General features: G+C 72.2%; 193 protein-coding genes and 3 pseudogenes (1 of these 196 running past the window's edge). 90 read left to right on the top strand and 106 right to left on the bottom strand.

Annotation, left to right across the window (positions count from 1 at the left end; all coding sequences use genetic code 11):
• Positions 1–130: 130 nt before the first annotated feature.
• The 4 genes from ACERZO_RS12990 (at position 131) to ACERZO_RS12975 (ending at position 5,570) form a co-directional block, all read left to right on the top strand.
• A complete protein-coding gene (locus tag ACERZO_RS12990) occupies positions 131–1,141 on the top strand; it encodes a LacI family DNA-binding transcriptional regulator (protein WP_372664858.1) in 1,011 nt (336 codons plus the stop codon).
• 30 nt (positions 1,142–1,171) lie between these two features.
• On the top strand, positions 1,172–3,469 hold the full coding sequence (locus ACERZO_RS12985; protein ID WP_372664857.1) for a beta-xylosidase/alpha-l-arabinosidase: 2,298 nt from the start codon (positions 1,172–1,174) through the stop codon (positions 3,467–3,469).
• Positions 3,466–4,686: an SGNH/GDSL hydrolase family protein gene (locus ACERZO_RS12980; RefSeq protein ID WP_372664856.1), complete on the top strand. Its 1,221-nt coding sequence runs from the start codon at positions 3,466–3,468 to the stop codon at positions 4,684–4,686. Before ACERZO_RS12985 ends, ACERZO_RS12980 begins: the two co-directional genes overlap by 4 nt.
• Before the next feature lie 239 nt (positions 4,687–4,925).
• A complete protein-coding gene (locus ACERZO_RS12975) occupies positions 4,926–5,570 on the top strand; it encodes an Asp23/Gls24 family envelope stress response protein (protein ID WP_372664855.1) in 645 nt (214 codons plus the stop codon).
• A gap of 46 nt (positions 5,571–5,616) precedes the next feature.
• Here ACERZO_RS12975 and ACERZO_RS12970 read toward each other — a convergent pair whose 3' ends face one another.
• The 5 genes from ACERZO_RS12970 to ACERZO_RS12950 all read right to left on the bottom strand — a co-directional run bounded on the left by ACERZO_RS12970 (position 5,617) and on the right by ACERZO_RS12950 (position 12,187).
• A complete protein-coding gene (locus ACERZO_RS12970; RefSeq protein ID WP_372664854.1) occupies positions 5,617–6,180 on the bottom strand; it encodes a dihydrofolate reductase family protein in 564 nt (187 codons plus the stop codon).
• Between the two features lie 72 nt (positions 6,181–6,252).
• Positions 6,253–9,345 (bottom strand): helicase HerA domain-containing protein, encoded by a 3,093-nt coding sequence (locus ACERZO_RS12965; RefSeq protein ID WP_372664853.1) that lies wholly within the window; start codon positions 9,343–9,345, stop codon positions 6,253–6,255.
• Positions 9,342–9,971: a hypothetical protein gene (locus ACERZO_RS12960; protein ID WP_372664852.1), complete on the bottom strand. Its 630-nt coding sequence runs from the start codon at positions 9,969–9,971 to the stop codon at positions 9,342–9,344. Before ACERZO_RS12960 ends, ACERZO_RS12965 begins: the two co-directional genes overlap by 4 nt.
• Positions 9,968–11,599 carry a CATRA system-associated protein gene (locus ACERZO_RS12955; RefSeq protein WP_372664851.1) on the bottom strand — a complete coding sequence of 544 codons (1,632 nt, stop codon included), beginning with the start codon at positions 11,597–11,599 and terminating at the stop codon, positions 9,968–9,970. Before ACERZO_RS12955 ends, ACERZO_RS12960 begins: the two co-directional genes overlap by 4 nt.
• A gap of 3 nt (positions 11,600–11,602) precedes the next feature.
• Complete coding sequence (locus ACERZO_RS12950) at positions 11,603–12,187, bottom strand: TIR domain-containing protein (RefSeq protein WP_372664850.1); 585 nt, start codon at positions 12,185–12,187, stop codon at positions 11,603–11,605.
• 260 nt (positions 12,188–12,447) lie between these two features.
• On the opposite strand from ACERZO_RS12950, the gene ACERZO_RS12945 reads away from it, so the two are divergent.
• Positions 12,448–13,422: an SEFIR domain-containing protein gene (locus ACERZO_RS12945; RefSeq protein WP_372664849.1), complete on the top strand. Its 975-nt coding sequence runs from the start codon at positions 12,448–12,450 to the stop codon at positions 13,420–13,422.
• Here ACERZO_RS12945 and ACERZO_RS12940 read toward each other — a convergent pair.
• Entirely contained in the window at positions 13,419–14,462 is a 1,044-nt protein-coding gene (locus tag ACERZO_RS12940) for an alcohol dehydrogenase catalytic domain-containing protein (RefSeq protein WP_372664848.1), read from the bottom strand. The two genes, ACERZO_RS12945 and ACERZO_RS12940, sit on opposite strands and share 4 nt — an antisense overlap.
• 54 nt (positions 14,463–14,516) lie before the next feature.
• Complete coding sequence (locus ACERZO_RS12935; RefSeq protein ID WP_372664847.1) at positions 14,517–16,106, bottom strand: phosphoenolpyruvate--protein phosphotransferase; 1,590 nt, start codon at positions 16,104–16,106, stop codon at positions 14,517–14,519.
• A gap of 103 nt (positions 16,107–16,209) precedes the next feature.
• Here ACERZO_RS12935 and ACERZO_RS12930 point away from each other — a divergent pair, with 103 nt between their 5' ends.
• From ACERZO_RS12930 to ACERZO_RS12900, 7 genes are all read left to right on the top strand, one after another.
• Positions 16,210–16,971 carry a DeoR/GlpR family DNA-binding transcription regulator gene (locus ACERZO_RS12930; RefSeq protein WP_364249288.1) on the top strand — a complete coding sequence of 254 codons (762 nt, stop codon included), beginning with the start codon at positions 16,210–16,212 and terminating at the stop codon, positions 16,969–16,971.
• Positions 16,968–17,912 carry a 1-phosphofructokinase gene (gene pfkB, locus ACERZO_RS12925; RefSeq protein WP_372664846.1) on the top strand — a complete coding sequence of 315 codons (945 nt, stop codon included), beginning with the start codon at positions 16,968–16,970 and terminating at the stop codon, positions 17,910–17,912. Before ACERZO_RS12930 ends, pfkB begins: the two co-directional genes overlap by 4 nt.
• Positions 17,909–18,361 (top strand): PTS sugar transporter subunit IIA, encoded by a 453-nt coding sequence (locus tag ACERZO_RS12920; RefSeq protein WP_372664845.1) that lies wholly within the window; start codon positions 17,909–17,911, stop codon positions 18,359–18,361. The genes pfkB and ACERZO_RS12920 overlap by 4 nt, the downstream gene beginning before the upstream one ends.
• Before the next feature lie 2 nt (positions 18,362–18,363).
• Positions 18,364–19,815: a PTS fructose transporter subunit IIC gene (locus ACERZO_RS12915; RefSeq protein ID WP_372664844.1), complete on the top strand. Its 1,452-nt coding sequence runs from the start codon at positions 18,364–18,366 to the stop codon at positions 19,813–19,815.
• An 11-nt stretch (positions 19,816–19,826) separates the two neighbouring features.
• Positions 19,827–20,105, top strand: a complete 279-nt coding sequence (locus ACERZO_RS12910; protein ID WP_372665566.1) for an HPr family phosphocarrier protein — start codon at positions 19,827–19,829, stop codon at positions 20,103–20,105.
• A 104-nt stretch (positions 20,106–20,209) separates the two neighbouring features.
• Positions 20,210–20,578 (top strand): hypothetical protein, encoded by a 369-nt coding sequence (locus ACERZO_RS12905; RefSeq protein ID WP_372664843.1) that lies wholly within the window; start codon positions 20,210–20,212, stop codon positions 20,576–20,578.
• 370 nt (positions 20,579–20,948) lie between these two features.
• Positions 20,949–21,437, top strand: coding sequence for a hypothetical protein (locus ACERZO_RS12900; RefSeq protein WP_372664842.1), 489 nt, complete (start codon positions 20,949–20,951; stop codon positions 21,435–21,437).
• Here the strand turns inward: ACERZO_RS12900 and ACERZO_RS12895 are convergent, their stop codons facing one another.
• Positions 21,438–22,025: a TetR/AcrR family transcriptional regulator gene (locus ACERZO_RS12895; protein WP_372664841.1), complete on the bottom strand. Its 588-nt coding sequence runs from the start codon at positions 22,023–22,025 to the stop codon at positions 21,438–21,440.
• An 87-nt stretch (positions 22,026–22,112) separates the two neighbouring features.
• Between ACERZO_RS12895 and ACERZO_RS12890 the strand changes: the two genes are divergently transcribed.
• The 6 genes from ACERZO_RS12890 to ACERZO_RS12865 all read left to right on the top strand — a co-directional run bounded on the left by ACERZO_RS12890 (position 22,113) and on the right by ACERZO_RS12865 (position 28,283).
• Positions 22,113–23,408: a cytochrome P450 gene (locus tag ACERZO_RS12890; RefSeq protein ID WP_372664840.1), complete on the top strand. Its 1,296-nt coding sequence runs from the start codon at positions 22,113–22,115 to the stop codon at positions 23,406–23,408.
• Positions 23,405–24,295, top strand: a complete 891-nt coding sequence (locus tag ACERZO_RS12885; protein ID WP_372664839.1) for an alpha/beta fold hydrolase — start codon at positions 23,405–23,407, stop codon at positions 24,293–24,295. The genes ACERZO_RS12890 and ACERZO_RS12885 overlap by 4 nt, the downstream gene beginning before the upstream one ends.
• The gene (locus ACERZO_RS12880; protein ID WP_372664838.1) at positions 24,279–25,124 is read left to right on the top strand and encodes an SDR family NAD(P)-dependent oxidoreductase; all 846 of its coding nucleotides are present in this window, start codon (positions 24,279–24,281) and stop codon (positions 25,122–25,124) included. Before ACERZO_RS12885 ends, ACERZO_RS12880 begins: the two co-directional genes overlap by 17 nt.
• A complete protein-coding gene (locus ACERZO_RS12875; RefSeq protein WP_372664837.1) occupies positions 25,121–26,596 on the top strand; it encodes a flavin-containing monooxygenase in 1,476 nt (491 codons plus the stop codon). The genes ACERZO_RS12880 and ACERZO_RS12875 overlap by 4 nt, the downstream gene beginning before the upstream one ends.
• Before the next feature lie 30 nt (positions 26,597–26,626).
• A complete protein-coding gene (locus ACERZO_RS12870) occupies positions 26,627–27,493 on the top strand; it encodes an NAD(+)/NADH kinase (protein ID WP_372664836.1) in 867 nt (288 codons plus the stop codon).
• Between the two features lie 97 nt (positions 27,494–27,590).
• Entirely contained in the window at positions 27,591–28,283 is a 693-nt protein-coding gene (locus ACERZO_RS12865) for a DUF998 domain-containing protein (RefSeq protein WP_372664835.1), read from the top strand.
• Here the strand turns inward: ACERZO_RS12865 and ACERZO_RS12860 are convergent.
• Together ACERZO_RS12860 and ACERZO_RS12855 are read right to left on the bottom strand one after the other, a co-directional pair.
• The gene (locus ACERZO_RS12860; protein ID WP_372664834.1) at positions 28,268–29,098 is read right to left on the bottom strand and encodes a dihydrodipicolinate synthase family protein; all 831 of its coding nucleotides are present in this window, start codon (positions 29,096–29,098) and stop codon (positions 28,268–28,270) included. The two genes, ACERZO_RS12865 and ACERZO_RS12860, sit on opposite strands and share 16 nt — an antisense overlap.
• On the bottom strand, positions 29,088–29,453 hold the full coding sequence (locus ACERZO_RS12855; protein ID WP_372664833.1) for a DNA polymerase ligase N-terminal domain-containing protein: 366 nt from the start codon (positions 29,451–29,453) through the stop codon (positions 29,088–29,090). Before ACERZO_RS12855 ends, ACERZO_RS12860 begins: the two co-directional genes overlap by 11 nt.
• A gap of 106 nt (positions 29,454–29,559) precedes the next feature.
• On the opposite strand from ACERZO_RS12855, the gene ACERZO_RS12850 reads away from it, so the two are divergent.
• Both ACERZO_RS12850 and ACERZO_RS12845 read left to right on the top strand, forming a co-directional pair.
• On the top strand, positions 29,560–31,071 hold the full coding sequence (locus tag ACERZO_RS12850) for a catalase (RefSeq protein ID WP_372664832.1): 1,512 nt from the start codon (positions 29,560–29,562) through the stop codon (positions 31,069–31,071).
• 77 nt (positions 31,072–31,148) lie between these two features.
• Positions 31,149–32,144, top strand: a complete 996-nt coding sequence (locus tag ACERZO_RS12845; protein ID WP_372664831.1) for a YdcF family protein — start codon at positions 31,149–31,151, stop codon at positions 32,142–32,144.
• Here the strand turns inward: ACERZO_RS12845 and ACERZO_RS12840 are convergent.
• Genes ACERZO_RS12840 through ACERZO_RS12825 form a run of 4 tightly spaced genes read right to left on the bottom strand, consistent with a single transcriptional unit; the run spans position 32,141 to position 35,659 of the window.
• Positions 32,141–32,545, bottom strand: a complete 405-nt coding sequence (locus ACERZO_RS12840) for a RidA family protein (RefSeq protein ID WP_372664830.1) — start codon at positions 32,543–32,545, stop codon at positions 32,141–32,143. The genes ACERZO_RS12845 and ACERZO_RS12840 overlap by 4 nt on opposite strands.
• Positions 32,546–32,578: 33 nt before the next feature.
• Complete coding sequence (locus ACERZO_RS12835; RefSeq protein WP_372664829.1) at positions 32,579–33,769, bottom strand: glycosyltransferase; 1,191 nt, start codon at positions 33,767–33,769, stop codon at positions 32,579–32,581.
• A 49-nt stretch (positions 33,770–33,818) separates the two neighbouring features.
• Positions 33,819–34,649 carry an SDR family NAD(P)-dependent oxidoreductase gene (locus tag ACERZO_RS12830; RefSeq protein WP_372664828.1) on the bottom strand — a complete coding sequence of 277 codons (831 nt, stop codon included), beginning with the start codon at positions 34,647–34,649 and terminating at the stop codon, positions 33,819–33,821.
• Positions 34,646–35,659 carry an alpha/beta hydrolase gene (locus ACERZO_RS12825; RefSeq protein ID WP_372664827.1) on the bottom strand — a complete coding sequence of 338 codons (1,014 nt, stop codon included), beginning with the start codon at positions 35,657–35,659 and terminating at the stop codon, positions 34,646–34,648. The genes ACERZO_RS12830 and ACERZO_RS12825 overlap by 4 nt, the downstream gene beginning before the upstream one ends.
• Before the next feature lie 417 nt (positions 35,660–36,076).
• Here ACERZO_RS12825 and ACERZO_RS12820 point away from each other — a divergent pair, with 417 nt between their 5' ends.
• From ACERZO_RS12820 to ACERZO_RS12805, 4 genes are read left to right on the top strand one after another with little or no spacing between them, the layout of a single operon-like run.
• Positions 36,077–36,679, top strand: coding sequence for a hypothetical protein (locus tag ACERZO_RS12820; protein WP_372664826.1), 603 nt, complete (start codon positions 36,077–36,079; stop codon positions 36,677–36,679).
• 18 nt (positions 36,680–36,697) lie between these two features.
• Positions 36,698–38,401, top strand: a complete 1,704-nt coding sequence (locus tag ACERZO_RS12815; protein ID WP_372664825.1) for a fatty acyl-AMP ligase — start codon at positions 36,698–36,700, stop codon at positions 38,399–38,401.
• Entirely contained in the window at positions 38,398–42,549 is a 4,152-nt protein-coding gene (locus ACERZO_RS12810) for a type I polyketide synthase (RefSeq protein WP_372664824.1), read from the top strand. Before ACERZO_RS12815 ends, ACERZO_RS12810 begins: the two co-directional genes overlap by 4 nt.
• Positions 42,546–43,994, top strand: a complete 1,449-nt coding sequence (locus ACERZO_RS12805; RefSeq protein WP_372664823.1) for an MFS transporter — start codon at positions 42,546–42,548, stop codon at positions 43,992–43,994. The genes ACERZO_RS12810 and ACERZO_RS12805 overlap by 4 nt, the downstream gene beginning before the upstream one ends.
• Before the next feature lie 258 nt (positions 43,995–44,252).
• On the opposite strand, the gene ACERZO_RS12800 is transcribed toward ACERZO_RS12805, so the two are convergent.
• From ACERZO_RS12800 to ACERZO_RS12790, 3 genes are all read right to left on the bottom strand, one after another.
• Positions 44,253–45,392 carry a DICT sensory domain-containing protein gene (locus tag ACERZO_RS12800; RefSeq protein WP_372664822.1) on the bottom strand — a complete coding sequence of 380 codons (1,140 nt, stop codon included), beginning with the start codon at positions 45,390–45,392 and terminating at the stop codon, positions 44,253–44,255.
• Positions 45,393–45,476: 84 nt separating this feature from the next.
• Positions 45,477–46,973, bottom strand: a complete 1,497-nt coding sequence (locus ACERZO_RS12795) for a cryptochrome/photolyase family protein (protein WP_372664821.1) — start codon at positions 46,971–46,973, stop codon at positions 45,477–45,479.
• Positions 46,974–47,033: 60 nt separating this feature from the next.
• Positions 47,034–47,495 (bottom strand): SRPBCC family protein, encoded by a 462-nt coding sequence (locus tag ACERZO_RS12790; RefSeq protein ID WP_372664820.1) that lies wholly within the window; start codon positions 47,493–47,495, stop codon positions 47,034–47,036.
• Positions 47,496–47,572: 77 nt separating this feature from the next.
• Between ACERZO_RS12790 and ACERZO_RS12785 the strand changes: the two genes are divergently transcribed.
• Entirely contained in the window at positions 47,573–47,992 is a 420-nt protein-coding gene (locus ACERZO_RS12785; RefSeq protein WP_372664819.1) for a DUF4383 domain-containing protein, read from the top strand.
• Here the strand turns inward: ACERZO_RS12785 and ACERZO_RS12780 are convergent.
• Positions 47,943–49,172: a glycosyltransferase 87 family protein gene (locus tag ACERZO_RS12780; protein WP_372664818.1), complete on the bottom strand. Its 1,230-nt coding sequence runs from the start codon at positions 49,170–49,172 to the stop codon at positions 47,943–47,945. The two genes, ACERZO_RS12785 and ACERZO_RS12780, sit on opposite strands and share 50 nt — an antisense overlap.
• Before the next feature lie 119 nt (positions 49,173–49,291).
• Here ACERZO_RS12780 and ACERZO_RS12775 point away from each other — a divergent pair, with 119 nt between their 5' ends.
• Both ACERZO_RS12775 and ACERZO_RS12770 read left to right on the top strand, forming a co-directional pair.
• Positions 49,292–49,513 carry a hypothetical protein gene (locus ACERZO_RS12775; RefSeq protein ID WP_372664817.1) on the top strand — a complete coding sequence of 74 codons (222 nt, stop codon included), beginning with the start codon at positions 49,292–49,294 and terminating at the stop codon, positions 49,511–49,513.
• Positions 49,514–49,533: 20 nt separating this feature from the next.
• A complete protein-coding gene (locus tag ACERZO_RS12770) occupies positions 49,534–50,733 on the top strand; it encodes a cysteine desulfurase-like protein (RefSeq protein WP_372664816.1) in 1,200 nt (399 codons plus the stop codon).
• A gap of 169 nt (positions 50,734–50,902) precedes the next feature.
• On the opposite strand, the gene fusA is transcribed toward ACERZO_RS12770, so the two are convergent.
• From fusA to ACERZO_RS12750, 4 genes are all read right to left on the bottom strand, one after another.
• On the bottom strand, positions 50,903–52,843 hold the full coding sequence (gene fusA / locus ACERZO_RS12765; RefSeq protein WP_372664815.1) for an elongation factor G: 1,941 nt from the start codon (positions 52,841–52,843) through the stop codon (positions 50,903–50,905).
• 285 nt (positions 52,844–53,128) lie between these two features.
• Complete coding sequence (locus tag ACERZO_RS12760) at positions 53,129–54,568, bottom strand: M4 family metallopeptidase (protein ID WP_372664814.1); 1,440 nt, start codon at positions 54,566–54,568, stop codon at positions 53,129–53,131.
• A 356-nt stretch (positions 54,569–54,924) separates the two neighbouring features.
• Complete coding sequence (locus tag ACERZO_RS12755) at positions 54,925–56,565, bottom strand: PucR family transcriptional regulator (RefSeq protein WP_372664813.1); 1,641 nt, start codon at positions 56,563–56,565, stop codon at positions 54,925–54,927.
• Between the two features lie 87 nt (positions 56,566–56,652).
• Positions 56,653–60,258 carry a discoidin domain-containing protein gene (locus ACERZO_RS12750; protein WP_372664812.1) on the bottom strand — a complete coding sequence of 1,202 codons (3,606 nt, stop codon included), beginning with the start codon at positions 60,256–60,258 and terminating at the stop codon, positions 56,653–56,655.
• A gap of 190 nt (positions 60,259–60,448) precedes the next feature.
• Here ACERZO_RS12750 and ACERZO_RS12745 point away from each other — a divergent pair, with 190 nt between their 5' ends.
• Positions 60,449–60,883 carry an SRPBCC family protein gene (locus tag ACERZO_RS12745; protein WP_372664811.1) on the top strand — a complete coding sequence of 145 codons (435 nt, stop codon included), beginning with the start codon at positions 60,449–60,451 and terminating at the stop codon, positions 60,881–60,883.
• On the opposite strand, the gene ACERZO_RS12740 is transcribed toward ACERZO_RS12745, so the two are convergent.
• Positions 60,880–61,764, bottom strand: coding sequence for a MerR family transcriptional regulator (locus ACERZO_RS12740; RefSeq protein ID WP_372664810.1), 885 nt, complete (start codon positions 61,762–61,764; stop codon positions 60,880–60,882). The two genes, ACERZO_RS12745 and ACERZO_RS12740, sit on opposite strands and share 4 nt — an antisense overlap.
• A gap of 384 nt (positions 61,765–62,148) precedes the next feature.
• On the opposite strand from ACERZO_RS12740, the gene ACERZO_RS12735 reads away from it, so the two are divergent.
• A complete protein-coding gene (locus ACERZO_RS12735; protein ID WP_372664809.1) occupies positions 62,149–62,529 on the top strand; it encodes an STAS domain-containing protein in 381 nt (126 codons plus the stop codon).
• A 4-nt stretch (positions 62,530–62,533) separates the two neighbouring features.
• Here ACERZO_RS12735 and ACERZO_RS12730 read toward each other — a convergent pair.
• From ACERZO_RS12730 to ACERZO_RS12720, 3 genes and pseudogenes are all read right to left on the bottom strand, one after another.
• A pseudogene (locus ACERZO_RS12730) lies at positions 62,534–63,172 on the bottom strand (AfsR/SARP family transcriptional regulator); the annotation flags it as partial.
• A gap of 195 nt (positions 63,173–63,367) precedes the next feature.
• Positions 63,368–64,015: pseudogene (locus ACERZO_RS12725) on the bottom strand (response regulator transcription factor); the annotation flags it as partial.
• A complete protein-coding gene (locus ACERZO_RS12720) occupies positions 64,012–65,178 on the bottom strand; it encodes a sensor histidine kinase (protein WP_372664808.1) in 1,167 nt (388 codons plus the stop codon). The pseudogene ACERZO_RS12725 and the gene ACERZO_RS12720, both read right to left, overlap by 4 nt.
• Positions 65,179–65,408: 230 nt before the next feature.
• Here ACERZO_RS12720 and ACERZO_RS12715 point away from each other — a divergent pair, with 230 nt between their 5' ends.
• The 6 genes from ACERZO_RS12715 to glgC all read left to right on the top strand — a co-directional run bounded on the left by ACERZO_RS12715 (position 65,409) and on the right by glgC (position 74,257).
• Complete coding sequence (locus tag ACERZO_RS12715; RefSeq protein WP_372664807.1) at positions 65,409–66,740, top strand: choice-of-anchor A family protein; 1,332 nt, start codon at positions 65,409–65,411, stop codon at positions 66,738–66,740.
• A 193-nt stretch (positions 66,741–66,933) separates the two neighbouring features.
• Positions 66,934–68,454 carry a hypothetical protein gene (locus tag ACERZO_RS12710; RefSeq protein WP_372664806.1) on the top strand — a complete coding sequence of 507 codons (1,521 nt, stop codon included), beginning with the start codon at positions 66,934–66,936 and terminating at the stop codon, positions 68,452–68,454.
• Entirely contained in the window at positions 68,451–69,953 is a 1,503-nt protein-coding gene (locus tag ACERZO_RS12705) for a hypothetical protein (RefSeq protein ID WP_372664805.1), read from the top strand. Before ACERZO_RS12710 ends, ACERZO_RS12705 begins: the two co-directional genes overlap by 4 nt.
• A gap of 2 nt (positions 69,954–69,955) precedes the next feature.
• The gene (locus ACERZO_RS12700; protein ID WP_444843221.1) at positions 69,956–71,794 is read left to right on the top strand and encodes a glycosyltransferase; all 1,839 of its coding nucleotides are present in this window, start codon (positions 69,956–69,958) and stop codon (positions 71,792–71,794) included.
• 94 nt (positions 71,795–71,888) lie between these two features.
• Positions 71,889–73,043 (top strand): glycogen synthase, encoded by a 1,155-nt coding sequence (gene glgA / locus ACERZO_RS12695; protein WP_372664803.1) that lies wholly within the window; start codon positions 71,889–71,891, stop codon positions 73,041–73,043.
• Positions 73,040–74,257, top strand: a complete 1,218-nt coding sequence (gene glgC, locus ACERZO_RS12690; protein ID WP_372664802.1) for a glucose-1-phosphate adenylyltransferase — start codon at positions 73,040–73,042, stop codon at positions 74,255–74,257. Before glgA ends, glgC begins: the two co-directional genes overlap by 4 nt.
• Before the next feature lie 15 nt (positions 74,258–74,272).
• On the opposite strand, the gene ACERZO_RS12685 is transcribed toward glgC, so the two are convergent.
• Entirely contained in the window at positions 74,273–74,404 is a 132-nt protein-coding gene (locus ACERZO_RS12685) for a hypothetical protein (RefSeq protein WP_372664801.1), read from the bottom strand.
• Between the two features lie 453 nt (positions 74,405–74,857).
• On the opposite strand from ACERZO_RS12685, the gene ACERZO_RS12680 reads away from it, so the two are divergent.
• Complete coding sequence (locus tag ACERZO_RS12680; RefSeq protein WP_372664800.1) at positions 74,858–75,895, top strand: NADPH:quinone reductase; 1,038 nt, start codon at positions 74,858–74,860, stop codon at positions 75,893–75,895.
• On the opposite strand, the gene ACERZO_RS12675 is transcribed toward ACERZO_RS12680, so the two are convergent.
• Together ACERZO_RS12675 and ACERZO_RS12670 are read right to left on the bottom strand one after the other, a co-directional pair.
• Positions 75,879–76,718: an NAD(P)-dependent oxidoreductase gene (locus tag ACERZO_RS12675; RefSeq protein WP_372664799.1), complete on the bottom strand. Its 840-nt coding sequence runs from the start codon at positions 76,716–76,718 to the stop codon at positions 75,879–75,881. The two genes, ACERZO_RS12680 and ACERZO_RS12675, sit on opposite strands and share 17 nt — an antisense overlap.
• A gap of 38 nt (positions 76,719–76,756) precedes the next feature.
• The gene (locus tag ACERZO_RS12670) at positions 76,757–77,713 is read right to left on the bottom strand and encodes an alpha/beta hydrolase (RefSeq protein WP_372664798.1); all 957 of its coding nucleotides are present in this window, start codon (positions 77,711–77,713) and stop codon (positions 76,757–76,759) included.
• Positions 77,714–77,817: 104 nt separating this feature from the next.
• Here ACERZO_RS12670 and ACERZO_RS12665 point away from each other — a divergent pair, with 104 nt between their 5' ends.
• On the top strand, positions 77,818–78,840 hold the full coding sequence (locus ACERZO_RS12665) for a helix-turn-helix domain-containing protein (protein ID WP_372664797.1): 1,023 nt from the start codon (positions 77,818–77,820) through the stop codon (positions 78,838–78,840).
• Here the strand turns inward: ACERZO_RS12665 and ACERZO_RS12660 are convergent.
• Positions 78,833–79,792, bottom strand: a complete 960-nt coding sequence (locus ACERZO_RS12660; protein ID WP_372664796.1) for a TIGR01777 family oxidoreductase — start codon at positions 79,790–79,792, stop codon at positions 78,833–78,835. The two genes, ACERZO_RS12665 and ACERZO_RS12660, sit on opposite strands and share 8 nt — an antisense overlap.
• Positions 79,793–79,824: 32 nt before the next feature.
• Entirely contained in the window at positions 79,825–80,706 is an 882-nt protein-coding gene (locus tag ACERZO_RS12655; protein ID WP_372664795.1) for a LysR family transcriptional regulator, read from the bottom strand.
• A gap of 106 nt (positions 80,707–80,812) precedes the next feature.
• Between ACERZO_RS12655 and ACERZO_RS12650 the strand changes: the two genes are divergently transcribed.
• The 3 genes from ACERZO_RS12650 to ACERZO_RS12640 are packed head-to-tail and all read left to right on the top strand — an operon-like array spanning position 80,813 to position 83,353.
• Positions 80,813–81,997: an MFS transporter gene (locus ACERZO_RS12650; protein WP_372664794.1), complete on the top strand. Its 1,185-nt coding sequence runs from the start codon at positions 80,813–80,815 to the stop codon at positions 81,995–81,997.
• A 40-nt stretch (positions 81,998–82,037) separates the two neighbouring features.
• On the top strand, positions 82,038–82,892 hold the full coding sequence (locus ACERZO_RS12645; RefSeq protein WP_372664793.1) for a universal stress protein: 855 nt from the start codon (positions 82,038–82,040) through the stop codon (positions 82,890–82,892).
• A gap of 59 nt (positions 82,893–82,951) precedes the next feature.
• Complete coding sequence (locus tag ACERZO_RS12640) at positions 82,952–83,353, top strand: hypothetical protein (protein WP_372664792.1); 402 nt, start codon at positions 82,952–82,954, stop codon at positions 83,351–83,353.
• A gap of 4 nt (positions 83,354–83,357) precedes the next feature.
• On the opposite strand, the gene ACERZO_RS12635 is transcribed toward ACERZO_RS12640, so the two are convergent.
• Entirely contained in the window at positions 83,358–83,504 is a 147-nt protein-coding gene (locus ACERZO_RS12635; protein ID WP_372664791.1) for a hypothetical protein, read from the bottom strand.
• 175 nt (positions 83,505–83,679) lie between these two features.
• Complete coding sequence (locus ACERZO_RS12630; protein ID WP_372664790.1) at positions 83,680–84,276, bottom strand: TetR/AcrR family transcriptional regulator; 597 nt, start codon at positions 84,274–84,276, stop codon at positions 83,680–83,682.
• A 37-nt stretch (positions 84,277–84,313) separates the two neighbouring features.
• On the opposite strand from ACERZO_RS12630, the gene ACERZO_RS12625 reads away from it, so the two are divergent.
• The 4 genes from ACERZO_RS12625 (at position 84,314) to ACERZO_RS12610 (ending at position 89,433) form a co-directional block, all read left to right on the top strand.
• Positions 84,314–84,658 (top strand): cupin domain-containing protein, encoded by a 345-nt coding sequence (locus ACERZO_RS12625; protein ID WP_372664789.1) that lies wholly within the window; start codon positions 84,314–84,316, stop codon positions 84,656–84,658.
• Positions 84,659–84,719: 61 nt separating this feature from the next.
• Positions 84,720–86,834 carry an AfsR/SARP family transcriptional regulator gene (locus tag ACERZO_RS12620; protein ID WP_372664788.1) on the top strand — a complete coding sequence of 705 codons (2,115 nt, stop codon included), beginning with the start codon at positions 84,720–84,722 and terminating at the stop codon, positions 86,832–86,834.
• A gap of 463 nt (positions 86,835–87,297) precedes the next feature.
• Positions 87,298–88,164: a manganese catalase family protein gene (locus ACERZO_RS12615; RefSeq protein ID WP_372664787.1), complete on the top strand. Its 867-nt coding sequence runs from the start codon at positions 87,298–87,300 to the stop codon at positions 88,162–88,164.
• Between the two features lie 93 nt (positions 88,165–88,257).
• Positions 88,258–89,433, top strand: a complete 1,176-nt coding sequence (locus tag ACERZO_RS12610) for an amidohydrolase (protein WP_372664786.1) — start codon at positions 88,258–88,260, stop codon at positions 89,431–89,433.
• 50 nt (positions 89,434–89,483) lie between these two features.
• Here the strand turns inward: ACERZO_RS12610 and ACERZO_RS12605 are convergent, their stop codons facing one another.
• From ACERZO_RS12605 to ACERZO_RS12565, 9 genes are all read right to left on the bottom strand, one after another.
• Positions 89,484–89,795, bottom strand: a complete 312-nt coding sequence (locus ACERZO_RS12605) for a beta galactosidase jelly roll domain-containing protein (protein WP_372664785.1) — start codon at positions 89,793–89,795, stop codon at positions 89,484–89,486.
• Between the two features lie 70 nt (positions 89,796–89,865).
• Positions 89,866–90,873 (bottom strand): pectinesterase family protein, encoded by a 1,008-nt coding sequence (locus ACERZO_RS12600; RefSeq protein ID WP_372664784.1) that lies wholly within the window; start codon positions 90,871–90,873, stop codon positions 89,866–89,868.
• Positions 90,874–90,931: 58 nt separating this feature from the next.
• On the bottom strand, positions 90,932–91,702 hold the full coding sequence (locus ACERZO_RS12595) for a pectate lyase (protein WP_372665565.1): 771 nt from the start codon (positions 91,700–91,702) through the stop codon (positions 90,932–90,934).
• A 255-nt stretch (positions 91,703–91,957) separates the two neighbouring features.
• Entirely contained in the window at positions 91,958–93,235 is a 1,278-nt protein-coding gene (locus tag ACERZO_RS12590; RefSeq protein ID WP_372664783.1) for a pectate lyase family protein, read from the bottom strand.
• Between the two features lie 11 nt (positions 93,236–93,246).
• Entirely contained in the window at positions 93,247–94,167 is a 921-nt protein-coding gene (locus ACERZO_RS12585) for a PmoA family protein (RefSeq protein WP_372664782.1), read from the bottom strand.
• Positions 94,164–95,375 (bottom strand): Gfo/Idh/MocA family protein, encoded by a 1,212-nt coding sequence (locus tag ACERZO_RS12580; protein WP_372664781.1) that lies wholly within the window; start codon positions 95,373–95,375, stop codon positions 94,164–94,166. The genes ACERZO_RS12585 and ACERZO_RS12580 overlap by 4 nt, the downstream gene beginning before the upstream one ends.
• Complete coding sequence (locus tag ACERZO_RS12575; protein WP_372664780.1) at positions 95,375–96,484, bottom strand: Gfo/Idh/MocA family protein; 1,110 nt, start codon at positions 96,482–96,484, stop codon at positions 95,375–95,377. The genes ACERZO_RS12580 and ACERZO_RS12575 overlap by 1 nt, the downstream gene beginning before the upstream one ends.
• A complete protein-coding gene (locus ACERZO_RS12570; RefSeq protein WP_372664779.1) occupies positions 96,481–97,038 on the bottom strand; it encodes a hypothetical protein in 558 nt (185 codons plus the stop codon). The genes ACERZO_RS12575 and ACERZO_RS12570 overlap by 4 nt, the downstream gene beginning before the upstream one ends.
• Positions 97,039–97,043: 5 nt before the next feature.
• Positions 97,044–97,889 carry a carbohydrate ABC transporter permease gene (locus tag ACERZO_RS12565; RefSeq protein WP_372664778.1) on the bottom strand — a complete coding sequence of 282 codons (846 nt, stop codon included), beginning with the start codon at positions 97,887–97,889 and terminating at the stop codon, positions 97,044–97,046.
• A 248-nt stretch (positions 97,890–98,137) separates the two neighbouring features.
• Here ACERZO_RS12565 and ACERZO_RS12560 point away from each other — a divergent pair, with 248 nt between their 5' ends.
• Positions 98,138–99,376: an IS110 family transposase gene (locus ACERZO_RS12560; protein ID WP_372664777.1), complete on the top strand. Its 1,239-nt coding sequence runs from the start codon at positions 98,138–98,140 to the stop codon at positions 99,374–99,376.
• A gap of 29 nt (positions 99,377–99,405) precedes the next feature.
• On the opposite strand, the gene ACERZO_RS12555 is transcribed toward ACERZO_RS12560, so the two are convergent.
• The 4 genes from ACERZO_RS12555 to ACERZO_RS12540 form a co-directional block, all read right to left on the bottom strand.
• Positions 99,406–100,365: a carbohydrate ABC transporter permease gene (locus ACERZO_RS12555; RefSeq protein WP_372664776.1), complete on the bottom strand. Its 960-nt coding sequence runs from the start codon at positions 100,363–100,365 to the stop codon at positions 99,406–99,408.
• A 3-nt stretch (positions 100,366–100,368) separates the two neighbouring features.
• Positions 100,369–101,649, bottom strand: coding sequence for an ABC transporter substrate-binding protein (locus tag ACERZO_RS12550; RefSeq protein ID WP_372664775.1), 1,281 nt, complete (start codon positions 101,647–101,649; stop codon positions 100,369–100,371).
• 208 nt (positions 101,650–101,857) lie between these two features.
• Entirely contained in the window at positions 101,858–103,039 is a 1,182-nt protein-coding gene (locus ACERZO_RS12545) for a Gfo/Idh/MocA family protein (RefSeq protein WP_372664774.1), read from the bottom strand.
• Between the two features lie 202 nt (positions 103,040–103,241).
• Positions 103,242–104,207 (bottom strand): pectate lyase family protein, encoded by a 966-nt coding sequence (locus ACERZO_RS12540; protein ID WP_372664773.1) that lies wholly within the window; start codon positions 104,205–104,207, stop codon positions 103,242–103,244.
• A 228-nt stretch (positions 104,208–104,435) separates the two neighbouring features.
• Here ACERZO_RS12540 and ACERZO_RS12535 point away from each other — a divergent pair, with 228 nt between their 5' ends.
• On the top strand, positions 104,436–105,413 hold the full coding sequence (locus tag ACERZO_RS12535) for a LacI family DNA-binding transcriptional regulator (RefSeq protein WP_372664772.1): 978 nt from the start codon (positions 104,436–104,438) through the stop codon (positions 105,411–105,413).
• Here ACERZO_RS12535 and ACERZO_RS12530 read toward each other — a convergent pair.
• The 6 genes from ACERZO_RS12530 to ACERZO_RS12505 all read right to left on the bottom strand — a co-directional run bounded on the left by ACERZO_RS12530 (position 105,410) and on the right by ACERZO_RS12505 (position 111,106).
• Entirely contained in the window at positions 105,410–106,648 is a 1,239-nt protein-coding gene (locus ACERZO_RS12530; RefSeq protein WP_372664771.1) for an FAD-binding protein, read from the bottom strand. The two genes, ACERZO_RS12535 and ACERZO_RS12530, sit on opposite strands and share 4 nt — an antisense overlap.
• Positions 106,649–106,686: 38 nt before the next feature.
• A complete protein-coding gene (locus tag ACERZO_RS12525; RefSeq protein ID WP_372664770.1) occupies positions 106,687–107,826 on the bottom strand; it encodes a serine hydrolase domain-containing protein in 1,140 nt (379 codons plus the stop codon).
• A 34-nt stretch (positions 107,827–107,860) separates the two neighbouring features.
• On the bottom strand, positions 107,861–108,892 hold the full coding sequence (locus tag ACERZO_RS12520; protein ID WP_372664769.1) for an Lrp/AsnC family transcriptional regulator: 1,032 nt from the start codon (positions 108,890–108,892) through the stop codon (positions 107,861–107,863).
• 69 nt (positions 108,893–108,961) lie between these two features.
• Positions 108,962–109,729: a hypothetical protein gene (locus tag ACERZO_RS12515; RefSeq protein ID WP_372664768.1), complete on the bottom strand. Its 768-nt coding sequence runs from the start codon at positions 109,727–109,729 to the stop codon at positions 108,962–108,964.
• Complete coding sequence (locus tag ACERZO_RS12510; protein WP_372664767.1) at positions 109,726–110,310, bottom strand: papain-like cysteine protease family protein; 585 nt, start codon at positions 110,308–110,310, stop codon at positions 109,726–109,728. Before ACERZO_RS12510 ends, ACERZO_RS12515 begins: the two co-directional genes overlap by 4 nt.
• Before the next feature lie 205 nt (positions 110,311–110,515).
• Entirely contained in the window at positions 110,516–111,106 is a 591-nt protein-coding gene (locus ACERZO_RS12505; RefSeq protein WP_372664766.1) for a DUF6801 domain-containing protein, read from the bottom strand.
• Positions 111,107–111,372: 266 nt separating this feature from the next.
• On the opposite strand from ACERZO_RS12505, the gene ACERZO_RS12500 reads away from it, so the two are divergent.
• Positions 111,373–111,873, top strand: a complete 501-nt coding sequence (locus ACERZO_RS12500) for a hypothetical protein (protein ID WP_372664765.1) — start codon at positions 111,373–111,375, stop codon at positions 111,871–111,873.
• Positions 111,874–111,929: 56 nt separating this feature from the next.
• Here the strand turns inward: ACERZO_RS12500 and ACERZO_RS12495 are convergent, their stop codons facing one another.
• Positions 111,930–114,668, bottom strand: coding sequence for an AfsR/SARP family transcriptional regulator (locus tag ACERZO_RS12495; RefSeq protein WP_372664764.1), 2,739 nt, complete (start codon positions 114,666–114,668; stop codon positions 111,930–111,932).
• A gap of 273 nt (positions 114,669–114,941) precedes the next feature.
• On the opposite strand from ACERZO_RS12495, the gene ACERZO_RS12490 reads away from it, so the two are divergent.
• The 4 genes from ACERZO_RS12490 (at position 114,942) to ACERZO_RS12475 (ending at position 118,572) form a co-directional block, all read left to right on the top strand.
• Positions 114,942–115,643 (top strand): S1 family peptidase, encoded by a 702-nt coding sequence (locus ACERZO_RS12490; RefSeq protein ID WP_372664763.1) that lies wholly within the window; start codon positions 114,942–114,944, stop codon positions 115,641–115,643.
• 93 nt (positions 115,644–115,736) lie between these two features.
• Positions 115,737–116,876: a permease gene (locus ACERZO_RS12485; RefSeq protein ID WP_372664762.1), complete on the top strand. Its 1,140-nt coding sequence runs from the start codon at positions 115,737–115,739 to the stop codon at positions 116,874–116,876.
• A gap of 46 nt (positions 116,877–116,922) precedes the next feature.
• Positions 116,923–117,492, top strand: coding sequence for a TetR/AcrR family transcriptional regulator (locus tag ACERZO_RS12480; protein ID WP_372664761.1), 570 nt, complete (start codon positions 116,923–116,925; stop codon positions 117,490–117,492).
• A 72-nt stretch (positions 117,493–117,564) separates the two neighbouring features.
• Positions 117,565–118,572, top strand: a complete 1,008-nt coding sequence (locus ACERZO_RS12475) for a medium chain dehydrogenase/reductase family protein (RefSeq protein WP_372664760.1) — start codon at positions 117,565–117,567, stop codon at positions 118,570–118,572.
• A 53-nt stretch (positions 118,573–118,625) separates the two neighbouring features.
• Here ACERZO_RS12475 and argG read toward each other — a convergent pair whose 3' ends face one another.
• Positions 118,626–120,071, bottom strand: a complete 1,446-nt coding sequence (gene argG / locus ACERZO_RS12470) for an argininosuccinate synthase (protein ID WP_372664759.1) — start codon at positions 120,069–120,071, stop codon at positions 118,626–118,628.
• 92 nt (positions 120,072–120,163) lie between these two features.
• Between argG and ACERZO_RS12465 the strand changes: the two genes are divergently transcribed.
• Positions 120,164–121,060 carry an aminoglycoside phosphotransferase family protein gene (locus ACERZO_RS12465; RefSeq protein ID WP_372664758.1) on the top strand — a complete coding sequence of 299 codons (897 nt, stop codon included), beginning with the start codon at positions 120,164–120,166 and terminating at the stop codon, positions 121,058–121,060.
• Here the strand turns inward: ACERZO_RS12465 and ACERZO_RS12460 are convergent.
• The 4 genes from ACERZO_RS12460 to ACERZO_RS12445 all read right to left on the bottom strand — a co-directional run bounded on the left by ACERZO_RS12460 (position 120,975) and on the right by ACERZO_RS12445 (position 126,195).
• Complete coding sequence (locus ACERZO_RS12460; protein WP_372664757.1) at positions 120,975–122,054, bottom strand: hypothetical protein; 1,080 nt, start codon at positions 122,052–122,054, stop codon at positions 120,975–120,977. The genes ACERZO_RS12465 and ACERZO_RS12460 overlap by 86 nt on opposite strands.
• A 65-nt stretch (positions 122,055–122,119) precedes the next feature.
• On the bottom strand, positions 122,120–123,823 hold the full coding sequence (gene glpD, locus ACERZO_RS12455) for a glycerol-3-phosphate dehydrogenase (RefSeq protein WP_372664756.1): 1,704 nt from the start codon (positions 123,821–123,823) through the stop codon (positions 122,120–122,122).
• Positions 123,824–123,825: 2 nt separating this feature from the next.
• A complete protein-coding gene (glpK, locus tag ACERZO_RS12450) occupies positions 123,826–125,343 on the bottom strand; it encodes a glycerol kinase GlpK (RefSeq protein WP_372664755.1) in 1,518 nt (505 codons plus the stop codon).
• Between the two features lie 30 nt (positions 125,344–125,373).
• On the bottom strand, positions 125,374–126,195 hold the full coding sequence (locus ACERZO_RS12445) for an MIP/aquaporin family protein (protein ID WP_372664754.1): 822 nt from the start codon (positions 126,193–126,195) through the stop codon (positions 125,374–125,376).
• A gap of 153 nt (positions 126,196–126,348) precedes the next feature.
• On the opposite strand from ACERZO_RS12445, the gene ACERZO_RS12440 reads away from it, so the two are divergent.
• The 3 genes from ACERZO_RS12440 to ACERZO_RS12430 all read left to right on the top strand — a co-directional run bounded on the left by ACERZO_RS12440 (position 126,349) and on the right by ACERZO_RS12430 (position 130,409).
• Complete coding sequence (locus tag ACERZO_RS12440; protein WP_372664753.1) at positions 126,349–127,116, top strand: IclR family transcriptional regulator; 768 nt, start codon at positions 126,349–126,351, stop codon at positions 127,114–127,116.
• A gap of 10 nt (positions 127,117–127,126) precedes the next feature.
• Positions 127,127–129,076 carry a glycerol kinase GlpK gene (gene glpK, locus ACERZO_RS12435; RefSeq protein ID WP_372664752.1) on the top strand — a complete coding sequence of 650 codons (1,950 nt, stop codon included), beginning with the start codon at positions 127,127–127,129 and terminating at the stop codon, positions 129,074–129,076.
• A 109-nt stretch (positions 129,077–129,185) separates the two neighbouring features.
• Positions 129,186–130,409 carry a cytochrome P450 gene (locus ACERZO_RS12430; RefSeq protein ID WP_372664751.1) on the top strand — a complete coding sequence of 408 codons (1,224 nt, stop codon included), beginning with the start codon at positions 129,186–129,188 and terminating at the stop codon, positions 130,407–130,409.
• Positions 130,410–130,445: 36 nt separating this feature from the next.
• On the opposite strand, the gene ACERZO_RS12425 is transcribed toward ACERZO_RS12430, so the two are convergent.
• Positions 130,446–131,267, bottom strand: coding sequence for a substrate-binding domain-containing protein (locus ACERZO_RS12425; protein WP_372664750.1), 822 nt, complete (start codon positions 131,265–131,267; stop codon positions 130,446–130,448).
• Between the two features lie 239 nt (positions 131,268–131,506).
• On the opposite strand from ACERZO_RS12425, the gene ACERZO_RS12420 reads away from it, so the two are divergent.
• Complete coding sequence (locus ACERZO_RS12420) at positions 131,507–132,946, top strand: DUF1996 domain-containing protein (protein ID WP_372664749.1); 1,440 nt, start codon at positions 131,507–131,509, stop codon at positions 132,944–132,946.
• A gap of 62 nt (positions 132,947–133,008) precedes the next feature.
• On the opposite strand, the gene mmsB is transcribed toward ACERZO_RS12420, so the two are convergent.
• The 16 genes and pseudogenes from mmsB to ACERZO_RS12340 all read right to left on the bottom strand — a co-directional run bounded on the left by mmsB (position 133,009) and on the right by ACERZO_RS12340 (position 154,062).
• The gene (gene mmsB, locus ACERZO_RS12415; RefSeq protein ID WP_372664748.1) at positions 133,009–134,229 is read right to left on the bottom strand and encodes a multiple monosaccharide ABC transporter permease; all 1,221 of its coding nucleotides are present in this window, start codon (positions 134,227–134,229) and stop codon (positions 133,009–133,011) included.
• Positions 134,226–135,746, bottom strand: a complete 1,521-nt coding sequence (gene mmsA / locus ACERZO_RS12410) for a multiple monosaccharide ABC transporter ATP-binding protein (protein WP_372664747.1) — start codon at positions 135,744–135,746, stop codon at positions 134,226–134,228. Before mmsA ends, mmsB begins: the two co-directional genes overlap by 4 nt.
• The gene (chvE, locus tag ACERZO_RS12405) at positions 135,743–136,846 is read right to left on the bottom strand and encodes a multiple monosaccharide ABC transporter substrate-binding protein (protein ID WP_372664746.1); all 1,104 of its coding nucleotides are present in this window, start codon (positions 136,844–136,846) and stop codon (positions 135,743–135,745) included. The genes mmsA and chvE overlap by 4 nt, the downstream gene beginning before the upstream one ends.
• Positions 136,847–136,863: 17 nt before the next feature.
• Positions 136,864–138,363, bottom strand: coding sequence for an L-arabinose isomerase (araA, locus tag ACERZO_RS12400; RefSeq protein ID WP_372664745.1), 1,500 nt, complete (start codon positions 138,361–138,363; stop codon positions 136,864–136,866).
• A gap of 14 nt (positions 138,364–138,377) precedes the next feature.
• Positions 138,378–139,055, bottom strand: a complete 678-nt coding sequence (locus ACERZO_RS12395) for an L-ribulose-5-phosphate 4-epimerase (RefSeq protein WP_372664744.1) — start codon at positions 139,053–139,055, stop codon at positions 138,378–138,380.
• Positions 139,055–140,683, bottom strand: coding sequence for a ribulokinase (gene araB, locus ACERZO_RS12390; protein ID WP_372664743.1), 1,629 nt, complete (start codon positions 140,681–140,683; stop codon positions 139,055–139,057). The genes ACERZO_RS12395 and araB overlap by 1 nt, the downstream gene beginning before the upstream one ends.
• 23 nt (positions 140,684–140,706) lie before the next feature.
• The gene (locus tag ACERZO_RS12385) at positions 140,707–144,507 is read right to left on the bottom strand and encodes a LamG-like jellyroll fold domain-containing protein (RefSeq protein WP_372664742.1); all 3,801 of its coding nucleotides are present in this window, start codon (positions 144,505–144,507) and stop codon (positions 140,707–140,709) included.
• Positions 144,504–145,490: a galactofuranose ABC transporter, permease protein YjfF gene (gene yjfF / locus ACERZO_RS12380; protein WP_372664741.1), complete on the bottom strand. Its 987-nt coding sequence runs from the start codon at positions 145,488–145,490 to the stop codon at positions 144,504–144,506. Before yjfF ends, ACERZO_RS12385 begins: the two co-directional genes overlap by 4 nt.
• Positions 145,487–146,521, bottom strand: a complete 1,035-nt coding sequence (locus tag ACERZO_RS12375; RefSeq protein ID WP_372664740.1) for an ABC transporter permease — start codon at positions 146,519–146,521, stop codon at positions 145,487–145,489. The genes yjfF and ACERZO_RS12375 overlap by 4 nt, the downstream gene beginning before the upstream one ends.
• The gene (locus tag ACERZO_RS12370) at positions 146,518–148,011 is read right to left on the bottom strand and encodes a sugar ABC transporter ATP-binding protein (RefSeq protein WP_372665564.1); all 1,494 of its coding nucleotides are present in this window, start codon (positions 148,009–148,011) and stop codon (positions 146,518–146,520) included. The genes ACERZO_RS12375 and ACERZO_RS12370 overlap by 4 nt, the downstream gene beginning before the upstream one ends.
• Before the next feature lie 30 nt (positions 148,012–148,041).
• A complete protein-coding gene (locus ACERZO_RS12365) occupies positions 148,042–149,043 on the bottom strand; it encodes an ABC transporter substrate-binding protein (protein WP_372664739.1) in 1,002 nt (333 codons plus the stop codon).
• A gap of 56 nt (positions 149,044–149,099) precedes the next feature.
• A complete protein-coding gene (locus ACERZO_RS12360) occupies positions 149,100–150,149 on the bottom strand; it encodes a LacI family DNA-binding transcriptional regulator (protein WP_372664738.1) in 1,050 nt (349 codons plus the stop codon).
• A gap of 586 nt (positions 150,150–150,735) precedes the next feature.
• Positions 150,736–151,686: an endonuclease/exonuclease/phosphatase family protein gene (locus tag ACERZO_RS12355; RefSeq protein ID WP_372664737.1), complete on the bottom strand. Its 951-nt coding sequence runs from the start codon at positions 151,684–151,686 to the stop codon at positions 150,736–150,738.
• Positions 151,683–152,603: a D-alanyl-D-alanine carboxypeptidase family protein gene (locus ACERZO_RS12350; RefSeq protein WP_372664736.1), complete on the bottom strand. Its 921-nt coding sequence runs from the start codon at positions 152,601–152,603 to the stop codon at positions 151,683–151,685. Before ACERZO_RS12350 ends, ACERZO_RS12355 begins: the two co-directional genes overlap by 4 nt.
• 194 nt (positions 152,604–152,797) lie before the next feature.
• Positions 152,798–153,637 (bottom strand): annotated as a pseudogene (locus tag ACERZO_RS12345) (glycoside hydrolase family 16 protein); the annotation flags it as partial.
• Positions 153,638–153,807: 170 nt separating this feature from the next.
• On the bottom strand, positions 153,808–154,062 hold the full coding sequence (locus tag ACERZO_RS12340; RefSeq protein WP_372664735.1) for a hypothetical protein: 255 nt from the start codon (positions 154,060–154,062) through the stop codon (positions 153,808–153,810).
• Positions 154,063–154,294: 232 nt separating this feature from the next.
• Here ACERZO_RS12340 and ACERZO_RS12335 point away from each other — a divergent pair, with 232 nt between their 5' ends.
• Both ACERZO_RS12335 and ACERZO_RS12330 read left to right on the top strand, forming a co-directional pair.
• Positions 154,295–156,334: a phosphocholine-specific phospholipase C gene (locus tag ACERZO_RS12335; protein ID WP_372664734.1), complete on the top strand. Its 2,040-nt coding sequence runs from the start codon at positions 154,295–154,297 to the stop codon at positions 156,332–156,334.
• A 119-nt stretch (positions 156,335–156,453) separates the two neighbouring features.
• Positions 156,454–157,905, top strand: coding sequence for a cellulose binding domain-containing protein (locus tag ACERZO_RS12330; protein WP_372664733.1), 1,452 nt, complete (start codon positions 156,454–156,456; stop codon positions 157,903–157,905).
• A gap of 1 nt (position 157,906) precedes the next feature.
• On the opposite strand, the gene ACERZO_RS12325 is transcribed toward ACERZO_RS12330, so the two are convergent.
• On the bottom strand, positions 157,907–158,032 hold the full coding sequence (locus ACERZO_RS12325) for a hypothetical protein (protein ID WP_372664732.1): 126 nt from the start codon (positions 158,030–158,032) through the stop codon (positions 157,907–157,909).
• Positions 158,033–158,334: 302 nt separating this feature from the next.
• Complete coding sequence (locus ACERZO_RS12320) at positions 158,335–159,129, bottom strand: SDR family NAD(P)-dependent oxidoreductase (RefSeq protein WP_372664731.1); 795 nt, start codon at positions 159,127–159,129, stop codon at positions 158,335–158,337.
• A gap of 217 nt (positions 159,130–159,346) precedes the next feature.
• Here ACERZO_RS12320 and ACERZO_RS12315 point away from each other — a divergent pair, with 217 nt between their 5' ends.
• Both ACERZO_RS12315 and ACERZO_RS12310 read left to right on the top strand, forming a co-directional pair.
• Complete coding sequence (locus ACERZO_RS12315) at positions 159,347–159,964, top strand: LysE family transporter (RefSeq protein ID WP_372664730.1); 618 nt, start codon at positions 159,347–159,349, stop codon at positions 159,962–159,964.
• Between the two features lie 111 nt (positions 159,965–160,075).
• Positions 160,076–160,783, top strand: coding sequence for a DUF6008 family protein (locus tag ACERZO_RS12310; RefSeq protein WP_372664729.1), 708 nt, complete (start codon positions 160,076–160,078; stop codon positions 160,781–160,783).
• Here the strand turns inward: ACERZO_RS12310 and ACERZO_RS12305 are convergent.
• The 3 genes from ACERZO_RS12305 to ACERZO_RS12295 form a co-directional block, all read right to left on the bottom strand.
• Positions 160,764–164,846 (bottom strand): beta-galactosidase, encoded by a 4,083-nt coding sequence (locus tag ACERZO_RS12305; RefSeq protein ID WP_372664728.1) that lies wholly within the window; start codon positions 164,844–164,846, stop codon positions 160,764–160,766. The genes ACERZO_RS12310 and ACERZO_RS12305 overlap by 20 nt on opposite strands.
• A 183-nt stretch (positions 164,847–165,029) precedes the next feature.
• On the bottom strand, positions 165,030–166,073 hold the full coding sequence (locus ACERZO_RS12300; RefSeq protein WP_372665563.1) for a LacI family DNA-binding transcriptional regulator: 1,044 nt from the start codon (positions 166,071–166,073) through the stop codon (positions 165,030–165,032).
• Between the two features lie 204 nt (positions 166,074–166,277).
• Positions 166,278–166,493 carry a hypothetical protein gene (locus ACERZO_RS12295; RefSeq protein ID WP_372664727.1) on the bottom strand — a complete coding sequence of 72 codons (216 nt, stop codon included), beginning with the start codon at positions 166,491–166,493 and terminating at the stop codon, positions 166,278–166,280.
• 104 nt (positions 166,494–166,597) lie between these two features.
• Here ACERZO_RS12295 and ACERZO_RS12290 point away from each other — a divergent pair, with 104 nt between their 5' ends.
• Genes ACERZO_RS12290 through ACERZO_RS12280 form a run of 3 tightly spaced genes read left to right on the top strand, consistent with a single transcriptional unit; the run spans position 166,598 to position 169,005 of the window.
• The gene (locus tag ACERZO_RS12290) at positions 166,598–167,170 is read left to right on the top strand and encodes an RNA polymerase sigma factor (protein WP_372664726.1); all 573 of its coding nucleotides are present in this window, start codon (positions 166,598–166,600) and stop codon (positions 167,168–167,170) included.
• On the top strand, positions 167,163–168,266 hold the full coding sequence (locus ACERZO_RS12285; protein WP_372664725.1) for a CU044_5270 family protein: 1,104 nt from the start codon (positions 167,163–167,165) through the stop codon (positions 168,264–168,266). Before ACERZO_RS12290 ends, ACERZO_RS12285 begins: the two co-directional genes overlap by 8 nt.
• 10 nt (positions 168,267–168,276) lie before the next feature.
• Entirely contained in the window at positions 168,277–169,005 is a 729-nt protein-coding gene (locus ACERZO_RS12280) for a TSUP family transporter (RefSeq protein WP_372664724.1), read from the top strand.
• Here the strand turns inward: ACERZO_RS12280 and ACERZO_RS12275 are convergent.
• Positions 169,002–169,658 (bottom strand): helix-turn-helix transcriptional regulator, encoded by a 657-nt coding sequence (locus tag ACERZO_RS12275; RefSeq protein ID WP_372664723.1) that lies wholly within the window; start codon positions 169,656–169,658, stop codon positions 169,002–169,004. The two genes, ACERZO_RS12280 and ACERZO_RS12275, sit on opposite strands and share 4 nt — an antisense overlap.
• 87 nt (positions 169,659–169,745) lie before the next feature.
• Between ACERZO_RS12275 and folE the strand changes: the two genes are divergently transcribed.
• Positions 169,746–170,366: a GTP cyclohydrolase I FolE gene (folE, locus tag ACERZO_RS12270; RefSeq protein WP_372664722.1), complete on the top strand. Its 621-nt coding sequence runs from the start codon at positions 169,746–169,748 to the stop codon at positions 170,364–170,366.
• Positions 170,366–171,571 carry an NAD(P)/FAD-dependent oxidoreductase gene (locus ACERZO_RS12265; protein WP_372664721.1) on the top strand — a complete coding sequence of 402 codons (1,206 nt, stop codon included), beginning with the start codon at positions 170,366–170,368 and terminating at the stop codon, positions 171,569–171,571. Before folE ends, ACERZO_RS12265 begins: the two co-directional genes overlap by 1 nt.
• A gap of 71 nt (positions 171,572–171,642) precedes the next feature.
• Here ACERZO_RS12265 and ACERZO_RS12260 read toward each other — a convergent pair whose 3' ends face one another.
• The 4 genes from ACERZO_RS12260 to ACERZO_RS12245 all read right to left on the bottom strand — a co-directional run bounded on the left by ACERZO_RS12260 (position 171,643) and on the right by ACERZO_RS12245 (position 174,898).
• Positions 171,643–172,077, bottom strand: a complete 435-nt coding sequence (locus ACERZO_RS12260; RefSeq protein ID WP_372664720.1) for a hypothetical protein — start codon at positions 172,075–172,077, stop codon at positions 171,643–171,645.
• 108 nt (positions 172,078–172,185) lie between these two features.
• Entirely contained in the window at positions 172,186–172,845 is a 660-nt protein-coding gene (locus ACERZO_RS12255; RefSeq protein ID WP_372664719.1) for a response regulator, read from the bottom strand.
• Positions 172,842–174,347: a GAF domain-containing sensor histidine kinase gene (locus ACERZO_RS12250; protein ID WP_372665562.1), complete on the bottom strand. Its 1,506-nt coding sequence runs from the start codon at positions 174,345–174,347 to the stop codon at positions 172,842–172,844. Before ACERZO_RS12250 ends, ACERZO_RS12255 begins: the two co-directional genes overlap by 4 nt.
• A 146-nt stretch (positions 174,348–174,493) precedes the next feature.
• On the bottom strand, positions 174,494–174,898 hold the full coding sequence (locus tag ACERZO_RS12245; RefSeq protein ID WP_372664718.1) for a pyridoxamine 5'-phosphate oxidase family protein: 405 nt from the start codon (positions 174,896–174,898) through the stop codon (positions 174,494–174,496).
• A 235-nt stretch (positions 174,899–175,133) separates the two neighbouring features.
• On the opposite strand from ACERZO_RS12245, the gene ACERZO_RS12240 reads away from it, so the two are divergent.
• Both ACERZO_RS12240 and ACERZO_RS12235 read left to right on the top strand, forming a co-directional pair.
• Positions 175,134–175,742 carry a sigma-70 family RNA polymerase sigma factor gene (locus ACERZO_RS12240; protein ID WP_372664717.1) on the top strand — a complete coding sequence of 203 codons (609 nt, stop codon included), beginning with the start codon at positions 175,134–175,136 and terminating at the stop codon, positions 175,740–175,742.
• Between the two features lie 71 nt (positions 175,743–175,813).
• On the top strand, positions 175,814–176,329 hold the full coding sequence (locus ACERZO_RS12235) for an AAA family ATPase (protein ID WP_372664716.1): 516 nt from the start codon (positions 175,814–175,816) through the stop codon (positions 176,327–176,329).
• Here the strand turns inward: ACERZO_RS12235 and ACERZO_RS12230 are convergent.
• Positions 176,298–177,692, bottom strand: coding sequence for an MFS transporter (locus ACERZO_RS12230; RefSeq protein ID WP_372664715.1), 1,395 nt, complete (start codon positions 177,690–177,692; stop codon positions 176,298–176,300). The two genes, ACERZO_RS12235 and ACERZO_RS12230, sit on opposite strands and share 32 nt — an antisense overlap.
• A gap of 112 nt (positions 177,693–177,804) precedes the next feature.
• The gene (locus ACERZO_RS12225) at positions 177,805–178,599 is read right to left on the bottom strand and encodes an IclR family transcriptional regulator (protein ID WP_364458238.1); all 795 of its coding nucleotides are present in this window, start codon (positions 178,597–178,599) and stop codon (positions 177,805–177,807) included.
• Between the two features lie 115 nt (positions 178,600–178,714).
• Between ACERZO_RS12225 and ACERZO_RS12220 the strand changes: the two genes are divergently transcribed.
• From ACERZO_RS12220 to ACERZO_RS12205, 4 genes are all read left to right on the top strand, one after another.
• Positions 178,715–179,923 carry a CaiB/BaiF CoA transferase family protein gene (locus tag ACERZO_RS12220; protein ID WP_372664714.1) on the top strand — a complete coding sequence of 403 codons (1,209 nt, stop codon included), beginning with the start codon at positions 178,715–178,717 and terminating at the stop codon, positions 179,921–179,923.
• Positions 179,923–180,822: a hydroxymethylglutaryl-CoA lyase gene (locus ACERZO_RS12215; protein ID WP_372664713.1), complete on the top strand. Its 900-nt coding sequence runs from the start codon at positions 179,923–179,925 to the stop codon at positions 180,820–180,822. Before ACERZO_RS12220 ends, ACERZO_RS12215 begins: the two co-directional genes overlap by 1 nt.
• 642 nt (positions 180,823–181,464) lie before the next feature.
• Positions 181,465–182,895, top strand: a complete 1,431-nt coding sequence (locus ACERZO_RS12210) for a DUF1996 domain-containing protein (RefSeq protein ID WP_372664712.1) — start codon at positions 181,465–181,467, stop codon at positions 182,893–182,895.
• Positions 182,896–182,960: 65 nt separating this feature from the next.
• Positions 182,961–183,311, top strand: a complete 351-nt coding sequence (locus tag ACERZO_RS12205; RefSeq protein ID WP_372664711.1) for an MmcQ/YjbR family DNA-binding protein — start codon at positions 182,961–182,963, stop codon at positions 183,309–183,311.
• Here ACERZO_RS12205 and ACERZO_RS12200 read toward each other — a convergent pair.
• Complete coding sequence (locus ACERZO_RS12200; protein ID WP_372664710.1) at positions 183,287–184,495, bottom strand: MFS transporter; 1,209 nt, start codon at positions 184,493–184,495, stop codon at positions 183,287–183,289. The genes ACERZO_RS12205 and ACERZO_RS12200 overlap by 25 nt on opposite strands.
• Positions 184,496–184,570: 75 nt before the next feature.
• Here ACERZO_RS12200 and ACERZO_RS12195 point away from each other — a divergent pair, with 75 nt between their 5' ends.
• Complete coding sequence (locus ACERZO_RS12195; protein ID WP_372664709.1) at positions 184,571–185,101, top strand: ArsR/SmtB family transcription factor; 531 nt, start codon at positions 184,571–184,573, stop codon at positions 185,099–185,101.
• 180 nt (positions 185,102–185,281) lie between these two features.
• Here ACERZO_RS12195 and ACERZO_RS12190 read toward each other — a convergent pair whose 3' ends face one another.
• From ACERZO_RS12190 to ACERZO_RS12160, 7 genes are all read right to left on the bottom strand, one after another.
• Positions 185,282–186,052 carry a hypothetical protein gene (locus ACERZO_RS12190; protein WP_372664708.1) on the bottom strand — a complete coding sequence of 257 codons (771 nt, stop codon included), beginning with the start codon at positions 186,050–186,052 and terminating at the stop codon, positions 185,282–185,284.
• Positions 186,053–186,190: 138 nt separating this feature from the next.
• Positions 186,191–187,630, bottom strand: coding sequence for a glycoside hydrolase family 3 protein (locus ACERZO_RS12185; protein WP_372664707.1), 1,440 nt, complete (start codon positions 187,628–187,630; stop codon positions 186,191–186,193).
• Between the two features lie 3 nt (positions 187,631–187,633).
• Positions 187,634–188,464 carry a carbohydrate ABC transporter permease gene (locus ACERZO_RS12180; protein ID WP_372664706.1) on the bottom strand — a complete coding sequence of 277 codons (831 nt, stop codon included), beginning with the start codon at positions 188,462–188,464 and terminating at the stop codon, positions 187,634–187,636.
• A complete protein-coding gene (locus ACERZO_RS12175; RefSeq protein WP_372664705.1) occupies positions 188,461–189,447 on the bottom strand; it encodes a carbohydrate ABC transporter permease in 987 nt (328 codons plus the stop codon). Before ACERZO_RS12175 ends, ACERZO_RS12180 begins: the two co-directional genes overlap by 4 nt.
• Complete coding sequence (locus tag ACERZO_RS12170; protein ID WP_372664704.1) at positions 189,444–190,748, bottom strand: sugar ABC transporter substrate-binding protein; 1,305 nt, start codon at positions 190,746–190,748, stop codon at positions 189,444–189,446. The genes ACERZO_RS12175 and ACERZO_RS12170 overlap by 4 nt, the downstream gene beginning before the upstream one ends.
• Positions 190,749–191,081: 333 nt before the next feature.
• Positions 191,082–192,881 carry a sugar phosphate isomerase/epimerase and 4-hydroxyphenylpyruvate domain-containing protein gene (locus ACERZO_RS12165; protein ID WP_372664703.1) on the bottom strand — a complete coding sequence of 600 codons (1,800 nt, stop codon included), beginning with the start codon at positions 192,879–192,881 and terminating at the stop codon, positions 191,082–191,084.
• Complete coding sequence (locus tag ACERZO_RS12160; protein ID WP_372664702.1) at positions 192,871–193,719, bottom strand: shikimate dehydrogenase; 849 nt, start codon at positions 193,717–193,719, stop codon at positions 192,871–192,873. Before ACERZO_RS12160 ends, ACERZO_RS12165 begins: the two co-directional genes overlap by 11 nt.
• 114 nt (positions 193,720–193,833) lie before the next feature.
• Here ACERZO_RS12160 and ACERZO_RS12155 point away from each other — a divergent pair, with 114 nt between their 5' ends.
• From ACERZO_RS12155 to ACERZO_RS12145, 3 genes are all read left to right on the top strand, one after another.
• Positions 193,834–194,475, top strand: a complete 642-nt coding sequence (locus ACERZO_RS12155) for a TetR/AcrR family transcriptional regulator (RefSeq protein WP_372664701.1) — start codon at positions 193,834–193,836, stop codon at positions 194,473–194,475.
• 193 nt (positions 194,476–194,668) lie between these two features.
• Positions 194,669–195,988, top strand: a complete 1,320-nt coding sequence (locus ACERZO_RS12150) for an MFS transporter (protein ID WP_372664700.1) — start codon at positions 194,669–194,671, stop codon at positions 195,986–195,988.
• 127 nt (positions 195,989–196,115) lie between these two features.
• Positions 196,116–197,612, top strand: coding sequence for a CBS domain-containing protein (locus ACERZO_RS12145; RefSeq protein ID WP_372664699.1), 1,497 nt, complete (start codon positions 196,116–196,118; stop codon positions 197,610–197,612).
• Positions 197,613–197,618: 6 nt separating this feature from the next.
• Here the strand turns inward: ACERZO_RS12145 and ACERZO_RS12140 are convergent, their stop codons facing one another.
• Complete coding sequence (locus ACERZO_RS12140) at positions 197,619–199,718, bottom strand: (Fe-S)-binding protein (protein WP_372664698.1); 2,100 nt, start codon at positions 199,716–199,718, stop codon at positions 197,619–197,621.
• Positions 199,719–199,749: 31 nt separating this feature from the next.
• On the bottom strand, positions 199,750–200,169 hold the full coding sequence (locus ACERZO_RS12135; RefSeq protein WP_372664697.1) for a hypothetical protein: 420 nt from the start codon (positions 200,167–200,169) through the stop codon (positions 199,750–199,752).
• Positions 200,170–200,390: 221 nt separating this feature from the next.
• Between ACERZO_RS12135 and ACERZO_RS12130 the strand changes: the two genes are divergently transcribed.
• Complete coding sequence (locus tag ACERZO_RS12130; protein WP_372664696.1) at positions 200,391–201,053, top strand: nitroreductase family protein; 663 nt, start codon at positions 200,391–200,393, stop codon at positions 201,051–201,053.
• A gap of 4 nt (positions 201,054–201,057) precedes the next feature.
• Here the strand turns inward: ACERZO_RS12130 and ACERZO_RS12125 are convergent, their stop codons facing one another.
• From ACERZO_RS12125 to ACERZO_RS12115, 3 genes are all read right to left on the bottom strand, one after another.
• Positions 201,058–203,157, bottom strand: coding sequence for a putative bifunctional diguanylate cyclase/phosphodiesterase (locus ACERZO_RS12125; protein ID WP_372664695.1), 2,100 nt, complete (start codon positions 203,155–203,157; stop codon positions 201,058–201,060).
• Between the two features lie 88 nt (positions 203,158–203,245).
• Positions 203,246–204,337: an alpha/beta hydrolase gene (locus ACERZO_RS12120; protein WP_372664694.1), complete on the bottom strand. Its 1,092-nt coding sequence runs from the start codon at positions 204,335–204,337 to the stop codon at positions 203,246–203,248.
• Between the two features lie 72 nt (positions 204,338–204,409).
• Complete coding sequence (locus ACERZO_RS12115; protein WP_372664693.1) at positions 204,410–205,732, bottom strand: cytochrome P450; 1,323 nt, start codon at positions 205,730–205,732, stop codon at positions 204,410–204,412.
• Positions 205,733–205,852: 120 nt separating this feature from the next.
• Here ACERZO_RS12115 and ACERZO_RS12110 point away from each other — a divergent pair, with 120 nt between their 5' ends.
• Complete coding sequence (locus ACERZO_RS12110) at positions 205,853–206,668, top strand: SAM-dependent methyltransferase (RefSeq protein ID WP_372664692.1); 816 nt, start codon at positions 205,853–205,855, stop codon at positions 206,666–206,668.
• Here the strand turns inward: ACERZO_RS12110 and ACERZO_RS12105 are convergent, their stop codons facing one another.
• Positions 206,669–209,587, bottom strand: a complete 2,919-nt coding sequence (locus ACERZO_RS12105; protein WP_372664691.1) for a glycoside hydrolase family 3 C-terminal domain-containing protein — start codon at positions 209,585–209,587, stop codon at positions 206,669–206,671.
• 348 nt (positions 209,588–209,935) lie between these two features.
• On the opposite strand from ACERZO_RS12105, the gene ACERZO_RS12100 reads away from it, so the two are divergent.
• From ACERZO_RS12100 to ACERZO_RS12080, 5 genes are read left to right on the top strand one after another with little or no spacing between them, the layout of a single operon-like run.
• On the top strand, positions 209,936–210,943 hold the full coding sequence (locus ACERZO_RS12100) for a LacI family DNA-binding transcriptional regulator (RefSeq protein WP_372664690.1): 1,008 nt from the start codon (positions 209,936–209,938) through the stop codon (positions 210,941–210,943).
• Positions 210,944–210,977: 34 nt separating this feature from the next.
• On the top strand, positions 210,978–212,207 hold the full coding sequence (locus ACERZO_RS12095; RefSeq protein ID WP_372664689.1) for an ABC transporter substrate-binding protein: 1,230 nt from the start codon (positions 210,978–210,980) through the stop codon (positions 212,205–212,207).
• 2 nt (positions 212,208–212,209) lie between these two features.
• Positions 212,210–213,145, top strand: a complete 936-nt coding sequence (locus tag ACERZO_RS12090; protein WP_372665561.1) for a carbohydrate ABC transporter permease — start codon at positions 212,210–212,212, stop codon at positions 213,143–213,145.
• Positions 213,142–213,957: a carbohydrate ABC transporter permease gene (locus ACERZO_RS12085; RefSeq protein ID WP_372664688.1), complete on the top strand. Its 816-nt coding sequence runs from the start codon at positions 213,142–213,144 to the stop codon at positions 213,955–213,957. Before ACERZO_RS12090 ends, ACERZO_RS12085 begins: the two co-directional genes overlap by 4 nt.
• Positions 213,958–213,966: 9 nt before the next feature.
• A complete protein-coding gene (locus ACERZO_RS12080; protein ID WP_372664687.1) occupies positions 213,967–215,970 on the top strand; it encodes a TIM-barrel domain-containing protein in 2,004 nt (667 codons plus the stop codon).
• A 44-nt stretch (positions 215,971–216,014) separates the two neighbouring features.
• On the opposite strand, the gene ACERZO_RS12075 is transcribed toward ACERZO_RS12080, so the two are convergent.
• Positions 216,015–216,971: a pentapeptide repeat-containing protein gene (locus ACERZO_RS12075; protein WP_372664686.1), complete on the bottom strand. Its 957-nt coding sequence runs from the start codon at positions 216,969–216,971 to the stop codon at positions 216,015–216,017.
• Positions 216,972–217,025: 54 nt separating this feature from the next.
• Here ACERZO_RS12075 and ACERZO_RS12070 point away from each other — a divergent pair, with 54 nt between their 5' ends.
• Complete coding sequence (locus ACERZO_RS12070) at positions 217,026–217,631, top strand: TetR/AcrR family transcriptional regulator (RefSeq protein WP_372664685.1); 606 nt, start codon at positions 217,026–217,028, stop codon at positions 217,629–217,631.
• 21 nt (positions 217,632–217,652) lie between these two features.
• Here the strand turns inward: ACERZO_RS12070 and ACERZO_RS12065 are convergent, their stop codons facing one another.
• Positions 217,653–218,210: a YceI family protein gene (locus ACERZO_RS12065; RefSeq protein WP_155543674.1), complete on the bottom strand. Its 558-nt coding sequence runs from the start codon at positions 218,208–218,210 to the stop codon at positions 217,653–217,655.
• A gap of 108 nt (positions 218,211–218,318) precedes the next feature.
• On the opposite strand from ACERZO_RS12065, the gene ACERZO_RS12060 reads away from it, so the two are divergent.
• The 4 genes from ACERZO_RS12060 to ACERZO_RS12045 all read left to right on the top strand — a co-directional run bounded on the left by ACERZO_RS12060 (position 218,319) and on the right by ACERZO_RS12045 (position 222,511).
• Positions 218,319–218,795, top strand: coding sequence for a MarR family winged helix-turn-helix transcriptional regulator (locus ACERZO_RS12060; RefSeq protein ID WP_372664684.1), 477 nt, complete (start codon positions 218,319–218,321; stop codon positions 218,793–218,795).
• An 8-nt stretch (positions 218,796–218,803) separates the two neighbouring features.
• Complete coding sequence (locus tag ACERZO_RS12055) at positions 218,804–219,787, top strand: glutathione S-transferase family protein (RefSeq protein WP_372664683.1); 984 nt, start codon at positions 218,804–218,806, stop codon at positions 219,785–219,787.
• A 22-nt stretch (positions 219,788–219,809) separates the two neighbouring features.
• Positions 219,810–220,592: an SDR family NAD(P)-dependent oxidoreductase gene (locus tag ACERZO_RS12050; RefSeq protein WP_372664682.1), complete on the top strand. Its 783-nt coding sequence runs from the start codon at positions 219,810–219,812 to the stop codon at positions 220,590–220,592.
• Positions 220,593–220,687: 95 nt separating this feature from the next.
• A complete protein-coding gene (locus ACERZO_RS12045) occupies positions 220,688–222,511 on the top strand; it encodes a GmrSD restriction endonuclease domain-containing protein (RefSeq protein ID WP_372664681.1) in 1,824 nt (607 codons plus the stop codon).
• Here the strand turns inward: ACERZO_RS12045 and ACERZO_RS12040 are convergent.
• Positions 222,495–223,427: a helix-turn-helix transcriptional regulator gene (locus ACERZO_RS12040; protein ID WP_372664680.1), complete on the bottom strand. Its 933-nt coding sequence runs from the start codon at positions 223,425–223,427 to the stop codon at positions 222,495–222,497. The genes ACERZO_RS12045 and ACERZO_RS12040 overlap by 17 nt on opposite strands.
• Before the next feature lie 61 nt (positions 223,428–223,488).
• Here ACERZO_RS12040 and ACERZO_RS12035 point away from each other — a divergent pair, with 61 nt between their 5' ends.
• Positions 223,489–224,619, top strand: a complete 1,131-nt coding sequence (locus ACERZO_RS12035) for an epoxide hydrolase family protein (protein ID WP_372664679.1) — start codon at positions 223,489–223,491, stop codon at positions 224,617–224,619.
• On the opposite strand, the gene ACERZO_RS12030 is transcribed toward ACERZO_RS12035, so the two are convergent.
• Both ACERZO_RS12030 and ACERZO_RS12025 read right to left on the bottom strand, forming a co-directional pair.
• Positions 224,616–225,116: an LmrA/YxaF family transcription factor gene (locus tag ACERZO_RS12030; RefSeq protein WP_444843220.1), complete on the bottom strand. Its 501-nt coding sequence runs from the start codon at positions 225,114–225,116 to the stop codon at positions 224,616–224,618. The genes ACERZO_RS12035 and ACERZO_RS12030 overlap by 4 nt on opposite strands.
• Complete coding sequence (locus tag ACERZO_RS12025; protein WP_372664678.1) at positions 225,049–225,702, bottom strand: GNAT family N-acetyltransferase; 654 nt, start codon at positions 225,700–225,702, stop codon at positions 225,049–225,051. Before ACERZO_RS12025 ends, ACERZO_RS12030 begins: the two co-directional genes overlap by 68 nt.
• Before the next feature lie 255 nt (positions 225,703–225,957).
• On the opposite strand from ACERZO_RS12025, the gene rox reads away from it, so the two are divergent.
• Both rox and helR read left to right on the top strand, forming a co-directional pair.
• Positions 225,958–227,385: a rifampin monooxygenase gene (gene rox / locus ACERZO_RS12020; protein WP_372664677.1), complete on the top strand. Its 1,428-nt coding sequence runs from the start codon at positions 225,958–225,960 to the stop codon at positions 227,383–227,385.
• Positions 227,386–227,414: 29 nt separating this feature from the next.
• Positions 227,415–229,214: the 5' portion of an RNA polymerase recycling motor ATPase HelR gene (gene helR / locus ACERZO_RS12015; protein ID WP_372664676.1), read on the top strand. 357 nt of this gene lie beyond the right edge of the window; only the first 1,800 of its 2,157 coding nucleotides appear in the window; the start codon lies at positions 227,415–227,417; its stop codon lies off the right edge, out of view.

The raw sequence follows: 229,214 nt of genomic DNA, 5'->3' as shown, positions 1-229,214 counted from the left end.
GGGTCCACTCCTGACGACTTCGGCCGAGTTGGACGGGGCGCGACTGCGCCCGGGTTGGCGAAGAGTCTGCTCCCGGGCAAATCGGATGTCAATCGTTGTCGATAACGTTTTCCATGGTTAGTCTGAGCCGATGCAGCCCAGTTCCAGGGTGACCATCCGTGACGTCGCGGCCCGGGCCGGCGTCTCGGTGGCCACGGTGTCCAAAGTGATCAACGAGCGCTACGGCGTCTCCGCCGCGACGCTCGCGAAGGTCCGCGCGGTGATCGAAGAACTCGGCTACGAGGCGAGCCTCGTGGCGCAGAGCCTGAGAAACCACCGGACCAACGTGATCGGGATCCTGGTCGCCGACCTCGAACCGTTCTCCACCGAGCTGCTCAAGGGGGCCGCGGACGCCATCCGCGGCAGCGGGTTCGAGCTCGTCGTCTACTCCGCGGGCGGGCGCACCGGCGACCCGTCGGGCTGGGAAAAGCGTTACCTGTCCCGGCTTTCCGGCACGCTCGTCGACGGCGCCGTACTGGTCACGCCGGCCGTCTCGCTGGAGGCCGTCCCCGGCACGCCGGTCGTCGCGGTCGACCCGCACACCGGGCCGTCGCACCTGCCCACCATCGACTCCGACAACCTGCGCGGGGCGCAGCTGGCCACCGAGCACCTCCTCGAGCTGGGGCACCGCCGGATCGCGTTCCTCTCCGGCCGTCCCGACCTCGAATCGGCGACCCTGCGCAAGGCGGGTTACCTGCGCGCGCTCGAAGCCGCGGGAGTGCCGGCCGACGAAAGCCTGATCCGGATCGGCGCGTACGACCCGGAGGTCTCCGCCGCCTCGGCCCACGACCTGCTGACCGGCCCGGACCGGCCGACCGCCGTGTTCGCCGCGAACGACATCTCGGCCATCGCGACCGTCGGGGCGGCCCGCGAGCTGGGTCTTTCGGTGCCCGACGACCTTTCCGTGGTCGGCTTCGACAACGTTCCCGAGTCCGCGCTCTGCAGCCCGCCACTGACCACAGTGGACCAGCCGATCCGCGAAATGGGCCACCGGGCGATCAGCATGCTCATCGCGCTGATCAACGGCGACGACGTCGGGCGCACGCACGTCACCCTCGACACCGGCCTCGTGGTGCGGCACTCCACCCGGGCCCTCTCTTAATCTCCCCACCCGACGAAGGGCGGAAAAGCCTTGACCACGCAGCCCACCACGGCACACGAGCCGTGGCGCGACCCCGCGGCCGACCCCGGCGAACGCGTCCGTGCGCTGATGGCGCGCATGACCCTGCGCGAAAAGCTCGGCCAGCTCTACGGCATCTGGGTCGGCATCGACTCCGGCGGCGAGGTCGCGCCGCACCAGCACGACTTCGACGACCCCGCGGTCGACTTCGACGACCTGGTCCGCCACGGCATCGGCCAGCTGACCCGCGTCTTCGGCACCCGGCCGGTCGACCCGCTGGTCGGCGCGCACAGCCTCGCCCGCACGCAGCGCCAGATCGTCTCCAGCAACCGGTTCGGCATCCCCGCCGTCGTGCACGAGGAATGCCTGACCGGGTTGGCCGCGTGGCAGGCGACGATCTACCCGGCGCCGCTGTCCTGGGGCGCGACGTTCGACCCGGACCTGGTGCGGCGGATGGCCGAGCGGATCGGGCGGACCATGCGCGGGCTGGGCGTGCACCAGGGCCTCGCGCCGGTCCTCGACGTCGCCCGCGACCTGCGCTGGGGCCGCGTCGAAGAGACCATCGGCGAAGACCCCTACCTGGTCGGGACGATCGGCAGCGCGTACGTCGCCGGGCTCGAGTCCGCGGGCGTGATCGCCACCTTGAAGCACTTCGTCGGCTACTCCGCTTCCCGCGCCGGGCGCAACCTGGCCCCGGTTTCGGCCGGACCGCGTGAGATCGCGGACGTCCTGCTCCCGCCGTTCGAGCTGGCGCTGCGCGCGGGCGCGCGGTCGGTGATGAACACCTACACCGACGTCGACGGCGTCCCTGGCGCCGCCGACCCCTCCCTGCTGACCGACCTGCTGCGGGACACCTACGGGTTCAGCGGCACCGTCGTCTCCGACTACTTCTCCGTGGCGTTCCTGCACCGCCTGCACGGCGTCGCGGCCGACCGCGGCGACGCGGCCGGGCAGGCGCTGACCGCGGGCATCGACGTGGAACTGCCCACCATGGACTGCTACGGCGAGCCGCTGCTCGCCGCGGTGGAAGGGGGTGCGGTCGACGCCGCCGCCGTCGACCGCGCCCTCGAGCGGGTGCTGCGGCAGAAGTGCGAGCTGGGCCTGCTCGACGCGGATTGGGCGCCGGAGGTGCCCGAAGAGGTCGACCTCGACGACCCGTCGTCGCGAGCGCTGGCCCGCGAAGTGGCCGAGAAGTCCATTGTCCTGCTGCAGAACGACGGGACGCTGCCGTTGGCGGCGGACGCCCGGATCGCCGTCGTGGGGCCGCGCGCGGACGCGCCCGGCGCGATGCTCGGCTGCTACTCCTTCCCGCTGCACGTCGGCGTCCACCACCCGGACGTCCCGTTCGGCGTCTCGGTGCCGACGGTGGTCGAGGCGCTGCGCGAGTCCTTCGAAGTCACCTACGCGCTCGGCTGCCCGGTCACCGGGGGCGACGACGACGGGATCGCCGAGGCCGTCGCCGCGTGCGATTCGGCGTCGGTGTGCGTGGCGGTGCTGGGCGACCTGGCCGGGTTGTTCGGCGGCGGGACGTCCGGCGAAGGCTGCGACGCGGCCGACCTGCGGCTGCCGGGCCGGCAGGAGGAGCTCCTGGAAGCCCTGCTCGCCACCGGGAAGCCGGTCATCGTCGTCCTGCTGTCGGGGCGGCCGTACGAGCTTTCACGGCAGGTCGACCGCCTCGCGGCGGTGGTCTGCGGGTTCTACCCCGGCGAGGAGGGCGGTCCGGCGCTGGCGGGTGTCCTCAGTGGACGGATCGACCCGAGCGGCCGGCTGCCGGTGAGCTTCCCGGCGGCCGGCGCGAGCCAGCCGTCGACGTACCTCGCCGCGCCGCTCGGCCGCCGCAGCGAGGTGAGCACGGTCGACCCCTCGGCGTTGTTCCCGTTCGGGCACGGGCTTTCCTACACACCGGTGACCTGGGCCGACGTCAGCGCGACGGGATCGCTGTGGCCGACCGACGGCGTCTGCCGGGTCCGGGTGACCCTGCGCAACGAGCACGCGCGGACGGCGTCCGAAGTGGTCCAGGTGTACCTGCACGACCCGGTCGCGGAGGTCGCGCGGCCGGAGCGCCAGCTGATCGCGGCCCGCCGGGTCGCGGTGGAACCGGGGGCGACGGTGGTCGTGGACATCGGGCTGCACGCGGACCTGACGTCGTACACGGGCCGGGCGGGCCGCCGCCTGGTCGAGCCGGGCGACGTCGAGCTGCGGGTGGGGACGTCGAGCGAGCAGATCGTCGCGACCCTGCACTGCACGCTGACCGGCGCCCGGCGTTACGTCGGCGTCGATCGGGTGATGACGCCGGAGTTCGGGGCGTGAAGCGCACCCTGGCGGTCTTCTGCCTCGCGGTCCTGACCGCACTGTTCGTCGGTGCCTCGGGGCGGCCGCCCGCGTCGCACTGGGTGGCGACCTGGACGTCGATGCCGCAGCTGACGGAACCGTCCAACCTGCCGCCGGCGCCGTTCACGGGTGCCGACCGGGTGCTGGACAACGCATCCGTGCGCCAGACCGCGCACGTTTCCGCCGGCGGACCGCGGATCCGGCTGCGGTTTTCGAACGCCTTCGGCGGTTCCGCCCTGCCGATCACCGCGGTTTCGGTGGCCCGGCCGGTTTCCGGCGCCGCCGGGGTTTCCGCGGTGGTGCCGGGCAGCGTCGTCCCGGTGACGTTCCACGGCAAGCCGTCGACGACGGTGCCGATGGGCGCGCAGGTCGTGTCCGACCCGCTGCCGTTCCCGGTGCGCGCGTTCGAGAACATCACGGTGACGACGTACCTGGCACACGGCCAGGCGTCGCTGTCGATCACATCGCACCCGGGCTCGCGGACGACGTCCTACCTGCTGGCGGGTGATCAGGTCGCCGCGCTCGATCTGCCCGGTGCGACGCCGGTCGACCACTGGTACTTCCTGAGCGGCGTCGAGGTGCTGTCGCCGGCGTCGGCGGTGGCGGTGATCGGCGACTCGCTGTCAGACGGCCGCGGGTCGACGACGAACGGCAACGACCGCTGGCCGGACGTGCTGGCTTCGCGGGTCTCGGCCGCCGTCGTGAACCAGGCCGCGGGCGGCAACCGCGTACTGCAGGACGGCCTGGGCCCGAACGTCCTGGCCCGGCTGGACCGCGACCTGCTGGCGACGAGCGGCGTGTCGTGGGCGATCGTCTTCGAGGGCGTCAACGACATCGGCACGGCGGCCCCTCCCGCCGCTGCCTCCACGGCCGCGGACCTGATCGACGCGTACGACCAGATCCTGACGCGCGCCCACGCGGCGGGGATCCGGGTGTACGGAGCAACGTTGACACCGTTCGGCGGCAACACCGGCTACGACTCGCCGGAGCGGGAAGCGGCGCGAAGCACGGTGAACGCGTGGATCCGCGGCGGCCATTTCGACGCGGTCCTCGACTTCGACCGGGTGGCCCAAGACCCGGCGGCCCCGACCCGGCTGCTGCCCGCCTACGACGTCGGTGACCACCTGCACCTCAACCCCGCCGGGTACCGGGCATTGGGTTCCAGCATTCCGGCCGGCCTATTCCGGGAGGGGTGAAGGAATTGTCCAGCGGTCCGGAAGTGGACAATTCCTGGACGCCATTTCCGACCCGCGATCACGGACCGGCGACCCCGGCCTGACGCTCGGTGATCAGTGGTCCAGTCAACGGGTATCCGTTGGGACACAAGCGAGTCTCGAACTCCCGGGTCCGGTGACGTGGGTCACCGGCCTGCCCCTATCATGTCGCCGTCTGCTCGTCCCCCATCCGCAGTCGACGATCCCGAAAAGGGGAAATCATGTCCGACGTCATCAACAGCATCTTCGGTCGCGCCCAGAACGAAACGCCCAGTTCAGAGAGCTACGAGTACGGCACCACGGCCACCGACACGGTGGACGCGGGCACGACGGAGACCGTCGAGCCGGCCGAGGACACCGCCGAGGTCGAGACCGAAGAGGACACCACCGACGCCGTCTCCGAAGAGGACACCGCCGACGAGACCGACGAAGCCGCGGAGTCGTCGGAGTCCGCCGAGGACACCGAGGAAGCGGTTTCGGAGGAAGCCGAAGCGCCGGCCGAAGAAGAGGCCGAGACGCCGGAGCCGGTCGTCGTCGCGGACGAGACCGAAGAAGCCGCGCGGCCCGCCGCCGGTGCCCGCGGCAGCACGACGGTGGCCGACGGCGTCGTCAGCAAGATCGTGATCCGGGTCGCCCGCGGGGCCGAGGGCGTGCACGAACTCGACGAGGCGGGCACGTCGGTCGAGGTGGACGGCGAGGTCGCGACGATCGCCGTGACGCTGGTGGTCGAGTTCGGCCGCGCGGTCAAGACGCTCGCCGAGCAGATCCGCGTCCAGGTGATCGAGGCGGTCGAGGAGTACCTCGGCCTCGAGGTGGCCACGGTGGACGTCCACGTCGCCGACATCCACTTCCCGGACGCCGACTGACGACCGGCTCGGTCCCGGGTACCGCGCACCCGGGACCGGGCGCCCCTCAGCGGCGAACGGTGTAGCGCAGGTGAAGGACGTCGCGGTCGGTCAGCTGCCGGACGAGTTCCAGCTCGATTCGTTCCCCATCGCCGAACAACCGCCGCCCGCCGCCGAGCAGCACGGGCACGACGTGCAGCTCCAGCTCGTCCAGCAGGCCGGCTTCGAGCAACGCATGCGCGGCACCCGCACCGTGCACCATGACCGCGCGGCCACCCGCCGCCGAGCGCGCTTCTTCCGCGCACGCAACGACATCCGTGAAGAACCGCGCGCTCCCCGGCGGCGTGTCGGACGGGTCGACGTGGTGGGTCAGAACGTGGATCGGCACGCCGTCGTGGTGATCGCCGTTCCAGCGCCCGGCCAGCTCGAAGGTCCGCCGCCCGGAGATGATCGCCCCGGTCGCCATGGCCTCGGCGTAGACCTGCGCACTCGGCCCGTCGCCGTGCCGGTCGTCGAGCCAGTCGAACAGCCGGAAACCGCCCCGGCCCAGCTCCTGACCGGGCCGGTCATCGGGTCCGGCCACAAAGCCGTCGAGCGACGTGGTCATGTACAGCCTGATCGGTCCGGTCATCGCGGACTCCCTCCCGGAGTGGGCTACACCGGTGCGTCGAACGAGCAGCCCCCGGATCGACAGCCCGGGCCGCTACTCCCGCTCGTCGCGCGCCCGGGCGATCACCTCCTCCAGGCGCAGGGGGCTGGCCGGGTGGTGGGACAGGCACAGCGGCGTCGCCACCTGGCGGAACCCGAACGCCTCCCCCGCCACGTAGAACTGCGCGCGCTCCAGGCGGGAGATGTCCGCGACCGGGCTTCCCTTGGCCCGCGCCAGTTCGTTCGCCGCCGCGATCTGCGCCGGGCTGTTCAGCCGGCCGAAGAACTGCGTCATCGCGTTGCCGACCACCTGGTTGTGCAGCCCCTTCGGCGCCTGGGTGGCGAACAGCAGCCCCAGCCCGTACTTGCGCGCCTGCGACGCGAGGACGATCGTGCTGCGCGTACTCGCCGTCAGCGTCCCGGACGCGGCCATCGTCTGGGCTTCGTCCATCACGAACAGCGCACCCAGCGGCCGCTCGCCCGCCGGGTTGCGCTTGATCCAGGCGAACAGCTCCATCTGCAGCTGGTTGACGAAGTTCTGCCGCTGCTCCTCCGCCTGCAGCCCGACGAAGCTGATCACCGACACCCGCGCCCGCTTGCCCTCCGCCGGGGTGAGCAGCGCCCCGGGATCGACGGGCTCGCCACCGCCGGCGAAGAGGGGGTCGTTGACCATCGCGGCCTTGAGCACCTCGGCGAGCCCGGCCGCGATGCGCGGGGCGTCGTTGAGGTTGCTGACGTCCTCGGGCAGGTCGCTCAGCAGCTCGATGAGTTCGGGCAGGCTGCGCGACCCGGTCCGCGCGTGCCGCACGACGGCCTGCCGCAGCACGGCGAGCCCGATGTTCGTCTTGGCGGTGCTCCCGGTCAGCCGCGCTTGCGGCGCGAGCGTCGCAACGGCCACCTCGACGGCGGCGGCGAACTCGTCGGAGTCGTCGAGGACCCCGGCGAAGTCCGGCAGCGGCTGGAAGGCGAGCGGCCGCCCGGTGGCTCGCCCGGGCGTCCAGACGACGACGTCGGTCTCGGCGAGGTACCGCTTCGCCAGCTGAGCGTCGTCGGGGCCCCAGCCGTCGGGCGGAGTGGGCCAGGGATCGCCGAGCCGGGCGAGGTCGTTGTTCGGATCGAGGACGATCGCGGAGACCCCGAGCAGGGCGCACTCCTCGATGATCCGCCGCAGCAGCACGGTTTTCCCGGAACCGGACCCGGCGAAGACGGCGGCGTGCTTGCGGAGAGCGGAGAGTTCGACCCGGACGGGTTCACCCGAGCCGACGACGGTCCCGAGGGTGATCTCCCCTTCGGCGGCCGGCACTTCCGACGGCGGCGGGTGCGTCCCCTCGGAGGGCTGCCCCGACGGCTTCTCCGGAAGGACGGCGGAGAGCAGCTCGGACCTGCTGGCGGGGCGGCGGTCGATCAGCCACTCGTGGAGTTCGCGGCCACCGTTGCCGAGCATCTTCTGCAACGCCCAGAAGGTCTTCACGTCGGCCGGGCTCGGCGGGATCGTCTTGCCCCCGGCGGTCGTGAACTTTTCGACTTCTTCCCGCGTCTTGGCCCCGCGCCCCCAGGCGTCCCGGAGAATGACGAGGTGCCGGTTATCGGCACCCTGCAACTGGCCCGCCGCGGACCGGGCCTTCCGGAACCGGCTCAGCGCGGCCCGCGGATCCCGGGCGGCGATCACCCGGAACGCCCAGTGCTCCTGCAGGTCCGCGGTCTCGTCGAGGGTACGGGTGAGCCAGGCGTGAACCTCGCTCCGCCCGTTCTGGCGCTCGCACGACCACTCCATGTCGTCGTCGCCGACCTCGGTGACCCAGCACCGCAGGGCCGCGGAAAGCAGCTCCGGCATGGTCTTGTCCACGGTCTTTTCGGCGAGCAGCTTCTCGGGTTCCGCCTCTGCCTGCAGCTTCTCGAACTCGGCGTCGAGGTCGGCGAACCGGTCGCTCTCCACTGCCGTGCGGACGGGCGCGACCGGAACCACAGCCTTCTCGTCGAAAGAGAAAAGCTCTTGGACTTGCCCGGTGCGCAGGCAGAGCTCGATGTGTGCGCCGATGCGCTTCAGCAACTGCCGCGGGGTCCACTGTTCCCAAGGTTCCGCGAACGCCACCGGTGCGACAGGCCAAGTCGGGTGCGGTGGGGTGAACTCCATCGCCTGGTACGCCACGCCAAGCCGCTTCGCCACCAACGCCCGGCCGACCTCGGCGTCGATGATCCGGCCGAGCGTGACCGACTCGCGGAAACGGTCGGGCACGGTCCCCGCCGCTTTCGCCTTGATCTGCTCCCACGTGGACGGCAGACAGGCCAGCACGGTCAGGGTCTTGTGAGTGACCTCCCGCAAGCCCATGAGCCCATCTGCGATCTGCGCGACGAGCAGGTCGTCTTCGACACTCTCACCGATCTCCTGGGTGCGCTGCGTCGACCGGGCGATGAGGGTGTCGAGCTGGTCGACGGCGATCACGACCGGACCGGTCAGGGCGAGCAAGCTGGTGATTTCCTCCACCAGAACGCGTGAGGGTTTCGGTCGTGAATAGATGTTCCACTTCCGGGCCTCGGGAGAAATCGCGTCGTCCCCGTCCAGGTAGTCCTCGCCGATGTACTTCACCCCACGATCCCGGCTCCCGATCAGCACGAGAGCGCGCGCGGCGTCCTCGCATTGGTCGGCGACCACCTCGTCCAGACGACGCACACCTTCGACGAAAGCTTCGACATCGTCCACGGTCAACCCGCGACCGCGCCGGATCGTCGCCGTGACCTCGGCGCTGACCTGCGATCGCAGGCACACGCGCAGGAGGAAGCTCTTCAGCTGCGACTCCCCCGATTCGTCCTGGCGGGACAAGCCGCGACGCAACGCCTCGGCCGTGTTGTCCCAAAACGCATCCGCAGCTGTCACGTCGTCGAGGAAGAAATAGCCCCGTGCGCGGTGCACGTGCCTGCGGACGAGACCCAGGAGGTGAGTCTTGCCGACGCCCTTCGTTCCGCGCAGGACGAGCCCGATCGGGCTGGGCCCGTCGCTGGCCACGGCGTCACGGATGCCGGTGTCGAGTGCGGCGAGCGCATCGGCGTGCAGCCCGTCGACGTGGTAGGGCGAGTCCCGCCAGACGTGGTCGGGCGTGTCCGCCCAGTCGAACCTCAGTGTCGCCAGTGCCGTCAGCTCGTCCATCATGACGCCTCGATCGAGATGAGGTGGTTGTCCTCACCGCCGATGCGGATCGCCGCTTCGCGATCTGCCTCGGTGAGCGCCTTGCGGTTGTCTTCGGGGACGAGGTGCACCTCGCCGGCGCCACTCAGTTTCTTGAGCAGGGCGTCGACATCCGAGGAGGACGCACCGCCTAGCTTCGGCCGCAGTTCCTTCAACCCGACCCAGCCGCGAGGCTCCTTCGCCAGCTCGCGGTAGGCCGACCGGATGCGGCTCTCGAGTGATTTGCCCGGTCCCGGGAGGATGTCGGCCAATCGCAGGTTCCGGCGACCCAGGTGCTCGTCAAGCCGGCTGGCGAACACGTAGAGCGCGGAGCAAAGGTGGCTCTGGGCGCGTGTTTCCGGCGGGCTGCCGGCCGCGAGCTCCTTCAGGCACCAGGCCCATCCGTTTTCGGTGAGCTCGTGGGCGTAGGGGCGGCCAGGCGCCTTGACCTGCACACTCGTGATGTACCCGCTGTCCTCGAGCTGCGTGCGGTCCTTCCCGGTGAGGGTGAAGCCCGCCAGCTCCTTCAGCTCCGGATTGGGTACCTGCCGGCCCAATGCCATCAACGTCAACATCGCCGCGGTCTGGTGGTGTCCCAAGCGGTCGGTCATCCGAGATCCCTCCGGTGGTTCGGTTTCGTCGTGGTCTGGGCGCGGGCGTCGAGAGTCCGCAGGAGCCAGTCGATCGATTGGCGCACCTTCGGCGGTGCCGCCTGGTGCTCGGCGTCGTTCGGGGAGCGGGGTCGCACCGCCACCTCGAGGTCCGCCGCCAGGTCGTGGATCCGGCCGCTGTCGCCCGCGCCGACCGCTGTCTGCAGGGCTGTCACCAGCTCGTCCACCAGGTCCCAGCGGGACGCGCGCAGGCGGGATCCGCGGGTCTGGCCGAGCAGTGCCGCGAGGTCGAGGTCGTCCGTTTCGGCGAGCGGGACAACGCCCTTCAGCTGACCGGCCAGCTCGCGCGCGATCCCGTCCACGCCGCGCGAACCGCCGAGCCGCAGGTAGCGGAGGTTGCCGACGTAGCCGGGCAGCCCGGCCGCGTCGGTGCCCGCGGTGAGGACCGGGATCACGCGGCGGTCCTGACCGAGCGTGCGGTGGAGGAACAGCTCGACCTCCGCGGACTGCCAACGGCTCACCTTGCCGTCGACGAGCAGGCACAGGTGCCGCGCGTCGTCCTCGGTGCGCGCGAGCAGGGACCGGTCCCCGGACAGGGATTTCACCACCCGGACGCCCTGGTTCTTCAGGGCGATGACCAGGTCGTCGGCCGTACCGACCAACGGGCGCGGGATGCTGACGCGCAGTTCGTGCCGGAACTCCCGCCGGCTCGTGCGCACGGCGGCCACGTAGGCGTCCCGGTTTTCCGCCAGCAGATCCGTGCGGTCGAGCCGGCAGGCGATCACCGCCGCGACGGTCTCGAGCGCGAAGCCGATCTGGTCGGCACTCGGCGACTGTTCCGACAGCACCGGCAGCTGCTCGCCGAAACTCCAGTAGGACACGTACGGCAGGGTGAGGTGGCGGGCCATCGTCGCGGGCTCCACCGTCTGGTCGAGCCACGTCCGGTACAGCTCGGCCGTCTCGTCGACGACGATGCGGCGCCAGGCTTCCGACCGGTCGTACTCCTCCCGGTTGTCGAACCGCGACAGCACCGGGAGGACGGTCAGCCGCGCGCGGTCGAACGGCAGCAGGTTGCGCGCCGCGTCGGCACGCCGCGCCGCGTCCATCGCGCCGGTGATGCTCTGGCGGTTCGCGGTGAACAGCAGGACGAGGTGGTCCGGCAGGTGCGCCGTGCAGATCCCGCCGATGTCGGAGATCCCGGTGCGGCTGTCGATGAGAACGTAGTCGTAGCGCGTGACCCACTGGTCGCGGCACTTCTCGAGGTACTCGCCGAACCCCTCGTCGTACAGATCGTCCCAGTCGATCGCCTGGACCTGCCCGACGTAGCCGGGCTCCTCCGTCCCGGCGGCGAGGAAGTCGAGCACCCCGACGCCCTCCAACCGCTGGACGTGCGCTTCCGGCTCGAACCGGCCGCGCCGGAAGTCGTCGATGAGGTCGACCACTCCGCCGCGCGGCCGAGCGGGCAGCCGCGGCCGGAAGTAGTCGCCGAGGCCGGGGGCTTCGAGGTCCCAGTCCAGGCAGAGCACCCGGTGGCCCCACCGGGCGAGCAGCACGGCGATGTTGGCCAGCGTGAAGCTCCGGCCGACGCCGCCCTTGTAGGAGTAGAAGGTGAAGATCGTTCCCGGCATCCGTCAGAACCTCGGCATCCGTGCCCGCTTCGGGGGTTCCGGGGCCGGGGTGCGCACCGGCCAGTCGTCCCGCCACTCCGGCGCTCGTTCGATGAGGTCCTCCAGCTCCGTGGCGACTTGCTTGATCTGCTGGTTGAACTCGAGGTAGGCCGGGGCGGCCTGGAAGTGTTCGAACGGGTGGTTCCACTGCTGCAGGTCACGGGGACGCCGGGCGTGGGCCCAGTCGGGGAAGTTCCGGGAGTCGCAGAAGATCACCGGGTAGATCAGGGGGCTCCCGTGGTCCCGCCGCGGACCGGCGGTCAGCGCCTCCCGCTCCTCCATCGTGGCCCACTCGGCCAGGCACCACTCGTCCCGGAAGTACTTCGGTGAGCAGACCGGAACCAGCACGCGGGAACGCTGCAGCGCCGAACTCAGTTCCGCCGGCCACTGGGCTCCGACGCGCACCTGGTCGTCGAAGAATATCCGGACGTCTTCGTACCGGTTGTTGTCGAGCACTTCCAGCAGCCGTGGGTGAAAATGGTTGCGAATCCACGCTGATATGTCGGTCGCGGCACGTTGGTAGCTGATGAAGACGTCGTACTCGTACACGCGTGCTGACGCTCCTTCACCGCTCCCCACCAGGCGGATGTCATCCTAGATCCGCTGCGCGCCGACGAAGAAGGCGGGAAACCTGACAGATCCAGGACAATAACTGGCCAGCCCTCAAGTGCCGCCGGAAAATGCATCTTGACAAATCTTACCGGCACAGATAGATGACAGACGGAAGCCGCGCGCGCCAGGCGCGAAGCGTTTCCGGAAAACCGATCTCCCGGATCGGTGAATCACCGACCGATCCCGAGGGGAACCCGATGTCCGAGCCCGAGCCGCCCAGGGTGTTCTTCAGCTACTCGCACGACACCCAGGACCACAAGGACCAGGTCCGGCGGTTCGCGACCTTGCTGCGCAGCCGGATCGGCCTCGAGGTGGTGCTCGACCAGTGGGACGACCACCGCCGCATCGACTGGTCGCTGTGGGCCACCCGGAACATCAAGGCGGCGGACTTCGTCGTCGCCGTGGCCTCTCCCCTCTACCGGGCGCGCGCCGACGGTGACGCGCCGCCGGACGAAGGACGCGGCGCCCAGTTCGAATCCGCCCTGCTCCGCAACAAGGTGACCCAGGACATCGAGGACGGCACCCGGCGGATCCTCCCGGTCGTGCTGCCCGGCGGGTCGATCGACGACATCCCGGCGTTCCTCCACCCATACTCGGTGACGCGGTACGAGATCGGGGAGATCAGCGACGAAGGCGTCGCCGACCTGCTCGCCGCGATCACCGGCCGGGGAAAGCACCCGAAACCCCCGCGCGGCCGGTGGCTCGGCGGAGCGTCGGAGGCGCCGCCGATCCTCGCGAGCGACCTCCCCTGGACCTGCGCCAGCCAAGGGGTCCGCCGTGGCGCGGCGTCGATCGGCGACGTGCGGTACGAGCACAGCATCGTCCTGCGGCCGGCCGCGACCGCGACTTCCGGGACCGGGTTCGTCGAACTCGACCTCGGGGGCCATTACCGGCGGTTTTCGACCATCGCCGGGGTGCTCGACGAAGCGGCCGACCGGTTCCAGGTCGGCCGCGTCCGCGTGCTCCTCGACGGCAGGCCGCGATCCGAGCACGACGTGGCCGTCGGGAAGCCGGCCGCGATCGACCTCGATGTCACCGGTGCCCTGAAGCTCCGGCTCGAGATGTCGCGGCCGGGCGTCGCGGCGTCCCCGTTCGGGTCCGCGGCCGTCGTCGTCACCCGCCGGCGCGGACGGCTGCCCGAGCTCGCCTTCGGGGACCCGACTGTCACCTAAGGCGTGATGACCACCTTCAGCGCCGAGTTGGCGGCCGCGTTGCCGAACACCTCGTACGCCTCCTCCAGCTGCGCGAACGTGAACCGGTGCGTGCCCATCCGCTCGGCCGGGATGCGGCCGGACGCCACCATCTTCAGGAGCGTCGGGATCGACACCGTGTCGACCAGGCCCATCGTCAGCGTGAGGTTCTGGATCCACATCTCCTGCATCGGCAGCTCGACCGGCACCCCGTGGACGCCGATGTTCGCGATGCGGCCGCCCGGGCGGACCAGGGACGCCGCCGTGCGGAGCGTCTCCGGGTAGCCGACCGCTTCGATCGCCACGTCCACGCCGAGGCCGTCGGTCAGGGACCGGACGTCTTCGAGGACGCCGGGACCCGCTTCGAACGCGTCCGTCGCGCCGAACTCCAGGGCCTTCTCCAGGCGGAACTTGTTGGAGTCCACCGCGATCACCTTCGCCGCGCCCCACAGCCCCGTGGTCAGGATGGCCGCCAGGCCGACCGCGCCGGCGCCGACCACCGCCACCGCGTCGCCCGGGCGGACGCGGCCGGCCAGGACGCCGACCTCGTAGCCCGTCGGCAGCGAGTCGGCCAGGAAGATCGCCTGCTCGTCGGTGACTTCCGGCGGCACCGCGTACAGCGACGTGTCCGCGTACGGAACCCGGACGAGTTCGGCCTGCGTGCCGTCGATGAGGTGGCCGAAGATCCAGCCGATCCCACCGACCGTCTGGCAGTGCGAAGGCATCCCGCGCCCGCAGTATTCGCAGCGCCCGCACTGGGTGATCGCCGGCACCAGCACCCGGTCCCCCACCGCGAACGCGCGGACGGCGTCCCCGACGGCGGTCACCGTGCCGACGGCCTCGTGCCCGAGGATCCGGCCGTCGGTGACCGCGGCGACGTCGCCCTGCAGGATGTGCAGGTCGGTGCCGCAGATGGTGGTGGTGTCGACGCGCACGACCACGTCGGTCGGCTCTTCGACGACGGCGTCCGGGACGTCTTCCCAAGCCTTCGCACCAGGACCGTGGTAGACCAGCGCCTTCATCGTCGCCTCCGTCGGCCGCCCGGCTCGCGTGGCCGGGCTCGGCCGCTTCCGACGCTAGGACCGCGGAAGCCGCCCGGCTGTCGCAATTTGAGACCGGCACCCGGCGAGATCCACCTCGCGCAGCGCCGCCCCGACGCCGGCCAACGCCACCGCGTTCATCGACAACGACGTCACGCCCAGGCCGACCAGCGCGCCTGCCAACGAGGGATCCGCCGCCGCCTCGCCACAGACGCCCACCGGCTTTCCGGCCGCCGCTCCCGCCGAAGCCACCATCTCCACCAACCGCAGCAACGCCGGCTGGTGCGGGTCGTTCAATGCGGCCACCGCACCGAGCTGGCGGTCCGCCGCGAAGACGTACTGCGCCAGGTCGTTCGTGCCCAGCGAAACGAAATCGACCTCCGCGAGGATCTCCGTGGCGCACAGCGCCGCCGCCGGGATCTCGATCATCACGCCCACCCGGGGAACCCCGGCCGCCCGGGCACGCGAGGCGAACCACGCCGCCTCGGCAGCCGTCGCCACCATCGGGGCCATCACCGACAGCTCGACGCCGGCGTCGGAAGCCGCCGCCACGATCGCCGCCAGCTGGCGGTCGAGCAGCTCCGGCCGGTCGAACGCCACCCGCAGGCCCCGGACGCCCAGCGCCGGGTTCGGTTCCGCGCCCATCGGCAGGAACGCCAGCGGCTTGTCGGAGCCCGCGTCCAGGGTCCGGACCACCACCGGTTTCCCGGCGAACGGCGCCAGCACCTCGGCGTAGCCGGAACGCTGCTCGGCCTCACCCGGCTCGGCATGAGCCGACAGGTAGCAGAACTCCGTCCGGAACAAGCCGATCCCCTCGGCGCCGGCCGCGGAAGCCGCGCGGGCGTCGGCGGGTGACCCCACGTTCGCCAGCAGCTTGACGCGGTGGCCGTCGGCGAGCCGCCCGACGCCGTCCCACGACGCACGCGCGGTGCGAGCCGGTGCCGAAACCACGCCGTCGGACGGCGAGACCGTGCCCGCGGATCCGTCGACCACCAGCCCCGGCCCGGGCAGGTCGAGGACCCCGGCGCACGCGACCACGGCCGGGATGCCCAGTGCCCGCGCCAAGATCGCCGTGTGGCTCGTCGGGCCGCCCTCCTCGGTCACCAGCGCGAGCACGAGGTCCGGGTCGAGGCCCGCCGTGTCGGCCGGCGCGAGGTCGCGCGCCACCAGGACGCTCGGCGACGTCAGGTCCGGAACGCCCGGCGGAGCCAGCCCGAGCAGCGAAGCGACGATCCGGTCGCGGACGTCGGCGACGTCCGCGGCGCGTTCGGCCAGGTAGCCACCGGCCCCGCGCAACGCCGTGATGAAGTCTCCCGCCGCTTCCCACACCGCGCGCGGCGCCGGCAACGACCGGGTGCGGACGAGGTCCGAAGCGGACGCGACCAACGCCGGGTCCGACGCCATCGCCGCGGTCGTCTCCAGGACCGACCGGGCATCTCCGGACACGGAACGGGCACGATCGGACAGCGAAGCCGCGACCGCTCCCGCCGCCGGCCCGATCTTGCCCGCTTCCGCCGAAAGATCGTCCGGAACCGGAAAGGAAGCGGGTTCCTGCAGGTCAGCGACCACGACCACGCGTGGACCGGCCACCCGGCCGGGACTGACTCCGACTCCGGACAACTGCATGGCGGGACCTCCGGGAGCAAAGGATCTCGTAACTGGGGATTGACAGTACGGTAACAACGGGCACAATCAAACTGCAACGGGCAAACATCGGAGAGGAACGGGCATGTACGCCGCCGAACGGCATCAGCTCCTGGCGCAACGCGCACGTCGCGACGGCCGGGTCGACGTCAACGACGTCGCCACCGAACTCGGTGTCGCCCCCGAGACCATCCGCCGCGACCTCGGCGTCCTCGAACGCCAGGGCGTCGTCCGCCGCGTCTACGGCGGCGCGGTCGCCGTCGAGCGGCTCGACTTCGAACCCGAAGTGGCGCAACGGGACCAGACCAACGCCGCCGAGAAGGACGCGATCGCCCGGGCCGCGCTCGACCTGGTGCCCGACCGCGGCTCGATCCTGCTCGACGCGGGCACGACCACCAGCCGGCTCGCCACGCTCCTGCCTGCCGACCGCGAGCTGACCGTGATCACCAACTCGATCCCGGTCGCCTCGATCCTGGCCACCCGGCCGGGAATCACGTTGCACATCCTCGGCGGCCGCGTGCGCGGGACGACGCTCGCCGCCGTCGAAGCGTGGACGCTGCACGCGCTCGACGGACTGCTCGTCGACGTCGCTTTCCTCGGCGCAAACGGCTTTTCCGCCGAGCACGGCTGCACGACACCCGACATGGCCGAGTCCGCGGTGAAGGCCGCGGTGGTCGCCGCCGCGCGCAAGCGGGTGCTGCTGGCCGACCACAGCAAGTACGGCACCGACCAGCTCAGCCGGTTCGCGCGGCTGGCCGAGATCGACGTCCTGGTCACCGACAGCGGCCTCGACGCCGGCGCGGTGGCCGAGCTCGAAGAGGCGGGCCCGGAGGTGGTGCTGGCGTGATCGTCACCGTGACCCCGAACCCGAGCCTCGACCGGACCGCGCGGCTGGCCGGCCTGCGCCGCGGCGAGGTCAACCGGGCCGAAGCCGTGCGGCTCGACCCCGGCGGCAAGGGCGTCAACGTCGCCCGCGCGCTGGCCGCCGCCGGCACCCCGACCGTCGCGCTCCTGCCCGCGGGCGGCCTGGTCGGCGACCGCCTGGCCGACCTGCTCGCCCCCGAAGGCGTCCCGGTCGTCGCCGTGCCGATCGCCGGGACGACCCGCAGCAACATCACGCTCGTCGAAGCCGACGGGACCACGACGAAGATCAACGAGCCCGGCCCGGAGATCTCCCCCGCCGAGCTGGCCACACTCGAACGCCGGGCCGTCGAGCTGGCCGCGCGCGGGGAATGGCTGGTGTGCTGCGGAAGCCTCCCCGCCGGGGTGCCCGACGACTTCTACGCGCGGCTCACGAAACTCGCGCACGACGCCGGGGCGAAGGTCGCCGTCGACTCCTCCGGCGCGCCGCTCGCCGCCGCCTGCGAAGGCGGGCCGGACCTGCTCAAGCCCAACCTCGACGAGCTGGTCGAGCTCGCCGGCCGCCCGCTACCGCTGCTCGGCGACGTCGTCGCCTTCTGCCGCGAACTGATCTCCGGCGGCGTCGGCACCGTACTCGTCAGCCTGGGCGCACGCGGCGCGGTCCTCGTCGGGGAGACCGAAACCTGCCACGCGCTCGGCCCGCTGGTCGCCGTGCGCAGCACCGTCGGCGCCGGAGACGCCGCACTCGCCGGGTTCCTCCACGCGGGAGGGACCGGCCCCCGAGCCCTGCGGACCGCGGTCGCCTACGGCACCGCCGCGGTCACGCAGGAGGGCAGCCGCATGCCCACCCCCCACGACGTGCACCCGGACCAGGTGCGCGTGCTCGACGCCGACCCCACCCTCACCCTCAGCGGAGCCGCCGCATGACCACCCCGGACCTGATCACCGCCGACCTGGTCGACCTCGGCCTCGACGCCGCCGACTCCCGTAGCGCCACCCGCGCGCTCGCGCAGCGGCTCGTCGACGCCGGGCGGGTGACCGACCTCGACCTCTTCCTCAAGGACGTCGCCGCCCGGGAGGAGCAGATGGCCACCGGGCTCGAAGGCGGCATCGGCATCCCGCACTGCCGCTCCGCCGCGGTGACCGCGCCGACGCTGGCGTTCGGCCGCAGCGCCGCCGGCGTCGACTTCGGCGCCCCGGACGGCCCGGCGACGCTGATCTTCCTCATCGCCGCACCCGAAGGCGGCGGCAGCGACCACCTCAAGGTCCTGGCCGCCCTCGCCCGCCGCCTCGTCCGGGCGGAGTTCAAGCAGCACCTCCTGGACGCCACCGACGCCGTCGCCGTCGCTTCGTACATCCGCCAGGAGGTGTCCTGACCATGAAGTTCGTCGCCATCACCGCGTGCCCCACCGGCATCGCGCACACGTACATGGCCGCCGAGTCGCTGGAGCAGACCGCGAAGGCCAACGGCGACACGATCGTCGTCGAGACGCAGGGTTCGGCGGGGTCCGAACCGCTGTCCGCCGAGGACATCGCGACCGCGGACGCCGTCATCTTCGCCGCCGACCTCGCCGTGCAGGGCCGGGACCGGTTCGCGGGCAAGCCGATCGTCGAGGCGCCGGTCAAGGCCGCGATCAACGACGCGGCCGGGCTGTTCGAACGGGCGAAGGCCGCGGCTCGCGAGCCCGTCGCACCCGCGGCCGCCGGCCCGGAGCTGACCTCGAAGGTCGGCGCGAACGACAAGGCCGGGACCAAGATCCGCCAGTGGCTGATGACCGGCGTCAGCTACCTGATCCCGTTCGTCGCCGCGGGCGGGTTGCTGATCGCGCTGAGTTTCGCCCTGGGTGGCTACCGGATCGTCGACGCCCCGAAGGTCACCGAGCACTTCGACGCGGGTTCGGTCGCCGGCTGGGCCGCGCTGATGTTCCAGATCGGCAGCGCCGCGTTCGACTTCCTGGTGCCGGTGCTGGCCGGGTTCATCGCCTTCGCGATGGCCGACCGCCCGGCCATCGCCCCCGGTTTCGTGGGCGGCGCGATCGCCGTCACCGTCGGCGCCGGGTTCCTCGGCGGGCTCGTCGCGGGTCTGCTGGCCGGTGGTGTCGTGCTGGCGTTGAAGAAGATCCAGGTGCCGAAGGCGATGCGCGGGATCATGCCGGTGGTCGTCTACCCGCTGCTCGGGTCCATTGTGGTCGGTGTGCTGATGTACGTCGTGGTCGGCAAGCCGATGGCGGCCGCGACGACCGGGCTGACGAACTGGCTCAACAGCCTCAGCGGCGCGAGCGCGTTGCTGCTGGGCGCGCTGCTCGGCCTGATGATGGCGTTCGACATGGGCGGTCCGGTCAACAAGGCGGCGTACACCTTCGCCGTCGGCGGCCTGACCACCGGCGCCACCGGCTCGCTGCAGATCATGGCCGCGGTGATGGCGGCCGGGATGGTGCCGCCGCTGGCCCTGGCGCTCGCGTCGACCGTCCGGAAGAAGCTGTTCACCGAGGCCGAGCGCGAAAACGGCCGCGCGGCCTGGCTGCTCGGCGCGTCGTTCATCACCGAGGGGGCGATCCCGTTCGCGGCGGCCGACCCGTTCCGGGTGATCCCGTCGATCATGCTCGGCTCGGCGGTCACGGGTTCGCTGTCGATGGCGTTCGGCGCGACGCTGCGCGCCCCGCACGGCGGGATCTTCGTGCTCCCGCTGATCGGCAGCCCGCTGCTGTTCCTGGTGGCACTGGTGGCCGGGACCTTGGTGGCCGCCGGGTCCGTGATCGCGCTGAAGCAGGTCCGGTTCCGCGCAGCCGAACGTTCCACCGCCGTGTCCGGCCAGACCGTCAACGCGTGAAGGAGTCCACTGTGTACCAACGCCGCACGCTCGTCGCCAGCAGTGTCGGGCTGCACGCCCGGCCCGCGGGCCTGGTCGCCCGCACCGCGGCCGGGCAGCCCGCGAAGGTTCGGATCGCGAAGATCACCGGCGGGGTGGCCGGCGATCCGGTCGACGCCGCGAGTGTCCTGGGTTTGATGACCTTGGGCGCGGGTTTCGGCGACGAGGTCGAGCTGACCGCCGACGGGGACGCCGCCCAGGCGTCGGTCGACGCGCTGGCCGAACTGATCGCGCGGGACCTGGACGCGTGAGTTTCTCCTGAAGTCCCCTCCGGACGCGTTCGGCAGGCGTAGCATCCAGACCGATTTGCCGGATTGCGTCCGGGCGACGACCCATGGTCGTGAAGGGGGAAAAAGTGCAAGGATTCGAGGTCGATCCGAAACTGGTCCAGCACGCCGCCGAGCGCGCGACCGAGGCGGTGACGCATTTCGAAGCGCACGGTTCGGCCGTCAAGAAAGCGCAGGCCACGATCGAGGGGAAGACCGCCCTGCTGGGCGACTACGGCGACGCCGGGGTGTTCTTCCACGCCTGCGAGAGGTTCGACCACAAGTTCAAGGAAATCTTCGACACGCTCATTTCGCACAACGACAACTTCGTCGACACGGCCCGGCGGCTGCAAGGCGGCCTGCAGGGCGCGTCCAAGCTCTACGCCGAGTCCGACGCGGCCGCGAGCGAGCACCTGCGGCGCATCGGCGAATCCTGGGCGGACGGGGGAAGCCGGTGAACCAGCCGCCGTACTTCCCCGACCGCCCGCCGGGCCACTACCCGCAGTTCGACCGGTACGAGGACCAGTGCGGCGAAGTCGCGCTCTGGGCTCGTTGGGTGGCCGGGTGGGTGGACTGGCTGTTGCACGAATACGGTCCCACCGGTCCGCACCCGGACCGGTGGGCCGACTACCCGTTCGAGCGGTTCTTCTACCCGTCCGACGTCATCGCGCAGCAGCGGATCCAGGTCATGCACCAGGCGTGGCAGGCCATCGACGGGCTGCGCTACAAGTCGGCCGGCGAAGAGCACCCGAGCATCGACGTCCTCAACAGCCTCGACAGCGCGCTCGGCGCCGCCCTCGGGAAGTGGGAGGGCGATGTCGCGGTGGGGTGCAGACCTACCGCGAAGAACTCGAAAACTACAGCGAGCCCTACATCCTCGCGGTCGGCAAGCTCGGCCAGTGCCTCATCGCGTACTCGCAGATCTTCGAGCAGGCGCGGGCCGACATGGTCAAGGTCATGAAGCAGTTCGTCGGGGCGCTGCAGGCCGCGACGTTCACCGACCCCGGGTTCGAACGGGTCGGCCTGACCGTCTTCAAGGCCATCGGCGACTGGGTGCTGGGCAAGTTCCCGTTCGAGCTCGACAAGGTCCTCGAGCTGGACACGGTGCTGGCCGAGGCGGTCGACGGCGCGCAGCGGCGCAAGCCCGCCGCGGCGATCGGGGGCTCGAACTACTGGGAGATCTGCGATTCGTACCTGGTGGCCGCCAACCGGATCTGCGACGACGCCCGCGCGGCGATCGAAGAGCTGACCACGCGCTTGGACAAGGTCGACAGCGAACTGCGCGACCCGCCGAAGCTGACCGTCAACGTGGGTTAGTCAGGCTGGGCCGAGCAACGCGATCGAGGCTCGCACCGCGACCTCGGTGACGTCGCCGGCCCGGCCGCCGTCCTCCACGGTCGTCGCGATCAGCTCGCGCAACCCGCCCAGCAGGATGATCGCCGTCTGGCGGGACGGGGGGCTGATTCCCGCCGCCCGCAACGCGGCCGTGTCCGTCAGCCGCTGCGTCATCGCGATGAACCCCTCCATCGCGTCGCGCTGCAGATCCCGCGCCGCGGCGCCCAACGCCGGCACGTCGCGGATCCAGCTCAGCGTGATCGCCGGTTCGGACTCCGCGCACGCGATCCACGCCTCGATCGCCTGGCGCACCTGCAGCGCCCACGGCGCGTCCGGGTCGACGGCGTCGGAGATCTGCTGGATCATCGCGCGGTTCGCGTCCGCCAGCAGCGCGATCAGGCACTCCTCACGGCTGGAGAAGTGCTCGTAGAAGGTCCGGCGGGACGTGCGCGCGCGGCGGACGATGCCGGCGACCGTCGTGTCGCGGAAGCCGTCCTCGGTGATCGACGCGGCCAGCCCGTCCAGCAGCCGCTGCCGGTGCCGGCGGGTGTCGACGTCCACGGAAGTCACGGTATACCGCCTCCTTCTTGAAACGAGATGGTACACCGGCGTACCGTACCGACGGTACGCTCGCGTACCACCATTTCGGGAGGGTCGATGACGACCATGACCAGCGCGGTGACGCTGCCGCCGGGACCGACCGCGCCCCGCGCCGTCCAAGGCGCCTACGCGCTGACCCAGCCCCTGCGCGGCATGCGGCGGCTCAGAGCGCGTTACGGGGACGCCTTCACGGTCAACGTGCCGATCTTCGGCCGCGCCGTCGTGCTCAGCGACCCCGCCGAGATCAAGCAGCTCTTCACCTCCGGCCCCGACCTCGTCGACAACCTCGAAGTCAACCTCGGCCGCGTGCTCGGACCGCACTCGATGTTCGCGCTCTCCGGCGAGGAGCACAAAAGGCAGCGCAAGCTCCTGGTCCCGCCCTTCCACGGGAAGCGGCTCGCGGCGTACGAGCGGATCGTCGAAGAAGAGACCATCCGCGAACTCGCAACCTGGCCCGACGGGAAGGCGTTCGCCACCCTTCCGTCGATGATGCGGATCACGCTCAACGCCATCCTGCGCGCGGTGTTCGGCGCCGAAGGAGCCGAGTTCGCCGAGCTGCGCGCACTGCTGCCGCCGTTCGTCACGCTCGGTTCCCGGCTGGCCGTCGTGCCGATCTCCAAGAAGGGCCGCTTCAACCCCTGGCGCCGCTTCGAGCGCATGCGCTGCGAGTACGACGCCATCGTCGACCGGCTCATCGCCAAGGCCCGCGTCGAAGAAAAGGACGACGTCCTCTCGATGATGCTGCAGACCCGCTACGACGACGGGTCCGGGCTCACCCGCGACGAGATCTCCGACCAGCTTCTCACCCTGCTCACCGCCGGCCACGAGACCACGGCGACCACGCTGGCCTGGGCCGTCGAACGCCTGCGCCGGCACCCCGCGCTGCTCGACGAACTGCGGGAGGACGACGGCAAGCTCCTCGACGCCACCATCCTCGAGGTCCAGCGCACCCGCCCGGTCATCGACCTCACCGCCCGCCAGGTCAAGCAGGACGGCTTCCGGCTCGGCCGCTGGACCCTGCCGAAGGGGTACGCGGTGCTCGTCAGCATCGCGCTGATCCACGACGACGACGCGGTGTTCCCGCGCGCGAAAGAGTTCGACCCGCACCGCTTCGCCGGCGCGCGCCCGGACCTCTACCAGTGGATCCCGTTCGGCGGCGGCACCCGCCGCTGCCTCGGCGCCGCCTTCGCGACCATGGAGCTGACCGTCGTGCTGCGGACCCTGCTGCGGGACTTCACGCTGGTCCCGACGGCCGAACCCGACGAACGCTGGCATTCGCGGGGCGTGGCCTACGCCCCCGCCAAGGGCGGCCGCGCGGTCGTGCGCCGCCGAAGCACCGGAGGAGAGCAGTGACCGAACAGATCGCCGACGCCGGCCGGGGGATTTCCCTGGCGTACGAACGGATCGGGGACGCCGGCGCCGACCCGGTCGTCCTCGTCGCCGGGCTCGGCCAGCAGCTGCACAGCTGGCCGGACGCCTTCTGCGCGCAGCTCGCCGGCCGCGGCTTCGAAGTGATCCGGTTCGACAACCGCGACGCCGGGCGCTCGACCCACCCGCGCTTCCGGCCGCCGAGCCTGCTCGGCATGTTCGCGGGCCGGTTCCCCGCGCAGCAGTACGACCTGACGGACATGGCCGCCGACACGATCGGCCTGTTCGACGCCCTGGACCTCGAGACCGCGCACATCGCGGGCGTCTCGATGGGCGGCATGATCTCCCAGACCGTCGCGGCGCTGCACCCGGAGCGGATCCGCACCCTGACGTCGATCATGTCGACAACCGGGTCGCGCCTGCTCGGCCGGCCCGCGTTCTCGACGTTGCGGATGATGGGCGCCAAGCCGCCGAAGTCCCGGGAAGAGGCGGTCGAAAGCGCCGTCCGGATGTTCCGGCACATCGGCTCCCACGGCTTCCCGTTCGACGAGGCGTGGGTTCGCGAGCTGGCCGGGACGGGCTGGGACCGCGACCCGACGGCCGGCGGCGTGGGCCGCCAGCTCGCCGCGATCATGAAGTCCGGCAACCGGACCGCGCTGCTGCGGAAGATCACCGCGCCGACGCTGGTGATCCACGGCGACCGCGACCGGATGGTCCACCCCACCGGCGGCGCCGCCACCGCGCGCGCGATCCCGGGCGCCCGCCTCGAAACCGTGCCCGGCATGGGCCACGACCTGCCCGAAGGCGCGTGGCCGACGATCCTCGACCTCATCGACAAGCACGCGAGGAGCAGCGATGTCACGGCCCCGTAGTCTCACCGGCCGCCCGGTGGTGATCACCGGCGCCGCGTCCGGCATCGGCCGCGCGCTCGCCACCCGGCTGTCCCGCCTCGGCTCGCCGGTCGCCCTGGCCGACGTCGACGAAGACGGCCTGAAGGCCACCGCGGCCGCCCTGCACGGCCGCGTACTGACGCGCGTGCTCGACGTCCGCGACGCCGAAGACCAGCTGCGCTTCGCCGCCGAGGTCAAGGACTGGCTCCCCGCCCCGCTGGCCGCGGTGTTCAACAACGCCGGGGTCGCGGTCACCTCCACCGTCCTCGACGCGGTGATCGAGGACGACGACTGGCTGCACGACATCAACTTCCGCGGCGTCGTGCACGGCACGCGCGCGTTCCTGCCGATCCTCGTCGAGCAGGGCGAAGGCGCGATCGTCAACACCTCCAGCGTGTTCGGCCTGCTCGGGATGCCGAACCAGAGCGCCTACTGCGCCGCGAAGTTCGCCGTCCGCGGCTTCACCGAATCGCTGCGGCAAGAACTGCGCGGCTCCGCCGTCCGCGCGATCACCGTGCACCCGGGCGGCATCACGACGAACATCGCGCGCAACGCGCGGGTGCGGCGTGATCCCGAGGGCCTGGGCCGCACGAAGGAGCAGATGGCCGCGCAGTTCGAGGCCATGACCATGACGTCGCCGGACAAGGCCGCGGCGGTCATCCACGCCGGCGTCGACCGCGGCAAGGCCCGCATCCTGGTCGGCCCGGACGCCTACCTGTTCGACGCGCTCGCCCGCATCACCCCCACCCACTACAACGCCGTGCTCTCGCGCGTGATGAGGCGCCCGCGGCGGACGGAGGCCGTTCGATGACCGAGCACGTCGAAGTCCTGATCGTCGGCGCCGGCCTGTCCGGCGTCGGCGCCGCCCACCACCTGCGGACCGCGTTCCCGCGCAAGACGTACGCGATCCTGGAAGCCCGCGACGCCATCGGCGGCACGTGGGACCTCTTCCGCTACCCCGGCGTGCGGTCCGATTCGGACATGCAGACCCTCGGCTACCGGTTCCGGCCGTGGACCGACGCGAAGGCCATCGCCGACGGCCCGTCGATCCTCAAGTACGTCCGGGACACCGCGGCCGACGCCGGCATCGACCGGCACATCCGGTTCGGGCACAAGGTGGTCCGCGCCGCGTGGTCCACAGAGGACGCACGGTGGACGGTCGAGGCGACCCACGACGGGAAACCGGTCGAGTTCACCGCGAAGTTCCTCTACCTCTGCAGCGGTTATTACGACTACGCGGGCGGCCACACCCCGGAGTTCCCCGGCCTCGAGAACTTCGGCGGCACTGTCGTGCACCCGCAGCACTGGCCCGAGGACCTGGACTACACCGGCAAGAAGGTCGTCGTGATCGGCAGCGGTGCGACGGCCGTGACGCTGGTGCCGGCCATGACCGACCGCGCCGAGCACGTCACGATGCTGCAGCGCTCCCCCACCTACATCCTGTCCCTGCCGTCGGAGGACGCGCTGGCCAACCGGCTGCGCGGGCTGCTCGGCGCGAAGCTGGCGTACCCGATCGCGCGGTGGAAGAACGTCGCCGTGAGCACGCTGATCTACCAGCTCAGCCGGCGCCGCCCGGGGGTCGTCAAGGCGCTGATCCGCAAGGCCGCGATGAAGCAGCTGCCGCCCGGGTACGCCGTCGACACCCACTTCAAGCCGCGCTACCAGCCGTGGGACCAGCGGCTGTGCCTGGTGCCGGACGGTGACCTGTTCCGGTCCATCAAGCGTGGCGACGCCTCCGTCGTCACCGACCGGATCGCGACCTTCACCGAGACCGGCATCCGGCTCGAATCGGGCGACGAGCTCGACGCGGACGTCGTCGTCACCGCCACCGGGCTGCGGCTGCTGGCCTTCGGCGGCATCGACCTGGTCGTCGACGGCGACCCCGTCAAGCTGCCGGAAACCATGGCGTACAAGGGGATGATGCTCAGCGGCGTGCCGAACTTCGCGTTCACGATCGGGTACACGAACGCGTCGTGGACGCTCAAGGCGGACCTCGTCGGCGAGTACGTCGTCCGGCTGCTGCGCCACCTCGACCGGCACGGCTACGACCAGGCTGTCCCGGTCAACGACGACCCGGCGGTCACCGAGCGGCCGCTGCTCGACTTCGACGCCGGGTACGTGCTGCGGTCGATCGACGAGTTCCCGAAGGCCGGGTCGCGCGCGCCGTGGCAGCTCGGCATGAGCTACGCCCACGACGTCGTCAAGCTGCGGCACGGCCGGCTCGACGACGGCGCGCTGCGGTTCTCGCGGCGGAAGGCGGGAGCGGGCAGACTGACCGCATGACGCTCACCTCCCCCGCCCGGGGCCGCTGACATGCACTCCGCGGGACTCGTGCTGCACCCCCGCCGCGACTCCGCGGCCGCCGTCGAGGCCGTGCTCGGCTGGGCGGGCAACCGGAACATCGAGATCCTCGGCATCGCCGACGAGATCGTCCGCCTCAACTGCGCGGCGATCGGCGTGACGGCCGAGGAGCTCGGCCGCCGGTCCGACCTGGTCGTCAGCCTCGGCGGCGACGGCACCATGCTGCGGGCCATGCGGCTGGCCGACGGGCAGCGCGCACCGGTGCTCGGGGTGAACCTCGGCAAGCTGGGGTTCCTCGCCGAGGTCGACGTCCCGGACCTGCCCGGCGCGCTCTCGGCCATCGACGACCACCAGTTCACGGTGGAGCCGCGGCTGGCCGTGGACGCGGTGCTGGAGGGGCGGAAGATCACGGCGTTCAACGACATCGCCGTGGTCCGCGTGCCCGGCGACGGCAGCGCGGTGGTCGCGGTCCGCGTCGGCGGCCAGCCGTTCGTCAGCTACTCGGCGGACGCGGTCGTGGTCGCGACCCCGACCGGCTCGACGGCGTACAGCTTCTCGGCCGGCGGCCCGATCACCAGCCCGGCGGTGGAGGCGCTGCTGGTCACGCCCGCGGCGCCGCACTCGGCGTACAGCCGGGGCGTGGTGCTGTCGGTGCACGACGAGGTGACGCTGGAGCTGCTGTCGACCAGCGGCCGGCTGGCGGTGGAGGTCGACGGCCAGGTCGAGGGGTACGTCTCCCCCGGCGACCGCCTCGACCTGCGCGCCCGGCCCAGCGCCGCCCGGGTCGTCCGGCTCGGGATGACGACGTTCTACCAGCGGGCGCGGCGCAAGCTGCGGCTGACGGACTCGGCGGAGATCCCGCAGGACGGCGAGCACTGAGTGGCCCGGGTCACATCTCGGGCGTGTCCCGCGACGATCACGGAATGGTCACGGGTAGCGTCCGCGGCTCCGCTTGAACCAGCCGAGCCGCCCGGGAGTGTCCCTCTACATGCTGTGCCCCGCACCCGTCCGTCCCCGTCTCCGCGCCCGGCTGCTCGTGCCCGGCGCGCTGGCCGCCTTCGCCGGCGCCGTCGTCCTGCTCGCGGTGTTGCACCTCGACCGGCGGCTCGCCCCGCTGGACCCGGTGAGCACGATGCTCAGCGACTACGCGCTCAGCCCGGGCCGGTGGATGTGGGACGGCGCGTTGCTGCTCACCAGCACCGGCTCGGCATTGCTGCTGGTGGCGCTCTACCGGCGGGGTCTGCTGGCCAACCCGGCGCTGGTGGCGGCGAAGGCGCTGTGGTGCGTGAGCCTGCTCGCCGTCGCCGTCTTCGCGAAGGACCCGCAGGGTTGCGCCATCACCCCGACCGGCAAGATCCACCTCTACGCCTCGGCCGTGACCTGCTTGAGCCTGCCGATCGTCGGCTGGGCGCTGGGCCGGCGGCACCGTGACGACCCGCGTTGGCGGCGCTTCGCGACCTGGTCGCGGCGGCTGGCGCTGGCGGCGATCCCGTTCTACCTTCCGTTCATCGTGCCGTTCGCGGTCAACGTCGTGCTGGGCGGCCACCTCCCGACGGTGGCGACCGGCCTGGTCGAGCGCCTGATGATGGTGCTGGAGATCGCGTTGCTCGCGGTGCTGGGCCACTGGGCGCACCGGGCGATGCGCGCCGGGGTTCAGCTCCGGGCGTAGGCCGCGATCCGCTCGGCGGGCGGCGCGGGCGCCGGCATCCGCAGCAGGCCGTTCCCGAAGCCCCGCTGCCGGACCGCTTCCTTGATCCCCTCGACCGTGCCGCCCAGCGCGGCCCGGACGGCGTCGGCGCGGGCCTGGGCGGCGCGTTCGGCTTCGGTGTCGCCGGCTTCGACCGCCGCGGCCAGGTCCGTGAAGGGCTCCGGGAACGCCGACGACAAACCGGACACCACGCCCGCCCCGCCGGCCCGGGCCACCGCCGCGACGTCGGTGTCGGCGCCCGACCAGAACCGCGCGGCCGGCAGCGCCGCGCGGAAGTCGGCGAACCGGGCCGCCGCCGCGCCGGACAGCTTGCCGCCGCGCAGGCCCGTCGCGGCGAACTCCGCGGGCGAGAGCGTCACGCCGGTGCGGTCCGGGAAGAGGTAGCCGTAGACGTCGGCCTCCCCGGCGGCGTCGCGCACGGCCGCGAAGTGCCGGCCGACCGTGTCGGCGTCCGCGGGCAGGTAGTAGGGCGTGATGACGGCCAGCCGCGTGGCGCCCGCGGCGAGGGCGTCCCGGGTCAGCGAAACGGCTTCGCGCGTGCTCGCCGCGCCGACGTGCACGATTGTGTGCTCCGCGCCGAACACGTCCAGCGCGAGCCCGGCGAGTGTCCGGCGCTCGGCCCGGTCCAGGGCCGGGAACTCGCCCGCCGTCCCGGCGACGAAGACGCCGTCGACGCGGCCGTGCAGCCAGGTCAGCAACTCGGTGTTGGCGCCTTCGTCGAGCGCCAGGTCGTCGCGGAAGAGCGTGGGCGTGGCGGAGAGGACTTCAGCGCGCATCGGCGTCTCCCGGCTGGTCGCGGGTGCGGTGCAGGAGCCAGTCGCGGTCGGTGCGGATCAGCGCGTAGCGGACCGCGCCGGTCCGGCCGTGGAGGGTGAACACGATGCGCTTGTCCGTGCGGTCGTGCTCCTCCCACCAGCCCGTGTCGGCGACCTTCTTGGTGTCGTCCTCGTAGGCGAGGTGATCGAGCGCGTGGTCGGGCACGGCGACGGCGAGCCGGTTGCCTTTCGCGTCCGGCGGGAGGCCGCGCGGGACGGCCCACGAGCGCAGCACGCCGTCCTCCTCGAGCCGCAGGTCGAAGTGGTGCCGCGGACGCCAGTGCTCGTGCAGCACGAAAGCCGGTCGCTCACCCACGACCCCCACCATGCCAGAAACCCCGGCCGCTACCCGTTTTCCGGCGCGTCAAACACGCCATCCGAGGACTTGACCAGATCCAGAAAGGCGCGCACGGTGGGGTGTCATGACCGAACCGACCACGACGGACGCCGGCATCCCCGTCGAAAGCGACGAACACTCCCTCACCGTCGGTCCCGACGGCCCGATCCTGCTGCACGACAACTACCTCATCGAACAGATGGCGCAGTTCAACCGCGAACGCGTCCCCGAGCGGCAGCCGCACGCGAAGGGCAGCGGCGCGTTCGGGCGGTTCGAGGTGACCGGCGACGTCAGCGCGTACACGAAGGCGGCGGTGTTCCAGCCGGGCACGAAGACCGACCTGCTGATCCGGTTCTCCACCGTCGCCGGCGAGCGCGGCAGCCCCGACACCTGGCGCGACCCCCGCGGCTTCGCGGTGAAGTTCTACACCAGCGAAGGCAACTACGACATGGTCGGCAACAACACGCCGGTCTTCTTCATCCGGGATCCCTTGAAGTTCCAGCACTTCATCCGCTCGCAGAAGCGCCGGGCCGACAACAACCTGCGCGACCACGACATGCAGTGGGACTTCTGGACGCTGTCGCCGGAGTCCGCGCACCAGGTGACGTGGCTGATGGGCGACCGCGGCATCCCGCGCACGTGGCGCCACATGAACGGCTACAGCTCCCACACCTACATGTGGGTCAACGCCGCCGGGGAACGCTTCTGGGTGAAGTACCACTTCAAGACCGACCAGGGCGTCGAGTGCTTCACGCAGGACGAAGCCGACCAGATGGCCTCGGCCGACACCGACTACCACACGCGGGACCTCTATGAGGCGATCGAGCGCGGCGACCACCCCTCGTGGACGCTGAAGGTCCAGGTCATGCCGTTCGACGACGCCAAGACCTACCGCTTCAACCCCTTCGACCTGACGAAGGTGTGGCCGCACGGCGACTACCCGCTGATCGACGTCGGCCGGATGACCCTGGACCGGAACCCGACCGACCACCACACCGAAATCGAGCAGGCCGCGTTCGAGCCGAGCAACCTGGTGCCGGGGATCGGGGCGAGCCCGGACAAGATGCTGCTCGGCCGCCTGTTCTCCTACCCGGACGCCCACCGCTACCGGATCGGCGCGAACTACAAGCAGCTGCCCGTCAACGCGCCCGTCGCGCCCGTGCACAGCTACAGCAAGGACGGGGCAATGCGGTACACGAAGGTGTCCGACCCCGTGTACGCGCCGAACTCGAAGGGCGGCCCGCACGCCGACGTCGCGCGGTACGGGCAGCCGGCGGGCTGGCACACCGACGGCGACATGGTCCGGACGGCGTACACGCTGCGCGAGGACGACGACGACTGGGGCCAGGCCGCGACGATGGTCCGCGAGGTCCTGGACGACGCCGCGCGCGGCCGGCTGGTCGACAACATCGTCGGGCACCTGCTCAACGGCGTCTCCGAACCGGTGCTGGCACGCGCGTTCGACTACTGGCGCAACGTCGACAAGGACCTCGGCGACCGGATCGAGTCCGGCGTCCGGGCCAAGAGCGACGAGAAGGACCCGAAGGCCGCCGACCAGGGCAACCCGGCGCGGTCGAGCATGCAGCACAAGGCCTGACCGGACGCGGACCCGGTGGGCGGCCGCCGGGTCCGCGTCCCGTACGTTGGCCTCTTCGCGGGAGGTGGGGAGGCCGGGTGAGTGTCACCGATGCCGTGCTGCCCGGCTGCGCCGCCGTCGCGCTGCTGGTGTTCGCGGTCCGGCTGGCCCGGGAACCGCGGCGGCTCGGCAACGCCGTCTGGCTCGGCATCGCGCTCCTGCTCATCGGGTTGTGGCTGCTGCGCGCGGCTTGGCACCTGGAGTGGCTCACCCCGGTGCTGGGCGGGCTGCTGGCGGCGATCGCGGTGCTCGTCGCGGTGGTGCTGCCGGCGGCGCTGATCGCCAACGGCGTCCGGATGGTGCGGCGGGAGGGCCGGAGCCTCGGGAACCTGCTGTCGTTCGTGCTCGGGGTCGGCCTGCTGGTGCTCGAAGGGCTGTTCTTCGTGCCGCTCGGCCGGTGGGGTTCGGCGCTGGTCGCGACGGCGGCGGTGCTCGCGTGCTACTTCGGGTTCCTCTTCGCGTCCCTGCTCGGGTACTCGCTCCTGTACGGCCGGCTGCGGCGCCGTTCCGGTGTGGAAGCGATCATCGTCCTGGGCTGCGGCCTGGCGGGCGACCGCGTGACGCCGCTGCTGGCCGCCCGTCTCGACCGCGCGATCCGGCTCTCCGCGCGGGAAGCCGTGCCCCCGCTGCTGGTGGTGTCCGGCGGCCGGGGTGCGGGCGAGACGGTCACGGAGGCCGCCGCGATGCGGGAATACCTGCTTTCGCGCGGGATCCCGGCCGACCGGGTCAGTCTGGAGGACCGGGCGACGACCACCGAAGAGAACCTGCGGTTCTCGGCCGACCTGCTGCCCGAAGGCGTGCGGCCGCACCGGGTGCTGGCGGTGACGAGCAACTACCACGTCTTCCGCACGGCGGTGGAATGCCGCCGGCTGGGCCTGCCGTTCGACGCGACGGGCGCGCCGACGGCGAGGTACTTCCTGCCGAGCGCGCTCCTGCGCGAGTTCGCGGCGCTGATCCTGCACTACCGGCGCACGACGATCGCGGCGTGCACGCTGATCACCGGCACCGGCCTGGCGCTGGCGATCTTCGCCTAGACCGGCACGGCGGCGACCGCCTCGACCTCCACGACGTACTCCGGGCGCGCGAGCCCCGCGACGACCGCGAGGGTCTGCGCCGGGTAGTCGCCGTCCGGGAACCAGCCGGCGAAAGCTTCGGCCTGCGCGGCGCGGTAGCCGTCGAGGTGCTCGGTGCCCGCGACCAGCGTCAGCAGCTTGACGAGGTGTGAGGGTCCGGCGCCTTCGGCTGCGAGGAGGGCGTCGAGGTTGGCGAAGATCTGCTTGGCCTGCGCTTCGGCGCCGGTGAGGGTGCCGTCGGGTCCGACGCCGAGCTGGCCGGCGAGGAAGACCAGCCGGTGCCCGGCGGGGACTTCGGCCAGGTGGCTGTAGCGGCCCAGCGGCGGTGCGACGGTGTCGGGGTTCCAGCGGCGTGGCTTCACAGCTTCATGATCGCAGACCGGTCCGCCGGCTTTCTACAGTTCGTGCAGGACCGAGCAAGCGTGGGCCACGCCGTTTTCCTTGCGCAGCCGGGCGCCGGCGTACTGCGCGCCGCGCCGGAAGAGCGGGTTGGTCGTCAGCTCCTCGAGCCGCGCCGTCAGGGCCTCGACGGTCAGTTCCTTGTGCGGCAACGGACGTGGTCCGGCGCCGAGCCGGTACACGCGGCTGCCCCAGTACGGCTGGTCGGAGAAGACCGGGCAGACGAGCGCCGGGACGCCGGCGCGCAGCCCGGCCGCGGTGGTTCCCGCGCCGCCGTGGTGGACCACCGCCGCGGTGCGCGGGAACAGCCAGTCGTGCGGGACGTCGGCGACGGTCAGCAGGTCGTCGGTGTCCGGCCCGTCGCCGGCGACGAGCCCGCGCACCCCGGTGCGGCGCAGGGCGGTGCGGACGAGGCCGAAGGTCTCCTCGGTGGGCATGCTGCCGAAGCCGACGTACACCGGCGGCGGACCCGTTGCCAGGAAGTCGCGCAGCCGCGGGTCCGGGCGCCAACCGGGGTCGGTGTCGAGGAACCAGTAGCCGGTGACGTGGACCCGCGCGGGCCAGTCCGGCGGCCGTGGGACGACGGCGTCGGAGAAGCCGCACAGGACCGGCGAGTCGCGGCGCGGCCGTTTCCCGGAGAGTCCGAGGGTTTCCGCTCGCCAGCGGTCGATCTCGGGACGCAGGAGGTGCCCGGCCAGCGCGTCCACGGCGGTGAAGCTGAGGTGGCGGCCCCACGGGCCCAGTTTCGCGGCCCACGGGAGGAGGGGGTGCGGGAAGGCCCGCGTCGGGATGCTGGGCTGGTAGTGGAGTTCGACGTTCGGGACGGGGAGGTGGGTGCCGAGGAAGCCGAGGGTCGGCGCGAGGACGAGATCGGCGGTTTTCGTACCGGCGTGGACGTCGGCGAGCATGCGGTCGAGGACCGGGCGCAGGACTTCGCGGAGGCCGGTCAGGAAGGCGAGGCGACGTCCCGAAGTCCAGGCGCGGCCGGCTTCGGAGCCGAGCACCGCGCCGGGATCCGCGGACAGTGGGCCGAACTCGAGGCCGTGCGCGGTGACGAGGGGCTCGAAGGTGGGGGCAGCGAGGACCCGGACCCGGTCACCGTCGGCGGCGAGCCCCCGCCCGAGGGCGACGCAGGGCTGGACATCCCCGCGCGAACCGGGCGCGATGATGACGACCCGGCGGCTCATCGCGTCGCCGCCTCGCGGCGCAGCCGCCGGCCGAGCCTCGCGGTCGCCGTCATCGCTTCGCCGCCGTCAACCGGTACCGCAGCCGGTGCGGCAACCTCGCCAGCACGGCCGCCACCCGGGCATCCCGGCCGACCAGGTACCTCGGCGCCGGACGGCGGACCGTCAGCGCCCGCACCACCACCTCGGCGGCCCGCCGCGGCGGCACCCCCGTCCGGGCCGAGCGCAGCGCACTCCGTTCCGCCGCCGCCAACTGCTCGCCGTACCTCTCGAGCCCGGCCGCCGGCAGCGTCGCGCGCACCTCCTCCGCCGCCTCCCGGGCCCGGGTCCAGATCGCCGTCGCCACCGCGCCCGGCTCCACCAGGATCACCTCGATCCCCTCCGGGGCCAGCTCCGCCCGGAGGCTGTCCGTCAAGCCCACCAACGCGAACTTCGACGTGTGGTACGGCCCGACCATCGGCCCCACGATGCGGCCGCCGATCGAGCCGACCGTCACCACCCGCGCGACCGGGGCGATCCGCAGCGCCGGCAGCATCGCGCGGGTCACCGCGAGCTGGCCCGTCACGTTCACGTCCAGCTGCTCGCGGAACGCCGGGAGCGGCACGTACTCCAACGGCCCCGGCCGCGCGAGGCCGGCGTTGTTCACCAGCCCCCGCACCGGTCCCGCCGCCGCGACCCGCGCGCCGCACTCGGCGATCGAGTCCGCGTCCCGCAGGTCCATGCGCAACACGCTCACCGCACCACCGAAAACGCGGTCCAGCTCCTTCTCGTCCGCGTCGGTCCGGACGCTCGCCCACACGTGCGCACCGCGGCGGACCAGCTCCGCGACGCACGCGCGGCCGATCCCGCCTGACGCCCCCGTGACCACATAGGACGGTCTCACGACGCCACCACCGCCAGCATCCGCGGCCACGTCTTGTGCAGCTGCTCCTGCCAGTACGCCCACTGGTGCGTACCCGGCCCGTAGAGGTCCGCCGTCACCGGGACGCCGAGCGCGCGCAGCCGGCCGGCCATCGCCGTGGTCTGGCCGCCGCACAGGAACTCCAGCAGCATCGCCCCGGGCAGGACGTCGACCGGGAGCTTCGCGTCGAGCGGTCCCGGCAGGCCGTTGCCCGCCGACAGGTACAGCTCCGTGCCGCGCAACCGGTCCGCGTTCACCACCGGGTCGTGCGCCTCCCAGCGTGCCGCTTCGCGACGGCGGTCGCCCCACAACGCTTCCGGGTCGAGGTGGGCCGAGGCGACGATGGCGTCGGTCAGCAGTTCGCCCGTCGGACCGGCCGGGTTGAGGTTCCCGCTGTACGACGCGGCGTAGCGGAACACGCCCGGCCGCCGCGCCGCGAGCTCGATCGCGCCGTAGCCGCCCAGCGACAGCCCGGCCGCCGCGCGCCGGCCGTCGCCGCGGTAGCCGCGGTCGACCAGCTGCGGCAGCTCGACCGCGGTGAACGTCTCCCACTGGTTGAGCGCGAGGTCCTTGCCGTAGTTCCACCAGTCCGTGAAGAACCCCGCCGGGCCCGAGCCGGGCATGACGACGAGGACGTCCGCGTCGTCGGCGAGGCGCCGGACGTCGGTGTTCGCGCTCCAGCCGCGGTAGTCCTGCAGCCGCGTCTCCCCCGCGAGCAGGTAGACGGCGGGCCACTGCCGGTCCGGCTCGGCGGCCCAGTCCCGCGGCAGGATCAGCCGGACCATCGCGTAGGCACCGACGCCGGTCGAGCGCACGGTCAGGTCCAGCACCCGGGCATCACCGTCCACAGTGGTCTCCGCGACGACGTGCGACCCGTCGTCGGCGCGCGCGTCCGGCACGCTCGTCGCGGCCCGGGCGGGCGGGCCCGGCAGCGTGGCCACCACGGCGAGCAGCACCGCGGCGCACCGCGACCACCTCGCGGATATGCGCATCTGTTTTCCTTTCCCGGGAAAGTGACGGCGATCACCCGGAAAACACTTCGGGCGTGCCGCCAAGTTAGCGGAGGGAGAAACGAAAACGCAATTGTCCGATGCCGGACAATGTGAAGCGCAGGCAAACAAACTCCCCCACACGGGTGAGTCGACGACCACCCACGGTGACCGAAGTCGGACGCCCGTGCCACAACGCTGGGCCCGACTCGTGAGTAACCAGCCATTCCGCAGGTCACGCCGGGTACACGCGGCACGTTTACGCAATCTTGAGGCTCTTCCGGTAACCGATTACCTGCCGTAGGGTCTCCCGTGCCGCCGGGCTCGGCCGTCCGTGGACGCGTCGCCGGCGAAGGGTCCCAGTGCGGGGGCCGTGAAATCCCGGAAGGCTCCCCGAAAGGGATACCGATGGCTGCCCGAATGCGATTTTCCCCGATCCTCCTGGTCGCCGCGGCCGCGGCGACGACCATTTCCGGCTCCGCCGCGAAACCGCCGCCGGCGGTTCCACCGGCCGCGCTGCTGCCCGCCGAAGCGATCCCGGGCAACTCCGCCCGCGCCGAATTCGACGTACCCGAAGCACCATCCACAGTAGACAGAGATGACGGCTGCACCGCCGTCGTCCACGGCCGGTTGCTCCCCGGCGGCCCGGTGACCGCCCGCGGCTTCCAGACCGCGGTCCCCGGCGGCCAGGTTTCCGAACTCCTCGCCCGCACCCGCACCGACCTCACCGCCTGGACCGCGCAGGCACGCCGCTGCGCCCAGGTCACCGTCGACGACCAGGACCTCCCGACGGTCTCGACGCTCACCCTCGCCACCCCGCCCGCCGTTCCCGGCGCGGAAACCCTGTCTTACCAGCAAGTCCTGAGCCTGCCCGGGCAGACCACCGGGCCGATCCTGCGCACCGTCGCCATCGCCGCCGACGACGTGCTGCTCGTGCTCCGCGACGCCGGGACGACCGGCCTCGACCTCGACACCCTGGCCGTCGCCGCGTGGCAGCACGCGGGCCCGCGGCTGGGCCGCTGAACCGCAAGGAGAACCCCGATGTCCCTGCAGCACCTCGGCGGCGGCACCCTCACCGCCTGCCTGCGCCACTGGGCGGCGGCGACGCCCGACGAGCCCGCCGTGACCTTCCTCGACTTCGCCGCCGACCCGGCCGGACGGCGGCGCGGGCTGACCTGGCGGCGGCTCGCCGAGCGCGTCGACGCCGTCGCGGCCGCGCTCCCGGTCCGCCCCGGCGACCGCGTCGCCGTGCTCTGCCCGCAGGGAACCGACTACGTCGCCGGCTTCCTCGGCGCGATCGCCGCGGGCGCGATCGCCGTGCCGCTGTTCGACCCGGGCCTGCCCGGGCACGCGGGGCGCCTCGCCGCGGTGCTCGCCGACTGCGCACCCACGGCCGTCGTCACGACCACCGGCGCCCAGCTCGCGGTCGAGGACTTCCTCGACGGCCGTGTCCCGGTCGTCGCCGCCGACCGCCCGGGTCCCGCGCGCTCGTGGCCGGCTGCCGCGGCGTCGCCGGACGACGTCGCGTACCTGCAGTACACGTCCGGTTCGACGCGCAGCCCGGCCGGCGTGGTGCTCACGCACGCCGCCGTGCTCGCCAACGTCGCCCAGGTCGTGCGCGGCCTCGGCCTCGACCCGCGGACGGCCACCACGGTCTCCTGGCTCCCGCTGTTCCACGACATGGGGCTCGTCCTCGGCCTGATCACGCCCCTCGCGCTGGGCCTGCGGTCGGTGCTGATGGATCCCCTCGCCTTCGTCGAGCGCCCGGTCCGCTGGCTGGAACTGCTCGGCGACCACCCGGGCGCGTGGAGCGCCGCGCCGAACTTCGCCTTCCACTACTGCGCGACCCGCGTCCGCGAGCCGGAACGCCTGCGCCTGGGCGACGTCGCGGCCATCGTGAACGGCGCCGAGCCGATCAACCCCGACGTCCTCGACCGCTTCCACACCGCGTTCGCCGTCGCCGGTTACTCGCCCGAGAAGACGCGTCCCGCCTACGGCCTGGCCGAGGCGACCGTCTTCGTCACCACGGGCCCGGCCGCGGCTCCGCACGTCACGACGTTCGACCGGGACGCCCTCGCCACCGGGACCGCGCTGCCCGCGGGCACCGGCATCCGGCTCGTCGCGTGCGGCGTCCCGGCCGGCCAGCAGGTCGCCCTCGTCGATCCGCGGACCGCCGTGGCCCTCGCCGACGGAGAAGTCGGCGAGATCTGGGTCCACGGCCCCAACGTCGGCGCCGGTTACTGGGAGAAACCCCTGGAGAGCACCGAAACCTTCGGCGCCCGGCTGACCGGCGAGCACCCCGGGCTGCCCGACGGGCCGTGGCTGCGCACCGGCGACCTCGGCGTCCGCCACGATGGCGAGCTGTACATCGCGGGCCGGATCAAGGACCTCATCATCGTCGACGGCCGCAACCACTACCCCCAGGACGTCGAGACGACGGCCGCGTCGGCCGACCCCGCGATCCGCCCCGGCAGCGTCGCCGCGTTCGCCGTCCCCGGCGCCGACACCGAGTCCGTCGTCGTGGTCGCCGAGCACCGCGCCCACGAAGAGCTGACCGGAGAAGCCGAACGCGCCCTGGCTGTCGCGGTCCGCCGGCTGGTCTCGGACGCGCACGGGCTGTCCCTGCGGGACGTGCTGCTCGTCCCGCAGGGCCGGGTGCCACGCACCTCCAGCGGCAAGATCGCGCGCGCGGCCTGCCGCGACCGCTACCTCGCCGGCGACTACGGAAAGGCACTGGTGCGATGAGAAACCGCGACTTGCGCGACCGGCTTCTCGAGCTGCTCGCCGAGCACACCGGCACGACCGTCGAACCCGACCGCCCGCTTGCCGACTACGGCCTGTCCTCCCGCCAGGCCGTCGGCATCGCCGCGGACCTCGAAGACCTGGCCGGCACGCGGCTGCCCGCGACGCTGCTGTGGGAAAGCCCGACCGTCGACCACCTCGTCCGCAGCCTCACCGCGGGCGACGAGCCGGAGGCGCCGCCGGCCGACCGGCGGCGGACCGACCCGATCGCCGTCGTCGGGCTCGGCTGCCGCTGGCCCGGCGCCGACGGCGTCGACGAGTACTGGGACCTGCTGCGCGGCGGCCGGGACGCCGTCCGGACCGCGCCGCCGGGCCGCTGGGACGCCGGCGAAGCGCCGATCGTCGGCGGGTTCCTCGACGACGTCGCCGGGTTCGACGCCGAGCACTTCGGCATCACCCCGCGCGAGGCCGCGACGATGGATCCCCAGCAGCGGATGCTGCTGGAGGTGACCTGGGCGGCGCTCGAGCACGCCGACATCGCCCCCGCGTCGCTGCGCGGCAGCCGCACCGGCGTCTTCACCGGGATCGCCACCCACGACTACGGCCACCTGACCCTCTCCGGCGCCGCACCGGACCTGTGGACGGCGACCGGCGCGGCGGGCAGCATCGCCGCCAACCGGCTGTCCTACGTCTACGACCTGCGCGGACCGAGCATGGCGGTGGACACGGCCTGCTCGTCGTCGCTGGTCGCGGTGCACCACGCCATCCGTGCGCTGCGCGACGGCGAAGCCGACCTGGCGCTGGCCGCCGGGGTGAACCTCATGCTCGTGCCCGGGCCGACGGCCGCGTTCGCCGCGGCCGGGCTGCTCGCCGGTGACGGCCGGTGCAAGACCTTCTCGGCCGGCGCGGACGGCATCGCGCGGGCCGAGGGCTGCGGCGTCGTGGTGCTCAAGCGGCTGGCCGACGCCGAGGTCGACGGCGACCGCGTGCTCGCCGTCCTCCGCTCGTCGGCGGTCGGCTCCGACGGCCGGTCCAACGGCCTGGCCGCCCCGAATCCCGCGGCCCAGCAGGCGATGCTGCGCGACGCCTACCGCGGCGCCGGGCTCGATCCGTCCACTGTGGATTACGTGGAGGCGCACGGGACCGGCACGCTGCTCGGCGATCCGATCGAGGCCGGCGCGCTCGGCGCGGTCCTCGGCGCGGGCCGCTCCCCCGCCGCGCCGCTGCTGATCGGGTCGGTCAAGACGAACATCGCGCACGCGGAGGCGGCCGCCGGGATCGCCGGGCTGATCAAGGTCGTGCTCGCGCTGGTGCACGGCGAACTGCCGCCGCAGCTGCACTTCACCGCGCCGAACCCGCACATCCCGTTCGGCGACCTGCGGCTGAAGGTGGTCACCGAGCCGACGCCGTGGCCGTCGTACTCCGGGCGCGCCACGGCCGGGGTGTCGGCCTTCGGGTTCGGCGGGACCAACGCGCACGTCGTGCTCGAAGCGGCCGCGCCGGTCGGTGCTCCCGCGCCCGGTCCGGGGGTCCGGATCGGGCTGCTGTCCGCGCGGAGCCGTTCCCGGCTCGCCGAACGGGCGACGCAGCTGGCGGACTGGCTGGACTCGTCACCGGGCCAGTCCCTCGCCGACGTCACGCACACGTTGTTCCGGCGCGACAACGGCGACCGGCACCGGGCCGCGTTCGTCGCCGGGGACACCGCCGAGCTGGCCACCCTGCTGCGGGCGGTCGACGCCGATCCGCTGCCCGCGGGGGTGGCGACGGGGACCGCGGTGCCGGGCGAAGGGCCGGTGTTCGTGTTCTCCGGGCACGGTTCGCAGTGGACCGGGATGGGCCGCGGGCTGCTGGCCTCGTCGGCGGCGTTCGCGGCGCAGGTGGACAAGCTCGGCGACCCGTTCACCGAGCACAGTGGACGGTCGCTGCGGGCGTTGCTCGGCTCGGATCGCCGGTCGCTGCCCGAGACCCAGCTGGCGATCTTCGGGACGCAGGTGGCACTGGCCGCGCGGTGGGAGGCGCTCGGCGTCCGGCCCGCCGCCGTCATCGGGCACTCGCTGGGCTCCGCGGCCGCCGCCGTGGTGAGCGGTGTGCTGACCGCCGACGAGGCCGTCCACCTGGTCGCCACCCGGGCGCGGCTGCTGGGCACCATCGACGCGGGCGGCGCGATGGCCGCGGTTTCGCTGACGGCGGCGGACCTGCCGGCCGGGGTGGAGCTGGCGGTCGACTCCGCGCCGGGGCAGGTGACGGTGGCCGGCGACGCGTCCACTTTGGACTCACTGGTGGCGTCGCTGACGGCTTCGGGGCGGACCGCGCGCCGGCTGCCGGTGTCCGTCGCCGGGCATTCGGCTTCGGTGGACCCGATCCTGGGGCCGTTGCGCGACGCGCTGGCCGAGCTGGGCGGGCGGCGGCCGTTGGTGCCGTGGTACGACACGGTGCTGACGGACCCGCGCGCGCTGCCGGACTTCGACGCGGACTACTGGGCGGCGCACGTGCGGCGTCCGGTCCGGTTCCGCCAGGCGGTGACGGCGGCGGCCGCGGACGGGCACCGGGTGTTCGTCGAGGTCTCGCCGCACCCGATCCTGCGCGGTTCGTCGGCCCGGACACTGGAGGCGGCGGGGGTGCGGGACGCGGTCGTGGTGGGAACGTTGCGGCGCGGGCAGGACGAGGTCCGGGCGTTCGGCGCGGCCGCGGCGGAGCTGTACTGCGCGGGGACGCGGATCACGGTGAGCGCTCCGGACGACGGTGCGAGGTTGGCGGACGTGCCACCGATGCCGTGGCGGCACGTCCGGCATTGGTACACCGATGTCGCGGCGGCGGCCCGGGTGGCGGAACCGATCGCCACCACCGGTACCCGGGCCGGCGCGTCCGAGGCGCCGGCGTCGTCCGGCGACCGGCTCACCGAAATCGTCGCCGCGGTCATGGGTCTCTCGCCCGCCCACCTCGATGCCGACACCCCGCTCGTCGACCTCGGGCTCGACTCGCTCATGGCCAACCGGATCCGCGAAGCCGTCCGGCGGGAACTCGGCGCCGAACCCGATACCGCCGCCGTTCTGCGGGGTGCCACCCTCGCCGACCTCAACCGGGACCTCGCTCCCCGCGAAGGCGAACTCCCGCGTCCCGCCCGCGGCCGCGCCTGGGACGCCGCCGATCGCCTCGTCCTGCGGCTCTGGCGCAAGCACACCGGCGACGACCCGGGCCCGCACCCCGTCCTCGACGAGCACCTCGCCCGGCTCCTCGCCACCGACCTCTCCACCGAGCTCGACACCCCGATCGACGCCGCCGACCTGCTCCGGCACGACTCGCCCGCCGCCATCGCCGACGTCGCCCGCGCCGTCCTCGACACGCGCGAAAGCCGTGGCCCGGTGCACGTCCTCACCCCCGGCGACGCCGGCGCCGTGCCCCTGCTGCTGTTCCACCCCGGCGGCAGCACGTGCACCGTCTACCGCCCGCTGCTCGACCGGCTCCCCGCCGCCGTGCCGTGCCTCGGCTTCGAACGCGTGCCGGGCACGAGCATCGAGGATCGCGTCGACCGGCTGCTGCCGCTGGTCCGCGCGCGGCTGCCGCGCGGGCCCTACCGGCTCGCCGGGTGGTCGTTCGGCGGCGCGCTGGCCTACGGCGTCGCCGCCCGGCTCGCCGAGGAAGGCGAAGACGTCGAACTCGTCGCCCTCCTCGACACCATGCTGCCGCTGCCGGAACCGGACCTCGACCCGCGGGCGTCGTCGGCGCGGCGGTTCCTGCGGTTCACCGGGTACGTCGAAGGCACGTACGGCCGCCCGGTCCGGCTCGGGCACGACGAGCTCGCGCCGTTGCCCGAGGAGGAGCAGATCGAGCTGACCATGCGCCGCGTCGCCGAAGCCGGGCTGCTCAGCCCCGGCGTCCTGCGGCACCAGCGTCAGTCCTTTTTGGACACGCTCGCTGCCGAACGCGGGACTCCGCGCCCCTACGACGGCCGCGTCGTGCTCTACCGGGCGACCGAGCCGTACGCCGCCGGGCTGGCCATGGAACCGCGCTACTCCCGCTCCGACCTCGCCGCGGGCTGGGCGGACCTGTGCCCGCGGCTGGAGATCGTGCCGGTGCCCGCGCACCACCTGTCGGTGGTCGACCCGCCGCACGTCGACGTCGTCGCGCGGCATCTTGCGCGGTTGCTGTGAAGCTGCTGGCCGTGCTCGGCGCGGGGCTCTTCCTGGTGGCCGTGGACGCGACGGTGCTGCACGTCGCCTTGCCCGACCTCATTCGGGAGCTGCGCCCGGGCGCGGCGGCCCAGGTGTGGATCGTGGCGATCTACCCGCTCACGGCGGCGCCGCTGTTGCTGCCGTTCGGCACGCTCGGCGACCGCTTCGGACGTCGGCGCGTGCTGGTCACCGGCTACCTGGTGTTCGGCGTGGCGTCGCTCGGGTGCGCGTTCGCGCCGGACGTCACGGCGCTGCTCGTCGCCCGCGCGGCGCTCGGCTGCGGTGGCGCGATGATCATGCCGGTGACGATGTCGCTGCTGCGGGAGCTGTTCCCCGACCGGCGCCGCCGGCGCACGGCGATCGCGGTGTGCAGCGGCGTCGCCGGGACGGGCTCGGTGTTCGGGCCGGTGCTGGGCGGGGTGCTCGTCGAGGCGTGGGGCTGGCGGGCGACGTTCCTGGTGAACCCGCCGGTGATCCTCGCGGCGGTGGTCGCGGCGCTGCGGTGGCTGCCGCGGTCGCCGCCCGGGCGACGGCCGTGGGACGCGCTGAGCGCGGTCCTCGCGGCAGGTGGCGTGCTCGGGATCGCGTTCGCGGCCGGACCGTCGGGCGGTGGCCTGCTCGCCGGCGCGGCCGGGTGTGTCCTGCTGGGACTGTTCGTGCGGCGGCAACGGCGGTCGGCCGCGCCGTTGCTGGATCTGACGCTGTTCCGCCGCCCGGGCGTGCCGGGTGCGGTGGGCGGGGTGCTGCTGGTGATGAGCACGCTGGTGGGGCTCGGCGTGCTGCTGGCGCAGTACCTGCAGGTGGTGCTGGGCCTGTCGCCGACGGCCGCGGCGGCGCGGTTGCTGCTGGTCCTCGGGGCGTCGGCGGTGGGCAGCGTGACGGCGCCGGCGCTGCTCGGCCGGTTCGGCAACGCCCGGGTCCGGACGTGGGGATTCGCGGCGGCGGGGGTGTCGCTGACGGTGCCGGCGGCGGGCGGCTTGACGTCGTGGTGGCTGGCCGCGGCGCTGGTCGGCGCGGGGTTCGGGATGGCGCTGGCGCTGACGTCGAGCACGGACACGCTGTTGACGGCGGCCCCGCCCGGCCACGCGGGCGGCGCGGCGGCGGTCGAGAAGACGGGGTACGAGCTGGGGGCGGGCCTGGGCACGACGGCATTCGGTTCCCTGGCCGCGGCGGTGTACGCGGCGCGGCTGGTGGTGCCGCCCGGGGTGCCGGTTTCGGCGGCGCGGTTGGCGGAGGCGGGTCCGGCCCAGGCGGAGGCGGCGGCGCGGGGGTTCGCGGCGGAGGGGTTGCTGGCGGCCGCGCGGACGGCGTGCACCGCGGGGGTGCAGGTGGCGGCGGGGGTCGCTGGTGGACTCTTCGTGGTCGCTGCGGTGGTTTCGGTGTTCGGCCGGGTTAGGAGGGGTGTTCGGTCGGCGGCGGTATAGGGCGTTATACGGAAGTCTGGTGCCTTCGCGGAGTGCCGGGAGCGGAATCAGCGGCAGCGCAGGTTTTATCTCCCGGCCAAAGCGGCGAGCCGCTGCCTGCGGCAGCAGCCGCGGCTCGGCAGGCCCCCGGCGATCATCGGCAGACGCGGCCCGCAGGATCCGGCCATTCACCCCCGGCAGCCGCAACCTGGCACGACCCAGCCAGCCACCCCCGACAGCCGCCGTCGGAGCGGCGCGGCCCGACCTACCCGGCCGCCGTCAGCGGAACCAGGCGCCCGCCGCCGAGCGCATCGCCACTCCCTGCGGCTCCGGCGGGATCGGCAACGACCCCTGGCTCGGCGGCCACAACGTCACCGCCGGTACCTCACGCAACTGGGCTCGCAGCTTCTGCAGCGGCAACGGCCGCCGCCGGGTCAGCAACGTCGTCGTCCGCGGGTGCAGGTCCACGAACGGGTACGTCGCGTGCAGCGCCGCCAGTCGGGACTCCCAGTGGCGGCTGCGGGCCGCCAGCTCCGCCGCCGGGACCGCCGGCTGGACCACCAGGAACTCCCCCGGCCCGAGCCGGACCGCGCGGTCGAGCGGGCGCAGGCCGCGGCGCAGGAGGTCGGCGATGTTCTGCGCCGTGTGCATCCGGACGCGCGGGCCGTGGCGGCGCTCGACCGCCGCCAGGTCGTCGACCGCGACCAGGACCAGGCCCAGCGGCACTGTGTCCGTCGCGTCGCCGAGCCACGGCGTGATGCCCGCCAGGGTGTCCAGCCCCGTCTCCGGGTCGACCGCGGGCCCCGCCGGGACCGGGGCCGACGCGCGGGCCGCGTCCAGCCGGGACGCCACGTGCCGCAGCGCCGCCTCCGCGCGGCTCTCGATGTCGACCTCCGCCGGGGTCTCCACCGACGCCAGCACGTCGCCGACCGTGCGCCGGACCGCCGGGGGCAGCCGGTCGCCCATCGCGTCGCGCAGCCGGACCACTTCGGCGTACGCCTCGTCGCGGCGCAGTCCCCAGCGGCCGCGGAACAGCCGCGCGCGTTCGACCGACGTCGCCTGCGGGTCGATCTCGTCCAGGTCCTGCGCCACGACCGACGCCCCGAACGTCGGCGACAGCACGGCGACCGACCACTCGCGCGCCATCGGCTCGTCGGGGCGCAGCAGCACCGGCGTGACGCCGTGCGGGAGGTCGGGCCGGCCGGAGTCGACCATGCCGACCACCGTGACGGCGGCCTTCCGCGCGATCTTCGCGTACATCTCGCGCTCGCGTTCGAAGTACGGCAGCCGCTGGAACAGCGCGAACACGACGGTGTCGGCGCCGGCCCCCTCGGCGAGGGCCGCGCGCTCGACCGCGTGCGACGCGGTCACCAGAGCACGTTTGGACAGCAGGCCAGCGCGCGGGTCTGCGTCGGGCATGGAGGGGTCGCCTTCGCCGGGGGAAGAGAGGCAATCACCGTAAAAGAGCAGAACCTGCCCGGCTAGCCACACAATGAGGTGAAATCAGAAGTGGCGACGGTCAGCCTCCCGGGCGACGACCTCGTCACGGTCCGCCAGCCTTTCCAGGCCCCGCAACGGCTGCCGCATCCGGTGGTTGTCCCGCAGCCGCCCGGCGTTGCGGTCGAGGAACGCCCAGTACCCGGCCGTGAACGGACAGGCGTCCGGGCCGGTCCGCTTCTTCGGGTCGAACACACAACCGGGGCAATGGTCACTCATCCGGTTGATGTACGCGCCGCCGGCGGCGTACGGCTTCGTCGCGACGACCCCGCCGTCGGCGTACTGGCTCATGCCGATCACGTTCGCCGGCATCACCCATGGGAAGCCGTCGACGAAGGCGGTGGCGAACCAGCGGGTCAGCTCGGCCGGGTCGTACCCGCGCTGCAGCGCGTGGTTGCCGAGCACCATCAGGCGTTCGATGTGGTGGGCGTAGCCGCGGTCGCGCACCCCGGCCAGCGCGGTGCGCAGGCAAGCCGCTTCGACGGCGTCCGCGTCGAGCGAACGCCACCACTCCGGGAGCTTCCGGCGCGCCTGCAACGCGTTGCGCCGCAGGTACTCCGGCCCCTGGTACCAGTACAGGTGCCACACCCACTCGCGCCAGCCCAGCACCTGCCGGACGAACCCTTCGACGCTGCTCAGCGGCGCGTCACCGGCCCGGTAGCGCTCCTCGGCGCGCCGCACGACGTCGCGCGGGTCGAGCAAGCCGAGGTTGAGCGGCACCGAGAGCAGCGCGTGCGCCATCGCCCAGTCGTGGGTGAGCATCGCGTCCTGGTGCGGGCCGAAGACGGGCAGCCGGTGGTCGAGGAACCGCCGCAGCGCGCGGACGGCCTCGTCGTGCCCGACGGCGAACTGCCGCGGCCCGTCGACCCCGACCGGGTGAATCTTCCCCGCGCGGACGGCTTCGTCGAGTTCGGCGCGGACGCGGTCGTCGATCTCGTTTTCCCGCGGGCGCCAGGGCGCGGGAACGTCGAGCCGCGTCGTCTTCGGCGGCGGCTGCCGGTTGTCGTGGTCGTAGTTCCACTGCCCGCCTTCGGGTTCGCCGTCGGCTTCGAGCAGCACGCCGAACTTCCGGCGCTGGTCGCGGTAGAAGTCCTCCATGACGAACCGCTTCCGCCCGTCGGCCCAGGTCTTGAAGTCCTCTTTGGACAGTACAAAGCCGGGCGTGGGCCGGATGTCCGTGACGACGCCTTCGTCGCGCAGCCGCCGGACGAAGGCATCGGCGGCGTGCGACGTCGGCTCGTGCACGACGACCGGGCGCCCGAACCGCCGCAGGCCGGTCCGGTAGTCCGGCGCGTCGACGAGGGTGACCCGGTCGCCGAGATCGGCGGCCAGGCGGTGGAGCGCGGCCTGCACGAGGTGCAGTTTCTGCCGGTGGAACGGCTTGGCCCCGAAGGCGGCGGCCGACCGGATCACCAGCACGTCGCGGCCGCGGTGCTCGGGGGTGCTGTGGAAGTGCGGCCCGAGCTGGTCGGCGAACAGCCAGAGCGCGGGCTCGTTTCGCATGGGCGGAACGCTAGCCCGGTTCGCGCGGTTCCGCAGCGGACGCCACGGGCCGTTCCCGCCTCAGCTCGACGATTCCCTCTTGGTGTCGTAGGACGTCCAGCCGCCCTCGCCTTCGGCCGCTTCGACGTCGGCGTCGGCGCTCGCCGCGTGGGTCATCGCGGCCACCGTGCGCTCGAGCCCCTGCTGGACCTCTCCGCCGCCGGCCTCCCGGACGCTGTGCAGCGTCACGGTGATCTCCGACGACGCCGGGCCGTCCTCGGCGATCCGCAGCTCGCCGTGGTAGTCGTCGGGGCCTTCGGCGCCCCAGGACAGCGAACGGTTCGCCGCGTCGGTGTGCAGCCACGCCTCGCCGGCGACGCGCCGGCCGTGCACCTCCGCCTCGACGTGCACGCTGTCGCCCCCCTTCGGCTCGGCGACCTTCATCTCGGGGAAGTACCGCGGCAGGTTCTCCGGGTGGCTCAGGAACGCGAACAGCTCGTCCGCGGGGACGTCGGCCGTCGCGGTGTGGCGGTACTCGGTCATCGGCTCACCTTTCGTCGGCCCCTGGGTTACCCCTGAAGTCGTGCATTAAAAGGCGTTTTCCGGGGAACCTGGTGAGCATGACGGCCACCGAACCCGAGACCCGGCGCGGTCCCGCCCCCGTCCAGGGCATGGGCATGCTGATCGGCTTGCTGTTCCTCGTGCTCGCCGCGCTGGAGCTGATGTCGGGGGTCGCGGACGGCACCGGCCCGCACGAGCTGTTCGGGCTGTTCTCGGTGTCCGGGCTGTGGGCGCTGCTGCACCTGCTGACCGGCGCCGTCGCGGTGTTCTGCACCCGTTCTTCCCGCCTGGCCGCCCGGTTCCTGCTCGCCGCCGGCATCGGCTACTCCGTGGTCGGCCTGGCCGGGCTGCTCCCGCTGCCGCACGCGGTCACCGACGTGCTGCCGATGAACACCGCCGGGGTCTGCCTCGCCCTCGCCCTCGGCACGGTCATGCTCGTCCTGGGAGCCGGCTGGCGGCAACGGGGACGGCGCCGCTGAAGTCGTCCGCCGGCCGCGGGAAGCGCACCAGCGCCGCCGCGACGAGCACGGCGAACCCGAAGAGGACGTAGCCGTTGCCGGTCAGCTGCTGGAAGAACGTCCAGTCGCGCTCGACTTCCCCGCCGCGCGGCCACCACCACTGCGGCCCGGCGACGAAGAGCACCGCACCCGCCCCGGCCAGGACGGCCAAGCCGCGCCGCCGGGCGCGGCGCGCCAGCTCCGCCCAGCCGAGCAGCACGACCACGGCCCAGACCCAGTGGTGCGTCCACGAAATCGGCGAGACCAGCAGGCCGCCGACGGCGTTGACGCCGAGCGCGACCGTCCGCTCCCCCGCGTTCAGCGCGCGTCGCACGCCCAGCGCGGTCAGCACGAGGACTACCGCCACCAGCGGCAGCCACCACGCGGTCCGCGCGTCAGCGGGCACGCCGGCCCGGGCGAGCAGCCCCAGCAGCGACTGGTCGCCGGCGTAGGTCGGCTCGCCGACGCGACCGGTGTCCCACAGCGCGCCGGTCCAGTACCGCACCGAGTCGGCGCCGGCCAGCAGGAAACCCAGCGCCGTCGCGGCGAGGAACGTGACGACGCTCGTCACGGCCGCCCGGGTGTCCCGGCGGAGCAGGAAGTAGAGCAGGAACACCGCCGGGGTCAGCTTGATCGCGGCGGCGAGCCCGATCAGCAGGCCGCGCGGCCACCGCGGGGTGTCCACCAGGACGTCGAGCACGACGAGGGCGAGCAGCAGCAGGTCGATCTGTCCCGCGTAAACCGTGCGCAGCACCGGCTCGAGGACTTCGGCGGCCAGGAGGACCACCGCGACCCGCCGCCGGCCGGCTCGCGCCCCGAGCGCTCGCAGGACCGTGACCAGCACCAACGCGAGCAGAGCGAGGGTGCCGACGGTGACCACGACGCAGGCGGCCCAGTACGGCAGGACGGCCAGCGGCGCCAGCACGACCGCGGCGAACGGCGGGTAGGTGAACAGCAGCAGCTGACCGTCGCCGGTGGGCGGCAGGGTGCCGTACAGCGCGTCGCCGTGCAGCAGCGCCGCCGACCCGAGCCGGTAGACGTCCAGGTCGACGCGGTAGGCGGGGAACCGCACCCGGCCGTCGTTGAACGACACCAGCAGCACCGCCAGGACGAGCACCTGCGCGCCCAGCAGGACGTACGCGTTCCCCAGTTTGGCCCGCACCCCTCGTCCCCCTCCGATCACCTCTCGCATTCTGTCGGGTCCCCGCCCGGGCGCCATCCGGGAAACCCCCGGACCTCTGCTCCCGAAAAACGGGTTGCCCGCCGTGCCAGCCTGGGCGGATGGGGACACCGACCGGCTTCGCCTACCGCGTCGACGAACGCGGCACCGTCACGATCACCCACCACGGCCGCCCGGCCGGGACGCTGCGCGGGTCCGCCGCCGCGCGGTTCCTGGCCGCCGCCGACCGCGGTGACGACCGCCAGCTGCTGATGGCCCGCGCCACCGGCAACTACAAGCACGGCACCGAGCGGCGGGCCCGCGAGCACCCCCGGAACCGCTGACTTCCTGGCACGCTGGCGCCATGAGCTACGACGTGCAGACGATCCGCAAGCACTTCCCCGCCCTCTCCGCCGCGCACTTCGACGGCCCGGGCGGCTCGCAGGTTCCCGACGTCGTCGGCGAGGCCGTGGCCGGGACGCTGTGCGCGGCGATCGCCAACCGCGGCGTCGTCACGGCGGCCGAGCGCCGGGCGAGCGCGGTGGTCGCCGACGCGCGCCAGGCCGTCGCCGACCTGCTCGCCGCGGACCCGGCCGGGGTCGTTTTCGGCCGCAGCATGACGCAGCTGACCTACGACTTCTCCCGCACGCTGGCCAAGAACTGGGGGCCGGGCGACGAGGTCGTCGTCACCCGGCTCGACCACGACGCGAACATCCGGCCGTGGGTGCAGGCCGCGTCGGCAGCCGGCGCGACCGTGCGCTGGGCGGACTTCGACGCGGCGACCGGGGAGCTGGCCCCGGCCGCCGTCACCGGGCTGCTGTCGGAGCGGACGCGGCTGGTGGCGGTGACGGCGGCGTCGAACCTGCTCGGCACCCGGCCGGACATCCCGGCGATCGCGGCCGCGGTGCACGACGCCGGCGCGCTGCTGTACGTCGACGGCGTGCACCTCACGCCGCACGCCGCCGTCGACGTCACGGCGCTGGGGGCCGACTTCTACGCGTGCTCGCCGTACAAGTTCCTCGGCCCGCACCTGGGCCTGGTCGTCGCGGCGCCGTCGCTGCTGGAGACGCTGCACCCGGACAAGCTGCTGCCCTCGACCGACGCGGTGCCGGAGCGGTTCGAGCTGGGGACGCTGCCGTACGAGCTGCTGGCCGGCACGACCGCGGCGATCGACTTCCTGGCGGGGCTGGTGCCGGGATCGGGCTCGCGCCGGTCGCGGCTGTCGAGTTCCTTTGCGGCCGTGGAGGAGCACGAAAACGCGCTGCTCACCCGTCTCGACCAGGGCTTGGCCGAGCTCCCCGGCATCACCCGGTACGGCGCGCCGGAGCGGCACCGGACGCCGACGGTCCTGTTCTCCGTCGACGGCGTCGCGTCGCAGGCGGTGTACGAGCACCTCGGGGCTTCCGGGGTGAACGCGCCCGCGGGGAGCTTCTACGCGATCGAGTGCTCGCGGCACCTGGGGCTCGGCGACACGGGCGCGGTGCGGGCGGGGATCGCGCCGTACACCACGGAAGCCGATGTCGACGCCTTGCTGGCCGGAGTGGCCTCGCTGCCCCGCGCCTGAGTGGATCCGCCTGCCTGAAGCGCCCCAATGTGGCCTTCGGTGCGTGTGACGCACCGAAGGCCACCTTGGGTGCGTTGAATCAGCACCGCGGCGCGGAGCGCCTCCGTTGAGGGTGGTGGTGGGGGCGTGGGCGGAGCAACCAAGTCCACCTTGGGGCGCTTGGGCCGGGCTACGGCGCCGGGGCGTAGCCGGACGGCCGCGCGGTGAACGTGCCGCGGCCCTGCGTCCGGCTGCGGAGCCGGTTCGCGTAGCCGAACAGCTCGGCCACCGGGACCGTCGCCGTCACCACCGCCGTGCCCGCGCGGACCTGCGAGCCGGCCACCCGGCCGCGGCGGGCCGCGAGGTCGCCGAGCACGCCGCCGACCGCGTCGGCCGGCACCGTCACCGCCACCTCGGCGACCGGTTCCAGCAGCCGCAGTTGGCACGCGCGCAGGGCTTCCCGCAGGCCGAGCCGCCCCGCCGTCCGGAACGCCAGGTCCGACGAGTCCTTCGGGTGGGTCGTCCCGCCGGTCAGCACCACCCGCAGGCCCGTCACCGGGTGCCCGCCCAGCGGCCCCTCGGCCAGCGCGTCCCGGCACCCGGCCTCGACCGCGCGGACGTACTCGCGCGGCACCGCGCCGCCGACGACCGCCGAAGCGAACTCGAACCCCTCGGCGGCCGGCTCGACGTCGAGGACCACGTGGGCGAACTGGCCCGCCCCGCCGTCCTGCTTGACGTGCCGGTACAGCAGCCCGGACACCCCGCGGACCACGCTTTCCCGGTGCGCCACCGAAGGCCGGCCGACCGCGACTTCGAGCCCGCGATCGCGCCGCAGCTTCTCCACCGCCACCTCCAGGTGCAGCTCGCCCAGGCCGGACAGCAGCGTCTGCCCGGTCTCCGGGTCGGTCCGCACGACCAGCGACGGGTCCTCCTCCGCCAGCCGCGCCAGCGCCGACACCAGCCGGTCGCTCTCACCCGCCCGGCGGGCTTCGACGGCCACCGAAACCACCGGGTCCGCCGTCGGCGGCGGCTCCAGCAGCACCGGGGCGTCCGGCGCGCAGAGCGTGGCGCCGACGCGGGCCGCCTTCGGCCCGGCCACCGCCACGATGTCGCCGGCCACCGCGCTGTCCACCGGCGCGTGCCGGTCGGCCTGCACGCGCAGGACCCGCGCGACGCGGTCGACGCGATCGCCGTCGCGCACCTGGTCCCCCTTTCGCAGCGTTCCCGAGTACACCCGCACGTACGTCAGCCGCCCGGTGGCCGTCGCGGCCACCTTGAACACCAGCGCTGCCAGCGGCGCCGCCGGGTCGGCGGGCCGGTCGGCGCGCACCGGCGGGACGTCCGAGGGTGCCGGCAGGTAGGCCACGACGGCGTCGAGCAGCGGCTCGATCCCGCGGTCGCGGTAGGCCGCGCCGCACAGCACGACGAGCCCGTCGCCGCTGAGGGTCAGCTCCCGCAAGGCCTTCTCCAGCGTCTCCCCCGAGATCGTCCCGGTGGCGCAGAACTCGTCCAGCGCCACCGGGTGCAGCTCGGCGACGGCTTCCTCCAGCGCCCGGCGTCGTCGTCGCGCCTCCGCCGACGCGTCCGCCGGCGGACGCACCAGGTCGAGGACGCCGGTGAAGCCGCCCTCGCGCCCGATCGGCAGCTGCACGACCAGCGGCGCCGGGTGCAGCCGCTCCCGGATCGACGCGACGGCCGCGTCGAGGTCGGCGCCCGCGCGGTCCATCTTGTTGACGAACGCGATCCGCGGCACGCCGTGGCGATCCGCTTGGCGCCACACGGTTTCGCTCTGCGGCTCGACGCCCGCGACGGCGTCGAACACGGCGATCGCGCCGTCGAGGACGCGCAGCGACCGCTCGACCTCGGCGGTGAAGTCGACGTGGCCGGGCGTGTCGACGATGGTCAGCCGGTGCCCGCGCCACGCGCAGCCGACGGCCGCGGCGAAGATCGTGATGCCGCGGTCGCGTTCCTGCAGGTCGAAGTCGGTGACGGTGGTGCCGTCGTGGACCTCGCCCGTCCTGTGGGTGGCTCCGGCGAGGTGCAGGATCCGTTCGGTGACGGTGGTCTTGCCCGCGTCGACGTGGGCGAGGATGCCCAGGTTGCGGACGGTGGTCAGGTCGTGCGTGCGCATGGCGCGAGTCCTTTGTGGACGATCCGGTCGGGGCAGCGCGATTCGCCGCGACGGAAGGCGTCACGGAAGCGGTGTCAGCCGCGCGGCGGACACCGGAAGCGCGAAGACACGAGGATCACCTCGGACCGCGGACGGGAGACGACGGCGACCTGCACGGCCGGCTCCCTTCGTTCACGCGATCTCGGACTCGCGGGCAGCGTAACGGCGGCTTTCCGGGCCGCCAACCGGTTTTGCGCGGCGAAGGCCACCCCGGTTCCCCGGAGTGGCCTTCGCCGCGTGAGTGGACTAGCTGGGGTCCTGGTCCAGCTGGGTGGCCTTCACCGCGTTGCCGACCTGGGTGCAGTCGTCGGCGGTGATGCCCGCGGTGCCCGCCGTGGCGAGCGCCGCGCAGGAGGAGTTCAGCGCGTCGCCGACGTCCTTGAACGTCGCGCTCTGGGTCAGCGTGTTCTCGACGCCCCACCAGATCTGGACGGACTTGTCGAGGCCGAGGCCGCGCACGGTCTGCCCGTTGAAGGTGTCGCCGTCGGTGATGAGGTAGTCGGCCTTGTTGACGACACCGTCGTTGATGTGCTCGTCCGGGTTGTTCGTGTCCCAGCCGGGGCCGTTGACCATGTCCGGCTGCGGTTTGAGCGACGAGCGCGGGTCCTTCATGTTCCGGATCGCGCCCAGCGACGAGCCCGCGCCGAGCAGCCAGCGGTTGTCCCCGGTGTCGTTCGGGTCGTTCGAGGTGATGCCGATGAACTTGCCGAAGACGTCGGAGAGGCCTTCGTTGATCGAGTCGGCCTGGCCGCCGCTCAGGCCGGACGTGTGCTGCGTGACGCCGTGCGTCAGCTCGTGGCCGGTGATGTCGTCGGTGGTGACGCCCTCGCCGAAGGCCATCTGCTCGCCGTCCCAGAAGGCGTTCGCGAACGGGCACTCGCCGCTGACGCAGATCCGGACGGTGCCGCGCAGCGCCTTGCCGGTGCCGTCGGAGTAGTCGGCGCCGATCAGGCTCGTCAGGTCGACGTTGACGTACTTCCGGTAGAAGTCCGAGGCCTGGCCGAAGAACGTGTAGACGTTGTTGACGTCGGCGACGCCCGACTCGGCGCCGCCTTCTTTGCGCGCGACGGCGAAGGCGGTGCCGCAGCGGACCGACGCGGTGCTGCCGCTCACCACCTTCCGGTCGGCGTCGCAGACGTCCCGGTTGGCCTCGCGGACCTCCGACCACGACACCAGGACGTCCCGGGTGCCGGCCTCGACGACCTCGGTCCACTTGTCGTTCAGCTTCGCGCCGTGCACGGTGACCTGGTAGGTCGGCACGGCGACGCCGTCGCCCTTCGCGCCGCCGAGGGTGGCGTCGTACCAGTACGCGCGGGGCGCGTCGGCCTTGAGCGTGGTCACGGCGAGACCGGTGCGCTTGGCGACGTCCGCGATGGCGGCGTCCGCGGCACCGGCATCGCTCGCCGGGAAGGCGCCGGTGGTCTTCTTCGCGGTGCGGCCGTGGGTCGCGAGGACCGCGCCCGCCTTGTCGCGCAGCTGCACGAGCTGGCCGCCGAACACCGGCACGCCGCCGATCTCCTGCTGCGACCGCACGACGCTGCCGAACGGCATCGCGAGGGAGTTCAGCGCGTGCATCGACGGCTGCGCGATGGTCGCGTAGGCCGGCGAGCCGGTCGTGGCCAGCGACACCGCGACGACGGCGGCGCTTACTGCTGCCGTCCCTGCGACGACCCGTTTGCGTGACACCCGGTACACCTCCGTGGAAGCTTGATCACCTGTCGTGAAGTCCGAGCAGGGTCACATGCCCCGATGGGGTCGCACACCGGTCGAAAGTAGGTAAGTCACCACATGGGCGTCGTAAGTCGGTAGTTAATCACCGACATTTCGGGCAGGTCAGGATGCCGGCGGGGCCACGACGCGGAGCTGCAGCATCGCCGCGAACCGGGCCTCCGGATCGGTCATGTCGAAGCCACCGACCTCGGCCAACCGGCTTCGGGACGCCGGCGGGCCCACCACCCGAAGCTGAAGCCTGGTCGCGAAACGGTCTCCCGGATTGGGCCCCGTCCGCCCCGGCGACCTCGGCGAGGCCGCCGCGACCGACCTCAGGATGCCGGCGGGGCCACCACCCGCAACTGAAGCATCGCCGCGAACCGCGCCTCAGGATCGGTCATGTCGAAGCCACCGACCTCGGCCAGCCGACGCAGGCGGTACCGGAACGTGTTGGGATGAACGTGCACGGCAGCCGATGCCGCGATCACGTCGCCGAAAGCGTCGAGCCACGCCCGCAGCGTCTCGACCAGATGGGCGTGGTGCTGCTCGTCGTAGTCGAGCAAGCGCGCGACCGGGCCGGTCGGGCGGTCGCCGCGGGCCGCCACCAAATCCTGCAGCTCCAACAACAGCGCCTCGACGTGCACGTCGGCCAAAGCCGCCACCCGGCGGCCCGCCCCGCTGCCCGACCTCAGCACCCGCAACGCTCGGTCCGCGCTGTCGCGGGCTTCCGGCAGTTCCGCCGCGCTGCGGGCCACCGGCCCGATCCCGATGACCGCCCGGACGCGGTCGCCCACCCGGTCCAGGAAGTCCTTCGCGATCCGCAGCGCGCGGCGTTCGCCGTCGGCGTCGCGGGTCACCGGCACCAGCCCGTACGCGGTGTCGCCGACGAGGGCCGCCGCGCAGCGCGGGTGGACCGCGCTCAAGTGCATCGCCAGGCCGTCGGCCAGCCGCTGCCGCTCGGTCGCGACCTCCGCGTCCTCGGCGCCGTTCTCCAGCACCGCCAGCGCCAGCACGACCACCGGCTGGTCCGCCAAACCCAGGCGGCTCAACGCTTCCCGCGCGGCCGCCCCGCCCTCGAGCGCCGTGCTCAGCAAGTCCGCGCGCAGCCGGCGTTCGACGTCGGCACCCGCCCGGACGCGCAGCAGGTGCAGCGCCACCAGGCGGGCCGCGTCGCACAGGGCCTGGGTGCGGTCGGGAGTCAGCGGTTCGCGCACCGCGGCCCAGATCGAGCCGAGGATCTCGTCGCCCGCCCGGACCGCGACCGCGACGCGGGGGATCATGAACCCGTCGGGGCTCTCCGGCGGGCGGTCGACGTACACCGGCCGGTCGCTGCGGTAGAGCTCGCGGAAAACCCCGCGGTCGGCCAGCATCCGCGAGAAGCGCTCGGGCACCTGCCGGCCGAGGATGGTCTCGACGCGCGAGGGGTCGGCTTCGTCCTGGCGGCCGGAAAACGCGAGCACACGCGAACGGCGGTCCTCGATGGTGACCGGTGCGTCGATGAGCGCCCCGATCGCGTTGGCCACCGCGAAGAGGTCACCCGACGGCAGCCCGGCGAGGGTCTCGGGTTCGGCGTCGCCGACGTCGCCCTCGGCCAGCAGCGACCGCAGCATCGCCGCGAGCTGGGCCCACGACGCGCCGCGGGCCAGGCTCAGCAACGCGACGCCGGACTCCTCGACGGCGGCGGTGATCGCGGCCGTCACGGTGACCGGCGCGCGCAGCACGAGCCCGGCCGCGTCGTGGCGGGCCAGGACCCGCAGCTGGCGCACCACTTCGTCGGGCTCGGCGAGGCCGACGCCCAGCACCAGCGCGTGCTGCGGCAGCGCGGGTTCGTCGAGCGGGTCGTGGATGGCGACACCGCCGATGCCGCCAGGCCGGTCGGCGTCCCCGAGGACGAGGTCCAGGAGCGTGCCGCCCAGGTCGTCGAGGACGCGGCCGAGGCTGGCGTGCGGGCGCAGGTTCACCGAAACGAGCACCTCCCGAAGCTAGGCGGGACACCGCCAGCCTAGTTCGTCGGGAGGGACGAATTCACCTCGTCGATTCGTGCGCCCGCACCAACCGGGCTACGACGTCAGCTTCGCCGCCACGTTGTAGGCCTCCACCTGCAGCCGGGCCCCGGGCACGCGCCGCCGCGGCTCGACGCGGACCGTGCGGCTCTCCCCCGGCAGCAGCCAGAAGTAGTTGTCGCCGTAGCGGGTCGGCAGGACGCGGTCGGTGCCGTTGCGCTCCCGCAGCGACAGCCGGATCATCGCCGCGACCGTCTGGCCGTCGTTGCGGACCGTCGCGGTGAAGGCGTCGCCGTCGGCCTTCAACGACGACGTCAGCCGCGCGCCCGGGAGCTGGTTGAGCGCGCGCATGGCCGCGTCGCTGCGGTAGCGCCAGTACGTGTTCTCCGACAGCACCGCCCCGCCCGCGTCGGTCAGGGTCAGCCGGAGCAGGTGCAGGTCCGGGTGCCCGGCGTCGAACGGCACGGTGAACACGGGCGCGCCGACGTTCGCGGCGACGTCCAGCTTCTGCTGCACCGGGGCACCGAGCGAGGCGCCGTCCAAGGAGAACAGCCGCGCGGCGACCGTCACGCCGCTCAGCGCCGACGGCGTGTGGTTGACGACGCGGACCTGCCACGTCGTCAGGTCGGCCTGGACGTGCCGGGCCTCGCATCCCTTGCGTGCGCCGTAGTAGCTGCCGTTGACGTCGAGGTCGTAGTCGTAGGTCTGCCACACCGTGCTGTGCCACGCGGGGTGCGACATCCAGAGCAGCACGCCGGTCGCGTCGGCCCACAGCCTGGTGTTCCACGCCTCGAAGATCGCGCGCATGTTCTCGTAGTTGACGAACTGCGCCTTGCGGCAGAACTCGGCGAGGCTCGTCGACGGCGCGAGCCGCGCGTCGATCGCGGCGAGGTAGCTCTGCGGCGACTGGTTGCCGCCCGTGGACCAGTCGTGCAGGAACCACGGCGCACCGATCGGCCAGCCCGGGTCGTCCTCGCCGACGAGGTTGCGCATGCTCTCCACGACCGACACGGTCGGCAGCCCGATCTCGCTCCAGAACCCGTACTTGCCGCCCGTCGCCTCACCGGTGAAGTACCGCTTCGGGTCCTGCCAGAAGTACGGCCCGTCGCCGGTGATCACGCCACCCGCCGAGTTGCCCTGGTACAGCAGGTCGGTGTGGTCGTGCACGATGTCCCGCAGCGCGTTGTCGATCACCGGCGGCGGGGTGCCTTCGTTGCAGCCGAACCAGACCGTCGCGCACGCGTGGTGGCGGTAGCGCAGCACCGTGTCCTTCGCCTGCGCGAGGAAGATGTCGTGGTTGGCCGGGTCGGTCGACCAGCCGTCCCAGAACTCGTTCCACAGCAGGACGCCGTACTTGTCGCAGGCGTCGAACAGCTCCTGGCGGTAGGACGAGCCGACCCAGTTGCGGAGCAGCGTGAAGTTCATGTCGCGGTGCATGGCGACGACCGCGTCGGTGCGCTCGGCCGGCATCCGGCGCAGCAGCTCGTCCCAGCCCCAGCTGCCGCCGCGGGCGAACACCTTGACGCCGTTGACGAGGAACGTCAGCGGCTTCGGGCTGTTGTCCACCGAGGCGGCGTCGGTCCAGGTGCCGCCGTCGGCCGACACCTGGATCTTGAAGGTCGCGGCGTAGGCGGTCTCCCAGGTCAGCACGACCTTGTCGAACGCGGTCGCGGCGCCGAGGTCGACCTGCAGCCACTGGTTGTCCTCGTAGGCCGAGGTCCAGCGGGTGTTCGGGTCGCCGTCGAAGGCGCGCTCGGGCGGGTTGCCGTCGGCCACCGACAACGAGCTGGCCGCCTTGCCCTGCGCCACGTCGGTGCCCGAACCGTCCAGCACGGCCATCGTCCACAGCGAGAAACCCCAGCCCGTGGCGCGTCTCAGGCCCTGCATCCGGACGAACCGGGCGTTCTGCGGCGCGAGGTCGACGGTCTGGGTGGCGCGGCCGTCGGCGATGACGATCGGCAGGTCGTACTGGTAGCCGATCTCGCGCAAGCCGATCTTGACCGTCCGGCGGTCGCTGGTGCTCGCGCCGATCGCCGCGGTCAGCGTCAGGTCGTAGAGGTTCGGGTCGCCGTAGCCGTTGGGCCACCACAGCTTCGGGTTCTTCACCACCTGCTTCGGGAACGCGACGTCGGTGGTCTGCCCGGCCGGGACGGTGACCGTGGCCGAGACGCTGACCGGGCCGAAGGCGGCACTGACCTTGACGCGCTGGGCGGTCGCGGCGGCGTTGCGCACCGGCACGGTGAGCGTCACCTCGGCCGTGGCCGCGTCGGGCACCAACGTGTCGACACGGACGTCACCGAGGACCGCCGCGCCGGTGGAGCGCAGGCGGACGTGGTCCCAGATGCCCGACGCGCGGTCGCGGACCGCGGGCATCCAGTCCCAGCCGGACACCGCGAGGTAGGTCGGCGAGTTGTCGAACATGGTGCTGCCCGCGTCGCGCCACGAGCTGCCGTCGGCGCCCTTGTCCCCCGGGCTGCCCGGCCGCGGCATCGGCGAGATCTTCACCGCGAGGGCCTGGTCGCCGGTGCGGCGCAGCGCCGCCGTGACGTCGTACGCGCCGCGGCCGAACGGGTGGCTCTGGGTGCCGATTTCGGCGCCGTTGAGCCAGATCCGGGCTTCGTGGTTGACGCCGTCGAACTCGAGCCAGACGTGCCGGCCCGGCGAGGTGTCGAGGCCGCGCGGCAGGGCGAAGCGGCGGCGGTACCACCAGGCGTGGCGGGACAGCGCTTCCGGGACGTGGAGCTGGTTCATCCCGGAGACCGGGTCGGGCAGCTGGCCCTGCTCGACCAGCGATGCGAGGACCGTGCCGGGGACGGTCGCCGGGAGCCAGCCGCGGGTGTCGACGGTGTCGCCGGAGAGCGCCTTGCCGTCGCCGGTGGGCGCCCAGTCGTCCATGGTGAGGACCCAGCCGGACTCGAGCGGCACGGTTCCGTCGGCCGCGACGGCGAGCGCGGGCGGGTCGTCGTGCGGGCGGACCGGGAAGCTGGTCCAGCCGCGGACCGCCGGGCGGGTGTCCTTGCTGGTACCGAAGACCTGGAAACCGTTGAGGCCCAGCGGGTTGGTCGTCGAGCGGCTCGCGGCGCTGAAGCGGACCCAGCGCGCGGTGACGGCCGGCAGCGGGATCGTGACGACTCCGCCGGTGCCGGCGTCGGTGTGGTGGACAGTGCGCCAGGCCTTGCCGTCGCCGGAGACGTCGAGGTCGAAGGACACGGCGTAGCTGGACAGGATCTCGAAGCCGCTGGTGTGGCTGCGAGAGCCGGCGGCGTCGAAGGCGGGGTCGCCGGGCTGGGCTTCGAAGGTGAGGACGACCGAGTCGATCCGGCACTGGCCCTGCAGGTCGACGACGATCCACTGGCCGTCGCCGTCCGCGGCGCGCCAGCCGGAGCCCTTGACGCCGACCTGGGCGAGGCCGTCGACGGCGAAGCCGGCCGGGGTGGCGGCGTAGGCGGTCGAGGACACCTGCACCGGGCGGAACAGGGCGAGGTCGGTCTTCGCCGCCTGCGCGTCGGCGGCGGCGGGCGCGGCGGACGCGACCCCGGGCAGGACGGCCGCGAGGCCGAACCCGGCCAGCAGGCCGGTCCCGGCGGCCAGGACGTGCCGCCGCGAAACGGCGGTCACCTCCGCGGGCTCGACATCGGCGGTGATGCCGTACTCCTCCGCCATGGGAGAACTCCGTTCGGGCGTGGGTGACAACGTTGCCAGGAAGCTTCCGCCGCGCGCGTTGCGAGCGTCAAGAAGACAAGGAGGACAAGAATTAGGAAAAATGACATCGATGTCGGCGAATCGCTCGCCGTGCTCCGGTGAGCGGTGCCCGCTACGGTTGCGACGAATCCGCAACCCTCCGGGAGGTCCGATGGTCCAGGTCGAACGCACCCTCACCGTGCGCACGCCGGTCGAGCGCGTGGCAGCGTACCTCGCGGACTTCGCGCACACCGAAGAGTGGGACCCGGGCACGGTGAGCTGCACCCGCTCCGACGAGGGCCCGATCGTGGCCGGCGCGCGGTGGCACAACGTGTCGGAGTTCCGCGGCCGCCGGACGGAGCTGGACTACCGCCTGACCCGGCGCGACGCGGGCCGGGTGACGTTCGTCGGCAAGAACAGGACGGCGACGTCGACGGACGACTTCGGCCTGTCGGCGGGCCCGGACGGGACGACGGTCCGGTACCGCGCGACGATCGAGTTCCACGGCCTGGCGAAGCTGGCCGGGCCGTTCCTGAAGCGCGAGTTCGAGCGGCTCGGGGACGAAGTGGTGCCGAAGCTGACGAAGGTCCTCGAAGACCTGGGCTAGTCCCCCGCGGTGTCCACCGCCAGCTCCACCGCGGACGCCAGGTCGTTCACCCGCGCGAAGCCCCGATCACCGAGGTGCTCCCAGCCCGGCCCCGCCGTGCCCACCACCCGGCCCAGGTCCCGCACCCGGGCCGCCAGGAGGTCGTCGGCCGTCGGAGGCGCCAGCGACCACAGCAGCACCAGCACCGGGTCGAGGCGCGCGGCCAGGTCGGCGACGGTCTCCGCCGGGACCAGCTGGCCGAGGTAGGCCACCGGGATCCCCGCTTCCGCCAGCGTCGCGCGCAGGGCCTCCAGCGGCAGCGAGTGCCGCTCGGCCGGGCAGCAGGCCAGCAGCACCGGCCGCCCCGGGACCGCCGCCGGGAAGCGGCGGCTGAACCGCTCGAACGCCAGCGAGATCTCCGTCGTCAGCGCCCATTCCGACGCGAAGCAGACGTCGCCGCGCTGCCACCGGTCGCCCAGGCCGCGCAGGACCGGGGCCAGGACGTCGGTCCACGCCGCCGCCGGGCCGAGCGTGCCGAGCGTCTCGTCGAGCAGGCCCGCGACCGACGCCGAGCGCAGCTCCTCGGCCGCCTCCTCGAGCTCGCGCACCCGGCGGGCGGCCGGCACTTCGGGCGGGTCCGCCGCCGCGCCGCCGAACGCCGCCGCGGCCGCTTCCCGCACCGGCATCCCGCGCCCGACGAGCCGCTGCATGTGCTGCAGCCGGCGGACGTCGGCGTCGGAGTAGCGGCGGTGGCGGCCGGCGCCGCCCGCGGACGGGCCGATCCCGTACCGCGCACTCCAGCTGCGCAGGGTCACCGGCGAAACGCCGAGCAGCTCCGCGACCTTGCCCGGCGCCCAGGCACCCGCTCCGGACGGCTCGTCGACGCTCTTCGGTTCCACCATTCCCCTTCGCCTCGATCGCCGCAGCTTAGCGACGGCCGGAGCACCCGGCCGATGGCGACACGGCGGACAGACCGGAACGAGGAGCGAAGCGGACGTAACGGTCCGAAGCGTGCGCGGGGGACGCGGCGGCGGGGCGTCGACCTGCCGCGTCCCCTTCGGCGCCGCCCGGCGCCGGGACCCGGCCCGCGTCAGCCGGGTCCGCACGGCCGCGGGGGTGTGGCAACCCGGCACGGCCGGCACGTCCCGAAACGGTGCTGCCACCCCAAGCTACCGCCGCGCGCAACGCTCGTGCATCGTTATCCCTCGGATGCCGCAGCGATCCACCCCACGTGGACGAGTGATCCCGGGCTGCGCAGGGTACTTGGCACCGCAGGAGGGACTCCGATGACCGAGAACCGCACCTCGCCCCGCTTCGCGACGACCACCGACGCCGGTGTCGTGACCGTCCGCTGTGCCGGCGACCTCGACCTGGCCACGACGTCCCGGCTCCGGGAGGTCCTGCTGAGCCCGTTCGCCGACGGCACCCGGGGGGTCGTGGCCGACCTCACCGAGACGACGTACTGCGACTCGACGGTGTTCAGCGTCCTCGTCGAGGGCTACCGCGAAGCGCTGGCACGCAAGATCCCGTACGCCATCGCGGCGGCCCGGATCGCCGTCGCCCGGCCGCTGGCCATCCTCGGCCTCGACCGGGTGCTGCCGCTGCACCCCGGGGTCGCCGAGGCCCGCGCGGCAGTCGCCGGGACGCCGGCCGCCCGCGTCTCCTGACCCCTCACCCGGGGAAGTCCGGGTGGAGCACGTCGTCCAGCACCGCCCGGTGCGCGCGCCGCAGCTCCTCCCCCGGTTCGACGCCCAGGTCCGCGGCCAGCCGGTCGCGGATCCGGCCGTACACGGCGATCGCCTCGGCGCGCCGGCCGGTGGCCTGCAGCGCCCGCATCAGCAACGCCGCCACCGGCTCGCGCAGCGGTTCGGCGGCCAGCACGGCGGACAGCTCGTCGGCGGTTTCGGCGTACCGGCCCAGCCCCAGCTGCAGCCGCGCCTTGCGGGTCAGCATCGCGGCGCGCCGCTCGGTCAGCCGCAGCCGCTGCCCTTCGGCGAACGGCCCCGGCAGCCCGGACAGCGGCTCGCCGTGGAACAACCCGAGCGCGGCGGCCCAGGATTCGACCGCGGCGGCCGGCTCGTCCGCCTCTTCGGCGGCGGTGGCGTCCGCGGCCAGCTCGGCCAGCCGCGCGGTGTCGAGCCGGACGCCGTCGGCGGCGAACCGGTAGCCGCCGCGCGTGCGGCCGATCACCGAGTCCGGCGTGCGCTCGCCGGGCGCGCGCAGGCACTTGCGCAGCCGGTGCACGTAGACCGGCAGCACCCGGCCGCCGGTGCCGGGCGGCTCCAGCCCCCAGACGCCGTCGAGCAGCTCGGCCTGGCTGACCGTCACGCCGGGGCGCAGCACCAGCGCCGCCAGCAGGGCCTGCTGGCGCACCGGCCCGAGGTCGAGCGGGGTGCCGCCGCGCCAGGCGCGCAGCGGTCCCAGCACCGAGAACCGCAGCCCCGGCGACGGATCCGGCGCCGGCACGGCCGCCCGCACCGGCGCGTCGTCCACGACGGTCCCGCGCGGGCTGACGATGCCGTGGTCGAAGGCGTACACGACGGCCGCGGCGCGGTCGCGCAGGCCCAGCTTGGTGAAGATCCGGCCCAGGTGGCTCTTCACGGTCAGCTCGGAGACGACGAGCGCGGCGGCGATCTCGGCGTTGGACAGCCCGCGCCCGGCCGCCCGCAGGACGTCCAGTTCGCGGGGTGTCAGCAGTCCCGGCGGCGGCCCGGCGGGCTCGTCGGCGGGGGCGCGCCGGTAGGTCGTGAGGACGCGCGCGGTCACCGAGGCGTCGAGCCAGGCGTCGCCCGCGGCGACCGCGCGGACGGCGCGGATGAGGTCCTCGGCGGGCGAGTCCTTGAGGATGTAGCCGACCGCGCCCGCCCGCAGCGCGCCGGCGAGCAGCTCGTCGTCGTCGAAGGTGGTGAGGGCCAGCACCGGCGGGCGGCCGCCGATCCGCCGCGTCGCCTCGATCCCGTCGACCTGTTTCATCCGCAGGTCCATCACGACGACGTCGACAGCGTGGGCGGCCAGCGCGGCGGGGACTTCGGCGCCGTCGCCGCACTCGCCGGCGATGACGAACCCGTCGCGCTTGCGCAGGATCCGCCGCAGCCCGGACCGGACGAGGTCCTGGTCGTCGACGAGCAGGACGCGGACTTCGCCGGCCGTCACGGCGCGCCACCCGCAGGTATGCCGACCACGACCACCCAGTCCGCCCCCTCCGGCCCCGCCGTCAACTCGGCACCGAGCTGCCCGGCCCGCGCCGCCATGCCCTTGAGACCCGATCCGCCGGTGGCGCGCGGTCCCTCGGCCGGCAGCCGGTTGCGGACGACCAGCCGGGCCTCCGCCGGGCCGATGTCGAGGCGCATCCGGGCGGGTGCGCCGTCGCCGTGCTTGGCGATGTTGGCCAGGGACTCCTGCGCGATGCGGTACAGCCCGAGCCCGGCCAGGTCCGGCACCGCGGCCAGGTCGCCCTCCTGCTCGTAGTGGACCGGCAGCCCGGCCGCGCGGGTGCGCTCGACCAGCGCGGGGATGTCGCGGGCGCCGGGCAGCGGGCGGGTTCCGGCGGGCGCCTCGGCGAGCAGCCCGACCGTCCGGCGGATGTCGGCCATCGCCGTCCGCCCGACGCGCTCGGCCTCGGCGAGGCCTTCGAGGGCCTCCTCGACGTCGCGGTCCTGCTGCAGGGCGTGGCGGGTGCCGGTCAGGTGCAGCAGCGTGATGCTCAGCGAGTGGGCGACGACGTCGTGCACCTCGCGGGCGATCCGCTGCCGTTCGGCGAGGACGGCCTGGTCGCGGACGGCGTCCCGGGCGGCGCGCTCGGCGTCGAGTGCGCGGACGTACCAGCGCATCATGAACCCGCCCGCGGTGCCGAGCAGGACGGCGGCGACGTACACGGGGAACCCGACGAGTCCCACCCGTGCGGCGGCCACGCCCAGGGTGGCGACACTCGCGGCGGCGACGGCATACGCGATGCCGGGACGTGCGATGGCGGCGGTTTCGGCGGCCAGCACGACGAGCACGACCGGCGCGAAGTCCGGGACGGCGGGCCGCGCCAGCAGGATGGCGACGGCCGCCAGGACGGTGAGCGCCTTGAGCCACGGCGGGACGATGATGCCGGTGACGGCCCAGGCCAGCGCGGTCACGATGGCGAGCAGCCCGGCGAGGGCGATCGGTGCCGGCGGCACCAGCGCCCCTCGCTGCGCCACCGCCGCCACCGCCAGCACCACCCCGAAGGCGGTGACACCCACGGGGACCCACCACGGCAGCCCGATCCCGGCGCGGCCGAGGCTCGCCTCCAGGCGGGCCCGGATCCCGCTCACCACCCTCGCCCCCACGCCGGACAGCCTAGGAAGCACGCGGGGCGGGCGCATCCCGCCCCGGGAGGAGGTTGCGGTCATCCGGATTTCATCGGCGCAGGTCCGTCCACTGTGGCCACCTTGGCAACGGTCGGCTCGACCCGCTGCCCGGCCGACCACCCTCCCCGATCGAGTGGATCGCCGGGCGACCCCGCTGACCAGCCGCTATCGTCCGGCACGGAGAGTCCACAGTGGACAGGGGAGGTCCCGTGCGCGTGACCCATGCCGCCCTGGCGGCGCTGGTGGCCGGTGGGCTCGTGGCGCTGTCGGTGCCGCTCGGGCGGACCGCGCACGCCGACCCGCTGCCCGACGGCCTCGGCCCGTGCGTGCCCGGGACGTGCCCCGCCGTCCACCCGCCGGTCGGCAACGGTCCGTTCGCCGGCCGTGACAACGGTGTCAACCTGTTCGTCGGCGGCGACCTGCGCGTGACCGGCAGTGCGGCCGAAGCGGAGGGCCGCGTGGTCGTCGGCGGCGGCTTCACGCTGCGGAAGACGTCCGGTTCGTCGATCTACAACGTCGGCGTCGCCGGGGTCGGCTCCCGCGTTCCGCCGCCGGACGGGGCCGACTACCTGACCGTCGGCAAGGACCTCACCGTCGCCGAGGGGCAGCGGCTCGACGCCGTCGGCGACTCGGCGGGCGGCGTCGTCCGCCACGCCGGCTCGGTCACCGGCACCGTGATCGGCAAGCTCGTCCACGACCCCGCCGCGCTGGAGCCGTACGCCGGCCTGCGGGGACGGCTCAAGGCCGCGAGCGAGTGCTACGCGCGGGCCGAGACCACCGGGACCGCGAAGAACCAGGGGTACCAGACGCTCTTCACCGGCGACGGGAAGGCGAAGCTGCAGGTCTTCACGATCGACCAGGACATCGCCGGGCCGGGCGGCGCCGCGCAGGGCATCGCGTTCGCCGGCATCCCCGAGGGCGCGACGGTCCTGGTCAACCTCACCGGCCGCGTCCGGACGATCACCACCTACAGCGGCACCCTCGACGACCGCGACCCGCTCAACCGGCTGCGGCCCCGGCTGCTGTGGAACTTCCCGGACGCGAGCACGGCGGCCCTGACCGGCAGCGGCATGTTCCAGGGCAGCGTGCTCGTGGGCAACCCGGCCGGCACGACGACCGTGACGCTGCCGGGCACGAACGGCCGCTTCTTCACCGCGGGCGACCTCGTCCACGGCTCGGGCACCGGGCCGGGCAGCGGGCAGGAGTTCCACGCGTACCCGTTCGTCGGCGACCTGCCGTCGTGCCACGGCAAGCCGGAGCCGACCACGACCACCACCACGCCGACCACCACCACCCCGACCTCCACCACCCCCACGAGCACGACGAACGCGACCACGACGACCACCCCGGCGAGCCCGGCGACGACCGCGCCCGCCACGTCGCCGACCGCGGCGGCACCCGGCCCCGCGCCGACCGGCCCCGCGGGTCCCGGCGGCCTGCCGGCCACCGGCACCGACGCCGGCCCGGTGCTCGGCCTCGGTGTCCTCCTCCTCGCCGGCGGCACCGCACTGGTGCTGGTCACCCGCCGGCGCCGGGCCTGACCGCCCGGCAAGCCGTCCACAGTGGAGCCCGGCCACACTGCGGGCGCACGCCGGCCATGCCACGATCGGGTGATGTCGAACGCGCCGACGGACCTAACCGTCTCGTAGCACCGCGGTAATGAACTCTCACTACGGTCCCCGGGCTATGTCGATCGGGCAGGTGGCGGACGTGGCGCCACCACAAGGTGAACGAGTGCTTCCGGAAACAAGCGAAGGACGCGCGAGACCCGGCGGCCGGTGGCTGCCCGTCTTCGGGGCGCTGCTGGGCGCCGCGGTCTTCTTCGTGGTGCGCGGCAGCCTCACCGACGACGGCTACATCACCCTCGCCTACGCCAAGAACCTGGCCGTGCACGGCGAATGGGGCATCATCCCCGGCTCGCCCTCGAACTCCGCGACGTCACCGCTGAACGTTCTGCTCCTCGGCGCGCTGACCCTGGTGACGCGGATCGCGGGCGGCCCGCACCCGGTCGTCGCCCTGGGCGTGCTGACGGTCCTGTGCGGCGGCGGGCTCGGCTGGGCGTGGCAGCGCATCGGGCGCAAGCTCGCGCTCCCGCCCGTGGCCGGGGTGCTCGGCGTCGCGCTCGTGCTGCTCAACCCGTTCGTGCTGTCCGCGATCGGCCTCGAAGTCCTCCTCATCCCCACTGTCCTGCTCGTGCTCACGGTCTTCGCCCTCGAAGGACGGCCGGTCCTGTTCGGGGTCACCGCCGGGCTCACCGTGCTCACCCGGCTCGACCTCGTCGTGTTCGTGGTGGTGATCGCGCTCAGCGCACCCGCGATCCGGCGCCGGCTGCTGCCCGCCGCCGGGACCGCCGTGCTGACGGCCGCGCCGTGGTTCGTCGTGAGCTGGCTCTTCTTCGGCTCGTTCGTGCCCGACACGCTGGCGATCAAGCAGACCCAGGTGGGGCTGTTCGCGCCGTGGACCTACAGCACCGGGCCGGTCATGTACTACCTCGGCTACCCGGTCACCGTGCTGGTGACGTTCGTCCCCGCCCTGCTCGGCGTGGTCGCGCTGGCCGTGTGGGCCACGGCTCGGTTCGCCGTGCGCTGGCCGGAGTTCCCGGCACTCGGCCCGGTCGCGGCGCTCGGCGCCGGCGGGGTCCTCTACTTCGTCGTGTACTCGTTCATCGGGGTCGGCCCGTTCCACTGGTACTACGTCGCGCCGACGACGACGGCGGGCTCGTTCGCCGTCGCGGCCTTCGGGGTCTGGCTCGGCCAAGCTCGCGAGCGGCCGGCGTTGCGCACCGGTCCCCCGCTGCTCGCCCTCGGGGTCGCCGGGGTGCTCGTGCTGAGCGCGGCGGCCGTCGACACCGCGCGGGGCCTGCCGTGGAAGTCGCCGGTCATCTTCGGGAACTGGGCCAGCGCGCAGGACTACGCGCGGGTCGGCAAGGCGCTCGGCGAACGGCTCGACGGCGCCAGCGTGGCCAGTCCCGGCGAGATCGGCACCCTCGCCTACTACTGCGAGTGCGCCATCATCGACGAGTTCTCCGACCGGGGGCACGCCAAGGAGCTGGTCGAGAAGCGGATCGCCACGGCGAACCCGCTGATGAGCCTGGCGCTGCGGGTGAACTACCACTGGCTGGACCGCTCGATCACCCCGCGCAAGCCGGACTACCGGCTGCTCTACGGCGCGGGTCCGGCGACCGGGCCGGACAGCTGGCAGGTGTACTCCGCGGCGAAGGGCGTCGGCCACTTCACCCTCACCCGCGAACCGTGACCGCGACGCTGCGGCGGGAGCCGGGCGTCGCGACGGCGGGCCCGCGCTCCCGTGGCCTGGTGCTGCCCGGCGTGGTGGCGCTGCTGTCCGCGGGCGTCTTCGCCCTCGTGCGCCCGCACCTGGTCGACGACACCTTCATCACGCTCGCCTACGCGCGCAACCTGGCCTTCCACGCGCACTGGGGACTGATCCCGGCGGAGACGTCGAACACCGCGACCTCGCCCCTGAACGTCCTGCTCCTGGCCGCCCTGACGGTCGTCCTGCGGAACGCGGTCCTGGCCGCCGGGGCGCTGTTCGTCCTCTGCCAGGTCGCCCTCGCGCTGGCACTGCGCCGAGCCGGTGACCGGGCCGGGCTGCCGGCGTGGTTCGCGCCGGGCGCCGTCGCCCTGCTGACGGTGAACCCGCTGCTGCTGTCGTCGATCGGGCTGGAGGTCGAGCTGGGCGCGGCCGGCGTCGCCTGGCTGCTGGTCTGCGCCGCGGAACGGCGGCCGGTCGCCTTCGGCGTGCTGACCGGGCTGCTCGCCCTCGTCCGGCCGGACCTGGTCGTGGTCGCGCTCGTGCTGTTCGCGTTGCGGGCCCGGTTCTGGGTGCAGGCCTGGCAGTCGGTGCTCGCCGCGGCGGCGGTCGCGCTCCCCTGGTTCGCGTTCAGCTGGGTGGTGCTCGGGTCGGCGGTGCCGGACACGGTGATCATCAAGACGCTGCAGAAGTCCTGGGGGAAGTGGGACTTCGGCAACGGGCCGGGGCTCTACGCCGAGGTCTTCCCGTGGGCGACGGCGGCGGCCTTCCTCCCGGCCGCGCTGGCCCTGCTCGCGTTCGCGGTCTGCCTGGTGGACGCGGCGCGGCGCGGTCCGCTGTGGACCCGGGTGCGGCCGTTCGTCCCGCTGGTGCCGGCCGGGATCGCGCACTACCTGGCCTACTCGCGGCTGCACGTGCCGCCGTACCACTGGTACTACGGGCCGAGCCTGGTCGCCGCGACGCTCTTCCTCGCGGCCGTCGCCGCGGCGACGGTCCGCGTGCCCGCCCGGGTGGCGGCCGCAGCCGCCGTCGTGGGGGTGCTCGTGGTCAGCGTGGGCGCGTACGCCGCGGGCGGGCTGCCTCGGCGGTTCGCGCCGCTGATGTCCAACCACGCCGCGACCGCGGACTACGAGCGGATCGGCCCGGAGCTGGGCCGGCTGGTCGGCGGCGGCACGGTCCGCAGCGGCGGCGAGATCGGCGTGCTGGCCTACAGCTGCGGCTGCGCGATCGTCGACCTGTTCGACGACCGCGGCGCGGTCGGGCCGGCCATCGCCGAGCGGAAGGCGCACCTGGGCGCCCTCGGCCGGGTGCTCGTCGACGCGAACTTCCGGTTCTTCGACTTCGGCGACCGGCCGATCGTCACCGACTTCGCCCTGGTCCGCGGCGACCCGCCGGCCGGCGCGCTCGCCCACTGGACCCTGACGTCGCCGTGGGCCGGCACCCAGCAGCTGTACCTCGTCCGGGGCAATGGAAGCGGAGCCTGACCATGACCGACCTCATCACCCAGCGCGGCCTGTACGCGGGCCCGGCGCCGATCGTCAGCAAGGACCTCTACGCCGAGGTCCACCGCGGCTCGGCGATCCGCGACCGGGACTCCGTCCGGCTCGGCCCCGGCACGCAGGTGTCGGGCAACACGTACTTCGGGCGGTTCCCGGCCAGCTACTGGCAGCGCTGGACCACGGTGACCGAGGTCTCGGTCGAGGCCGTCGTCACCGGCACCGGCCTGCTCTCGATGGGCGCCTCCGACGTCGAAGGCGAACCCCGCGTCGTGGCCGCCGAGCAGGTCGCCGACGCCAAGCAGACCAAGGTCACGCTCACCTCGAAGCTGGACAAGTTCTACGACGGCGGCGCGCTCTGGCTGGACCTGGAGACCGAAGGCGGCCAGAACCTGCGCGTCGAGCAGGTCCGCTGGACCGTCGAGGCGCCGGAGAAGATCCGCCCGACCGCGGTGACCATCTGCACGATGAACCGCGCCGACGACTGCCTCAAAAACCTCCAGGCCCTCGCCGCGGACGTGTCCTCGCTGGAGACCCTGGACGCGATCTACGTCGCCGACCAGGGCACCGACCTCGTCGAGTCCCGCGACGGGTTCGAGCAGGTCGCCAAGGACCTCGCCGACAAGCTGCACTACATCAAGCAACCCGACCTCGGCGGCGCCGGCGGCTTCACCCGCGGCCTCTACGAGGTCGCCGGGCACACCGCCACCGAACACGCCAACGTGCTGTTCATGGACGACGACGTGCTGCTCGAGCCGGACCTGGTGATCCGGATGACAGCGTTCTCCAACCGCGCCGCCAACCCGATCATCGTCGGCGGGCAGATGCTCAACCTGTTCCACCCCAACCAGCTGCACGTCGGCGCCGAATACGCCCGCCTCAACACCCTCGAACCCGGCCAGCCGGTCGAGCACTCCCTCTCCACCGCCGACCTGCTCGGCGTCGACGAGGAGACCCTCAAACCCAACCGCCAGGAACGCCGCCTCGACGCCGGCTACAACGGCTGGTGGTCGTGCCTGATCCCCTATGAGGTCGTGCAAGCCACGGGCTATCCGATGCCGTTCTTCTTCCAGTGGGACGACGCGGAGTACTCCTACCGCGCCCGCGCGCACGGCTTCCCGACCGTGACCCTGCCGGGGGCGGGGGTGTGGCACGCGGACTTCCACATGAAGGACTGGGACGAGTGGCACCGGTACTTCAACCTGCGCAACTCGATCATCACCGCGGCGTTGCACTCGCCGTTCAACCTCAACCTGCTCTCCCGGATCCTGCTCGCGCAGCTGGTGCGGTACCTGCTGGGCATGCAGTACGGGCTGTCGGCGACGCTGATCAAGGCCGTGGAGGACTTCCTGCAGGGGCCGGAGATCCTGCGTGACGGCGGGGTCGAGGCGATGCAGGAGATCCGCCGCATCCGCGACCAGTACCCGGAGACCAAGCGCCACAAGGCGACCGACGTCCCCGGGATCGCGTCCAACGACATCGGCATCATCAACAGCGCGCCGCCGCCGAGCCGGTCCCTCGTCGTCCTCCTCAAGCGGCTGCTGCACCAGACCACCGGCCGCCACCGGTTCGGTCTGGGCGCCGTGCCCGCCGACGAAGCCCACTGGTGGCACACGTCGCTGTTCGCCACCGTGCTCGTGACCGACGCCAACCAGGAAGGCGTCCGCGTCCGCTCCTACGACCGGGCGAAGGCCCTCGAGCTGGCCAAGTCCGGCATCCGGGTGATCCAGCGCCTGCGGCGGGACGGCGCGGCGGTGCAGGAGCGGTACCAGCAGGCCATGCCGGAGCTGACCTCGCGCGAGAACTGGACCCGCCTCTACGGGCTCTGATCTTCGCGCTCATCCGAGCAGTGACCGAAAACTCCGAAGATTCCCCTGGACGCCAGACTGCGCCACCGGCCGGGGCTGCCATAGGGTTTCGGTCATGAAGGTCGGCCTGCTCACCCGGGAATACCCGCCGGAGGTCTACGGCGGGGCCGGAGTTCACGTGGAGTTCCTCGCCCGGGAGTTGCGGCCGCTGGTCGACCTCGACGTGCACTGCTGGGGCGCGGACCGCCCCGACGCCACCGGGCACACGGACCCCCACGGGTACCGCCAGCCCGCGTTCACGACCATGGACATCGCCGTGTCCATGGCGAACGCCCTCGAAGGCCACGACCTCGCGCACAGCCACACCTGGTACGCGAACCTCGCCGGGCACCTGGCGAAGATGACGCACGGCATCCCGCACGTCGTCACCGCGCACTCGCTCGAGCCGCTGCGGCCGTGGAAGGCCGAGCAGCTCGGCGGCGGCTACCGCGTCTCGTCGTGGATCGAGCGCGAGGCCTACGAAGCCGCGGACGCGATCGTCGCGGTCAGCGGCGGCATGCGCCGCGACGTCCTCGCCGCGTACCCGGCGGTCCCGCCCGAGCGCGTGCACGTGATCCACAACGGCATCGACACCGGGCTGTACCGGCCCGACCCCGCCACCGACGCGCTCGAGAAGCACGGCATCGACCCCACGCGGCCGTACGTGCTGTTCGTCGGCCGGATCACCCGCCAGAAGGGCGTCCCGCACCTGGTGCGCGCGGGCGCGTCGCTCGACCCCGGCGTCCAGCTGGTGCTGTGCGCGGGCGGCGCGGACACCCCCGAGCTCGACGCCGAGTTCCGCGGGCTGGTCGCCGACCTGGAGAAGACGCGCACCGGCGTCCGGTGGATCCCGGAGATGCTGCCCCGGAACGAGGTCGTGCAGCTGCTGACCCACGCCGCGGTGTTCGCGTGCCCGTCGGTCTACGAGCCGCTCGGCATCGTGAACCTGGAGGCGATGGCCTGCGGCACGCCGGTGGTGGCCAGCGACGTCGGCGGCATCCCGGAGGTCGTCGACGACGGCCGCACCGGCCTGCTCGTGCACTACGACGAACAGGACCCGCACGGGTTCGAGGCGCGCCTGGCCGCCGCGCTGAACGAAGTGGTCGGCTCCCCGGACCGGGCCGCCGAGATGGGTAGCGCCGGCCGCGAGCGTGCGGTCGGCGAGTTCGGCTGGAAGGCGATCGCCGAGCGGACGGTCGCCCTCTACGAAGCGTGCGGGAGGTCGTCGTGAATCTTGGAGCCGACGTGCTGGGCATCGTGCTCGCGGGCGGCGAGGGCAAGCGGTTGATGCCGCTGACCGCCGACCGCGCGAAACCGGCCGTGCCCTTCGGGGGCGTGCACCGCCTGGTCGACTTCGTGCTGTCCAACATGGTGCACGGCGGGTTCCGGCGGCTGTGCGTGCTGACGCAGTACAAGTCGCACTCGCTGGACCGGCACATCTCGACGACGTGGCGGCTGTCGTCGCTGACCGGCGAGTACGTGACGCCGGTCCCGGCGCAGCAGCGGCTGGGCCCGCGCTGGTACCAGGGCAGCGCCGACGCCATCCACCAGAGCCTCAACCTGGTCTACGACGAGGACCCCGAGTACATCGCGGTGTTCGGCGCCGACAACATCTACCGGATGGACCCGCGGCAGATGCTGGAGTCCCACATCTCCTCGGGCGCCGGCGTCACCGTGGCCGGGATCCGGGTGCCGCGGGCGGAGGCGAGCTCGTTCGGCGTCATCCGGACCACCGACGGGCTGATGATCGACGCGTTCATGGAGAAGCCCGACGACCCGCCGGGCCTGCCGGACTCCCCCGAGGAGTCGTACGTGTCGATGGGCAACTACATCTTCACGACGAAGGTGATGCTCGAAGCACTGCACGCGGACGCCGAGAACGCCGCGTCGCACCACGACATGGGCCGCGACATCATCCCGGCGCTGGTGAAGTCCGGCGAAGCGGCGGTGTACGACTTCAACGGCAACGTGGTGCCCGGCGAAACCGAGCGCGACCACGGCTACTGGCGCGACGTCGGGACGATCGACAGCTACTACGACGCGCACACGGATCTGATTTCGACGCACCCGATCTTCAACCTGTACAACCGCAAGTGGCCGATCCTGGCGCACCCGGGCCAGCGCGCGGCGGCGAAGTTCGTCGAGGGCGGCTCGGCGAACCAGTCGATCGTCAGCAACGGCTGCATCATCTCGGGCGCGCAGGTGGTGGACTCGGTGCTGTCGCCGGACGTGCTGGTCGAGCAGGGCGCGGTGGTGCAGGGGTCCGTGCTGCTGGACGGCGCCCGGGTGGGCCGCGGCGCGGTGGTGCGGCGGGCGATCCTGGACAAGAACGTCGTGGTGCCGCCGGGAGCGCACATCGGCGTCGACCTGGCTCGCGACCGCGGGCACTACCACGTGAGCGAAGGCGGGATCGTGGTGCTGGGCAAGGGAGAACGCGCGATCTGACGAGCGCGGCGGCCGTCAGGACCCGGCGGTCGCCGCCAGCCGCTCGACCACCTGGCGCGGGTCGATGCCCCAGCGTTCGGCCAGCTCCGAGATCGTGGCGCCCGCCGCGTGCTCGGCGGCGATCATGCTGTTCACCACGCTTGCCACGTTCCGCTCCTCGGGCCGCCGATGCACGTGCAGGCGACATGCTACATGTTCACTGCGGACGTCGAACAAACTGCCTCAGATCAGCGCGCGGCCAGGCCGCACGCCGCCGCGACGCCCGGTTCCGCCGGACGCTTTTCACCGCCCCGTTTTGTCCGGCTCCCCCGGCGGATTGTTCGTATTGGACCGCGCGCGCGTGGCGCTGAACACGGCGTCGAAGATCGGTGTCGGTTCCCCGTCATCGCGCTTCGGCCGCTCGTCCCCCGGACTGCGCTTTTCCTCTCCCACGCGCCCAGTTTCTGCGACGACGGCCGATTCCGCGCGGGCAACACCGAAAATCGCCCGGCCGGGGGATCACCCGCGCGGCGCTTGTTTTTCGCGGATTTCGCCTTCGGCGCGGATTCGCATTTCCGGCGACCCGGGAATAACCCGGGGTACCCCGGGATTGCACCGGACATGAAAGCAGTCGTCTACCGCCGCCACGGCGGACCCGAGGTGCTGTCGCTGTCGGAGCGGGCTGTCGCGGACCCCGGGCCCGGTGAGGTCCGCGTCCGGATCGTCGTGTCCGCGGTCAACCCCACCGACTGGAAGGCCCGGGCCGGCCGCGGCGCCGCGGCCGGGACCGAAACGCCGGACACCGTGCCCAACCAGGACGGCGCGGGCGTCGTCGACGCGGTGGGCCCGGACGTCACCGGCCTGTCCCCCGGCGACCGCGTGTGGCTGATCCTCGCCGGCACCCACGGGCCCGCGGCCGGCACCGCGCAGGAGTACACCGTCCTCCCGGCCGCGCAGGTGGTTCCGCTGCCCGACACCGTCGGGTTCGACGAAGGCGCCGGGTTCGGCGTCCCCGGCCTGACCGCGCACCGGGCGCTGACGGTCGCCGAAGACGGGCCCACCCGGCTCGCGCCCGGCGCCCTCGACGGCCGGACCGTGCTGGTCAGCGGCGGCGCGGGCGCGGTCGGCAACGCCACCATCCAGCTCGGCCGCTGGGCCGGCGCCACGGTGATCGCCACGGTCAGCAGCGACGAGAAGGCCGCCCTCGCCCGCGCGGCCGGCGCCCAGCACGTGCTGCGCTACCCCGATCCCGAGCTGGCCGCGCGGATCCGCGAGGTCGCGCCGGAGGGCGTCGACCTGGTCGTCGAGGTCGCGGCCGGGGCCAACGCGCAGCTGCACACCGAGGTCCTGCGCCCGCGCGGCACGGTCGCGGTCTACGGCAACGACCGCGGCGGGGCGACCCTGAGCCTGGACTTCGGCGCGAACCTGTGGCTCAACACGCGCTACCAGTTCCTCGTGCTCTACACGGTCGGCGCGGACAAGCTCCGCGCCGGCGCGGAAGACGTCACGGCGGCCTTCGCCGCCGGCGCCCTGCGGCTCGGCGAGGACCGCGGCGTGCCGGTGCACCGCTTCCCGCTGGAAGAAACCGCGAAGGCGCACATCGCGTCCGAAGAAGGGGTGACCGGCAAGGTGCTGATCGACGTCACCCCGGCGGGGTGACCAGCGCCTGAAGCAGGTCCGGGAGCGTGACGCCGTCGTCGTCGCGGTGCTCGCGCCAGCGGCCGAACAGCTCGCGCACGGCGTCGGGCAACGCCGGTGACAACCCGGCGGCGGCGCAGGCTTGGGCGATCTCGGCCATTTCCCCCTCCCACCGCCACGCCCGCCGCCCGGCGGAGGCGATCCCGCCGGGCGCGCCCAGCGGGGTGGCCGGCAGCACGTCGGCGGCGAGCTCCCGCAGCTCGCCGCCGACGCCGTGGTGCTCGGCCAGCGCGTACGACTGGGCGGCCAGGGCGAAGGTGAGCTTGTTGTAGGCGGCGAAGGCGAGCTTGAGCGCCGACGCGCGCCCGACCGGACCCGCCAGCACGACGGGCCGCAGGTGCGTGTCCTCGAACAAGCTCGCCGGCAGCGTGACGGCGGCTTCGGGCCCCGACAAGTACAGCCGAGTGGTCCCGGGCGACCGCGGTGGCGGGCCGACGATGCCGCCGTCGGCGACGACCGCCGTCCCGCCGAAGAGCGCTTCGACCTCCTCGGCGTGCCGTGGGCTGATGGCGTTCGCGTCGAGGTAGACGCCGCCGAAGCCGGTGGCGGCCACCTCGCGGGCGACGTCGAGCGCGGCGGCCGGCGGGCAGACGCTGAGGACGACGTCGCACCCGGCCAGCGCGGCGACGTCGGGCACCTCGGTCAGCCCGGCCTCTTCGGCGCGGCGGCGCGTCGCGGGGCCGCGCCGAGCCGGGACCCAGGAAACCGGGGTCCCGGCGCGGGTGAGCACGGCCCCGACGGCGGCGCCCATCGCGCCGGGGTGCAGCAGTCCGACCGAGGGCACGGCGGCTCCTTTCGCGGGGAGCCCCCATGATCGCGCGGTCAGCCGGTCACGCGCAGGCCGCGGCGCAGCGCGTCGACCTCGTCGGCGAACATCCGGCGCGAGATCGCCGCCGTCTCCACCATGCCCGAGCCGTGGAACGTGCCCGGGTAGTGCCGCAGCTCGGTCGCCACGCCGGCGTGCGCGAGGCGTTGGGCGTACTCGATTCCCTCGTCCCGCAACGGGTCGAACTGGCACGTCGTGACGAACGCGGGAGGCAGGCCGGCCAGGTCCGCGGCGCGGGCCGGAGCCGCGTACGGCGAAACGTCTTCACCGCCCGGTTCGGCACCGAGGTAGCTGGTCCAGCTGTAGATCGCGTTCGGCCGGTTCCACAGCGGCGTGTCGGTGTAGGCCGTCATCGAGGGGGTGCCCAGGCGGTCGTCCAGCTCCGGGATGCCGAGGTACTGGAAGCACAGCGCCGGGCCGCCGCGGTCGCGCGCCAGCAGCGCCACCGCCGCCGACAGGCCGCCGCCCGCGCTCTCACCGCCCACCCCGAGCCGGGCCGGGTCGACGCCCAGCTCCGCCGCCTTGGCCTCGACCCACTGCAGGGCCGCGTAGCAGTCCTCGACCGGCGCCGGGAACGGGTGCTCCGGCGCCAGCCGGTAGTCGACCGACACGATCACGATGCCGAGCTCGTCGACCAGCCGCAGCAGCGACGCGTGGAACATGTCCAGGTCGCCGAGGACGAACCCGCCGCCGTGGATGTAGAGCAGGCCGGGCACCGCGCCGGCGCGGTTCGCCGGGGAGTAGACGCGCACCGGGACCTCCGGCGCGTCGGACGGCCCGGGCACGGTCGTGTCGCGGACGTCGACGGGGCTCGCCGGCTCGTAGGCCGGCAGGACGGTGCCCAGCTCGCTCATCGAGGAGCGCGCGGCGACCAGGGCGTCGTAGTCGGTCAGGGTCACGCCCGGCAGCATGTCCAGCCAGGGCAGCAGCTCGGGATCGATCGCGTAGGTCATGGGACGATCTTCGGCCGCCGGGCGCGGTCCCGGCCACCGCCACGCGGCGGGCGTTGCGGGCGCGGACCTCGCCATCCGGCGGCGGGCGCGCCTATCGTGACGGCATGAAGGGGCTGCTGCTGCGGCTGTCCGGGCTCGACGCCGACGCCGAGAACGCCGTGCGGGTGATCGGGTTCTTCGACCGCCTGATCACCGGCCGGGCCGGCCTGGACGCGCTCGTGCGCAGCACGGCCGAGCTCGCCGGCTGCCGGGTCGGCGTCCACGCGCCGGGTCAGGGGATGTCGCTGCGGGCGGACCCGGGCGGGGCCGTCACAACGCCCGGCACGGCACCGCCGGGAGCGGCGGTCCGCCGGCTCGAAGGCGGCGTCGAGGTGTGGGTGGCCCGCGACGGCGCGCCCCTCCCGCTCGACGACATGCTGCTCGAGCGGTTCGCGATCGCCACCGCGGTCCTCTTGGAACAGAACGGCGTGCCGCGGCCCGAACTCGGCGACCCGGCGCTCGTCGAGCTGGTGCTGTCCGGCGACGCGGGCACGGCCGAGCGGTCGCGCGCCCTGCACCTGCTCGGGATCGCGCCGTCGGCGCGGCTGCGCGTGCTGGCGGGCACCGGCGTCGAGGGGCTCGCGGGGCGGGCGGCCCAGCTGGGCGGCGTCCGCGCGATCCTGGCCGAGACGGTCCCGGCCGCGGTTCCGGACGGCGGCCGGGCGGGCATCGGCCCGGAGCTGCCCGCCCTCGACGCGGCCCGCTCCTGGGCGGCCGCCCGGACGGCGCTGCGGTTCACTTCGGACACCGAGCCGGTCGTCTGGTGGGAGCGGCTGGGCAGCCTCGGCGCGCTCGGTTCGCTGCTCGGCGACTCGGACCTCGCCGGACTGCCGGACGTCCGCGCCCTCGACCGGCTCGCGGCCGAACCCCACGGCGCGGACACCCTGACGGCACTCGACGCGCTGTGCGCGACCGGGTCGGCCCGCAAGGCGGCGGCGGTGCTGCACCGCCACCACAGCACGATGCCGGCCCGGCTGGCCCGCGCCGAAGCCGTCCTCGGGTTCGAGGTCGACTCCCCCGCCGGCCGGTTCCGGCTGCACCTCGCGCTGATGCTGCGGCGGCTGCGGGACAACGGCGACGTCAGCTGAACGTCCTCTGTGGACGGTGGACCAGATCTTCCGCCGCCGCCGGCCAGTCCGGGTGCTCGAAGGCGAATCCCGCGTCCAGCAAGCGGCCCGGCACCACGCGGCGGCTCTTGAGCAGCAGTTCCGTGTCGCTGCGCAGCGCGAACGCGCCGATCCTCGCCAGCCACTTCGTCGCCGGGAGCCCGAACGGGACCCCCGCCGCCGCGCGCAGGGCGCTCATGAAATCCCGGTACGGCAGGGGTTCCGGGGCCGCCAGGTTCACCGGCCCGCTCAGGTCGTCGCGCGCGACGAGGAAGTCGATCGCCCGGACGAGGTCGTCTTCGTGGATCCACGACAGGTACTGTGCGCCGCCCGCGACCGGGCCGCCGAGGCCGAGGCGGGTGAGCCGCAGCAGCATCGCGAACGCGCCGCCGGGCTCGGGGCTCATCACCATCGCCGTCCGCAGCGCGACCTTCCGCGTGCGCGGGGTGTCCGCCGCCTCCTGCTCGCGCTCCCACGCCCGCGCGAGGTCGACGCTGTAGGCCCAGTAGCCGGGCACGCCCGGCTCACCGCCGCCGAGGACGCCGGTGGTTTCGTCGTTCGGGGCGTCGAAGCGGTGGGCGTAGATCGTCGCCGTGCTCATCTGCAGCCAGACCCGCGGCGGCCGCGCGGCGCGCTCGATCGCACCGCCGACGACCCGCGCCGAGTCGATCCGCGAGGTCCACATCTCCCGCAGGTTCGCCTGGGTGTAGCGGCAGTTCACCGACCGGCCGGCCAGGTTGAGCACGACGTCGCTGCCGTCGAGCTCGGCGGTCCACGGCCCCGCGGCGCGCGCGTCCCAGCGGACGTGGCGCACCCCCGGCTCCGGGGCGGTGTCCCGCCGGGTGAGCACGACGACCTCGTCGCCGCGTGCGGTGAACGCGCGGCTCAGCACGCGCCCCAGGTGCCCGGTCCCGCCGGGGATCACGACCTTCACGGATCCCACCGTACCGAAACTTTTGAACGCGTTCAAATATCGGCGGCCAGCAGGTCCAGCAGGGTCCGCAGCGCGCGGCTCGGCGGCTTCGCGGCCGAGGTGACGACGTTGAGCGGCCAGTCCAGGCCCGCGCCGGACAGCGGTCGCACGATGACGGCCGGCTCGGCGGGCGCGGGCATGTCCGGGGCGACCGCCACGCCCAGCCCGGCCGCGACGTAACCGGGCACCGTGCGCAGGTCGGCGACCTCGACGGTGACCCGCCGCGGCGACCCGAGCGCGTCGAAGGCCCGGTCCAGGGCGACCCGGTTGCCGAAGCCGCGCGGGGTGTCGATGAAGGACTCGCCGGCGAGGTCCGCGAGCCGGACCGCACGGCGGCCGGCCAGCCGGTGGGTGTCCGGCAGCAGCACGACGAACGGCCGCGTGTCGACACCCACGACGTCCAGCCCGGCGAGGTCCGACTCCGGCAGGCCGACCACGGCGACGTCGAGCCGGCCTTGGCGGACCTCTTCGGCCAGCCCGGTCGAGCCGGTGAGCGACACCGTCACGTGGATGTCGACGCGGGGGTGCCGCCGGTGGAACGCCCCGAGCAGCCCGGGCAGGTCCACCCCGCCGATCGAGGTGAGCGTGCCGATCCGCAGGCTCCCGCGCAGGCCCTCCGACGCCTCCTGGACGGTCGCGCGGGCCCGTTCGAGCGCCTCGATCGCGCTCTTCGCCTCGGGCAGGAAGGCCGCACCCGCCGCCGACAGCGCGACGCGGCGGGTGGACCGGTCGAACAGCCTGGTGCCGAGTTCGGTCTCCAGGGCCCGGACGGCGGCGGACACGGTCGACTGGACCGCGAACATCCGCTGGGCGGCCCGGGTGAAGCTCAGTTCCTCGGCCACGGCGACGAAGTACTCGAGCTGACGCGTCTCCATTCATCGATCGTAGCGATAACTGCGGCCAGGACTTTTCGTTGGACTTGCTGAGTCGGCGGGGACATCGTGGAGATCGGAAGATCCCTTGGCGTCCCGGAAGGTCCCGATGTCCGTCACCCTCGCTCCCGCCCGGCTCCGGATGAGCCACGGCTGGGGCTTTCGCGTCGTCGCGGCCGCGTTCGCGACGGCGCTCGCGTTCTCCACGGTCCCGACCCCGCTGTACCCGCTTTACCAGCAGCGGGACGGGTTTCCGACGTTCCTCGTCACCGTCGTCTTCGCCGCGTACGCGGTCGGCGTGATGCTGAGCCTGTACCTGGCCGGGCACGTCAGCGACTGGCTCGGCCGCCGTCGCGTGCTCGTCGCGGGGCTGCTGGCCGAGGCACTCGCCGCCGCGCTGTTCCTGCTGTGGCCGGCCGTGCCCGGCCTGATCGTCGCGCGGCTGGTGAGCGGCGCCGGGATCGGGGTGATCACCGCGACCGCCACCGCGCACCTGTCCGAGCTGCGCACGCAGGCCCGGCCCGGCCTCGCCGCGACGGTGGTCAACGCCGGCGGCCTGGCGCTGGGGCCCCTGGCCGGCGGGCTGTTCGCACGGTTCGCGGACCAGCCGTTGCACACGCCGTTCGCGGTGTTCCTGGTGGTGCTGCTCGGGGAAGCGGTCGCGGTGAGTCTCGTGCCGGAGACCGTCGAAGGCCGGGAAGAGCGCCCGGCCTACCGGCCGGCTTTGGCCGGGCCGCTGCCGGCCGCGGCCCGGTCCGGGTTCGCCGGGGCGGCGATCGGCGCGTTCGCGGCGTTCGCGCTCAGCGGGCTGTTCATGGCGCTCGCCCCGACGTTGCTGGCGCACGAGCTGCACGAGCCGTCCCGCCTGCTCGCCGGCCTGGCGCCGTTCACGATGCTGGGCAGCGCGGCGCTCGCCCAGGTCGGGCTAGCGCGCCTGCGCACGCGGTCGCAGCTGCGGGCGGGGTACGCGCTGATGGGCGCCGGACTCGTGCTGCTGGCCTTCGCCGGGTCGTTGCCGCTGTTCTTCGTGGCGAGCGCGCTCGCCGGCGCGGGGTTCGGGCTGGGCCTCCGCGCGGCGGTCGGCACGGTCGCGGCGCTCGCCGACGACCTCACCCGCGGCGAGGTCCTGGCCGCGTTGTTCCTGGCCGCCTACGCGGGGCTGGTGCTGCCGGTGCTGCTGATCGGGCTCGCGATGCTGGTCGCGCCCGGGTCGGTGGTGCTGGCCGGGTTCGCGGTGCTGGAGCTGGGTTTGCTCGGCTGGTCGGCCCGCCGCACCCTCGGTTCCCGGGGCTGATCGGGCCCGGCCGCCCCCTCGTCGGGCATAGAGTCGGCGGATGACCGCTGCGCCGATCGTCACCGGGGTGGACGGGTCGGCCGAGTCCCTGGACGCCGTCCGGTGGGCCGCGCGGACCGCCTGCCTGCGGGACGCGCCCCTGGAGATCGTGCACGCTCTCGACGTTCCCGCGCTGCTCGCGGGCGGGGTCGTGCCGCCGCCCGACGAGATGATCGACGCGCTGCGCGCCCGGGGCCGGCGGGCGTTGCGGACCGCGCGGGAACTCGCTGCGGCGCAAGGGGTTCCGGACGCCGCCACCCGGCTCGACCCCGACCGCGCCGCCCAGACGCTGATCGAGGCGTCGCGCGCCGCGTCGCTGCTCGTCGTCGGCTCCGCCGGGCACGGCAGGCTCACCAGCCTGCTGGCGGGCTCGGTCGCCGCCGCGCTCGGGACGCACGCCCGCTGCGACACCGTCGTCGTCCGCGGGGACAGCTGGGACGAGCCCGGCGCGGGCGACCGACCCGTCGTCACCGGGATCGACGGCAGCGAAGCCGGCGCGCGAGTGCTCGCGGCGGCCGTCACCGAAGCCCGCGCCCGCCGCGCTCCCCTGGTCGTCCTGCACGCGTGGGCGGACACGCCGCCGCCGCGGCCGGACCCGCGGTGCGTCGACGACGCCGGGCGGCGGCTGCTCGGCGAGCGGCTCCACGACCACGACACCGGTGACGTTCCCGTCGAGCAGGTCGTCGTCCACGCCCACCCGCGGCGCGAGCTGATCGACCGCAGCGGCACCGCGCAGCTGGTCGTCGTCGGCGACCGCGGCCGCGGCGGCTTCCCCGGGCTGCTGCTCGGCTCGACCGGCCAGGCGCTGCTGCACCACGCGGCGTGCCCGGTCCTGCTCGTCCGCACCGCCCGTTGAGCGGAAGCGGGACGGAAGCGCGGCGCGGCAGGATGGCGCGGAACGAGAGGGAGAACCAGATGAAGACAGTGGTGCGAGCGGGACTCGTCGCGGTGCTGGCCACGGCGCTGGCGGCGCCGGTGCAGGCGGCGACCGTCAAGCAGGTCACGAGCACCTGCAACGCCGGCGGCTTCAGCGGGACGTTCACGCTGCGCTACGAGACGTCCGGCGGCTACCACCACCCGATCGGCTCCATCACGACGTCGGGGCCGTACATCGGGGACTCGGGCACTCAGACGCTGCGGATCTCCTACAGCGACGGGCTGGGCACGCACGCGGTCTACAGCTGGACCGGCCCGGCGACGAACGGCACCCAGTACTTCCCGACGGGGCTTTCGATCCCGGCCACCGCCCGGGGCACGGCGTCGACGAAGTTCGACAACGGCACGACGGCCTGCACGGCGACGGTGCCGATCACCTAGGCCGTCAGCGGCCGCGGCCGACGTGGCCGCCGAGGAAGCCGCCGGCGACGAGGATCGCGGCGCCGCACCGGCTCAACCGGATACCGGTGCGCTCGCGGCCCCGCGCGCGGGCGGCCCAGGAGCCGAAGAAGACGACGGTGGCGGCGCCCAACTGGCGATGCGAGCCGCCTTGGGCTGAGCCGCGGCCACCGCCCAACTGGTGATGCCAGCCGCCGCGGGTTGGCCGGGTGGCGGCCCCGCGGCCACCGCCCAAACCGGTGCGAGCCGCCGTGGGCTGAGCGGCGGACCGGGGGCATTCGCCGGGGATCGGCCCCTCGATCCCCGGCTCACCCCGCCGGTTCCACGGCAGCCCGGAAGATCGCCCGCGCCGAGGCCGCCAGCACCTCCGCCGCGCGCTCGCGATCCAGCCCGCCGATATCCGTCAACCACACCAGCGACTCGATCCCCGTCGCCGAACGAATCGCGACCGCGAGACCGTGCACGTCGACCTCCGGGTGCGTCTCCACCAGCGGGGCCAGCGCCTCCTCGATCCACCGGATCGCCCGGCCGCCGCGCAGGACCGGCTGCTCCGCCCCCGGCTCCAGCGACAGCCTCAGCTGGGCGCGCAGCTGGGGCTCCCAGCGGATCGTGAACGCGATGAACTCGCGCATGACCAGGTCCAACCGCGCGGCGGGGTCGGCGGGCGCGTCGGCCGGGAGCAGGCCCGCGTCGGCGTCGATCTGCGGGTACGCCGCCAGCAGCAGCGCGCGCTGGTTCGGGAAGTACCGGTACGCCGTCGTGCGCGAGATCCCGGCCGTCGCCGCGGCGTCCTCGACCGTCGGGGCTCCTCCACGCGCCAGCAGCTCGTGCGCGGCCTCGACCAGCGCCGCCCGGGTCCGGCCCTTCTGCCGCCGGCGACCCGTGGACTCATATGGCACTTCCATGCCATCATGGTACCCAAGTCCCATAAAGGAGGACGCCATGACCGCCGACCCGGCCGAAACGAACCCCGACCTCTACCGCGTGGTCCTCGAGAACGACCGGGTGCGGGTCCTCGAATACCGCGACCGGCCCGGCGACCGGACCGCGCCGCACCGGCACCCCGACACCGTGATGGTCACGCTCAGCTCCTTCAGCCGCCGCATCTCCGCGGGTGGGCGCGAGGTGCGCGTCGACCTGTCCGCCGGGGAAGCGCGCTGGGTGGCGGCGCAGGAACACGCCGGGGAAAACGTCGGCGACACGCCGACCCACGCCTTTTTCGTCGAACTCAAGGAACCCGGGCACACGAACGTTCCGGGTGCCGCGCTGGGCCCCGGCGAGCCCTGAGCCACGACGTATCTCGCGCGCCCCGCCAGGCTCCTGTAGACCTGAACGCGGAGGGGCGGGGATGGTCGGGAACACCACCGGCGGGGTGGACCTCGGAGTGCTGGGACCGTTCGAGGTCCGGATCGGCGGCGCACCACGGGACGTCGGCGGGCCGCGGCTGCGGGCCCTGCTGGCCGTGCTGACGGCGGAGGCGGGTCACGTAGTGAGCGTCCCCGCGCTCGGCCGCGCGCTGTGGGGCGAGCGGCCGCCCGCGCACGCGGACCGCACCGTCCGGACCTACCTCTCGCGGCTGCGCGGCTCCGTGGACCCGCGGCTGATCCAGACCCGCCCGCCCGGCTACGTGCTGCACGTCGAGCCGGAAGCGCTCGACGCGGCCCGGTTCGAGCACCTCGCCGCGGAGGGACGGCGCGCGCTCGCCGCCCGGGAGCCCGACGTCGCGCGCGAGCACCTGACCGCTGCTTTGGCGCTGTGGCGCGGAAACGCGTACGAGGAGTTCGACGACGTCGAAACCCTGAAGGCCGAAGGGATGCGGCTGGACCGGTTGCGCCACGACACCGTCCAGGACCGGATCGACGCCGACCTCGCCGCCGGCGAGGACACCGGGCTGATCGCCGAGCTGGAGGCGCTGACCGCCGCCTTCCCCGGCCACGAACGGCTGTGGGCGCAGCTGATGACGGCGCTCTACCGCGCCGGGCGCCAGGGTGACGCGCTGGCGGCGTTCCGCCGGGCCCGGCACGGGCTGATCACCGCGTCCGGGGTGGAGCCGTCGCCGGTGCTGGCGCAGGTGCACCGGCAGGTCCTCACCCACGACCCGGGGCTGCTCGCGGTCCGGGCCGGGACCGTGGCGACCGTCCCGGACGACGCGCTGGCCGCCGGGGAGCACGCGCTGCTGGAGGACGGCGACCTGCGCACCGGCCGGGAGCACTTCGAGACCGCCTACCGCCGCGCCGAGCAGGCCGGGGACGCCGACGGGCTCGCCCGCGCGGCCCTCGGCCTCGGCGGGGTGTGGGTGCACGAGCACCGGACGTCCGCCGCGTACGAGCTGCTGCTCACGCGGCTGCGGCACGCGCTGGCGCAGGTCGATCCGGCGTCGGTGCTCGCCCGCCGGCTGCGGACGCGGCTCGCCGGCGAAGAGGACTACCAGCACGTCACGCACGACCGGATCCTGGCCGCCGTCGAGGAGACGCGGCGGGCCGGTGACGCGGCCGCGCACGCCGAGGCGCTGAGCCTGGCCCACCACTGCCTGCTCGGCCCGGACCACCCGGCCCGGCGCCACGAGCTGGCCACCGAGCTGGTCGGGGTGAGCGGCCGGTCCGGGCGGCGCACCGACCTCGTGATGGGGGTGCTGTGGGACACCGTCGACCTCTTCCTGGCCGGCGACCCGCACGCGCAGCGCCGGCTCGGCGAACTCGACGCGCTCCTGGCGGCGCGCCGGCACCTCGCCGCGGGGTTCGTCGCGGACGCGCTGAAGGTCATGCTCGCCATCCGCGCCGGCCGCTTCCGCGAGGCCGAGCAGGGCGCGCAGGCGTGCGCGGAGGTGGGCCAGGCGGCGGGCGATCTGGACGCGCTCGGCTGGTACGGCGCGCAGCTGGTGGCGATCCGGTGGTTCCAGGGCCGGCTCGGCGAGCTGATGCCGGTGCTGGACGGGCTGATGCACTCCCCCACGCTCAGCCCGATCGACAACTCCTACTACGCGGCGCTGGCGGTGGCGGCGGCCTCGGCGGGCGACCGCCGGACGGCCGCGGGCGCGCTGGCCCGCCTGTGCGGCGGCGACCTGGGGGCGTTGCCGCGGTCGAGCACGTGGCTGATTTCCCTGTGCGGCGCGGCGGAAACCGCTTACCTGCTGGGCGACGTCGAAACGGCGAAGCGGGTGTCCGAGCTGTTGCGCCCGTTCGGCCACCTGCCGGCGATGGCGAGCCTGGCGATCGCGTGCTTCGGGTCGATCCACTACCCGCTGGGCACGGCGGCCCTGACGACGGACGACCCGGACCGCGCGGTGGCCCACCTGCGCGCGGCGGTCCACCACAACCTGGCGTTGGCCCACTGGCCGGCGGTGGTGTTCTCCCGGCGCCGCCACGCGGAAGCCCTGGTCCGGCGCGGCGACCCGGGCGATGTCGTGGCGGCGGAACAGGAACTGCGAGCAGCCGACGAGGAGGCACGCACCTTCGGCCGGTGAAAGGGCCTTCAGCGCGCCGCGAGCGTCGCCGTCTCGCGGCCCTCCAACCGGAACAACGGCCCGCCGCCACGAGGTCCAGCGCGCGCCTGACCACCGGGGACGGCTTCACCACCAGCTCGATGCCCACCTCCGCGCAGTAGTTGCGCAGCCGGCCCAGGGCCGCCACCCCCGTCACCCCGCGGAAGCCGGCGCCGAACAGGTCCAGCACCAGCCGTTCGGGGGCCGCGGACACCACCCGGTCCGCGGTCGTCACGGTCAGCAGCAGGTCGGACGGGTCGAGCATCCGGGCTTCTCCTTCCGGGGGACAGGAAACGATGATCGGCTCCCACCCGGTTCCCGATGGCGGCAGACCTCGCGGAAATCGCCGTTTCCGTGGTTATCGCCCGGGCGCCCGGGAATGCGGTGGCTTCCGGCCACCGGTTCCGCCCCGGGAACCACCGGCGCCGACGAAAGGCATCCGCGCGTGTTCCGACACACGAAGCTGCTCCAGTTCGAAGCCAAGCCCGAAAGGCCCGACGCCGTCTACGCCCACAAGCTGCAGGAACTCATCGGCGGCGCCTACGGCGAAATGACGGTCACGATGCAGTACCTGTTCCAGGGCTGGAACTGCCGCATCGAAGGCAAGTACAAGGACCTCATCATGGACACCGCGACCGAGGAGATCGGGCATGTGGAAATGCTCGCCACCATGGTCGCGCGCCTGCTGGAAGGCGCCCCCGCCACCGCCACGGCGGAAGCCGTGAAAGACCCGGTGATGGCCGCCGTCATCGGCGGGATGGACCCGCAGCAGGCCATCGTCGCCGGCGGCGGCGCGCTCCCCGCGGACAGCAACGGCTACCCGTGGAACGGCAAGTACATCGTCGCCTCCGGCAACCTGCTCGCCGACTTCCGCGCCAACGCCGCCGCCGAAGCCCAGGGCCGCCTGCAGACCGCCCGGCTGTACAACATGACCGACGACCCGGGCGTCAAGGCGATGTTGAAGTTCAACCTCGCCCGCGACACCGTGCACCAGAAGCAGTGGCTGGCCGCCATCGAAGAGCTGAAGGCCGACGGGCTCGAAGAGGACATCGCGCCGGGCGCCCTCCTCGACGAAGAGGACCAGACCCACAACCACACGATCTGGCACCTGTCCGACGGCCCGGACGGCGCCAAGGGCAGCAGCTGGACGACCGACGCGGGCATCGAGTACCTGATGGACCCCGAGCCCCTCGGCGGTCCCGGCACCGCGCCGAAGCCCGACCCGGCGCTCTACGGCACCTACGCGCCGCTGCAGGACGCCAAGGGCACCGCGAAGGGCAAGGCCAAGGCGGTCAAGAACAAGCTGACCTGACCGGGAGCCCGGCGCGTCCCCCGGGGCGCGCCGGGCCCTTCCCTTCTCCCGCCCCCGGCTGCCAGGCTCGGGCGGCGACGAGAAGGAGCGACGATGCCCGGACTTCTGCTGCGTGACGGCCGCCCGTGGAGAGCGGGCGGCCGGGCCGACCTCCTCGTCCGCGACGGCGTCGTCGCCAAGATCGGCCCCGGGCTGGATCCCGGCGACGCCGACGTCCTCGACCTCGGCGGCCGGCTGGTCCTGCCGGGCCTGGTCGAAGCCCACTGCCACCTCGACAAGACGCTCTTCGGCGGGCCGTGGCGGCCGCATTCGGCCGGGCCGGCGCTGGCCGACCGCATCGCCGACGAACGCGTCCGCCGCGCCGAGCTCGGCCTCCCCGACCCGGCTCACGTGACCGCGCTGCTCGAGGCGATGGTGGCCGCGGGCACGACGCACGTCCGCACCCACACCGACGTCTACGCCGGCACGGACCTGACCGGGGTGGAGGTCGTGCGCGACGTCGCCGCGCGGCTGGCCGGGCGGATCACCGTCGAGCAGGTCGCCTTCCCGCAGAGCGGCATCCTCACCAACCCCGGCACCGCCGAGCTGCTGGAGCGGGCGATCGGCCTCGGCGTGCGCGCGGTCGGCGGCATCGACCCGGCGGGGCTGGATCGCGACCCGGTCCGCCACCTCGACGTCGTGTTCGGCCTGGCCGAGCGCCACGGTGTGCGGGTCGACCTACACCTGCACGACCCGGGCTCGCTCGGCGTGTTCGAACTGGAGCTGATCATCGAGCGGACACGGGCGACCGGGCTGGCCGGGCGGGTGACGGTCAGCCACGCGTACGCGCTCGCCCAGGCGGACGCGGCGACGCAGGACCGGCTGGCGGCGGGCCTGGCCGAAGCGGGCATCACGATCACGACGGCGGCGATCTTCGACTTCCCGGTCCCGCCGCTGAAGCGCCTGCGCGCGGCGGGGGTGAACGTGGCGTGCGGCCACGACGACATCCGCGACCTGTGGAGCCCGTTCGGCAGCGGCGACCTCCTCGAGCGCGCGATGCACCTGGCCTACCGCAGCACGTTCCGCCGGGACGAGGACATCGAGCTGGCTCTCGAAGCGGTCACCTACGGCGGAGCCGGCGCCCTGGGTCTCGACGGCTACGGGCTCACCGAAGGCGCGCCCGCGGACCTCGTCGTGGTCGACGCCGAGGCCCCGGCCCACGCCGTCGTGACGCGGCCGCCGCGCGACCTGGTCCTCAAGGCCGGCCACGTCGTCGCCCGCCGGATGTAGTGAATGACTCATTCCTGTCGCCAGGCGCCATGAATGAGTCATTCACGTCGTCACCACGGTCGCCACCGCGGTGAGTACACGGGCCGGACCGGCACGCCGCCGCGCGCCGAGCCCAGGTCGGTCAGCGCCACGTGTTCCAGGCCGTTGCCCGCGCCGCCGTCACTCGTCACCGCCAACGCCAGGGTGTTGCGGCCGTGCGGGTCGAGAACCCCGGCCGGCAGCGCGAACGTGTGCTGCGGCCCCACGTCGGCGACGTACTGGCCGACGTTCCACCCGTTGAGGAAGAGCCGCGGCCTGGGCGGCGGGCACGCCCAGCAGGGCGGCCGCCACGGCGACGACGGCCGGGACGCGGCGAGTCTCATGGTGTCCTCGGTTCGACGCTGATCCAGGGATTGTTAACGCTGACAGGAACGGCCCGGTACTTTCGTCGGGTCAGTGGACGGGGTTCCACCCGTCGCTTCCGGCGAGGTAGCGCTGAGCGGTGAACGTCGCGGCCTGTGCGGCACTCAGCTGCGGGCGGTCGGTTCCGGTACCCGCGCCCGGCCCGGTGTTGCGGTACTCGAAGAACCGGGCGTCCCGCCACGAGAAGCCGGACATGTCCGTCCACGGCGTGGTCTTGATCGCCGCCGGCAGGGCGGTCTCGCGGACGACGACCTGGGCGATGGCGTCTACGTCCCCGCCGGGGTGCCACGGCCGCCCCAGGTAGAAGCTGCCGGTCGCCGCCGTGCTGAGCACCTTGCTGCCGACGATCAGGAAGCCGTACGGGTTGCCGCGGCGGGTGCTGGCCGCGGTCAGGTAGCCGTTCGGGTTCGAGCCGCGGTCGAGCGCGGTGATCGTCGCCCGGTCGAACACGGCGGTGGCGCGCCCGAACAGGAAGTCGACGTCGCCGCTGATCGCGCAGTCGCGGTAGTACTGGCGGCCGGCCGTGCCGGTCGCCGCAGTGTCGGCGTAGAGCGTGTCCTGGTGGCCGAGGAACGTGACGTTGTCGAAGACCATCCGGTCGCCGGTCGTCTTCACCGCGACCGCCTGGGTCGCGGTGATCTCCGGGTGGGCCAAGCGGTCGAAGGAGTTGCGGAACGTCAGCGCGGTCGCGGTGAAGCCGTTCGCGGCGATCGTCGCGGTCGCGCTGCCCGACGTGCCGTACGTCGAACCGTCGGGCTTCTTCGTGCCGCTGGCGTTGTCGTAGTCGACGACGACGTCGGCGGCCTTGCCGGTGGTGCCGCGCAGGGTGATCCCGGTCTTGGCCGCGGGAACGGTGATCACCTCGCGGTAGGTCCCGGGCTTGACCGAAACGGTGCCGCCGGCGGAGACGGCATCGATCCCGGCCTGGACGGTGGGGTAGTTCCCGGAGCCGTCCTTGGCCACGACGACGTTCGCCGCGGCGGGTGGGGCCAGTGTCGTCCCGGTGAGCACCGAGACGAGGAGCAGGGTCTTGAGCATGGCACCTCCACGAGGGGACGCCCGGGGGTGCCGGACGGCGACCGGCACCCCCGGTCGCTTACTGGTAGGTGATGTTCGCGGTGGTGTAGAGGCAGTTCGTCGAGTCCGGCCCGCTGCCGATCTTCGTCGGCTCGCCGCTGGTGACGCCCTTGTACTTCTCGCAGGGCACGATCTTGCGGCTCGAGTCCCCGACGATGGTGATCCGGGTCAGCTTCGCGGTGTCGCCGTAGTTGGTGTTGATGCCGACGAGCGTCTTGCCGGGCACGGTCGCGGTGACGTTGTCGACGACGACGTTGCGCTTGTACTGCGTCTTGCAGTTGCCGCAGGAGCGGTACAGCTTGCCGAAGTCGTCGACCTGGAAGTTCCGGATGTACATCGTGCCGGGACCGTTGTGCTGGAAGACCTTGTCCGACGCCTTGCGCGCGCCGCCGCCGTCGATCGTCATGGTCTGCGAGGCCGAGGTGCCCTTGAAGGTCGCGGCGTCCTCGCCGACGTCCTCCCACCAGACGTTGAGCAGCGTGCAGGTGCCGAGGCAGTGCACGCCGTCGGCGGCCGGGTTGCCGAGGACGACGTTCTTCAGCGTGGTGCCGTTCGCCAGCTCGAAGAGCGGGCCCTGGTCCTCGTCCTGGCCGCCGGTGCCGAGGTCACCGGTGCCGTAGAACCGCTTGAGGCCGCCGTCGTAGGTGCCGCTGGTGACCTTGATGGTCGCACCGACGGGCACGCTCGTGCTCGGGTTCGGCCAGGACGCGGCGGACGCGGTCGCGCCGGCACCGACCACCGCCGAAACCGCGAGGGCGGCGACGGCCGCGGCCCGGAGCACCCGGGATATCGGGGACATGCTCATCACTCCTTGGTTCTTCCCGTGCGGGAAATGGTCCTCCTGAGTGCTGAAAGCGCTTTCTCAGTCTCCGATCACCGGGATCGGCGTGTCAATGTCACCGGCCGCAGCGGCGGCCCTGTCGCCCGGATGGTCGCTCGGGCACCAGGTTTTCAGAAAACGGGACCGGTGCCGAAGGAGTCCGGTGTCTTGAATGAGTCATTCAGGTCCTGGGAGGTCCTGAATGACTCATTCAAGACCTCGGGGTCAGCGGCTCACGGGACCGGCGCCGGCCAGTACGCGCGCGGGCACGGCCCACGCCGGGTCCAGCCGCTCCACCAGCGTCGGCGTCCAGCCCACGTCCGGTCCCAGGTCGGGGTCGTTCGCCGCGTTGTACTCGGCGAGCAAGTCCACCGGACGCGGCAAGGAGGCGCCGGACGAAACCAGCGTCCCGGTCGCGTGGAACACCGTTCCCTTCCAATAGTGGACCAGCGCCCCCACCGGCACCGGCGCCGGGATCCGGAAGAAGTTGTTCTCCGCGTAGATCCGCGATTCGACCCCGACACCCAGTGAATACGTGTACGCCGCCGCATCCCGCACCACATACAGGTTGTCGTACACGTGCACCTGCCCGTACCGCACCCGCGGCGCGCGCTGCCCGATGTCGGCGAACAGGTTGTGGTGCACCGTGACGCGCAGCTTGCCGACGTCGTACGTCGGCTTGTCGGTGTTGCCGATCAGCATCGTCTTGTCGTGGTCGTGGAGGCGGTTGTCCGACACCGTCACCAGGTCCGAGCCGTTGACGATGTCCAGCAGTCCATCGTGGACTTCGTACTTGCGTCCGAAGTACGTCGGCTGCGAGGTGTTCCCGCCGTCGCTGAACTCGTTGTGGCTGACCCAGACGTGCGTCGCCCCGACGAGGTCGACGTTGTCGTACTCGGAGTTCCAGTTGCCGTCGGCGCCGTCGAGCGGGTCCCACTGGGGGAAGCAGTCGTGCGCGTCGGCGAACCGCAGGTTCCGCAGGATCACGTTGTCGCCGGTGACGCGCAGCGTCAGGCCGTGCAGGGTGGCGCCGCCGAGGCCGTAGACGGTCGTGTTCGGGCCGACGTCGACGACGACCTGCGCGGCCTGGTTGGCCTGCGACCGCGCCCGTGCCTCCTCCAGCGGCCCCGACGGCTCGGCCTTGCCCCAGGTCGCCGGGTCGTACGCCGCCAGGTACGCGGGCAGGTTGTAGCCCGGATCCGCGAAGTCGTCGCACGTCCGGGGCCGGTCGGCGGCGTCGACGTTGCCCTCGATCGTGCCGCGGACGTAGACGATCTTCGGCGCGCCCGGGTGCGCCGCCAGCGCGGCGACCAGCTCGGAGCGCTTGGTCACCGTGTGGACGTCGGCGGGGGCGGCCGCGGCTCCGCCGGTCGTCCCCGCGCCCCAGCCGTCGTGCGCGCCGAGCACGACGCGGCCCGGGTCGTGGCCGCGGGCGTCCGCCGTCCCGGCGGTGAGGGTGAGTCCGAGCAGGGCCAAGCACCCCGCGAAGGCCTTCCAGCGCATGTCGGCTCCTTCTACTCGGCCGCCCGGGCCGCGAGCTCGGCCAGCCGGGCGGGCTCCGGGTCGCCGTCCACGACGACGACGTGGTGGGTCAGCGTCAGCTCCCCGCCGGGTTCGAGCAGCCACGGCCGGTGGTAGGTCGCGGCGAAGCTGACCACCGGGAACGGCTCGGCGCGGACGTACCAGGCGGTCGGGAACCCGGGGTTCGCCGGGCTGTCGGCGAACAGCAGCGTCGAGGTCCGCAGGCTTTCGTCGTGGCGGCCGGTGAACGCGAGCCACGGCGCGCGGTGCCCCATCGCGTCGTCCGCCTCCCGGCCGTCGGACGTCCGGACCGTGCCGCCGACGAACGAGCGCGGGCCGCGCCAGAACAGCCCGCCGTACCCGGCGGTGTCGCGCCCTTCGGTGACCGGGCTCCCCCAGCGCAGTTCCTGGTTGCTCGTGTTGCGCAGCCGGCTCGACCACGTGAGGGTCCAGCTGTCCGGCGAGACGTCGCCGAAGCGCAGCGTGCGGTGCTCGGTCAGCCACTGCCGGCCCGACGCGGTGCGCCAGGCGAGCTCGTGCCGCAGTTCGCAGTGCGCGGGCGCGCTCGCGATGCTCTCCCAGCGGACGTGGCCGACGGTGCCGTTGTTGTCGAGCGGGGTGTAGCCGCGGCCGCGCACGTAAGTCCGGCCGCCCCAGAAGTTCTCGCCGGACAGGTGGGCCATCGTGAACTGCAGGCCGTTGTGCCAGGTGTGGTCGTGCGGCCGGACCGCGGTGACGGTCTCGCCCGCCGTGCTCCGCAGCGGGTGCAGGTACGGCTTCGGCGAGTCCCCGGCGGGCGTCGGCGGCGCCACGACGTACTCCGCCAGGACGAGGTCGCCGAGGCGGACGCGCACCGCGCCGTCGTCGTCTTCGGCCAGCTCCAGGGTCCCGTCCCCCACCGCCGCGCGGCTCACGCCGGTTCCCCGATTTCGTCCAGCAGCTCGTCGACCGCCACCGGCGCACCGGTGACGACGGAACGGTTGGCGGCCAAGCCGGTGAGCAGGGCCCGCAGGCCGGACTCGTGGTCGGCGGCGCACCCCAGCGGGTCCGGCTCGGCGTCGCCGAGCAGCTCGGCGAGCATCCGCTCGTCACCGCCGCCGTGCCCGTCGCCGAGGACCCCGTCGAACACGGCTTCCGCCGGCGCCCACTGCCGTTGCACGGTCAGCGTGGCGCGGGCGGGCCCGCCGGAATCGGTGGCGTATTCGTTTTCCCGGACGTCCAGTTCGAGCCGCCCCGAGCTGCCGGAGAACGCGACGCGGTAGCCCTCGCGCGGTGAGTAGGCGTGCAGGTGGTAGTTCAGCACCACACCACCGGGGAAGCGCACGAGCACGGACAAGTCGTCTTCGATCGTGACACCGGGCGCGAACACGTCCTGGTTCCGGACGTAGCCGTCCTCGTGCTCGGCGTCCCGGTAGAGCGCGCGCAGCCGGGGCGAGGCATCGAGGTCGAGGGCGAACCGGTCGTCCGCGTGCCCGTTTCCCTCGCCGTAGAAGAACAAGCGGCCGAACGCGAACACCGTCTCCGGGCCGCGGCCGAGCCACCAGTTGACGAGGTCGAAGTGGTGCCCGGACTTGTGCACGAGCAGGCCGCCGGAGTTCGCCTTGTCGCGGTGCCAGCGGCGGAAGTAGTCGGCGCCGTGCGCGGTGTCGAGCAGCCAGCTGAACTCGACCGAACCGACCTCCCCGATCGCGCCCGCCGCGAGCAGTTCCCGCACGCGCCGGTGCACCGGGTTGTAGCGGTAGTTGAACGCGACCCGCACCGAGCGTCCCGTCTCGCGGCGGGCCGCCAGGATCCGCCGAGCGCCGTCGACGTCGGTGGTCATCGGCTTTTCCGTGACGACGTCGCAGCCCGCGTGCAGCGCCGCGACGACGTAGTCGGCGTGCGTGTGGTCGGGTGTGCAGACCACGACGACGTCGATGCGTTCTTTCGCCAGCATGGCGGCGAAGCCGTCCGGCCGGTAGCCGGGCACCGCCGCGGCGAGCCAGCCGTTGTGGACGCGCATGCGGGTTTCGTTGGGGTCGCAGAAGGCCGCGAGCTCGGCCCGCGGCGAGCCCGCCAGGGCTTGGGCGAACAGCTGGGCGCGCGAACCCAGCCCGACGATCGCGTACCGGCGCGTCACCATCACGTCTCCTCTCGGGCGGGGGTCCAGGGCAGGGCGAGTTCGGAGAAGAGCGCAAGGCGTTCGGCCGCGGCGTCGACCGCCCGGTCGACGCCCGGCACGACGAACCGGCGCTCCGGCCCGGTACCGACCGTGCGGGCCTGGGGCAGCCGCCGCGGCTCGGGTGCATCGCGGACGGCCTCGACCAGGGCGGTGAACGCGCGGGTGGCGGCCAGCGGCGCGAGCAGCGGGACGCCGTCGCGGAGGTGGTGGACGAGGTTCGCCAGCAGGTCCTCCGGCGGGCCGACCGGCACCGGCTCGTCCCCGACGAGGACGACGTCGGTCTTGTAGGGCCACCGGATCCGGCCCTCGGTGCCGTGGATCAGCACATAAGGCTCGTGATCGGCTTCGGCGGCGAGCGTCGCAGCAGCGACGACGTCCGGGGCGCCGGCGAAGCACAGGCGGGCGCACGCCGTGTCGTCCGCTTCGATCTCGCGGGCGCGGTACAGCTCGACGGTGCTCCGCTCGGGCAGCGCCCCGGCCGTGCCGTTGAGCAGCAAAGCGGTCGCGACGGCGTGGGCGAACGGGTTCGTCAGGGCGCCGTCCACGACCGCTCGCCCGTCGAGCCGGCGCCGGCCCGCCCACGCGGTGCGCGCGAAGTAGCGGTCACGCCGGATCCACGCGCCCGCGGCGGCGATCCCGGTGACCGTCCCGATCGCCCCTCCTGCCAGCACGGCCCGGATCACCGCGACCGCGGGCGAGCCGAAGCTCTGGAACCCGACCTGGCAGGCCCGGCCGCGGGCCCGCTCGGTCAGCTCGTCGAACGCCGCCAGGTCGAGCACCGGCGGCTTCTCCACGAGCACGTGGCAGCCCGCGGCGAGCGCGAGCCGGGCCAGGGGCAGGTGCGTGTGCGGCGGGGTCGCGATCACGGCGATGTCCGCCGGCACGCGCGCCAGCAGCTCGGCCGGGTCGCGGGTGAACACCGGCACCAGCTCGGCGGCGCCGTCCGGCGGTTCGCGGACGTCGCACGCGCCGGCCAGGACGAGCTCGCCGCGGTCGTGCAGCGCCCGGGCCCGGCGCAGGTGCGTGCGCGCGTAGCCGGCCGTGCCGAAGACGACGACCCTGGGGGTCATCGGCGGCCGCCGGTCGCCACCGCGGCCAGGGCCAGCGGCCCGGCCACCACCAGTGCCAGGATCGGCAGCATCCACACGAGCACCACCGCGAGGCCGGCCGCCCCGGCCAGGAGCACGGCGTTCCCCGGTGCCGCCGCGGTCTCGCGAGCGGCCGCCACCACCGCGCGGCGCCAGGACGGCTCCCCGGCCGCCACGACTCCGCAGGTCCGCACCGCGACGACGACAGCCGCCGCGGCCAGCACCCACAACGCCGGTCCGAGCACCCCGGCACCCGGCATCGACCGCACGACTTCGAGGTCCACCGCGAACACCAGCACCACCAGCAGACCGAGCCCGCCGAAGGCGAGACCGCCCGGGGCGTGCCGCCGGAAGTCCGCCCAGAAGGTCGTCCACAGTGGACTTCCGATGTCGAGCCGTGTCCGGTCCAGGGCCCGGCAGCCCGCCGCGAACGCCGGCGGCGCGGTCACCAGCGGCACCGAGGCGAGAGCGACGAGCAGGCCGGTCAGCAGGCAGTCCGAAAAGTCGGCGAGCCCGGTGCGCCACGGGGTTCGCATCACCGTCACCCCTTCAGGCCGCTGGTGGTGACGCCTTCGACCAGCAGGCGCTGGAAGGCGAGGAAGAACAGGACGATCGGCACGAGCGCGAGCGCCGACATGGCGAACATCGCGCCGAAGTTCGACTCGCTGCTGGTGTCGACGAACAGCCGCAAGCCCAGCGGCACGGTGAACTTCTCCGTGTCGTTCAGGTACACCATCTGCGTGAAGAAGTCGTTCCACGTCCAGATGAACGTGAAGATCGACGTCGTCACCAGCGCCGGTTTCGACAGCGGCAGCACGACGTGCCAGAACGTCCGGTAGACCGAACAGCCGTCGATGGTCGCGGCTTCGTCGAGCTCACGCGGGATCCCGCGCATGAACTGCACGATGAGGAACACGAAGAACGCCTCGGTGGCCAGCAGCTTCGGCAGGATCAGCGGGACGAAGGTGTTGACCAGGCCGGCCTGCTGGAAGATCACGTACTGCGGGATGAGCGTCACGTGGTAGGGCAGCATCAGCGTCGTGATCATGAACGCGAACAGTGCGCCGCGGAACCGGAAGTCCAACCGGGCGAAGGCGTACGCGGCCAGCGAACAGGACAGCACGTTGGCCGCCACCGACAGGCCGGCGACGACGAACGAGTTGAGGAAGAAGCGGCCGAACCCGACGTCGGCCGCCCCTTCCCAGCCCTTCGTGTAGCCGTCGAAGACGAACCGCGTCGGCAGCAGGGAAAGCCGGGACAGGATCTCGTCCGGCGGCTTGACCGACGCGAACGCCAGCCACACCAGCGGGTAGAGCACCACGGCGACGATCACGAGGCACAGCACGTGCCGGCCCGCCGAACGCGCGGAACGCGGGAGCACGGTCACTAGTGCACCCTCTTTCCTGCGAGTCCTTGGATGGGGCTTGTGGTAGGAACTAGGCGGAAGCCGGGGTGACGGCCTAGCATGGTCGCCCTTCGTGGGCCTTCATGACACTGCCGCCCCCGGCTTCCCCGGAACCGCGAAGCGATGACAAAGGGACGCGCCTTCGAGCGCCGGTTAGTGACCACTCCGCCCTCGGTTCCCTCGCCTCCGCCTGGCTCCCGCTGACCACCGCGAGCAGGAAGACGACCACGTTGTCGCTGCAAGACCAGCCGTTGTTCTTCGTCGGGATCGACTGGGCCGCCGCCGAGCACGCTGTGTGCGTGCTCGGCCAGACCGGCCGAAGTGTCACCGCCTTCACCGTCGAGCACACCGCCGCCGGGTTCACCCGGCTGGCCACCCGACTCGGCAAGCTGGGTGACGCCGACCGCATTCCCGTGGCGATCGAGCGCCCCGACGGGCGGCTGGTCGACGCCCTGGCCGAGGCCGGACATCCCGTGCTGCCGGTCAAGCCCACCGCGATCAAGTCCTGGCGCGAGAACGAGGTGCCCTCCGGCGCGAAGTCCGACCCCGGCGATGCTTACGTGATCGCCGACTACCTGCGCGTCCGCTTCCACCGGCTGCGTCCGGCCGCGCCGTTGTCCGGCCACACCAAGGGCCTGCGCGCTGTGGTGCGCACCCGCGGCGACCTGGTCGAGACCCGTGTCGCGGTAACCAACCAGCTCGCCGCACTGCTGGATGCCCACTGGCCCGGCGCCAAGGCCATCTTCGCCAACATCGAGTCCGCGATCGCGCTGGCCTTCCTCACCCGATACCCGACCGCGGCCTCGGCTGCCCACCTGAGCGACAAGCAACTCGCCGCGTTCTGCTCCCAGCACGGCTACTCCGGCAAGAAACCCGCCGCCGTCCTGCTGGCCCGCCTGCGCTCGACTCCCGCCGGCACGCTCGATCCCGTGGTGTCCGAAGGGATCCGCGCCGCAGTACTGGCCCAGGTCGACGTGCTCACCGCCCTCAACGCCGCGATCAAAGACCTCGACCGCGCCACCGCCGAGCGGATGGAGGCCCACCCTGACGGCGCGGTGTTCCGTTCCTTCCCCCGCGCCGGCACGATCAACGCGGCCCAGATTCTGGCCGAGTGGGGCGACGCCCGCGAAGTGTTCGACCGTCCTGACGCGATCGCCGCGCTGTCCGGGATCACCCCGGTCACCAAGGCTTCCGGCAAACACCGCGGCGTGTCCTTCCGCTGGGCGTGCAACAAACGCCTGCGCGTGGCCATCACCACCTTCGCCGCGAATAGCCGGTTTTCCAGTCCCTGGGCAGCCGGGATCTACGACCGGGCGCGGGCCTCGGGCAAGGACCACCCGCACGCCACCCGCATCCTCGCCCGCGCCCGGGTGCGGGTCATGTGGCGCTGCTGGCAGAACCGAACGTCCTACGACCCGGCGCTGCACGGCGGTGCCCAACGGCAGCTCAATCAGCAGGTCGCAGCCTGATTCTGCGCCCGAGGTTGACACAAGGGGTGTCATGAGCGCTCCTCGGCGTCGTCGTAGAACACCCACAGCTTCGCGGTCTTGAAGACGATCGCCGTGACGATGGCGATCACTGCCAGCAGCACCCAGGCCATCGCGGACGCGTAACCCATGCGGAAGTCCTGGAAGCCGACCTCGTACAGGTAGAGCGTGTAGAACAGGTCCGCGTCGGCCGGTCCGCCGCGGCCGCCGCCGATCACGAAGGCCGGCGTGAACGCCTGGAACGCGTGGATGGCCTCCATCACCAGGTTGAAGAAGATCACCGGCGACAGCATCGGCAGCGTGATGTGCCGGAACCGGCGGAACGCGCCGGCGCCGTCGATCGCGGCCGCCTCGTGCAGCTCCGCCGGGATCTGCTTGAGCCCGGCCAGGAAGATCACCATCGGCGCGCCGAACTGCCAGACCCCGAGCAGCACGATCGAGGCGAGGCTGAACCGCGGGTCGTCCACCCAGCTCGGCGTGTGCCAGCCGAAGGAGGCCAGCACGTCGTTCACCGGGCCGCCGCCCATGAACAGCGCCCGCCACACCAGCGCCGCCGCAACGCTCGCGCCGAGCAGCGACGGCGCGTAGAACGCGGCCCGGTAGAAACCGCTCGCACCGCGGCGGGTGTTGAGCAGCATGGCCACCAGCAGCGACACGGTGAGCTTCAGCGGCACCGAGACCAGGACGTAGATCAGCGTCACCTTCACCGACTGCAGGTAGCGGTCGTCGTCGGTGAACATGTGCGCGAAGTTGCCGAGGCCGACCCACTTCGGCGAAGTGAACAGGTCGTAGTCGGTGAAGGACAGGTAGAGCGAGACGACCATCGGGCCGACGGTCAGCGCCACCGCGCCGAGCAGCCAGGGCGTCAGGAAGGCGAAGGCCTCCGGCTGGGTGCGGCGGCGCCCGGCCGGCCGGTCCCGCGCGGCCGCCTCCGTGGCGACCGGCGGGTCCGGCGTGCGCAGGGTCGTCATCGGCTAGCCCAGCGCCTTCTCGGCTTCGGACAGGAACCGGTTCACCGCGTCGTCGATCCCCATCCGGCCGAACGCGACCTCTTCGTAGGTGCGCTGCAGCAGCTTCTGGATCGAGCCGGCGCCCTTGGGCGGGACCGGCGGCGCGGCCCCGAGCTTCGGCTCGAGCGCGGCTTCGTAGTCGTAGAGCGTCTTGTCGGCGCCCTTCGCGGACGTCGCGAGCTGAGCGCGGACCTTGAGGTTCGGCGCGAGGCCGCGGTCGGTGCCGACGATCTTGCCCACTCCCGCGTCGTTGACCAGGAAGTCGACGAGCTTCGCGGCCGCCTCCTGCTGCTGGCTGCGCGCGGACACCGACAGGAACATCGACGGCCGCCGGTACTGCCCGAGCTCACCGCCCGCCGCCGTCGGGTACGGCGCCACGTTCAGCGGCTTGCCGTTGGCCTTCTGGTAGGCGGGCAGCAGGTTGTCGTAGGCGAATTCGGAGCTCGTCAGCTTCTTGCCGAGCGGGGACTGCTCGGGCGAGGTGTTGTAGGACGCGGTGACGTCGGCCGGGGACGCGCCCTTGCTGTCGCGGAACCTGCTCGCGAGCTGCCAGTACCGGCGCAGGTCGTCGGCGGCGAAGCCGAGCTTGCCCTCGGGGGTGTAGAACTGCTTGCCCTGCTGGCGCAGCCAGATCTCCAGGGTGGTGTCGAGGATGCCGAAGTCGGTCGTGCCGCGGGCGGCGCCGGCCGCGCTGACCTTCTGCGTCGCGTCGGCGTACTGGTCCCAGGTGAGGCCCTTCGCCGGGTCCGCGCCGGCCGCGGTGAACGCGGCGGGGTCGTAGAGCATCGCCGGGGTGTTCTGCGCCCACGGCACGGCGTACCGCTTGCCCTGGTACACGCCGGTGGCGGCGAGCTCGGGGTTGACGTCGGCGAGCGAAACCGACTTCCCGGCGCCCTGGTTCAGGTCGGCCAGGACACCCCGGCCGCCGTACTCGGCCAGGTAGCGCGTGTCGACGTTGAGGACGTCCGGCGGCTTCCCGCCCGCCGTCTGCGTCGCCAGCTTCTCCCAGTAGGCGGCGTACGCCGAGAACGACGTCTGCAACTTGATCTTCGGGTTCTTCTGCTGGAACAGCTCGACGGCCTTCTTGGTCAAGTTCGCCCGGCCGTCACTCCCCCACCAGACGAAGGTGATCGTCACGTCCCCGCCGTCGCCGGAGTCCGAGCCGCACGCGGCCACCCCGGTCAGCAGCAGCGGCACCACCGCGGCCAGCGCGACGAGGGTCCGCCGCTGTCTTGTCCGACGCATCGAGCTCTCCGTTCTCAGCCGGTCAGCACTTTTCTGAAAACGCTGTCAGCGCGCTCACGGTAGGCAGTGCGCGTGGCACGTGTCAACGGGCGAATCGGAGCAATAACCCTTGTGCAGCAACATCTTTGGCATCGCGTGGGCAGCCCGAGAAAGCGCTTACAGCAACCGGGTGGACGCGGGAGCTGCCAGCGCTGGGGCACCGGGGGTGCTACCCGGTGCGTTCCGCGCCCGGGCGGACGGCGCTCGCCCACGGGACGCCGATCTCGGAGAACAGCGCCAGCCGGTCCGCGGCGACGGCGACCTCCTCGCCGATCCCCCGGACCACCGGGTGCCGGCTCGCTCCTTCACCCGCCGTGCGGATCCAGCCCGCCGGGATCCGCGCCGGCGAGGGCGCGTCCCGCACCGCTTCGACCACCGACGCGAACGCGCGGGTGGCCGGCAGCGGGGCGAGCAGCGGCACCCCGGCCGGGTCGCGGTGGTGGGCGACCAGGTTGCGCAGCAGGTCCACCGGCTCGCCGAGGTGGACGCGCTCGTCGTCCAGCTCCAGCCGGTGGCTCTTGTACCAGAACTTCGCGCGGCCCTTCTTGCCGTGCACCACGACGTACGGCTCGTGGTCCTGCTCGGCGCACAGCGACGCGGCGACGACGATCTCGGGCCCGCGGTCGAAGCGGATGCGCAGGCACGCGGTGTCGTCGGCCTCGATGTCCCGCGTGCCGTACAGCTCCAGGGCGATCTCCGCCGGGTCGCGGCCACCGACCCCGCCGACGAGCAGCGCGGTGGCGACCGCGTGGGAGAACGGGTTGGTCAGGGCGCCGTCGACGACGGCTTCGCCGTCCAGCCACCGGCGGCCCGCCCAGGGGTTTCGGCGGTAGTAGGCGTCGGTGCGGATCCACGCCCCGGCCGCGCCGACGCCGGCGATCTCGCCGAGCCGGCCCGCCGCGATCGCCGCCCGCAGGACCGGCAGCGCCGGGGACCCGAAGCTCTGGAACCCGGTCTGGCACGCCGCCCCGTTCTCCGCGGCCAGCCGCGACAGCGTCCGGAACCCGGCGAGGTCGAGCACCGGCGGGGTTTCCAGCAGCAGGTCGCCGCCCGCCCGCAGCACCGCGCCGCCGACCCGGACGTGCGCGTGCGGCGGCGTCGCGACCACGGTGATGTCGGGACGGCAGCGGCGGAGCAGGTCGTCGACGCCGACGTGCGCGGTGCCGCCCTCGGGCAGCAGGGCGATCGCGGCGGCCGAGGGCACCCGGATGTCGGCCATGCCGGCGAACCGCACGAGGCCTTCGTCGTGCAGGATGCGCGCGCGGTGCAGGTAGCTGAACGCGTAGCCGGACGTGCCGACCACCGCCAGCTTCGGCGGGTCCGCGACGGTGCGGCGCCTGCTCCCCGACATGGGTCTCCGATCGGCGCGGCCGGTTCCGGCCGGGCGGGAACTGACGAATGGGCAGTTCGGGAGAAACTTCCGGTGGTCACGGTAGGGCGTTCGCGACAAGTGTGTCAATGTCCGCCGGCACTCTTCGAATTCGTCGAAAACCGGGTACTCCGAACGGCGGTGGCCGGTTCGAGTAAGCGCTTACTCGATCCGGCCGCGCCACTCAGATCCGGCCGGTTCCCGCGCCCGCGGTCACCGTCGCCTTGACCGTCGAAGTCGGCTCCAGCGTGAAGGAATACGGTGCCTGCGTCAGGCTTCCGGTGCGGGTGATCTTGTTCGTGCAGCCGCCGAAGGAGTTGCCCGACTCGTTCAGGTAGCCGTCGACGTCGCTGTCGCCGGTCGTTTCCAGGCACACCTTCGTCGATTCGAAGACGTTGTTCTGGGCGAGGAACTGCGCGTTCATCCGCGAATGCACGGCGGAACCGGTGACCGAGCGGAAATAGTTGTCGTAGGCGTGCCCGGTGCCGAACCGCAGGCTGGGCAGCCGCGAGTTGACGTTCTCGAACCAGTTGTGGCTGTAGGTCACGTGCAGCTTGCCGGTGTCCTCGGCCGCGTTGTTGTCGCTGTGCCCGACGAGCGAGACCTTGTAGTGGTCGTGGAACTTGTTCCAGGACACCGTGATCCCGTCGGCGGCGTGGCTGATGTCGAGCAGGCCGTCGTAGTAGTCCTTGCCGTGGTCGAGGTCCGACGACAGGTCGTTGTGGTCGATCCACACGCGGGTCGCGCCGCGCTGGATCTGGATCGCGTCGGTGCCGACGGCCTTCGCGATGGCCAGGTTGCGGATGATCACGTTCGACGACTTGTCCACGGCCAGCCCGCCGCCGGTGAAGCCCGACCCGGACCCGACGCCGAGGATCGTCTTGTTGGAGCCGATCTTCACCAGCGTCTTGTTCGCCAACGTGATCTTCCCGCTCACCCGCACCGTGCGGGCCGTGGCGTCGGCGACGGCGCTGGTGAACGCCGACGCCGTCGTGACCGTGACGGTTTCGCCGCCGGCGCCACCGGTCGTGCCGGCCGCGAAGCCGACCGGGGAGTTCTCGTAGGCGTGCGCGACCCCGGTGGGCACGGCGACGGCCATCGCAGTGGCGACGGCGGCGGATCCGAAAACGCGCAGGGACTTCCTGGTCATCAGGCACCTCGAAGGGGGTGGGGACCCGCGCCCCGGGAGCGGGGAACACGGCGGAGACTCCGTTCTACGATTTGCAGCAAAACCCGGTCAACGCTTTGCAGGATTTTCAGCGCAAGACCGGCCGAATGGCCCTGCGACGCCCGGATCCCCGCTGCCGCAAGGCGATCCGTTGTTGACAACGCTGCCGGGCGTTTCCATGATGTGGCGGAAGCCTGCCGAGGAGTAGCCGTGAGCGTGACCATTCACGACGTCGCCCGCCGGGCCAACGTGTCGATCTCGACCGTGTCGCGCGCGTTCACGTCCCCGGACCTGGTCCGCCACCAGACCCGCAGCCGGGTGCTGGCGGCCGCGAGCGAACTCGGGTACCACGCCGCCGGCGCGCCCCAGCCGGTCGCGCGCACCGGGCACCTCGGGATCGTGGTTTCGGACCTCGGCAACCCGTTCTTCACCGGCGTCCTCGACGGGGTCCAGGCCCGCGCGCGCCAGGACGACGTCGCCGTGCTGTTCGCCAGCAGCGACCAGGACCCGGCGACCGAGCAGAACCTGGTCCGCCGGATGGCCCGCCAGGTCGACGGCGTGGTGCTGGGCAGCCCGAGCATGACCGACGACCAGCTGCGCGCGCTGGCCGGCCAGACGACGCTGGTGCTGCTCAACCGCGAGGTGCCGGGGATCCCGTCGGTCGTGATGGACGCGGCGGACGGGATGCGCCAGGCGATCGAGCACCTGGCCGCGCTGGGTCACCGCCGGTGCGCCTACCTCGGCGGGCCCCGCGCGTCGTGGGCCGACCGCGCCCGCCGTCAGGGCCTTGCGGAAGCGGCCGAGCGGCACGGCACGGAGGTGGTCGAGTTCGGCCCGTTCCCCCCGGTGTTCGAGGGCGGCCTGCAGGGCGCGGACCTCGCCCTGGCCGCGGACGTGACGGCGATCGTCGCCTACAACGACCTGGTCGCCTTCGGGGCGCTCGCCAGGCTGAACGCCCGCGGTGTCCCGGTCCCGGACGAGATCAGCCTGGTCGGTTTCGACGACCTGGTGTTCGCGGCGATCTCGGCACCCCCGCTGACGACGATCGCGATGCCGACGGAGGCGGCGGGCCGCGCGGCGGTCACGATCCTGCTCGACCTGCTGGACGGCGACGCGGCCGAGCGCACCGACCAGGTGCTCGACACGTACCTGATCGTCCGCGCCACCACAGCCCCGCCGGCGGGCTAGCCCCCGAGGACGTGCCGGTCCAGGAACGGGTTGCGGAACTTGCCCGCCGGGTCGAGTTTCCCCGCCAGCGCCCGGAATTCGGCCAGCCGCGGGTACTCGCCGCCGACGGCGTGGAAGAGCTTTCCCCAGTGCGGCCGGGCCCCGAACGGCGCCAGGCGCTCCTCCAGCACCGGGAGCACCGCCTCGACGTCGGCCTGCCGCGGCTGCCACGTGAAGTGCAGCGCCACGCGGTCGCCACCGTGGCACGGGCTCAGCCACAGCTCGTCGCCCGCGATCGCGCGGATCTCCGACACCAGCAGCACCGGCGCCAGCAGCTCGCCGAGCTCGCGGACCGCGCGGATGGCGGCCACGGCGTCGGCGTAGGGCACGAAGTACTCCGACTGCAGCTCGTCCCCGACGCTCGGGGTGAACGCCAGCGCGAAGTGCGGCAGCCGCTCGTGCCACGGGCCCGGGATCCCGAGCTGCGGCGTGCAGTTGTCCGCCGGGATGCCGGCCGCGTGCGCCGGGTGGCGGGGACCGTCGGCCGGCACCGCGCCGAACAGCCCGGGCCGCGCGGTGAACGCGTCCACGCGGCTCTTGACCCACACCTGGTCGATCGTGTCGTTCGCCCAGTTCGTGAACAGGCTGACGCTGTAGCCGGCGTCCTCGATCTCGTCGAAGTGCCGGTACGCGGCGTCCCACGGCAGGGCGTCGAAGACGTCTTGGCGGACGTCGAACGCGGGCACGACGTCGAGCGTCAGCCGCGTGACGACGCCGAACGCGCCGAGGCCGACGACCACCCCGGCGAACTCCGGGTCGGCGCGGGTGACCGTCCGCAGCTCGCCGTCCGCGGTGACCAGTTCGACCGCCGAGACGGCCGCGGCGAGCCCGGGCTGGCGGCGGCCGGAGCCGTGGGTGCCGGTCGCGACGCTGCCGGCCACGGTGATGTGCGGCAGCGACGCGAGGTTCGGCAGGGCGAACCCGGCCGCGTGCAGCTGCCCGGCGAAGTCGCCGTAGCGCGCCGACCCGCCGACGGTCACGCTGTCGTCGTGGAGCTCCACCGGGACGTCGAGCGCGCGCAGGTCCAGCAGGACGCCGCCGGGCGAGTCCGCGATGTCGTTGAAGCAGTGCCGGCTGCCCAGCGCCTTGACGCGCGACGCGCCGGCGACGGCCGCCCGCACCTCGTCGACCGTGCGCGGGGCCACCACCGCGTCCGCGGTGTAGGCGTGGTTGCCCGCCCAGTTCGACTCGCCCAATGTCCCTCCACAGTGCCGGATAATCCCCGCCTTCGACCCTACGCGGCCGCCTCCCGCCAGAAGTCGCGCATCCACTCCGGGGGAACCGGGTTGTCCTCGCCGACCTGGGTCAGCAGCACCGCGGCCGTGCCGGTCGAGGGGACGACGTGGGCGGTCGTGCCGGTGCCGCCGACCCAGCCGTAGCGGCCGGGGACGGTCCACGGTCCGCCGGCGGCGACGTCCACCGCGCCGCCCATCCCCCAGCCCTGGCCTTCCAGGAACAGCGCGCCGATCTCGCGCTGGGCCGCGGTGGTGTGGTCGGTGGTCATCGCGCGGACCGACTCCGCGCTCAGCACGCGCCGGCCGTCCGGGGCGGCACCGGAAGCGAGGAGCATCCGGCCGAAGGCCACCCAGTCCCCCGCCGTTCCGGCCAAGCCGCCGCTGCCGAGCGGCAACGCCGGCATGGTGCTCCACTGGCCGTCCGGCGGATCGGCGAGGACGAGCCCGTCCGCGGTTCTCTTGTAGAAGGTGGTGAACCGGTCGCGCCGGTCCGGGCCGACGACGAACCCGGTGTCGGCCATGCCCAGCGGCGCGAAGATCCGTTCCTCGAGCAGGTCCGGCAGCGACCGGCCGGACGCGCGGGCGGCGAGCACGCGCTGGATCGTCGAACACGTGTCGTACAGCCACGCCTCGCCCGGCTGGAAGGCGAGCGGCACCTCGGCCAGCCGCGCCGGCCAGACGTCCGGCGACGGGAAGCTCTGCACTTCGCGGCCGTCGCCCTGCACGGGGAACAGCGCCTGCACCGCGGGGAGCGTGAAGTCCGACGCGAAGCCCCAGCCGGCCTGACCGGTGAGGACGTCGAACACGGTGATCGGCCGCTTCGCCGGGACGACGTCGTCGACCGGGCTCGACGGTGTCCGCACCACCTTCGGGTCCGCCAGCTCGGGCAGCCACCGGCCGATCGGGTCGTCGAAGGCCAGCGTGCCGTCGTCCACGAGCGTGAGGACCGCGGCGGCGGTGATCGGCTTGGTGATGGAGGCGATCCGGAACAGCGTGTCCTCGGCCATCGGCCGGCTGCCCTCGACATCGACCGCGCCGACGGCCACGACTTCGCGGACACCGGCCCGGTCCACGATCGCCACCGCGCCGGGCAGCGTGCCCGCGTCGACGTGGCGTTGCAGGGTTTCGCGCAGGCTCATGATCCTCCCCAGGGTCTCCTCGCCCGCACGATAGTCAGCGGGCGGGGATGATCGCCTGATGGGTGCCGCCGAGGCCGTGCGGGCTGAGCAGCCGGCCCATCCGCTTCGGCATCCGCAAGGTGATCGCGCGATCGAGGACGCGGGCGCCGGGTGCCGCGGTCGCCAGCCGCTGCTCGTAACCCGTGCAGCCGGCCGGTTCCCGCAGCCACGCCGAGACGACCAGGTTGCCCTCCCCCACCACCGCGGCCGAGAGCCGGGTCTCGGGCAGCTGCGCGATCGCCGTGCCGGCGCGGTCCAGGTCGCCGGCCGCGATGTCGAGGCGGTAGCCCGCGATCACCGGCCAGCCGGCCGGGACGTGCGCGAGGTCGCAGCGGAAGTCGAGCTCGTGGTTGCGCAGCATCCGCGCCAGCGTCCGGCGCACCGCCGACTCGCTCATCCGGCAGTCACGGGCCAGCTCGGCGTAGCTGCGCCTGCCGTCCGCGCCCAGGGATTCGACCAGCGCGCGCACGTCGCGGTCGTCCCACTGCTGCGGGACGACCAGCCGGGCCTGCACCGCCGTCTTGTCGAGCACGGCCCGCTGCTCCGGGGCCAGCGCGTTCACCAGCCAGCCGCTGCCTTCGCGGTAGACGCGCGTCGCGACGGCGAACCGGACCTCGCGCACCCCAAGCAGGGCACCGACGCGGCCGGTGACCAGGGCGTCCAGCGCGTCGAGGTCACGGGCGGCCAGCGAGAGGAACAGCGAGAACCGGCTGGTCGTGCGCTCGACGCTGAACACCGACGGCCAGGCGCACAGCTCGCGGGTCAGCTCGGTCAGCGCGTCCGGGCGGCAGGCCAGGTCGACGTAGCCGACCGTGGTCGTCGGGGCGGTGGCGTACGCGGTGAGCCAGGCCAGCCCGGCGGCCTGCAGCCGGTCCCAGCGGCGGGCGGCCGTCGTCGCGTCGGTGCCGACGGCGGCGGCGATCCGCGTCCACGGCGCCCGCGGGTCGCGCTGCAGCGCCTCGACCAGCGCGAGGTCCGACCCGGTCAGCCGCGCCGGTTCCGGCTGGGCGGCCGTGGGAACGGGCATGGCGCATTGTGCCCTGATCATGATCACCTGCCAAGGGGCCGCCGGGCGCGCCGGCGGCCCCGGCCGTCCTTACCGGCGCCGCAGCCGCGGCACCACGACCGCCCCGGCCACCAGGACCAGGACCCCGCCGAGCACGAACGGCAGCACCGGTACGGCACCCGGCTCCGCGGCCGGCACCGCGCGCTCGCGGCCGCCGTAGCCGCCGCCCGCGCCGTCGCGGTCGTAGGCCGAGCCCGGCAGCTTGTCGGCGTACCGCTGGTGCAGCTGAGCGCGGTAGTCGGCGAGTGCCAGCTTCGTCCCCGTGGCGAGGCCGGTGACCGAGCCGTCCAGCACCGTCACGGCGTCGCCGTGCACCGCGTACCAGGCGTTGACCTGCGGTTCGTGCAGGAGGTACCCGCCGGCCGCGGCCTCGGCGTACTTGCGCTCGTAGTCACCGGACGCGACGTTCACGACGGTCCAGGCCGCGCCCTGCCGCTCGGCCCAGACGGTCGCGGTCGTGCCGTCGCCGGTCCGCGCCGGCACCGCGACGTAGGCGAGCGCGGCCGGGACGTCCGAGGTCCCGGCGACGAACGCCGCCGTCGGTTCGTAGACCGCGACCTGGGTGCGCGCGTCCGCGTTCGCCTGCGAAGCCGCCGCGGCCGCGTGGGCACCGGGGAACTTCGTCTCCGCGAGCCGCTCGAGGGTCTGCTTGCCGCCGGTGACCTGCCCGATCGCGGCGGTGTCGGCCGCGGTCGGGGTGCCGGCGGGCCCGGTCGCCGCACCGGCGGCGCCGGCCGTGGCGAGCATCGCGGCGCCGGCCAGCACGGCCGCGCCCAGCGTTTTCTTCAGCACGCTCATCCCTCGATCCCGTACAGCGTGTGCGTCCACTGGAACTGGTTGTTCGAGCGGTAGGTGTCGTAGTTCATCGAGTTGTAGCGGCTGTTGTTCGGCCACGGGTCGCCGTATTCGACGCGGGTCGCGCCGCCGGAGTTGTCGTAGCCGTAGAGGACGTGCATGTGCCCGCCGCCGGAGCGCCAGCCGATGCGGGTGCCGATCGGCTGCCCCGCGTCGATCTGGTTCTTGATGGTGGTGAAGGAAAGGACCTGCCCGTTCGAGTTGTACGACCCGACGTTCGAAAAGCCGAGCCAGCGGAACACCCGCTGCTGGTCGGACAGGTAGCCCTGGTTGTTGGCGCAGTCGCTGCCCGACTCGTTGTGGGCGACCTGGCAGAACTTGGTCTGGGAAAGCGAATAGCCCCAGTAGTCGGCGATCGTGTTGCCGCTGGCGTCCCAGCACCACTGGTCCTTCTGCTGGGCCTGCATGCTGATGCCGAGATCGGTCCGCGCGGCGGCCGCGGTGGCGGGCGCCTGCAGCGCGACGACGGCCACCGCGGCCGAAATCGTCGCGAGTCCACGCAGGACTCCTGAAGTGGTTTTCACGAAGTGGTCCTCCAGCCGGTGAGGATTCGACCTGGTGGCGAGAAATACTCCGCGCACGCCCGGTGCCGGCGGTACCTACTAAGGGAGGATCACGTTGGGAGGGAACGGTTTCCGGCGGATCCCGGCATTTCCCGGGTGCCGGATTCCGGCATCGGCTCCGGCCCGCCGGACGGATTCCGGCGGGCCGGGCGGTGCCGGGCGGAGGTCAGCTCACCGTCGTCGTGCCGAGGGTGGCGTCCTGGTCCGGCGGGTCGAGCGTCAGGGCGACGTCGAACTCGCCGAGCCCGCTGTCGGTGACGACGTGGGTGGTCGCCGCGGCGTCGACGCTGCTGGTCGCCTCCCCGGCCGGGGTGCCGGCGGGAACGGTGAAGTCGACCTGGCCCTGGGCGGTGAACTTCAGGCTGCCTTCGGCCGGGACGGGCGTCTCCGGGATGGGCAGGTCGATCGGGATGGCGACCGACTGGCCGGCGATCGCGACGTTCACCTGCGACTTGATGGTGCCCGAGACCTTCGTCGCGCCGACGAGGCGCAGGCCGTCGCCGGCCGCCTGCCCGGCGTCGACGTCGAGGCTGAACGGCACCGAAACCGGCGTGCCCGCCGTGGCGGTCGCGGGGATGTCCGCCTTGACCACGACGGTGACCTGCTGGTCGCCGATCAGCGGGAAGCCACCTTTGTAGGTGAGCGTTTTCTCGGCCGCCGCGGCGGGTCCCGCGGAAACCACGGCCACCGCGCACGCGAGCAGCGCGGCGAGCCCGATTCCCCGGAACCGCTTTTTCCGCACGAGGGTTTCCGTCATGTCTGGTCCTTTCGTCGTTGAACGGCGTTTCGGATGCTAGGCGGAAACTTCCCAACCGGCCAATGCGCTTTCCGGTGGCCGCGTAATTTGTCACGTGCCGCGGTGCGAACGGCTTTGTTTTTTGTCACGTGCCTTTTCCGGGATGACAATTTTCCGAGGCCGCGCACTCACCCGCGTCAGCACCGCGAGAGCGCGGGTGTAGTGCCGGTGTAGGGGGCACGCGCAGGGTCTGCCGAGTCGGAACCCCGTTCCCCGAGGGAGAAGTGATGCGCACGATCTACCCGGCGGCCACGCTCGCGGCCGCCCTGCTCGTCGGCGGCGCGACCGTCGCTTCGGCCGCGCCGGCCGACGTCTACGCGGAGGTGACCGCCGCCGACATCGCCGACCCGGGTGCGGTGATCGCCGACTCGCCGGCCGCACTCGCCGCCGCCCGCACAGCCGCGCAGGCGATCGCGTGGTATTCGAGCCGCGCCGGCAGCACGGCGTACCAGGGCTACTGCGAAAAGGCCGCGCGCCTGGCGTGGAACCGCACGACGCACCACCCGAGCGCGATCGAGCACTGGCGCTCGTCCGACGGCGCCCGCCACACGACGGGCACCCCGCCGAGGGGCGCGTTCGTGTTCTGGAACATCTCGGCGTACGGCCACGTCGGCATCGCGGACGGCAGCGGCGGAGTCTGGGCGACGAGCGTCAACGGCGCGATCGGCCACGCCCGGCAGGGCTACTTCGCGAACTACCTGGGGTGGAAGCCGGGCAACAGCAACTGACCGAACCGACGTGAATGACTCATTCCTGTCGCCAGGCGACAGGAATGAGTCATTCACTACATCGCCGCCGGAGTCCTCGCCCGCCGGACCTGGTCCAGCAGCTCCAAACCCGTCGTCTCCCCTTGCCGGTTCCCGGTTTCCCGGAACACCCGCAACGCGCGATCGCACACCCCGCGCGCCTGGATCCGCTCCCCCGCCGCCAGCAACGTCTGCCCGATGCCCAGCAACGCGTACGCGCTGCACCGCTCGTCGTCGAGGTCTTCGAGGATGCCCAGCGCCGATCGCAGGCACGTCAACGACTCCGGCAGCCGGCCCCGTTCGCGGTGCAGCGTCCCCAGCTCGGTCAGCACTTTCGCCTCGCGATGGGGATCCTCGATCTCCCGTGCCAGATCACGGGCTTGCCGCAGCCAAGAATCGGCTTCCTCGAACGAACCCAGCAACGCGTACGTCGTCCCCAGCGAGTTCCGCAGCTGCGCGACGCCCCGGCGGTCGCCTGCCCGTTCCAGACCGGCGAGGGCCCGGCGGTAGCACTCCAGTGCCTCACCCGGCCGGTCGCCGATCCGCGCCACCGTGCCCAGGCCGGCCACCGCGAGGGCTTCCCCGCGCACGTCGCCCAGCGAGGCGAACAGCGACGCCGAGCGCTCCATGTCGCGGACGGCCTCCGGGTATTCGTCGTGGTACAGCCGAACCTGACCGAGTCCCCGGTGCAGGACCGCCGCGCCGAGGCGGTTGCCCGCCGCCTCGGCCGCCGCCAGCGCCGTCAGGTGGCTTCGCCGCCAGTCGTCGTACGCGCCGCGCAGGTCGTAGAACGGGACTGCCGTCGCCGTCAGCTGCCAGGCCAGCTCGTCGAGGCCGGCGTCCGCGGCCAGCTGGACCGCGGCCGCCAGCAGCTTGCGCTCCGCGGTGAACCAGCCGAGCGGGTCGGCCGGCCCGGCCATCGCCACGGGCGGGCCGACCGGCGGCCCGGTCATCGCGCCGAACGCCGGCGGCAGGCCCGCCGCCGCGGCCTTCGCCAGCGCCAGCAGCACCGTCAGCACCCGGGTGAGCGCGTCCCGCCGCACCGCGATCGGCTCCGCGGCCAGCAGTTCCGCCGCGTGGCAGCGCAGGAGGTCGTGCAGCCGGTACCGCGGCCGGCCCCGGGAATCCCGGCCCACCAACGCGACGAGGTTCGCGTCGACGAGCACGTCGAGGACCTCGTGGGCGTCCGCGCGATCGAGGAGCGCGTCGACCACCCAGCTCGGGAAGTCCTGGGCACCCAGCACGGCCGAGCGGCAGAACGCCGTCCGCGCGGCCGGCGGCAGCTGACGCAGGCTGAGCTCGAAGCTCGGCCGGACGCCGAGGTCGCCGACGCACAGCTCGTTCAGCCGGCTCGACTCGTCGGCCAGCCGCTCGTGCAGCGTCCGCAGGCTCCACGCCTGCCGCCCGGCCAGCCGCGCGCCCGCGACGCGGATCGCCAGCGGCAGGTAGCCGCAGCAGCGCACGATCGCCGCCGCCTCGGCCGGTTCGCCGACCACCCGGTCGCCGCCCGCCACCGCGGCCAGCAGGTCGAGAGCCTCCCGCTCGCCGAACACGGGCAGCTCGACGTGCTTCGCCCCGGCCAGTTCCGGCAGCCGCCCGCGGGTGGTCACCAGCACCGCGCACCCGGCGTCCCCGGGCAGCAGCGGGCGGACCTGCGCGGCCGTCGCGGCGTCGTCGAGCACCAGCAGCACGCGCCGCCCGGCCAGCCGCGAGCGGAACACCGCGGCCCGCTGGCCGGGCCCGGCCGGGACGGTGTTCCCGGTGACGCCCAGGGCGTGCAGGAAGTCGGCGAGCACCTCGGCCGGGTCGCGCGGCGCGCCGGTGCCCGCGAGGTCGACGTACAGCTGCCCGTCGGGGAACCGGCCGGCGAGGCGGTGGGCGACGTGCATGGCCAGCGCCGTCTTGCCGGTCCCCGGCGCCCCGGTCAGCACGACCGGCGCGGGGCCCAGCGCGGTTTCCAGCTCCCGCACGTACTCCGCGCGGCCGGTGAAGTCGGGCAGGTCGGCGGGCAGCTGACGCAACGGCGCCGGAACCGGCGGCGCCACCGGATCGTCGGCGAGGATCGCCGTCTGCACGGCCCGCAGCTCCGGCCCGGGTTCGACGCCGAGTTCGGTGACCAGCCGTTCGCGAGCCGTCGAGTACGCCCGGAGCGCTTCGGCCCGGCGGCCGGCGCCGGTCAGCGCGAGCAGGTACTGCCGCCAAAGCCGTTCCCGGTAAGGGTGTTCGGCGAGCAGGACGGTGAGCTCGGCGATCGCCGCGTCGGGCCGGCCCAGCCGCACCTGCAGCGCGAGCCGTTCCTCGACGGCGGCCAGCCGGTTCTCGACGAGCCGCCCGAGCTCGGCGTCCCACGCGGCTGCCGTCGGCAGGTCCTCGAGGGGATCGCCGCGCCACAACGACTCCGCCTCCGCGAGCAGCCGCAACGCCGTCTCGGGAGCGTCCGCGCGCGCGGCGTCGGCGACGAGCCGGGCGAACCGGTGCGCGTCGACGTCCCCCGGGTCGACGACCAGCGAGTAGCCCGGGCCCCGGGTGCGCAAGGCGTCCTCCGGCAGCAGCCGGCGCAGGCGCCACACGTAGGTCTGCAGGTTGGCGGTGGCCGACGTCGGCGGTTCGCCCGGCCAGATCGTGTCGACGAGCTGGCCCGGTGAGACTGTCCGGTTCGCGTTGAGCAGCAGGTGGGCCAGCAGCACCCGCTGCTTCGTCCCGCCGAGCGGCACCGGCCGGCCGTCGACCGTCACGGTCAGTGGTCCGAGCAGGTGAAACCGCACTTCAGGCCCCATCGCGCACCCCGTTCCCGCGGCCGCCCCCAGGCGGCGCCCAGTGGCCGGACTGTAACCGGGGGTGGCGGGGCCCGGGCGGGATTCACCCACTTTCGAGACAGCGAGCCAGAACATGTCACCCGCTGCGCCGGACAGCCCACGACGAAAGTCGCGTTTTGGATCAACCGACTATCGGCGGGTTCCGGAGATTCACCCACAGCGGTGACGGTAGGTGCGTCCTTCACCACATGTCACCGCGAGGCCTTCGGGTCCGCGACAGGAGGTTGATCCTAAGTGCGAATCGCGCGAACCGGCGTAGTCGTCTCCGGCGTTTTGTTCTCGGCCCTCGCGGCCGCGGCGCCGTCCCTGGCCGCCCAGCCGGCCATCATCGACGGCGGCAACGCCGGCTCGCTCCACTCCGCGGCCCGGATGTTCGCCGGCGGCCAGGAGATCTGCTCGGCGACGATCATCGCGCCGGACTGGATCCTCACCGCTCGCCACTGCACGCAGGGCGCCGGCGGCAAGCCGATCAGCTTCCACGTGGGCGACCTGGACCAGACGAAGGGCACCACGGTCAACGCCACCTCCGTGCACGAGGCGCCGGACTCGGACATCGCGCTGGTGCAGATCGACCAGCAGGTGCAGACCGAGTACGCGCCGCTGGGCAGCGAGGGCGACGTCAAGGTGGGCGACCAGGCCGAGGTCTACGGCTGGGGCGCGACGTGCACCGACAAGCCCGAGATCGAATGCCAGTCGCAGCTGCTGAAGGTCGCGAAGGTGAGCGTGACGTCGATCGACTGCCCGGACGGCGCGGCGGGCGTTTCGGTGTGCGCGAACCGCGGCGACGGCATCACGGCGGGCGGCGACTCGGGCGGCCCGATGTACGCGAACGGCAAGCAGGTCGGCGTCGCCTCGACGAGCGACCGGCAGTCCTATACCGCGTACATCAACATCACGAAGTACCGCGACTGGATCTCCTCGACCGCCGGCGTCTGAGCCGTCCCCGGCGCGCCCGCCCGAGTCCACAGTGGACCCGGCGGGCGCGTTCGCGTGGCCGGGCCGGCGGCGCGGGAGTAGCGTCCCCGTGCTGTGGGTGAAGTCCTCGAAGCGCTCGCGCTGGCCGGGTCGATGACCTGGGAGATCCTGTGGGCCCTGATCCTCGGGTTCCTGCTGAGCGCCGTCGTCCAGGCGGTCGTCCGGAAGTCGACGATCGTGCGGCTCATGGGCGACGACCGGCCGCGCACGCTCGCCGTGGCGTCCCTGCTGGGCGCGGCGTCGTCGTCCTGCTCCTACGCCGCGGTCGCGCTGGCGCGGTCGCTGTTCCGCCGGGGCGCGCACTTCACCGCCGCCATGGCCTTCGAGATCGGTTCGACGAACCTGGTCGTCGAGCTGGGGATCATCCTGGCCCTGCTGATGGGCTGGCAGTTCACCGCGGCCGAGTTCGTCGGCGGGCCGATCATGATCGTGCTGCTGGCGGTGCTGTTCCGCGTGTTCGTCCGCCGCCGGCTGCTGGAAGAGGCCCGCGAACAGGCGGAGAAGGGCGTCGCCGGGTCGATGGAGGGCCACGCGGCGATGGACATGTCCGTCCAGGGCCCGGGCACCTTCCGGCAACGGCTGTTCTCCGGCGTCGGCTTCACGGCGGTGGCGCACGTGTTCGTCATGGAGTGGGCGGCGATCCTGCGCGACCTGGTGATCGGTCTCCTGATCGCGGGCGCGGTCGGCGCGTGGGTCCCGGAATCCTGGTGGCGGACGCTGTTCTTCACCGACCACCCGGTCGCGTCGGCGGTCTGGGGGCCGATCATCGGCCCGGTCGTCGCGATCCTCGCGTTCGTCTGCTCGATCGGCAACGTGCCGCTGGCCGCGGTGCTGTGGAACGGCGGCATCAGCTTCGGCGGCGTGGTTTCCTTCATCTTCGCCGACTTGCTGATCCTGCCGATCCTGAACATCTACCGGAAGTACTACGGCGTACGGATGACACTGGTGCTGCTCGGCACGTTCTACGCGGCCATGGTCGGCGCCGGGTACGTGGTCGAGCTGCTGTTCGGCGTCACCGGGCTGATCCCGGCCGAGCGCTCGGCGACCGTGATGCGGGAAGGCGTGTCGTGGAACTACACGACCTGGCTGAACATCGCGTTCCTGGTCTTGGCCGGGGTCTTGGTGACGCGCTTCCTGCGCACCGGCGGCGCCGGGATGCTGCGGATGATGGGCGGCGCCCCCGACCACGGCTGACCAGCGGTGTTGCACCCCAGACGAGAGTGAGTGTACAGTCACTCACATGACGAAACGCGGTGCCACCCTCTCCACCTCCGACGCCCGGCGGGACGTCGTCGTCGACGCGGCCATCGCCGAGTTCGCGCGGGCCGGATACCACAGCACGCCGATCAGCGCGGTCGCCGCCAGGGCCGACATCTCCCCCGCGTACGTCTTCAAGTTGTTCCCCGGCAAGGTTTCCCTCTTCGTCGCCGCGCTCGACCGGTGCTACGAACTCGTCGCGCACGCGCTCTCGAACGGCGCCGCCCGCGCCGACGGCGGCGATCCCGAGAAGATCCTCTACGAGATGGGCGGTGCCTACGCCGAGCTCATCGCCGACCGGAACCTGCTCATGCTGCAGGTGCACGCCCAGTCCGCCGCCGACACCCCCGAGATCGCCGACGCCGTGCGCCGCGGGCTGGCGAAGGTGACCGAACTGGCCCGCCGGCGCTCCGGCGCCCCCGACGACCAGGTGCAGCGGTTCATCGCCTACGGCCAGCTCTGCCACCTCATCGCCACCCTCGACCTCGACGAACGCACCGGCGACTGGGCCGCGGTCCTCGCGGCCGGCATCCGTCACCCCGGCAAGAACTGATCCACGCCCGACCCGCCCTTTTTCCCGCCCATTGAGTGATTGACCAGTCACTCACACCCGGAAGGATCCACCATGACCGTCACCGAAATCGTCCTCCCCGGCCTCGTCGAGCCGGCCGGCCTGCGCGTCCAGCACCGCGAGATCCCCCGGCCCGGCGCCGGCGAGGCCCTCGTCCGCGTCGAGGCGAGCGGGGTCTCGTTCGCCGAGCAGCAGATGCGCCGCGGGAAGTACTACGACCAGCCGCCGTTCCCGTTCGTGCCCGGATACGACATCGTCGGCACGGTGCTCGAAGCCGGCGACCCCGCCCTCATCGGCCGCCGCGTGGCCGCCATGACCAAGATCGGCGGCTGGAGCAGCCACCTCGTCCTCGCGGAAGCCGACCTCGTTCCCGTGCCCGGAGAACTCGACGCGGCCGAGGCCGAAACCTTCGTGGTCAACGGCATCACGGCGTACCAGATGCTGCACCGGTGGGCGAAGGTGCCGGCCGGCGGCACGATCCTCGTCCACGGCGCGAGCGGCGGCGTCGGCACCACGCTCGTCCAGCTCGCCCGCGCCGCCGGGATCACGGTGATCGGGACCGCGTCGGCCCGCAACCTCGACGTCGTCACCGCACTCGGCGCGACCGCCCTCGACTACCGCGGCGACGTCCCGGCCCAGGTCCGCGCGCTGGCTCCCGGCGGGGTGGACGCCGTCTTCGACCACGTCGGCGGACCCGGCATCGTGGACTCGTTCCGGTTGCTCGCCCCCGGCGGCACCCTGGTCGCCTACGGCAGTGCGTCCACAAAGGACGACGCCGGCAACTCGCGGCTGCCGGTGCTCAGGCTCTTCGCGCGGCTGCTGTGGTGGAACGCCCTGCCGAACCGGCGGCACGCGCACTTCTACAACGTCTGGGGCGGCAAGCGGAACCTCACCCGGTTCCGCGCGCGGCTCGCCGACGACCTGACGGCCGTGTTCGCCCTGGCGGCGAAGGGAGACCTCAAGGCGCAGGTGGCCGCGCGGATCCCGCTCACGGACGCGGCGAAAGCCCTGACGCTGGCCGAATCCGGGACGGTGACCGGCAAGGTCGTGCTCGTCCCCTGAACGCACCGAAGGCCACCACGCGACCGTGCGTGGTGGCCTTCGGGCTTGGCGGATCAGTCCGTGCCGAACTCCATCGCGGCGTTGTCGAGCAGCTCGACGTCGTCGGTCTTGCCGCGCGAGGCGATCACCTCGGCGCCGCCCTCCGGCATCGCGCCGATCAGACCGGTCGACGCGGCCTGGGCGGCGCCGATCAGCTTCGGGTTCGAGCCGCCGACCATGCCGAGGCTCGCGTACTGCTCCAGCTTCGCGCGCGAGTCGGCGATGTCGAGGTTGCGCATGGTCAGCTGGCCGATCCGGTCGACCGGGCCGAACGCCGAGTCCTCGGTCCGCTCCATCGACAGCTTGTCCGGGTGGTAGCTGAACGCCGGGCCGGTCGTGTCGAGGATCGAGTAGTCCTCGCCGCGCCGCAGCCGCAGCGTCACCTCGCCGGTGATCGCGGTGCCGACCCAGCGCTGCAGCGACTCGCGCAGCATCATCGCCTGCGGGTCCAGCCAGCGGCCTTCGTACATCAGCCGGCCGAGGCGGCGGCCCTCGTTGTGGTAGCTGGCGAGGGTGTCCTCGTTGTGGATGGCGTTGACGAGCCGCTCGTAGGCGGCGTGCAGCAGCGCCATGCCGGGCGCCTCGTAGATGCCGCGGCTCTTGGCCTCGATGATCCGGTTCTCGATCTGGTCGGACATGCCGAGCCCGTGCCGGCCGCCGACGGCGTTGGCCTCCAGCACCAGGTCGACGGCGGTGGCGAACTCCTTGCCGTTGATCGTCACCGGCCGGCCCTGCTCGAAGCCGATCGTGACGTCCTCGGTGAGGATTTCGACCTCGGGGTCCCAGAACGCGACGCCCATGATCGGCTTGACGATCTCGATCCCGGTGTCGAGGTGCTCGAGCGACTTGGCCTCGTGCGTGGCGCCCCAGATGTTGGCGTCGGTCGAGTAGGCCTTCTCGGTGCTGTCCCGGTAGGGCAGCTCGTGCGCGAGCAGCCACTCGGACATCTCCTTGCGGCCGCCGAGCTCGGTGACGAAGTCCGCGTCGAGCCACGGCTTGTAGACGCGCAGGGAGGGGTTGGCCAGCAGGCCGTAGCGGTAGAACCGCTCGATGTCGTTGCCCTTGTAGGTGGAGCCGTCGCCCCAGATCTGGACGTCGTCCTCGAGCATGGCGCGCACCAGCAGCGTGCCGGTGACCGCGCGGCCGAGCGGGGTGGTGTTGAAGTAGCTGCGGCCGCCGGTGCGGATGTGGAACGCGCCGCACGTCAGGGCCGCGAGCCCCTCTTCGACGAGGGCTTCCTTGCAGTCGACGAGCCGCGCGATCTCGGCGCCGTACTGGCCGGCCCGCCCGGGCACCGACTCGATGTCGGGCTCGTCGTACTGGCCGATGTCGGCGGTGTAGGTGCAGGGGACCGCGCCTTTGTCGCGCATCCACGCGACCGCTACGGAAGTGTCGAGGCCACCGGAGAAGGCGATACCGACACGCTCGCCGACGGGCAGGGAAGTGAGCACCTTGGACATGCGAATGATTATGCACGCCCATGCATCGTCGTGCAATCCGGGGGGTGCGCGGCGTCACGAAACCCCGTTGACGTGCGTGGTTCGGTGATCCCATGGCCGTTATCGACACTGCGCTCGTCCGGCGCCTGCTGCGCGGCCAGTTCCCGGAGTGGGCGGACCGGCCGATCACTCCCCTGGCCTCCGGCGGCACGGTCAACGCCGTGTACCGCCTCGGGGACGACCTGACGGTCCGGCTGCCCCGCACCGCCGAGGACGTCGCAGGAGAGCGGCGGATCCTGAGCGTGCTCGGCGGATTGCCGGTCTCCGTTCCGGCCGTCGCCGCGCTCGGCGAACCCGCCGAAGGCTTTCCGCGGCCGTGGGCGGTGCACCGCTGGCTCGACGGCGAACCGGCGGTCGAAGGCGCTCCGGCCCGCGGACTCGCGGAGTTCGTCACAGCGCTGCGAGCCACCTGCGCGGACGGGCCCCCGGCCTACCGCGGCAAGCCACTGTCCTCGGTGGACACCGGGGTCCGCCGGGCGATCGACGAGCTGAGCCGCACCGGCGAGCCGTTCGACGCGGACGCGGCCCTCGCCGCTTGGACCGCGGCGCTCGAAGCTCCACAGTGGACCGGACCGCCGTGCTGGGTCCACTCCGACCTGATGCCGAGCAACCTGCTGCTCGACGACGGCCGGCTCACCGGGGTCCTCGACTGGGCGACGGCCGGCCTGGGCGACCCGGCCTGCGACCTGATCCCCGCGTGGAACCTGCTGACCGCCGCGGACCGCGAACCCTTCCGCGACGCCGTCGGCGCCGACGACGCGACCTGGGCCCGCGGCCGCGGCTGGGCGCTGGCGATGGCCGTGATCCAGCTGCCGTACTACCGGCACACCAACCCGGTCATCTCCGCCAACGCCCGGTACGTGCTCAGCGAGCTCGGTTGCCGACCGGCTCCCCGAAGCGCCACAGCACCGCGTGGGCGTTCTGACCGGGCACCGCACACGAGCCCGTGACCTCCCAGTCGTTCAGCCCCTTCGCGGAGCAGGTCCCGCCCTCGGGCACCGGCAGCCGCAGCACCCGGCCGGCCCGGTCCCAGACGAACGGGGTGTGCCCGCCGTCCTCCCCGAGCACGGCACCCGACCGGCTGACGGCCGTGACCCGGGACGGCCCGCCCGGGAGGACGGTGAGCGTGCCCGCCGGGTCCCAGCGCGCGATCCGCGTGGTGGAGTCCTTGTCGCGCACCTCGCCGACGATCGTCCCGTCAGCGGTGATGGCCAGCGCGTCGCTGGAATCCCAGGTGGTGTCGAGCACCGTGAGCCGGCCCGTCGAGTCCCACTTCGCCGCGTGGGCGCCGGTGCTGCCGACCACGGTGCCGGCGTTGTCGAGGTCGTGCAGTGAACCGCCGTCGGTCAGCGCGACGGCGTTGCCCGCCGGGTCCCAGTACGTGGACTCGCTGATCACCGCGCCCGCGTCGTTCATCGCCCGGACCCGGCCGAGGCCGAGCACGGTCGCCCGGCCCGAGGTGTCCCACCGCACCGCGGCGTCCGGGCCGGGCGCGCCGTACGCGGTGCCGGCGACCATGCCGCTTGCGTTGATCGCGACCGGCGTGGACCACGGGTAGCCCGGGAACCCGGTCGGCTGCTCCAGCTCCGCCGGCACGCCGGAAGCGTCCCAGCGGGTGGCACGCCCGGTGGTGACGTGGTTGGTCGAGTCCCCGATCGCCACCCCGGCCTCGTTCACCGCGGTCGCCTTCACCTCGGCGTAGCCGTCGAGCGGCCGCAGGTCGCTGATCCGGCCCGCCGCGTCCCAGCGGGCCCCGTGGACGGCGAACGCCTTGTCGTACGCCTCGCCGAACACGACCCCGTGGCCGGTCACCGCCAGCCCCGAGCTGGTCAGCCCGCCGGGCAGCGTGCCCAGGTCGATCGGGCCGGTCACCTCGTCCGCACTCGCCGGGACGGCGGTCAGCACCGTCAGCGCCGCCGCCGTCGCGAGAACACCTCTGAACATCCCCTGCTCCTCCCCTGTCAGGTGGGTTCCGGGGTGTCCACGCGCGGCGGCGGCGATCGGTTGAGTCAGCCCGGCAGCAACGCCGGGGCCGCGAGGCGGGTGGCGTTCGCCGCCGCGTCGTCCGGGGCCTCCTGGGCCGACCGCTCCGCCTCGACCCGCGCGAGGTAGTTGGCCACCTCGCGCTCGACGCGGTGGGCGTCCCAGCCCAGCTCCGGGGCGATCAGCCCGGCGACGACCGGGCCCGCCGCCACGCCGCGGTCGCGTTCCTCGATCGAGATCCGCGTCCGCCGGGTCAGCACGTCCTCCAGGTGCAGCGCGCCCTCGTGCGTGACCGCGTACACCGCTTCCACGCGGAGGTATTCCGACGTCTCCGTGATCGGTTCCCGCAGCGCCGGCTGGTCCTCCATCAGCGAGACGAGGTTCCAGATCCGCGTGCCGTACCGGCCCAGGAGGTGCTCGACCGTCGTCACCGGCAGGCCCGTCTTCGAGGCGACGGAGTACCGGTCCTCCCACAGCTCGTGGTAGCCCTCGGCACCGGCGATCGGCAGGCGGTCGGTCCAGGACGGCGGCGCCGGGCGGCCCAGCTCCTCGACCACGACGTCGACCGCGTCCGCGGCCATCACCCGGTACGTCGTGTACTTGCCGCCGGCCACGATCACCAGGCCCGGCACCGGGTGCGCCACCGCGTGCTCCCGCGACAGCTTCGTCGTCGCGGCCGCCTTCGCCGCCAGCAGCGGGCGAAGCCCGGCGTAGACGCCCTCGATGTCGTCGTGCGTCACCGGTGTCCGGAGCACCTTGTTGAGGTGCTCCAGCACGTAGTCGACGTCCGCGCGGCTCGCCGCCGGGTGCTCGCGGTCGAGGTCCCACTCGGTGTCGGTGGTGCCGACGATCCAGTGCCGGCCCCACGGGATCACGAACAGCACGCTCTTCTCGGTGCGCAGGATCAGCCCGGTGTCGAGGTCGATCTTCTCCCGCGGCACCACGAGGTGGATGCCCTTGGACGCGCGGACGGTGAACGGCGCGGGAATCCCGGCCGCCTCGGCCATGTCGTCGCTCCAGACGCCGGTCGCGGCGACGACCGTCTTGGCCCGCACCTCGATTTCGGCGCCGCTCTCGCGGTCGACGACCTTCGCCCCGACGACCCGGTCGCCGTCGCGCAGCAGCGACGTGACGCGAGCCCTCGTCAGCACCGAAGCGCCCTGCTCGGCGGCCGTCCGCGCGATCGTCATCGTGTGGCGGGCGTCGTCGACCTGGGCGTCGTAGTACTGGATCGCCCCGATCAGCGCGTCGTCCGCGAGCGCCGGGGCCGCCTTGAAGGCGCCCCGCTTGGACAGGTGCCGGTGCCTGGGCAGCGCCCGGGCGCCGCCGAGGGTGTCGTACAGCGTGACGCCGGCGCCGATGTACCCGCGCTCCCACACCCGGTGCTGCAGCGGGACCAGGAACTTCACCGGCCGCACCAGGTGCGGGGCGAGCTTCTGCAGCAGCAGCCCGCGTTCCTTGAGCGCCTCGCGCACCAGCTTGAAGTCCAGCTGCTCCAGGTAGCGCAGGCCGCCGTGGATCAGCTTGGACGACCGGCTGGACGTGCCGGCGGCGAAGTCGCGGGCCTCGACCAGCGCGGTCGAGAGCCCGCGCGACGCGGCGTCGAGCGCGACGCCCGCCCCGGTCACTCCCCCGCCGACGACCAGGACGTCGACCTCTTCGTTCGCCAGCTTCCGCAGAGCGTCGGCGCGGTACTGCGGGGAAAGTGCGGTCACGGTGTTCCTCCTCATGGTCACTGCACGTCGACCCAGTCGAGCGTGCGGCCGACGGCCTTCTGCCAGCCCGCGTAGCCCTCGGCGCGTTGTTCGCCGCTCCACGACGGCGCCCAGCGCTTGTCCTCGTTCCAGTTCTGCTCGAGCTCGTCGGTCGAGGACCAGAAGCCGACGGCCAGCCCGGCCGCGTAGGCGGCCCCGAGCGCGGTGGTCTCCGCGACGACCGGCTTCGACACCGGCACGCCGAGGATGTCCGCCTGCAGCTGCATGCACAGCTCGTTCGCGGTGACGCCGCCGTCCACGCGCAGCACGTCGAGGGTGACGCCGGAGTCGTTCTGCATCGCCTCCACGACGTCGCGGGTCTGGTAGCAGATCGCTTCCAGGGTGGCCCGGGCGAGATGAGCGTTGGTCGTGGCGCGGGTGAGCCCGACGATCGCGCCGCGGGCGTCCGAGCGCCAGTACGGCGCGAACAGGCCGGAGAACGCCGGCACGAAGTAGACGCCGCCGTTGTCCTCGACCTGGCGGGCCAGGCTCTCGCTCTGGGCCGCGCCGCTGATGATGCCGAGCTGGTCGCGCAGCCACTGCACGGCCGACCCGGTGACGGCGATCGAGCCTTCCAGGGCGTAGACCGGCTTGTCGTCGCCGAACTGGTAGCACAGCGTCGTGAGCAGGCCGTGCTTCGAGCGGACCAGCTCGTGACCGGTGTTGAGCAGCAGGAAGTTGCCGGTGCCGTAGGTGTTCTTGGCTTCGCCGGGCCGGAAGCAGACCTGCCCGACGGTGGCGGCCTGCTGGTCGCCGAGGACGCCGGTGAGCGCGACCTCGCCGCCGAGCGGGCCGTCGGCGCGGGTGGTGCCGAAGCGACCGGGGTGCGACGACGGCCGGATGGCCGGCAGCATCTGCTTCGGGACGTCGAAGAACGACAGCAGCTCGTCGTCCCAGTCGAGGGTTTCGAGGTCCATCAGCATGGTGCGGGAGGCGTTGGTCGGGTCGGTGACGTGCACACCGCCGTCCGGGCCGCCGGTGAGGTTCCAGATGAGCCACGAGTCCGTGGTGCCGAAGAGGGCGTCGCCCTTCTCGGCGTCCTCGCGCACGCCGTCCACGTTCTCGAGGATCCACTGCAGCTTGCCGCCGGAGAAGTACGTCGCGGGCGGGAGGCCGGCCTTGCGGCGGATGACGTCGCCCTTGCCCTCGCGCTCCAGCGCGGAGGCGATCCGGTCGGTGCGGGTGTCCTGCCAGACGATCGCGTTGTAGTACGGGCGGCCGGTGCGGCGGTTCCACACGACGGTGGTCTCGCGCTGGTTGGTGATGCCGAGCGCGGCGAGGTCGGCGTGCGTCAGGTTCGCCTTGTTGAGCGCGGTCGCGATGACCGAGCGGGTGCGTTCCCAGATCTCGGTGGCGTCGTGCTCGACCCAGCCCGGCTTGGGCAGGATCTGCTCGTGCTCGAGCTGGTGGCGGGCGATCTCGTTGCCGCCGTGGTCGAAGATCATGAAGCGGGTGCTCGTGGTGCCCTGGTCAACGGCGCCGACGTAGTCAGGCATGGGAGTGCTCCTCGGTTTCGGACGGCGGGGTCAGTTCGCGGGCTCGAAGTCCTTGGCGGGCATGGCGTCGAGGGGTTCCCCGGCGGGCAGGTACCGCTCGATGAAGAACTTGTAGATCGCGCCGCCGATCACCGCGCCGATGACCGGGGCCACGATCGGGATCCACCAGTAGGGGAAGCCGTACTGGTCGGACCACGCCGTGTCGTAGCCGGTGAGCCAGGACGCGAACCGGGGGCCGAAGTCGCGGGCGGGGTTGATCGCGTAGCCGGCGTCGGTGCCCCAGGCCATCCCGATGGCGACGACGAGGAAGCCGACGACGACCGGCGCCAGGTTCGCGCCCGGCGAGGTGTTGCGGAGGTCGGTGATGGCGAAGATCACCAGGACGAGGATCGCGGTGCCGATGATCTGGTCGCGGAAGGCGCCCCAGTCACCCACCGGGAGCGTGCCGTTACCCGGAAGGGTGGAGAAGACGCCCTGGGTCTTGATCGTCAGGCCGGGGTCCTTGGCGTTGAGCACCTCGGTGTAGTTCCAGCGCACGAGCAGCGCGGCGAGGAACGCGCCGGCCGTCTGGGCCAGGGCGTAGGGGGCGACCTTGCGCCATTCGAAGCCCTTGAAGACGGCGAGGGCGACGGTCACGGCCGGGTTCAGGTGCGCGCCACTGATCCGCGAAGCGACGTAAACACCGAGCGTGACACCGAGTCCCCAGGCCCAGGCGATGCTGTCGTGGTCCCCGATGCCCCCGGCGACGACCTGCGCCACCACGCCGCACCCGAAGAGGATGAGGATCATCGTCCCCACGAACTCGGCGGCCATCTCGCCGGCGAGCCCGTGGGCCTTGAGGTTTCGCACCATTGCTTCCTCCACAAAGGACCGTTCATTCCCCCTGGTGGATGAAAGTTAAGTTCGCGTTGCGGAGGGGTCAACGCACGCCGGTCGGCATTGTCGAACGGCCGATGTGGATGTTCGACATTGTCGAATCAGGGCCGGTCGGGTTAGGGTCGCGCCGTGCCCGGTCCGATCCAGTCCATCGAGCGCGCCGCCGCGATCCTGCGCTTGCTGGCGCGCGGCTCGGGCCGCTTGGGCGTCGGCGAGATCGCCGACGCCCTCGAACTGGCGAAGGGCACCGCGCACGGCATCCTCCGCACGCTGCAGGGCGTCGGGTTCGTCGAGCAGGACCGCGACACGGGCAAGTACCAGCTCGGCGCCGCGCTGCTGCACCTGGGCACGAGCTACCTGGACGTCAACGAGCTGCGGTCCCGGGCGATCAACTGGGCGGACGCGCTGGCCGCCCGCAGCGGCGAGGCCGTCCGGATCGGCGCGCCGCTCGAAGGCCGGGTGCTGGTGGTGCACCACGTGTTCCGGCCGGACGACAGCCTGCAGACCCTCGACGTCGGCACGCTGCTGCCGCTGCACGCGACCGCGCTCGGGAAAGTGCTGCTGGCCTACGACACGACTCTCGTGGCATCGTTGCGCACCGGCGAACCCGAGGCCTACACCCGCCGGACCCTGGTCACCCAGACCGCGATCAAGCGCGCCTGCGGCAAGGTGCGCGAGGCGGGCTGGGCGGCGGAGAACGGCGAGATGATCGCCGGCGAGGCGGGGATCGCGGCCCCGATCCGCGGCCACGGCGGCATCGTGGTCGGCGCGATCGGGGTGTCCGGCGCGGTGGAGCGGATCTGCGAGCCGGACGGCAGCCCGAGCCCGCGGCTGCTGGGCCACGTCCGCGACGCGGCGCGCGCGGTGTCACGCGACCTGGGTGCGTCCCGATGGTGAAGGGAGGACCATGGTCCAGCGGTACGTGATGTCCATCGACCAGGGCACCACCTCCACCCGGTGCATCCTGTTCGACGCGCGCGGCCGGCTCGTCTCGGTCGTCCAGCGCGAGCACCAGCAGCACTTCCCGCGGCCCGGGTGGGTCGAGCACGACGCCGTCGAGATCTGGCGGAACCTCTCCCGGATCGTGCCGCAGGCGCTGGCCGACGCCGGCGCGACCGCCGACCAGGTCGTCGGGCTCGGGATCGCCAACCAGCGCGAGACCACCGTCCTGTGGGACCGGCACACCGGCAACCCCGTCGGGCGGGCGATCGTCTGGCAGGACACCCGCACCGACGCCATGCTCGAACAGCTCGCCCGCGAACCGGGCGCCGACCGCGTCCGGCAGCTGTGCGGCCTGCCGCTGGCGACGTACTTCTCCGCGCCGCGGGTCCGCTGGCTGCTCGAACGCACGCCGGGCCTGCGCGAACGCGCCGAGCGGGGGGACGTCCTCTTCGGCACCATCGAGAGCTGGCTGATCTGGAACCTCACCGGCGGCGCCGAGGGCGGCGTGCACGTCACCGACGTCACCAACGCCTCGCGCACCATGCTGATGAACCTGCGGACGCTCAGCTGGGACGACGAGCTCCTGGAGTTCTTCGACGTCCCGCGCGCGATGCTGCCGGAGATCCGGTCGTCGACCGAGGTCTACGGGACGACGTCGCGCGTGGTGCCGGGGATCCGGATCGCGGCCGCGCTCGGCGACCAGCAGGCCGCGCTGTTCGGCCAGACGTGCTTCGCGCCCGGCGAGGCGAAGTGCACGTACGGCACCGGCAGCTTCCTGCTGCTCAACACCGGCCCGACGCCGGTGCTCTCCACCCACGGCATGCTCACCACGGTCGGGTTCAAGATCGGCGACGAGCCGGCCGTGTACGCCCTCGAAGGGTCGATCGCCGTCACGGGGTCGCTGGTGCAGTGGTTCCGCGACGGCCTGGAGCTGATCGGCAGCGCGCCCGAGATCGAAACCCTCGCGCGGACGGTCGACGACAACGGCGGCTGCTACATCGTGCCCGCGTTCTCCGGGCTGTTCGCGCCGCACTGGCACAGCGAGGCGCGCGGCGTGATCGCCGGGCTGACGTCGTACATCACGAAGGGCCACCTGGCGCGGGCGGTGCTGGAGGCGACCGGCTGGCAGACGCGCGAGGTGGTCGACGCGATGAACGCCGACTCGGGCCTGGCCCTCAAGACGTTGAAGGTCGACGGCGGCATGACCGCGGACAACCTGCTGATGCAGTTCATCGCCGACGTCCTCGACGTGCCGGTGGTCCGCCCGATGGTGGCGGAGACGGTGTCGCTCGGCGCGGCCTACGCGGCGGGGCTGTCCGTCGGGTACTGGCCGGACCTGGAGGGGTTGCGGCGCAACTGGCACCGGGCCGGGCAGTGGCTGCCGGCGATGGACCCGGCCCGCCGGGATTCCGAGTACGGGCACTGGCGCCAGGCGGTGGAGCTGACGTTCGGCTGGATGCGCCCGGGCCCGGCCGCCGCCGCGCCGGGGTCCGACCTGGTCGAGGTGCTGCTGGCCGACCACCGCCGGTTCGAGCAGCTTTTGCGCGACCTGCGCAACGCCGAGGCGGACCGCCCGGCGCTGGTGGCGGAGCTGGCGGCCCTGCTGGTCGCCCACGCGACGGCGACCGAACGGATCGTCCGCCCGGACGCGCCGGGTTCCCCTTTCGCCGACGAGCTCCTCGCCGTTCTCGAGACCGAAGATTTCGAGAAGGCGTTGCTGCGCTTGGAGAACGTGGTCGACGCGCACGTGCGGGGCGAGGAACGCGGGCTGCTGAACGACTTGCGCCGCACGATGTCCACTTCGGACCGCACCGGGCTGGGGCGGGCGTTCGTGGCGGAACGCCGCCGCCAGCTCGACCTCGGCTGCGGCAACGCCGGCCACATCCGCGACCTCGGCGACCGCCTCACGCTCTGACGCGGCCGGAGCTCGGCCTGCCATCCGGGTGAAGCGGGTCCGGACCCCTGCCCCGGCGCGGGAACCGGGAGAAGACTGCGGGAACCGGTTCGCCACTGGAGGGAGCGCCATGTCCGCAGCCGCCGACGAAGCCCTGCTGTCCCTGTCCACCCCGGCCGGGCTCGCCGATCCGTACCCGGTCTACGCGAAGCTCCGCGAGGAGGCGCCGATCTTCCGCAGCGAAGTCTTCGGCGGCTGGGTGCTCAGCCGGTTCGCCGACTGCCAGGCGGTACTCGCCGACGGCGAGACCTTCCGGGTGCTGGACGCGCCGTGGCGCGACCGGCACACGCCGGGCTGGCGCGACAACGCCGCGATGGCGTTGTTCGCCGATCTCCTGCCGTGGAAGAACCCGCCGGACCACACCCGTGAGCGCCGGTTGCTCGTGCGGGACTTCACCGTCCGGCGCGTGCAGGGGCTGGAGCCCGCGGTCCGCCGGGCCGTCGACCGGGTGCTGGACCGCTTCGCCGACGCCACGGCGGACGGGACCGCGGCGGAGTTCGTCGGCACGGTCCTCTACCCGCTCGGCATGGCCGTGATCGGCGACCTGGTCGGTGTGCCCGAAACCGACCACGACCGGCTTCGCCGCGTCACCGACCTGATCGGCAAACAGGTCGACCCCGCGATGTCGCCCGGCCTGCGCGCCGAGGTCGACGCGGCCGCCGTCGAATACCGGGCCTACTTCACGGAGCTGATCGCGCTGCGGCGCGCGGAACCCGGTGACGACCTGACCTCCGCGCTCCTGGCCCGGCCCGCCGCCGGCGCGGAGCTGATGTCCGAGGACGAGGTGCTCAACGCGCTGCTCGTGTTGTTCGGTGGTGGCTACGAGACGACCGCGGGCGCGCTGGGCAACGGTGTCCACGCGCTGCTGACCCACCCGGACCAGTTCGCCCTGCTCGCCGGCGATCCGGGGCTGGCGGCGGGGGCGGCCGAGGAGATCCTGCGGTGGGACGGGGCCGCCCAGATGAGCCAGCGTGCGGCCGCCCGGCCGGCGGTGCTCGACGGCCGGGAGATCCCGGCGGACGAGGTCGTGGTGATCCTCGCCGGTGCGGCGAACCGCGACCCCGCGCGCTTCGCGGACCCGGACCGCTTCGACATCACCCGCGACGCCGGCCGAGGGCTGTTCTTCGGGCACGGCCTGCACTTGTGCCTCGGCGCGGCCTTGGCGCGGCTCGAGATGACGGTGCTGCTCGAACAGCTGGGAAAGCGGTTCCCGGAGCTGCGGATCGGCGGCGAAGCGCAGCGCCGCCCCAACCCGGCACTGCGCGGAATGGCGGCGCTGCCGTTGACCCGGTGAGCCGCGAGCCGGCGCCAGGTGCCGCAGCGCTGCCGCTCAGCCGGCGCGCAGGCAGCGGCTGCTCTCCCGCACCACCAGTTCGACCTCCACCGGCCGTCGGGGCGCCGGCACGCCGTCGATCCGGGCCAGCAGGTCCGCGACCGTCTGCCGGCCCGCCGCCACGAAGTCCTGGCGGACCGTCGTCAACGGTGGTTCGAAGTAGGCCGCCTCCGGGACGTCGTCGAAGCCGACCACGTGGGCGTCGCGCGGGACTCGCATGCCCGCCTCCGTGAACGCCGACAGCAGGCCCAGCGCCATGTGGTCGTTGGCCGAAAACACCGCGCCCACCCCCGGCTCGACCGCCAGGGACTGGCCGGCGCGGTAGCCGGACCGGGCGGACCAGTCGCCGCGGACCACCGGGGGCACCTCCGCGCCGTGGTGCTCCAGGGTTTCGCGCCAGCCGCGCTCGCGGGCGCGGGCGATCGGGCCGTCTTCGGGGCCGCCGAGGTGCCAGACCGTCGGGTGGCCGAGGTCGAGGAGGTGCTCGGTGGCCCGGCGGGCGCCTTCGGACTGGTCGGCCGACGCGGCCGGGACCAGCGGGACGCCGTCGACCGGGGGCAGTTCGGCGGCCAGGTGGGTGTCGAGCACCACGATTCCCGACACCCCCTGCAGCAGCAGGCCCGCCACGGCGGCGGGCAGCGCGGCCCGGCCGCGGCCCGGCACGCCGAAGACGACGAGGACGTACCCGTGCTCGCGCGCGGCGGCGCGCAGACCGTTCAGGACCGGCCCGGACGCCGCGGTGCCGGTGGCGATCACGCCGAGCGTGCCCCGGCCGCGCGTGCCGAAGGGACCTCTGGGACCCGCGTCGTCCTCGGTCATGGCACCGATGTTAACGATCACAGCACTAGACGTGAACTTCCTTCACTTTCCATAAATAACGAAACGGTAACGCGCTGAACCGGGCCTCCGCCACGGCCGTTTCAGCCAGTGCCGGAACCAGTGACACCGGGCGCGGTTCCCCGATTCCCGCGCCCGCGGTGGCACTCCCCCGGGTTCCGCGCGTCTCCCCTCGGGCACGCAGCTTTCCCGTCGTGCCCGGAAAACCGAAGAAGGTGACCATGCCCCGGAAAACTTCCCCCGCCACGGGCAGACATCGCATCACCCGCCGCACCAAGATCGCGACCGGCGGTCTCGCCCTCGCGCTCGCGGTCGGCGGCATCGTCGTCGCGACCACGGCCGGGCGCACCGGCCAGGCCAGCGCCGATCCCGCCGACGCGTCGTTCTTCCTCGACATCGCGAAGGTGCCGTCCGGTGTTAACGTGAACAAAGCGTTGCAGCAGAAAGGTGCGCGCGGAACGTTCACAGTGGACTGCGGCCGCAACGAGAACCAGCACTTCAACCCCGACAACTTCATCGCCCAGCCGGGTGTCAAGAACGGCGCCCAGCACCTGCACGACTACGTCGGCAACCTCTCGACGAACGCCGACTCGAACAACAAGAGCCTGGCCAAGGCCGGCACCACGTGCAAGAACGGCGACAAGTCCGCCTACTTCTGGCCCGTCGTGCGCATCGACACCGGCGAAGAGGACGAGAACCCACCCGCCACGCAGCCCGACCGCGCCGGCAGCGCGGCCGACAAGGCGAGCAGCCAGGTCGACTGCCCCGACGTCGCGAGCAAGCTCCCCGACGTCCCGGACCAGGCCATGGACGAGGTGAACCGCAACCTCGACCTGCTCGACAAGCAGATCGACGAGGCGAACAAGCGGATCGCGAACGGCGACCTGAAGACGCCGCAGGACATCCAGAACGCCGTCGTCGGCCCGCTGAAGGACAAGCGGGCGGCCACGATCGACCGGATCGCCATCGCGATCGGCCGCCGGGCCGCGAAGCCGACGAACCTGGGCGGGCTCGCCGCCTGCGTGCTCAAGCAGAACGGCCAGGGCGGGCTCGACAACGGCGGCCAGAACAGCACCGGCCAGGCGGGCGAACTGCCGGGCGTCAACGACCAGAACGAAGTGGCCGGCAACGACGGCGAGATCCAGCGCGTCCGCTCGGCGACGATCACGTTCACCAGCGGCGGCGCGAACAAGGTCGTCGCGATGCCGCAGTTCCTCCGCATCCTCTACGGCGACGCCAAGCAGAGCACGAACGGCCCGGCCAACGCCCGGCCCAGCTGGACCTGCACCGGCTTCGAGGACCGGCTCACCGACCACTACCCGATCTGCCCGCAGAACAGCCGGGTCGAGCGGATCCACGCGTTCCCGAACTGCTGGGACGGCAAGAACATCGACAGCGCCAACCACCGCACGCACATCGTGTTCGCCGACCAGCAGGGCAAGTGCCCGCAGGGGTTCAAGAACGTGCCGCAGCTGGTGATCAAGCTGGTCTACGACATCCCGCACGACATCCAGGTCAAGGGCCAGTACAAAGTGGACGCTTTCCCGCAGGAGAGCCACAACCCGCGCTCGGACCACGACGACTTCGCCAACGTCATGGGCCAGCGGCTGATGAACCAGGTGGTCAACTGCATCAACACCGGACGGACCTGCCGGCAGTAAGAGGTCGTGAGTGAGAAACAGTGTTAGAACACTGTTTCTCACTCACGACCGGTGCGGGAGGGTCAGGAAGCCGCGCGGCGTTTCGTCCAGATGTCGTACGCCACGGCCGCCAGCAGCACGACGCCCTTCACCAGCATCACCCGCTCGCTCGGCGCGCCGATCAGGGACATCCCGTTGTTGATCACCGCCATGATCAGGCCGCCGGTGATCGCGCCGACCACCTTGCCGACGCCGCCCTGGACGGCCGCGCCGCCGATGAACGCCGCCGCGATGGCGTCGAGCTCGAAGTTGACGCCCGCCGTCGGGCCGGCCTGGTTGAGCCGGCCGGCGAAGATGATCCCGGCCAGCGCCGCCAGCACGCCCATGTTGACGAAGATCCAGAACGTCACCTGCTTGACCTTGACGCCCGAGAGCGTCGCGGCCTGCAGGTTGCCGCCCACGGCGTAGATGTGCCGCCCGAACACCGACTTCCCGGCCACCAGCGAGTAGCCGAGCACCAGCGCCGCCAGCAGGATCAGCACCCACGGCAGGTTCTTGAACCGGGCCAGCTGCACCACGAGCGCCAGCACCAGCACCGCGATGCCGACCAGCTTCAGCACGAAGACTCCGAACGGGTCGACGTCCTGGCCGTAGCCGAGCCGGCCCATGCGCTTGCGCCACTGGGTGAACGCGATCCCGGCCACCGCGGCGACGCCGGCGAGCAGCGACACCAGGTCGGCGCCGCCGAGCGGGCCGAGGCCGATGTTGCCGAGGTAGCCGTCGGTGAAGCCGTTGGACAGCGTGCGGATGGCGTCCGGGAACGGGCCGATGCCCTGGTTGCCCAGGACGGTCAGGGTCAGCGCGCGGAACGCCAGCATGCCGGCCAGCGTCACGATGAACGCCGGGATGCCGAAGTAGGCGACCCAATAGCCCTGCCAAGCGCCGATCGCCGCGCCGACGACGAGGGTGATCAGCACCGCCAGGAACCACGGCACGTGCGAGTTCACCATCAGCACCGCCGACACCGCGCCGGTCATCGCGACCACCGACCCGGCGGACAGGTCGATGTGCCCGGAGATGATCACCAGGATCATCCCGATCGCGAGGATCAGCACGTAGCTGTTCTGCACGATGATGTTGGAGATGTTCTGCGGTTCCAGCAGCGCGCCGCCGGTGAGCACCTCGAACAGCACCACGATCAGCGCGAACGCGACGTAGATGCCGCTCTGGCGCGGGTTGATCGAGATCCTCCGCTTGGAGCGCTCAACCGGGGGCACGGCGGGCCGCGCTTCGGTCGTGGTCATTCCCGTTCCTTCGTCATGTACTGCATCAGCAGTTCCTGAGTGGCTTCTTCGCGCGTGGCCTCGCCGGTGATCCGTCCCGCCGAGAGCGCGTAGATCCGGTCGCAGAGCCCGAGCAGCTCCGGCAGCTCGGAGGAGATGACCAGGACGGCCTTCCCCTGGGCGGCCAGGGAGTTGATGATCGTGTAGATCTCGAATTTCGCCCCGACGTCGATGCCGCGGGTCGGCTCGTCGAGGATCAGCACGTCCGGGTCGGTGAAGATCCACTTGGCCAGCACGACCTTCTGCTGGTTGCCGCCGGAGAGCTTCCCGGTCACGCTCTGCACGCTCGGTGCCTTGATCCGCAGGTCGCGGCGGTAGGAGTTCGCCGTGTCGTGCTCGGCGTGTTCGTTGACCCAGCCGCGCTTGGCCAGCTTGCCCAGCCCGGCCGCGGACACGTTGCGCTGGATGTCCTCGATCAGGTTGAGCCCGTAGCGTTTCCGGTCCTCGGTGGCGTAGGCGATGCCGTGGCGGACGGCGTCCTGCACCGACCTGACGTCGATCTCCTCGCCGTGCTTGAGGATCCGGCCGGAGATGTCCTTGCCCCACGACCGGCCGAACACGCTCATCGCGAGCTCGGTGCGGCCCGCGCCCATCAGCCCGGCCAGGCCGACGATCTCCCCGCGCCGCAGGGAGAGCGACGCGCGGTCGACGACGACCCGGCCGGCCTGGGTCGGGCTGTGCACCGTCCAGTCCTCGATCCGCAGGACCTCTTCGCCGATCTCCGGCTCCCGGGGCGGGAACCGGTGTTCGAGGTCGCGGCCGACCATGCCGGTGATGATGCGCTCTTCCGTCAGCCCCGCCGCGTCGAGCGTTTCGATCGTCCTGCCGTCACGCAGGATCGTGACGGTGTCGGCGATCGCCGTCACCTCGCCGAGCTTGTGCGAAATGATCACGCACGTGACGCCTTCGTCCCGCAGCCCGCGCAGCAGGTCGAGCAGGTGGGCGGAGTCGTCGTCGTTGAGCGCCGCGGTGGGCTCGTCGAGGATCAGCAGCTTGACCTCTTTGGACAGTGCCTTCGCGATCTCGACCAGCTGCTGCTTGCCGACCCCGAGTTCCTGCACCGCCCGGGTGGGGTTTTCGGCGAGGCCGACGCGCTTGAGCAGCGCGCCGGCCTCGTGGTTGGTGCGGTTCCAGTCGACCCAGCCCCGCTTCTGCTGTTCGTTGCCGAGGAAGATGTTCTCCGCGATCGACAACTGGCCGCACAGCGCGAGTTCCTGGTGGATGATCACGATCCCGCGCCGTTCGCTGTCGCGCACCGACCCGAACTCGCACCGCTGCCCGTCGAAGGTGATCTCGCCGTCGTACGTCCCGTGGGGGTAGACGCCCGAGAGCACCTTCATCAGGGTGGACTTCCCGGCGCCGTTCTCCCCGCAGATCGCGTGGATCTCCCCTTGGCGCACGGAAAGCGTGACGTCGGACAGCGCCTTGACCCCGGGGAAGGTCTTGGTGATCCCGCGCATGCCGAGTAGTTCGGTCATTTCAGCTGACCTGCCGTGTAGTAGCCCGAGTCGACGAGTTCCTTCTGGTAGTTGGCCTTGTCCACGGTCACCGGCTGCAGCAGGAAGGACGGGACGACCTTCTTGCCGTTGTCGTAGTCGGTGGTGTTGTTGACCTCGGGCTTCTGTCCCTTGAGGACGGAGTCGGCCATCTTGACGGTGGTGTCGGCGAGCTTGCGGGTGTCCTTGAAGATCGTCGAGTACTGCTCACCGGCGATGATCGACTTGACCGAGGCGACCTCGGCGTCCTGCCCGGTCACGATCGGGTACGGCTGGCCGGCGGTGCCGTAGCCGTTGCTCTTCAGCGCCGACAGGATGCCGATGGACAGGCCGTCGTACGGCGAGAGCACCCCCGCGACCTTCGCGCCGCCGGTGTAGGTCTTGGTGAGCAGGTCCTCCATGCGCCGCTGCGCGGTGGCCGGGTCCCAGCGGAGGATGGCCGCGCGGGCGAAGTCGGTCTGACCGCTCTTGACGACCAGCTTGCCGCTGTCCAGCAGGGGCTTGAGGACCGACATCGCGCCGTTGAAGAAGAAGGTGGCGTTGTTGTCGTCCGGGGAACCGGCGAACAGCTCGACGTTGAACGGCCCCGGCCCGTTGCCCAGGCCCTTGACCAGGGAGTTCGCCTGCTCGACGCCGACCTTGAAGTTGTCGAAGGTGGCGTAGTAGTCGACGTTCGGCGAGTTGCGGATCAGCCGGTCGTAGGCGATGACCGGGATCTTCTTGTCGGCGGCTTCCTGCAGCTGGGTGGTGATGGCGGTGCCGTCGATCGAGGCGATGACCAGGAGCTTGGCGCCCTTGGTGATCTGGTTCTCGATCTGGTTCACCTGGGTGGGGATGTCGTTCTCGGCGTACTGCAGGTCGACCTTGTAGCCGAGCTTCTCCAAGGCGGCCTTGATGTTGTCGCCGTCGTGGATCCAGCGTTCCGACGACTTCGTCGGCATCGTGACACCGACCAGGCTGCCCTCGGCGCTCGCGCCGGGCGCGGCCGTCTGGTCCGCGGTCTTCTGGCTCGAGCCGCACGCCGACAGCGTGAGCGCGAGCCCCGCGGCCGCGAGCGCCGCGATTCCTCTGGTGAACTTCATTGTTCTTTCTTCCTTTCTCAGAAGCCCTGTGCGAGCCGGTGGTACGCCTGGTTCCAGCGGATGCGGTCGGCGAAGTCGTGCGGGGTGGTGTCGGCGTCGATCACGAGCAGCTCGACGCCGAGCAGGTTCGCGAAGTCGCGGAGGGTTTCGGTGCCCACGGCCTGGGTCAGCACGGTGTGGTGCGGGCCGCCCGCGGTGATCCACGACTCGGCCGACGTCGACAGCGACGGCGCCGGCTCCCACACCGCGCGCGCCACCGGCAGGTTCGGCAGCGGCTCGTCCGGCTCGACGACCTCGATCTCGTTGGCCACCAGGCGGAAGCGGTCGCCGAGGTCGACCAGGCCGAGGGTGACGCCGGGGCCGGGGGCGGCGTCGAACACCAGCCGGACCGGGTCCTCGCGGCCGCCGATGCCCAGCGCGTGGATCTCGCAGGACGGCTTCGCGGCCGCGATGCTCGGGCAGACCTCGAGCATGTGCGCGCCGAGGATCTTCGGCGTGCCCGGCCCGAAGTGGTAGGTGTAGTCCTCCATGAACGACGTGCCCCGCTCGAGGCCGACGCCCATGGCCTTGACCGCGGCGAGCAGCGCCGAGGTCTTCCAGTCGCCTTCGCCGCCGAAGCCGTAGCCGTCGGCCATCAGCCGCTGCACGGCCAGGCCGGGCAGCTGGCGCAGGCCGCCGAGGTCCTCGAAGTTCGTGGTGAACGCGCCGAACCCGCCGTCGGTGAGGAACTTCCGCAGGCCGGCCTCGATCTTCGCCGCGTACCTCAGGGATTCGTGCCGCGCTCCCCCGGCGGCCAGGTCCGCGACAACGTTGTAATCCTCGGCGTACTGCGCCACCAACGAGTCCACATCGGAAACTTCGTCGACCAGTTCGACGAGGTCGTTCACGCCGTAGGTGTTGACCGAGACGCCGAACCGCAGCTCGGCCTCGACCTTGTCGCCTTCGGTGACGGCGACGTCGCGCATGTTGTCGCCGAACCGGGCGAGCCGGAGGTTCCGCAGGTGGTCGGCGCCGATCGCGGCCCGGGCCCACGCGTCGATCCGCGCGACGACGGCCGGGTCCGACACGTGCCCGGCGACGGTCTTGCGCGGCACGCCGAGGCGGGTCTGGATGAACCCGAACTCGCGGTCGCCGTGCGCGGCCTGGTTGAGGTTCATGAAGTCCATGTCGATGGTCGACCACGGCAGGGCTTCGTTGAGCTGGGTGTGCAGGTGCAGCAGCGGCTTGCGCAGCGCGTCCAGCCCGGTGATCCACATCTTCGCGGGCGAGAAGGTGTGCATCCACGCGATCACGCCGACGCACGCGGGATCGGCGTTGGCCTCCTGCAGGACGCGGCGGATCGACGCGGCCTCGGTCAGCACCGGCTTGCCGACGATCTCGGCCGGGAGCCCGCCGGAGGCGGCCAGGAGCTGCTGGATCCGCAGGGACTGGCCGGCGACCTGCTCGAGGGTCTCCTCGCCGTAGAGGGCCTGGCTCCCGGTGAGGAACCAGAGCTGGGGTTTCGACGCGCGGGTCATCGTTCTCCTTGGAATCAGTGCTGGCCGTAGACGTTCTGGTACCGGGCGTAGAGCCGGTCGACGTCCTCGGGCGGCAGCGGTTCGGGCGTACCGAGCTCGAAGGCCTTGTGCACGGTGCGGGCCACGTCCTCGACCATCACCGCGGCCTTGACGGCGTCGCGGGCGGTGCGGCCGACGGTGAACGGGCCGTGGTTGCGCATCAGCACGGCCGGCGACCGGCTCGAGCGCAGCGTTTCGACGATGCCCTTGCCGATCGAGTCGTCGCCGATCAGGGCGAACGGCCCGACCGGGATCTCCCCGCCGAACTCGTCGGCGATCATCGTGAGCACGCACGGGATCGGCTCGCCGCGCGCGGCCCACGCCGTGGCGTACGTCGAGTGCGTGTGGACGACGCCGCCGACCTCGGGCAGGTGCCGGTAGACGTAGGCGTGCGCGGCGGTGTCGGAAGACGGCGCCAGCTCGCCGTGCACGAGTTCGCCGTGCAGGTCGGTGACGACCATGGTGTCGGCGGACAGGTCGTCGTAGGAGACGCCCGAGGGCTTGATGACCATCAGCTCGCGGCCGGGCACCCGCGCCGAGACGTTGCCCGCGGTCCAGATGACCAGGGCGTTGCGGGTCAGCTCGCCGTGCAGGTTCGCCACGGTCTCGCGCAGTTCCGCGACGGTGTCGAGGACTTCGTCGGTCAGGGACATCAGGACCGTCCTTTCGCGACGGCGCGGCGGCGGGCGGCGAGGCGGTGCATGACATCGTTGCCGCCACGGCCGAAGTAGTCGTGCAGGGTGGTGTATTCGGCGTACAGCTCGTCGTAGGCCGCCACGTGCGCGGGCACCGGCCGGTGGACCGCGCGGTCGACCGAGCCCATGGCCGCGGCGGCCGCGCGGATGTCCGGGTAGGCGCCGGCGGCGACGGCCGCGTGGATGGCCGAGCCGAGCGCGGGTCCCTGTTCGGAGCCGATGACCGACAGCGGCAGATTGGTGACGTCGGCGTAGATCTGCATGAGCAGTGCGTTCTTCACCAGGCCGCCGGCGATGATCAGCTCGGTGACGGGGACTCCGGCCTCGTTGAAGGTCTCGATGATCTTGCGGGTGCCGAACGCCGTGGCTTCCAGCAGCGCGCGGTAGACGTCCTCGGCGCGGGTGGCCAGCGTCTGGCCGACGATGACGCCGGACAGCTCGTGGTCGACGAGCACCGACCGGTTGCCGCTGTGCCAGTCCAAAGCGACCAGGCCGTGTTCGCCGATCTCCTGCCGCGCGGCCAGCCGGGTGAGCTGCTCGTGCCCGCCGGGGGCGAAGTGCTCGGTGAACCAGCCGAAGATGTCGCCGACGCCGCTCTGGCCGGCCTCGTAGCCCCAGAGCCCGGCGACGATGCCGCCGTCGACGACCCCGCACATGCCGGGGACTTCCCGCAGCTCGGCGCCGTTCATCACGTGGCACGTCGAGGTGCCCATGATGGCGACCATCTGGCCGGGCTCGACGGCGTTCGCGGCGGGCGCGGTGACGTGGGCGTCAACGTTGCCAACGGCCACGGCGATGCCCTCGGGCAGTCCGGTCCACTCGGCCGCTTCGGCGCTCAGTGAGCCGGCGCGCGAACCCAATTGACCCAGGGGGTGTTCGAGCTTGTCGGCCACGAAGGTCTCGAAGCCGGGCGCCAGTTCGCGGAGGAAGTCGCGGCTCGGGTACTGGCCGTCCTGCAGGATGCCCTTGTACCCGGCGGTGCACGCGTTGCGGACGTACGTCCCGGTCAGCTGCCAGACGATCCAGTCGGCCGCCTCCACCCAGTGCCGCATCGCGGCGTAGACCTCGGGCGCCTCTTCGAACACCTGGAGTCCCTTGGCGAACTCCCACTCCGAGGAGATCAGCCCGCCGTAGCGCGGCAGCCACTTCTCGCCGCGGGTGCGGGCCAGCTCGTTGATCCGGTCCGCCTGCGGCTGGGCCGAGTGGTGCTTCCACAGCTTGACGTAGGCGTGCGGGTTGCCTTCGAACTCGGGCAGCTCGCACAGCGGCGTGCCGTCCGCGGCCGTCGGCACCATGGTGCACGCGGTGAAGTCGGTGGCGACGCCGATGACGTCGGCCGGGTCCGCCCCCGCCGCGGCGAGTGCGGCGGGAACGGCGTGGCGGAGCACCCCGACGTAGTCCGACGGCACCTGCAGCGCCCAGTCCGGCGGCAGCGCGCGGCCGGTGGCGGGCAGCGTCTCGTCGAGCACCCCGTGCGGGTATTCGAAGACCGCGCTGCCCAGCTCGGCGCCGTCGGCCACGCGCACGACCACGGCGCGGCCCGACAGCGTGCCGAAGTCGACGCCGACGGTTAGTGGTTGTCCCACGGTGTCCTCTCTCCTGGTGTTGTTCAGCGGCCGGTCAGCACGAGCGTGGTCACCGAGTTGGCGGGCAGCGTCAGCTTCGACGTCGCCGCCAGCCCGGTGATCTCCCTGGTCTGCGGCACGATGGCGGTCGGGGCGGCGAGGCTGTTGCGCCCCGCCGGGTCGCCGGTGAGCGTGGTGAGCGTCCCGGTGCCGTCGACCGCGGTGACGCCGGTGAGCGCCAGCCGCGCGGTCTGCACCTGGCCGGTCGGGTTGACGAGCTTGACCGTGAAGGTCTTCCTCCCGCTCTTGGTGGTCACGTTGACCACCTGCCGCAGGGGGCTGCCCTGGTTGAGGCGGCTGGTCACGATCTGCTTGCCGAGGGTGCTGGCGAACATCTGCTGCACCCAGTACGACGGCGAGGCGTAGCTCGTCCCGGCGTCGAAGCCGATCAGGTTGACCGGCCAGTTCGACTGGTTCTCCTGCACCAGCACCGGCGCGTACATCGAGCCGATGACGATGTCGCTGTTGCGTTCGAGCCCGGTGAGGAACGCGGCTTCGCCGATCGCGGCGGCCAGGGTGCCGGTGGGCCGGCCGTCCTGGGCGCCGTACTCGCCGACGAGGATCTCCGGGCCACTGCGGTCCGCGGTGTCGTAGCGGGTCGAGTTGTCGGTGAACCACTGCGGCGACTGGTAGTAGTGGTCGTCCGCGGCGTCCGGGCGCACCCCGGTCGGCGTGCTCGACGCGGCCCCGCCCTGCAGGCCGCCGGTCGTGGCGATGACCGTCAGCTGCGGGTACTTCGCCTTGATGGCGTCGGACATGTCGGTGAAGCGCCAGGCGTAGCTGCCCGAGCCGTCGAACCAGTCCTCGTTGCCGACTTCGACGTAGTGCAGGTCGAACGGGGCCGGGTGCCCGTCGGCGACCCGCTTCGCGCCCCACGTCGTGGAGGCGTCGCCGATGGCGTACTCGATCTCGTCGAGGGCTTCCTGGACGTACTGCGGGTAGTCGACCTGGTCGACGTGCTGGCCGTTGAGCGTGTAGCCGGCGAATAGGGCCAGAAGGGGCTGGGCGCCGATGTCCTCGGCCAGCTTGAGGTAGTCGAGGATGCCGAAACCGTCGGTGGACCAGTAGCCCCACGCGGTGTTCTGGTGGCCCGGCCGGTCTTCCTGCTTGCCGATGGTGTTCTTCCAGGCGAACCGCGTGTCGAGGGTGTTGCCCTCGAGGTAGTTACCGCCGGGGACGCGGAACAGGCCGAGTTTCATGGCCGCGAGCTTCTGCCCGAGGTCGAGGCGGACGCCGTGGTTCTTGAAGGTGGGCGGGAACAGCGACACCTGCTGGAACCAGGCGTCCCCGGCGAGGGCCTGCTTGCTCTTGTTCACCAGGGACACGACGATCCGGTTGTCGGTGGACGTCGTGATCGTCGACGGCGTGGTGAAGCTGAACGTCTGCTGCGCCCACTCCGTGCCGACGGGCTGGACGTCCTTGCTCGCCAGGACCGTGCCGTCCGGCTTCTCCAGGCTGACGCGGACCGCGCCGGTCCAGGTGCCCTTCGCGAAGAAGCTGCCGGTGTACTTGGTGGCCGGTTTCGCCGCGACGCCGTAGTAGCCGACGTTGGCCGCGGCCACGCGTCCGCCGGCCGGGACCGCGTCGGCGTGCAGCTTCAGCGACCGGTCGAGGGCCGTGTTCAGCGGGGTCGCGGTGTCGATCGCGTAGGTGCCGGTGGCGCCGGTCGAGGCGAGCAGCGACCAGTACGGGACCGGGGTGTCGCCCGCGCCGCTGCCGCCCTGGTAGGCCTCCTTGAAGGTGCGGTTGCGGACGAGTTCGGCGTAGAGGCCGCCTTCGACGGAGTGGCTGATGTCTTCGAGGATCGAGCCGTAGGTGGTCGGGCGGGTGTTGGCGCGGACGACGTTGGCGTCCACGGCCAGCTGGTTGGCCCCGGCGAGGGTGCCGATCTGGGCCGCGGTGAGCGGGAAGCGGCGCAGTTCCAGTTCGTCGATCGTGCCGGTGAACCCGGCGCCGACCGTCAGGGGTGCCGCGGCGGCGCCGGACGCTGGGCACGCCGAGACGTCCAGCGTCGTGCCGGTCGGTGTGCCGCAGGTGCTGGTGACCGTGGCCGCGTCGCCGTCGGCGTAGACGGTGAGCCGCTGGGAAGCGCGGTCGAGGACGACGGCGGCGTGGTGCCAGTTCCCGTCGGCCAGACCGCTACCGGTGGTGGTCACCTGGATCGTGCCGACGCGGGCGGTGAGCTTGCCTCCCGCCACGCCGAGGGCGTACCCGTCGCCGTGGTCCACGAGGGTGCCGTCCGCGGTGGTGCGGAACCACGCGGCCAACGACAGCGAGCCGGTGCCGGTATCGAACGCGGGCGAGGTGCCCAGGTCCACAGTGGACTTGCCGTCGAGCTGGACGGCCTTGCCCGCCGCGCCCGCGGTCCAGGTCGCGCCCTTCAAAATCCCATCGGCCGCGTTGGCGGAGGAGTCTCGGGCGACCGTGCCGGTGCCTTCGTCGAAGTGCCACGAGCCGCTCGCGGCCAGCGCGGCGACGGCGGACGCGGCCAGCGGCGTCGGGTACGCGCGGACGTCGTCGATGCCGCCGGCGAACCAGTCGGCCGGGTTGCCCGCCCACTTGCCGCGGCCGATCTCCAGGTGCCCGGCGGCGGTCCACGGCGTCGTGAACGGGACGCTCTGCTGCAGGGTCCCGTTCACGTACAGGGAAAGCGTGCCGGCACTACGACTGTAAACGCCCGCGACGTGCTGCCACTGGCCGGCCTGCGCGGGCAGCGTGGACACCGCCGCGGACGACGCCGTGTCGCCGTCGCCCGCGCGGCGGGTGAAGGCGAACCGGCCGTCGGCCGCGCGCTGGAGGTAGAAGCCGCTGATCGTCGAGCCGTCGACGCTCACGGCGGTGCGGAAGCCGGTGGCCGCGGTCGGCTTGAGCCACGCGGACACCGTGAAGCTCTGCCCGGTGTCGACGACCGGGGCCGGGGCGTCGATGGCGGCGTCGGTGCCGTTGAAGACGGCGCCGTGCGGGCCGACGACCCCGTCGCCCCAGGTGGTGCCGCCGGTGAGGGTGGCGGTGCGCGCGTCGAGTGAGTCGTCGGCCGCGGTGGTACCGGTGCCTTCGTCGAGGGTCCAGTACCCGGCGATGGAAAGGCGGGCGGCGTCGGCCGCGGTCAGGGCACCGCTGTAGGCGCGGACGTCGTCGATCGAGCCGTCGACGTAGTCCACCGGGTTGCCGCCGTACTTGCCGCGGCCGATCACCAGGTGGCCGGTGCCGGCCCAGCCGGCGGGCGCGGCGACGGTGGCCTGCCGGGTGCCGTCGACGTACAGCGACAGCGTTGACGCCGCCGCGTCGAACACGCCGGTGAGCTGGTACCACTGGCCGACGACCGGGTCGAAGTTCGCACCCGCGACGACGCCGTCGGCCGGGGCGTCCCCGGCGAGGCGGGTGAAGGCGAACCGGCGCGAGTCGTCGCGGAACTGCAGGAAGAAGTTGCTGACCTGGTTCCCGTCGACGCTCACGAACGTCTGGTAGCCGGACGTCCTGTCGAGCTTGACCCAGCTGCTCACGGAGAAGCTCTTGGTGGTGTCGAGCACGGGCGCGCCGGCGTCGGCGAAGCCGCCGGCACCGTCGGTGGTCAGGGCGCCGCCGCGGATGCCCGGGCCCCAGCCCGCGCCCGCGTTCAGCGTCGCGGGGTGGTCCCCCGCGCTGTCGGCGGCGGTGGTCCCGCTGCCCTCGTCGAACGTCCACTGCCCGGCGAGCGCCGAGGCGGGTTCCGCCGCGCCGGCCGTCGCGGGCAGGGCGGAGAACAAGGTCAGGGCCGCGAACCCGGCCAGGATGCGCCGGATCATCGACGGTTCCCTCGGGTGACGAGGCGCTGCAGGACGATGAAGACGAACAGGAGGGCCCCGGTGATGATCGAGGTCCACCAGGAGTTGAGGGTGCCGTCGAAGGTGATCAGCGTCTGGATGATGCCCAGCACCATGATCCCGAGCACGGTGCCCAGCACGTAACCGGAGCCGCCGGTGAGGATGGTGCCGCCGATGACGACCGCGGCGATCGCGGTCAGCTCCAGGCCGACGCCGTTGAGCGGGTCGCCGGAAGACTTGTACAGCACCAGGAGCAGCCCGCCCAGCGCCGAGCAGAAGCCGCTGATCGTGTACACCGCGATCTTCGTGCGGCCGGTCTTGAGGCCCATCAGCATCGCGGACTGCGCGTTGCCGCCGATCGAGTAGACCGTGCGCCCGAACCGCGTGAAGGCCAGGACGTACACCGCGACCGCGACGACGACCAGCGCGACGACCACGCTGATCGAGATGTGCAGCTCGCCGCCCAGCGGGATCTGCGTCTGGGCGAGCGTGGCGATCGTCGGGTTGTCGATCGAGTACGCCTCGGTGCTGATCGTGTAGCAGAGCCCGCGGGCGAAGAACATCCCGATCAGCGTCGCGATGAACGGCTGGATCTCGAAGAAGTGGATGAGCGCGCCCATCCCGGCGCCGAGCAGCGCCCCGACCACCAGCACCACCGCGATCGCCGCGTACGCCGGCCAGCCGTGCTTCTGCATCAGGTCGCCGGAGACCACAGTGGACAGTGCGACGACCGAGCCGACCGACAGGTCGATGCCGCCGGTGAGGATGACGAACGTCATCCCGATCGCGACCACGAGCAGGAAGGCGTTGTTGATGAACAGGTCGAGCACGACCTGCCCCGACCCGAAGGCCTCGTACTGGGCGGCGCCGAAGATGTACGCGGCGATGAGCAGCGCCATCGTCGCCAGGATCGGGACGTGCCGCTGCTGCGGCCGGTAGCCCTTGACGCGGGTCAGCGTGGTCATGCCGTGACCTCGACCTTCTCCGGAGCGGACGCGGGGGCCGGCGCGGCCGGGCGGGCCTTGCGGCGGCGGAGCTTGCGGCGGAAGGCGGGCGACTGCAGCAGGCAGACCGCGAGCACGACCAGGGCCTTGAACAGCATGATCGCCTCGGGCGGGATGCCGAGGGCGTAGACGGTGGTGGTCAGCGTCTGGATGAGCAGCGCGCCGATCACCGCGCCGCCGAGGGAGAACCGGCCGCCGGTCAGCTGGGTGCCGCCGACGACGACGGCGAGGATCGCGTCGAGCTCGATGAACAACCCGGCGTGGTTGGCGTCGGCGCTGTGCACGTTCGCGCTGATCATCAGCCCGGCGATGCCCGCGCACAGCGCGCAGAAGACGTAGACGAGCCAGGTCAGCCGGGCCGACCGGAGGCCCGCCAGCCGGCTGGCCTCCGGGTTGCCGCCGACGGCCTCGACGAGCATGCCGAGCGCGGAGCGGCGGACCAGCAGCGAGGCGAGCACGAAGACGAGCAGGGCGATGAGGATCGCGCTCGGCAGGGTCAGCACGAACCCGCTGCCGATCCATTCGTACGGACCGGAGTTGATCGTGATGATCTGCCCGCCGCTGATCAGCTGCGCGATCCCGCGGCCGGCGACCATGAGGATCAGCGTCGCGATGATCGGCTGGATGCCCAGTGCGGCGACGAGCCAGCCGTTCCAGACGCCGAGCACCAGGGACAAGCCCAGCGCCAGCCCGACGGCGACGAGCGTGGCGCCCACGCCGTCCGGGTGGTCGGCGATCCACAGGCACGCGAGCGACCCGCTGATCGCGACCACCGCGCCCACTGACAGGTCGATGCCGCGCGTGGCGATCACCAGCGTCATGCCGATCGCGATGAGGATCAGCGGGGCGCCGTTCTTGAGGATGTCGACGAGGTTCCCGTACAGGTGGCCGTCGCGCAGCTCGATCTTGAAGAACGCCGGGCTCGCGATCAGGTCGCCTGCCAGCAGCGCGAGCAGCGCCACCACGGGCCAGAACAACCGGTGCTTGGTCATGAGACGGCTCCCTCGGCCATCGTGGCCATGATCTCGTCCGCGGTGAGGCCCTGATTGTCGCGCTGCGCCACGACTTTCCGGTCGCGCAGCACGACGACGCGGTGGCTCAGCCGCAGCACCTCGTCGAGCTCGGCGGAGATGAACAGCACGGCCATCCCCTCGGCGGACAGCTGCGTGACGAGCCGCTGGATCTCCGTCTTGGCACCGATGTCGATGCCGCGGGTCGGCTCGTCGAGGATCAGCAGGCGGGGTTCGGTGATGAGCCAGCGGGCCAGCAGGACCTTCTGCTGGTTGCCGCCGGAGAGGTTGCCCACCTGGGCTTCCGGGTCGGCGGGGCGGATGTCGAGCGCCTTGATGTACTTCTCCGCGAGCTCGTCCTGGCGGCGGCGCGACAACGGCCGCGCCCAGCCGCGGGAAGCCTGCAGCGCCAGGACGATGTTCTCCCGGACGGTCAGTTCCTCCACCAGGCCCTCGGTCTTGCGGTTCTCCGAACAGAAGGCGATCCGGTGGTCGAGCCCGGCGCGCGGGGTCCGCAGGTTCGTGGTCTGGCCGTCGACCTGCACGGATCCGCTGTCGGCGTGGTCGGCACCGAAGAGCAGCCGGGCCAGTTCGGTGCGCCCGGAGCCGAGCAGGCCGGCGAGGCCGACGACCTCGCCGGCGTGGACGTCGAGGCTGAAGGGTTCGACACCGCCCTTGCGGCCGAGGTCTTCCGCGGACAGGAGCACCGGCGCGTCCGCGACCTCGGCCCGGGTCGGGCCGGAGTCCTCCAGATCCTCGAGGACCTGCAGCTCCTTGCCGATCATCTTGGTGACCAGCTCGACGGGGGTGATGTCCGCGGTGCGGTATTCGCCGATCAGCTTTCCGTTGCGCAGCACGGTCATCCGGTCGGCGACGGCGAAGACCTGGTCGATGAAGTGGGAGACGAACAGGATCGCCAGCCCCTGCTCGCGCAGCGACCGGACGACCTTCAGCAGCTGCTCGACCTCCCCGGTGTCCAAACTGGACGTCGGCTCGTCGAGGACGAGGACCCGCGCGTCGACGTCGAGCGCGCGGGCGATCGCGACCAGCTGCTGCACCGCGATGGAGCAGGTGCTCAGCTCGGCCGAGACGTCCACGTGGACGTCCAGCCGGGCGAGGAGCTCCTCGGCCCGCCGCCGCATCGGGCCCCACTGGATGCGGCCGAAGCGGCGGGGTTCCCGGCCGAGGCAGACGTTCTCCGCCACGGACAGGTTCGGGCAGAGGTTGACCTCCTGGTAGACCGTGCTGATGCCGGCCTGCTGGGCCTCGCCGGGGCCGCCGAAGGCGACGGCGGTCCCGGCGAGGGTGATCGTGCCCGCGTCCACGCCGTACACCCCGGTGAGCACCTTGATCAGGGTGGACTTGCCGGCGCCGTTCTCCCCCATCAGCGCGTGGACTTCGCCGGGGAACAGGCGGAAGTCGACGCCGTCGAGGGCGAGGACGCCGGGGAACTCCTTGCGGATCCCGGTCATGGTCAGGATTTCGGTGGACACGGGGACCTCTCAGTACTGCCGCTGCGGCAGGGCGGCCTTGGCGGACGCCTGGTCGAACTCGGTTTCCTGGGTCTCGATGCGGGCGGGCACCTGCTCGCCGGCGGCGACCTTCTTGACCAGGTCCATCAGCTGCGGGCCGAGCAGCGGGTTGCACTCGACGACGTGGTTGATCTTGCCGTCGGCCAGTGCCTGCAGCGCGTCCTTCACGCCGTCGACCGAGACGATCTTGATGTCCTTGCCCGGGACCTTGCCCGCGGCTTCGATCGCCTCGATGGCGCCGAGAGCCATGTCGTCGTTGTGGGCGTAGAGGACGTCGATCTTGGGCTGGGACTTCAGGAAGGCCTCCATGACCTCCTTGCCCTTGGCGCGGGTGAACTCACCGGTCTGCGACGCGACGATCTTGTACTTCGGGTCCGCCGCGATGACGTCCGCGAAGCCCTTCTTGCGGTCGTTGGCCGGGGCCGAACCCGTGGTGCCTTGCAGCTCGACGATGTTGACCTGGCCGGTGGCGCTGCCGAACTCCTTGGTCAGCCACTCCCCCGCCTTCTTGCCCTCGGCGATGAAGTCCGAGCCGAGGAAGGTCTTGTAGAGGGACTTGTCCGGCGAGTCGATCGCCCGGTCGGTGAGGATGACCGGGATGTTGGCCGTCTTGGCCTCCTTGAGGACGGTGTCCCAGCCGGACTCCACGACCGGCGAGAAGGCGATGACCTTCACCTTCTGCTGGATGTAGGAGCGGATCGCCGAGATCTGGTTCTCCTGCTTCTGCTGCGCGTCGGAGAACTTGAGCTCGATGCCGGCGGACTTGGCCGAGTCCTGGATCGACTTGGTGTTCGCCGTCCGCCACCCGCTCTCGGCGCCCACCTGGGCGAAGCCGAGCGTGATCGCCCCGCCGGAGCCACCGGAGGAGCCCCCACTCCCGCAGGCGGTGAGCAGCACGAGTCCGGCCGCCGCGGCCGCCGCGGCGGCCCATCGCTTCTTCAGCACGTTCACTCCTCGATCGACGGTGATCATTTCTGTTAGCGTTAACATTCGGAGCTGGTCTTCTTCGGTGGGGCGCGCGTACGAAGCTAACGCGGCCCGGTGCTTTCGCGGACGATCAACTCGGGCACGACCAGGGCGCGCGCGTGCCGGTCGCCCCCGTCCATCCGCTGGGTGAGCAGGCCGAACGTGCGCCGGCCGACCTCGATGAAGTCCTGGCGCACCGTGGTGAGCGGCGGCGTGAAGTACGCCGCCTCGGGCACGTCGTCGAAGCCCGCGACGCGCACGTCCCGCGGCACCGAGATGCCGGCTTCGGCGAAGGCGCGCAGCAGGCCGAGCGCCATCTGGTCGTTGCCGGCGAAGACGGCGTCCAGGTCGCGTTCCTTGGCGAGGGATCGCCCCGCCTCGTAGCCGGAGCGCGAGCTCCAGTCGCCCTGGATGACCTGCGGCACGTTCGCGCCGTGGCGTTCCAGGGTTTCCCGCCAGCCGGCCTCGCGGTCGCGGGCTTCCAGCCAGTCCTCGGGCCCGGCGACGTGCCAGACGGTCCGGTGCCCGAGGGCCAGCAGGTGTTCGGTGGCCCGGCGGGCGCCGTCGCGCTGGTCGACGGAGATGACCGGAACCGGTGCCGTCTCCCCGCCGCCGACCGCGACGACCGGGAAGTCCGCGGGCGCGGCTTCCAGTGCCCGGCCGGCGGTGACGTGCGGGGCGATGACGATGATGCCTTCGACGGCTTGGCGGCGGAGGTTCTCCACCGCGTCGGCGATCGACGACCGGCCCGGGCGGCTCACACTGGAGATCGTGATGGCGTACCCGGCTTCGCGGGCGGCGTTCTCGATGCCGTAGAGCGTGCTGGCCGGACCGTACAGATTGGACTCGAGCGCGACGACGCCGAGGGTCCCGGTGCGCCCGGTGACGAGCGCGCGGGCCGCGGAGTTCGGGCGGTAGCCCAGTTCCTCGATGGCGGCGAGCACCCGGGCGCGGGTCTCGGGCCGCACGGGACCGGTCCCGTTGATGACCCGGGAGACGGTCATGTGCGACACGCCGGCCACGCCGGCGACGTCGGTCAGGCTGGGCTGCCGCGTACCGGCCGCGGTCACCCGGACGGGGCCGCCGGAGCGGGGTCGTTCGGCCACCGGCATCCCCTTTCGCACACCTCGTCGTGGTCTCCGTCACCCGTTCGGGTGGCGGCGAGGAGTCAGTGTTAGCGATAACACCTGCGGGGTCAAGCCTGGGTCGCGTAACGGTCTAGTCACGTGCGTTCACCGGCCGGCAACGTCGCCGACCAGCGGAGGACGCCGTGGGGAATTCACCGGTTGGACGGCGCGGCGGTGTTCAGGGGGCATGTTCGGCCCGCACCCGGACGCCGTGAACGACTCTTCCACCGCGTCCGGCGAGATGAACGACTCGTTCATGCCAACCGCCACCTGAACGACTGCGCCAAAGGCGAGAGGCCCCCGAGAACAGACACCGACGAGAACCCAGACTCCCCCGCACCCCGATCCGAAGCCAAAACACGGCCGGCAGCACCGGGTCAAGGCATCTTTCCCGCCTTGACGCGGTGTTGCCGGCCGTAGTCACAATGACAGCTTCGGGGTGCCGGAAGGGCTTTGGCAGAACAGCTGTTCCAGCCCGACACCACCGCCCGCGGAACGCTGGACCGAAGAGGCGCTTCAGCAGAATGCCGAGCTTCGGTGGTCATGAACGAGTCGTTCATGACGTCTGCGGTCAGAAGGCGACCGAAGCCGCCACCGGAAGGTGGTCGCTGCCCGTCCCGGGCAACGTCCACGACGCCACCGGCCGCAGCCCCACCACGAAGACCTGGTCGATCCGCGCCAGCGGGAGCCCGGCCGGCCAGCTGAACCCGAAGCCGTCCCCCGCTTCCTCCTGCGCGGACGTCATCCGCGCCGTGATCGGGGCCAGGGCCCGGTCGTCGGCCGTGCCGTTGAAGTCGCCGACCAGTACCTTGCGCGCGGACGGCTCTCCCGCCAATGCGTCGGCGAGCAGGCCGATCGCTTCGTCGCGGCCGTTCGCCGTGAAGCCCGCCTCCAAGCGGACCCGCACCGAAGGCAGGTGTGCGACGAACACCGCCACCGGGCCCTTCGGAGTGTCCACTGTGGTCCGCAGCGCCCGCGTCCACGGCATGATCGCGACCGGTTGCGTGTCGCCCAGCGGGTAGGTGCTCCAGATCCCGACCGTGCCCTGCACCGAGTGGTGCGGGTAGCCCGCCGCGAGCGCGTCTTCGTACTTCGGGATCTCGGACTTCTTCAGCTCCTCCAACGCGATCACCTGCGCCCCGGAAGCGGCCAGCGCTCGCGCCGTGCCCGCCGGGTCCGGGTTCTCGTCGTTGACGTTGTGCGAAACGATCGTGAGGTCGCCGCCGGCCTCGGTCTTGTCGAACAGCCGGCCGCCGAAGAAGCCACCCCACACCAGCGCCGGCAGCAGCAGCGACACCAGCGCGAGCGCCGAACGCCGCAGCAGTGCCGCCACGAGCAGCGGGAGCACGAGCAGGCCGGTCCACGGCAGGAACGTCTCGAGCAGACTGCCCGCGTTGCCCACCCAGTTGGGCACCAGCGAATGCGCGAGCAGCAGCAGCGCCGCTAGTGCGGAAAACACCGCGATCACCCGGCCGCGGCGCCAGGTTCCGCGGTCCGGCGCCGTTTCGAGCACCGCCGTCATCGAGTGGCCGCCGGCAGTTCCCGCTGGATCGCCGCGATGAGCGTCCGGCTGTTCTCCAGCGCGGCCCGCAGCCCCTGCGCCGGGCTCCCGCCCGGGCTCTGGTGCAGCACGACGCCGAGGATGAGCGCGCCGCCGGGCCCCTTCGCCGCCCACATCAGCGCCCCGCCGGCCGCGGTCGACGAACCGGTCTTCAGCCCGATCACGCCGTCCCGGCCGAGGAGGGTGTTCGTGTTGACCACACCGGGCACGCCGTCGACGCGCAGGCTCGTCGTGGCGACGATCTCGCGGATCACCGCGTTGCGCATCACCTCGCGAGCCAGACGCAGCTGGTCGGTGGCGGTGCTCGTCGTCGAGTCTTCGACGCCGCTGGCGCCGGTGTAGGTCGTGTCGGTCATGCCGAGCGCGGCCGCCTCGCGGTTCATCTTCCCGACGAACTCCTCTTGCCCGCCCGCGTCCCAGCGCGCAAGCAACCGGGCGGCGTTGTTGCCGGACGGCACCAGCATCAGCGCCAGCAGGTCCCGCTCACTGACCTGCCGACCCGCCCGCAAGGACACGGTCGACTCCTCGCGGGACGTCGATTCGGCGTCGGCCTGCTCGTCGACGGTGATCATCGGGCCCGCCTCGCCCGGGGCGAGCGGGTGGTCCTTCAGCACCACGTACGCGGTCATCACCTTGGTGACGCTGGCGATCGGCACCGGCCGCTGCTCCCCGCGGCTGCCGAGCGAGCCGAGGCCCTGCACCTCGGCACTCGCCTGCCCGTCGGCCGGCCACGGCAGCGGCAGGTCGACGGCGGGCCGGGCGGCACTCGCGCGGCCGTCCACCGAGGGCGGGAACAGGACCCAGCAGGCCGCGGCGAGCGCCACCGCGACGGCGGCGGACAGCCCGCCGGCGACGGGCGGGATGCGGGTACGGGCCATGGTTCTCCTCCGGGTGCCGGGGCGCTTCGTGAGCGCGCACCGTCACTGTGTCCGGGGAAGATCGCCGGGCCGTCGGGGTTGTTCGACAGGTCTGAACCAGAAGTGTCCCGGTTCTGTACCAGAAGACGTGGCGCGGGACCGGCTCCCCTCCGCCGCGCACGGAGGAAAGCCGGTCCCGCTGTCCCGGCCGCTCAGCTCACGTGGACGTAGTCGACCACGAGCTGCTGCGGGAACTGGGTGCTGCCGTCGGGGTCGCCGGGCCAGTAGCCGCCGACCGCCAGGTTCAGGATCACGAAGAAGTCGTGGTTGAACACCCACTGGTTGCCGCCGACGTCGGCCGGCGTGCGGGTCTGGTAGGCGTTGCCGTCCACCGACCACACGATGCGGTCGGTGGACCAGTCGACCGCGTAGGTGTGGAAGTCGTCGGAGAAGTTCGGGCCGTTGTAGGCCGCGCCGATGCCGCCCGAGCCCGAGTAGCCCGGGCCGTGGATGGTGCCGTGCACGGTGTTCGGCTCGAACCCGACGTTCTCCATGACGTCGATCTCGCCGCACTGCGGCCAGCCGACGCTGCCGATGTCGGAGCCGAGCATCCAGAACGCGGGCCACATGCCCTGCCCGCGCGGCAGCTTCATCCGGGCTTCGACGTGCCCGGACGACGCGGTGAACTTGCCGGAGGTGTTGAGCCGCGCCGACGTGTACTCGCAGGCGCCGTACCAGCAGTTGTTCCCGCTGTTCTCCTTCTTCGCGGTGATCACGAGGTGGCCCTGGCCGTCGAGCGCCGCGTTGGCGGTGCCGTCGGTGTACCACTGGCGCTCGTGGTTGTTCACGTTGTCGCCGGTTTCGTGGACCCACTTCGAGCCGTCGACCCCGCTGCCCGCCGGGCCGTCGAAGTCGTCGCTGAAGCTCGCGAAGGTCCGGGCCGGCTCGGCCTGGCTCTGCGGTGCGGTCACCACGGCACCGGTCACGAGCAGGGCCGCGGGCACCGCCAGCAGGCGGGCGGTCCGCCGCCATCGGGCGGAGTTCCTGGTCGACATCGTCGTCGCCCCTTCCGTTCCGCGGGCGACGGCTGGCGGCTCACCGGCACCCTATTTGTTGTCGAACGCAACAAAGTATGAACGGGCCGGTGGCGAAGAACAAGGCTATCCGGTCGGACATTTTCCGACGAGTACCCGATGGTCCGGACCATCGGGTACTTTCGGGCACCTCACGCGGCGGGGCGCTGGATGCAGTCGAGGCCGAGCCCGACGCCGGTGAGGACGTACTGGCAGATGTGCGACGCGTGCGCCTCGTCGGACTGCGTGCAGGCGACCGGCACGCCGAGCAGGTCGACCGAGCAGTAGGCGTAGAACTGGGTCGAGCTGCCCGGGACCGGGTCGGCCGACGCCGGAGCCGCCGTGGCGGCCACCGCGGAAACCGTGAGCGCCGCGGCCGTCGCCCAGGAAGCGATTCGGGTCTTCATCGTGCTCTCCTTCCGCAATCTCCCCTGCGTGTCAGGGGTTTGTGCTGATCAAGATTCCCCGTCCGGACCGCGTTCAGCTCCGGGTCACCGGAAAGTGTCACGCCGGCGGTCCGCGAACCGAACAGCTCGTGAACTTCACGCTGGGTGATTACGTACCTTCGTCGGTGTCACCGCGCGGCTTCGGGTCCCTACGCTGGCGCTGCCCTGCCGAGGTCCCCTGGAGGCTCCCGTGATGGCCGACCCGCACGAGCTCACCCGACGCAGCTTCCTCGGCGGGGTCGCCGCCGCCGGCGCCCTCGGCGCCCTGCCGCCAGGTATGGCCGAAGCCCTCGCCGAACCGCGTGTCTCCGGCAGCCTGTCGGACGTCGAGCACGTCGTGGTCCTCATGCAGGAGAACCGATCCTTCGACCACTACTACGGCACGATGAAGGGCGTCCGCGGCTACGGCGACCGCTCGGCGATCGTCCAGCCGAACGGCCAGAACGTCTTCTACCAGCCCGATTCCGGGCGCAGCGACGGAAAGTACCTGCTGCCGTTCCGGGTGGACACGACCAAAGTGGACGGTCAGGACCTCGGCGACCTCGGCCACGGCTGGGCCGACCAGCACCAGGCGATCGCCGGCGGGGCGAACAACGCGTGGATCCCCGCCAAGGGGGAAATGACCATGGGCTACTTCGGCTCCGGTGACATCCCGTTCCACCGGGCGCTGGCGGACGCCTTCACGGTGTGCGACCACTACTTCTGCTCGGTCCAGGGCCCGACCACGCCCAACCGGCTCTACCTGTTCACCGGCACGATCGACGCCGACGGCAAAGCCGGTGGTCCGGCGAACTACAACCCCGCCGACTACCAGCCGGTCTTCAGCTGGACGACCTACCCCGAACGCCTGCAGCAGCACGGCGTTTCGTGGAAGGTGTACGCCAACAAGGAGGTCGGCGACGCGAGCGGCTCGTTCGTCGGCGACTACGGCGACAACCCGCTGTGGCTGTTCAAGGCCTACCACCAGGACTACAACTCGGAACTGTCCAAGCGGGCCAGCGTGTTCAAGACCTGGGGACCCGATTCGGGACAGGGCAGGGACGTCGACCACGTCCTGGCCGAGTTCAAGGCCGACTGCGCGAGCGGCGCACTCCCCCGCGTCTCGTGGGTCGTCGCGCCCTACGGTTACTGCGAGCACCCCGAAGCCCGCCCGGTCGACGGCGCCGCCTACACCCAGACCGTGCTGAACGCGTTGTGGGCCAACCCGAAGCTGTGGGAGTCCACGGTGGTCCTCATCAACTACGACGAGAACGACGGTTTCTTCGACCACGTCGCCCCGCCGATCGCGCCGGCCGGCACCGCGGGCGAATACGTCGGCGGCAAGCCGATCGGGCTCGGCGCGCGCGTGCCGATGACCGTGATCTCGCCGTGGAGCCGCGGCGGCTGGGTCAGCTCCGAGGTCACCGACCACACGTCGGTGCTCCGGTTCCTCGAGCGCTGGACCGGTGTCGCCGAGCCGAACATCAGCGCGTGGCGGCGGGCGCTCTGCGGCGACCTCATGACGTGCTTCGACTTCGGCGGCCCGAACGTGCAGATCCCGCTGCTGCCGGACACCGCAGCGCTGCGCAAGCAGGCCGACGACACCCAGAAGAAGCTGCCGAAGCCGGCGCCGCCCGCGACCGGGAAGCAGCAGGTCCCGGTGCAGGAAGCCGGCACCCGCCCGGCTCGCGCCCTGCCGTACCGGCCGCTGGTCACGACGTCCCTGAGCGCCGACCGCAAGATCCTCACCACGACCTTCGCCAACCAGGGCACCGCGGCCGTGCAGCTGATGGCCTACCGCAACGACGGCCAGACCGACGGCCCGTGGCCCTACGACCTGGCCCCGGGCGCGCAGGTGAGCGACACCTGGCGGATCCAGCTCTACGGCGGCGGCAAGTACGGCGTGGCGGTGCACGGGCCCAACCGGTTCCGCTGGGTCCTCGCCGGGGACGCGAACAGCGCGGGCGCGGCTGTCGACGTCCTGGGGAATTACACGACCGAGAACAAGCTGCGGCTGACCATGCGCAACAGCGGCACGACCGCCGTGCGCGTCACGATCACCGCGAACCACTACCGCACCGACGGCCCGTGGACGTACTCGCTGGCCGCGGGCCAGACCGTGACCGACGACTGGAACCCGGTCGCGTACGGGAACGGCTGGTACGACCTGTCCGCGACGCTCGACGCCGACCCGAAGTTCCTCCGCCGCTTCAGCGGGCACCTCGAGACGGGCGCGCCGAGCGTCACCGGCTAATGCGTTCACATCCATGACGGACGTTCAGCTCATTGACGCACGTCACATCCGTGACCTATAAAGGGAAAGTCCGGGTGTCCGCCGCACACCTCCGCTGTTCCCTTTTCCGGAGGCCATCGGTGTCCCCACGAACCCGTCATGCCGTTCTGCTCGGTACCGCCGTCGCCGCGGTCGCCGTCGCCCTGACCGGCGGCGTCACCGCGCAAGCCGCCGCGGCGAACCTCTCCGCCACCTTCGCGCGGACGTCGGTCTGGACCGGCGGCTACGGCGCCGGCTACACGATCGCCAACCGCGGCGACGCGCCCGCCACCGGCTGGACCGTCGAATTTGACCTGCCCACCGGCACGGCGGTGAGCAGCTCGTGGAGCTCGGTGCAGACCCGGACCGGGCAGCACTACAAGTTCACCAACGCCGGCTTCAACGGCACGGTCCAGCCCGGCGCCACCGCGAACTTCGGCTTCAACGTCGCCGGCTCCGGGCTGCCTACGGGCTGCACGGTCAACGGCCTCCCGTGCGCGGGCGGCCAGGTCACCACGACCCCGGCGACGACGACCACCACCCCGGTACCCACGACCACCACGACTCCCCCGCCCGCCGGCGACACCGTGAACGTCGCCACCGCCGCCCAGCTGCAGTCCGCACTGGCGAACGCGGCACCCGGCCAGGCGATCAAGCTCGCGGCCGGGACCTACCGCGGCTCGTTCGTCACGACGAAAGCCGGCACCGCGGCGAAGCCGATCACGCTGTCGGGTCCGGCGAACGCGGTCCTGATCAACGACGGCCCGAGCGGCGACGCGCCGGACTGCCCCACGCCGACCGCGGGCTGGGATTCCGGCTACGGCCTCTGGCTCTCCGGCGCGCCGTATTGGAACCTCGTCGGCTTCACCGTGCAGGAGTCGAAGAAGGGCATCGTCGCCGACGACTCGCCGCACACGACGATCGACGGCGTGACCGTCCACCACATCGACGAGGAGGCGATCCACTTCCGCCGCTCCTCGGCCGACAGCGTCCTCAAGAACTCGACGATCACCTACACCGGGCTCGTGCAGCCGGGCTACGGCGAAGGCGTCTACCTCGGTTCGGCCAACTCGAACTGGGCGTGCCACGGCAACTCCGGCGGCGTCGACCGCGGGGACCGGATCCAGGTGCTGGACAACCACATCGGCCCGTTCATCGCGGCGGAACCCATCGACGTCAAGGAAGGCACGTTCGACGGGGTGATCCGCGGCAACACCTTCGACGGCCGCGGCATCTCGGGCGAGAACTCGGCCGACTCCTGGATCGACGTCAAGGGCATCGGCTACACGATCGAGGACAACACCGGCACGTTCGCATCGCCGGGCACGTTCGCCAACGGGTACGAGAACCACAACACGAGCACGTCCCCGTCGTTCGACAACGGTTGCGGGAACGTGTGGCGGAACAACAAGTCCGACCTCGGCGGCGTCGGCGCCTACGCGATCAGGATCAGCTCGGTTTCGAAGTGCGCGGCGAACCCGAACGTGGTGTACGCGTCCAACACGGTGACGAACGCCAAGTCGGGCCTGACGAACATCCCGGTCACGCCGTAGCTCACAGGTGCACGGCGAGCCAGAGAGCCACCCAGGCCGCGGCGGCGAGCAGCGCGCCCGCCGCCGCGGCGAGCAGTACCCGGCGCAGGCCGCGGGCGGGTTTCGCGGGCGTCTCGAGGTGGTCCATGAAGTCGATCATGACCCACGCGCGCCGGGTGCGACAGCCGGCGCGCCCGTCCGGGCGACCCCTGCGCGGGGTACCCCGGACGGCGGCGACGCACGTCACTCCCGGCCGCGGAACACCACACCCGCCGAAGCGTTGTACAGGGTGTCGGTACGGCGGTGCCCCCGGGCCTCACCCCTTGCCTTCACGGAATACCGGTAACGCAGGAGCCGTGTCGTGCCTTCCGCCGCGAGGCGGCCCCCGTACCGGCCCCAAAACCCCCGTTCCCACCCGGGCCTCCCCCGTGCGCCCGGGCGGGAGCGGGCCTACGGCACGATCGAGTCGACGTACCCGCCGTCCACGCGCACGGCCGCGCCCGTGGTCGCCGAGGCGAACGGGGAACTCAAGTACACCACCAGGTTCGCGATCTCTTCGGGCTCGATCAGGCGCTGCAGCAGCGATTGCGGGCGGTGCTTCTTCATGAACTCGCGCTGGGCTTCCTCCCACGGCAGGTCCTTGTCGACCAGCTCGTAGACGAAGTCCTCGACACCGCCGGTGTGCGTCGGGCCCGCGATCACGGCGTTGACCGTGACGCCGGTGCCGGCCGCGTGCTTGGCGAACCCGCGCGAAACCCCGAGCAGCGCCGTCTTCGACACGCCGTAGTGGATCATCTCCGCCGGGATCACGACCGCGGAATCGCTGGCGATGTACTGGATCCGGCCCCAGCCGCGCTCGGTCATCCCGGGCAGGTAGGCGCGCGTGAGCCGCACCGCGGCCAGGACGTTGACCTCGAAGTAGCGCCGCCAGTCGGCGTCGGTGATGTCGAGCGGCTCCTGGGCGCCGAAGATGCCGAGGTTGTTGACCAGGATGTCGGCGTCCGGCACCTCTTCGACGACCTGGGCCGCGCCGGCTTCGTCCGAGACGTCGCCCGGCGCGGGGAGCAGGTCCGCGTCCGGCTGGTCCTCCTTCAGGCGTGCGATCGCCTTCGCGACCCCCGTCTCGCTGCGGCCGTTGATCGCGACCCGCGCGCCCGCGGCGGCGAGCCCCGCCGCGATCGCCGAGCCGATGCCCTGCGTGGACCCGGTGACCAGGGCCGTCTTCCCGCTGAGGTCGACCCGCATCGTGAAAACCCTTTCTCGCGTCGGCCGGTCCCCCGGCCGATTCAAGCACAGGCGCCCGGTGCGCACCGGCTGGAAATCCGGTTGCCCGGCTCGGCCCGCCGCTACACCATCTGCGCATGACCTCTTACCGCACGCCGCTCCTGCCGACCGTCGCCGCGACCACCGCGCCGGTCCAGCAGCAGCCGGGCCGGCCGCGGAGGTCGATCACCCCAGCGCCGTGACGGGCGCGCTGCTCGCCGGCCTGCTGGCCGGCTACGGCATCGCAATCCCGGTCGGCGCCGTCGCCACTTACCTCGTCGCCCTCACCGCCCGCACGTCGCTGCGGACCGGCTTGGCCGCGGCGCTCGGCGTCGCGACGGCCGACGGCGTGTACGCGCTGGTCGCGGTGCTCGGCGGGGCGGCGATCGCCGGGGTCGTCGCGCCGGTCGCCGGGCCGTTGCGGCTGGTCTCGGCCGGGGTCCTGGTCGTGCTGGCGGTCCGCGGCGCCGTGCTGGCGCTGCGCTCGCACCGCGGCACCACCGCCCGGCCCGTGACGCCGCTCGCGCCCGGCCGCGCCTACGTCAGCCTCCTCGGCATCACGCTGGTGAACCCCACGACGGTCGTCTACTTCACCGCCCTGGTCGTCGGAGACCGCGCCGGGGACGCCGTCTCGGTGCTCGACCAGGCCGTCTTCGTGCTCGCCGCGTTCGCCGCCTCGGCGAGCTGGCAAGCGCTGCTGGCCGGCGGCGGGGCGCTGCTCGGACGTCTCCTCACCGGACCGCGGGGCCGGCTGGTGACGGCGCTCGCCTCCAGCGCGGTGATCACGGCACTGGCCGTCCGGCTTGTCCTGTCTTGAGCGGAAAACCGTTGTGGTGTAACGGTTTGCCCGGTTCTCGGCCGCACGGACGAAGACGTTCGGCGGCCGGTTCCGCGGCTAGCCTGGGCGGGACGCGGACGGGAGGCGGCCATGACCATGCCGATGGGGACGGTGTCCGGCTGGGACGTCGCGGGCGCGACACTGCTCGTGCTCTGGGCGCTGGCCATGTGGGCCGCGGTCGGCGTGCTGGCGTACGCGAACCGCGGGCCGGTGCGGCCGTGGGTGTACCGCGGCTCGGTCGCGGTGATCGGCGTCGGCGTGCTCGGCCAGCTCGGGCACGTCCAGGAGCACGTCGCCCAGGTCGGCTACTGGCTCGGGCACCCGAACTCCCCGGCGTGGATGACGCCGTGGGGCACCGGGCTCGCGAACGGCCTGCAGCTGCTCCTGCCCGAACGGAAGACGTTCGGGATGGAACTGCTGCACCTGACGGGCAACTTCATCTTCCTGGCCGGTCTGACCGGGGTCATGGTGATCACGCGGCGAGCGATCGGGACCCGCGCCCGCCGCTGGGCGAAGATGGGTGTCTGGATGCAGGGCCTGCACGGGCTCGAGCACCTCGTCCTCACGCTGTCGATCGCCTTCGGCGCGCCCCGGGCGATCGGGCTGTCGACGTTCTTCGGTCTCGTCGACGCGGGCCCGGGGCTGACCACCTACCGCGTCTGGTGGCACTTCGCCGCGAACGTCGTGGGTTCGATCATCTTCGGGCTCGCGCTGTACCACCTGTGGCGCGAACGCCGCGAAGTCCGCGCCACCTTCTTCCTCCGGCCGGTTCCCGCGGTCACCGAGCGGGCGGCGTAGCGCAGGTCAACGTCGGCAGCGCCCAGTCGGCGTGGTCGTTGCCGTTGCCGTCCCCACCGTCGCCCACCAGCAGGTCCAGGACCTGGGCCCCGGTGACGTCGACGTCGATCGGGACGGCCGCCTGGCCACCGCGGACCACCGGCGTCGTCACCTTCGTCGCCCCGTCCGCCGAGACGCTGAAGCTGACGCTGCCGCCGGTGCCCGTCTCGCCGTCCACGCCGACGGCCGCTGTCAAGCGGGTGCAGGCGCCGGCCAGGTAGAGCTGGACGTCGCTCGCCGCGTGCGCGCCCAGGCCCTTCGCGTACGCCACTCCGCCGATGGTCATCGGCTTGCCGTCGCCCGCGTTCGCCTCGCCGTTGCTCGTGTCGCGCTCTACCGGGCCCCAGCCGTTGGTCGCCGTCAGGAAGGGCAGCGAGCTCACCGCCACCTGCCCCGCCGGGGGTGCGGGTGGCACCGCGCCGACGATCCGCTCGTCCGAAGCCGAGCCCGGCCGACCGGCCTGCCGGTACGCCACCGCCACCTCCAGCGCCGAGGTGTCCACTGTGGAGGGGGCCGTGACGGGCCAGGTGAAGGTCGCCGCCCTTCCGCCGTCGATCTTCACCACCGAAGGCGGGGACGCCGTTCCGACGCTCCACCCGGCCGGCGCGGTGAGCACCGGCTTGACGTCGAACGCCGGCGGCGCGCCCGCCGCCACCCGGACCGTCGCCGAAGCGGTGAACCGCTGCCCGCCGGACGCGGTGTCCGGCGCGGTCAGCGACACGGTGGTGGCCGACGCCGCCGGCATCGCGTACCGCGCGGGGTCGAAGCCCGGCGAGGCGTTCTGCCGCACGGTCAGCGGCGAGGAGTAGCTGCCGTAGTTCGTCCACGCGATCTTGCCGAGGCCGCCGGTGCTGCCGTCGAGGTTCCACACGGCGACGGCGATCGTGTTGTGCCCGTTGGGGTTCAGGATTCCGTTCGGGATCGGGAAGCTGTGCTGCGGCCCGAGGTAGTTGACGTACTGGCCGAGCTGCCAGCCGTTGACGAACAGCAGCGCCCGGTACTGCCGGGCCGGATCGTCGGTGATCGTCAGGCCGAGTGAGGTGTCCTGGCCGCGCGGGAGGTCGAGGTCCGCGGTGGTGCGGTACCAGGACACGCCCGGCGTGCTGTCCTTGGCGGGCAAGGACGCCGACGTCCAGCGGCCGTCGGGGAAGCCGGGCAGCGACCAGCCGGCGCGCTCGCCGTACAGGCCGCCGGTGTTGAGCGGCCCGCGGACCGGGTCGAGCCCGGTCTCGCCGCCCCGGACGCCCTGCAGCCGCCAGGTCACCGACGTCAGCGGCGCCCCGGTCAGCCGGGCCGAGGTGAGCCCGCGCGCGGCCTTGTTGCCGTTGCTGGCGCCGTAGTCCTCTTCGTGCCCCATGTTCACGGTCAGCACGGAGATCTCGTTCTCGCCCGGCTTCAGCGATCCGGCCGGGAAGGGAAACGTGTGCTGCGGATCCGTCGAGCTGCCGAGGAAGACCCCGTTGAGCCACGCGGAAAACGCGCCGGCCGGGCCGCCGCTCTGGCTCGACAGCGTGATGCCGGTCTGCTTCCCGTCGCCGGTGAACCGGCCGCGGTACCAGGTGTTGCCGGTGTGGAAGCCGTAGTCGTCGGCGAAGAGCACGGGTTTCGTGCCGAGCGTCGTCGAGCTGTTGGTGGTGTCCTTGTCGGCCACCGGCCACGCCGAGTCGTCGAAGCCGGGCTGGCTCTCCGGAGACTCCTGCTGGTGCTTCCAGCCGGTCAACGCGGGCAGCGTCACGGCCTTCGCCGTCGGCGCGGCGGCGGCCAGGCTGCCGCTCGAGGTCGGGGTCACGGCAACCCGGGATCCGTTCCACGACAACGACTTCTCGGCCGCGAAGACCTCGAACGCGCCGTCGGTGCCGGTGTCGCCGGTCAGGCTCAGCGTGCCGTGGTCGTCGGCCGCGGTGCGCACCAGGTGGGTGCCGCGGACCAGCACCGGGCCCGCCGCCGTGTCCTGCCGCCAGAAGGTCGCCGCCGTAGCCTTGTCCGCGAGCAGCAGGAGCAGCGGCCGCGCACCGGGCGCGGTGACGAGCACCCGCGTCAGGCCGTCGTGGGTGTAGTTCAGCCGCAGGTCGCCGCGGGTCGCGTCCCAGGTGGACGTCGCCGCGCCGCCGAGCACCTGCACGGACGGCTGCTGCGCGAACCGCAGGACGGTCTCGCCCGGCCCGCCCTTGTCTCCGTAGAGGACCGCCACATCGCGGCCGCCGATCGTCGCGTTCGTCATGATCTCCGACGTCGAGTACTGCAGCCGCGTCCGCCCGAGGTCGTAGCCGGCGACGACGATCTTCGACTGGCGGCCGTTCAGGGTGATCCCGGTGCCGGGCTGCTGCGGGACGACCGGGTAGTAGTCGCCATTGCCGGTCAGCAGGTCGACGGCGTCCACGACGACGAACGACCCGGTTGCGCTCGCGTTCTTCTGCCCGGTGACGACGATCTTCAGCGTGTGCGCGCCGGCAGGCAGGCCACGCACCTCGTAGCCGGTGACCTGGTTCTGCTTGCTGCCGGCGTAGAGGTCGACACTGTCCACCTTGGACCCGTCGAGGTAGACGTCGGCGATGCCGTGGTTGCCGTCCTTCGACGTCACCCAGCGGATTCCGCTGCCGGTGAAGGGAATGCTGACGCTGTCCCCGGCGACCTCGGAGAACGACTCGGTGTGCTGGTAGTCGCCGCCGGTGTAGTTCACCTCGGGCCCGACGTGGCTCCAGGTGCCGGTGTAGCCGACCTCGGCGCCGCGGTCGTCGTAGGTGTAGCCGGCGTGCGCGGCGAGGTCGAGCGCCATCGTGGTGGTGTTCGTGGCGGTGGACGTCGAGTCGCTGTGGCGCAGGGTGTGGAACTGCGTGCGGGTGTCGGGGTTGATCCGGGCGGTGTCGGTGAGGGCCGGGTCGGTCAGCGGGGCCTGGGCCAGCCCGTCGGTCTTGGTCAGCGGGGCGACGGACTGGGTGAAGTAGCCGATCAGCTTGTCCTCGTCGTACTTCGGGTCGAACTGACGGCCTTCGGTGATCGCGGCGCCGTAGTCGTAGGAAGTGTAGTTCTGCGGGATCGCGCTCCAGCCCCACGACGTGCCGCCGTGCAGCATGTAGAAGCTCTGGCCGGTGGCGCCGACGGCGATGTTCTGCTTGTAGAAGACGTTCGCGAACTGGTCGTTGATCAGCTGCGCGCACTTCTCGTAGCCGGGGCCGCCCCACGGGTCGAAGGCGCCGCCCTGGAACTCGGCGGTGATCAGCGGCTTGCCGGGGACGTGGTCGTAGCTGATGTCCGGGACGCCGTTCCAGCGCGTCGGGTTCGAGCAGTCGAAGCCCTGCGGGTAGGAGTCGGCGGCGTCGACGTCGAGCGCTGCCTCCCCGGCGTTGAAGGTGCCGTTGTTGTTGCCCACCAGGGGAACCGTGATGCCGTCGGCGCGGGCCTTGTCCTCGAGGTGCTTCATGTAGGCGCGGCCGTCGGCGTTGCCGTTGTAGTACTCGTTCTCGACCTGGTAGGCGAGCACGCTGCCGGTGCCGTTGGTCAGCTGGTGGCGCGCGATGATCCGGTCGATCTGCGTCTGCCACTCGTCGGAGTACTTGAGGTAGACGGGGTCGGCGCTGCGCGTGTGGCCGGGGGTGGTGGACAGCCACGTCGGGAAGCCGCCGCCGTCGACCTCGGCGTTGATGTAGGGCCCGGGCCGCGCGATGACGTAGAGGCCGGCCTGCTGGGCCATGTCGAGGAGCTTGTCGAGGTCGCGGACGCCGGTGAAGTCGTAGACGCCCTGGCGCGGCGAGTGGTAGCCCCAGTCGAAGTAGAGCGAGGTCGCGTTGAAGCCGGCGGCCTTCATCTTCTGGAAGATGTCGAGCCAGAGGTCGGGGCTGGGGAGGCGGTAGGAGTGGAACTCGCCGGACCAGAGGTAGGTGCGGTTGCCGTCGACGAGGAAGGAGTAGCCGTCGTAGGTGACGGTGTGGGCGGCTTTGGGCGGCGGCGCGGCGGTGGCTTGCGGGACGGTCAGCCCGGCGAAGGCGAGCACGGCGACGAGCAGGGTCCGGACGACGGCACGCATGCGGGGACCTCCAGGAACGACGCTGAACCGAACACGATCCTTTGCCGATCACACAGAAGCGGTCAAGATGCAACACCGGGATGGATCAGTGCCGAGGTTGTGTTAGCGCTAACAGTGCTGGTCGATGTCTTGAATGAGTCATTCAGGTCGTCGGAGGTCCTGAATGACTCATTCAAGGCGTTTTCAGCGGGGGCCGGTGCTCTCCCGGACGATCAGCTCGGCCGGCACCAGGTGCCGCGCCCGGACGTCGCCGCCGGCCATGCGGTCCTCGAGGAGCCCGAACGTCCTGCGGCCGACCTCGATGAAGTCCTGCCGGACCGTCGTCAGCGGCGGGGTGAAGTACGCCGCCTCGGGGACGTCGTCGAAGCCTGCCACCTGGACGTCCTCCGGCACCCGGATCCCGGCCTCGGTGAACGCGCGCAGCAGGCCCAGCGCCATCTGGTCGTTGGCCGAAAACACCGCCTTGAGCCCGCGCTTGCCGACGAGCGCCCGGCCCGCCTCGTAGCCCGACCGCGGGCTCCAGTCCCCCCGCACGACCGCCGGGACCCGCAGGCCGCGCCGCTCGAGGGTTTCGCGCCAGCCGCGTTCGCGGTCGCGGGCCTCCAGCCAGTCCTCCGGCCCCGCGAGGTGCCAGACCGTCTTGTGCCCCAGGGCGAGCAGGTGCTCGGTCGCGCGGCGGGCGCCGTCGTACTGGTCGACCGAGATCACCGGCACCGGCGCCGACTCGCCGCCGCCGACCGCGACCACCGGGATGTCGCCCGGCACCGCCGCCAGCGCCCGGCCGGCCGTCACGTGCGGGGCGATCACGACGATCCCCTCGACCGCCTGGCGCCGCAGGCTTTCCACCGCGTCGCCGATCGAGGTCCGGCCCGGCCGGGTGACGCTGCAGATCGCGACGCCGTAGCCGGCCTCGCGCGCGGCGTTCTCGATGCCGTACAGCGTGCTGGCCGGCCCGTAGAGGTTCGACTCCAGCGCGACCACGCCGAGGGTCCCCGACCGGCCGGTGACCAGCGTCCGCGCGGCCGTGTTGGGCCGGTACCCGAGCTTGTGCACCGCGGCGAGGACCCGCTCACGGGTCTCCGGGCGCACCGGCCCGCTCTCGTTGACCACCCGCGAGACGGTCATGTGCGAGACCCCGGCCATGCCGGCGACGTCGGCCAGGCTGGGCTGCCGCGGCCCCGGGGCCGACGTCCTGGCCTGTTCCCCCGGCTTCGCCCGGTCCACCACCCTGGCCCCCTTCGCCTCGCGCCGCGTCACCACCGGGAAGACCGTACCGCCGAACGGCCCGTCGACGGCGGACGCCGGGCGCGTCACGACCGGCCGACCCGCCACCTCGATCCGAGTGCGAGCGACCGGGCACCGTCTTGAATGACTCATTCAGGTCTCTGGAGGTCCTGAACGACTCGTTCAAGACACCATCGCGCGGGCGCGTCACGACCGGCCGACCCGCACCCGGGTCGCCGGCGGGCGCTTCGACGTCGTCTCCGGCGGCGCGGACGTGGCCGTCGTGGCCACGCTCGTCGTGAGCGGCGGTGCGTCCGGCGGCGCGGCGGGCGCCGGCGGCCGGACCGCCGCGGCCACGACCAGCATCGCCACCACCAAAGCGGCGCACGTCGCGGCCAGCACCATCGCGCTTCTCCTGGGCATACAAGCTGTTGTCCGCAACCCCCGCCGCTGTTCGCGGATGTGGCGTGGCTCTCATCCGGGCGGGCGAGGCGGGACGCGGGCGGCGGGTCGCGACAACCAGTAGCGTGACCAGAATCGTGGAACGGCTCGACCGGCCCGACCTCGCCGCGAAGGATCCGAAAGAGGTCTTCTCGCGACTCTTCGACGAGTACGCCCATCCCCTGCGCGGCTACCTCGCGGGCCGGGTGGGCGTGCACGCCGCGGACGACCTCGTGGCCGAGACGTTCGTCGTCGCCCTGCGAAGACGCGCCAGCTACGACCCGGACAAGGCGCCCATCCGCGGCTGGCTCTACGGGATCGCCACCAACCTGCTGCGCAACCACCTGCGCCAGGAGGTCCGCGGCTTCCAGCTGACGGCGAAAGCCGGTTCCGAAGAGCGTCCGGCCGAGAACCACGACACCGCGGTGGCCGGCCGGGTCGACGCGGCCGCGCGCCTGCGCGTCCTGGCCGGCGAGCTCGCCGCGCTGTCCGAACAGGACCGCGACGTCCTGCTGCTCACGTCCTGGGCCGGGCTCGAACCCGCCGAAGTCGCCGAAGCGCTCGGCGTGCCCGCCAGCACGGTGCGCTCGCGGCTGCACCGCGTCCGCCACCGCCTCCAGGCCCTGCTCGTCCCCACCGAGGAGAACCCCCATGCGTGAGCTCGACGAAACCCTCGAGCTGCTCCACCGCGACGCCCGCACGGCGCGGGCCGACCTGTCCGCCGCCCGCGCGCGGCTGCTGGCCGAGCTGGCCGCCGAAACCACCGTCGTCCCGCTGCGGCCGAAGCGGTCCCGCCGGTGGATCGCCGTACCGGTGGCCGCCGCCGTGGCCGGAGCCGTCACGGTCGCCGTCGTCGTCCAGACCAGCCCGGCGCCGGCGCCGGACGTCCCGAGGGCCGCGTCGCCGAGCCCGAACCCCACCGCGAACTGGCCCGACATCAAGCTGATGTCGGCGGCGCAGGTGCTCGACCGGGCGGCCGACCTCAGCGTCGGCGCCACCGACCAGCCCGTCGGCCCCGGGCAGTTCCGCTTCGTCGCGGAGCACACGTGGGTGCAGCGCGGCGTCCACACCGGCGAGGCGACCGGGTACACGTACCTCTGGGAACAGCAGGTCGACCGCTGGATCCCGGCCGACGCGCACGACGTCTGGCAGGAGAACCGCCAGATCCTCGGCACCGGGAGGTTCCTGGGCGGTTCGGTGCCGCAGTCCCAGGCGCCGGTCCCGGAGGTCACGGACACCGACCAGGGCCAGTGGCAGGGCCGCTGCGGCGACTTCTTCCCGAACTCCAAGCCGGCCAAGAAGTGCGACGACCCCACCGACTGGGACAGCCCGGCGTTCTACGCGACGCTGCCGCACGACCCGGCGGCGCTGTACGCGAAGCTGCGGGCGCTGACGGCGGGCCGCGGCTCGACGCCCCGGGCGATGTTCCACTACGGCATCGAGATCCTGCGGGCCGGGATGATGCCGGCCGGGCTGCGCGCGCAGTGGTACCGGGCGCTGGCGAAGATCCCGGGCATGACGGTGCTGGCGGCGGAGACGAACCTCGACGGCCGCACCGGCGTCGCCCTCGGCCTCGACGACCGCCACGAGATCCGCCAGCTGATCGTCGACCCGGTGACCGGGCAGTTCATCGGCGAGCGCCAGGTCGCGGGCGCGGAGCCGGACGAGCCGTGGATCAAGCCGGGCACGGAGATCGGCGCGAGCGCGATCACGACGGGGGTCGCCGGGCAGCTCGGGGTGGTACCGGCCAAGTAGCGTCGGCGCCGTGGTGGCCGTCCTGCTCCTGGCGGTGCCGGTCGGCGTCTTCATCGGCGCGATCGGCATCGGCGGCGTCCTGCTGCCGCCGGCGCTGACCTGGCTCGCCGGGCTCGACGTCCACGCGGCGGCGGGCACCAGCAGCTGGTGCTTCCTGTTCACCGGGGTCGTCGGCACCGCGGCCTACGCCCGGCACCAGGCCATGCCGTGGCGCTTCGGCGGGTGGCTCACGCTCGGCGCGGCCCCGGCCGCGGCGGCCGGCGCCCTGGTGAACGGCGTCGTCCCGGCGACGGCGCTCTGGCTCTTCCTCGCGGCGGTGACCGCCGGTTCCGGGGCGTTCAACCTCTGGGCGCGGCCGCGGGAGTCCCGCGAGCTGCCCGCGCCCGCCGCCGTCGCGGTCGGCGCGGCCGTCGGGTTCGGCTCGGCGCTGACCGGCACGGGCGGGCCCGTCCTGCTCGTGCCGGTGCTGCTGGCCCTCGGCGTGCCCGCGTTGACGACGATCGCCGCCGGCCAGCTGATCCAGCTGCCGCTGGTGGGTTTCGCGACCCTGGGTTACGCGGCGCAGGGGTCCGTCCACTTCGGACTCGGCAGCGTGCTGGGGGTGCTGGCGGGCGCGGGAACGCTGCTGGGCACGCGGCTGGCGAGGACACTTCGCGGCCGAAGCCTCCACCGCGTCGCCTCGGCGGCCCTCGTCGGCTTCGGCGCGTTCCTGTTCGTGCTCGCGTTCCTCCCGCGCTAATGCACGTCCGGCACCAAACGCACGCAGCAGAACCCGGGCTGGGGATCGAGCCGGGCGCGCAGCCGACGGTCACCCGAGCTGTCGAGCAAGCCCTCGACCAACCCCAGATTCATCTCGCAGACCAGCCGCGTGTGCGTCCGCGCCAGCCGCTGGAACGGGCAGTTGGCGAGCAGCACGCCGTCGCCTTCGACGCGCGGCTCGAACCCGTGCTCCTCCAGCGCCACGACGATGTCCGGTGCTGCCAGTCCCGCGCCGTGCTCGCGGGCGCGGCGGCCCAGGATCTCGCGCGCCGACCCGCCGGTCTCGTCGGCTTCCTCGATCGCCGACGCGAGGAGCTCGCCGGCCAGCTCGTAGTGCCGCTCCGGCAGCGAGACGCTCACCTGCCGGTCGGACCGGCGGTAGAGCTTGGCCGGCCGCCCGGCGCCCGGTCCGGTGCGGCCGCTGCGGCGCTCGTACTCGACGACCAGCAACTGCTCCTCCACCAGGCGGTCCAGGTGGAAGGCGACGGTCGCGCGGGGCACGGCGAGCGCGGCGGCGACGTCATCGCGGCTGACCGGAGCGGGGCGCCGGACGACGTACTCGTACAGCCGGCGGCGCGTCGGCTCGTCGAGCGCCGCCACCGCGGCCAGCGCGCCGACCTGGGACTTGTGCATCCGAGCACTCTAAAACAAACAACCGTTGACGGAAACCCCCGCGGGCTTCTAACGTCGGTTCGTCTTGGTTTTAGAAGGAGGCCTCCCGTGACCGTCGAACCCGTCAGCGAACCGGTGCCCCTGCGGCACCTGGGCGTCGTCCACGAGCGCGACGCGATGGACCTGCCCGCGGCGGAACGCGCGGTCGCCGACCTGCTGCGCGCCCTGGGCAAGGACCCGTCGTCCGAACACCTCGGCGACACGCCGCGACGGGTCGCCAACGCCTACGCGGAAATGCTGAAGCCGCGCGACTTCCGGCTCACGACGTTCCCGAACGACGAGGGCTACGACGAGCTCGTGCTCGCGAAGAGCATCCCGGTACAGTCGCTGTGCGAGCACCACCTGCTGCCCTTCCGCGGCGTCGCGCACGTCGGGTACCTCCCCGGCGAGCGGATCCTGGGACTGTCGAAGCTCGCCCGCGTCGTCGAGATGTTCGCGCGCGACCTGCAGGTGCAGGAGCGGCTGACCAAGCAGGTCGCCGACTGGCTGCAGGAGCACCTGGCGCCCAAGGGCGTCGGCGTCGTGATCGAAGCCGAGCACCTGTGCATGTCGCTGCGCGGCGTGCGGGCCGCCGGCGCGCTCACCGTGACGTCGTCGCTGCACGGCCTGCTGCGGGAGGAACCCAAGACGCGGCAGGAGTTCTTCGCACTGACCGGGGTGCATGCCTGATGGACGCGTTCGTCATCGTCGGCGCCGGGCTGACCGGCGCGAAGGCCGCGGAAACGCTGCGGGCGGAAGGGTTCGCCGGGCGCGTCGTGCTCGTCGGCGCGGAGCCGGACCTGCCCTACGAGCGGCCGCCGCTGTCGAAGGGGTACCTGCTCGGCCAGGACGACCGCGCGTCGGTTTTCGTCCACGACGAGAAGTGGTACGCCGACCAGGGCATCGAGGTGCTGACCGGCCGCCGCGTCACGGCGCTGGACCGCGCCGCCCGCGAAATCGAGCTGGCGGACGGCGAACGCCTCGGCTACACGAAGCTGCTGCTGGCGACCGGGGCGTCGCCGCGGCGGCTGCGCGTGCCCGGCAACGACCTCGAGGGCGTCCACTACCTGCGCCGGCTCGCCCACGCCGACCGGCTGCGCGACGCACTGGCCGCGGGCGGCCGGGTCGTCGTGGCGGGCGCGGGCTGGATCGGCCTGGAAACCGCGGCGGCGGCCCGCACCTACGGCTGCGAGGTGACGGTCGTCGAGCCGAGCCCGTCCCCGCTGCACGCGACGCTCGGGCCCGAGCTGGGTGCGTTCTTCGCCGGCCTGCACCGCCGCCACGGCGTCGACCTGCGGCTCGGCACCGGCGTGACGGGCTTCGCGGGCGACACCTCGGTCACCGCGGTGCGGACGGAAGCGGGTGAGATCCCGGCCGACGTGGTGGTCGTCGGCATCGGCGCGCGGCCCGAGACGCAGCTGGCCGAGGAAGCCGGGCTGGCGGTCGACGACGGCGTCTGCGTGGACGCCTCCCTGCGCACCGAGGACCCGGACGTGTTCGCCGCGGGCGACGTCGCGAGCGCGTGGCACCCGCGCTACGACCGCCGCGTCCGCGTGGAGCACTGGGCGGCGGCCACGAACGGCGGCCCGGCGGCGGCGTTGTCGATGCTGGGGCGCGAAGTGGTCTACGACGACCTGCCGTACTTCTTCTCCGACCAGTACGACGTCGGCATGGAGTTCACCGGCTGGTTCCCGCCCGGCGGGTACGACCGCGTGGTGACCCGCGGGACCGACGAGGCGTTCCACGCGTTCTGGCTCGCGGGCGGCCGGGTGGTCGCCGGCCTGCACGTGAACCAGTGGGACGACGGCCTCGACGCGGTCCGCGAGCTGATCCGCAGCGGCCGGACGGTGGACCCGGACCTGCTGGCCGATCCCGCCCGTCCCCTCCCGAGCTAGCCGCGCCGGCTACGGGTCGTGAGTGGGAAACAGTGTTCTGACACTGTTTCCCACTCACGACCGGTCGTGGCCTAGTTGTCCCGGCGGTGGCGTCCGCCTCGGGAGCCGGCGATCGCCCGGACCCGCGAAGCCAGGTCACCTCGGCGCGAACGGCGGGCGTACTCCAGCAACGCCTCCGCCTGCTCCTCCGGCAGCCACCCCTCTTCGGCCCCGACTTCGAGGCACAGCAGGTGCCCCACGAGCTCGCGCGACTCGACGTCGTTTTCGCCGGCCAGCTCGGCGAACCGGCGGGCCGCCTCGGCCTCGCCGTCGCACCACGCCGTCATCGCCAGGAGCGTCGCCGTCGCCGTCAGGATGTCGCCGCGGTGGACGCCTCCCTCCGCCGCCAGGTGCTCCGCCAGCTGGAAGCTGCGCGTGCCGACCCCGCCGGCCCCTTCGCTGCGCACGGCTCTCGCCAGTGCCCGGATCTGCTGCGTGACATAGTCCCCGCTCGACAACCCCGACATGCCGTCCCCTCTGTCGCGCACGCAATCCGTGCGTCACCCGACAGGTGTATCGCATCGGGGGCCAGATACGTCGGATGCCCCACGGGTTTGCGCCGAGTGGGCGTGCGATCAGCTTGAACGGCCACCGTCGGCGTGTCGCTGCGACAAGTACACCGCCGCCGAGGTGCGCCGCTCGACCCCGAGCTTGTGCAGCACCGACGACACGTAGTTCTTGACCGTCTTCTCCGCCAGGAACAACCGCTCGGCGATCTGCCGGTTGGTCAGGCCTTCGGCGACCAGGTCCAGCACCCGCCGTTCCTGCGGGCTGAGCTGCTCGTACCGCGGGTCCGGCGCCGCCACGTCCGCGCCGCGCAGCTTGTTCATCACCGACGCGGTCAGGGTGGCGTCCAGCAGCGAGCCGCCGACGGCGACCGTCCGGACGGCGTCCACGAGGGACCGGCCCGACACCTGCTTCAGCATGTACCCGGCCGCCCCGGCCATGATCGCGCCGAAGAGCGCGTCGTCGTCCGAATAGGACGTCAGCATCAGGCACGCGGGCGGCGGCGCGACCGTCGAGCGGATCTCGCGGCACACTTCGACGCCCTGGCCGTCGGGCAGCCGGACGTCGAGGATCGCGACGTCCGGGCGGGACTGCGGGATCCGGACCAGCGCCTCGGCCGCGGTCGCCGCCTCGCCGACCACTTCGATGTCCGATTCGGACTCGAAGACGGTCTTCAGCCCGGTGCGGACCAGCTCGTGGTCGTCCAGGAGGAACACCGAGATCGTCATCGCCCACTCCCCTGCTCGCCGGTCCGCGCCGGCAGCTCCGCGGTCCATTCCAAACGGGAGCCGCCACCCTCGGCGGCCGCCAGGACGCAGGTCCCGCCCCACCGTGCCGCACGAGCGGCCAGGTTGCCCAGCCCGCTCACCCGGCCCGCTTCGGCGGGCGGCCCCGTCCCGTCGTCGCGCACCGCCAGGGTCAGCCGGCGGCCGGCGGCGTCCACGGTGACCTCGACCGAGCACGACGTCGCCCCGGCGTGCCGCGCCACGTTCGTGATCGCCTCGCGCAGCGACGCGATCAGGTCGGACCGGACGGCGTCCGGCACCGCCGCGTCGAGCGGCCCGTCGAAGCCGACGCGCGGCTCGAAGCCCAGCGTGTCCCGCGCGTCGACGGCCACCCGCAGCAGCTCCGCGCGCAGGCTGCCCTGCGCCTGCGCGGGCGCCTGCAGCGAGAAGATGCTGTTGCGGATCTCGCGGATCGTGCCGTCGAGGTCCTGGGCGAACCCGGCGACGCGCCCGGCGACCACCCGGTCCGCGATCAGCCTGCTGACGCCCTCCAGCCCGAGCCCGGTGGCGAACAGCCGCTGGATGACCAGGTCGTGCAGGTCGCGGGCGATCCGGTCGCGGTCCTCGAACACCGCCAGCTGCTGGCGCGCGTCCTGGGCCCGGGAGAACTCGACCGCGAGCGCGGCGTGGCCGGCGAAGGTTTCGGCGAGCTGCACTTCGGCTTCGGTGAACGGCGTCTTGTCGCGGAACTTCGCGACGACCAGCACGCCGAGTGTCTCCTCGCCGACGATCAGCGGCACCGAGATCGCCGAGTCCAGGTCCTTGATCACGGCCGGCATGGGCCCGGCGCGGTCGCGCTGCAGCTCCTGCACGCGGTCGCCGTAGTCGCGCACGACGACCGGGCGGCGGGTGGTGTACGCGACCCCGGTGGCCGTGCCTTCGGTCGGCACGGTCAGCCCGGTCAGCCGGTCGGCGTCCTCGCCCGGCGGTTCGACGACGTCGAACACGAGCTGCCCCGGCCCGTCGGGCAGCGCGATCGCGCCGGCGGTACCGCCCGCCACCACGCGCGCGCGTTCGGCGATCAGCTGCAGCGTCGCGTGCAGGTCCTTCGTGGCGAGCAGGGCGCGCGTGACGTCGTAGGAGGCTTCGAGCCAGCGTTCGCGGCGGCGCATCTGGTCGACGAGGACGGCCTTGTCCACGGCCATCGCGGTCGCCGCGGTGAGCGCGCCCAGCACCTCCCGCTCGCGGGGACCGAACTCGCGGCCGGCGGACGGCTCGACCACGAAGGTGCCGAAGGTCTTCGGCCCGGCCCGCACCGGCAGCTCGACCCCGCCGGTGCCACCGGCCCGGCCGTACTCGGCCACGCCACCTTCGGGGCCGGTCAGCTCGACCCGGCCGTGGCGGGCGCCGAGCAGGTCGCACACCACCGCCACGGCGGTGTCCAGCACCGCCGGCACTTCCAGCTCCCGCGCGATCCCGGCCACCGCGGCCAGGATCGCCGGCATGCCGATTTCGTCCGCCACGTCCCGCCGACTCCGTGTCAGTCCGATCCCGAGGGTGTCCTCGGGCCGTCAAGGGTCCCACAGGCGACTGCCCGTGTCGGCCCAATCCGGTTCGTCCATCCGGTGGGTCGATCGGCGGAGCGGCTTTGTTACCCGGCGTGGCAGCCGATGCGGTGGCCGGTGATGGCCTCGACCGGGATCCGCAGGAACCGGCGGCCCGCCGGGCCCGGGCACGGGCACAGGCAGGCGAGGCGGGCCACGTCGGCCGCCGACTCGGTGGCGCGCCCCAGCAGGCTGACGTACCACCCGGCGCCGAAGTCGGCCGCGAAGTCGTCGGCTTCGAAGGCCACGACCGCGTCCCGCGCGCCCGCGTAGAGGGGACTGCCGGCCGGGACGGCGAACACGACGGCTTCGTCGACGACCGCGAACCGCACCGGGCGGACCGCCGGCATGGCCCGGTGGGTGAAGATCACCCGGCCGAGGTTCGCCGTCCGGAGCAAGGCGAGGCACTGCTGCCGATCGAGCAGCAGCCCGAAGCCCACGTCGTCCACCATCGCGTTCCCTGTGTTTCTCCTGTGAAAAATCCCCGGCCACCAGCGTGATCGCTGGGCCGGGGAGGCCGATAGGGCCGTTCGGCCCGGCCGCCGCCGCGCCACCGCGGCACGCACGACGGCGGCGCGGGCGCCAGGGCCGGAAGACCCGGGTCGTGGCGGCCGCCCGGCCGGTGTCGCGACCACGCGGGGTCACCTAGCGTCGTGACGGTCCGTCGCCGACGAGAGGTGAGATCCGATGCCGCCGCAGTCCGCCGCGGGCGAACCCGCGACGTTCGGCCTCGACCCGGCGCTGGTCCGGTCCGCCATGGCCGGCAACCGCGCCGCGGTCGCGGGGGTGCTGCGCGCGCTGCGGCCGATGGTGTTCCGCTACTGCCTGGGCCGGCTCGGCACGTGGCAGGACGGGTCGTCGGACGCCGAGGACTGCGCGCAGGACGTGCTCCTGGCGGTGGTCGGCGCGCTGCCGGGGTACCGCTACGAGGCCGACGGCTTCCTGCCGTTCGTGTTCGGCATCGCGGCGCACAAGGTGTCCGACTTCCACCGCCGCCGGGCGCGCGACCGCACGAGCCCGATGGCCGAGCTGCCGGCCGACCGCTGGACCGGCCCCGACCCGACGGGTGAGGAGGTCGAGCGCGCCGCCGGCCTCGACTGGTCGGAGGGCCTGCTCGACACGCTCCCGGCGCGCCAGCGGGAAATCCTGGTGCTGCGCATCATCCTGGGCCTGTCGGCCGAGGAGACGGCGGCGGCGGTCGGGCTCAGCAGCGCGGGCGCGGTCCGGGTGGCCCAGCACCGCGCGCTGACGACGCTGCGGCGCGGACTGCTGGCCCAAAAGCCCGAAGCGTCCTGAAGGGTGGGACCGCCGGATCGAGGGACTTGGCCTCCCCCGATCCGGCGGTCCCGCCGTGCGATCATGCCCCGGTGCCGCCGCTGCTGATCGTCGTCGGGGGGCTGCCCGCCACCGGCAAGACCACCGTCGCCGCGGAAGCCGCCCGCCGCACCGGGTTCTCCTACCTGCGGGTCGACACGATCGAACAGGCCATCGTCCGCACCACTCCCCTGGCGCAGCCGCTCGGGCCGGTCGGGTACGTCGTCGCCCAGGAGGTCGCCGCCGATCTGCTGCGCACCGGGGTCAGCGTGATCGCCGAGTGCGTCAACCCCCTGGCCGTCACGCGCGACGCCTGGCGGGACACCGGGCGCGGCCGGGGCGCGCACGTGCTGGAAGCCGAGATCGTCTGCTCCGACCCCGCCGAACACCGGCGCCGCGCGGAAACCCGCGACACCGGCATCCCCGGGCTCGTCCCGCCCACCTGGGCCGAGATCACCGGCCGCGAGTACGAGCCGTGGACCCGCGACCGCCTCGTCGTCGACACCGCCCGGCGGTCGGTCGACGACGCGGTCGCGGTCATCGTGGCAGCGGCGCGGCTTCGTCGTTGACGCTCTCCAGCCGCCGGCCGGTCGTGCGCGGGCCGAGCACCGCCACGTCCGCCGCGACCACCACCAGCGCTCCGGCGACGACCGCGAACAACGTCGTCGGGCCGTGCGAGTTCAGCAGCGGCACCAGCACGAACGGCATCGCGCCGCTCGCCAGCCGCGACAGCGAATAGGTGCCGCTGGACGCCGTCGACCGCAGCGCCGTCGGGAAGATCTCGGCCTGGTAGATGTGGTAGGCGTTCGAGAACACGTTGCTGGTCGCGGTGTAGAGGAAGCCGAACACGAGGATCAGCGCCATCGAATCCGCGTAGCCGAAGGCGATGCCGAACCCCGCCATCGCCAGCACCGAGCCGACGACCAGGTACTTGCGTTCGACGCGTTCCACGATCGGCAGCGACAGCGCGGACCCGACCGGGTAGCCGAGGTAGGTCAGCGCGGCGAACAGCAGCGACTGCGAGACGGCGTACCCCTTGGCGGCCAGCACCAGCGGTACGAGCGTGCCGAAGCCGTAGTAGCCGAGCGTCTGCAGGATGTGGAAGACGACCATCATCCCGGTGCGGCGGCGCAGGGCGGTGCCGAACAGCTCGCGCACGGGCGCGCCGGCGCGCTTGCGGGTGGTGCCGCGCGGCGGGGCCGGCGTCTCGTCGACGGTGCCGCGGGCTTCCGCTTCCATGCCCGCCACCAGGTGCTCGGCCTCCTCGGTGCGGCCGACGGACTCCAGCCACCGCGGCGACTCGGGCAGGCCGCGCCGCAGCAGGAACACCGCGCCCGCGCCGAGCGCGCCGATCACGAACAGCCAGCGCCAGCCGGCGACGCCGAGGATCTCGTGCTCGGTCAGGCCGCGGGCGAGGAAGCCGACGACCGGGAAGCCGCAGAACGCGAGCGTGTACGCCCAGGCGATGAACCGGCCGCGCTTGCGGGCCGGCAGCAGGTCGGTGAGGTAGGTGTCGGCCAGCGGCGGCTCCGCGCCCAGGCCGATGCCGGCGAAGAACCGCGTCACCAGCAGCATCAGCGCGCTGCCGCTGAACGCACCGAGCAGCGAGAAGACCGAGTAGAGCCCGAGGTTGAGCAGGAAGGCGCCGCGGCGGCCGAACCGGTCGGCGAGGCGGCCGAGCAGCAGGGCGCCGAAGAACATGCCGACGAAGGTCGACGCCAGCAGTGGCGGCAGCTCGGCCTTGGTGAGTGAGAACTCCTTGACGAGCACCGAGCTGAGCACGCCGGTCAGGAAGACCTCGTAGAAGTCGAAGAACAGGCCGAGGCCGACGGCGACGGTGGCCCGGCGGTGCGTGCGGGTGATGGGCAGCCGGTCGAGCCGGCCCGCGATCGTGCCGGTGTCCGGCACGGCGGCGTCGGGGATGTTCGCCATCCGTCGTCTCCTTTGACTTCTCCACTATGTGGTTGGCCGACTCATAATGTGACGGCAGCACGGCAGAGTCAAGGGCGCGACCGTGCCCGGCACGTCGCGGAGACAGGATGGATCAGAGAGCGGCGACCCGCTCGACACCCGGGCGGTAGCCGAGGCGCTCCGAAGCGCGGCGCCCGGCTTCGACCACGATCGGCGCCAGCCGCGGCACGTCGGCCGGGGTGAACCGCTGCGTCGGCGCGCCGATCCCGATCGCCGCGCTGACCTCGCCGTTCAGGCCGAACACCGGGGCACTCAGCGACGCCGCCCCCAGGTCGCGTTCCTCGAAGCTCACCGCGTAGCCGGCCTCGCGGATCTGCCCGAGCTGCTCCGACAGCAGGTCGATGTCGACGACCGTGCGCGGGGTGAACCGGGCCAGGCCGTGGCCGATCGCGTCCTTGACCGCCAGCTTGTCCCAGGCCAGGAACACCTTCCCGGCCGAGCCGGCGTGCAGCGGCATCACCATGCCGACCACGAACAGCCGGACCACCGGGTGCCGGGACTCCGCCAGCGAAATCACCGTGCGGTACGCGCCGTCGCGGACGTACAGACAGGCCGTCTCGCCCGTTTCGTCCCGCAGCTGCTGCAGCACCGGCCGGGTCAAGCGGACCAGGTCGAGGCCGAACGTCCCGGGCGCCGCCCAGCGGACCAGGCCGAGGCCGACGCGGTAGGTGTCGTCGTACCGGTCGAGGAAGCCCTCGCGGACCAGGTTGTGCACCAGCCGCTGGCACGTGCTCGCCGGCAGCCCGGTCGACCGGGTGATCTGCTGCAGCGTCAGCTCGGGGTTGTCGATCGTGAACGACTCGAGGATCTGCTTGAACTTGCTCAGCACCAGCACCGGCGTCGTGCCGCTGCGTTCTTCCTCTGCCATCGCCCCGCCCCGTGCCGTGGTGTGTCGCACAGTCTATCCAGGCTCGACGCTGTTGACTCCCCGACACTCGCCCGTATTCTGGGTTTGCAACTCACATAGTGGTTTGGAGTCGGGCATGAGTGAGCAAACCGGACCCCTCGCCGGCATCCGGGTGGTCGAGCTGGGCAACTTCATCGCGGCGCCGACCGCCGGCCGGCTCCTGGCGGACTTCGGCGCCGACGTCGTCAAGGTCGAGCGCCCCGGCACCGGCGACGAGCTCCGGCGCTGGCGGCTGCACGACGGCGACACGTCCCTGCTGTTCCGCACGCTCGGCCGCAACAAGCGCTCGGTGACCGTCGACCTGCGCCGGCCCGAAGGCCAGGACCTCGTCCGCGCACTCGCCGCCCGCAGCGACGTCCTGCTCGAGAACTTCCGGCCCGGCACCCTCGAACGCTGGGGACTGGGCCCGGACGAGCTCCGCGCGCTCAACCCGCGGCTGGTCGTCGTCCGCGTCTCCGGCTACGGCCAGACCGGCCCCTACCGCGACCGGCCCGGCTTCGGCGGCGTCGCCGAGGCGATCGGCGGCCTGCGCGCGCTGACCGGCTACCCCGACCGGCCGCCGACGCGGGTCGGGGTCAGCCTCGCCGACTCCGTCGCCGGGCTCTACGCGGTGATCGGCGCGCTGATGGGCCTGCTCCGCCGCGAGCGCGAGCCGGGTGCCACGCCCGGCGAAGTGGTCGACGTCGCGCTGTACGAAGCCGTCTATTCGCTGATGGAGTCGCTGCTCCCGGACTACGACGCGTTCGGCGTCACGCGCGGGCCGGCCGGTTCCGCGTTGCCCGGGGTGGCGCCGTCCAACACCTACCGCTGCGCCGACGGCAAGTACATCGTGGTCAGCGGCAACGGCGACGCGATCTTCCGCCGCCTGATGCGGGCCGTCGGCCGCGGTGACCTGGCGGCCGACCCGCGGTTCGCGGACAACGCCGGCCGGGTCGCCCACGCCGGTCTGCTCGACGACGCGATCGGCGCGTGGACGGCGACGCTCACCCAGGAGGCCGCCGAAGCGGTGCTGCGTGCGGCGTCCGTCCCGTGTGGACCGATCCTCACCGCCGCGGATATTGCGAAGGACCCGCACTTCGAAGCCCGCGGCATGCACGAGCGGCACCGGGTGCCCGGCCTCGACGCCGAAGTCACCTTTCCCGGCATCGTGCCGGCGCTGACCGAACGGCCCGGCCGGACCCGCAGCCTCGGGCCGGAGCTGGGCGCACACACCGAGGCCGTGCTCGCCGAGCTCGGCGTCACCGGCGAGGCGGTCACCCGCCTCCGCGAGAGTGGAGTGATCTGATGACCGAAGTCCTCCTCACCGAGGTCGTGCTGCGCGACGGCCTGCAGGACGAGCCGATCACCGTGCCCACGCACGAAAAGGTGCGGCTGGCGCGCGGGCTCGTCGACGCCGGCGTGCGCTCCCTGGAGGTCGGGTCGTTCGTCTCCGCGCGCCGGGTACCGCAGATGGCCGACACCGGTGAAGTGCTGAAGACGCTGCCGGACACTCCGGCGGTGCTCCACACCCTGGTCTTCACCGAACGCGGCGCGCGGCAGGCGATCGACGCGGGCGCTCGCTCGGTGCGGTTGGTCGTCTCGGCCAGCGACGGGCACAGCGCCGCCAACGCGGGCGTCCCGACGGACGCGGCGCTCGACCGGTTGGAGGGGTGCGCTTCGCTGCTCGCGGAGGCGGGCGTGGCGATCGAAGCTTCGGTGGCGGCGGCGTTCGTCTGCCCGTTCGACGGCGACACGGATCCGGACCGGACCGCCGACGTGGCGGCCCGCCTGGGCCGGCTGGGCGCGCGGGTCGTCCACCTCGCCGACACGATCGGCGCGGCCCGGCCGGGCCAGCTGCGCGCGACCGTCGCCGCGGTGCGCGACGAGCTGCCGGACGTCCCGCTGGGCCTGCACCTGCACAACACGTACGGCCGCGCGGCGGCCAACGCGTGGGAGGGACTGTCACTCGGCATCCGCCGCTTCGACTCGGCGCTGGGTGGCCTCGGCGGCTGCCCGTTCGCGCCGGGGGCGTCGGGCAACGTCGCGACGGACGACCTCGTCGACTTCTTCCACCGCGAAGGCATCGCGACGGGCATCGACGTGGCCAAGCTCGCGGAGCTGCGGGATCAGGTGGGTCTCGCGGTCGGCCACCGGCTCGACTCGGCCCTGTCGGCCATCCCGGCGGTCCCGGCCGCCCTCCGATGACGTGAATGACTCATTCATGACGTGTGGCGACAGGAATGAGTCATTCACGTCGGTCGGTCGGCCCCGGAGCTTTCTCCTACCGTGCCGCGGGCACGGATTCGGCCGCACCGGGGGCGCATTCGACCGGCGGGCATTCGGCGGGTCTCACCCAGGGATACGTACGCCGGTTCGGATCGGTTCAAAGTTTTTCGCCACACCCGCCGAAGCTGGACAACACGCCGGTCAGCGGCCCAGGATGGCCGCACACCCGAGCAAGCCGGAGAGGGACACGCGCGGCGATCCAGCGTGATCCAGGTGCGGGCCGTCGTGCCCGCGTTTTTCGCGTCCGCCATTCTTCCTTGATTTCCGAGGCGTTTTCGCGCACTCACCCGACTACGCAGACGAGAACCCGGAATAACGGTTCGTGATTGCCGGAAATACCTTCTTGCCCGGTGTCAAACCCCGGTGTAGCTTCCATCACGGAACGATAACCAGCCGGTTGACGGCGTGGCCACGGGCAGGTGGCCGCGCACCCACCGATGTCGGGTCGGTGGCCGGCGCGGGCGTCGTTCCGTCCCGCCGACGCAGTACCTGGTGGGTACGAGCCTGGGCTCGCACCGCCAGTGTCGCGCGTTCCCGCCAGCCCGACACCCCGGAGGATCCATGTCCCGCACCCAAGGGCGCCATCGCATTTCCCGCAGAACCAAGATCGCGACCGGCGGCATCGCGCTCGCGCTCGCGGTCGGCGGCATCGTCGTCGCGACGACGACCGGCAACACCGGTGAAGCGAGCGCCGACGAGGCGAACCCCGCGTTCTTCGTCGACATCCTGAAGGTCCAGCCGAACCAGTTCGACCCGCGCCCGGTCTACGGCGCGGCGACCGGCACCTTCACCGTCGACTGCGGCCGCAACGAGAACGGCCACTTCAACCCCGACAACTTCATCGCCCAGCCCGGCGTCCGCAACGGCGCCCAGCACCTGCACGACTACGTCGGCAACCTCTCGACGAACGCCGACTCGAACAACAAGAGCCTCGTCCGGGCCGGCACCACCTGCCGCAACGGCGACAAGTCCGCCTACTTCTGGCCGGTCGTGCGCATCGACACCGGCGAAGAGGAGAAGAACGAGCCCGCGAAGAAGCCCGACGGCGACCGCGCGCAGGCCGACCAGGAGGCCAAGACCGTCCAGGTCGCCTGCCCGGACGTCGCCAGCAAGCTCGCCGACGTCCCCGACCAGGCCATGGCCGAGGTCGACAGCAACCTCGACCAGCTCGACACGCAGACCGACGAGGCCAACCAGCGCATCGCGGCGACGCAGGGCCAAGGCGGCGCGAACTTCGTCCAGAACGCGATCCTGAACCCGCTCAAGGACCGGCGCGCCGCGATCATCGACCGCATCGCCATCGCGATCGGCCGGTTCGCGCCGAAGCCGCAGGACCTGGGCGGCCTCGCGCCGTGCGCGCCGAAGCCCGGCAAGGACACCGGCACGCCGACCCCGCCGCCGAGCACCACGGCGGGCGGCGCGCTGCCCGGGCAGGACGAGAACAACGAGCTGCCGGGCAACGACGGCAAGATCCTGCGCCCGCAGAAGGTCCAGATCACCTTCCGCGGCAGCCCGGTGGGCAAGGTCGTGGCGATGCCGAAGTTCCTGCGCGTGCTCTACGGCGACGCGAAGGTGTCGACCAACGGGCCGGCCAACGCCCGGGCGAGCTGGACGTGCACCGGGTTCGAGAACCGCGTCACGGACAAGTACCCGATCTGCCCGCAGAACAGCAAGGTCAAGCGGATCCACACCTTCCCGAGCTGCTGGGACGGGAAGAACACCGACAGCGCCAACCACCGCACGCACATCGTCTTCCCGGACCAGTTCGGCCGGTGCGCCAAGGGGTTCAAGGCCGTTCCGCAGCTGCAGATCTCGCTGACCTACGACATCCCGCACGACATCCAGGTCAAGAAGCAGTACAAAGTGGACGCTTTCCCGCAGGAGAAGCACAACCCGGGTTCCGACCACGACGACTTCGCCAACGTGATGTCGCAGCGGATCATGAACGGGCTGGTCAACTGCGTGAACCGCGGCAAGACCTGCCGGGCGTGACGCTCGCCTGAGCCGGCGGCGCGGGGGCATCCCGCGCCGCCGGCTTCTGCGGTTTACTGACCGGCATGGTCACCGGTGACGAGGTCCGCGCGTTCGCACTGACGCTTCCCCGCGCGTACGAAGCCGTCGTGCGGGACCGGCCCAAGTTCCGGGTCGGGCAGATCGTGTTCGTGGCGCTGTCGCGGGACGAGACCGTGATGGGCTTCGGTTATCCGCGCGACCAGCGGGACGCGCTGGTCGCCGGCGAACCGGAGAAGTTCTTCATGCCCGAGCCGTCGGACCTGCGCTACCAGTGGGTGCAGTGCCGGCTCGCGGCGATCGACGTCGAGGAGATGCGCGAACTCGTCCTCGACGCGTGGCGGATGTGCGTGCCGAAGAAGGTTTGGAACGCTTACGTCGAGACCCACCCGCTCTGAGCGAGGGCGTCCTCGGTCACGACGCGGAGGCCGGCCACGACCGCGAAGGCCAGCACCGCCATCACCACGAACACCGCGTGCAGCCCCGCCCACTGGGCGATCGCGCCGCCCGCGAGGGCGCCGAGGGACTTCGTCCCCCACGCCACCAGGCGGTAGCTGCTGTTGAGCCGGCCGAGGAGCCGGTCCGGGGTGAGGCGCTGGCGCAGCGACACCATGACCACATTGGACACCATGACGCCCGTGCCGCCGAGGAAGAAGCCCGCGCCGACGGCGTAGGGGTTCGCGGTCACGGCGAGCGTGCCGACCGAGAGCCCGCCGGTGAGCCACGAGACCCAGAGCGCGCGGATCCGGCCCAGGCGGCGTTCGACGGCTTCGGCGAGCAGCGACCCGGTCAGCCCGCCCGCGGCGCTCGTGGCCATCAGCAGGCCGAACGCCGGCGCGGACAGGCCCATCGCCGAGCCGGGCCCGACCGCGTAGAGGACGAGGACCGCGAAGGTCGCACCGGTGGCGAAGTTGAACGTGCCGACCATGAGCGAGAACGTCCGCAACACCTTGTGCCGCACCAGGAAACGCAGCCCTTCGGCGATGTCCGCGCGCAGGGTGGTGCGGCGCTCGCGCGGGATCCGGTACTCGCCGCGCACGAGCAGCAGGGCCGCGACGGCGACGGCCCACAGCGCCACGGGGGTCACGAGCGCGGCGACGACGCCGGCCGCGGCCAGGACCCCGGCGAGCGGCGGGCCGGCGAACTCGTTGGCGGTCTGCTCGGCGGCGAACATCCGGCCGTTGGCGCGGGCCAGCTGCTCGCGCCCGACGACCTGCGGGACGATCGACTGCGCCGCGGTGTCGTAGACGGTTTCGGCACACCCGACCCCGACGGCGACGACGTAGAGCGCCCAGATCGAGCCCGCGCCGAAGACGGTCAGCAGCGTGACGACGGCGAGGAGCCCACCCCGGACGAGGTTGGCGGCGAGCATCGCCCGGCGGCGGTCGAGCCGGTCGACCAGCGCGCCGGCGGGCAGCGCGAGGAGCAGCCACGGCAGGCTGAAGGCGAAGGCGAGCCCGGCGATGAGCGCGGGCTCGCGGGTGTAGCCGACCGCGATGAGCGGCAGGGCGACCTTCAGGACGCCGTCGGCGAGGCTCGACAAGCCGGCAGCGGTCCACAGCCGCCAGAACGCGGTGGTCATGGATGGAGGATCGCACATCGATGGGGTTTTCTCCATCGATGTGACCCGATTCCATCGATGGACTACGCTCCGCTCATGACGGAACCCCGCCGCCGGCGCCCGGCGACGCCGGAGGAGGCCAAGGCCCTCGGCCACCCGCTGCGGCTGCGCATCATGCGGTTGTGCCTGGTCGAGGAGCTGACGAACAAGCAGCTGGCCGACCGCCTCGACCGCGACCCGGGCACGGTCCTGCACCACGTCCGCCAGCTGGTGGCGGCGGGCTTGCTGGAGCAGGCCCCGGTCCGGACGGGCGCGAGCGGGGCGTTGGAGAAGCCGTACAAGTCGAACAACGAGACGTGGTGGCTCGACGGGCCGCTGTCCGAAGCCGACGCGGAGACGCGGTTCGCGCCGATCGAGATCTTCCAGGAGGAGATCCGGGCGGCCGGGCCGGAGTCGGTGGCGGTGCACGAGAAGTTCCTGCTGCACCTGTCCCCCGACGAGATCGAGGAGCTGGACCGCCGGATCCTGGCAGTGCTGGACGAGTACGTGGCCACGGACCACGAGCGAACGGACCGCCCGGCGGTGGGCGGGATCTTCGTGCTGCACCGCCTGAAGCCGGGCGGCTGAGCGGAACGGCCCCTGCCCGGGGAGGTGGGCAGGGGCCGATCGAAGCCGACCACGTCCATCCGGTTCTGGCCGGGGATACCGGACAGAACCGGGCTGTGGTCCTCTCGGCGCGTGGCCGCCACCCCGGGCGGGTCTCGCCGCCCCCAGGGCCGGCGAGACCCGCTCCCCCGCCTCAGCGGGTCAGTGGTTCACCTTGAACCACGGCTGTGACCAGCCGAGGTAGGTCTGGCCCCACTTGCTCTTGATCTGCGCGATCGTCGTCTCCGTGTACGTGCCCGCGCCGTTGATGTCGTTCGACAGGAACTTGCCGCCGCCGATGGAGATCATCGTGTGGCCCGCGCCGCCGTTGGAGAAGAACGCCAGGCCGCCCGCCGGGACGTCCAGGCTGCCCGGGTGCTTGTACTGGCTGGGGATCTGCGTCCAGTGCACGTACGCCGTGGTCGAGCCGCTCGCGGTGAAACCGTAGTTCTGGGCGTTGATGCGGTCGCACCAGCCGTCGTAGGACGAGTCGTAGTTCGTGTGGACCCGCGACTTCGCCTTCGTGACCGCCTGGGCGCACGTGTTCGGGTCGCCCAGCCCGGAGGTCGAACACACGTCGGCCGGGACGGTCGGCACGTCGGTGCAGTCCGGCGCGATCCGGCCGTCGGAGCCGGTGTAGACGTAGGTGTCGGTGATGTAGCCGCCCGGCACGTGGTCCCAGATGTTGCTGGTGCCGTACTTCCCGGTGACCGTCTCGCCGGTGGTCTGGCAGTCGATGTCCACGGCGGTGCCGTCGGCGACCGTGCCCGCCGAGGCCGCGCTCGTGCTCGGCGCCGAGCGCACGGTCAGCGGCGCGCCCGAGTCGGTGTGCACCGTGCCCGTCGCGGCCAGGGCCGGGGTGGCGCCGACCAGCACGATCGACGCGGCGATGCCGACGACGCCCGCCGCACGCTTCCCGATCCGAATTCTCATTTGTCCGTCCTCCAGTCGTGGTGTGCGGACAGAATGGCGCCCGGCGATACAAGCCCCGTACAAAAGCCGGGGCGGCGTCTGGAGATGCGGCAAAAAGGACGAAGCCCCGCCGGAAGCGGGGCTTCGTCGTGAAAGAACTCAGGCCAGGTACTCGGCCGCCGCGCGCAGGCTCACGTAGGAGCCGCTGAACGTGTCGATCCGCGGCCCCGCACCATCCGGCGGCCCGGGCACTCCCGTCTCCACCCGGATGAAATCCACAGTGGACAACGCGGCCAGCAGCTCGCGCACCCGCGGGTGCCGGTGCGCCTCGCGGGTGACCACGACGACGCTGCGGACCTCCCGCGCCGCTTCCAGGACCTCGGCGACGTCGTCCGGGGTCGCGGTGAGCGTCCGCGTGCCCGGCAGCAGCTCGGCCAGGTGCGCGCCGAGGCCCCACGGCATCGGGCCGGCCGCGATGGTCGGCTCGGTCTGGACGTCGACCACCAGCGGCGGCCCGTCCAGCCGAGGCTCACCCTGGACGCGCAGTGCCTTGCGGGCCGCTTCGAGGCCGAGCCGCCGGTCCACCGGGCCCACCGCCGCCGGTGCCGGGTCGGTGCCCAGCGCGGCCGTCCGCGAAGCCGCCTCCGCCAGCCGCTCCAGGGGCAGCTCCCCCGCCGCGACCGCGGCCACGATCGCCGACACGCAGGCGTCGAGCGCAGGAGCTTCGAACGCCGCGCCACCGAGGCACAGCGCGTCCGCTCCCGCGGCCAGCGCCCGGACGGCGGAACGGCCGAGGCCGTCGTGCCGTCCGTAGGCCCCGGACACCGCGCCCATCTCGAGCGCGTCGGTGATGACCGCGCCGGTGAAACCCAGCTCGCCACGCAGGACATCGGTGAGCGCGACCCGGTTGAGCGTCGCCGGCTCGTCGCCCCAGGCCCGGACGACCAGGTGCCCCGACATCACCGAGCGCACGCCGGCCCGGATCGCCGCGGCGAACGGGACCAGCTCGATCTCCCGCAGCTCTTCGACGGTCCGCGGCAGCACCGGCAGGGCCACGTGCGAGTCCTCGGTCGCCGCGCCGTGGCCCGGGAAGTGCTTGGCGCAGGCCGCGACGCCGTACTTCTGCAAGCCCGTCACGTACGCCGCGACGTGCGGTGACGCCTTCGCCGGGTCGGACCCGAACGCCCGGACGCCGATGATCGGGTCCTCGGCCGCCAGGGTCAGGTCCGCGCACGGCGCCAGGTTCACCGTGACGCCGCAGGCCGCCAGCCGTTCGCCGAGCGCGGCGGCGACCGCCGTGGTCAGCTCCGGGTCGTCGGCCGCGCCGAGCGCCAGCGGCCCCGGCACGAACGAGCCGGTGTTGACGTCGAGGCGGGTGACGTCGCCCCCTTCCTCGTCGATGCCGACGACCACGCCGTCCCGCTCGCCGCGCAGCTGCGCGGTGAGCGCCGCGACCTGCTCGTCATCGACGACGTTGCGGCCGAACAGCACCACCCCGCCGAGGCCTTCGGCGACGCGTCTGCGCAGCCAGTCCGGCGCGGTCGTCCCGGCGAACCCGGGCAGGAGGACGGCTTCGGCGAGCTTCTCGGCGGATGTCACCGGCTACCCCTTCACCGCGCCGGCGGCGACGCCGGCCACGAGCTTGCGCTGCACGATCAGGAAGAACACCAGCGCCGGGACCGCGTAGATGACCGACGCGGCCATCACCCCGCCCCAGTCGGTCGCGAACGCCGTGCGGAACGACGCCAGCCACACCGGCAGCGTCTCCTTCGGCTTGTCCCGGATGAACACCAGCGCGAACAGGTACTCGTTCCACGCCGTGATGAAGCTGAACACCGACGTCGTGACCAGGCCCGGCCCGAGCAGCGGCAGCGTCACCCGGCGGAACGCGCCGGTCTGGCTGCAGCCGTCGATCATCGCGGCCTCCTCCAGCTCGTACGGGATCCCGTTGACGAAGCCGTAGAGCATCCAGACGGTGAACGGCAGCGTGGTCGCGAAGTAGATCAGCAGCAGCGACGGCAGCGTGTTGAGCAGCCCGGCGTCCCGCATCAGCAGGAACAGCGGGATGAACAGGGCCGACACCGGCGCCAGCTGCGCCACCATGACCAGGACCAGGAAGCCCTTGCGGCCGGTGAAGCGCAGCCGCGAGAGCGGGATGGCCGCCAGCGTCCCGGCGATCAGCGCGCAGAGCACCGACCCGACCGTGACGATCAGGCTGTTCATCAGGTAGACCGGGAAGTTGTCCTTGCCCAGCGCGGTGGCGAAGTTGCCGAACGAGAACGACGTCGGGATGAGGTCGTACTTGGGCGAAAGGATCTCGCCGGGTGTGCGCAGCGACGTGACGAACATCCAGTACGTCGGGAAGACGATCAGCAGCGCCACGATGACGCCGATGACCGACAGCACGATCCGCTGCGACAGCGGTTTCCTCACTTCAGATCACCTTCCGGGGTCCGGACCAGCAGCTGGATGTACCGGCCGGTGATGAGCGCCAGCACGATCAGCATCAGGGTCGCGATCGCGCCCGCCGCGCCGAAGTGGTTGCCCGCGATGCCCTTGAGGTAGAGCACGACGGCCAGCGTGGTGCTCCCGCCGTCCGGGCCGCCCTCGCGGATCGCCCAGATCTGGGCGAAGGCGTTGAAGTCCCACAGCACCGACAGGAAGGTCACCATCGTGGTGATCGGCCGGATCGCGGGCCAGGTGACCGCGCGGAACGTCTGCCACGCGCTGGCGCCGTCGATGCCGGCGGCCTCGTACTGCTCGCGTGGCACGCCGATGAGGCCCGCGTACAGCGAGAACGTCACGAACGGCACGGCCTGCCACACGATGAGCAACCCGATCACCGTCAGCGTGCTGGGTCCGCTGGAGAACCACGAGAACCCGATGAAGCTGTGGAACCCGAGCCGGTCCAGGGTCTTGTTGAGGATGCCGTACTGCTCGTCGAAGATCCACTGGAACACCGTGGTCGTCGCGATCACCGGGGTCGCCCAGGCGAGCACCAGCGTGACCTGCAGGATGATCCGGACCACCGGGTCGAGGTGGCGCATGAGCACCGACAGGAGCAGGCCGCCGAGGATGGTGGCGGCCACGATCGACGCCGTGAAGACGAGCGTCCGGACCGTGATCGTCCAGAACTCCGGGTCCGAGAGCGTGTTCGTGTAGTTGTCGAAGCCGATCCAGATCGTCTTGCCGGAGATCAGCTGGCCGATGTCGAGCTTGCGGAAGCTGATCGCGAGCACCTGGACCAGCGGCCAGGCGAGGAGCACGAGGATCGCCGCGAGAGCGGGGAGGAGCAGCAGGTACGGGAGCACCCGGTCGCCGAACCGGCCCTGCCTGCGCTTCTTGGCCCGCGCGTCGCGCGGCGATGCCGGCGGGGTCGCCCCCGCCGGCATCGTCACATTCGCGGTCGCTGTCATCCGCCGATGAGCTTGTTCAGCGCTGCGTTGGCGTCGGCGGTCGCCTGGTCGAGCGTCTTCTTGCCGGTGAGGTACGCGGTCAGCATGTCCTTGACCGGGTTCTGGCCGGACTCCACGTCACCCCACTTCGGGCTGGCCGGCACGGCCTTGCCGTTGGCCGAAGCCTTGGCCATCACGCTGCCCAGCGGGTCCTTGTCCAGGCCGGTGAGGTCGGTCGACGTGCCGGGCACGACGCCGGCGGCGGCGAGCTGGCTCTGGTACTTCGGGCTGGAGAGCAGCTTGATGTACTCCTTGGCCGCGGCCGCGTTCTTGCTGTTGGCCGGGATGGCCAGGTTGGAGCCGCCCAGGAAGACCGGGGCGCTCTGGCCGGCGTTCTTGCTCGGGATGGCGAAGGCGCCGGTCTTGGCGGTCAGGCTCGCGTCGGTCTTGGCCGCGGTGGCCAGCTCCCACGGGAGACCGATCATCATGGCCACCTTGCCGGCGCCGTAGACGGTCGCCTGCTGCGGCTTGGCCTCGTCGGCGTCCTTCGGGGCCTTGGTGCCGGAGGTGTCGACGAGCTTCTTGTAGAAGTCGAGACCCGCCTTGGCACCGGCGCCGTCCAGCGTCGCCTTGTAGTTCTTGCCGTCGGCCTGGGCGATGTCACCGCCGTTGTCCCAGATGAACGACAGCAGGGCGTACCAGTTCTGGCCCGGCATGTAGAGCGCCTGGAAGTCGGGGTCGGAGCCGAACTTCGTCTTCAGCTTGGTGATCGCGTCGAGCCACTCGTCGTTCGACGTCGGCGGCTTGGCGATGCCCGCCTGCTCGAACATGTCCTTGCGGTAGATGACCTCGCGGTTGGCCGCGTAGAACGGGACGCCGTAGACCTTGCCGTCGTAGGTGCCCGAGTCGGCGAGACCCTTGAGCCACTGCGCGCCGTTGAAGCTGTCCTTGTCCGCGGTCAGGTCGGTCAGCACGCCGTCCTGCGAGGCGAACGCCGCGGTCTGCGTGTTGCCGATCTCGATGACGTCCGGCGGCGCGCCGCTGGCCAGCGCGGTGGTCAGCTTCTGCTGGATGCCGTCCCACTGCTGGACTTCGTACTTGACCTTGACGCCCGGGTGGGCCGCCTCGAACTCCTTGTTCAGCGCGTCGGTCAGCGAAGCCGGCGCGGAACCCGTCATCAGCCAGACCGTGACGTCGCCGGTGATCTGCGCCGGAGCGCCGCTCGACGACGCGGCCGTGTCGGTTCCGCCGGAGCCCGCGCAGCCTGCGGTCGCGAGCGTTACTGCGGCGGCGCCCGCCGCCAGCTTGAGCCAGCGTTTCACTCGATGCCGTCCTTCCCTGCCCGGCCACCGTGGCCGAGCGCCCCAAATGGTGTAGACCAATGTTGGGGTTAGAGTGGTACGTACCACAGGCGGTGTCAAGGCGGTTGCCGGAACGTTGTAAACGCACCGGGGAGTTGTACGCCGAGTAGCCGAGCGGTTACCGGGGACTGACGAACGGGCGGCGGAAGTCGTCCTGATAGGAAGGTGTCCGGGCCGTTTTTCACCGCAGGGAAGCCGAAAAGCCGGGCGACCCCGCGCGGGCGGCACGACGAAAACCGCCCCGGGAAAGGTTTCCCGGGGCGGCGGTCACGCGCGTCGCGTGAATCCCGCTGATCACACGGCCGTTGTCGCGGGTGCCCCGGTGTCCCGGCGTGCGCGGTGGGCGGCCATCCGCACCGGGGCGTTGGCCACGCCGTACCCGCGGTACCCGCCGATCCGCTGCACGACCTCGAAGAACACCCGGGCCCCGGCCAGCGCCGTGTAGAAGTGCAGGAACTCGCCGTGGGCGTCCCGGTCGTAGAGCACCGAGTGCTCCCGCAGGCCGGCCAGCCGCTCGGGCGGCAGGTCCAGGCGGGCTTCGAGGTCGTCGTAGTAGTTGGCCGGGATCGCCAGCAGCGGCGCGCCCGCCGCCCGCATCGCCGCGGCCGCCGCGAGCGCGTCCGCGCAGGCGAACGCCACGTGCTGCGGTTCGGGGACCGCCGGCGCCCATTCGCCGCGCCGGACCAGGGCGCTGTCCAGCGTCAGCCGCACCTCCCCCGCCGCCACCGCGCGGCTGCGCACCAGCCCGAACGGCGCCGCGAACTCGGCCACCGGGGACGGCGTCAGCCCGAACACCGACCGGTAGAACAGCGCCGCCTCGTCGAAGTGGTCGAAGGGCTGGGTGAGCGCCACGTGATCGATGCCGAGGATCCCCGCCCCGGCCGCCGTTTCGCCGGTGTGCACGAAGTCGTCGCGCCAGTCGTCGCCGCAGAGGAACACCTGCGTGCCGTCCGGTGCCGCGACCGAGGCCAGGTCGGCCTCGCGCGGGCCGCGCACCCGCGGCAGGACCGGCGCGAGCAGGGCCTCCGCCCGGCGGGCCGACCGGGCCGGATCGGTGCTGGCCAGCGCCACCGCGCCGACGGCGCCGTGCGCCGCGCCGCCCTCGTTGACCACCACCCGGGCCTCGCCCTGTTCCCACAGCTCGACCGGCTTGGTGCGGTGGACGCCGGTGCGCGCGAACCCGAGCGACGCCAGGACCTTCCCCGCGCCCGGGTCGGTGACGACCTCGGCGAACGCGTGGCCGGTCAGCGCGGGCGCGGCCGGCACGTCCCGGACGCCGAGCGACTCCTGCAGCGCCAGCAGCGACCGCATGGCGTCGACCGCGGCGGGGCGCGGGTCGGCCTGCCGGTACACGTCGTTGAAGACTTCGAGCGACAGCGGGCCGCGGTAGCCCGCGGCCAGGACGTGCCCGGTGAACGCCGTCAGGTCGAAGTCGCCCTGGCCGGGGAAGAGCCGGTGGTGGCGGCTCCACGGCAGGACGTCCATCGGCAGCTCGGGCGCGTCGGCGAGCTGCAGGAAGAAGATCTTGTCGCCGGGGATCGCGCGGATCGGCGCCGGGTCGTGGCCCTTCGACAGGATGTGGAAGCTGTCGAGGCACACGCCGAGGGCGGGGTGCGCCGCGCGGCGCACGATGCGCCACGCGTGTTCGTAGCCGCTGACGTGCCGGCCCCAGGCCAGCGCTTCGTACGCGATCCGCAGTCCCCGCTCGTGGGCGGCGTCCGCCAGGGCGTGCAGCTGTTCGGCGGCGAGCTCGTCGTCGTCGATCGCGTCCGGTGAGACGGACGAGCAGACCAGCACGGTGCCGGCGCCCAGCTCGGCCATGACGTCGAACTTGTGCCGCGCGCGGCGGAGGTTGGCCGCGTGGACGTCCGGCGGGACGGCTTCGAAGTCGCGGAACGGCTGGTAGAGGTCGATCGAGAGGCCGAGGTCCGCGCAGCGGCGGCGGATTTCGGCCGGACCGGACGGTGAGACCACCAGGTCGTTCTCGAACAGCTCGACGCCGTCGAACCCCGCCGCGGCGGCCGCGGCGAGCTTGTCCTCGAGCGTTCCGGAGAGGCAGACGGTGGCGATCGCGGTGCGCGGTTCAGACGGCACGGGCGGCCTCCCCTTCGAGGGCGTCGAAGTGGCGCAGCATCCGCGCCGGGTCCGGCTCGACGCCGGTGAACAGCCGGAACGACTCGGCGGCCTGCAGCACGACCATGCCGCCGCCGTGCAGCACGCGGCAGCCGCGGGCGCGGGCTTCGGCCAGCAGCGCGGTCTCCAGCGGGCGGTAGACGATGTCGGCGACCCACAGCTCCGGCCGCAGGTACTCCGTCGGGAGCGGCGAGCCGGGGTGGGCGGCCATCCCGGTCGGGGTCGCGTGCACCAGGCCGTCGGCGCGGTGGACGGCGTCGAGGCCGCCGGTGTCCGCGCGCCCGGCGCCGAACCGCTGCCGCAGCGCCTCGACGAGCTTCGCGCTGCGTTCGCCGTCGACGTCGTGGACCGTGAGCCGGCCGGTGCCGAGGGACAGGAGCGCGTGTGCCACCGCGGCGCCCGCTCCCCCGGCGCCCAGCAGGACGACCTCGTCCATCCGGACGTCGGGCAGGCCGCGGGTGAGGCTGCGGGCGAAGCCGGTCGCGTCGGTGTTGTGCCCGATCGCGCGGCCTCCCTCGAAGACGACGGTGTTGACCGCGCCGAGCGCGGCGGCCTCGGGCGACAGGTCGTCGAGGTGCTCGCACACCAGCTGCTTGGCCGGGTGCGTGACGTTGAGGCCGTCGAACCCGGTGAGCCGGGCCGCGGCCAGCACTTCGGCGACCGGCCGGCGCAGCGCGTCGAGGTCCAGCAGGCGGTAGACGTAGCGGAGGCCGAGCTCGTCGGCCTCGCGTTCGTGCAGCGCCGGGCTGGCGGACGGCCCGATGCCGGTGCCGACGAGTCCGATCAGGTAGCTGGTCACGCGGTCGCCCTCCGGATTAATGTACGAACTAGTACGTTCACGGTAGCGCGGCACGTGGTCCGGGGGAAGGGCTGGGCTAGAGTGGGGCCGTCGACCTGCAGCGGAAGGAGCCCGGTGGCCGCACCATCGTCGGAGGCCGAGCGCCAGCGCGACAAGGACCGCACGCGCGCCGACATCCTCGCGGTGGCCACGCGGGAGTTCGCGGACAAGGGCTACACCGGCGCCCGCGTCGACGAGATCGCCGCCCGCACGAGCACGACCAAGCGGATGATCTACTACTACTTCGGCGGCAAGGAACAGCTGTACATCGCGGTGCTGGAGAAGGCGTACTCGACGATCCGGTCGCTGGAGCGGCAGCTCGACGTCCAGCACCTGGACCCCGAGGACGCGCTGCGGCAGCTGGCCGCGCTGACCTTCGACCACCACGAGGCGAACCCGGACTTCATCCGGCTGGTCAGCATCGAGAACATCCACAACGCCGAACACCTGGCGCAGTCGGAGATCCTGGCCGGGCTGGCCGACCCGGCGCTCGGCGGGCTGACGGTGGTCCTCCAGCGCGGCCGCGCGGCCGGCCGCTTCCGCGACGACGTCGACCCGCTCGACGTCCACATGATCATCAGCTCGTTCTGCGTGTTCCGGCTGGCGAACCGCCACACGTTCCAGGCGATCTTCGGCCGCGACATGCTCGACCCGGCCCGGCGCGAGCACTACCGCACGATGCTCGGCGACCTGGTGATCGACTACCTCACCGCCTGACCGCCGGCTTTGCCGAGCCGCGTCGCCGGTCCGCGTCCGCCGTCGCGGCAGGCGCCGAGCGACGTGCGGCGGCCCCGAAACCGCCTCTTGACACCCGGGGCACGGTCTCGCACTCTCTATTAACTAACTAGACCGTACATTGCTTCCCCGCCGACTCTGAGCAACGAAGCACGGACGTCAGGAGCTCATCCCCGTGACCGGATCGATGCCCCGCAAGGCGGCGCTGGCCGCCTGGATCGGCAGCGCGCTCGAGTACTACGACTTCTTCATCTACGGGACCGCCGCCGCGCTGGTGTTCAACAAGGTCTTCTTCCCCGCTTCCTCCCCCGCGACCGGCACCCTGCTGGCCCTGGCCACCTTCGGCGTCGGCTACCTGGCCCGGCCGGTGGGCGCGTTCGTCCTCGGCCACGTCGGCGACCGCTTCGGCCGCAAGCGCGTCCTGGTGTTCACGCTGCTGCTGATGGGCGTGGCGACGTTCGCCGTCGGCTGCCTGCCGACCTACGGGTCCGTGGGCGTGCTCGCGCCGGTCCTGCTGGTCGTTCTCCGGCTGCTGCAAGGACTTTCGGCGTCCGGCGAGCAGGCGGGCGCCAACTCGATGTCGCTCGAACACGCCCCGGAACGGCGGCGCGCGTACTTCACCAGCTTCACCCTGAGCGGCACGCAGGCCGGCCAGATCCTGGCGACGGCGATCTTCCTGCCGGTCGCCGCGCTCCCCCAGAGCGACCTGCTGACGTGGGGCTGGCGGGTGCCGTTCTGGTGCAGCGCGGCGGTCGTGGTGGTCGGGTTCGTCATCCGCCGCAAGCTCGACGAGACGCCGGTGTTCGAACGCACCGACGTCGCGAAGCTGCCGGTCGCGGTGCTGTTCCGCCACCACTGGGCGGACGTGCTGCGCGTGGTCGTCGCGGCGACGATCGCCTCGGTGAGCACGATCTTCACGGTGTACGCGCTGAGCTACGCGGTCAACACGATCGGCCTGGCCCGCACGCCGATGCTGTGGGTCGGGGTGCTCGCGAACGTCGTGGCGCTGGGGGCGATCCCGCTGCTGGCCGGCCTCGCCGACCGGGTCGGGCGCAAGCCGGTGTTCATCACCGGGTGCCTGCTGTGCGGGGTGCTGATCTTCCCGTACCTGTGGTCGATCTCGATCGGCTCGTACGCGCTGCTGTTCGTGCTGGGCATCGTGCTCTTCGGCGTGGCGTACTCCGGCGTCAACGGCGTCTGGCCGTCGCTGTACGGCGAGATGTTCACCGCCCGGGTCCGCCTGTCCGGCATGGCGATCGGCACGCAGATCGGCTTCGCGGTGGCGGGCTTCGCCCCGAGCGTGGTGGCGGCGATCGGCTCGGCCAAGGAGGACTGGCTGGGGGTCGCGATCTTCACGGCAGCGGTCTGCGTGGTGGCGGCGGCCGCCGCGGCGACGGCGCGGGAGACCTACCGGGTGCCGACGGCGGAGCTGGGCCACCGGGCACCGGTGCCGTCGTCAGCGTCCACTGTGGTCGCTTCCGCCGTGGACGGCTGAGGACAGCGCTCGCCGCCCGGGTGAGAGTCGTGCGGCGAACGGGTGAACCGCCGGGAATCCGGGCGACGATCGGCGGTCCCGGACCGACTGGGTGCGTAAGCCAGTCGGTCCGGGAACCGGGAGAACGATGAAGTCAGCTTGGCAAGTCCGCGCGGGTAGGCAAGGCGAGCGCGACCAGGAGTCCCTCGCCGAAGGTCTGGCGATCGTCGGCTGGGGCGGCGTTCCCGCGCTCGGCGGGTTCGGCGACAAGGGAGCGCTCAAGGCGGGGCTGCGGGAGTGCTACCCGCACCGGTCGGCGTCCGTGATCGGGAACTGGGCCGGGCAGCTGTGGCGGTTCTACCGGGAGATGAGCGAGGGCGACCTCGTCGTCATGCCGCTCAAGAACGTCCGGAAGTTCGCCATCGGCGAGGTCACCGGGCAGTACCACTACCGCCCCGGCGCGACCCCCGAGTGCCGGCACGCCCGGCCGGTCCGGTGGCTCCGGACCGACATCGACCCCGGTGAGTTCGGCCCCGACCTGCGCGGCAGTCTCGGCTCCCTGCTCACCGTCTGCCGGCTGAGCCGCCACGACGCCGCCCGCCGGATCGCCGAAGTCGCGGCCGGCCGGCCGGATCCGGGCTGGCAGCACGCGTCGGCGAACGTCGATCCCGACGCGACCCGGGCCGACCTGTGGGAAGCCGTCGAGACCGGTGCGGCGCCGGTGACGCTGACCGTCCGGAACCTGCTGGGCATGTGGGACTACCGGCGGCGCACCGCGACTTCCCTGGTGACCGTCCAGTCCGAGCTGGCCGAGCACGGCGTCACGACCAGGCCGCCGTTCACCACGGTCCGGATGGACGCGGCCGTCGAGCTGGTGCCCGTCGCCGACGAGCCGGGCACGGCGGACCCGGAGGCACCCGACGTCGAGGTCCCGGACGAGCTGCCCACCAAGTGGATGGTGCGCGCCGTCCTGCCGGACGAGCCGGCCGTCGAGGCCGTCACGGCCGGGAGACCGCTCGCCACCGCGGTGACGCTCATGCTGGCCAAGAACTACTCCCAGCTGGCGGTCACGGACGAGGACGGGTTCTGCGTCGGCGCGGTCAGCTGGGAGTCCATCGGCCGGGCCCGCCTGGCGAACCCCGCGCCGACGTTGCGGGACGCCACCACCCAGGTCCGGGTGATCGACTTCGACGACGAGCTCTTCGAGCAGATCGACGAGATCTACCGGCACGGCTTCGTCTTCGTCCGGGGCGAAGACCGCCGGAAGCTCATCGGCATCCTGACCGCCAACGATCTCGCCCGGCAGTTCGGCACGCTCGCCCGGCCGTTCTCCCTGCTGGAAGAAGCCGAGCTGCGGCTTCGCCGCCAGACCAAGCGAAACCTGCCCGAGGACCTGCTCGACCGGGTCACGCCCCGGTGGGCGAACGGGAACCCGACCTTCGGCAACTACGTGCGGCTCTTCGAGGAACAGCACCACTTCGCCATGCTGAAGTGGCCGCTCGACCACCAGGCGTTCCTCGACCTGCTCAAAGAAGCGCGCCGGATCCGCAACGATCTCATGCACTTCTCCGGCGACGAGGTCCCGAAGCAGGACCTCGCCGCCATCGAAGGGTTCTGCGCGACGATCAAAGCCGTCGACCAGTAGGCGCGCTCAGGGCTTGGGTGCCGCCTCCGGGGCCTTCACCCGCTCCAGCAGCAGCTGCGCCACGTCGCGGACGTCCACGTTCTCCGCCTTCTGCTCGCTCTGCCGCTGCACCAGCCCGTCCGTCAGCATCACCCGGCAGAACGGGCACCCCGTCACGATCGTTTCCGCGTCTGTCGCGATGGCTTCGTCCACGCGCTCCAGGTTGATGCGCTTGCCGATCTGCTCCTCCATCCACATGCGCGCACCCCCCGCTCCGCAGCACAGGGCGCGATCCGCGTGGCGGGGCATCTCCGCCAACGTCGCGCCCGTCGCGCCGACCAGCTCGCGCGGCGGGGTGTACACCTTGTTGTGGCGGCCCAGGTAGCACGGGTCGTGGTAGGTCACCCGCGGGCCGTCCTCGACCGGCTTGACCGGGGTCAGAAGGCCGCCGCGGACCAGGCGGTTGAGCAGCTGCGTGTGGTGGACCACCTCGTAGTGCCCGTCCAGGTCCGGGTACTCGCGGCCGAGCGTGTTGAGGCAGTGCGGGCACGTCGTGACGATCTTGCGCAGCTTCGGCTCGCGGCCCTCGAACACGGCGTTGAGCGTCTCCGCCGTCTGCTGGGCCATCATCTGGAACAGGAACTCGTTGCCCGCCCGGCGCGCCGGGTCGCCGGTGCACGACTCTTCGTTGCCCAGCACCACGTACTTGACGCCCGCGATGTGCAGCAGCTCCGCCGTCGCGCGGACCGTCTTGCGGGCCTGGTCGTCGAACGCGCCCGCGCAGCCGACCCAGTAGACGTATTCGACGTCGTCGGCGAGCTCGCCGTCGAACACCGGGACGTCGAAGCCGAGGTCCTTCGTCCAGGCCAGCCGCTCGGAGTTGTTCTGGCCCCACGGGTTGCCCTTGGTCTCCAGGTTCTTGAACAGCCCGCCCAGCTCGGTCGGGAACGCCGACTCGATCATCACCTGGTAGCGGCGCATGTCGACGATGTGGTCGACGTGCTCGATGTCCACCGGGCACTGCTCGACGCACGCGCCGCACGTGGTGCACGACCACAGGACGTCCGGGTCGATGACGCCGCCGTCGGCCTCCGGGCCGACCAGCGGGCGCGCCTCCTCGTGCTCGGTGCCCGCGAGGATGTAGGGCGCCTCCTCGAACAGGTTGTCGCGCAGGTTCATGATGACGAGCTTGGGCGACAACGGCTTCCCGGTGTTCCACGCCGGGCACTGCGACTGGCAGCGGCCGCATTCGGTGCACGTGGCGAAGTCCAGCATGCCCTTCCACGTGAAGTCGCCGATCTTGCCGCGGCCGAACGTGTCGTCCTCGCCCGGGTCCTCGAAGTCGATCGGCTTGCCGCCGGACTCCATCGGCAGCAGCGGGCCGAGCGCGTCCGGCAGCCGCTTCGCCGAGACGTTGATCGGCGCCACGAAGATGTGCAGGTGCTTGGAGTAGAGCACGATCGACAGGAACACGAGCATGACGCCGATGTGCAGCAGCAGGCCGACCGTCTCGAGCACCTCGGTCGTCGAGTGCCCGAGCGGTTCCAGGAGGTTGCCGACACCGAGTGAGACGTACGCGCCGTTGTCGTACGGGAAGTTGCCGGACGCCGAAGACGCGCCGCGGAAGAAGAACATCGTCCAGACGACGTTGAAGATCATGATCAGGATCAGCCACGCGCCGCCGGTGTGCGAGCCGTAGAAGCGGGACGCGCGGTCCTTGCGCTCGGGGGCGTTGCGGATCCGGATCACCGTGAACACGCCCAGCGAGACGGCCACCGCGACGGCGATGAAGTCCTGCAGGAAGCCCAGCACCGCCCAGTGGCCGATCCACGGGATCGCGAACTTCTCGTCGAACAGCGCGCCGTACGCCTCGAGGTACACCGAAGCGAGGATCACGAAGCCCCAGAACGTGAAGAAGTGCGCCAGGCCGGGCACCGACCACTTCAGCAACTTGCGCTGGCCGAACACCTCGCGCACCTGCGCGAAGAGCCGGGCACCCAGGTCGTCGGACCGCTTGGTGTCCGGTTGGCCGGCCTTGATCAGCCGGTACAGGAACGCCACCCGCTTGCCGGCGACGGCGAGGCCGACGACGGTCATGAGCAGGCCGAGGATGAGACGAACGAGCACGAGTCCTCCGTGACGTGCTGGAAGGAACGGCTCAGTGCGAGCCGGTGTAGTACCGGCACGCCTTGCACGCGTACCGCATCTTCGCGACCCGCCAGTGTTTCCGGTACAGATCGAGGTCGGCCGACCGGCGGACGCCGAGGCGCTGGTAGCGCCCGGGACGGCGGCGGCCGGTTTCGTACTGTTCGGTGGCGCGGCCGAGGTGGGCGCGCCGCAGCACGCACCCCCGCGTCCCGCACCGGCCGAGCGCGCCGCGGCAGAACCGGTGCAGCAGCACCAGTTCCCCGGTGACTTCTTCGACCACGCCGTAGCCGGGGTGCGCGCCCGGTCCGGTGAGCCGCACCGGCAGCCCGCAGTACCCGCACTTGAGGGTGCAGGAGAGGCAGCCGGCGATGTGCCTGAGCCGCAGTTCGCGCCGGTCTTCGGAGCCGGGTCCTCGGACGCGCGACGCCATAGAGCCTCCCGGAACGACTGTGATCGGCACCACTGTCTGCTACTGGAGGGTAATGACGAGATCACTTCGCGCGACAGGACCGAACAGCCTAGTTACATTGCTCCGTTCAGCGTAAAAATCGAGGCAAGGTAGACCTTACTGTCCGTATGTCGAACGCTCAACGCCGCAAATCGCACGTTCGGCCCTGCTGCGGCGGGCGTGTCCCCCGCCACAATCCGGGCATGACCTTCCACCCGGTCCCCTACCGCCCCGCCCGGCTGCCCGACGACGAAGCGCTCGCCCAGGCCGCCGCGCTGCGGCAACGGATGGAGGCGCGGCGCTCGGTCCGGATGTTCTCCTCCGACCCGGTCCCCGAACGCGCGGTGCTCGACGCGATCGCGGTGGCTTCCACGGCACCCAGCGGCGCGCACCAGCAGCCGTGGACGTTCGTGCTCGTCACCGATCCCGAGGTGCGCCGGCGGCTCCGCGAAGCCGCCGAGGCGGAGGAGCGGATCTCCTACGACGGCCGGCTCGGCGAGGCGTGGCTCGACGCGCTGCGACCGCTGGGCACCGACGCGGTGAAGCCGCACCTGACCGACGCGCCGTACCTGATCGTCGTGTTCCAGCAACGGTTCGCCCTCGACGACGACGGCGGCGTCCGCAAGCACTACTACGTCGACGAGTCGGTCGGCATCGCGGTCGGCATGCTGCTGACGGCGTTGCAGGTGGCCGGGCTGGCGGCGTTGACGCACACGCCGTCGCCGATGCGGTTCCTCGGCGAGCTGCTCGGCCGGCCCCGCAACGAAAAGGCGTTCGCGGTGATCCCGGTCGGCTACCCCGCCGACGACTGCGTGGTGCCGGACCTGCGGCGCAAGTCCCTCGACGAGGTACTGGTCCGGATCTGAACCCTCAGGACGGCAGCCCGTCCGGCAAACCGGTGAACAGCGGCCCCGACAACCGGTCCGCGCCGCGGTCGCGCCACCACTGCGCCTGTTCCTCGGTCGCGATCCCGGTCACCCCGACTTCGGCGCCGGCCAGGTGGGCCGCGTCGATCAGTGCCGTCAGCGCGGGCTCGACCAGCGGGTGCTCGCGCCGCTCCACGACGTGCGCCGCCATGCGGACCGCGCGGGCCGGGAACTCCGTCAGGCACGTGACGTCGCCGAACTCGTGGATCTCCGCGCCCACGCCGATTTCGGCCAGCACCTTGAGGTTGTCCGCCGCGTCGCCGGTCGCCGCCGACAGCGACGCCATCGGGAAGCCGGGGCGCAGCCGGTCCGGTTCGAGGCCGGTGGACTCCAGCACCTCGCGGATCTCGCCGACCAGCTCGGGGTCGGCGGCCTGGTGCGCGGCCAGCTCGACGGTGAGCGGCACGGTGACGTCGGCGGCCACGACGCGCTCGGCCGCCGCGCGCAGGAGCCACGTGCTCAGCGGCAGCGCCAAGCCCGTCTCCGCCGCCAGCCGCACGCACGTCTCGTGTGACAGGACGCCTTCGGCGGGGTGGTTCCAGCGCAGCCGCGCCTCGACACCCCGGACCGCGCCGTCCCGGGCGTCCACCAGCGGGCGGTAGCCGACCTCGATCTCGCCGTTCTCCCAGGCGCCCGCCATCGCCGCGGCGAGGCCGAAGTCGTGGCGGTCGCGGCGGTCCAGCTCGCGGTCGAACAGGCCCCACTGGTTGCCGGTCCGCTGGACGCGGCGCAGCGTCAGGTCCGACGCGCGCAGCAGCTCGGCCGGGGTGACGTCGCGCGGCGGCCGGTGGACGACGCCGATGCTGGCCGACACCGCGACCCCGCGGTGCCCGTCCACGTACTCCGGTTCCGCGAGCTCGTGGGTGATCTTCCGGACGAGCGTCACCACGCCCGGCGTCTCGGCCGCGTTCTGCACCAGCACGGCGAACTCGTCACCGCCGAGGCGCGCCACGAGCGCCTTCTCGCCGTCGAACACCGTCTTGAGCTTCGCGGCGACGCCGCGCAGCACCCGGTCGCCCAGGTCCTGGCCGAGCCCGCCGGTGATCTGCGAAAAGCCGTCGAGGTCGAGGTGGAACAGCGTGACCCCGCGGGACGCGTCGGCGTCGCGCAGCAGGGTTTCCAGGCGGGTGCTGAAGAACTGGCGGTTCGGCAGCCCGGTCAGCACGTCGTGCAGGGCCTGGTGGGACAGCCGCCGCTGCAGCAGCGACACCTCGGTGTCGTCGTCGACGATCGTGATCAGCTGCCGGGGCGCGCCGAGCGCGTCGCGCACCACCGAAGCGGCGAAGGTCGCCCACATCGGCTCGCCGTCCTTGCCGACGAGCCGGCGTCCGACGCGCAGCCGGTGCAGCCGGCCGGCGACCAGCTCGCCGTAGGACTCCCGCAGCTGCTCGACCTCGTCCGGGTGAACCAGGTCGAACAGCGTCATCGACGCGATCTCGGCCGGGGTCCGGTTGAGCGTCTTGGCGAGCGCCGCGTTGGCCCGCAGCACCCGGCCGTCCAGCTCGGTGAGCGCGACGCCGCTGGCGGAGCCGGCGAACACCTCCTCGAACTGCGCGCGCGTGATGACCTGCTTCTGCCGCGTCTCCTGCTCGACCTTCAGCAGCGCGCGGCTCAGGCCTTCCTGGCGCTTCTGGATGTCTTCGCGCTGCATCTCGCCGTAGCCCGAGCTGAGCGCGCCGAGCACCAGCACCACCCGCTCGGCCAGCCCGTCGACCTGCCGCAGCTCCGGTTCGCGCAGCAGCGCCTTGCCGAGCACCTCGAGAGTGCGGCGCAGGCTGTCCGCGCCCACGCAGCGCAGCTCGACGAGCCGCCCGCCCGCGGCGGCGGCCGCGTCGAGGTCCGGCGGCTCGCTCGCGACCGCCTCGAACAGCCTGCCGACCAGCACCGCCAGCTCGCGCTCGATCTCTTCGGGCGTGTGCGGCAGGTACGCGGTGGTGGAGATCAGGTAGCCCCATTTGCGCGCGAGCGTGCCCAGCCGTCTCGCCGCGCGTTCGGCGGACGGCTTCTTCCGCGGGTCGTCGCCGCGGGGTTGAGGAGCAGTCACCTCAGCCTGTCCTGGGGTTCAGGGAAACTCCGGTCCGGGTAGCCGATATATCTTGGCGCGAAATTGTGTCCGGTGCACGAAACAGCATTCATCCAATCGAGTGATAACCCTGCGGAGCGATCGCCAGGCGGTCCCGCAGCCACGACCGGGTGGCAGCACGGTAGTCGGCCGCGTTTTCGTGCAACGCAACGGAATGACCGGCACCCGGGAGGACGTACATCGACAACTTCGACGGATCGGCGTAATACGGCGCCTCCTGCGCGCGCAGCACGCCGGCGTCCGAACAGTCACGCAGGGCGAGCAGCCCGCAGAAAAGGACGTCCTTTTCCCCCACCACCTGGAAAACCGGTACGGTAATTCCCTTCGTCGCCGGGAGCACGATCCCGAACAACGCGACCGTGCCCATCCCCGGCACCGAAACCTGGTCCTTCGTCGCTTCGTCGGCCGCGATCACGGCCGGGTCGGAATCGCCCGCCGCGTAGAACAACCCGGCTCGCGCGCCCGGTTTCGTCGTGAAGTACAGCGGGTCGCTGCCCAGGTGCCCGAGCTGACCGTCGAGCAGCGCCGGCTGCAGGCCCAGCGCCGCGCCGAGCGCCAGCACCGGCAGCGCGGGCAGGTGCGTGATGCCGGTGAGCACGACGCCGTCGACGTCGTGGTAGGTCGACGCCTCGACCGCGACCACCCCGGACCCGACCGAGTGGCCGACGATCACGACCTTCGCGAACGGCACCCCGCCGACGCGGCCGGCGCGCAGGTGCCCGACCACCTCGTGCATCGACTCGGCCGCCGCCCAGACCGACAGCGGCAGGCTGAGCGGGTGGCTGCTGCCCCCGGCGCCGAGCTGGTCGGCGGCGAAGGTCGCGTAGCCGTGCGTGGCCATGTCGCGCTGGTAGGAGTAGCGCTGCGGCTCGTACGGCAGGTCCCAGTACGCGCTGTTGTACGTCCCGCCGTGCACGAGCAGCTGGACGGTGTCCGGGGCGTCCCCGCCGGGCAGGCACAGCCGGCCGTGCACCGTCGCCGGCGCGCCCGGCACCAGGGGCGGCAGGCCGGGGCCGGTGACCGGCAGATCCGTGTCGGTGCAGGAGATCGCGGCGGCCTCGGCCGGCATCGCGGCGGTCAGAGAAGCGAGCAGAACACCACAGGCGAACAAGGCCGACGTCACCTTGACGGGCAGCTTCACGCCGCACTCCCTCTGGACTCGGACAGGTGAAGGAACTCGGGAACACTACACCTCGTAGCCGAACGCGTACCGTCAGGTCCCGCGCGGCACCACGGTCATCGGCAGGCGGTTCGGCTGCATGGTCGCCTTGAGCTGGGCGCGGACCTTCTTGCCCGGCACCGGGACCAGCCGCCAGCGCGCCCCGATCGTGGCGGCGACGATGCCGATCTCCGTCGGCGCGAACACGTGCCCCGGGCACAGCCGCGCACCGGCGCCGAACGGGATGTACGCGCCCTTCGGCAGCTCCGCGGTCTCGCCGGGAGCCCAGCGGTCCGGGTCGAAGCGGTCCGGCTCCGGGAACCAGCGCGGGTCCCGGTGCAGCGTGTGCTGGCTGACCGCGACTTCGCTCCCGGCGCGGAGGGTGACACCGCCCAGTTCGACGTCCTCGCGGGCGCGGCGCATGAGGATGAGCGGCGGCGTGCGGCGGACGATCTCGTTGACGATCTGGTGCGTGTACACGAGGTCCGGCAGGTCTTCGAAACGCGCGGGCCGGCCGCCCAGGACCGCGTCGACCTCCGCGTGGAAGCGCCGCTCGACGTCCGGGTGCTGCCCGAGCTCGTGGAAGAACCAGGCCAGCGCGACGGCGGTGGTCTCGGCACCGGTGGTGAGGATGGTGATGACCTCGTCGTGCACCTGCCGGTCGGACATGCCTTCGCCGGTGTCCTCGTCGCGGGCCAGCAGCAGCATCGACAGCAGGTCGCCGTGGTCGGCGCCCTCTTCCCGGGCGGTGACCACGGTTTCGCCGATCACTTCGCGCAGACGCGCGGCCGCGGCGTCGAACGTCCGATTCGCGGGAATCGGCAGTTTCTCCACGAATTTCGGAGAGAACGCGCGGATCAGCACGTATTTCAGCATGATCGGGATCGACCGCTGGATCTCCGCGAGTGCTTCGTCGCCGAGGGCGGTCGAGAAGAGCGTCTGGCCGGCGATCGTGAGCACGAGGTCCTGCATCCGCTTGTCGAACTCGACGACTTCGCCGGGCCGCCACGAATCCGCCAGTTCGCCGGCCAGCTTCGTGATCGTGTTCTCGGCGTAGCCCGCGATGCGCGTCCGGCCGAACGCGGGCATGACCAGCCGGCGCTGGCGGCGGTTGAGCTCGCCGTTCGAGGTGGCCAGGCCGTCACCGAAGAGCGGGCGCATCTTGTCGAAGACCAGGCCCTTGTCGAACTTGTCGGCGTCGGTGGCCAGCACGCGCCAGGCCAGCTCGGGCGTCGTGACCACGTGCACCGGCAGCGGGCCGAGGCGGAGTTCGACGACATCTCCGTGCGCCGGAAGGGAAGTGAAGAGCTTCAGCGGGTCGCGGAGCAGGGGCACGGTGTGCCCCAGCACGGGCCACCGGCCGGGCACGTTCGTCATGGCCTCGTCTCCTCGTGACCGGAACACCCTAGCGGTGCGCGTGCGGACCCGAACGCGAGTCCACACGAACGGATGAGGGGGCTACACTCCGGATTCTCTGACGCGAGGGTGGGAGGTCCCGTGACCGGGGAGCTGAGCTGGGTACCGCCGGAGATCGACACCACGGTGCCGAACCCGGCGCGGGTCTACGACTTCTGGCTCGACGGCGACCACAACTTCGCCGCCGACCGCGCGCTCGGGGAGCAAATCCTCAAGATCATGCCGGGCGTGCGCGACGCGGCCCGCCTCAACCGCGCGTTCCTGCGCCGCGCGGCGAAGTTCATGGTGGACTCCGGCGTCCGGCAGTTCCTCGACATCGGCTCCGGCATCCCGACCGCCGGCAACCTGCACGAGATCGTCCAGCAGGCCGACCCGTCGTGCCGCGTGGTGTACGTCGACCGCGAGCCGGTGGCCGTCGCGCACAGCCGGCTGCTGCTGCAGGACAACGACCGCTGCGTAGTGCTGCAGGCCGACCTGCGCGACGCCAACGAGGTCTTCGAGGGTACGGCCGAGCTGCTGGACCTCGACCAGCCGGTGGGCGTGTTCATGTTGCTGCTGCTGCACTTCGTCCCCGACTCGTGGGACCCGGCGGGCATCGTGGCCCGCTACCGCGACCGCTTGGCGCCGGGCAGTTTCCTGGCGGTCACGCACGTCGCGGCGGACTCCGAGTCCGAGCGGCTCGACGAGGCCGTCGAGGTGTACCGGAACAACCAGGACCAGCAGAACCAGCCGGTCCCCCGCACCCACGACGAGGTCCTCGCCTTCTTCGACGGCTTCGAGGTGGTCGACCCCGGCGTGGTCGGCTGCGCGATGTGGAAGCCCGAAGGCGTCGGCGACATGTCCGACGACCCCGCCATCAACTCCCTGCCGTACGCCGGGGTCGGCCGGAAACCCTAGTCACCGCAGCGAAAACGTCGCCAGGTTCACCGGCCCGTCGAAGGTCAGGTAGACGTCGTGCCGACCGGTCGCCTTCGCCAGCGCGGCCGTCACCGTCGTGTACGCGTACCGGTCCCCGGTGGACGGCACCGGAGCCGTGCCCAGGACGCGGCCGGTCGGCGAGTCCAACCGCACCGTCACGTGCGCCGGCTCCACTGTGGACACCGAGGCCGTGAACCGCGCGGGGCCGTTCAGCGCGACGTCGCGGTACGCCAGCCAGCTCCCGGCCACCGCCGCGACCGACGTACCCGCCGTCTTGGCCGTGTCCGTCAACGTCGTCCCGGAGTAGTCGTCGAAGTTCTGGGCCGGCGTCGGCCTGCTCAGGTCGCGGGGCTCGGCCCGCTCCCCCGGCACGAAGACCGGCTGCGCCGCCGACACCTCCGATGCGTTGCGTCCCACGGCGAAGCCGTACCAGCCCTGCGCCACCACGGATCGGCCGCGGGACACGTCCCAGGACGCCAAGTCGGCGACCGGAACGGAGAACCGGACCGTCCGCGTCTCGTGCGGGGAAAGCGTCACGCGGGAGAAGTCCCGCAGCCGCTGCACCCCGGACTCCTTCGAGTACAGCTGGACGACGTCGGTCCCGGCTCGGCTGCCGGTGTTCGTCACCTCGACGCTGACCCGCACGGCAGAACCAGCCCGCGCTGCGCGCGCCGAGCCGTACCGGAAGTTCGTGTAGCTGAGCCCGTACCCGAAGGGGTACAACGGCTTCCCGCGGTAGTACTGGTACGTCATCCCCGTCTTCGAGATGTCGTAGTCGAGGATGCTCGGCAGCCCCGCGTCGGAGGCGTACCAGGTCTGGGTGAGCCGCCCGCTCGGGTCGACGTCGCCGAACAACACGTCCGCGACCGCGTGCCCGGTCTCCTGGCCGGCGTGGCTCGTCCACACGATCCCCGGCACGGACAGGGTGTCCCAGCCGGTCGTCGGGTAGCTGTTCTCCACCACGACCACGGTGTGCGGATTGGCTTTCTGTACCGCTTCGACCAACGCCCGTTGCGCCGGCGCCAAGGAAGTGCTCGTCCGGTCGTTGGCCTCCCGGCCGTTGATGAACGGCATGCTGCCGACCACGACCACCGCCGTGTCCGCGCCGCGGACGGCCGCGACCGCCGACGCGACGCCACTGGTGAGCACCTCGCGGCCGAACTTCGTCGCGTGCGCCGCGTCCGGCGACGAGATCGTCAGGACCCCGTCCGCGCCGACGACGGCGAAGCGGTCGGGGCCGAACCACGGCTCGGTGACCTCGTTGCCCGCGTACTCGAGCACGTAGCTGCCGTCGGGCTGCGGGTCGAGCTTGAGCTGCTGCTGCACGAACCAGCCGGCGGGCTGGTCGACGTCGTTCACCAGCGCGCCGCCGGAGTAGCCGAGGAACTTGCCGTTCGCGGCCGCGCGCAGGGTGTTCTTGCCCGCGCCCCAGTCGAAGACGTCGAAGGACTCCGCCGTCCCCGCAGTGGTCCCGCCCGCGGTCACCTTGCCGGGCGCGGCGGGCGCCGTCAGGTAGCGGCCGGTGGCGAGGTCCTTCAGCGCGATCCGGTCGACACCTTCGGACGAGACGACCGGCGCCCCGAGCCGCTCCGAGATGCCCTGCTTCGGCGTGACGCGGTACTGCATCGCGCCGCTGTACCAGTCTTCGTACAGCGTGTCGGACAGCGGACCGACGACGGCGACCTTCTTCTTCGCCGCGTCGAGCGGGAGCGCGTTCGCGTTGTTGCGCAGCAGGACGACCTGCTCGCCGGCCACCTTGCGGGCGAGCGCCCGGTGCTCCGGGGAGTTGATGACCGCCGGCGTGATCTTCGCGTACGGGTTGCGGCCCGGCGGGTCGAACTCGCCGAGCCGGAACCGCAGCGACAGCAGGTGCCGGTCGGCCTTTTCGACGTCGGCCATCGTCAGCAGCCCGCGGGAAAGCGCTTCCTTGACCGCCTCGACGGTGATCGAGCCGTTGGTGTCGTTGTCGGTGAAGCTGTCGAGCCCGGCCTTGATCGCCGCCGCGTCGGCTTCCGCCTTGGTGGCGTAGTACTTCTCCGAGTTGACCAGGTTGGACGGCGCACCGGCGTCGCTGACGACGGCGATGTCCTGCGGCGCCCACTTCCGCAGCAGACCACCGAGGTCCGGGCTCACGGTGTTCGGCCGCCCGTTGACCAGGTTGTACGACGGCATGACGGCGTTGGCCGCGCCGGCCTGGAGCGGGATCTTGAACGCCTGCTCGTCGTAGTCGTGCAGGATCTCGGGCGGCACCGAGGAGTTGCTGGTGTCACGGCTGGCTTCGTTGTTGTAGGCGAGGTAGTGCTTCAGCGTCGGAGCCGCCTGCAGGTAGCGCGGGTCGTCGCCCTGGATGCCGTGGCCGTAGGCGGTCGCGAGCGCACCGGTGAGGTACGCGTCCTCGGAGTAGCCCTCCTCGTTGCGGCCCCAGCGCGGGTCGCGCAGCAGGTTGACCACCGGCGCCCACAGGTTGAGGCCCCACAGCGTCGGGTTGCGCGCGTTGAAGCCGCGCGCCTCCTGCCCGACGGCCGCGCCGACCTGCTTCACCAGTGCGGGGTCCCACGTCGACGCCAGGCCGATCGCCTGCGGGAACACCGTGCCGTCGGCTTTCACGACCGCGCCGCCCGCGTCGTAGTCGGTCGACCAGGCGACGCCGTGCAGCGCTTCGGTGCCGGTCTTGAACACCCCGATGCCCAGCCGCGGGATGGCCGGCTCGTACTGGTGCAGCAGCGAGATCTTCTCGTCCGCAGTCAGCCGGGAGAGCAGGTCGTCGATCCGCGCCGCGAGGGGCAGGGCGGGATCGCGGAACGGCGGTGGCGGCGCGGCGAGCGCCGGCGCGGGGGCCAGCAGCAGGGTGGCGGCCACCGCCGGGACGAGGGCGCGGCGGAGCGGGGACTGGCGCACGGACGGCCTCCCGGAATCGTCGAATCGTTTCGACAGTGCGGCGCGGAACATTCGCGTCGAAGGTGAGGATGGACTCGACTATTACAGTCGGGTGAGCGCGGGGTCAAGACTTTCTGGGCGCGCTCCCAGGAAGTCCGGACGGCTGCCAAAACCGCGCACTGAGCTGGGGGAAGAGCCACCATCAGCGATGTTCGACAATTTCGACACGACCGGTGATCGTCGAATGCGAATCGAATATCCGCGCACGGCAAATCGTGCTTGTGTTTCCGACCGGTGTCTTCTACCTTCGTGCCATCGTCGATGCGCTTCGACGGACCCACCGCCCCGCCCGTCCCCAGGAGGCCGCCCGTGGTCACGATCAACGACGTCGCGACGGCGGCGGGCGTGGCACCCAGCACGGTGTCGTACGTGATCAGCGGCAAGCGCTCGATCTCGCCCAAGACCCGGCGGCTGGTCGAGGAGAGTATCCGCAAGCTCGGTTACCACCCGCACGCCGGGGCCCGGGCGCTCGCCAGCAGCAAGACGAACGTGCTCGCCCTGGTCGTCCCGCTGCGCACGGACCTCAACGTCGCCGTGGTGATGGAGTTCGTCGCCTCCGCGGTCACCGCGGCCCGCGCGCACGACCACGACCTGCTGCTGCTCACCAAGGACGAAGGCCCCGCGGCGCTGCAGCGGGTGGCGTCGTCGGCGATCGCCGACGCGCTGATGGTGATGGACGTCGAAGCCGCCGACCCGCGGGTGCCGATGCTCATCGCGCTCGACCTGCCGGTGGTGCTCATCGGCGTGCCCGACCACCCGGCCGGGCTGAGCTGCGTGGACCTGGACTTCACCGCCGCCGGTTCGGCGTGCGTCGCGCACCTGGCCGAGCTCGGCCACCGCTCGATCGCGCTGATCGGCCCCTCCCCCGCCGTCTACCGGCGCGGCACGAGCTACGCGACGCGGTTCCTGCGCGGGTTCGACGACGCCGCGAAGACCCACGACGTGCGCGCGACGAACCGCCCGTGCGCCCACTCCTACGAGGCGGTCAGCGCCTGCCTCGACGAGCTGCTCGCCGCCGACCCGGACCTGACCGGCCTGGTCGTGCACAACGAGGCCGTGCTGCCCGGGCTGCTTTCGGACCTGCGCCACCGCGGGCTGCGGGTGCCCGAGGACATCTCCGTCGTCGCGGTCTGCCCGGACAGCATGGCCGAGCACCACGCGGTCGCGCTGACCACGGTCGCCATCCCGGCCGAGGAGGTCGGGGCCCAGGCCGTCGAGATGACCATGCGCCGGCTCGCCGGCCGCACCACCCCGGAGGTCCGGCTGCTCGGCCCCCGGCTCACCCGGCGCGACAGCACCGCCGCGCCCCGCGCCTAGCCAGATTCTGCTCCAGCGTCGTAGGAGGATCACCATGTCCCTACCCCGTCGCGCCCTGATCCTGGCCGCGAGCGCCGCTTTGGTCGCCGCCTGCAGCCCCAGTCCTGCGCCACCCGCCGCGTCGAACGACGCCCCGCCGGCGTCGTCGATCACCGAGCTCGACTACTACGCCGACGAGCAGGGTTCGGCTGCGTGGCAGAAGATCCTCGACGCGTGCGCGACGCAGACCGGGATCAAGATCGAGCGGCAGAAGGTGCCGACCGACCAGATGCTGCCGAAGGTCCTGCAGAGCGCCAGTTCGAAGACGCTGCCGGACCTGCTCTTCACCGACAACCCGACGTTGCAGCAGGTCGCCGCCACCGGCGCGCTGACCCCGCTGGACACCTACGGCATCACCACCGACGGCTACTACGACAGCATCGTCAAGGCCGGGACGTACCAGGGCAAGGTCTACGGCGTCGCCCCCGGTGTCAACGGCCTGGCGCTGATCTACAACAAGGACCTGCTCACCGCGGCCGGGGTCGAGCCGCCGAAGACCTGGGACGAGCTGAAGGCCGCCGCGGCCAAGCTCACCAAGGACGGCAAGTACGGCCTCGCCTTCTCCGCGATCCCGTCCGAAGAGGGCACCTGGCAGTTCCTCCCGTTCTTCTGGAGCAACGGCGCCGAACTGTCCCGATTGGACTCCGCGCAGTCCGTGAAAGCGCTTCAATTCGTCACGGACCTGGTGACCTCCGGGTCGGCGTCGAAGTCCGTGGTGACGTGGAACCAGAACGACGTCGCCGACCAGTTCGTCGCGGGCAACGCGGCGATGATGGTCAACGGGTCGTGGAACCTGGCCCGGCTCGACGAGGAGAAGTCGCTGCACTACGGCGTCGTCCCGATCCCGGTGCCGCAGGCGGGCGCGAAGCCCGTCGTCGCGCTCGGGGGCGAGGTCGGCACCGTGCCGGTCACCAGCGGGCCGGCCCAGCAGGCCGCCGGCAAGGTGCTCTCCTGCATCCTCTCCGAGCCCACCATGCTCGAGTGGAGCAAGGCCCACGCCTACATCCCGTCGAAGACGGCCACCGCCGCGAAGTTCGGCGCGGAGCAGCCGGCGATGCAGGCGTTCGTCGACGAGGTCGGCAGCGCCCGTTCCCGCACCGCCGAACTCGGCGAGAAGTACCCGAAGGTCTCGCAGGCGCTCGCCGACGCGCTGCAGGCGGCGCTCACCGGCAAGCAGCCCGCCGACCAGGCCCTGCAGGCCGCCCAGCAGGCGAGCGGTTCGTGACCCTGGTCGCCCCGGCCGTCGCGGCCGGAAACCTCGGCGCCGGCCGGAAACCCCGGCGCGGCACCCGGTTCGCCGCGTGGGCGTTCCTGCTGCCCGCGCTGGCCTACATCGTGGTGTTCTTCGGCTACCCCCTGGCCGCGAACGTCGTGATGAGCACCCAGAACTACACGGTGAAGTCGTTCTACACCGGCGAAGCACCCTTCGTCGGCATCAGCAATTACGCGGCCGTGTTCGACAACCCGCTCTTCGGCACGGCGGCGCTCAACACGGTGCTGTTCACCGCCGGCTCGCTCGTGTTCCAGTTCGGGATCGGCCTCGCGCTCGCGGTCTTCTTCACCGGCCGTTTCCTCGGCAGCGCGCTGCTGCGGTCGCTGCTCCTGCTGCCGTGGCTGCTGCCGCTGGTGGTCAGCGGCGCGGTCTGGCGGTGGATGTTCGACCAGGACCACGGCGTGCTCAACGCCGCGCTGCGGTTCCTCGGCTTCGACGCGGTGCCGTGGCTGAGCAGCACGGGCTGGGCGCTGCCGGCGGTGATCCTGACCAACATCTGGATCGGCATCCCGTTCAACCTGGTGATCCTGCACGGCGGCCTGCGCGCGATCCCCGCGTCGCTCTACGAAGCCGCGGCGCTGGACGGTGCGGGCGCATGGCAGCGCTTCCGGCACGTCACCTGGCCGCTGCTGCGGCCGGTCACCGGGATCGTGCTCATGCTCGGGCTGGTCTACACGATCAAGGTGTTCGACGTGATCATGGTCGTCACCGGCGGCGGCCCGGCCAACGCGACCCAGACGCTCACCACGTGGTCCTACCGCCTGTCCTTCCAGGACTTCGCGTTCGGGCAGGGCGCCGCGGTCGGCAACGTCCTCATCCTGGTGGCGACGGTGTTCGGGCTGCTGTACCTGCGTTCGGCGAAGGCGACCCTGGCCGAGGCGGCGGCATGAAGACCTCTTCGTGGCCGCGCACGGTCGCCGGCGTCCTGATCGTCGCGGTGCTGCTGTTCCCGCTGTACTGGATGGTCAACGCCTCCTTCCAGCCCAGCGGCGCGCTGCTGCGCCCGGACCCGGCGTTCTTCCCGGCCGGCGGCACGCTCGACGGCTACCGCAAAGCGCTGTCCTCGCAGGGACCGCACCTGCTCTCCAGCCTCGTCGTCGCGCTCGGCACGGTGCTCGTGTCGCTCGCGATCGCCGCGCCGGCGTCGTACGCGCTCGCGCAGCTCAAGGTCCGCGGCGGGCCGGTGCTCGTGTTCGTGCTGCTCATCGTGCAGATGATCCCCGGCATCGTGATGGCCAACGCGCTCTACACCGTGTTCGGCAACCTCGGGCTGATCGACAACTACGCCGGGCTGGTGCTCGCCGACTCGACCGCGACCATCCCGTTCGCCGTGCTCCTGCTGCGGGCGTTCATGATCTCCGTGCCGAAGGAGCTCACCGAAGCGTCCCGAGTGGACGGTGCCGGGTACTGGCGGACGTTCGTCTCGATCATTCTGCCGGTCAGCCGCAACGCGCTGGTCACCGCCGGGCTGTTCTCGTTCCTGTTCGCGTGGGCGGACTTCCTCTTCGCCGTCACCCTCACCACGGGCCAGTCGTTCGAGCCGATCACGGTGGGCATCTACCGGTTCGTCGGCAACCAGTCCGCCGACTGGAACGGGATCATGGCCACCGCCGTCCTCGCCGCGATCCCCGCGGCCGTCCTGCTCGTCGTCGCCCAGCGGTACGTCGTCGCCGGGCTGACCAGCGGCGCCGTCAAAGACTAAGGAGACCGCGTGATCACGTCCGAAGACGGCCGCTCGCTCGAGGTCACCGTGCGGCATGAGGTGCTGCGCGTCGAACCGTGGGGCGACGGCAGCCTGCGCGTGCGCGCGGGACGCCACCGGATCCTCGACGACGTCCCGGGCGCGCTGCTGCCCGCGAAGCCGTCCGCCGCGACCGCGTCGGCCGAGGGCCGCACCGGCCGGGTCGTCAACGGCGCCCTCACCGCGATCGTCGAGATCGCCGACACCGACACCGGGATCGACGCGCAGCTGAAGTTCGTCCGCACCGACACCGGCGAGGAGCTGCTGTCCGAGCAGCGCGCGCACTTCTGGTGGCCCGGCGCGCGGCTGTTCATGCCGTCGCGCAACGGGTACGGCCGCCTCGAACAGCGGTTCACCGCCTACGACGACGAGCGGCTCTACGGGCTCGGCCAGCACACGCACGGCCGGCTCGACCAGAAGGGCCTGGTGCTCGACCTGGTGCAGCGCAACGCCGAGGTGTCGGTGCCGTTCCTGCTCTCCAGCCGCGGCTACGGGTTCCTCTGGAACAACCCGGCGGTCGGCCGGGTCGAGCTGGCCGCCAACGGCACCCGCTGGGTCGCCGACGACGCCCGCCAGCTCGACTACTGGGTCACCACCGGCGACGGCCCGCGGGAGATCCTCGGGCACTACGCCGACGCGACCGGGTACGCGCCGATGCTGCCGGACTGGGCGGCCGGGTTCTGGCAGTCGAAACTGCGCTACCGCACCCAGGACGAGCTTCTGGCCGTGGCGCGCGAATACCACGCCCGCGGGCTGCCGCTGTCGGTGATCGTGGCGGACTTCTTCCACTGGACCCACCTCGGCGACTGGCGGTTCGACCCGGCCGAGTGGCCGGACCCGGCCGGGATGGTGCGGGAGCTGGCTTCTTTCGGTACCAAGCTGATGGTTTCGGTGTGGCCGTCGGTGAGCCCGTTGTCGGCGAACTACCGTGCCTTGCACGAACAGGGTCTGCTGGTCGCCGCCGAGAACGGCGTCCCGGCACACGCGCCGTGGAAGGACAAGGGGTTCGACGTCGAGATGCCGGTGGCGTTCTACGACGCGACCAACCCGGCGGCGCGGCAGTTCGTCTGGGGCAAGATCAAGGAGAACTACTACGACCTGGGCGTGCGCGCGTGGTGGCTGGACGGCGACGAGCCCGAGATCCAGCCCGGGCACCCGCACAACCTCGGCTTCCACGCCGGCCCGGGGTCGGCGGTGTTCAACCTCTACCCGCAGGCGAACGCGCAGGCGTTCCACGACGGCATCCGCGCCGAGGGCGACGACGAGGTCGTGCTGCTGAGCCGGTCGGCATGGGCGGGCAGCCAGCGGTTCGGGGCGGCGCTGTGGTCGGGCGACGTCGGGGCGACGTGGGAGTCGCTGCGGGCCCAGGTGCGCGCGGGCCTGAACGTGGCGCTGGCCGGGATCCCCTGGTGGACCACGGACATCGGCGGCTTCCACGGCGGTGACCCGGAGTCGGAGTCCTATCGGGAGCTGCTGGTCCGGTGGTTCCAGTACGGGGTGTTCTGCCCGCTGTTCCGCCTGCACGGCTTCCGCGACCCGCGCACCGCCTTCGGCCCGGAGATGACCGGCGGCGCCAACGAGGTGTGGTCGTACGGCGACGCGGCTTACTCGTCGATCGTGGCGTCGTTGCGGCTGCGCGAGCGGCTGCGGCCGTACTTGATGGAACAGATGCGGGTGGCGCACGAGCAGGGCGTCCCCCCGATGCGGCCCCTGTTCGTCGACTTCCCCGGGGACGCCGTTTCGTGGGAGGTTTCCGACCAGTTCCTGCTGGGGCCGGATGTGCTGGTGGCGCCGGTTCTTTCGCCGGGGCTGACGTCTCGGCGGGTGTACTTGCCCGCCGGGGCTTCTTGGGCGGACGCGGTCACCGGCTCACGCCACGACGGCGGCGGCTGGGTCGACGCGCCGGCACCGGCGGACCGCATCCCGGTCTTCCTGCGCGACGACGCCGACGTGCCGGTCCGCCCGCCGGCCTGAAGGTCTTGAATGAGTCATTCAGGACCTCCGGAGACCTGAATGACTCATTCAAGACCAGCGGGCGGGCCGGCCGCGGTGCTGGCGGAGGTCTGCAGCTCGGCCCATACGCCCGGCTTGCGCGGGGACGGCGAGCAGAGGGTCCAGCCCGGCGGCCAGGTGCGGCGCGCGTACACATCCGTGCGGGCGCGCGCCCGCGGGAAGCGGAACCGCTCGGCCGTGACCCCGGTGAAGTCGGCGTGCCCGCTGAACCGCGCTCCGCCGAAGAAGGCGTCACCGAACCGGGCGTCGCGAAAGGACGTCCGGCCCGCGAAGCCCACGTCCGCGAACGACACGTCCGCGAAAGCACTCCCGGAAAAGTCGGTGTGCGCCGAGAACCGGGCGTGGTCGAACCACACCTCGCCGCCGGCGATGGCTTCGGCGAACAAGGCCGTCCCGGTGAAGGTGACGCTCTCGAAGTCGGCGCCCGCCTCGAAGGCGGTACCGCGGAACAACGCGTGGCGCGCGAAGCACGCCCCTTCGAAGCTGACCAGGCGGGTGAAGACCGCGCCGCCGAACCGGGCGGTGCCCGCGAACCTGACACCGCGGAACGTCGCGTCGCGGAGTTCGCAGCCCCGCAGGTCCACGTCGTGGAGCACCATCGGCGCCACGTGCAGGTCCATCCCGGGCCAGAACCGCGGCGAACCGGGACGCAGGCGCGCCAGCAGCACCGGCCACAGCCGGGCCTGCCAGGCGGCGACGTCGTGCCACCCGTAGCCGAGCTGGGCCAGGACGTGGTCGACGAAGTCCTGGCGCAGCGCCGGGTCCCGGTCGGCCACCTCGGCGAACTCGTGCACGCCCGCCAGCCGCGTGCCGCGCTCGTCGGCGAAGGTCTTCCGCTCGCCGTCGGAGCCGGCGGATTCGGGCGCGGCGGTCAGCTCGGCGTACTGGTCCCGGCGCACGACCAGCCACGCCGTCACCAGGCACGCGGCGACGGCGGCGTAGAAGACGACCCAGCCGGACACGTCCGGATTGTCGCGTGGTGGCGGGCCTGGCCGACACCGGTTTAAAATGGACCCGTGAGTCCAACGCTGACCCGGAAGGGCGCCGCGACGCGGCAGCGGATCGTGGAGGGCGCCGCGGCCGAAATCCGCGAGCGCGGGGTCGCCGTCACGACGCTCGACGACATCCGCGCGCGGACGGCCACCAGCAAGAGCCAGCTCTTCCACTACTTCCCCGAGGGCAAGGAAGAGCTGCTGCTGGCGGTCGCGCGGTTCGAGGCGACGCAGGTGATGGCGGCCCAGCAGCCGCAGCTGGGCGAGCTGGACTCGTGGGCGGCCTGGCGGCGCTGGCGCGACACGGTCGTCTCGCACTACCGCGAACGCGGGCAGTACTGCCCGCTCAACGTGCTGATCTCCCAGCTGGGCCGGGCGACGCCGGGGGCGCAGGCCGTGGTGACCGAACTGCTGCGCAGCTGGCAGAACGAGCTCGAAGCGGGCATCCGCCGGCTCCGCGACGCGGGCGAGGTCAGCCCCGACCTGGACACCGAACGCACCGCGGCCGCCCTGCTGGCGGGTCTGCAGGGCGGCGTCGTGGTGATGCTGTCGACCGGCCGCATCGACCACCTGGAAGCGGCACTCGACGTCGGGATCGAAAACCTGCGGGCGAGCGGGAACCGGCGCTGAGGCCGGCCCCCGCTCCCGAAGTCAGGCGTTCTTGATCGCGGAGATCTCGAACTCGAGGGTGACCTTGTCGCTCACCAGCACGCCACCGGTCTCGAGGGCGGCGTTCCAGGTGATGCCGTAGTCCTTGCGGCTGATCGTGGTCGAGCCCTCGAAGCCGATCCGGTCGTTGCCGAACGGGTCCTTGGCGGAGCCCTCGAACTCGAACGGGATGGTGACCGAACGGGTGACATCCTTGATGGTCAGGTCGCCGGTCACGTCGAAGGAGGTGTCGCCGGTCTGCTTGATCTCGGTGGTGGTGAAGGTGATGGTCGGGTACTCGTCCATCGACAGGAAGTCGTTGCTCTTCAGGTGACCGTCGCGGTCGGCGTTGCGCGTGTCGATGCTGTGCGCCTGGATGGTCACCTGGGCGGACGACTTCTCCGGGGCGTCGCCGTCGATCGTGGCGGTGCCGGTGAACTCGTTGAAGCTGCCGCGGACCTTGGTCACCATGGCGTGCCGGGCGACGAACCCGATCCGCGAGTGGGCGGCGTCCAGGGTGTACTCACCGGTCAGCTGGGGGTAGGTGGTCGCGCTGGTCATGGCTCTACGTCATCTCCTCGTGGTGGCACCCCCAGGTGATTGAGGGTTCAACGACACTGTACTCACTTTCACTGGTTGCGCAAGCAAGCATTGGCTAGACTCGCCGGTATGGGTGAACAGTCCGCGCTCGACCTCGACGAAGCCCCGTTCTGGCGGGCCTTGATGCGCATCACGACCGCGCTGCCGCGAGCGCTCGAAGACCAGTTCCTGCCCGAGACCGGCCTCGCGATCACCGACTACGGCGTGCTCGTCGTGCTGTCGGAGGCGCCGGAGCGCCTGCTCCGCATCTCGGCGCTGGCCACGACCACCGGGCTCTCGCTGAGCCGGATCAGCCGGGTCGTCGACGACCTGACCCGCCGCGGCCTGGTCGAGAAGCGCAAGTGCGCCGAAGACGGCCGCGCGTCCAACGCCGTGCTGACCGACGCGGGATTGGCCAAACTGGAAGCGGCCTACCCGAGCCACCTCGCCCGCGTGCGGGCTTCGGTGTTCGACCACCTGAGCGCCGAGGACATCCGCACGGCCGGGCCGGTGCTGGCCCGGCTGGCCGCGGCGCTGGACACCGCTCCCCCGACCGACGACTGCTGAGGACGCCGATGAGCGACAAGGGCGAGTACAAGCGGGACCTGAACTACATCCCGGACCGCATCACCGCCGACGGCCGCGACGGCTGGCCGGTCGAGCCCGGCCGCTACCGGCTGGTCGTCGCGCGCGCGTGCCCGTGGGCCAACCGCGCGGTGATCGTGCGGCGGCTGCTCGGCCTCGAGCCGGTGCTGTCGATGGGCATCGCCGGGCCGGTGCACGACGAGCGGAGCTGGAGCTTCGACCTCGACCCCGGCGGTCGCGACCCGGTGCTGGGGATCGAGCGGCTGCAGGAGGCGTTCTTCAAGCGCGACCCGGAGTACCCGCGCGGCATCACGGTGCCGGCCTTCGTGGACGTCCCGAGCGGCCAGGTCGTCACCAACGACTTCGCGCAGATGACGCTGGACATGTCGACCGAGTGGACCGCGTACCACCGTTCCGGCGCGCCCGAGCTGTACCCGGAGAAGCTGCGCGACGAGATCGACGACGTCGCCGAGAAGGTCTTCACCGACGTCAACAACGCGGTGTACCAGTGCGGCTTCGCGCGGTCGCAGGAGGCGTACGAGCACTCGTACCGCAAGCTCTTCGCGCGGCTGGACTGGCTGTCCGACCGGCTCGCGGACCAGCGCTACCTGGTCGGCGACACGATCACCGAGGCCGACATCCGGCTGTTCACGACGCTCGTCCGGTTCGACGCGGTCTACCACGGCCACTTCAAGTGCAACCGGCAGAAGCTCACCGAGCTGCCGGTGCTGTGGGCTTACACGCGCGACCTGTTCCAGACGCCCGGCTTCGGCGACACGATCGACTTCGCGCAGATCAAGGAGCACTACTACGTGGTGCACAGGAACGTGAACCCGACCGGCATCGTGCCGCTGGGCCCGGACACGTCGGGCTGGCTGACGTCGCACGGCCGCGAGGAGCTGGGCGGCCGCCCGTTCGGCGACGGGACGCCGCCGGGGCCGCCGCCTACCTCCGAGAGGGTGCCCGAGCTGTAGTTCCTTGGCTACGGTGATCGCCATGGAACGCCTGCGCGATCGCCGGATCCTGGTCACCGGCGCCGGCTCCGGCATCGGCCGGGCCACCACGTACCGCCTGATGGAGGAGGGTGCCCGGGTCATCGGCACCGACGTCTCCGAAGAGGGCCTGATCGAGACCCAGAAAGCCGCTCCTCTCGGCGGCCTGACCACGTACGTCATGGACGTGGCCGACGAGGCGTCGGTGGCGTCCGGGGTGACGTCGGCGACCGAGGTCCTGGGCGGTCTCGACGTCGTGGTCAACGCGGCGGGGATCCTGCTGGCGTCGCACACGCACGAGACGTCCCTGGAGCTGTGGAACCGGGTGCTGGCGGTGAACCTGACGGGCACGTTCCTGGTGACGCGGGCGGCGTTGCCCGCGCTGCTGTCGTCCGAGCACGGCGTGGTGGTGAACTTCAGTTCGACGTCGGCGACGTTCGCGCACCCGTACATGGCGGCGTACTGCGCGAGCAAGGGCGGGATCCAGGCGTTCACGCACTCGCTGGCGCTGGAGTACGGCAAGCGGGGGTTGCGGGCGGTGAGCATCGCGCCGGGGAGCGTGAAGAGCGGGATCACGGACTCGGCGGCGAGTTGGCTGCCGTCGGACGTCGACTTCTCGCTGTTCGGACGGTTGCTGCCGATCCTGCCGACGGACCACACGACGGAGGTCGGCAACGCGGTGGCGGGCCCGGAGACGGTGGCGGGCGTGGTGGCGATGGTGGCGTCGGAGGACGGAAAGTTCATCACGGGCACGGAAATCCGCATCGACGGCGGCACGCACACCTGAGAAAGCCGATCGATATCGCTCCTTGACCTCCACCCTGAAACTTTTCGCCGTCCCGCAACGACATAGGGCGGACGGCGCAGAGGACAGGAGCAGATGTGGGTGTTGAGGCCTTCGGCATCGAGAAGGAGTTCCTCAAGGACCTGCTTTCGCAGGTCGATCAGGGCGAAACGCAGCTGCCCGAGTTCCAGCGCGGGTGGGTCTGGCCCGACCGAAACATCGCGAGCCTGATCGCCTCCATCTCGCTCGGCTACCCGGCGGGCACGGTCATGATGCTGCGGCAGGGCGGTGAGACCCGCTTCAAAACCCGTGCGGTCGAAGGCGCCCGGCCGTCGCCGAGGACCACTCCCGACCGGCTGATCCTCGACGGTCAGCAACGGCTGACCTCCCTCTACCAGTCGATCTTCCGCAACGCCCCCGTCGAAACCCAGGATGTCCGGGGCAAGGACGTCAAGGGCTGGTTCTACCTCGACATGGAACGGGCTGTCCTCGACGACAGTGACCGCGAAGAAGCCATCGTGTTCGTGCCGGAGACGAAGATCCGCCTCGACTTCCGCGGCCGCACGGTCCTCGACCTCTCCACGCCGGAGAAGGAATACGCGGCGAGGATGTTCCCCTGCACCGCGTTGTTCGACTCCATGCAGTGGATGATGGGTTTCTGCCAGTACTCCCCCGAGCTGCAGAGCGAGAACTTCAAACTGTGGGGCAAGTTCCAGGTAGCGGTCGTCCAGCGCTTCCTCCAGTACCAGCTGCCGGTCATCGAGCTGGGCCGCAGCACACCGCGGCAAGCCGTCTGCCAGGTCTTCGAGAAGGTCAACACCGGTGGTGTCACGCTCACGGTCTTCGAACTGCTCACCGCCACGTTCGCGGCCGATGACTTCGACCTGCGCCAGGATTGGGACGACCGCAAGGCGGCGTGGAACACCGGGAAGTACGACATCCTGGCCAACGTCGCCAACACCGACTTCCTCCAGGCCGTGGCGCTGCTGGCCACCATCGAGCGGCGGCAGGCCGCCATCGAAGCCGGGCGCGACGAAGCCAGTGCTCCCCGGATCGGCTGCCGGCGCGCGGACATGCTCAACCTGACGCTGCCCGAATACCTCAAATGGGCACCGGACGTGACCGAAGGCCTCAAGGCCGCGGCACAGTTCCTCCACGCCCAGCGCATCTTCGATACCCGGTTCCTCCCCTACGGCAGCCAGCTGATCCCGATGGCCGCTGTGTTCGCGTTACTGCGCCAGCAGGCCGAGACCGTCGGCGCCCGGCAGAAGATCTCCCGCTGGTACTGGTGCGGAGTCTTCGGCGAGCTCTACGGCGGCACGACGGAAACGCGGTTCGCCCGCGACGTCCCGGATCTCGTCGACTGGGTCCGCGGGGCGGACACCGAACCGCGGACCGTGCAGGAAGCCCAGTTCGTCTCCAGCCGCCTGTGGTCCCTGCGAACTCGTGGATCCGCCGCCTACAAGGGTCTCTACGCGCTGCTCCTCCGCGAAGGCCCGCGTGACTGGTGCACCGGCTCGGACATGTCCGACGAGAACTACTTCGACAACGCCGTGGACATCCACCACATCTTCCCGAAGGTGTGGTGCGAGAAAGCCGGCATCGACGCCAACCGCTACAACTCCATCATCAACAAGACCCCGCTGACCGCGCGCACCAACCGGATCATCGGTGGCCGGCCGCCGTCCGTTTACCTGCGCGGGCTGGCGAAGAGCGCCGAAACGACGCCCGAAATCATCGATCGGAACGTGCATTCCCACCAGGTCTCCGCGGCCGATCTGCGCAACGACGACTTCGAGGCCTTCATGAGCCGGCGAGAGCGAGCGCTGGTGTCGCTGATCAGCCGCGTCATGGGCAAAGAGGTGCAGACCGACGCGCCGGTGGACAACGACCTGAGAGGCGTGTTCAGCGGCGGTCTGTGACGGCTTCGGCGTACCTCGCGGAGAGGGTCCGCAGCCGTTCGGCCAGCTCCGGCGGGGACTCCACCTCGAACGCCACATCCAGCATCCCCACCACGAACGCCACGAGGTCCCAAGAATCCGACGCCAGCTCCAGCCGGCAGGTCCCGGCGTCGATCGGAGTCACCTCGCCCTCCACCCGCCCTTCGATCGACGGCGCCGGCGCGAAGACCTTCAACACCGCGCGCAACGGCCACATCTCCCGGCCCATCGTGCGGGTCAGGTACGCCGTCAAGTCGCCGTCCGGGGGTGGGCGGTGGGTGAACCGCGGCCCGTTCGGCGTCCGCAGCGACAGCCGGTCCGCGCGGAACGTCCGCCAGTCCGAACGGCCTGCGTCCCAGCCGATCACGTACCAGCGCCGGCCCCACGACACCAGGCGGTGCGGCTCCACCGACCGGCGGGACGAACCACCGAAATGGTCCACGTAGTCGAAACGCACCGTCGAAGCGTCGCGGATCGCCGCCGACACCGCTGTCAGCACCGCCGGGTCCACAGTGGACCCCCGCACCGGGAGGGCCAGCGTGCTCGCCTCCAGCGCCGCCACGCGGTGGCGCAGCCGGGACGGCAGCACTCGGGACAGCTTGCTCAACGCCCGCTGCGCCGCCTCCGAGCCCGCCATGCGCAAGCTGAGGGTGACCGCGACCGCTTCCTCGTCGTCCAGCAGCAACGGGGGCAGCTCCGCGCCCGCGCCGAGGCGGTAGCCGCCGATCGGGCCCATCGCCGCGCGCACCGGGTAGCCCAGCTCGCGCAGGCGGTCGACGTCGCGGCGGACCGTCCGCGTCGTCACGCCCAGCCGCTCCGCCAGCTCCGTTCCGGACCAGTCGCGGGGCAGCTGCAGCAGAGCCAGCAACCGCAGCAGCCGGCCGGGGGTTTCGCGCATGCCGACAGCCTCGCAGACATCCAGGACCGATCCTGTCCTACATGCGCGAGACCGTCAAAACATGGATCCCTTCCGCATCGACGTCCCCCAGGCCGACCTCGACGAGCTGCGCCACCGGCTCGCCCGCACGCGGTGGCCGGGCGAACTGCCCGGCGCCGGCTGGGACTACGGCGTCAGCGAGCCCTACCTCGCCGAACTCGTCGAGTACTGGCGGACGAGCTACGACTGGCGCGTCCATGAAGCCCGGCTCAACGCGTTCCCGCAGTTCACCACCACCATCGACGGTCAGCGCGTGCACTTCCTGCACGTCCGCTCGCCCGAACCGGACGCCACCCCGCTGATCCTCACCCACGGCTGGCCGAGCACGGTCGCCGACTTCGCCGACGTCCTCGGCCCGCTCACCGACCCGCGCGCCCACGGCGGCGACCCCGCCGACGCGTTCCACGTCGTCGCACCCTCGGTGCCCGGGTTCGCCTTCTCCGGCCCGACGAACGACCGCGGCTGGAACACCCGGCGGACGGCCCGGGCGTGGGCCGAACTCATGCGACGGCTCGGCTACGAGCGCTACGGCGCCCAGGGCGGCGACTTCGGCAGCATCGTCTCGCCCGAGCTGGGCCGGACCGCGCCCGAGGCGGTGCTCGGCGTGCACGTCAACGCCGTCGCCAACGCCGGTGTCCCGACCGCCCCCGGCGACCTCGACCGGCTGTCCGAAGAGGACCGGAAGCGGGCCGGGGAGAACCAGGCCTGGTGGTACGGCCATTCCGGCTACGCCACCCAGATGGCCACCCGGCCACAGACGCTCGCCTACGCCCTCAACGACTCCCCCGCCGGCCAGCTGGCCTGGAACCTCGAGTGGTTCGTCGACTGGGACCCCAGGACGACGACCCAGACGCCGGTGGACCGGGACGCCATCCTGACCGACGTGACGATCTTCTGGCTCACCGGCACCGCGGGCTCGGCGGCGCGCCTCTACCTGGAGGCGGGCCAGGACGGCTGGGGCGAGCGGCCGGCGCCGTCGGGCGTGCCGACGGCGGTGGCGAACTTCCGCGGCGACCACGCGATCCGCGGGCTCGCCGCGCTGTCGAACACCATCACGCGCTGGACCGAGTACGACACCGGCGGGCACTTCGCGTCGCTGCAGGCGCCCGAAGTCCTCGTCGAGGACATCCGGGAGTTCTTCCGCGACCTCTAGGACGCGGCGCCGTCGAGGAGCGGCCGCAGCTCCTCGACCACCGTGTCGAGCGGTGCGACGTCCTGGTGCGCCCGCGCCAGGACGATCGCGCCCTCCAGCGCGCTGAGCATCAGCACCGCCAGCGACGTGCTGCGCGCCGCCGGCACGCCCAGCTCGGAAAGCGTCGAAGCGACCGGGCGCTGCCAGCCTTCGAACGCCTTGCCGACCGCCTCGCGCAGGCTGTCGCTGGTCGCCGCGGTGTCGGCGACCGTCGCGACCAGCGGGCAGCCGCCGTCGAACCCCTGCGCCGTGAACTCGTCGCGCCACTGCGCGGCCATCGCCTCGAAGAGCTTGCCCGGCGTCGGCTCCTCGATCTTCGCGGCGACGCGCGCGACGCGGCGGGCCGCGTAGTCCCCCGCCCACGCGACGGCTTCGGCGATCAGCTGGTCCTTACCGCCCGGGAAGTAGTGCTGCAGGGACCCCCGCGGCGCCTCGGCGTGCGCGACCACGTCCCGCATGCCGGTCGCCCCGACGCCCTGGATCCGCACCAGCTGAGCGGCGCTCAGCACCATCCGCTCGCGGGGTGTCCGCGTCATCCGCCGCCTCCTTCATGACGTTCGTCATGGTAGCCCAGTCCGGGACGACGAGGGCGAAGTCCCGTTCGCCGCGTTCGTAGGACGGCACCGGCCGGAACCCCTGGCGCAGCAGCAAAGCCTCGGCGCCGGTGTTGCCCGCGCGCACGGTGGCCCGCACGGTCCAGCCCGGCCACCGCCCGGACGCCCACAGCCACCGGGTGAGCGCGCTGCCGATCCCCTGCCGCTGCCAGGGATCGGCGACGAGGATCCCGATCTCGGCTTCGCCCGGGGTCTCCGCGGCGAAGTTGAGCAGCCCCACGGGCACGCCGTCGCGCAGGGCCAGCAGCGCGGGTGTTCCGGCGAGCAGGAAGCGCTGGTAGCGCCGGAAGACCTCGGCCGGTCGCGCCGGGCCGCCCATCAGGAACCGCAGCCGGAGGCTTTCCGGTGAGCAGGCCGCGACGAGCGCGGCGACGCGGTCCCGGTCCGCCGGGTGGTCACCCAGCTCCCGGACTTCTATGACAGCTGTCATGACTCCATGAGAGCACAGTGCGACCGGAAGCACACTATGACAGCCGTCATACAACAGCCGCATGCGAAAGCTCGGAACCTGGTATCAAGGGCTGGATCTGGGAAGACGTCCCGGAGAGCGGAGGGAGGAAAACCACTCCCCTCCATATCTAACGTATAGCGCACCCCCGGGCTTGCGGCAAGACCCCCGTTGTGCCGCACAATTCTCAGCCGTTGCCACAACCTGCGGAAACGCGGGTGATCCAAGGGGGTCTTCTTGTTCGACGTGATCATCGCCGGCGGCGGTCCGACCGGCGTGATGCTGGCGGCGGAGCTGCGGCTGCACGACGTCGGCGTGCTGGTGCTGGAGCGGGACGCCGAGCCGACGAAGGTCGTCCGCTCGCTCGGCCTGCACGCGCGCAGCATCGAGGTGATGGACCAGCGGGGGCTGCTGGAGCGGTTCCTGGAACTCGGCACGAAGTACCCGGTCGGGGGTTTCTTCGCCGGCATCCCGAAGCCGTCGCCGGAGAAGCTGGACACCGCGCACGCCTACACGCTGGGCCTCCACCAGCCGGTCATCGACCGCCTGCTGACCGAGCACGCGCTCGAGCTGGGCGCGGAAATCCGGCGGGGCGCCGAGGTGACCGGGCTCGGCCAGGACGACGAGGGCGTGACGGTCGAGCTGGCCGGCGGAACCCGGGAACGCGCCCGGTTCCTCGTCGGCTGCGACGGCGGGCGCAGCACCATCCGCAAGCTGCTCGGCGTCGGCTTCCCCGGCGAGCCCAGCCGGAACGACATGCTGCTCGGCGAGGTGGAAGCCGGCGTCTCGCGGGAGGAGATCGACACCGCGAACGTCGAGGTCCGCAAGACGCAGAAGCGGTTCGGCTTCATGCCGGTGGAAGGCGGCACGTACCGGGTCGGGGTCCCGGCCGCGGATGTCGCCGAGGACCGCCGGACCCCGCCGACGCTGGACGAGCTGAAGGAGCAGCTGCGCGAGACCGCCGGGACCGACTTCGGGATCCACTCGCCGCGCTGGCTTTCGCGCTTCGGCGACGCGACCCGGCAGGCGGAGCGCTACCGGGTGGGCCGGGTACTGCTGGCGGGCGACGCGGCGCACGTCCACCCGCCGGTCGGCGGGCAGGGGCTCAACCTCGGCGTCCAGGACGCGTTCAACCTGGGCTGGAAGCTGGCGGCCGAGGTGACCGGGTGGGCACCGGACGGGCTGCTGGACAGCTACGAAGCCGAGCGGCACCCGGTGGCCGAGGAGGTGCTGAACAACACCCGGGCGCAGATGGAGCTGATGCTGCTGGAACCCGGGCCGCAGGCGGCGCGGCGGCTGCTGGCCGAGCTGATGGACTTCGACGAGGTCAACCGGTACCTCACCGAGAAGATCATCGCGATCGGCATCCGCTACGACTTCGGTGCCGGGCCCGCCCTGCTGGGCCGGCGGCTGCGGGACGTCGAGCTGAAGCAGGGCCGGCTCTACGGGCTGATGCACGCCGGGCGCGGGCTGCTGCTCGACCAGACCGGCCGGCTTTCGGCGGCCGGCTGGGAGGACCGCGTCGACCACGTCGTCGACGTCAGCGAGGAACTGGACGTGCCGGCGGTGCTGCTGCGGCCCGACGGCCACGTCGTCTGGGCCGGTGCAGACGAGGACGGGCTGCCCGGCGTGCTGCGGAAGTGGTTCGGCACGCCCACCGCCTGAAAGCCGTCGCGGGACAACGAAGAGGGAATGTGACACAGGGGTACGAAGAAGAACTGCGGTCCGAACGCGACCACGTCGCCGGGCTGTACGCGCGGCTCGACGCCGAGCGCGCGCGGGTCAAGGCCGAGTACGAGGCCGCGCTGGGCGGCAACGGCGTCGGCGCCATGGAACGGGACGTCAGCGTGCGCGCGCTCGGGCGGCAGGTGAAGCGGCTGGACGTCGTCGACAACGGGCTCTGCTTCGGGCGGCTGGACGCCGTCTCGGGCGAGCGGACCTACATCGGGCGCGTCGGCCTGTTCGACGAGGAGGACGAATACCGGCCGGTGCTGCTCGACTGGCGGGCGCCCGCGGCGCGCCCGTTCTACACGGCCACCGGCGCGAACCCGGAGGACATGCGGCGGCGGCGCCAGTTCCACACGCGCGGGCGGCGCGTCCTCGGGTTCACCGACGAGGACCTCGGGCGCCCGGGCGGGGACGCGCAGGGGGACGCGGCCCTGCTCGCGGCGGTCAACGCGCCGCGCGGCGAGGGCATGCGCGACATCGTCGCGACGATCCAGGCCGAGCAGGACGAGATCATCCGGCTCGACCACCCCGGCGTGCTGGTGATCGAGGGCGGCCCGGGCACCGGGAAGACGGTCGTGGCGCTGCACCGCGTCGCCTACCTGCTGTACACGCAGCGGGAGCGGATGGAACGCCACGGCGCGCTGGTCGTCGGGCCGAACCCCGCGTTCCTGGACCACATCGGCCGCGTCCTGCCGTCGCTGGGCGAGACCGACGTCGTGTTCACGACCACCGGCGACCTCGTCCCGGGCCTGCACGTCACGGCCGAGGACACGCCGGAAGCCGCGCGGCTGAAGGGATCCCTGGCGATCCTCGACGTGCTGAAGGCGGCGGTCGCCGATCGCCAGCGGCTGCCCGCGGAACCGCTGCCGATCGTGCTCAAGGACGTCACCGTGCGGATCGACGCGGAGACCGCCGAGTGGGCCCGGCAGGAGGCGCGCGACAGCGGGTTGCCGCACAACGAGGCCCGGGCGGTGTTCACCGAGATCGTCACGTACGTGCTCACCGAACGCGCGATCGGCCGGATCGGCCGCGGCTGGCTCGGCCGCGACGACAAGGACGAGTGGGAGAGCATGCGGAAGGGGCTGCTGACCGACCTCGCCGGCGACGCGAAGTTCACCGCGGCGATCGACGCGCTGTGGCCGATCCTGACGCCCGGGGAGCTGCTGTCCTCTTTGTACACCTCGCTTCCTGCGGATTCGCCGCTGTTCCGGGCCGAGGGTTCATCGTGGACGGTGTCGGACGTGCCGCTGCTCGACGAGCTGGTCGACCTGCTGGGCCACGACAAGACGGCGGAGAAGACGGCCGCCGCGGCGGAAGCGCGACGGCGGCAGGCCGAGGCCGAGTACGCCGAAGGCGTCTTCCAGACGATGAAGCTGGACCGGGAGGAGATGGACGAAGACGTCCTGCTGTCGGCGGAGAACCTGCTCTACGCCGAGGACCTGGCCGAGCGGTTCGTCGAGGCCGACACGCGCACGCTGGTCGAGCGGGCGTCGGCGGACCGGGACTGGACCTACCGGCACGTCGTCGTCGACGAGGCGCAGGAACTGTCCGAAATGGACTGGCGGGTGCTGATGCGGCGCTGCCCGGGCCGGTCGTTCACGGTGGTGGGCGACCTGGCCCAGCGCCGCTCGGCGGCCGGCGCGCGGGCGTGGGGCCCGATGCTGGCGCCGTACGTGGCCGACCGCTGGGTCTACCGGTCGCTGACGGTCAACTACCGCACGCCGGCGGAGATCATGGCGATCGCGGCGGCGGTGCTGGCGGACTTC

The organism is Amycolatopsis kentuckyensis (assembly GCF_041679295.1).
Taxonomy (GTDB): domain Bacteria; phylum Actinomycetota; class Actinomycetes; order Mycobacteriales; family Pseudonocardiaceae; genus Amycolatopsis; species Amycolatopsis kentuckyensis_A.
The sequence above is the reverse complement of the archived record's forward strand: the minus strand, read 5'-3'. Positions and strand labels throughout refer to the sequence as shown.

What these genes read in the sequence shown, in the direction of transcription:
- ACERZO_RS12990 (WP_372664858.1), top strand. Translation starts at nt 131, where the DNA reads ATGCAGCCCAGTTCCAGGGTGACCATCCGTGACGTCGCGGCCCGGGCC.
- ACERZO_RS12975 (WP_372664855.1), top strand. Translation starts at nt 4,926, where the DNA reads ATGTCCGACGTCATCAACAGCATCTTCGGTCGCGCCCAGAACGAAACG.
- ACERZO_RS12970 (WP_372664854.1), bottom strand. Translation starts at nt 6,180, where the DNA reads ATGACCGGACCGATCAGGCTGTACATGACCACGTCGCTCGACGGCTTT.
- ACERZO_RS12965 (WP_372664853.1), bottom strand. Translation starts at nt 9,345, where the DNA reads ATGATGGACGAGCTGACGGCACTGGCGACACTGAGGTTCGACTGGGCG.
- ACERZO_RS12960 (WP_372664852.1), bottom strand. Translation starts at nt 9,971, where the DNA reads ATGACCGACCGCTTGGGACACCACCAGACCGCGGCGATGTTGACGTTG.
- ACERZO_RS12955 (WP_372664851.1), bottom strand. Translation starts at nt 11,599, where the DNA reads ATGCCGGGAACGATCTTCACCTTCTACTCCTACAAGGGCGGCGTCGGC.
- ACERZO_RS12945 (WP_372664849.1), top strand. Translation starts at nt 12,448, where the DNA reads ATGTCCGAGCCCGAGCCGCCCAGGGTGTTCTTCAGCTACTCGCACGAC.
- ACERZO_RS12940 (WP_372664848.1), bottom strand. Translation starts at nt 14,462, where the DNA reads ATGAAGGCGCTGGTCTACCACGGTCCTGGTGCGAAGGCTTGGGAAGAC.
- ACERZO_RS12935 (WP_372664847.1), bottom strand. Translation starts at nt 16,106, where the DNA reads ATGCAGTTGTCCGGAGTCGGAGTCAGTCCCGGCCGGGTGGCCGGTCCA.
- ACERZO_RS12930 (WP_364249288.1), top strand. Translation starts at nt 16,210, where the DNA reads ATGTACGCCGCCGAACGGCATCAGCTCCTGGCGCAACGCGCACGTCGC.
- ACERZO_RS12920 (WP_372664845.1), top strand. Translation starts at nt 17,909, where the DNA reads ATGACCACCCCGGACCTGATCACCGCCGACCTGGTCGACCTCGGCCTC.
- ACERZO_RS12915 (WP_372664844.1), top strand. Translation starts at nt 18,364, where the DNA reads ATGAAGTTCGTCGCCATCACCGCGTGCCCCACCGGCATCGCGCACACG.
- ACERZO_RS12890 (WP_372664840.1), top strand. Translation starts at nt 22,113, where the DNA reads ATGACGACCATGACCAGCGCGGTGACGCTGCCGCCGGGACCGACCGCG.
- ACERZO_RS12880 (WP_372664838.1), top strand. Translation starts at nt 24,279, where the DNA reads ATGTCACGGCCCCGTAGTCTCACCGGCCGCCCGGTGGTGATCACCGGC.
- ACERZO_RS12875 (WP_372664837.1), top strand. Translation starts at nt 25,121, where the DNA reads ATGACCGAGCACGTCGAAGTCCTGATCGTCGGCGCCGGCCTGTCCGGC.
- ACERZO_RS12870 (WP_372664836.1), top strand. Translation starts at nt 26,627, where the DNA reads ATGCACTCCGCGGGACTCGTGCTGCACCCCCGCCGCGACTCCGCGGCC.
- ACERZO_RS12860 (WP_372664834.1), bottom strand. Translation starts at nt 29,098, where the DNA reads ATGCGCGCTGAAGTCCTCTCCGCCACGCCCACGCTCTTCCGCGACGAC.
- ACERZO_RS12850 (WP_372664832.1), top strand. Translation starts at nt 29,560, where the DNA reads ATGACCGAACCGACCACGACGGACGCCGGCATCCCCGTCGAAAGCGAC.
- ACERZO_RS12835 (WP_372664829.1), bottom strand. Translation starts at nt 33,769, where the DNA reads ATGAGCCGCCGGGTCGTCATCATCGCGCCCGGTTCGCGCGGGGATGTC.
- ACERZO_RS12825 (WP_372664827.1), bottom strand. Translation starts at nt 35,659, where the DNA reads ATGCGCATATCCGCGAGGTGGTCGCGGTGCGCCGCGGTGCTGCTCGCC.
- ACERZO_RS12820 (WP_372664826.1), top strand. Translation starts at nt 36,077, where the DNA reads ATGCGATTTTCCCCGATCCTCCTGGTCGCCGCGGCCGCGGCGACGACC.
- ACERZO_RS12815 (WP_372664825.1), top strand. Translation starts at nt 36,698, where the DNA reads ATGTCCCTGCAGCACCTCGGCGGCGGCACCCTCACCGCCTGCCTGCGC.
- ACERZO_RS12810 (WP_372664824.1), top strand. Translation starts at nt 38,398, where the DNA reads ATGAGAAACCGCGACTTGCGCGACCGGCTTCTCGAGCTGCTCGCCGAG.
- ACERZO_RS12800 (WP_372664822.1), bottom strand. Translation starts at nt 45,392, where the DNA reads ATGCCCGACGCAGACCCGCGCGCTGGCCTGCTGTCCAAACGTGCTCTG.
- ACERZO_RS12795 (WP_372664821.1), bottom strand. Translation starts at nt 46,973, where the DNA reads ATGCGAAACGAGCCCGCGCTCTGGCTGTTCGCCGACCAGCTCGGGCCG.
- ACERZO_RS12790 (WP_372664820.1), bottom strand. Translation starts at nt 47,495, where the DNA reads ATGACCGAGTACCGCCACACCGCGACGGCCGACGTCCCCGCGGACGAG.
- ACERZO_RS12785 (WP_372664819.1), top strand. Translation starts at nt 47,573, where the DNA reads ATGACGGCCACCGAACCCGAGACCCGGCGCGGTCCCGCCCCCGTCCAG.
- ACERZO_RS12775 (WP_372664817.1), top strand. Translation starts at nt 49,292, where the DNA reads ATGGGGACACCGACCGGCTTCGCCTACCGCGTCGACGAACGCGGCACC.
- ACERZO_RS12770 (WP_372664816.1), top strand. Translation starts at nt 49,534, where the DNA reads ATGAGCTACGACGTGCAGACGATCCGCAAGCACTTCCCCGCCCTCTCC.
- fusA (WP_372664815.1), bottom strand. Translation starts at nt 52,843, where the DNA reads ATGCGCACGCACGACCTGACCACCGTCCGCAACCTGGGCATCCTCGCC.
- ACERZO_RS12750 (WP_372664812.1), bottom strand. Translation starts at nt 60,258, where the DNA reads ATGGCGGAGGAGTACGGCATCACCGCCGATGTCGAGCCCGCGGAGGTG.
- ACERZO_RS12745 (WP_372664811.1), top strand. Translation starts at nt 60,449, where the DNA reads ATGGTCCAGGTCGAACGCACCCTCACCGTGCGCACGCCGGTCGAGCGC.
- ACERZO_RS12740 (WP_372664810.1), bottom strand. Translation starts at nt 61,764, where the DNA reads ATGGTGGAACCGAAGAGCGTCGACGAGCCGTCCGGAGCGGGTGCCTGG.
- ACERZO_RS12735 (WP_372664809.1), top strand. Translation starts at nt 62,149, where the DNA reads ATGACCGAGAACCGCACCTCGCCCCGCTTCGCGACGACCACCGACGCC.
- ACERZO_RS12700 (WP_444843221.1), top strand. Translation starts at nt 69,956, where the DNA reads ATGACCGACCTCATCACCCAGCGCGGCCTGTACGCGGGCCCGGCGCCG.
- glgA (WP_372664803.1), top strand. Translation starts at nt 71,889, where the DNA reads ATGAAGGTCGGCCTGCTCACCCGGGAATACCCGCCGGAGGTCTACGGC.
- ACERZO_RS12680 (WP_372664800.1), top strand. Translation starts at nt 74,858, where the DNA reads ATGAAAGCAGTCGTCTACCGCCGCCACGGCGGACCCGAGGTGCTGTCG.
- ACERZO_RS12670 (WP_372664798.1), bottom strand. Translation starts at nt 77,713, where the DNA reads ATGACCTACGCGATCGATCCCGAGCTGCTGCCCTGGCTGGACATGCTG.
- ACERZO_RS12665 (WP_372664797.1), top strand. Translation starts at nt 77,818, where the DNA reads ATGAAGGGGCTGCTGCTGCGGCTGTCCGGGCTCGACGCCGACGCCGAG.
- ACERZO_RS12655 (WP_372664795.1), bottom strand. Translation starts at nt 80,706, where the DNA reads ATGGAGACGCGTCAGCTCGAGTACTTCGTCGCCGTGGCCGAGGAACTG.
- ACERZO_RS12650 (WP_372664794.1), top strand. Translation starts at nt 80,813, where the DNA reads ATGTCCGTCACCCTCGCTCCCGCCCGGCTCCGGATGAGCCACGGCTGG.
- ACERZO_RS12645 (WP_372664793.1), top strand. Translation starts at nt 82,038, where the DNA reads ATGACCGCTGCGCCGATCGTCACCGGGGTGGACGGGTCGGCCGAGTCC.
- ACERZO_RS12640 (WP_372664792.1), top strand. Translation starts at nt 82,952, where the DNA reads ATGAAGACAGTGGTGCGAGCGGGACTCGTCGCGGTGCTGGCCACGGCG.
- ACERZO_RS12630 (WP_372664790.1), bottom strand. Translation starts at nt 84,276, where the DNA reads ATGGAAGTGCCATATGAGTCCACGGGTCGCCGGCGGCAGAAGGGCCGG.
- ACERZO_RS12625 (WP_372664789.1), top strand. Translation starts at nt 84,314, where the DNA reads ATGACCGCCGACCCGGCCGAAACGAACCCCGACCTCTACCGCGTGGTC.
- ACERZO_RS12620 (WP_372664788.1), top strand. Translation starts at nt 84,720, where the DNA reads ATGGTCGGGAACACCACCGGCGGGGTGGACCTCGGAGTGCTGGGACCG.
- ACERZO_RS12610 (WP_372664786.1), top strand. Translation starts at nt 88,258, where the DNA reads ATGCCCGGACTTCTGCTGCGTGACGGCCGCCCGTGGAGAGCGGGCGGC.
- ACERZO_RS12605 (WP_372664785.1), bottom strand. Translation starts at nt 89,795, where the DNA reads ATGAGACTCGCCGCGTCCCGGCCGTCGTCGCCGTGGCGGCCGCCCTGC.
- ACERZO_RS12600 (WP_372664784.1), bottom strand. Translation starts at nt 90,873, where the DNA reads ATGCTCAAGACCCTGCTCCTCGTCTCGGTGCTCACCGGGACGACACTG.
- ACERZO_RS12590 (WP_372664783.1), bottom strand. Translation starts at nt 93,235, where the DNA reads ATGCGCTGGAAGGCCTTCGCGGGGTGCTTGGCCCTGCTCGGACTCACC.
- ACERZO_RS12580 (WP_372664781.1), bottom strand. Translation starts at nt 95,375, where the DNA reads ATGGTGACGCGCCGGTACGCGATCGTCGGGCTGGGTTCGCGCGCCCAG.
- ACERZO_RS12575 (WP_372664780.1), bottom strand. Translation starts at nt 96,484, where the DNA reads ATGACCCCCAGGGTCGTCGTCTTCGGCACGGCCGGCTACGCGCGCACG.
- ACERZO_RS12570 (WP_372664779.1), bottom strand. Translation starts at nt 97,038, where the DNA reads ATGCGAACCCCGTGGCGCACCGGGCTCGCCGACTTTTCGGACTGCCTG.
- ACERZO_RS12555 (WP_372664776.1), bottom strand. Translation starts at nt 100,365, where the DNA reads ATGACGACCCTGCGCACGCCGGACCCGCCGGTCGCCACGGAGGCGGCC.
- ACERZO_RS12550 (WP_372664775.1), bottom strand. Translation starts at nt 101,649, where the DNA reads ATGCGTCGGACAAGACAGCGGCGGACCCTCGTCGCGCTGGCCGCGGTG.
- ACERZO_RS12545 (WP_372664774.1), bottom strand. Translation starts at nt 103,039, where the DNA reads ATGTCGGGGAGCAGGCGCCGCACCGTCGCGGACCCGCCGAAGCTGGCG.
- ACERZO_RS12540 (WP_372664773.1), bottom strand. Translation starts at nt 104,207, where the DNA reads ATGACCAGGAAGTCCCTGCGCGTTTTCGGATCCGCCGCCGTCGCCACT.
- ACERZO_RS12525 (WP_372664770.1), bottom strand. Translation starts at nt 107,826, where the DNA reads ATGAGCCTGCGCGAAACCCTGCAACGCCACGTCGACGCGGGCACGCTG.
- ACERZO_RS12520 (WP_372664769.1), bottom strand. Translation starts at nt 108,892, where the DNA reads ATGCCCGTTCCCACGGCCGCCCAGCCGGAACCGGCGCGGCTGACCGGG.
- ACERZO_RS12515 (WP_372664768.1), bottom strand. Translation starts at nt 109,729, where the DNA reads ATGAGCGTGCTGAAGAAAACGCTGGGCGCGGCCGTGCTGGCCGGCGCC.
- ACERZO_RS12505 (WP_372664766.1), bottom strand. Translation starts at nt 111,106, where the DNA reads ATGACGGAAACCCTCGTGCGGAAAAAGCGGTTCCGGGGAATCGGGCTC.
- ACERZO_RS12500 (WP_372664765.1), top strand. Translation starts at nt 111,373, where the DNA reads ATGCGCACGATCTACCCGGCGGCCACGCTCGCGGCCGCCCTGCTCGTC.
- ACERZO_RS12495 (WP_372664764.1), bottom strand. Translation starts at nt 114,668, where the DNA reads ATGGGGCCTGAAGTGCGGTTTCACCTGCTCGGACCACTGACCGTGACG.
- ACERZO_RS12480 (WP_372664761.1), top strand. Translation starts at nt 116,923, where the DNA reads ATGACGAAACGCGGTGCCACCCTCTCCACCTCCGACGCCCGGCGGGAC.
- ACERZO_RS12475 (WP_372664760.1), top strand. Translation starts at nt 117,565, where the DNA reads ATGACCGTCACCGAAATCGTCCTCCCCGGCCTCGTCGAGCCGGCCGGC.
- argG (WP_372664759.1), bottom strand. Translation starts at nt 120,071, where the DNA reads ATGTCCAAGGTGCTCACTTCCCTGCCCGTCGGCGAGCGTGTCGGTATC.
- ACERZO_RS12465 (WP_372664758.1), top strand. Translation starts at nt 120,164, where the DNA reads ATGGCCGTTATCGACACTGCGCTCGTCCGGCGCCTGCTGCGCGGCCAG.
- ACERZO_RS12460 (WP_372664757.1), bottom strand. Translation starts at nt 122,054, where the DNA reads ATGTTCAGAGGTGTTCTCGCGACGGCGGCGGCGCTGACGGTGCTGACC.
- glpD (WP_372664756.1), bottom strand. Translation starts at nt 123,823, where the DNA reads ATGAGGAGGAACACCGTGACCGCACTTTCCCCGCAGTACCGCGCCGAC.
- glpK (WP_372664755.1), bottom strand. Translation starts at nt 125,343, where the DNA reads ATGCCTGACTACGTCGGCGCCGTTGACCAGGGCACCACGAGCACCCGC.
- ACERZO_RS12445 (WP_372664754.1), bottom strand. Translation starts at nt 126,195, where the DNA reads ATGGTGCGAAACCTCAAGGCCCACGGGCTCGCCGGCGAGATGGCCGCC.
- glpK (WP_372664752.1), top strand. Translation starts at nt 127,127, where the DNA reads ATGGTCCAGCGGTACGTGATGTCCATCGACCAGGGCACCACCTCCACC.
- ACERZO_RS12430 (WP_372664751.1), top strand. Translation starts at nt 129,186, where the DNA reads ATGTCCGCAGCCGCCGACGAAGCCCTGCTGTCCCTGTCCACCCCGGCC.
- ACERZO_RS12425 (WP_372664750.1), bottom strand. Translation starts at nt 131,267, where the DNA reads ATGACCGAGGACGACGCGGGTCCCAGAGGTCCCTTCGGCACGCGCGGC.
- ACERZO_RS12420 (WP_372664749.1), top strand. Translation starts at nt 131,507, where the DNA reads ATGCCCCGGAAAACTTCCCCCGCCACGGGCAGACATCGCATCACCCGC.
- mmsB (WP_372664748.1), bottom strand. Translation starts at nt 134,229, where the DNA reads ATGACCACGACCGAAGCGCGGCCCGCCGTGCCCCCGGTTGAGCGCTCC.
- mmsA (WP_372664747.1), bottom strand. Translation starts at nt 135,746, where the DNA reads ATGACCGAACTACTCGGCATGCGCGGGATCACCAAGACCTTCCCCGGG.
- chvE (WP_372664746.1), bottom strand. Translation starts at nt 136,846, where the DNA reads ATGAAGTTCACCAGAGGAATCGCGGCGCTCGCGGCCGCGGGGCTCGCG.
- araA (WP_372664745.1), bottom strand. Translation starts at nt 138,363, where the DNA reads ATGACCCGCGCGTCGAAACCCCAGCTCTGGTTCCTCACCGGGAGCCAG.
- ACERZO_RS12395 (WP_372664744.1), bottom strand. Translation starts at nt 139,055, where the DNA reads ATGTCCCTGACCGACGAAGTCCTCGACACCGTCGCGGAACTGCGCGAG.
- ACERZO_RS12385 (WP_372664742.1), bottom strand. Translation starts at nt 144,507, where the DNA reads ATGATCCGGCGCATCCTGGCCGGGTTCGCGGCCCTGACCTTGTTCTCC.
- yjfF (WP_372664741.1), bottom strand. Translation starts at nt 145,490, where the DNA reads ATGACCACGCTGACCCGCGTCAAGGGCTACCGGCCGCAGCAGCGGCAC.
- ACERZO_RS12375 (WP_372664740.1), bottom strand. Translation starts at nt 146,521, where the DNA reads ATGACCAAGCACCGGTTGTTCTGGCCCGTGGTGGCGCTGCTCGCGCTG.
- ACERZO_RS12370 (WP_372665564.1), bottom strand. Translation starts at nt 148,011, where the DNA reads ATGACCGGGATCCGCAAGGAGTTCCCCGGCGTCCTCGCCCTCGACGGC.
- ACERZO_RS12365 (WP_372664739.1), bottom strand. Translation starts at nt 149,043, where the DNA reads ATGATCACCGTCGATCGAGGAGTGAACGTGCTGAAGAAGCGATGGGCC.
- ACERZO_RS12360 (WP_372664738.1), bottom strand. Translation starts at nt 150,149, where the DNA reads ATGCCGGTGGCCGAACGACCCCGCTCCGGCGGCCCCGTCCGGGTGACC.
- ACERZO_RS12355 (WP_372664737.1), bottom strand. Translation starts at nt 151,686, where the DNA reads ATGACGGCGGTGCTCGAAACGGCGCCGGACCGCGGAACCTGGCGCCGC.
- ACERZO_RS12350 (WP_372664736.1), bottom strand. Translation starts at nt 152,603, where the DNA reads ATGGCCCGTACCCGCATCCCGCCCGTCGCCGGCGGGCTGTCCGCCGCC.
- ACERZO_RS12340 (WP_372664735.1), bottom strand. Translation starts at nt 154,062, where the DNA reads ATGAAGACCCGAATCGCTTCCTGGGCGACGGCCGCGGCGCTCACGGTT.
- ACERZO_RS12335 (WP_372664734.1), top strand. Translation starts at nt 154,295, where the DNA reads ATGGCCGACCCGCACGAGCTCACCCGACGCAGCTTCCTCGGCGGGGTC.
- ACERZO_RS12325 (WP_372664732.1), bottom strand. Translation starts at nt 158,032, where the DNA reads ATGGACCACCTCGAGACGCCCGCGAAACCCGCCCGCGGCCTGCGCCGG.
- ACERZO_RS12320 (WP_372664731.1), bottom strand. Translation starts at nt 159,129, where the DNA reads ATGCGGGTCGACCTCAGCGGGAAGACGGCCCTGGTCACCGGGTCCACG.
- ACERZO_RS12310 (WP_372664729.1), top strand. Translation starts at nt 160,076, where the DNA reads ATGACCATGCCGATGGGGACGGTGTCCGGCTGGGACGTCGCGGGCGCG.
- ACERZO_RS12305 (WP_372664728.1), bottom strand. Translation starts at nt 164,846, where the DNA reads ATGCGTGCCGTCGTCCGGACCCTGCTCGTCGCCGTGCTCGCCTTCGCC.
- ACERZO_RS12295 (WP_372664727.1), bottom strand. Translation starts at nt 166,493, where the DNA reads ATGCCCAGGAGAAGCGCGATGGTGCTGGCCGCGACGTGCGCCGCTTTG.
- ACERZO_RS12285 (WP_372664725.1), top strand. Translation starts at nt 167,163, where the DNA reads ATGCGTGAGCTCGACGAAACCCTCGAGCTGCTCCACCGCGACGCCCGC.
- ACERZO_RS12275 (WP_372664723.1), bottom strand. Translation starts at nt 169,658, where the DNA reads ATGCACAAGTCCCAGGTCGGCGCGCTGGCCGCGGTGGCGGCGCTCGAC.
- ACERZO_RS12265 (WP_372664721.1), top strand. Translation starts at nt 170,366, where the DNA reads ATGGACGCGTTCGTCATCGTCGGCGCCGGGCTGACCGGCGCGAAGGCC.
- ACERZO_RS12260 (WP_372664720.1), bottom strand. Translation starts at nt 172,077, where the DNA reads ATGTCGGGGTTGTCGAGCGGGGACTATGTCACGCAGCAGATCCGGGCA.
- ACERZO_RS12255 (WP_372664719.1), bottom strand. Translation starts at nt 172,845, where the DNA reads ATGACGATCTCGGTGTTCCTCCTGGACGACCACGAGCTGGTCCGCACC.
- ACERZO_RS12250 (WP_372665562.1), bottom strand. Translation starts at nt 174,347, where the DNA reads ATGCCGGCGATCCTGGCCGCGGTGGCCGGGATCGCGCGGGAGCTGGAA.
- ACERZO_RS12245 (WP_372664718.1), bottom strand. Translation starts at nt 174,898, where the DNA reads ATGGTGGACGACGTGGGCTTCGGGCTGCTGCTCGATCGGCAGCAGTGC.
- ACERZO_RS12240 (WP_372664717.1), top strand. Translation starts at nt 175,134, where the DNA reads ATGCCGCCGCAGTCCGCCGCGGGCGAACCCGCGACGTTCGGCCTCGAC.
- ACERZO_RS12230 (WP_372664715.1), bottom strand. Translation starts at nt 177,692, where the DNA reads ATGGCGAACATCCCCGACGCCGCCGTGCCGGACACCGGCACGATCGCG.
- ACERZO_RS12225 (WP_364458238.1), bottom strand. Translation starts at nt 178,599, where the DNA reads ATGGCAGAGGAAGAACGCAGCGGCACGACGCCGGTGCTGGTGCTGAGC.
- ACERZO_RS12220 (WP_372664714.1), top strand. Translation starts at nt 178,715, where the DNA reads ATGAGTGAGCAAACCGGACCCCTCGCCGGCATCCGGGTGGTCGAGCTG.
- ACERZO_RS12215 (WP_372664713.1), top strand. Translation starts at nt 179,923, where the DNA reads ATGACCGAAGTCCTCCTCACCGAGGTCGTGCTGCGCGACGGCCTGCAG.
- ACERZO_RS12210 (WP_372664712.1), top strand. Translation starts at nt 181,465, where the DNA reads ATGTCCCGCACCCAAGGGCGCCATCGCATTTCCCGCAGAACCAAGATC.
- ACERZO_RS12205 (WP_372664711.1), top strand. Translation starts at nt 182,961, where the DNA reads ATGGTCACCGGTGACGAGGTCCGCGCGTTCGCACTGACGCTTCCCCGC.
- ACERZO_RS12200 (WP_372664710.1), bottom strand. Translation starts at nt 184,495, where the DNA reads ATGACCACCGCGTTCTGGCGGCTGTGGACCGCTGCCGGCTTGTCGAGC.
- ACERZO_RS12195 (WP_372664709.1), top strand. Translation starts at nt 184,571, where the DNA reads ATGACGGAACCCCGCCGCCGGCGCCCGGCGACGCCGGAGGAGGCCAAG.
- ACERZO_RS12190 (WP_372664708.1), bottom strand. Translation starts at nt 186,052, where the DNA reads ATGAGAATTCGGATCGGGAAGCGTGCGGCGGGCGTCGTCGGCATCGCC.
- ACERZO_RS12175 (WP_372664705.1), bottom strand. Translation starts at nt 189,447, where the DNA reads ATGACAGCGACCGCGAATGTGACGATGCCGGCGGGGGCGACCCCGCCG.
- ACERZO_RS12145 (WP_372664699.1), top strand. Translation starts at nt 196,116, where the DNA reads ATGAAGTCAGCTTGGCAAGTCCGCGCGGGTAGGCAAGGCGAGCGCGAC.
- ACERZO_RS12135 (WP_372664697.1), bottom strand. Translation starts at nt 200,169, where the DNA reads ATGGCGTCGCGCGTCCGAGGACCCGGCTCCGAAGACCGGCGCGAACTG.
- ACERZO_RS12130 (WP_372664696.1), top strand. Translation starts at nt 200,391, where the DNA reads ATGACCTTCCACCCGGTCCCCTACCGCCCCGCCCGGCTGCCCGACGAC.
- ACERZO_RS12115 (WP_372664693.1), bottom strand. Translation starts at nt 205,732, where the DNA reads ATGACGAACGTGCCCGGCCGGTGGCCCGTGCTGGGGCACACCGTGCCC.
- ACERZO_RS12095 (WP_372664689.1), top strand. Translation starts at nt 210,978, where the DNA reads ATGTCCCTACCCCGTCGCGCCCTGATCCTGGCCGCGAGCGCCGCTTTG.
- ACERZO_RS12085 (WP_372664688.1), top strand. Translation starts at nt 213,142, where the DNA reads ATGAAGACCTCTTCGTGGCCGCGCACGGTCGCCGGCGTCCTGATCGTC.
- ACERZO_RS12065 (WP_155543674.1), bottom strand. Translation starts at nt 218,210, where the DNA reads ATGACCAGCGCGACCACCTACCCCCAGCTGACCGGTGAGTACACCCTG.
- ACERZO_RS12060 (WP_372664684.1), top strand. Translation starts at nt 218,319, where the DNA reads ATGGGTGAACAGTCCGCGCTCGACCTCGACGAAGCCCCGTTCTGGCGG.
- ACERZO_RS12055 (WP_372664683.1), top strand. Translation starts at nt 218,804, where the DNA reads ATGAGCGACAAGGGCGAGTACAAGCGGGACCTGAACTACATCCCGGAC.
- ACERZO_RS12050 (WP_372664682.1), top strand. Translation starts at nt 219,810, where the DNA reads ATGGAACGCCTGCGCGATCGCCGGATCCTGGTCACCGGCGCCGGCTCC.
- ACERZO_RS12040 (WP_372664680.1), bottom strand. Translation starts at nt 223,427, where the DNA reads ATGCGCGAAACCCCCGGCCGGCTGCTGCGGTTGCTGGCTCTGCTGCAG.
- ACERZO_RS12035 (WP_372664679.1), top strand. Translation starts at nt 223,489, where the DNA reads ATGGATCCCTTCCGCATCGACGTCCCCCAGGCCGACCTCGACGAGCTG.
- ACERZO_RS12030 (WP_444843220.1), bottom strand. Translation starts at nt 225,116, where the DNA reads ATGCGGGACGTGGTCGCGCACGCCGAGGCGCCGCGGGGGTCCCTGCAG.
- ACERZO_RS12025 (WP_372664678.1), bottom strand. Translation starts at nt 225,702, where the DNA reads ATGACAGCTGTCATAGAAGTCCGGGAGCTGGGTGACCACCCGGCGGAC.